The organism is Paenibacillus sp. P5_B5, assembly GCF_056400365.1.
This window is the reverse complement of sequence record NZ_JBFULK010000010.1, coordinates 1-207,832: the sequence shown is the minus strand read 5'-3', so window position 1 is coordinate 207,832 and position 207,832 is coordinate 1. Positions and strand designations below refer to the sequence as shown.

The following is a 207,832-nucleotide window of genomic DNA, read 5'->3' as shown; positions in this document are numbered from 1 at the left end:
CTTCAGCAATAATATTACCAACTGTCATTCTCGGATTAAGCGAAGCGTAAGGATCTTGGAACACCATCGCTGCATTACGACGAAACTCCTTCAGTTTCTTACCCTCTAGTTTGTGGATATCTTGTCCGTTGAACAAGACTTCCCCTGCAGTTGCTTCATACAAACGAATAATCGTACGACCTGCTGTCGATTTTCCGCAACCAGATTCGCCAACTAGACCGAACGTTTCACCACGATTAATCTCAATGGAGAACCGATCTACTGCTTTGAGTATTTTCCCACTGCCTAAGTTGAAATGCTTTTTCATACTACGAATTTCAAGAATCTTATCAGACATGATGATGTCCTCCCGCTTCAACAGGTCGTTTAACTTGAGGTGCATCAGGATGTAATAGCCAGCATGCTGCACTATGTTCCCCACTTACCACTGAGTGACCTGGATCTTCCTCTGTGCAAATTCCCATTGCATATGGACATCTAGCTGCAAATGCACAGCCTTTAGGCGGTGCGAATAAATCTGGTGGAGATCCAGGGATCGGCACCAAATCTTCCTTCGCATCAATATCGAGTCTCGGTACAGAGCGCAAGAGTCCCCATGTGTACGGGTGTCTAGAGTTGTAGAAAATTTCATCAACTGTTCCTTGCTCGACTACTTTACCTGCATACATAACAATTACGCGCTGGGCCATATCTGCTACGATACCAAGATCATGTGTAATCAGGATAATGGACGCTTGTGTCTTATCTGACAACGTCTTCATTAATTGAATAATCTGTGCTTGGATCGTAACATCAAGTGCTGTTGTTGGTTCATCTGCAATCAGTAGCTTCGGCGAACAAGCAAGCGCTAGTGCAATCATTACACGTTGACGCATACCTCCTGAGAACTCATGCGGATATTGTTTTGCACGACTTTCGGGATTAGCCATACCAACAAGTGACAGCATTTCAATTGCACGCTTATTCGCATCTGCTTTATTAAGCCCTTGATGCTTAATAAGTCCTTCGGTAATTTGACTACCTACTTGCATCGTTGGATTCAGAGAAGTCATGGGATCTTGGAATATCATTCCCATCTCTTTCCCACGAATCTTCTCCATTTGCTTATCGGAAAGCTTCGTAATATCTACACTACCATTAAATAAAATTGATCCACTTTTAATTTTACCTGGAGGACTAGGAATGAGGCGCATAATCGTTTGCGCGGTTACTGATTTACCACAACCGGATTCCCCTACAATCGCTAATATTTCTCCTTTATTTAAGTGAAACGATACACCGCGTACGGCTTGCACTTCACCTGCATACGTATGAAAAGACACCTTAAGGTCCTTAACCTCTAGCAATGCCTGATTGCTCATGAATCTTCCCTCCCTTTACTTACGCATTTTCGGATCAAGCGCATCACGAAGCCCGTCACCCAGCAAATTAAAACTTAGAAGAATAAAGCTGAAAATTAAGGCAGGAAAAATAAGTCGATGTGGAAACAAGCGAATGTTAGTAGCCCCATCTGTTAAGAGTGTTCCTAAAGAAGCAAGCGGTACTTTAATACCCACACCGATGAATGATAGGAAGGATTCGAAGAAAATCGCTCCCGGTACTGCAAAAGTAATCTGAATAACGATAATACCAAGTGCATTCGGAACAAGATGACGCGAAATAATTCTCCAAGTAGAGGCACCAAGTGTTTGAGATGCTAGAACAAACTCATTCTCTTTAAGAGATAGCACTTGTCCCCGAACTAGCCTAGCCATCTGTGTCCAGCCGACGAGCGCATAGGCTAGAATAATTGTAGACATCCCCGCACCAAGTGTCACAATGAGCAAGATTGCAATAATAAGCATTGGAATAGCGATGATAATTTCTATAAAGCGCTGCATAATATTATCTATTCTGCCGCCATAAAAGCCGGATATTCCGCCGTAAATAACACCAATCACTAAATCAATTAATGCTGCAGATAATCCAACAAATAAAGAGATTCGTGTTCCCCACCAAACGCGAGTCCATAAATCACGTCCAAAATCATCTGTTCCAAACCAATATTGACTATTAGGAGCATTATTTGTCGCTTTAAGATTCTGTTGGTCATAAGCGTAATGCGAGAACATCGGAGCGAAAATAGCCAGAAGCAAAAGGACGATTAATATAATCAAACCAGCCATTGCTAGTCTATTTTTCTTAAGTCGGCGCCAAGCATCCTGCCAATAAGTCTGAGATGGACGAACGATAGCTTCGCTTGTCAAAGTTTCACTAGGTAATCGTGTGAATTTGGATTTATCAATCTTATTATTCTGTAAATTAATTTGCATGTTCTAATTCCCGCCTTTCCCAAGACGAATTCGCGGATCTATAAATCCATAAAGAACATCGGTTAAGAAAATGACCGCAACAAGTAAAGTAGAGTAGAAAATAGTTAACCCAGCTATCATCGTATAATCATTCATAGAAACCGAATTTACAAAGTGTGTACCGAGGCCTGGTACAGCGAAAATCCTTTCGACAACTAATGTACCTGTGATAACGTTTACAAATGCTGGTCCAAATACTGTAAGGATGGGAAGCATTGCATTCCGCAGCATATGTCTGATGACAACATTCGATCTACCTAATCCTTTGGACCTGGCAGTTTTAATATAATCCTGATTGATCACATCCAGCATGGATGTACGCATCATTCTTGCTAAAATTGCGATCGTACCGAATGAAAGAGCAATTGAAGGCAATATTCGATTAAGTGGTCCCTCCCAAAGTCCAGCAGGTAGCCAGCCTAGCTTCACACCAATATAATAGGAAAACAAGGGACCGAGTACAAATGATGGAACCGATATACCCAGTACAGCTATAAAACTAGCAGAATAATCTTGCCATTTATTATGTCTTAGAGCAGCAATAATACCTAACAATAAACCTACCACAAGCGCAAGAGTCATTGAAATTGTACCGAGCTCTGCTGATACGGAAAATCCTTGCTTAATAATTTCCGTTACTTGTCTCGCCGGGAATTGGAACGAGTATCCTAAATCTCCTTGAACTACATTCCCCACATATTTCACATATTGCTCCCATATCGGAAGGTCTAATCCATACTGTTTCAATAGCATGTTCCGTGTCGCTTCGGGAAGTTTCTCCGATCCTGGGCCAAACGGATCACCTGGAAGTAATTTCATTAAAACAAAGGTAAGTGTAACAATAAGCCACAACGTTATTAACGTATATCCAAGACGGCGTAGCGTATACTTGAGCACGCATATTTCCTCCCTTACTCATGTGTTGGTGATTAATAAAAAAGGGGACGCTCTATCAAAAATAGCGACGCCCCCTTCTTAAATTAATCGAGTCGTATACTAGCCAATATTACTTGACTTGTGCCCACTTCAAATCAAATTCAAATCCAGACGGAGCCATAATTAGCCCTTCAATATTAGGTCTGATCAAGAACTTCGAACTTCTGAAATATAAAGGTCCAACAGGCATATCTTCAATTAATTGTTTCTCTGCATCAACAAGTAACTGTGAACGCTTAGCTGGATCAATCTCAGTTTGAGCTGCTTTAACATTGTTAGTATAAAGTTCATTCGTATAATTTACATCATTGAATTGACTACCGTTAAACCACAAGTCCATGAATGTCATTGGATCGTTATAATCAGCACCCCAAAGAGCAACAATTGCATCAAACTTCTTGGATCTCATTTTCTCAACACGAGCTGCGAACGGAATTGGCTCAGCTTCTACTTCAAGACCAAGGTTTGTTTTCCATTGGGAAAGTACGTACTCTAAACTTTTCTTAGCACCAGTCGTGTCATCAGCTGTTAATTTCATTTTAGGCATAGCTGTAAGTTTCGCTTCTTTCATTCCTTCTTCAAGCAATGCTTTTGCTTTAGCAGCATCGAATGGAGGAAGAATATCGCCAACCACTTTTCTAAATTCTTTTCCGTTACCATCTTTGGTTCCGTTAGGTACAAGACCTGTTGCTGCTACTGAACCATTCTTGAGGATAACATCAACAAATGCTTGCTTATCAATTGCCATATTTAAAGCTTGACGAATTTTCTTATTAGATAATGCAGGGTGATCTTTCGTTTGGAACTGAATATATGCATTCGTTAACTCTGGCTTTGTAACCAAATCAGGCTTACCTGTAAAGAGTGCAATATTATCACCTGAAATGGAAGTATAATCAAGTTCTTTAGTTTCATACAAATTGAGTGATGTTCCTGCGTCTTTAACAATGTTCAACGTTACTTTTTCTAGCTTAACGTTAGCAGCATCCCAATAAGTTTCACTTTTTTCAAGTGTTAGATTCTGTTCATGATTCCAAGCAGTCAACTTGAACGGTCCGTTACCAATGACTTTGTCTGCATCAGCACCGAATTTCGCGCCATGTTGCTTCACGATATCTTCACGTTGTGGGAAGAAAGTCGGGAATGCAAGCATTTCGCTAAAGAAGCCTTTTGGTGATGACAATGTGATCTCAAGCTGAGTATCACTTAATGCTTTTACCCCTAATTTATCAGGAGTTGCTTTACCAGTTGTAACATCAGCACCGTTAGCTAACCACTCCATCAAGAACGAATATTGAGCTTTTGTTTCTGGTAGTGCTGTACGTTGGAAAGAATAAACGAAATCGTGAGCTGTTACAGCTTTGCCATCAGACCATTTAGCAGCCGGATTCAGATCAACTGTATAAACTAGGCCATCAGCAGAAATTTTAGGCATATCCTTTGCAACTCCGAGTTGCATTTTGCCTTCTTTATCAACACGGTACAAACCATCAGTAATTGCGTTACTAATCGTAGCTGCAACAACTGTTGTAGATTTCGAGATGTCAAGCGCTTCTGGCTCTGCATTCAAGTTCATTTTTAATTCTTGTTTTACAGCTGCTGCTGGTGCTGGTGTTGCTGGTGCTGCTGAAGTTTTCGGTGCTTCTGATGGTGCCGGGGAACCTGTACTAGCGGTATTGCCACTAGCACAACCAACTGCCAATGAACCTAGTAACGTCATAGCAACTGCTGTGTTAATCATTTTTTTAGACTTCATGTAAGACTCCTCCTCTAAATTGTCGTACTTTTTTATGGTTAGGCGATTAAGTAGTTGTAATTTTCTGTCATGTATGCCGCCGAATACCCTGATTCGATATGATCGTTCTGAACAATCTATCTAGTTTGATTTATCTGTTAATTGAGTTTGTAAAAAAAGTTAGAATGATTATTAACCATTGTAACGTTTTTTATTATAGCATATGGATGGGCGATGTCTACCATTAATTCTTAAATTAAGTAGAAAACAAATGCCTTATTAATTCAATGAAGAGCAGGATGACGTACAAAACTGCAAGAACAACAAATGATAGCCTCCAAATGAGTCTAAATACCTTCGCAACATCAGATTCACCTTTAAGTCTATATTGATAGCCACCTACTACACCAAATGCAATTAACAAGACCAGAATAATGAACCACCAGCTAAATTTAAAATTCATAGTTGAATTAGCTAGCCCGGCAACAGAGGTGATGAGAAAGAACGTTGTAACATCCATTGCAAGTTGGGTGGACCGCTTCTTATTCTTCCACAACAAATAACAGACCGCCCATACTGCTGCGAACACAACATAAGGAATTACCGATAATGTGATGTAAAACGTTTTCAGAAACTCAAGAATCGTTGTCATAATCACATCTCCTGTGAAATTTCCATCGTTTTGACAATATGGTAGACCGTACGATTGACGGGTAAGTCTATATGATGCTGGTCTCCGATTTTAAGCAAAGCACCATTGATCCAATCGATCTCTGTAACTCTTCCTGCTATCCTATCTTGAAGCATTGACGATTGATTTCCCGCTGTCCGTTCACATACTTCAAGTAATTGATTCCATAAATCTTCTGAAAGAGCTATAGATTCAGCTTCTGCAACCTTGAGAGCTTCGTTATATAAATCACGCATTAATCGAATTGTATATTCTGACTCCAGTAATTGACCATTATAAATCCGCAGAATCGCTGTAAGTGGATTTATCACACAATTAATTACTAGCTTGTTCCATACTTTGATTAAGACTTGATTCGACGCTTCAGCACAAAATCCTGCTTTTTTTAACAATTCGCATAAATCTTTTATATCTGTGCCACTCGACTGTTTAACCTGATCACTTGAACAATCCTCTGTTAAGAGCTCAGTAGGAGAGCCAATATAGGTAATTCCTTGTCCTGTGTGAACGACCGAATGAGCAGAATTCCTCTTAGCACCTTCCGTTGTTATTGCGACAAAAATTCGGTTTAAACCAATCTTTGCTTCCAATTGCTCGATATGCCCAATGCCATTCTGGAAGCAAACTAGCTTACCTGACTCTCCTAATCGAGTTGATACATAATGGATAAACTGCTCATTTAAAGCTGATTGTTTAACCGCAAGAATCACATAATCTACTGATTCATTACTCTTGTACTCATTATTACTCTCATAAGAGCTAATCGATAAAGATGAACTTGGACGAAGTGTATGGTTAAGAAGACCAATCCCTTCTGTCCGAAGTGTTTCAGCCTGCTTCTGTGTATTCGTTACTAATTCCAAATGATTGCATAATGGGGCAAGCTTAGCCGACAATAATAGACCTAGGGAACCAGCTCCAATCACAACCATATTCATTAGCGATCCCCCCCGTATGTAACTACTCACTATCTTCATATATATTCTGATATAGTTAACTATACAAAAAATCTGCCACCTGTAGAAGTACAGGGGCAGATTTATTTGTTTTATATAAGGTTTAATATTAATCGATTCGTTCTAGATTGCCATTAGCATCCATTTTAAATCTTGGTTTGGACTCTTCTTCCTCTTCTACGAGAAAGGCCATTTTTCTAGCACGATCCATAATTTGAATTAACGCCTTATAATCATCATTAACAACTCGATAATCCGTTTCGACCTCGTTCACTTGCTTATTTAAACGATCGTTTTCTTTACGAACTCGTATCATCTCATCATGTTTTTCTTGGAGTTCACGGTCTAGCTGACGAATTTGCCTATTCATTTCCTGATAGGTTGTTTTCCATTGTCTCAAAAACCGAATAACAGAATCAATAGAAAGTGATTCTTCGGTGAATGATTCAGCTTTACTGCTAATTCCGTCTGTCATATCTAGTGTAGCGATTGATGACGTTCCAACAACCGAATGAACACCTGCTGCATGCTTTTTCATTTGACTACGCTTTTGTCGTTGCGCTTTCGCAATATGGATTGCTGCATCATATTTTTTACGAACAAAAGAGTTCCAACGAAATCCACAAGCTGCCGCGGTACGTCCTATTCTTTCACCAACCTCTTCAAAAGCAGTTAACTGCGTACTACCCTCTCGAATATGTCGCAGCGTAACCTCCGCTAAAATCAAATCATCTTCATCGCTCCATGCATCTTGCCTGATTGCTGTCATATACACAATCCTCCTAACATTAAGGTTCAAAATGTAAATTCCATTACCCGAAAATCAAAGAAGAATCGAAATTCACTAAGTATACAGTGCATACAGTTATCCCATTATTAAATCTCTATGCCCATACTAGAGTTCATAGAATCTATTTGATACTATTCGGTATTGCCATTTTTTTGGAGGCTCATACATAACCCTTTCATATACCTACACAAAATGTTTTAAATTTTGCCACTATTGATCGTTTACAGTGATAAATGTTATAGGTATAATAAAATTTAGAAAATTCTAACGTTGTATGAGAGGGGGGATGCCTAATGGGTCGCATGTACCGTGTGCTTGGTTTTTGGACGTTGATGATTGGGTTGATGAGTCTTGCAGGTGACATGATTCCGATGGCGTTAATTTTCTTTGCGCAAACGGTAATGTTTGTAATTCTTGGATATTTGAAATTGTCTGAACGTACATACATCCTGTTGTTTTGGGGTTACATGTTTATAGCTTTTTCCGGCTTTACTTACTGGTCTGTATTCAAACTCGATATCATCTAAACACACACAAAGAAACACGCTTTTCCATAATTGGAGGGGCGTGTTTTCTTTTGGTAAGATAATCTCCCATATTCAAATCTACAATTGCTCATTTACATGCTATAAAAACTTTAAAGAGCTCGCTCATCGAATCGCTGATTAGTAGTTGCCGAATGGCTCTGTTGCGCTTCGCTTCTTTGGAGAATGGATCGGCACCTAACGTATTTTGAAGCTTATGTAAAATACCTTGATCAACAAGAAATTGACGTTGTGTCTGTAACCGTATATCTGTGAAGCCTACCTGCTCAGCTGCGCGTATACAAGCAGTGAAATTAACATGTGCTGTTATATCCTGCTCCCCTACATAACAATACGGGTTATCGGCAGCCTGGTGTTTACGATAGCACATTAACGTCCCAAGCATCCGATGTTCTGCATACAATTCTTCAGCGACATCTCCATAGTCGATTACAATTAACCTTCCCGTCTCTATGCTTGTTGCGATTCGTTTGATCCACCGCGTACTATCTAGATTAACTTCGATTACTTGCCCTTCCCGAAGATGAATTTTCTCGTCTTCTATGTATGTTCGTACATCCTCATTCTGAAGAGGCCGCCAATGTTCTATAAAACCGAGATTCTCTTCATCCAAGCTAACAAAGTTCTCTTCTACCTGTCCTTCCCATTTGCGAATCCGGTGTATAGCAAAGGCATCCAATAACTCATTTGCAAGAACGATCGTATTAGGCTGACTGCCTCTAGCAAACCAGCTCTCATCAGACATCCAGCTAACATGTTCAATATGCTCTTGGAGTGTTTGTGCTTGCAATTCTCTATGATAGCTACTGGATTCAATCATGATATATCCTAAGTTTTCATACAATAGAGGAGAGGTACTCTTAATTTGATCTAGAATTTGCAAAGCAAGTCTGCCATTCCCACCTCCCCACTCTACTAACGTTAAAGGGGTATTCCGTCCAAATTCTAAATTCCATGTTTTTACGATATAATCAGCGAGTATTTCACCCATTATCGACCCGATCGACGAACTCGTATAAAAATCTCCCTCAGGTCCTATTTTGGGAGTACGATTACGGTAATACCCATCAGACTCATGATATAAACATAAATCCATATAATTCCGAAATGATATCGCGCTGTGTTCAGTTTGATTAATTGTTTGCATTAATTCAGCTACTAAATGATGATTTCCTAGATTTGATTTCATGTTCAGGCCCCAATTCACTAATTAATATTTCATGACAAGAATATGAATAACCTATATAATGATTGAATCCACAACGAAGGGAGAAACGTCATTTATGCTCAAAAGATCGTTCGCAACTGCAATACTGTTTATTCTACTCAGCAGCCTCTTACTCGCTTGCACTAACAATAAAGAAATTCAATCTATAGCGACACAAGCGATTGCCAAACAAAGTGAAATCAAATCCTATTCCTTTGTAGGCAATGCTAAACTTGGGTTAAGTGATGGTCTTATAAAGTCCACCAATCCACTCACACTAGGTTTTATTAATATGTTAAAAGAAGCAACACTCGAATGGCAAGGTGTCGTTCAGAATGACCCAACTAGTTTAGAAATCAACTTAAAGGTAACACCTAAAGGGGCTAATACACCGATTGAGGTTCCTGTACTTATTAAAGATAACAAAATGTATTTTTATATACCAGTATTCAGTAAGACTGATGAGTATTTCATGCTAGATATGGCTACCCTTGGCAAATCAACAAATGGGACAAACAGCCCTTTAGGTTTACAGCAGGCAACTTCTTCACTATCAACAATCATGAGCACCTTTGTAAATAACGCTGATTCTAAGTGGTTTAGCAAAGATAAAGAGCCTGTACAATTTCCAGACGGTACAAGTGGCCAAAGGATCTCGGTTGAGATCACATCTAGCAATGAGAAAGCCGCTACTATCCTATTACAAAACAAGCTAGGAGAAATGATAGACAGCTTAACTACAAGCGGTATAATATCCTCTGAAACTTCAGATAAATGGAAACAAAATGATCCCAAACAATACACAATTATTGCTCCAAGCAAGCTTCAGCTCGTTATTGACGGTGAAGGTTATATTCGGGATCAATCATTTGATTTAAAATTTGCAATCACAGATAGCACTGGCACTACAAACACACATGCGATCTCGATTCACCAAAGCATAAGTAACATCAATCAAACACCAGCATTTCAAATGAAAGTTCCACAAAAAGTAAAATCTCTTGATGAAATTATGAAGTTTATTACCTCTATTAAAACTACTAAATAGGCATAATAAGATTACCATTTACCTCCTAAATTAGGAGGTAAATTTTTGCAGAATCTGATTTTATGTTAATCTGTTGGAGGGGGGGACGTGTATGAAACGAAATTTTCTAATTTGCTTATGTTTGAGCTTAGTATTCATCTGTATCATGCCACAGATGATCGCTGTTAATGCAGAAGAAACTACCATTAATGGCAAGGAAGCCGAGCTAAGAGCACTACTCCAAAAGGGTCTGAACATACAAGAAATTGATCGTGAATTAGAGAAGCTAGCAGAAAAAGACGATAAACTTGTTCAAGAACTTCAGAAGAACGCAGAACGAATTGAAACCCAAAAGCAAGATATGAAAAGTGTTAAGGAAAAAGCAGGCAAAGTATTAAGATCCTATTATACAGGTGATCGGCCTTCACTATTACAAGTCATCCTTACAACGGAATCACTCAATGATTTATTTAAAACGTTAGATTACATGAATATGATCATTACACACGATAGTCGTGTATTAAGCAGTTATAAATCATCTCAACAAAAGCTTCAAGCTCTGCATCAACAATTATCCGACCAACGTAAAGAGCTTGAACAAACCAAAGCTGACTACATTGCTCAAAAAACTCGGGTCATTGCACTTCAAGCAGAGCTTGATGCTATTCTTGCTGTGAGTGATAACAAAGAGCAGTTAATAGAGCAAATCGATGCTCTTAATGACCAGTGGCGTAGTAAGGGTTTACCTTTATTTAAACGCTATTTATCTGAGTTATCTAAATCAATGCAGAATATCGCCGAGTTATTGTCGACAGATAACTTCAAATTATCAAGCTTAAACACCGCTGTTTTTGAAATCACGGACACCCAGTTAAATACATTCTTACGTTCCAAAAACGCTTTGTTTGAGCATCTAAACTTCCGGTTCGAGGATGGATTCTTCATGGCCGACGGAAAACAAGATGATATTGAAGTATCTATCAAAGGTACTTACACAATGGACGAAGACAAAATCAGATTTGAATTAACAGGACTTTCGTTTAACAAATTAGATTTACCAGATACCACGATTAAAGATCTGAACGACCAATACAATCTTGGTATTGATCCATCTCAAGTCTCATCCATCTTCTCTGCAGAAGCTGTTACTGTCGAGAAAGGCAAACTCGTCATCAAGTTGAAAATGACACTTTAATCTATTACAGTAAATCAGCTGCGAGCTGAGCGAGGTGAGAGCGTTCACCTCGCTCAAGCATAATATGACCACTAACACTTTCGGCTTTAAATCTTTCTACTGCGTAAGTTAATCCGTTACTCAAGGCATCGAGATACGGATGGTCAATCTGTCCCGGATCCCCCAAGAGCACGATTTTACTACCTTCTCCAACACGTGAGACAATCGTCTTCACTTCATGCTTGGATAAATTCTGGGCTTCATCAATAATAATGAACTGGCCTGGTATCGACCGCCCCCGAATATAAGTTAATGCCTCAACTTGAATAGAACCTAAACCTGCTAATATTTTATCGATATCGCCGGTTTTTTTTGTGTCAAACAGAAACTCTAGATTATCATATATCGGTTGCATCCACGGACGAAGCTTCTCATCCTTCTCACCAGGCAAGAATCCGATATCCTTTCCCATTGGAACGACAGGTCTAGCTATTAGTAATTTCTTATATTTACGCTCATCCTCCACCTTCAGAAGACCCGCTGCAAGCGTAAGTAACGTTTTCCCTGTTCCTGCCTTACCAGTCAAGGTTACAAACGGTATATCGTCGTTTAAAAGGAGCTCCAGCGCCATACGTTGTTGTGCATTGCGTGCAGCAATCCCCCAGATTGGATCGTTGCTTAAATAAAGAGGCTCCAGCTTCTTAGCATCAGAATTCACTTTAAGTAGTGCTGACTTGGAAGTACCAAGCTCATCTCTCAAAATGACAAACTCATGTGGATGAAGTGTGTAACCAAGATTTAGAGTTGCTATATTTAAATATCGGAACGTATAAAATTCATCAATAATAGCTGGATGAACATGTAAATTTAAATAGCCTTGATACATTTCCGATGTTAATACAATCCGATCACTTAAATAATCCTGAGCGGTAAGCCCAAGTACATCCGCTTTAATTCGCACTAATGTGTCCTTACTTACAACAATGACAGGCTTTGGATTCGGTTTCGTCTGTTCTTCCAAGTGGTAGTTCATTGCTAGCGCAAGAATGCGATTATCATTGGACAATTCAACAAACAACTCTTCTACCTTACCAAGTAATTTATGATTCAATTCCACCTTGATAGTGCCACCATTATCTACAACAATACCATCGCTTAGCCTGCCTTTAGTTCTTAACCCATCCAGTAGACGAGCAACGGTTCTTGCATTACGTCCGATTTCATCAGCAAGTCGTTTCTTTGCATCAATTTCCTCTAACACAACTGCTGGGATAACCACTTCATTATCCTCAAAAGCATAAATGGAGTTAGGGTCTTGTAGCAGTACATTCGTATCAAGCACAAAAATCTTCATCGTCATGGTCATCCTCCCTTTTCGATTATGATCAAGAAAGAGCATTTTCCCTTCACATGCTTTGCTACAACAAAAAAGCCAGACGGATAACCATCTAGGCTTTGTTCATTGCATCAAACACTTGTCCGTCAAGTTTATCGGCGGCGCGTTTATCATATGTTTTCTCGAATTCGGGTTGTACGGATATTCTACCACCATAGAACATCGCATTACGGACTTCATCAATCGATAAGTTAAAGCAACTAAGTTTAATCGGTACGCCATCTAGCTTGTCAGTAATCAATTGAACTTTGCCGTAAATCGCATGAACAGAACCAGCACCAATTAATGTAATTGTAACGAGTGGATTGCTCTGCAGATTAGTGATCAGCCTTGAACGCTGATCGACAGCAAATCGAAGCGTATGGCGATCAGGCGCAGTAATCCAAGTAATTATGTTCACTGTAGGTGATCCAGTTTCATGATCAATGGTATGAAGAGAAACGAAGGCTTCATGCTGCATTAGTGCAAACAATTGATCCGGAAGATACGTGATAGCTTCAGCCATTGTATTATATGCCCCCTAATGCTGAATTTCGAATTCCTCATTGGAATTATTATAGCATATGGTAACTGTTGATTCCACGATAATATCCATTTACGAATTCAATTATACTTCGGATTTGAGTTGATATCTGAGAGTAATTTCTCTACCAATTCCTTATCATACTTAAGCTCACAGCTCTTACCTTCTTGCTCATATTGAATAAAATACGCGAAATCATCGGTGCGAGCAACAGCAAAATGATCAAGCTTATGATCCTCAGTTAGAATTGTTTCAAAAAATTGAAGCGTCTCGTTAGCAGCTCCATCATCAGATCGGGCTTCCGCTACAATTTTAATTTGCAACCAATTAAAAATCGCATCCTCGAGTTTCATTTACTACACCTTGCTTTCTTTCTTTTCGTTCCTTGCTTCGATAAAATAGCGAATTCGAACAAGCAGCATGAGGAAAATAGCTACGCCTAAACATAGAATAATTGGCAATCTTCCGATTGTTTGGAAGAACAAAAGCATAACAGAACCAATAGCAATTAATAAATAGACCACTATGGTTTTACCAATTGATAACCTTTGTTGCATGCGAAATACCTTATTATATACAAAAGATACAAAGATGAAAATGATAAGGAATGTAATATAGGGATGGTTGAGATACCATTCATTTAACGTAGCCATTCACTCAACTCCTTGTCATAATTTATTAGCTAAATTTAAAAGATTCATATAATTCAAGAAGAAACGGAAACTCCGTCCTGAAAACACAGGACGGATTCGTTTCTTCTTCATGTACTAATTATACGTTAGCTTCTGCGTTTTTGCGATTTTTCTCGCTACGTTCGCGCTCGCTCTTATTTAGGATTTTCTTACGGATACGAATTGATTTCGGAGTGATTTCACAATACTCGTCGTCATTCAAATATTCAAGAGCTTGCTCTAGGGAGAAGAGGCGTGGTGTTTTAAGAGTAACTGTGCCTTCCTTCGTCGCAGAGCGAACGTTCGTTAATTGTTTTTCTTTACAAATATTCACGATGATATCATTCTCACGTGTATGTTCACCAACGATCATACCTTCATACACTTCAGCTCCTGGTGATAAGAACAAGACGCCGCGATCTTCAACACCTAGCATACCATAGAATGTAGTTGAACCAGTTTCCGAGGAAACAAGTACACCTTGGTGTCTGCCACCAAGACCGTGACCTTGATAAGGACCGTATGAATCGAAAGCATGATTTAAAATACCGTAACCCTTAGTTAGTGTTAAGAAATACGTACGGTAACCAATTAAACCACGAGCTGGAATCTTGAATTCCAAACGAACATTACCACTACCGTTGTTAATCATATTGACCATTTCGGCTTTGCGAGTTCCAAGACTCTCCATTACAGCACCCATGCTCTCTTCAGGTACGTCAATGATTAAATGCTCGATTGGTTCCATCTTTTGGCCGTCGATTTCACGAATAATAACTTCAGGCTTAGATACTTGCAATTCATAGCCTTCACGACGCATATTCTCAATCAGAATTCCTAAGTGCAACTCTCCACGTCCGGAAACAACGAATGCATCAGGGGAATCTGTTTCATCAACACGAAGAGAAACATCTGTTTCTAATTCCTTGAACAAACGCTCACGAATCTTACGTGATGTAATCCATTTACCATCTCTACCAACGAATGGCGAGTTATTAACAAGGAACGTCATTTGTAGAGTTGGCTCATCAATCTTGAGTACAGGAAGTGCCTCAGGATTCGCAGGATCTGCAATTGTTTCACCGATATTAATTTCTCTAATACCAGAAATCGCAATGATGTCGCCGGCAGCTGCTTCTTCGATCTCAATACGCTTAAGACCTTGGAAACCGAACAATTTCTCTACACGTCCTTGCTTGATAGCACCTTCACGTGTACATACAGCTACTGTTTGACCTTGGCGAATTTTACCACGGTTAACACGGCCGATTGCAACACGACCCAAATATTCATTGTAGTCCATTAAAGTTACAAGGAATTGTAAAGACTGCTCTGTATCTTCAGTTGGTGATGGAATGTGGCTAATGATCGTTTCATAAAGCGCCTGCATATTCTCATCTTGTTTCTCAGCAACAACGGAAGAAGTACCTTGCAATGCAGAAGCATAAACAACAGGGAATTCCAATTGCTCTTCAGTTGCATCAAGCTCGATAAACAAATCAAGCACTTCATCAATAACTTCATGCGGTCTAGCAGCAGGACGGTCAATCTTATTGACAACAACAATTGGTGTCAAATTCTGCTCAAGTGCTTTCCGCAAAACGAATTTCGTCTGTGGCATCGTGCCTTCAAAAGCATCTACAACAAGCAGAACACCGTCAACCATTTTCATGATACGCTCAACTTCGCCACCGAAATCGGCGTGTCCCGGTGTATCCACGATGTTAATCAAATAATCTTTATACTGGATCGCAGTATTCTTAGCTAAGATCGTAATTCCGCGTTCCCGTTCTATATCATTTGAATCCATCGCGCGTTCTTGTAAATGCTCATTACTGCGAAATGTACCAGATTGTTGAAGAAGTTTATCAACGAGTGTAGTTTTGCCGTGATCGACGTGGGCAATAATAGCAATATTCTTTATCTTATCTCTTGCATGCATGTTTTCTCAAATCCCTCTCTATACCAAAAATAAGCGCCGGACTTATTTTCCGACGCTTTTGGACCTTTATAAGTATATCCTCTAATTGACAAAAACGCAAGAAAATACTCACCAGATTTTCGGTTTACGAACCATCATAAAGATTCCCGTAAGAATAAGCAGTACGATAATTAAGTATATCCCAATCGTGAATAGCAATGTCATCCCGAACATGACAAGTGATACAATGCCGAGAACTAGAGGTGCAATTATGAACCCGCGTTCCGTTCGCTTATCGAATATATACATCTCATATAAACCGATCGCCACACCTAATATAAATCCTGGCCATAAGTATTTCATTAATTCCCAGCTGAATACGTTGCAGATCAAGAATATCGTACCATATGTAACGAGAATACCACCCGGAATTAAGAGTCCCGAAGGAAGTAAACCACTAAAGTACAGAAAATGAAAGGCAGCTCCGAGTAATATAATCAATACTGGCCAAAGCATGACTCCAATAAAGCTAAATACACCTAATTTACCGAGCAACAAAATAAAAGCAACAACGATCAGTAAAATACCAATGGAATAATTTTTGCGGTTCAACTAACTTCCCCCCTCTAAAGTTTACAAAAGGTAATCATTGTCTGACAAGCTAGTTCGACACTGTTCTACAGTTAGTTTAACTGAATTTGGATATAATTACTAGAGCGTTGTTATGTGTGACTCATCGTTACGTGAGAACCACTTTCTAATAATGCCTATAATAATGACCAGTATGCCCGATATAAAAGGAATGATCCAGTGGTATACATAATTTGCAATATAGGGCTCTACTTTAACGTCATTCACAAACATTTCACCCGCTGTATAGCCCAGTATTCCCGCTCCAAGAAAGACAAGTATTGGAAAGCGGTGAAGAAGCTTCATCACAACACTGCTTCCCCAGATGATCAGTGGAATACTGAGCGATATCCCCAAAATAATAATAGCCAGATCATTCTGAGCTATAGCGGCAATTGCCAGTACATTATCCAGACTCATGATGAGATCTGCAACAATGATTGTTCGTACCGCTTTGCTCAGTGAATTCGCAACTGCTATATCCTTACCGCCATCATCCTCAATCAATAGCTTGATCGCAATCCACAATAGAAATATAGAACCTATCGCTTGAATATAAGGGATACCAAGAACAGATACAGCTATTAATGTAAGTAAGAGACGTAATCCAATGGCTCCAAATGCTCCCCACCAAATTGCTTGCACCCTTTGAACTGGCGGCAAATTCTTGCTAGCCATGGCAATGACAACCGCATTATCACCGCTGAGAACAATGTTAACAATAATAATTTGGAAAAACAGAAATAAGCTTTCCCACACAATATTAGCCTCCCGTCAGCGTACTGACGATTGCATCAATTAGAACAAATGCATGGCTTTTTCTGCAGCTTCGGATTGTGGTTTTAATAAGAGCGTCTCTGTATTGCGTATGGCTTCTTCTATTAGCTCGGGCATGAAATCAAAGGTCTGTTCGATATGTTGCAATACATTAAGGTTCGGATTTGTTGATGGTGATTTAGGCAAAAAAAGCGTGCAGCAATCGTCGTACGGTAAAATAGATATCTCATACGTTTCAATTTTCTCTGCAGTCTGAATGATTTCAGTTTTATCCATTGTAATAAGTGGTTGTATGATTGGCAGATCAACCACCTGGCCAATTGCATTCATACTGCCTAAAGTTTGTGAAGCTACCTGACCGAGGCTCTCACCAGTCACAAGTGCACGCGCTCCATTCTGCTCCGCTAAACGCTCTGTTATGCGATACATCGCGCGGCGCATGAAGGTAATCATGAAGTTCCCCTTATGAGCAGCATTTAAGCGTGTTTGAATCTCCGTAAATGGAACGAGATGCAGCTTAATCTCCCCGGAATACTCTGACAGCTTACGAGCAAGATCGATTACCTTCTGTTTAGCTCTTTCACTTGTATAAGGATAGCTGTGGAAATGGACAGCTTCAAGTGCTAGTCCCTTGCGTAGGGCGTACCAACCAGCAACAGGCGAATCGATTCCACCTGATAATAGCAGCATACCTTTCCCATTCGTACCCAGAGGAAAACCACCAGTGCCAGGCACAACTTGTGAATAAAGCAATGACTTCGTATCACGAATTTCTACTCTAATATTAAGCTCTGGATGATGCACATCCACTTTCAGCTCAGGCGTTGCTTCAAGAATATAGCTTCCAACTAAGTGATTCATCTCATGTGAATCATGTGGAAAGCTCTTATTAGCTCTTCGAACTGACATCTTGAATGTCTGAGGAACCATACTTTGTGCTCTAAATATCGCAAGTGCCATATCGCGTATAGCTTGTAAATCAATTTCTGTCGTATAAGCAGGTGAATAGGATCGAATTCCGAACACCTTTGTTAGAACTGTGCATACTTGGTTATAACATTTGCCTACGTTCTCAATGTATAGACGACCAAATTCACTGGAATACGTAATTTCCGTATATTCTTCTAAGAGCTTCTTAATCTGGTCAATTACGCTGTTTTCAAACCGTTTGCGATTACGACCTTTGAGCGTCAATTCGCCAAAGCGAACTAGAATGATATCAGGATACATAAGCTATCTCTCCCCTCTTAATCTTGCTGTCTGCTTCAGTACCTGAACAACCTGTTCTAGTGCTTTCAAGCATGTATGCATATCTTCTTCTGTCTGACCTTCACTAAAGGATATACGTAAACCACTGTTAGCTCGATCTCGGTCATATCCCATCGCCAGTAGAGTATCACTTGGTTTCTGTTCATCAGATGAACAAGCAGATTTCGTCGAGATACAGATACCATGCTGTTCCATGGCATGTACAACAACTTCAGCTTTCATTCCTGGGAAGCAGAAATGCACAATGTGAGGCGCCATATGCTCTGATTGCTCCGAACCACTTAGAATGAGTTCTGGTATAGCTTTAATACCATCTGTTAGAATTTGACGTAACCGATATTTATGCTCGATAGCATTATTTAAATGTTCGGTAGCCATTCGAAGTGCTTTGGCCATACTAACGATGGATGGTAAATTCTCTGTCCCAGAACGGAAACCTGCTTCTTGCCCACCACCCACGATAAGTGGAGCTAGCTTAATATTCTCCCTACGGTACAAGAAACCAATACCTCTTGGACCACGAAATTTATGTGCAGATGCTGATAGCAGATCAATACCACTTTCATGCAGTCTAGTTGGTAGCTTAGCCACACCCTGTACAGCGTCAACATGAAATACCACCTTCGGGTGCTTCGCAAGCTCTTTGCCTATTTCAGCGATTGGCTGAATACGCCCTACTTCGTTATTTACATGCATTACACTCACTAGAATGGTATCCTCACAGAGTGCATCTCTCAGCATGTCAACACTTACACAGCCTGTCTCATCTACCGGCAGATAAGTGACAAGGTAACCCTCTGCCTCCAGTTGTTTAAATGACTCCAATACGGATGGATGTTCGATCTGTGTAGTAATTAGATGGTTGCCGCGTCCACGGTACTGATAGGCAATCCCCTTAATCGCTAAATTGTTACTTTCACTTCCTCCTGACGTCATAATCAATTCATTTGGCTTTACTTTCAGGATTCCCGCCATTACTCCTTTAGCTTGTAACAGCAAACGCTCCGCTTCTATCCCGAGATGATGTAAGGAAGAAGGATTCCCGTAATACGTTCTCATTACCTCCGCTACTGTATCAATAACTTCATTGTACGGCGGTGTTGTTGCAGCATAATCTAAATACAACATGATGTGTCCTTGTCCCCTTCCCTTTATAATATGATGCTAAAACAAAAAATAGCCGCGCCCTGATACACAGGGCTCAGCTTTTCTTTACGATACGTTCTATTCTCATCAACCGATATAGGCTTGCTTATGTTGCAATACCTTACGTACATAATTTTGAGTTTCAGTCGGAAGTGTATGTAGCTTATTGTTAAGATCACTTTCCGTGCGAATACCTAGACGATCAACACGACCTGGACCTGCATTGTATGCAGCAAGTGCAACGCCGACATGTCCATCATATTTGCTCATCAGACCAGACAAATACTTCGTTCCACCCTCAATATTCTGTGCAGGATCATACGGATTAACTACCCCTAAACCTTGACCAGTTGCATCCATTAGCTGCATTAGCCCTTTAGCCCCAGCATGTGAGGTAGCATTCGGATTAAATGCAGATTCCTGTTTAATAACAGCCCTTATGAGCGACGAATCTATCCCATATTTGCTGCTTGCTTCATTAATTAAATCATCATATGAAGATGCCTCAGCTGTTAATTGATGCGGTGAGTATGAACTCCCAAGTGGTCTTAAAGATCTTAGAGTATTATTGTCTGAACTAACTTCTTCCGATTGCTCAGATACACTAGAGCCTGGTTGTATAAGCATTGCGAGCACATCATTAAAACTCTCATTCGTAGAATCATAACTCACTCGTTGTCCGGATGACAAGAGCGATGATTGGTCAAGAAGTTGAAGCTGTAATAGCTGTTTCATTACTCTCGGATCAATTGCGTTCATAAGCGTCACCTTTACCCCAAAGATACTAAACATTACTAAACATTATACTACATAAATATGAATTTGAGCGAAAAATGTTTAATAAAGTCGATGAATAGTTAAGATCTGAGGAAAACTTAAACTAACAAAGCAGGCTGCAAGCGAATATCGCTGCAGCCTGACAATGCGTATTAGTGATATAAAACTACTCAACTAGCTTTCTTTCGGCTTAAACGTGTGACAACATGTGCTTGAGGAAGTTTTCGCAACATCTTGATGTCCTTCAAATTCATCTGCAAATTCAGAATCATAATGTTTGCTCGCATGCTGATCAATATCAATTATGATCGAATCAGCGTTACATAGATTGTTCTGTCCCCAGAAGGAACAGTTCGACACGGAGCATTTCACAAATGGTTTCATCAATTGATCACCCCTCTGTAAACTTTCCCGCTTTGATAATTATGTATACCGACTTTATGATGAACACCATTTATTACTAACACATTCTGATTTGCATAATTAAGGTTCTGACTTCTAAAACTAAGAATACGAAGAACGTAAATCAATTACGATTTGTGTGCAAAAATTAGATAAGGGGTATGACGATGGGAAAAATAATATATGGCATTGTTCTGGTAGTGTTAATGGGACTCGTTCTTTATCCCACACATAATACAAAGAATCCAAATACTCCTCAACAGTTTGCGGAAAAAGAGCCACAACCTATTTCAGATACACATCCTGAAATCACAGCCAAACAAGCTCTAATCGATGAAGATGTCCGAATTACAGAGGAATTAAGTCGTTCACATAACTTAAATGCTGCTGCAGAGCAGCTAAAGCTTATGCAAACAGATCAGACACCGTCTGAAGCTTCTCTTCTTGCCAAAGTATCTGCTTGGCTCGCTAAGCAGCATAATTTTATTTATCTACAATATGGGGGGATACCTCAGCAAGGTAATCCTACTCCAAAACATCATTATGGTGAAGTTTCACCACAAGTTCTAACAATGGCTGGTGAATATTTAGAGGAAGCAAATAAAGCTATTAAATCGAGCAAATCTTATACTTCTCCTCGCTTCCAGGTTGATAATAGATCATACTTTGTCTTTGGACAGCGATCAGCCGATGGAAAGCATTATATGGCAGGCATCGTCAATCAGGATGTTCTTCAAAATGTCAAAGATCATCAAATCACAAATATGCGATTAAAGCCATTTCATAGTGAGAATAAACCAAATATCAAGACAGTTGAGCCTGGTACCCTAAAAGCCAAATCAACTCAAAACAATCAAAATAATCAAGCCAATCAAGCCAATCAAGACAATCAAGAATCAAATCATTATGAACGAAATCAAGTGGTTGTAAAATTCCGCAAGCCCCCTAGCACTACTGACTTGGGTCAAATTTTATCTCAAATAAATGGAGCCGTCTTACAGAAATTTGACAAAACCATTGTATTTAGATCGAATACAATGGATGCCCAAGCATTAATTCATTATTTTCGCAAATGGAATGTAGAATATGCAGAACCCCATTATCTCTACATGACCAATAGTCGTGAAGCTTTTATTAAACCCATATTAAGAAAAAATAACACTTCACAAACACAACAAACTTTTACACCCAATGACAATTTATATTCACGTTACCAATGGAATCTTCGACAGATCGGAACTGAACAAAGCTGGGCTCTTAGCCCAAATGCCAAAGATGTATTAGTCGCTGTAGTCGACACTGGAGTCGACTTAACTCATCCGGATATGAAAGAACATTTAGTGAAGGGTTATAATGTAATTAAACCGGAGGCAGATCCTGAGGATGATGTAGGACATGGAACACATGTTGCAGGGGTAATATCGGCAATTGTTAACAATCACTTAGGAATTGCAGGAATGACCCCGACAAGCCGTGTACTACCTGTCAAGGTTCTTGATGAAACTGGCGCTGGCAGTACTTATGCAGTTGCACTAGGTATTATTTGGGCGACAGATCATGGCGCTAAGGTAATTAATATGAGCCTTGGGAATTACGCTACCTCTAATTTTCTGCATGACGCCATTCGTTATGCTTATGACCACGATGTTGTACTCATTGCGGCAAGTGGCAATGATAATACGAATCGTCCTTCATATCCAGCTTATTATCCAGAAGTATTTGCCGTTTCCGCTTCAGATTCATCGAACCAACGAGCATCCTTTTCTAATTATGGCGAATATATTGATGTTGCTGCTCCAGGTGTAAATATTCCGTCAACCTATCTCAAGCATCAATATGTATCCCTTTCAGGTACATCTATGGCATCGCCTCATGTCTCAGCTCTTGCTGCATTAATTCGCGCAACGAATCCCAATCTACGTAATACAGAGGTGATGGATATTATGCGTAAAACAGCTCAAGATATAGGTGAACCGGGTACTGATCTTGATTTTGGTTACGGACTGATTAATGTACCTAAGGCAGTAGAGGCAGCAATTCAATATTCGAAATGAAATTCGAAATAAATCTAGAGAAAATCGCAAAAAAACCGTCCATAGTGGACGGTTTTTAACGTTCTGACGGAAAGATTGCCGTAAGCCGGGTTCTGTACTTCCAGTGGTAAACGGGCGAACAACCCTCCCACCATTGAAGTGACAATCATCTATCTAGGCCATACATTGCTGCACAGCTCAAGCGACCAACCCGGATGCACCTCGGGCTAAGGCTGTTTATTTCCTATGAAACATAGTCATAAACTGCATCCCTCTTAGGTCTTGCTCCAAGTGGGGTTTACCAGGAACATAGTCACCTATATTCCTCGTGGTCTCTTACACCACGGTTCCACCCTTGCCTGTGTGCTTTACAGCACCATCGGCGGTCCATTTCTGTGGCACTATCCTTCAACTCGCGTTGACTGGACGTTATCCAGCACCCTGCCCTGTGGAGCCCGGACTTTCCTCTCGCAGTAGCTTCCTACTGCCAGCGATTGTCTGTCAATCTTTCCGTGTTGCATTGCTAAGTATACTCGGTATTCCTAAATGATTCAACTATGAATCTTTGGAAATTAGATAAACGTAAATGGCTCTGTATTAACTTGGGAATATATGACACTTGTATCATATTTCTTCTCAGCAAACCGTTTACGCATATAGTCAGCAACTGCTACTTTCATGACCTTCTCAACATTATGACCCACGTCGATTATCGTCATTCCAGCGGCGAGCGCATCATGCGCTGCATGATAGTCAACGTCGCCGGTGACAAGTACATCGGCTCCAGTGAATTGTGCGCGTTTCCAGTAGCTCCCGCCCGAACCACCTAGCACCGCAACCTTGCGGATAGTACGATCTAAGTTGCCGACAACACGGACTGTCGGCACATCAAATGCACGCTTCGCTTCATCTACAAGCTCTGCGAGTGTCATTTGGGCGGGAAGCTTGCCAACCCGTCCAAGCCCGAACGTTCTCCCCTTCAGATCAAGGGGATAGAGATCGTAGGCTACCTCTTCGTAAGGATGCGCCTTAAGCATAGCTTGCACGACCCGGCGCGCTGCATTCTCAGCTACAATCGTTTCCAAGCGCACTTCATCTGCATGCTCGAACTTCCCTACCTCACCTAGAAAGGGCTCGGCACCTTCCCTTGGCATAAATGTCCCTGTGCCTTCTATATTGAAAGAGCAATGACTATACTGTCCAATCCACCCTGCACCAGCTTTAAAAACTGCCTGCTGCACCGCTTCATGATGTGTTTTAGGTACGAATACAACAAGCTTATTCAGCTTCTCTGTATGAACTTCCTCTAAATGAGTAAGATCAGTCAAACCAAGCTTCTCAGCTAAAATATCATTAATGCCTCCAGTTGCTACATCTAAATTCGTATGAGCAATGTAAACCGCGATATCATGCTTAATCAATTTCTCATACAGTTTACCTGCAGGAGTATCTGTTTGCAAATGGGTCAGCGGTCTAAAAATAATGGCATGATGGGCGATGATTAATTCAGCACCTTCAGCTATTGCCTCTTCAACGACTTCATTCGTCACATCGAGAGCAACCATTACTTTGCGAACTTCTTTGCTTAATGACCCAAGCTGCAGACCAATCTTATCATCCGGCATTGCATAAGCTTTGGGAGCAAGCTCCTCGAATAACGCGGTTATGGTTGCACCTTTTGCATACATATGAGCACCTCCTGAATGCGTTTCATTTCGTGCGTCAGCTCTTGTTCCTTCTGCCTCGATGCTGGCAAATCAGAATTCGCAAGATTTTGTCTGATACGCTCCATTTGGACTAATTCCGCTTCCCATTTAGCAAACCATATCGGTGAAGCAGCAAAATTAATCAAATAAGGTCCCATGCGTAATAGCATTTCTTTATCGATTAGTACGAGAGGTTCGCTGTCATAGTTACGAGGAGCGTACAACTCTATCCGTTGTTGTTTATGTACAGTTTCTGCAGGAACAGCAGTAAGAATTTCATAAATCTTGTCATCCTCTTCAAGGATCGTTTCACTCGACAAGAACCAATCATTGTCCATAAGCCAGCGACGTACCATTTCCTCGCCAACATTCGGTTGTAATATAAGCTTCTTAATTCCAAGTAACTTATGCTTTCCTTGCTCAAGAATAGAGGCAATCAGGCTACCACCCATTCCTGCTATCGTAATTGCATCTACTTCACCAGCTTCAATTACTTCAAGTCCATCACCAAGACGAACTGATATCGAGGAATCCATCTGTGCGTCACTCACTTGCTTCTGTGCTGCTTCAAGCGGCCCTTGATTAACTTCTCCTGCAACAGCAAAAGAAATCAAACCTCGCTGCATCAGAAAGGTTGGCAGCAATGCATGATCTGATCCGATATCTGCTATTCGAGCACCTTGCGGTACTTGATCAGCAATCATTTCTAAACGCTTCGATATTTTTATCATATGTTATACGACCCATTTCATCCATTTTTTTCGTAACACGAACATTAGTAAACCACAAATGAATAACTTACCAATCAGAGATGCCTGCATAACTAATAATTCAGGCTCCACCTGTATGAACATTCCATATAATTCGGGAACGATCCATGCCATTACTCCTACAAGGAGTAATGTGCTCGCAATTTCTTTGCTCCTATGATGAATAAACCATCCAATCCAAATTAACAGTAAGGCAATTGGTACATAACTTAACTGTAGATCACTCCAGTCCATCTCAACTAGCTGATTATTCAGTAGCCAACCGTAAGTAAATAACAGTGCTATTAAACCACATACCTGCAATACTCTCATCCGGCCAAAAATACCGATAATAAGCCATGTGACAGCACTTACTGCAATGTAACTTATGTAATAGAATGGTTCCGTATTCTCAATTCCTTGTATGACCAATATGCCAAATACAAGCAAAGCAAGTGACCCAATTCCACAAAACGCATATGTTAGGAGTGGCATTCGATCTCTGAGCATAAAACCAACTACATAACAGAATACAATAAACATAAGAGAAACAGCAACCTGAGCCATAAGATTAAAGTTTAAAAGTGTAAAGCTTAGGATAACAAGCGCTAATAGACCAATACCTAATATAATGAATATCCAATTTTTCCAATTACTTGGTTTAGTGGGTAGAATCGATTTGAGTTTTTTGTCTTCTACTCGATTCTCCTCCTGTTCACTACGGTATAGATTCATCAAAAAATCACAGTACTGCTCAGGCAGCAGCTTGGATTGTCGCCATTGCTTTATTTCTGCAACGATTATCCTTCTTTTTCCTTCATCCATAAATTCACCTTCCCATAACCATTATCGGTTGTTGAAAGCGGTTATATTAGGCTAAATCATGAAGAACTCGTTCGTTTCTCCACTCACAAAAATGGACTGCCCTGCAAGCAGATGATCTACTTGAGTGACAGCCCACTTTAATTAGCTTATCTATTTGTTGTTATTCAAGGAAATCCTTCAATCGCTTCGAACGACTTGGATGACGTAGTTTACGCAATGCTTTGGCTTCAATTTGGCGAATCCGTTCGCGCGTAACTCCGAATACTTTACCGACTTCTTCGAGCGTCCGTGTACGTCCATCATCAAGACCAAATCTCAAACGAAGTACATTTTCTTCCCGTTCAGTAAGCGTATCTAGGACATCTTCCAGTTGTTCTTTAAGTAATTCATAAGCAGCAGCATCTGCAGGTGCAAGAGCTTCTTGATCTTCAATAAAGTCACCAAGATGGGAATCATCCTCTTCACCAATTGGCGTCTCTAAGGAGACTGGTTCTTGAGCTATTTTCATAATCTCGCGAACTTTGTCTGTGCTTAGATCCATTTCCTTAGCAATTTCCTCAGGAGTTGGTTCACGACCTAATTCTTGCAATAACTGTCTAGACACACGAATCAACTTATTGATCGTCTCAACCATATGCACTGGAATACGAATAGTTCTTGCTTGGTCAGCAATCGCACGTGTAATCGCTTGTCTAATCCACCATGTCGCATAGGTAGAAAACTTAAAGCCTTTGTCATAATCAAACTTCTCAACTGCTTTAATTAAGCCCATATTACCTTCTTGAATTAAATCAAGGAATAACATGCCACGTCCAACATAACGTTTAGCAATGGATACAACAAGTCGAAGGTTAGCCTCCGCTAAGCGACGCTTTGCTTCTTCATCACCTTGCTCAATCCGTTTAGCTAAGCCTATCTCATCTTCCGCAGACAATAGAGGAACACGTCCGATTTCTTTAAGATACATACGGACTGGATCGTTAATTTTAATACCGGGTGGTAGAGACAAGTCATCCGTAAAACTAAACTCATCTTGCTCCTGCTCTACTCCGCGTCTATTAGGCATATCTTCCTCATCATCGGATTCACCGCTTACATCGATGCCAAGCTCAGATAATTGCTCATAAAACTCATCAATTTGATCCTGATCTTGTTCAAATGGAGCTAATTTTTCCATTATATCTTTATATGTCAGTGAATGGCGTTTTTTACCAAGTTCAATGAGCTGTTCTTTAGCTTGCTCTAATGTGAGCTCTGTCTCTAGTTCAGTACGCTGATCGTTGGCCATAATGCATCTCCCTCCTACCTAGAATTAGCAATTCTATTTACGCTCTGCCAGCTTGTTTTCTAGGGATATCTTTTCTAAAGCTATTTGTACTGCACGAAGCGAATCGCCTTCTCGCTCTGCACGAATAATTTCTTCCTTCTTACTGTTGATTTCTTGCTGCAAGGCATAATTAATAATCTCTCGAATGTAATGATCAATAATTTCGAAACTAACAACATGACCATCTTCGATGATAGCGATTGAAGAAGCGAGTTTCTCTAATGCTTCATCTCTGAGGGTCGCTAGGAATGCGCTATGACTGAGTTCATCATGTTCTGTGTAGTAACTGTATAAATAAGCAGCTAAGACTGCGTGAGCTTCTACGTTAAAACCGTCACCTAAATGCTCTTGCACGTAGCGGCATACTTCACGGTCATTCATCATAACCGAAAGAAGCAATCGTTCGGCACGGTGATAGGCTTGGTATTGAACTATACCAACATCCGTTCTCCCATTATTCATAACATTATTCCACCGTTTTTGTTTCTTATCCCCGACCTTCATCTTTTTTTGCTGCAAAAGCCTAGTTTCATGAAGACTATGCTTGAGAACTTCATAAGATTCATCAAATTCCATTGCTAAATCTTTAAGATAATGGTCACGTTCAAGTGGTGAAGACAACTCAGCGATTATTTCAACTGCAGCTTGCAGATATCGAAGTCGGTCCCCTTCTTCATTCAGATTAAAATTTTTGCGGCTGTACAGAAGTCTAAAGCGCATTGATGGAACAGCACCACGGATAATTTCACGAATAAACCGTTCTTCTCCATATAAATCGATATATTCATCTGGATCTTTGCCATCTGGAAGTATTGCAATTGATACGTTGCAATTCACTTTCTCCAGTAGCGAAATACTCTTATTAGCAGCAGCTTGTCCCGCAGAATCGCCATCATAACAAATAACAACTCTCTCTGCTAATTTACGGACAATCTCTGCATGCTCGGGAGTAAACGCCGTACCCATTGTAGCTACACCGTTATGAACACCAGCACTCCATGCTTTGATCACATCCATAAATCCTTCAAAGAGTATAAGTGTTTGATCTTTGCGAATTTGAGGTCGTGCAGCATGTAAATGAAAAAGAGAACGGCTTTTATTAAATAGCATCGTCTCCGGAGAGTTCAAGTATTTTGGTTGTACATCGCCAAGCGCTCTACCTGCAAAAGCGATAATACCACCTGAAGTATCGCAAATCGGAAACATAATCCGATTACGGAACCGATCTACGAAGCCCCCTTCCGATTTAGCCGATATTAATCCGCCTCTTTCCATCAACGGTAAAGAAAATCCACGCTTTTCAAGAAGTTGTGTTAGCGTATCCCAATTAGCAGGTGCATAACCTATACCGAAGGTATCAATCATTTTGTCAGATAGGCCGCGGGACCTCACATATTGTAAAGCTTCTTTACCTTGATCTGTATTCCTTAAAATATATTGATAGAGCTTTGCGGTTAATTCGTGTGCTTTCATTAAAGCTGTGCGATCAAGCCCAGTTTGTGTCTGAGCTGGTGTGGTACTATCCCATGTGATTTCAATGTTAGCATCGACCGCAAGTCGCCTTACTGCTTCGGCAAAAGAATATCCTTCCATTTCCATAACGAATTGTATGGCATTCCCACCTGCTCCGCAACCGAAGCAATGGTAAATTTGTTTTTCTGGTGTGACTGTAAAGGAAGGTGTCTTCTCAGAGTGAAAAGGACAGAGTCCCTTAAAATAATGCCCTTGTTTGGATAAACTTACGTATTTACCGACAATGTCTGCAATGTCATTACGACTTAAAATTTCCTCAATGACCTTGTCAGGAATTCGTCCGTTTCCCATACTGAAATCACCTTCATTTCTGGTGGCACGTAAATATAATTCGCTACAAGATTCTATTCTCCTGCAAATGATTCAAAAGTTTTGTCATACTTTGTAGAAAATCTTGCTTTTCTTGACTCGTAATTGGCTTCGGTCCTTTGGTGTATTTCCCATTTCGCCTCATTTTGGCGTGTGAGTGCCTTCGTTCCAATAATTCATCCATATTATCATTCGTAAAAATTAATCCTCTTGGTGACATGACATGTGCACCCTTAGCAAGTCCAAGTGCAGCTAAGCCATAATCACCTGTAATTAACACATCGCCAGTACGAATCCGATTGGCAATATGCAAATCAGCTGATTGATCAGAAGGATCAACTTGAACAACTGTAATAAGATCTCCGCTCTCAGTTAGACGATGGTCGTATGAAGCAACTAATATCACAGGTACATGAGAAGCTTGTCCAGCATCGATAATTTCTTTTTTGACAGGACAGGAGTCCGCATCAACAATGATATGAAATGATTCCATGATCTATTAGACTCCAGTACTCTACAATTTACCGTATCTATTATATACGATAGTTGTCCAAAAAATCCTGCTGCTCTTAATACGCAGTTTATAGTAAATAAGTTGCATCCAAATTTCGGCTATTACAACTGGATACAATCGCACATAGTACAACAGTTTTAAATAATCATAAACAAGAATATTAAATAAACAAAATGATTATAGGCACTAAGAAACGGCCTCGCCGTAGAGATTACCAGAAAGTATAAGATCGCTTAAGATCTTATACTTACTCGGCATTCTTAACGGCTCCGCCGTATATTAGTAAACACTAACTGGAGTTTTGGAGTTTACCTATTACCAGACAAGCTTGTGAAAATCTGCGAATCGTTTGCAATCCGTAGATATACCATTTAATAAAGCCAAACGATTACGACGAACTGCTTCATCATCAACCATAACCATTACGCCATCGAAGAAAGCTGTGATTGCTTCTCTAAATCCAGTTAATGTAGTTAAAGCTTGCTCCATAGCACCTTCATCCAGCTGAGAATTGTAGAGTGTACGATTCAATTGCCAGTGATCAAATAAGGTTTGTTCAACGGATTCTGTGAATAAAGCAGGATTTACTTGTTCGTTACTATCCGCTTTAGAAGCCAAATTGTTCACTCGGTTAAAGGACTCAACTGTAGTTTTGAAATCAGGCTGAGCAATTGCATTCATCAGAGCATCTGATTTGCTAACAACTGCACAAATATCATCATAGCCAGCACCCATGATAGCATCGATCACATCATAGCGAATTCCTTTTTCTGTAAGCACATTTTTGACCCGTAAGCCAAAGAACTCGATCATGTCGGATTTAATTTCTTCAGAAGCTCGTTTCAATAAACCAGCAGATTGCAGCACTTGGTGAGCTAAATCGAACAACTGAGGTAAAGCTATGTTTAACTTATGATCAAGAATCATTTGGACAATACCCGCTGCTTGACGACGCAAAGCATATGGGTCTTGAGAACCAGTCGGTATAATGCCAATAGCAAAACAGCCTGCGATTGTATCTAACTTATCCGCGATGGATACGATTGTACCTACCAGTGATGCAGGTGATGAGTCACCTGAGAAGCGTGGCATGTAGTGCTCGTTAATAGCCTTAGCAACAGCTTCCTTCTCCCCAGCAATACGGGCATAATCCTCGCCCATAATTCCTTGAAGCTCTGGGAATTCATAAACCATCTGACTCACAAGATCAAATTTACAAATATTTGCTGCGCGATCAACATCTGACTGCACTTCGCTATTAGCTTGCAATGCAATTGTCAAGCTTCCTGCAATGTTCACGATGCGGCGAACTTTATCTCCGATGGTTCCAAGCTCCTCATGGAAGACAATTGTCTCAAGACGCTCTAAGTAATGAGTGATCTCACGCTTCTGGTCTTCTTGATAAAAGAACTTCGCATCCGAAAGGCGTGCACGAAGAACTTTCTCATTACCACGCGCTACAACATCCAGTGATTTATTATTACCGTTACGCACAGTAACGAAGAATGGTTGTAAGTTACCTGCACTATCAAGTACAGGGAAATATCTCTGATGCTCACGCATAGAAGTAATGAGCACTTCTTGCGGAATGTTCAAGAACTCAGGATTGAAAGTTCCGTACAACACAGTTGGGAATTCAACCAAGAAGATAACTTCCTCAAGTAAATCTGCTTGCATCGGAACACTCCAGCCTTGTGACTGTTCAAGTGTATTAATTCCGCTAACGATCAGTTGTTTACGCTCATCGATATCTACAAGCACAAATTGCTCACGAAGTGTTTCTCTATATAGCGATGCTTCGCTAATACTCGTATCATTACCCAAGAAACGATGTCCACGCGATATACGTCCCGATTGTACCCCTGTAATCTCGAATGGCACCACTTCACTACCTAATAAAGCAACAAGCCAGCGAATGGGTCTAATGTATTTCAGATCCTTCGCTCCCCAACGCATATTCTTAGGGAAGGATAGCGAAGTTACAAGCCCTGCTAAGCCTTCGCTTAATACAGTTTGGGTGTCAGCCCCTTGTAAATTCTTCTCTGCATATATATATTCAACTCCTTGAAGCTCTTGGAAAAAGAACTGCTCAGGTGTAACTCCTTGAGAACGAGCAAATCCAAGTGCAGCTTTACTCCATTCACCCTTATCATCTAGGGCAATTTTGCGTGATGGTCCTTTTACTTGCTCACTAATATCTAAGCCCTTCTCCGATAGACCTGATACTAATACGGCTAAACGACGCGGCGTAGCATATGTCTTAATCTCATCAAACTCAATTCTTGCATCTTGTAGAAATTTAGTCATCTTATCTGCTAGCTGATTAACAGCATCACGTATGAATCTGGCAGGAATTTCTTCCATACCAATCTCAAGCAATAAATCCTTAGCCATGTTACACCTCTCCTTTCTTCAGAAGCGGGAAGCCAAGACGTTCTCGTGCTTCCAAGTACACAGTTGCACAGCCTCGCGCTAAATTACGAACACGCATAATGTATCCTGTACGCTCAGTAACCGAGATCGCACCACGAGCATCAAGTAGGTTAAACGTGTGTGAACATTTAAGTACATAATCATAGGCAGGGAATACAAGTTCAGCTTCTAGAGCTCTTTTGGCTTCAGCTTCATAAGTTGTAAATAGGCCGAACAGCATTTTAGCATCCGAAACCTCAAACGTATATTTGGAATGTTCATATTCAGGCTGTAAGAATACATCACCGTATTTAACACCATCCACCCACTCAAGATCATATACATTCTCTTTATCCTGAATATAAGAAGCTAGACGCTCAAGTCCATATGTGATTTCCACTGAAACTGGGCTCGCATCAATCCCGCCGACTTGTTGGAAGTAAGTAAACTGTGTTACTTCCATTCCATCTAACCAGACTTCCCAGCCAAGTCCCCAAGCACCGAGTGTTGGTGATTCCCAGTTATCCTCTACGAAACGAATATCATGTTCAAGCGGGTCAATTCCAAGACGCTTCAAGCTTTCTAGGTATAATTCTTGAATATTGTCTGGTGACGGCTTCATGATGACTTGGAATTGGTGATGCTGATACAAGCGATTTGGGTTCTCCCCATAGCGGCCATCTGTTGGTCGACGTGAAGGCTCAACATAAGCCACATTCCATGGTTCCGGTCCAATCGAACGCAGGAAAGTCATCGGGTTAAATGTCCCCGCTCCTTTCTCTACATCGTAAGGCTGCACAATAATACATTGTTGCTCTGACCAGAATTTTTGTAACGTCAAAATAATACTTTGAAAATTCATGTTTCATGCCCCTTTCCACTGTTCGAATCACTAACGAATACACGCAAGGCAAGCTGAGGAGATGTCGGTCTGTATGAGTAAAAACAAACACAAAAAATCCCGTCTCTACGCCTGACCTGCAGACATAGGGACGGGATTCATAAGCTCCCGCGGTTCCACCCTATTTGACCAACATCCGTTCGGAGTTGATCCACCTTTATGTTTAGAAGCGCTCCAGAATGCCTTTTCATCGACTGCGTAAGACCGGACTTTCACTAGCACCGGCTCGCTTGACTCCGCCTATCGATTACTTCTTTCCTTCTACACGCTATTCAAGTTAAATCTGTTTAAGCTTTACTTTCATGAATAATAGCAAACTGCTGTATTCTTGTCAATAAATCACTATTTAAAATAGACTCACGTTTAAATCCGTTTAAATATCATACTTCTCCATTTGTTCTAGAAAAGAACGAGATTTAAAGCGGATACCAACATGTGTATCCATATAAGCTCGCATACATTCTTTAAGTTCATTCTTAGTGTTTGGTTTCACATCAATTGAACCCAATCTACGTAAATCAAGTCGTTTAAATAATCGTAACAACTTCCATGTTGACTCACTAATGACAATAGCAGTGGAATCTTTATACGCACATTGCGAGCAAATCATACCACCCATTCGTGAACTGAAGAGCATACGAGCTGTAACTGCATCACAAGAAACACATTTCTCAAGTTCGGGTGCATAACCAGCCGAAATCAACAGCTTATGTTCAAGTAGATGCGCGACGATCGCCATATCTTTGCCTTCTTCGATTGCTTCTAGTCCTGCTTGTAATTGCTCAAATAAGTATGCGCTTGCATCTTCATCCGAAGACATACGATCTATTAATTCAACAAGATACGCTGAATAAGCAGACTTATATAGGTCTTCTCTTAACTTATGAAAAGGCTTTATCATTTCACCATTATTAAGCGTACCCATCTGACCTGGACCAGATCTAAAAAAAATAAAATCGCCTAAAGTAAAAAGCTGTGTGACAGCACCGAGGCGACTTTTCACTTTCTTCGCCCCGCGAGCCATCACACTAACTTTGCCCATCTCACGTGTATACAAGGTAATGATTTTATTGCCTTCCCCGTAATCCATGCTGCGCAGTACGATTCCTTCTACTCTGTGTAGCATGTGACTAGTTCCCCCATGCACTATAATTAAAACTCAATTATCTACTTCGTCGAACTCTGGATCGAAACCATCATCGTCTTGATTATTAAAATTATTCCGATCATCTTTAGAAACTTCTTTATAAAGCATATATGCACCAAGATCGCCTGTCGTCCAGAAGTAATTCCACGAAAAGTTTCGCATGTATATCGTCCTCTCCATCGACATGACTAAATGTTCATGTAACTTAGGATGATACTTTTAGGTCAACGATATGCGATACAAAACTTGCCAGACATAGATCTAGTGATTAATCATTCCTAAAACCAAGATCACGTAGAACACGCTCTTGATTACGCCAGTCCTTCTTAACCTTAACCCAAATTTCTAGGAATGTTTTGGAACCTAGAAGTGCCTCAATGTCAGAACGTGCTTGAGCACCAACTTGCTTCAATAAAGCACCATTCTTACCAATAATAATTCCCTTTTGGGAATCACGTTCAACATAGATAACCGCTGAAATATTTACAAGACCATTGGGCTGAACATGCATATCCTCAATTGCAACTGCTATAGAATGCGGAATTTCTTCTCTTGTTAAATGTAAAATTTTCTCACGAATTAGCTCTGCGCAGACGAATTGCTCAGGATGATCCGTCACTTGGTCTGCTGGATAATATTGCGGACCAGGAGATAAGTATTTAATAATTTGTTCCAGCATTGTATTCACATTATTCCCATTCAACGCTGAGACTGGAATGATTTCGGCAAATGGGTATAGATCTTTGTATTTCGTAATGATTGGAAGTAAAGCTTCTGGATGAATTTGATCAATTTTATTGAGCACCAATATCACGGGTGTTTTAACTTGCTTAAGCTGCTCAATTATGAAACGATCACCGCCGCCAAAACCATCAACTACATCAACAAGGAATAAAATCGCATCCACTTCACCAAAGGTATTCTTAGATACCTTCATCATGTAATCGCCTAACTTCGATGTCGGCTTGTGAATACCAGGGGTATCAAGAAACACGATCTGAGCCTCATTCGTTGTATATACACCATGAATCTTATTTCGAGTCGTTTGTGGCTTGTCTGACATAATTGCTATTTTCTGTCCAATTACTTGGTTCATCAACGTTGATTTACCAACATTCGGTCTACCTATAATTGCTACAAAGCCTGATTTATAGGATTGTTTATTTGAATTCATGAATTTCCTCCTGATGATGTTAAATCTATATTTGTAAAAGCTCCAGGGAGTAAGTCAGCGACAGTAGTCACAGCCACATCGCCTTTTAAATTACTTAAATATACTGGCATATCCGGTGCACATAACTCGATTAGCACTTGTCTACATACCCCGCAAGGAGATATTGGAACATCCGTGTCTCCAATCACTGCAATTGCGAGGAAAGATTTCGGCTCATAGCCATCAGCTATTGCCCGAAACAACGCTGTGCGTTCAGCACAATTAGTTGGACCATAAGCAGCATTCTCTACATTACATCCTAGATGTACATGACCATCAGCTGCTAATAATGCAGCACCTACATTAAAATTTGAGTAAGGTGTATATGCTTTCTCCATTACTTGTTTAGCTAATGTAATTAGTTTTTTTGATTCCATTTCAGCCAGCTCCCTTCAGAGTTAAACCTGTTCTCATTATATCCACCCTAACCCCAAAACAACGAGAACAGCCAAGAATCCACCAAGTATAGCACCTGATATAAGCGACGTAGGTCGAACATTCTTCAAGCTAGCTATACAAATCAAGATAATGATAGCAATGAAAAATGCCATTATGATAATCCTATAGTCATTTAAGGATAATGTTAATACCATTGCTGCCGCAATTACGAGTGAAGCAGCTGGATTAAAACGCAGATTGGAATGGTTAGACATGCAGAGTGCATTCAGACTAATTCCAATTAAGAAAGTGAGCACGATAGTCAAAGCAATTATTGTATAATTGCTCAGGATAGCTGAACTAGAAATACTTAATGCAGATGGCCTGATCCCATAAAATAACCAATTCATAACAGGCTCATAAAATACAGCACCGCCAATAATAACCGCAAATCCAGCACATACAAGCACTGCTCCAGCAGCAGCTTCCTTAGCAATCTTTGCAAGCGGGTGAATTTCCTCTGTGACAAGATCAACTGTTTTCTCCACCGCAGTGTTCATTAATTCAGCAGCAAGTACAAGTGACATCGGAAACAGCAACAAGAGAAATTCATAAAGAGAGATCCTGAATACTAATGCGAATAACGTCACTAGAGCAGCAATGCAAACATGTATTCGCATGTTTCGTTCAGTTGCTACGGTATGAACAATTCCCTCATACGCGCAGTCAAAGCTCTCTGGCCACGTATTTCGCTTTTTCACCGCACAAGACCTGCCTTACTCAGAATTTCTTCTTGCTTCGAGAACATAACTTTCTCAGCAGCTTCATTCTCGTGATCATAACCAATCAAATGCAGAAATCCATGGACGAATAAAAATCCAAGCTCACGCTCAATGGAATGACCATACTCTTCAGCTTGAGCAATTGCTGTCTCTACTGAAATAATAATGTCTCCAAGTGGTTCAACTTCGTTATCATCCAGTTCGTCATTCTCAAGCTCATCATCTTCACTTACTTCATAGATGATTTCAAGCTCGTCTTCACCTGTTTCCTGTAATGCAAAGGAAAGAACATCCGTCGGTTTATCGAAGCCACGGTATTCCTTGTTTAATTCATGGATTCTTTGATCATCAACAAAGGTTAGTGACACTTCACCTTCCTCGAATTCTTCCTGCTCACCAGCTAGCTTCAATAGCAATTGTAATTTCTCGATAAAATCCGGTGTGATTTCATGTAAATTCTGTTCGTCAATCCATTCCAATGTTAATCTAGACATTGCCCTTTACCTCCGATTTCGTATCACTTGGATACTCGATTCGCGAATGAAAAATACCGAGTAGAGTTTCATTTAACGTCTTAGCGATCGTATCTAATTCTTTAAGTGTAAGATCACACTCATTAAATTGTCCATCATCAAGTCGTGATTTAATAATTTTGTGAACCATCGAATCAATTTGTTCCATAGTCGGGTTACGTAATGAACGTACCGCTGCTTCTACACTATCAGCAATACCAACAATCGCCGCTTCCTTTGATTGCGCCTTGGGACCCGGGTAACGAAATTCTTCCTCTGTTATTTCACTAGGGTCTCGTCCATCACTTTCGGCCAGCTTCTTCGCTTTGTGGTAGAAGAAACCTAATAATGTAGTTCCATGATGTTGTTCTGCGATATCTCGAATTAGCTTGGGTATCTTATGTTCCTTTAGCATTTCTACACCATCGCGCGGATGTGCAATAATGATAGATTTGCTAAGTTCAGGTTCAATTCGATCATGCGGATTCTCGATATTTGTCTGATTCTCGATAAAATAGCTTGGACGCTTAGTTTTGCCTATATCATGGTAATAGGAACCAACTCGGCATAGAAGACCATCTGCACCAATTGCCTCAGCTGCTGCTTCTGATAAATTACCAACCATAATGGAATGGTGATAAGTTCCCGGCGTTTCAGTTAACAATTTACGAAGTAAGCTATGATTCGGATTCGATAGTTCAACCATTTTAAGTGGTGATAAAATACCAAAGGCAACTTCAAAAAATGGCAGTAGTCCGATTACAAGCATGGAGGTCAGTATACCACCAGCCGCACCAAATGTAATAGACAATAAGGCATCTTTACTCGTAACATCACTAGCAAGCAGCTGAAGCGATCCAACTGCGAGAATACCAAAAAAAGATATGAGCACGCCTGCTTTAAGAATTGTTGAACGCTGGCTTGCTTTCTGTATCGTGAAAATCGAAGCAAAACATACAACAAGTGCCACAAAGCCATACCGGAAATCAAATGGTTGTATATGCTCCATATCAAAAATAATGGATGCAAACAGAGCAAATAACACCGATGTAATATAACCTAATTGGACATCAAGTAAGATGACGATCAACATCACTCCTACTCCTATCGGTGCTAGAAAGGCAATACTCGGACCTTGCACATTCTGAGCGATTGCAAATATTTTCATTATGAGTAAAGTAAGCGAGAAAATAACTAGTAGCATGATTAACTGAGAATTGTTGTAATGTATAGAGAGCTTATTACGCCTTGCTAGCATATATAACATCGTACAACAAAGCAGAACAATGACCATTAAACCAACATGTGAAGAATAGTTTGCTTTATCCTTCAGAAGGCGATTCTTCTCGAGCATATCATATTTATCCTGCGTGATGATCGTACCTGATTTAATGAGCTCTTCGCCTTTATTAATATAAATCGGCTTCACATTTTCTCTTGCCTTAGCCCTTGCTTCATTCGTCCCCTTCTCATCAAGAAACCTATTCGGTGTAATTACCGCTCGGCAAATCTCCTGTACAATCTCACGAGAAGTTGCTTTTGAGAGGACTGACATATTAACTTGCTCCGAGACTTTAGCTCGTACAGATTGAACATCAACTATTTGATCCATCATAAGTTTAGATACAATTTCACGTGTTACTGGCAGCATTTCGGCTACATCTTCGACAGTTAAGCGTGGAAATTTATATAGAACTTCTTCAGGAATCTTATAAGCCTGATCGCTTACCTTTTGTCTAATCTCAGCAATTAATTCCTCGCTGTATAAGTGCTTATCTGAGAAACCCTTAATCGTCTGATTCTGAACCTCGCTGATAACAGAAGTAATGACAGTCCGATACAAGTTGACTTTATCCTCATACTTCGTTTCTGCATCACTATTAATCGTATTTATTTTGGTATATACCGCATAAATCGCATCATCGGTTCGAAAGTTCACATTCTTATAATCATCCGGGACCTTCTTGGCTGCTTCTTCTTTAGCCAGTTCAGTCGCTTCATCATTCTCAATTTGTTTAGGTGCATAAATAGTCTTCTCAACAGGTAGTCCTAATTGAATATCATATTTCTGTGGAACCAGAGGACCAAGAAGAGAAATATAGAAAATAAGGCCCATAAGAACATAAAGTAATAATCGCATCCACAAGCTGCTTCTCCACCCGAAGAGACGTGTTTCCTGCTTGTCCACCTTATTCCATTCTCGCTGCATCGTGATCATTCCTTTACTCGATTTTGAAGCCTTATAAGTGAATGGCCCGAATTAAGACTGGTGATGTTTCTCTGCTTCGTGATTATAGGCAACTATAATTTTTTGTACGAGAGAGTGACGAACAACGTCCTCTTCAGTAAAATGGATAAATCCGATTTCTTCAATCCCTCGTAATATTCGATTGGCTTCCACTAAACCAGAAGATTTACCACGCGGCAAGTCAATTTGGGTAATATCGCCCGTAATGACCATTTTGGATCCAAAGCCAAGCCGGGTTAAGAACATTTTCATTTGTTCCGGTGTCGTGTTCTGCGCTTCATCCAAAATAATAAAGGAATCGTCAAGCGTACGACCACGCATATAGGCAAGAGGCGCAATTTCAATGATTCCCCGCTCTAGCATCTTAGCTACCTGATCGACGCCTAGAACATCATATAGTGCGTCGTAGAGAGGTCTTAAATAGGGATCTACCTTCTCCTGTAAATCTCCCGGAAGAAACCCTAAGCTCTCACCCGCTTCCACAGCTGGTCTAGTCAGCACAATTCGTTTCACTTTATTTGCCTTCAGGCTTGCCACAGCAAGTACGACTGCGAGATAGGTCTTACCTGTTCCGGCAGGACCAATTCCGAACACAACGTCATTTTTATTAATCAGTGTAACATATTGACGTTGACCAATTGTTTTAACCCGAATTGGTTTACCTTTATTCGTCGTCGTGATTTCACCTTTAAACAAGGAAAGCAGCTCATCGGTTCTCATCTGCTTGGATAACTCTAATGCATAGCTAATATCGCGTTCCGTGAGGGTGTAATTACCACGTATCAATTCAAGCAACACATCAAACAATTGCTTAAGTGAATCTGTTTCTTTAAGCGATCCTTTTATCGTAATTTCAGCATCTCTCGTAAAAATTTGTGCATCTGTTTGTTTCTCGATCATATGCAGAAATTTATCTTGAGCACCTAACAGTCCAAGCGCTTCTGCTGAGTTGTTTAATTTCACTTTTGCTACATGCCCATTATTGGTATCTGTCAACAATACTCATTCTCCTTGCATCACAATAGGTTGTTCTTGCATAATTAATTCTTCGACTCCAAAATGCACTTCAATATAAACTTTACCACTGTCTGTTTTCTCATGCAAAATTTTTTCCGAAACAATCCGTCCTTCTGGTCCTACTTGTGCCAAAAGCTTCACCCTTGCTTGCTCAATACCTATCTTACGAGCCTCTTCAGAGTCAATAGATTGCTCCACAACTTTACTATCCATTAGTTTCTCGCTAATCCATCCAAATGGCAGAACAAAGTCACGCCACTTCAGTGTGTTACGAGTCTGACTTGTCTCATATTCTGCAAACGGAATTTTACCATATCCCGACAATTGAACAGCTCTTGTACCTAAGACGAGATAACCCCTTGATTTTGTTTCACCTGTTAGCACTTTATAATATTTTTTTAGTGGAGTTTCAATAGTGGAAGTATACCATACCAGTCCTTTGACCTTACCCTCAGCGACGACAATCTGGCTATGACTTTCATCTCCAATTATTCCAGAGATCAGCACATCCCCTTTACGCACATAGGTATTTACTGTTACAAGGGGCTTACCTCTTTGTGCCATAATTTCTGTCACAAGCGCATTCTTGGAAGCTATGAAATTGCGAGGACTTACAGGAGGCTTGACATCTGGTTTACGCGCTTCTACAACTTGAATGTTAACATAGGTTCCTTTAATCTCCACACCAATCCATGCTGTATCAGGTAATGCTGCTTGTAATTTACGAGCCAGTTCATTTGGATCATCCAACTTCATTTTCCATTGCAAACGATAAATACCTTGTTTGTTAGCCGCTTCAAGTATTTGAGCTGTTGTTATTTTATCATTACCCGTTATATTGATTTGCCAAATTAGCGACGAAAGCAAATATAAAGAAACCGCAAATGCTGCGACTCCCCCAAGAAACACTTTACGTCTACTCAATTTATCCAGTACAAAAGGAAAACCCTTACGATCGATAACCCGCATCACACAGCCTGTCCTACGTAAAAGCTGACGCATACGAAAAAAGTCGCGAAGGGTAACTTTGAACTCTCCGCTCTCCTCATCCTTAAATCGTATATCCCAAATTGTCATAGAATTTGCCAGAGCACTATTGAGAAAGGAATGAATCGACAGTTGACCAGGTTGTCCAATCTTCGCCACGCGCCCTCTAGTAATCGTCACACAAACATATCCACGCACCCACATAAACAGTGGAGATTGCATAATATTACCCTCCCTATGACTATATAAATGAATCAATTTCATAACTCATTGAAACCATTAAATTGATTTCAATGTCACAAGAATAAATGTTTCAATTCCCTATTAGGAACAACAGTAAATTCGCAATACATTTGGAACTTATTGAACGAAACTACTTCGGAAGTGAATACATGTACCGTATTAGCCTGGTATATATTCCACTCCCGTAATAATCCCCTCTATAAACACTTCTTCCGCCAAAATTGCACGAATCACTAAATTCTGACCGGTGACTTCAACCTGTCCTTTGGATAACTGCAGCTTGAGCTGCTCACTTGAGAAGTGAAGTACACCACGATGATTCTCAATATACAATTGGACGTTGCCGATCATCGTAATACGAGGCAAATCGTGAACGACGTCTTGCGGCAAATCAAGCATATTTGCTGCGATTTGATTTAATAGGCGAGGTAAGCGCATCGTTCTCCGGACCTCCTGCAGAGCATAGGCTTTTTACACCTTATGCGTGAGGACGGTCGTTTATGAAACGCTAACGAAATTAGTGCTTGCTTAATGGGTCTTGACGGAGGATTGACGGCTCGTTAACGGATGATTACCGGTCGATTGACGGCATTTCCTTTATTTCCGGTATCTCGAGGGCAGGGGAATTGAACTGGAAATAAAAAAGACGATCCTATTAGGCGTAAAACTCACTAATAGGACCGTCTTGATTGATCGCTTGCCATCGTAATGGCTAGCGTATTTGCTTCTTCTTGGCGCGAGGCGGGCCAAGAATCTCTGCCCACAGCACGCCTTGAACCAAGGCGTGCTTGCTCGGCCTCGGCCCGTTCCTCTGCAAGGAACGGGTAAGGTCTCCGGCGGAGATATCACTCTCCGCCGTCCTAACCTCCATCACACGACGCTCTGTGTGATGAGAGGTGTCCGCCAGCGGCCTTGTGGGCCGCGCTGGCGCTTCATCTATCCTACCGCCCATATGTGGGGCGGTAGGATGCTCGCTGCGAGCCACAGTCCGTGGCTCGCTGTCAAACAGCGGCGTTCCTGCTTCGCCGCTCCCGCCAAATGACGGCATCTTCGTGCCGCCGCCACTTGCTTTCTTAGTGCTCTTCGAGAACACAGAATATATAGCGCTAATCACAATTGCGACAATAAACCAATATTGCGATATAAAATCAAATAGCGCATCCATCGCAATTATTCTCCATCCGGTTTATCTGAATCCGATACCTTACTTAATGAATTACGCATCTGTGTATCCGCATCAATATTCTTGTAGTTCATATAATCCATAACGCCAAGCTTACCCTGACGAAGCGCTTCTGACATCGCCTGTGGCACTTGCGATTCAGCTTCAACAACCTTAGCGCGCATCTCAACTACCTTCGCTTTCATCTCTTGCTCCTGCGCTACTGCCATTGCACGACGCTCTTCTGCTTTTGCTTGAGCAATTCGCTTATCAGCCTCGGCTTGCTCAGTTTGCAAGTGAGCACCGATATTCTTACCCACATCGACGTCCGCAATATCAATCGATAAGATTTCAAATGCTGTACCAGCATCTAGACCTTTATCCAGCACAGTACGGGAAATTAAATCTGGATTTTCAAGAACATCCTTATGTGAGGCACTCGAACCGACTGTCGTAACAATACCTTCACCTACACGGGCAATAATGGTCTCTTCACCAGCACCACCAACGAGGCGATCAATATTCGTCCGAACAGTTACACGAGCAATTACCTTAACTTCAATTCCATCCTTAGCAACTGCGGATACAGTTGGTGTCTCGATAACACGCGGATTAACACTCATCTGAACCGCAAGTAGAACATCACGACCAGCAAGATCAATTGCCGCAGCCCGTTCAAACTCAAGCATAATATTGGCACGATGTGCGGCAATTAGTGCATTAACAACACGGTCTACGTTACCACCTGAAAGAAAGTGACTTTCAAGCTGATTAATAGTTAGACCTAGTCCCGCTTTAGTTGCTTTAATGAGCGGATTAACAATCCGGCTCGGAATAACTCGACGGATACGCATAGCGACAAGTGTTAGAATAGATACACGCACACCAGAAGCTACTGCTGAAATCCACAACATCACAGGTACAAAACTAAAGAAAATAATAACAGCTACTAGAACTAAACCAATAATAATAAGTTGAAAAATTTGGGGATCCACTGAAACGCCTCCTATAATCTAATTGATAACCCGGGTTACAACAACACGTACACCTTCAACTTGAATAACCTCAACTTCACTACCACTCGGAATAAACTCTCCCAAGGTTACGACATCCACACGTTCCTTATTGATCATAGCCGTGCCCGCTGGTCTTAGCGGAGTTAATGCAGCTCCTCTTTGACCAATTCGAAACTGTTGATCAGGAGAGCTAATGTAGCCTTCTTCAGTTGTCAGACGGTCTCGCAGGATAAATCGTCCCCAGGTTATATGGTGCCTGAAGAACTTTAGAACAATAACTAGTGTTACAATCGATAGCAGTATAGCAGCAACAATCGCAAAACGAATGTTTCCTGTTAGACCTGCAGCTTGTACAACACCTGCATAAATACAGACGCCGCCAGCGATTCCTAGCAGACCAAAGCTAATAATCACAAGCTCAAGCAGAACGAGCACTATTCCAATTACGAATAGGATGATATGACTATAATCTGCATATCCTGCCGCAAATTGACCGAAGAAGTACAATCCAAAACCGGCGATTCCAATAATGGCAAAGAGACCTTTTTTCAAGAAAAGTATTTCAAGTATAATGCCAATAGTCCCGATATACAGCAGTAATATACAGACAAGCGGCGAAGTTAAAACATCTATCCAAAAATCCATATGCCAGCTAATCCTCCCTCTGTCTCAACATAATAAGCTTTGCCTATTACTACGATTGTTACAACTATAGGTTTCACAATTTTACCACAAGACAAGAAGATACGATTCGACCACAAGTGAGATTAATTCTATGGGACACATAGAAAAGACCGAGAGGAGATAACCCCTCTCGGTCTCTTTTAAAATTGTTATGAAAGTAACTGTTGAACGAACTGATTAACAACCTTACCATCAGCAAGTCCTTTAACCTTAGGCATAAGAGCCCCCATCAATTTTCCCATATCCGCTTTCGAGGAAGCGCCCACTTCTTGGATCGTCTGCTGTACGATAGCTTTAACTTCTTCCTCAGTTAACTGCTGCGGCAAGTACTCCATGAGAATGGCAATCTCAGCTTGCAGATTTTCAGTTAGGTCATCACGACCGGCTTTACCGAATTCTTGGAGGGAATCTTTGCGTTGTTTGATCTCACGACTCAGAATTTCAAGCACTTCATTGTCATCTAAAGTTTTGCGCTGATCAATTTCGATGTTCTTGATCGCACTACGAACCATACGAATTACGGAGAGTTTAAACTTGTCCTGACTCTTCATCGCTTGTTTCATGTCCTCGTTCAATCTTTCGCTTAAGCTCATTTCCGCAGGAACCTCCTAGAACTTTCTTTTACGAGCAGCCTCAGATTTCTTTTTGCGCTTAACGCTAGGCTTCTCATAGTGTTTGCGTTTCTTAACCTCTGCTAATACGCCATCTTTAGCGATGGTACGCTTAAAACGACGAAGTGCAGCATCTATAGTTTCATTCTTACGAACGCGAGTTTCCGACACCAGTTTTCCCTCCCTCCGAACAGACCGTCCAAGACAAAGCGGTTCATCAAACTACATTATATGTGAAAATCAAAGGTTGTGTCAACCTCAGACACAATCCTTTTTTGAACTTCAAAAGATTTTTTTTTGGAAGCCCATCTATGTAAGTGATTTTGCTACTCCAAGTGGCGCAAGCTTTGCCCCACCGAGCAAATGATAATGGATATGGAATACCTCTTGGCCACCGTTTTTACCACAATTGTTAACAATTCGGTAACCTGTATCCGCAATATCAAGTTCTACTGCTACCTTGTAAGCGGCACGTTGAATTTCTCCCATCAAGTTCCAGTCATCATCTTCTACATCATTGAGTGAAGCAATGTGCTTTTTCGGAATAACTACTACGTGTACTGGAGCAGCCGGATTAATGTCATGAAAAGCGACTACATCATCGTTTTCAAATACTTTATTAGCTGGAATCGATCCTTTTGCTATTTTACAAAAAATACAATCCATATTCATCTCTTCCTTTCAACAGATTCATTTATTTCCATAGTAACGGATTTACGATTAAATCGCAAAATAGACTATAAGTCTAATTTAGGGTAGACGATTTCGTTTAGTTAGAATACACTGATAACAAGAGGAAACGGCTACGCGTCCTTAAAGACGGAGCGTTTCTTAAGGTGATACCTAGAATTTATTAACCGAGTGTTCTAAATTCTTTATCACTAGAGAAATATCTGAGAGGTGACTCAAATGAAAAGCTATATGCGTGCTGATACCCAAAAAAAACGGAAAATTGTTATTGAAACTGCTTTGCGAATGTTTATTGATAAAGGCTTTGAACAGGTATCAGTCGATGAAATCATTGCAGAGGCAGCTATTTCAAAAGGAACCTTCTATCACTATTTCAAATCAAAAGACGAAATATTATGGGAATTGACACGTAATCATCTGGATACGATTGAACAGTGGCAACAAGTGACACCTACAAAGGTCATGTCGCTTGAAGGTCATATTAATCGACTCTTTTTAGACTTAGCGTCTAATATAAGCAAACATCCTCGTTTGATGCAATCCATGATTGCCCTTTACTTACAAAATAAGACCGCTCAAAACATCCAAAACGAATTTATTCAGAAGCTACGAACTGCAATCAACTACTGGTTACCTGAGCCGCACAAAGCTGAACTGCTCACCATTACTTTCTTAGGCACAACACTCAAGTGGTGTGCAATGAAAGAGCAAGAGCAAGACCTAGCTGAATTGCTGCGAAGTAATCTAGCGTGGGTGTGGGCAGGTATACGAGTAGATGGTGTTGACCTAATGACAGATCTGGAAGTTACTTCTAAGGAGGAATACAAAATGAAAGTCGCCATTATTGGTGGAGGATTAGCTGGACTAACGGTTGGTGCTTATTTATCAGAAAATCCAAACGTGGAAGGTATTCTATTTGAACGAAGTCCACAGCTTGGAGGAAGAGCTTTTACTTATGAGAAATCAGGTTTCACCTTAAATTACGGTGCACATGCCCTATATGGTATGGATCGTCATATTCTCACTAGCATGGAGAAAGAACTTGGACTTTCTTTTTCGTCCAAATCTGTCGATAAACGCAAAGTAATGTATGCCAAGAAAGGTCAATTGACGCCTGCCCCACTTGATTTCGTTAATCTAGTTAAAACAAATCTATTAATCACCAAGGATAAAATGAGATTTGTTGGGGAAATCGCTGCGATTATGGCGAATATTCATAACTTACGTAATTATGCAACGCTCGGAGATTTCCTTGCTGAATCAGGTGCAAGTGAAGATGTGAAGGAATTATGGGAGCATCTTGTCTGCTCGAATTTCTTCATTACACCAGAAGAAGCCCGCAAGGTACCAGGAACTTCTATTGCTAAGTATTATCACAACTTATTCTTATCTAATAAGCCAGTCGGATATGTTCTCGGCAGCTGGGCTGTTATTACCAATCAACTGAAGAATAAAATGGAATCTTCCGGTCGTTTTGAAATAACACTGAGAGAAGCAGCGGAGTCAATTCGCTACGCAGATCGTAAATATATCATTACAACCAAAAACAGAGAAATGGCTTTTGATAAGGTGATCTTTGCCATGCCAGTTCAACAAGTCATCAAGCTGCTAAAAGGAACTGCATGGGAACCTTTCTTCACACCATATGAGAACAATACGCCTACTGAGGTTATGGTATATGATATTGGCCTTGATAAGGTTGTAGCCAGACCTTTCAGCTATATTTCCGATATGGGAAACAAAATGTTTATCACTGATGTATCAGCAACCGATCATACACTAGTTCCAAGCGGCGGTCAGTTATTGCAGGGTGTAGCTTATCTCAATGATGACTTTGATAATGAGGAAGATCGCAAAGCTTATCTTGATAATAAACAAACCCAAATGGAATTGTTATTCGATACCTATTATCCTGGCTGGCAAGAAGCAGTAGCTGTAAAACGTGTATCCAAGCGCGCTATGGTAGCTTCTGTGAAAAATATCAACTCTAACAATCTATTGCCGACCAAGGTAGAGAATGTGCCTTTCTTGTTCTGCGGTGATGGCTGTGAAGGTAAAGGGGAGCTTGCAGAGCGTTCCTTCTCCTCTGCTCGTTTAGCTGCCCAATTGATTATCAACGAAGTTCAGGGAACAAGCTTATAAAGTTTATTACGGTACTGTTACTTTCTTGTAAATCTTCTATATAGTTTATGCTATAAACTATTTATAGATTAGAGATTTATTATAGAAAGGACATTAGCAATGCAATACCAACATAAGAATCAGGCACAAAGACGACGACGTAAGCTATTTATGCGATCTGTACTTGGAGTTATAGGAATTGGAATCCTTACAGGACTCATATGGATAACCTTCCCTCTCTCTACTTCAATTAAAGCTGAAAGTCAAACAGATTATTCAGCACAATCGTTTGCAAGTTTTGATACCGTCAATCTGACAAAGCAGATTCCCGAGGAATTTAACGGCAAGGTACGTAAAATTGCTTATTTGACCTTTGATGATGGTCCAAGTAAATACACAGACGAGTTACTGGATTTGCTGCAAAAACACAACATTCAAGCAACCTTCTTCATGCTGGGACCAAATATGCTTAAATATAAGGATGAAGTTACAAGAATGGATCAAGAAGGACATTATACAGGCTTGCACAGTATGTCACATGATCACAAAACCTTATATCGCAGTGGCGGACCAACTAATTTTATCCGTGAATTTACTGAAGCGCAGGAAATTGTACACAGTATCACTGGACAAAAACCGACTCTTATACGTGCGCCGTATGGAAGTGCTCCACAAATTGGCGATTCATTCCGAGAGGCGATTGCAAATGCAGGTTTTAAAATGTGGGATTGGACGATCGATTCGAACGATTGGAAATATCCTAAGCAGCCGGACGCAATTGTAAAGGGAATTAAATCATCGGTTCATAGAAACATCGAGGTTATCTTATTTCATGAGAAACAGCAAACAATCGATGCACTGCCTGAAATTATCTCCTACTTAAAGGAGCAAGGCTATGAATTTGAAGCGTACCAGCCACAAGCCCATATTGTCATGAATTTTCATCATGATAATCGATTATAGGAGAAGCATGATATGAAATTAACTAAAATAAGCCTCGTACTGTTATTATCACTATTCTTGCTTACAGGCTGCGGTGACAAATCGAAGGACAAAGCAATCGCAATCCTGAATGATTATATGACGATTGAGCAGCAATTCGATGCCATTCTGAAAAATATCGTTGAACTGGAAAACAAGGATCAACAAATGTATCAAGAAATCCTGAATCAAGGAAAGAAAAATAGCAAGCAAGCAGAATCATCCATCGCAATCGCCCTGGATACAGTTGAAGAACGAAAAGCTGCAATCGAGCAAAGTAAAATAGTCCTGCAATCTGCCGATCAGGAATTTAATAGTTTGGAGCAAGTAATCAAGAAAATCAAAAATGTTTCTGATAAGAAGCATGGACAAAAACTACTAGATCTTTTTAACGCTCGAAATAAGATTTTTGATGATTTATACAGTCAATATATGACAGGTTTAAATTTAGACAAAGAGTTATTTCAGATGCTAGGTGACGATAAGTCACATCTCAAGGAAATCAATCAACAAATTGCAAAGCGCAATCTTGCTTTTGATGAAGTTAGCAAGTCAATGACAGAGTTCAATCGCGTATCCGAGCTATTTCAACAAGAAATTATGTCTTTCCTTAATACAATTGGAATACCAGATCCAGCAAGTAGTCAGTAAGGATCGAGACAAGTAGAAACGGTTTCACCGTCCTCATAGACGGATGCGTTTCTTAGGGTGATACATAGAAATTATGACACGAAGGTTATAATTTCTATATCACTAAAAAAAGTATTAAAACATAAAAAATGGCGGTACAGGGTGGTTAATCCTGTACCGCCATTCTTCAACTATCTATTTTTCTTAGGTAAGTAAACGATCACTTCTGTGCCTTGACCAAGTTCACTTCGGATTTCGATATGACCACCATGGAGCTCAACAAATTCATTGCAGATTGACAAGCCTAATCCACTGCCTGAGTAACGACTTGAGCCTTTATAGAACTTATCCTTCACATATTTCAAGTCATGAAGCGGAATGCCTTCACCAGAATCATTCACATGGATTTCATACATTGGCTCTGCATTAACTGTCGATAATTCGATTGATCCATGCGCTGGAGTAAATTTAATCGCATTATCTACGAGATTGATCATAATTTGTTTTAATCGATTATATTCTCCATCAATGATTAGGGATTCCTTGCAAAGCTTTACAATTAGAGATAAATTTTTGTGCGCACATGCCGCCATATACTGACTGCTAATATCTTTTACGATTACATTCAAATCGACTTCCTCAGGCACAATCTTGATTGCCCCAGACTGAAGCTTGGAGAAGTCAAGTAAATCCTCTACAAGTCCGATTAACCGATCCGTCTCCTTGGAGATGATCCGAAGCCCCATTCGCAATTCTTCCTCATTCTGGTATCCATCTAAATCTAGTGTCTCATTCCAGCCTTTAATTGAGGTTAATGGTGTTCGTAATTCATGCGAAATAGATGAAATAAAATCATTTTTTAACTGTTCGTTCCGTTGTATTTCACTGCTCATATAGTTAAGCGAATCGGCAAGATCACCTATCTCATCCGGATGCCGCTTAATAGCTTTCATATTATAATTYCCTCGAGCAAATGCCTTTGCAACAACGGTAAGTTCTCGAATAGGCTTTACTATGGTACCCGCCATCAGGAGAGATGCAGCAATGGATAAAATGATCACTCCTAGTCCGATAGCAAGCATTAAATAGAAGAACTTCAGGAGAGTTTGATCAATCAGCTCGAGTGAGGTCGTATAGCGCAGAACGCCAACTACTTTCCCATCTTCTGTGAGTGGATTCGATAAAGCAAGAATTTTCTCGCCTGTTTCGTTGTTTGTCCCGATCCAAGTTCCTTGTTCTCCCTTATAAGCAGCTTTAACATCAGGAGTATCTACTTTAGCATCTGAATGAATGCCGTAAGACTCCATTACAACTGTGCCATCAAGATCTATAATTTCAGTTCGCGTATTTTTATCAACTGGACTATTTTCAATAATAAACCTCGATTTATTGGCTAAAGAATCTGTTTGCAGATTTTTATTATAGAACGTAATCGAATAATTTGACTGTAATGTTAACGCTCTATTTGCGCTATCATAATAATACTGCCATACAGTGCCCATGGATAAAACACCCAGCACGACTACAACTGATAAAATGATGATGATAAAATACCAAATCAATCTGCTCTTAATACTTCTCAATGTGGATCCTTCTTCCAGATATAGCCGCAGCCCCACACCGTACCAATATATTGAGGATTAGAAGGATCGTCCTCAATCTTTTGACGAATCCGTCTTATGTTCACATCCACTATTTTAAAATCGCCTACAAAATGACGTCCCCATACTTGGTCTAAAATATCATCTCGAGATATCGTTTTATTAGGCGACTCCATAAATAGCTTCATAATATGAAACTCCGTAGGGGTCAGTAAAATATCTTGTGAATTCTTTAATAATTTATGCTCATCAAGAGAAAGCATAAAGGGTCCAGAATGAATTTCTTCAGTTGTTATCAGTTGTTCTCGTGAAGCTAAGCTTAAGCGTCGGCTTAAGGAATTTATTCTAGCGACTAATTCCGTTGGCGAGAATGGCTTGGTTACATAGTCATCTGCACCAAGCTCCAAGCCTTTGACTTTATCCATGTCCTGCCCCTTAGCAGTAAGCATAATAATGCCAATATGAACATGATTTTGTCTCAACCATTTACAAATATCAAAACCAGTAAGCGAAGTTGGGAGCATAACATCAAGTAAAGCGATCTGAACATCCTGATGCTCCTGTACAAGCTGAATCGCTTCTTCACCTGTGCTCGCTTCGATTACCTGATAGCCGATTCGCTTTAAATTTATTTTGACAAATCCGCGAATGGATTCTTCATCTTCTAATAAAAGCACTTTAGGTTCCAAACTGGTACCGCCTTTCTTTCCTTACCTTTCAATTAACTTGATATTATTTTGTAAATATTCAAGGTCAATCTTCATTTGTTCATACTGCTTGCGCTCTTTCTCTGACATCTTATTATCCAAATAATCTGGAATAATTCCAACATAATAACGATCATATTTTGTTCCAAGATCGATATACTTTAGCTTGGACTCATTCAACTTCTTCTTGACTTCATCTTTATTGGATTTATTATAATAGCGAATAGAGGCCAATTCAGCAAGCTTCTTTCCTTTCTGGTTCACATAATAGAAGCTCGTTTCACCAGTTTCACTATTTTTGTCTATCTGAAGAGATGATTTCCAGGAATCAGGAATGTGAAGTCCATAGCCCGCATCATAATCATCGTAGGTGTAATATACAGGCAGCAGTCCAACATCTCCGTTCCATCTATTCCAAACGGTACGATAAGCCATATCTGCATAACTTGCATCAGGCGTTACTTCTTCTAATAGTGGAATTTCAATAATGCCATCCGCATTAATATCCATCGAAAAAGCAGCGTAAGGTGTAAAGGTGATTAGATCTTCCTCAGGGTTTGAGGTATTAAATACATCCTTTAACTTGCCATCTTTCATAATGAGCAGGATCGAATAGGCTGAATGTGCTCCTACTCCTACCTCAATAAAAACACCATTTTGCGTGCTTGATGCTTTGCCCACTTTTACATCACTAAAATCATTTATTGAGCCATCAAGCGGCAATTTATCTACTAAAAGAAGTGATTTTCCGTCATAATGATATACACTAGCATCAGCAGTCATTTCATATCGATTATTACGCAAAATAATAATTTCATCCTGCAGATCCTCATTCAGATTGCCAACTTCAATCTTTTCGTAAGGCAGCGTCTCGATTTGACTATAGATTTGATTTTCTAGTTTATATAAATGCATGGTTTTGTTCATATCATTTGTCTCGACGATTCCCAGCATCATTTCCAACTGTCCATCTTTATCCAGATCATCAAAACGTATGAAATCAATATCATTACCTTGAATTTCAATCTGATTTAGCTTGGTCCAACCATTATCCGTCTGCCCCAGTATTATTACACCGAAATTTTTCTCATATTTCTTCTCGACCTTATAGGTTGCATAAGCTTCCATAATCCCATCGCTATCCAAGTCAATTTCTTTTATCGCAACAGATGATTCGGAATTTAAGGGGATATAAACCTGACCTCCTTCCAGTAGCTGAGAGGTAACAGCATTATGTAGCTGATTTAAATCATTTGAAAGTACGGGTGCTCGCATTAATTCTGTAGGATTTTTTTGCATATCACAACCTGTCATCAACAAAATTAACACTACCACGCTCAGAAATCGTTTAAGCTGCATTGCTTACTCCTTCTTATAAAGTTCAGGGATGGTGACGAGCGTATAATTATGCTCGATTAAGTAATCTATTAATTCCGGTAAAAATTCGACCGTATTGTCTAGTTTACCACCTTTGCCGCCAAAACTGTGCATGAGAATTATTCCATTTGGTTTTAAATTTTTCTTAACATTAGCCATCATTTCTTTTTTGGAAGTCCCTGCCCAGTCACGTGTATCAATTGTCCATCCGATCTCTGTATTTCCTGTTTTGCTTATAATCGATTTCACTTGTTTATTCTTGGCCCCGTAAGGCGCTCTGAACCAAGCTGTATTCGTACCAACTGCTTCTTTAATGGCACGATCCGTCTTGGCGATTTGCTGCTTCATTTGATCATTGCTAAGTTTGGTGAAATTCTTGTGATCCCAGGAATGATTGGCAATCGCATGTCCCTCTTTATAAATTCTTTTCATCGTATCTGGATATAATTTCACTTGCTTGCCAACAACAAAAAAGGTTGCAGGTACCCCTTTTTCCTTGAGGATATCTAAAATCTTATTTGTATATTTCTTGTCCGGTCCATCATCAAATGTCAGCGCTACTTTCTTAATTGGAGCCTTAGAAGGCTCGACTTGCTTTGCTTCTACATTTGAACTAAATCCAACGAGCAATAGCAATCCTAATAATAATGAACAACTGAGTAGTACCGATTTCCTTTTCATCTGATCTCCCCCATATTTCCCCATATTTCCCCATCTACAATCCTAACGTTATCTGCTATCAAAAGATTTACGAAATGATTACATAGATGAATACACTATTACTGATTATACGTAAAAACCGTGCAGAATGTTGTCTGCACGGCTAATTTTTTATAAATAGTTTAGAATTTTCCGTAGTATGCGTTTTGATAAATTTCTACAAGCTCTTTTACTAACGGCATACGTGGATTTGCTGTTGTACATTGATCTTCAAAAGCACGGTCCGCCAAATATTCAACTTTCGCTTCAAATTCTTTGGCATCAATTCCTTCTTTTTGGAAGGTTTCAGAGATATTCAGCTTTTGACTCAATTCACGAATCGCTTTGATCAAGGAGTTAACCCCTTCTTCAGTTGTACGTGCAGGCAAACCAAGTACACGAGCGATTTCTGCATAACGCTCATCAGCTACGAAGTGATCGTACTTAGGGAAGGTAGCAAACTTCGTTGGTTTTTGAGCATTGTACTTAATTACATGTGGTAACAAAATAGCATTCGTGCGTCCATGTGGTGTATGGAACTCTCCACCCCATTTGTGAGCTAATGAGTGGTTAATACCTAGGAATGCGTTGGCAAATGCCATACCAGCGATTGTGGATGCATTATGCATTTTCTCACGAGCAACAGGATCTGCATCTTTATAAGATTTTTCTAAATGTTGGAACACAAGCTGGATAGCTTTGATTGCCAATCCATCTGTATAATCATTTGCCATAACCGAAACATAAGCTTCAATTGCATGTGTTAGAACGTCCATCCCCGTATCAGCAACCGCACCTTTTGGTAAGGAGTATACGAATTCCGGATCAATGATCGCTACGTCTGGTGTTAATTCGTAGTCAGCCAAAGGATATTTGGTATTACCTAATTTTTTATCTGTAATAACTGCAAAGGACGTAACCTCTGAACCTGTACCAGAAGTCGTTGGAACGGCAACGAACTTCGCCTTTTGACCCAAACGAGGGTATTTGTATACACGTTTACGGATATCCATGAATTTTTGCTTCAAGTCATTGAAATCTGTATCTGGGTATTCATAGAAGAGCCACATTGCTTTGGCAGCATCCATTGCAGAACCACCACCAAGTGCGATAATACAGTCTGGCTTAAACGAATTCATCATTACTGTTCCACGAGTTACTGTTTCAGTTGACGGATCCGGTTCAACATCAGAGAAAATTTCAATCGATACTGGTGTCTGACGTTTACGTAACCAATATTCCAATTTACCTACATAACCTAACTTCACCATCATAGGGTCAGTAACGATCATAACACGAGAGATATCAGGCATTTTGGCAAGATATTGCGATGAGCCCTTCTCAAAGTACAACTTAGATGGAACTTTAAACCACTGCATATTAACCGTACGATGTGCTACACGTTTAACGTTAATGAGATTCACCGCCGTAACATTAGATGCTGTTGAATTACCACCATAAGAACCGCAACCAAGTGTCAAGGAAGGCATGTTCGTATTATAGATATCACCAATTGCACCATGTGTTGATGGAGAGTTAACAATAATACGACCTGTTTGCAGTCGTGAACCGAATTCTGAGATCACTCCATCATTATTACTATGAATTACAGAAGAGTGACCCATTCCACCAAACCTGACAATTTCTACTGCTCGAGTAATACCTTCATCTGCGTTATTTACTTTGTAGCAAGCAAGAATTGGAGATAATTTTTCTGCAGACAATGGGAACTTAGGCCCTACTCCATCTATTTCTGCAACAAGAATTTTGGTGTCTTGCGGAACTTTAATTCCTGCCATTTCAGCGATCTTCGCTGCTGGTTGACCGACGATATCTGCATTTACGGCACAGGATTCTGGCTTGATAGCTAGTTTAGATAATTTAACCGTTTCTTCCTTGTTCGTAAAATAGCAGCCTTTGGCGATCATTAGTTTTTTAACTTCTTCATATATAGGTTTTTCAATAATAACAGATTGTTCAGATGCACAGATCATACCGTTATCGAATGTTTTGGAAAGAATTAAATCAGTTACGGCTTGCTCAATATTAGCCGATTTCTCGATGAAGCAAGGAACGTTACCAGGGCCTACACCAAGTGCAGGTTTACCAGTTGAATAAGCTGCCTTCACCATACCAGATCCACCAGTTGCAAGTACGAGCGCAACGTTCGGATGATTCATCAAGGCATTTGTAGCTTCAATGGAAGGAGCTTCAACCCACTGAATGCAGTTTTCAGGAGCTCCAGCTGCAATTGCAGCATCACGAACAACACGAGCTGCTTCTGATGAACTCTTCTGTGCAGATGGATGGAAAGCGAAAATGATTGGATTACGAGTTTTGATTGAGATTAAAGACTTGAACATTGTAGTTGATGTTGGATTGGTAACAGGCGTTACCCCTGCAACAATACCGACAGGTTCAGCGATTTTCTGACAGTTATCATAAGGATTGTCATCAATTACACCTACTGTTTTATCATACTTGATACTATGATATACATATTCAGTAGCAAAGATGTTCTTGATAATTTTATCTTCATAAACACCACGTTTAGTTTCTTCATGCGCTAGTTTAGCAAGTACCATATGCTGATCTAATCCCGCTATTGCCATCGCATGAACAATTTCATCGATCTGCTCCTGATTTAGAGCCATGAACTCACCAAGCGCTTTCTTTGCTTTCTGCACGAGTCCATTAATTTGCTCTTCTGCGGATACCACTTTAGTAGTCTCTTTCCCTGTAACTGTAGTCATTTTCTCTCTCCTCCAATTATAATTATTCGTCTAAAAAAAATAATACGTGAAATTTTTCACAAGTTTCTTTAAACGTAGGTTTCACTTTAGTTTCTAGTTAGATCATTGTAGTGTAACTCCTCTACACGACTAATTATATAGATGGGAGAATTGTTAGTATGTGAAAATAATCACAACTTAGAAACTGTTACCGCTTACATTTTAAAATATTATTAATTACCTGATTATGAAATTGATGAATTTACATAAAGAAACGTCAGAAAGCGACTATGTGCTTCTGACGTTTATACCTTGTTAATCATTTATTTAAGATTGAAAGACCCGTGTAATTATCCGTAATCAATATGTTCGCATATTCACCCATAAGCGCCCCATAAATCGCATCTACTCGCTTCGGTCCGCCGCATACCAGGATCGATTGTTCCTTTTTGTGTAGTTCTTTAGGATCGATTCCGATTGTGCGTTGATTCATTTCCTCACTGCAAATTTGGCCCTGCATATCGATATACCTTGAACAAATATCACCAACCGCTTTGGAATGAATCATTCGCAGATCGTCATCGGAAAAATATTTGGTATTAATCAGTACCGAATCTGCTGTAGGTACTCCTACTGTAAACAAGGCGATATTCGCGCTTTTACCTAAATCAAGCACTTTGCGTATATGTCGATCTGACTCAATGGTCTCTTTGACGAGCTGGTTATCAACAATCGCAGGTAAAGGCAAATAGTGAGGATTCGAATTAAATGCAGAACCGAATAGCTGCATAATTTCGTGTGCATAAGTATTGATTTCTGAATAACTAACACCACCGTTAAGCTGTACGACAGTTACATTCTTAACGAATTTGTTCTTCAGATGAATTGCCACTTGATATAACGTTGTTCCCCAAGAAGTCGCCAGGATATCTTCATCTTTGATATTCTGATATAAATATTCTGCTGTCGCTTCTCCTAGATATTGCTTGACTGTTCGTTCCTCATATTGCGGAACTGGTACGACGATAACCTTCTGAAGTGAAAATTTATCCTTAAGTTTAGCAGCGATTTGTTCACTGTCATCCGTTGGATCCATGATTTTGATCTGCACAATACCTTCAGTTTTCGCTTGTTGCAATAAGCGAGATATAGTCGGCCTAGATACATTGAGTTTACGTGCAATATCTTGCTGACTATAGTCCAACTGATAATACAACTGTGCAACAGAGATCATCTTGCGAAGCTTGTCTTCGTCACTCAAATTTATCACCGCATTTCAATAAATCAAATGTGTAGCGTCACCTATTTCCCTTCTGATAAGGAATACCGTTAGCAGCAGGGCCGACTGTCTTGCCAACAAAACCTGCTAAAACTAGAAGGGTTAGTGCATAAGGGAAGATGTAAATAAAATCTACTGGGATATAATCGGTTAACCCATAGATTTGGAAAATTGGTTTAAGTGCAGACGCAATTCCAAAGAATAACGCTGCGAACATACCTGCAATCGGTCTCCATTTACCAAAAATTAAAGCAGCCAAGGCAATATAGCCTTGTCCTGAGATCGTGTTATGAGAAAAGTTACTTGTTGTTGTCAGAACGACTGTCGCTCCACCAATCGCTGCTAAAGCTCCACTTATCATAACGCCAATATACCGCATCTTGAACACGTTGATTGCAACGGAATCCGCTGCTTTCGGATGCTCACCAACTGCACGAAGACGTAAACCAAATCTAGTTTTATAGAGGACAAACCAAGCAACCAAAACTATTATAAACATTAAATAGCTTGATGGATACATATTAAATAGTGCATTTCCTAAATAAGGAATATCAGCAAGGAAAGGAATTTCCCATTTACTAAACACATTCTGTAGTGTTGGTGTCTGAGCTGAACCATTAAGTATGATTTTGGAAATATAAAGCGTAAGTCCAATAGCTAAAAAGTTTAATGCTACCCCACTCACAACCTGATCTGCTCGAAATGTAACCGAAGCTACCGCATGAGGCAAGGAGAAAATAATTCCTGCTATTATAGCTGAAATTAACCCAATCCATGGGGACCATGCACCGAGTTGTAAGCTCGTTTCACAATAGTAGGTGATAATGGCAGATGTAAAAGCACCAACAATCATCAACCCTTCTAGGGCAATATTGGTCACTCCGGATCGCTCAGAAAATAAACCGCCAAGCATCGCAAATACGAGTGCCGTTGCGAATACAATCGTATTATGGACTAAATCACTAGATAGTTGTAGCCATTCCATAACGATCACCTACTCCTTTCTTTTCTTGAATCTTAATAATAATTTGACCATTTCACTAGCAGCAACGAAGAAAATAACAATTGCAACCACAATATTGATTAGTTCCTCTGGAACGTTAGCACCAAATTTGATGCCTGCAGCTCCATATGTAAATACAGCTAGTAGAAGAGCACCGAGAATCGTGCCTATTGCACTATTGCGACCGATAAGCGCAACTGCAATCCCGAGCATCCCATACCCTGGAAATGCAGAGTTGACAGCTTGATAATGAAATACTCCGAGTACCTCACAGACACCACCAACACCAGCAAATATACCACTATAAAACATCGCTTTAATAATATTCCCTTTGACATTCACTCCTGCATATTCGGATGCATGAGGATTAAATCCTACAGCCCGCAGCTCATAGCCTTGCTTCGTTTTCCACAAAATAATATAGAAAACAATTGCAAAAGCAATTGCAATGAGTATACCGTAGTGAATTCGCGAATCATCAAACAGCGCTGTTAACCCAGATGAGTTTAACCAAGCACTTTCTTCGATATATTTGGATCGCATTTGTTTTGGCTCAAGCAGGAACGTCTTGATTAAATAATTACCTAAGTATAGCGCGATCCAGTTCAACATAATCGTCGAAATAACTTCATGAACGCCACGCTTAGCTTTCAGGTATCCTGCGATTACGCCCCAGAATCCACCCATTAAGCCACCAACAATAATGGCAAGCGGAACATGCAAGAACCACGGCATTTGAAAGGTGATACCAATAAAAGTCGCGCCAAGCGACCCCATAATAAATTGACCTTCAGCACCAATGTTAAATAGTCCTGTGCGGAATGCGAAGGCAACCGCTAATCCAGTGAAAATAAGCGGTGTCATTTGTCTAATCATTTCACCAACACTGTTCATGCTGCCGAACACATACTCGAATAAGGAAGAGTATGCTAGAATCGGGTTATAAGAACCGATTAACATAACAATTGCGCCTAATAACAATCCAAGAAGGACGGAAACGATTGGAACCAAGGTGCTATCTTTGACGATCAATCGTACTAATTTATTCATGCCGTCCCTCCCTTTCCTCTAGAGTCACTACCTGCCATCATTAAACCTATTTCCTGTTCTGTCGTTTCGTTAGGATACACAATTCCAACAATCCTGCCCTCGTATACAACTGCGATTCGATCTGATAAATTCATGATTTCGTCTAGTTCTAGAGAATATAACAAGACTGCCTTACCATTATCCCGTTGTTCAATTAACTTCTTATGAATAAATTCGATAGCCCCAACATCAAGTCCCCGAGTAGGCTGCGTCGCAATCAATAAATCAGGATCGCTGTCCACCTCACGAGCGATAATGATTTTCTGTTGGTTACCACCTGATAAAGATCTAGCATCCGTAGTTTCACTTGGAGTACGAACGTCATACTCAGCGATTAACTTTTTTGCATGCTGATTAATTTTATCGTAGCTTAAAAATCCTTTATTATTAAATTCTGGTTTATAGTAGTCTTTCAATACCATATTCTCAGCTACCGTAAATTCAAGAACGAGTCCACGTTTTTGGCGATCCTCTGGAATGTAGGCCACTTTATCCTCTGAAATCTTGCGTGGCTTAGCACTCTTAATCGACTCACCCCGTAGAATTACTTCACCAGAATCCATTTTTCGAAGACCGGTTAATACTTCAATTAATTCCTTCTGACCATTGCCATCAACACCGGCAAGACCCAGAATTTCACCACGTCTAACCTCGAATGAAATACCTTTGAGGGCAGGAATTCCTCTATTATCTTTAGCCGTTACGTTCGAAACCTGCAAAATTGCTTCGCCTATTTCTGCATCCTTCTTATCAACACTAAAGCTAACTTTACGCCCTACCATCTTAGATGCAAGATCATCCACCGTTGTATCACTTGTTGAAACACTATCAATTACTTTGCCACGTCTAATAATCGTGACATTATCACTCACAGCCATAATTTCTTTCAGTTTATGGGTAATCAGAATAATAGATTTACCCTCATTAACAAGATTGTGCATAATAGCGATTAAGTCTTCAATTTCCTGCGGCGTGAGTACAGCCGTAGGCTCGTCAAAAATTAATATTTCTGCACCTCTATAAAGCGTTTTCAAAATTTCAACTCGCTGCTGCATACCAACGGAAATTTCACTAATTAAGCGATCAGGATCTACTTGTAACCCATATTGTTCGGATAACTCGATTACCTTTTTTCTTGCTTTGGCATAGTTAATGGTTAATCCTTTAGTTGGTTCAGCACCTAGAATGATATTCTCTACAACCGTATAAGGCTCCACTAACATAAAATGCTGATGAATCATACCAATTCCTAAATCAATCGCTATGCTCGGATCTGTAATATTAATTTTCTTGTCATTAATATAAATCTCACCCTCATCAGGCTGATATAATCCGAACAGAATATTCATAAGAGTCGATTTGCCTGCACCATTCTCTCCTAGCAGTGCATGAATCTCTCCCTTATTCACTTTAAAACTAATTGAATCATTGGCAACGATACCAGGAAATCTTTTGGTTATGCCTCGCATTTCAACAACTGTTTGCTCATTCAACATCAACCATCACCTACCCTACTAGCCTTAGTATGGAATACAAGGCTAGTTCATCTCCAGAAGAAATTGCTTCATCATCCTTAACAGGACAGAAGCATTTCTTAAGGTGAATCCAAGAACGTACAACTCATCAAGCTATACGTTCTTATTCACTAAATAAACTAGCCTTGTATATGTAAAAAGTATCTAATTATGACAATGAATTATTCATTTGGTACTTTAATCTCGCCACTAACAATCTTCGCTTCATATTCTTTGACTTTAGCAAGAACATCAGCTGGTACGTTAGGGTTCTTTTCAGGTAGGCCTACGCCTTTTTCTTTCAAACCAAGCTCAATTATTTTACCTTCAAATTTACCATCAGCCATATCTTTTGAAACAGTCTTAACCGCTTCGTCTACACGCTTCATCATCGAAGTTAGTGTAATCTCGTCACCGAAAGTTTTGGATTGGTCTTTATCAACACCGATTACCCAAACGTTAGGATCTTTCTTCTTACGCTCTTTAGCTTCGTTGAACACACCGTCACCAGTGGATCCAGCTGCGTGGAAAATAATATCATAACCACCATCAAACAAACTAGCAGCAGTTGATTTCCCATCACTCGGAGAATCGAATTTACCTGTGTATATAACCTTAACTGTAGCATCAGGCTTTACTGCTTTAACACCTGCTGCAAAACCTACTTCAAAACGTTTGATTACAGGAATGTCTGCTCCACCAACAAAACCAACTTTGTTTGATTTGGTCATTAAGCCTGCAACAACACCAACTAAGTAGGATCCTTCATGTTCCTTGAACAATACGTTTGCAACGTTCTTGGAATCAGCTACACCATCAATAAGCCCGAATTTCAGGTTTGGATTCAGATCGGCAACCTGCTTAATAGCGTCTGCCATCATGAAACCAATTCCCCATGTTAAATCAGTACCTTGTTTAGCAAATTGTGTTAAATTAGGTACATAGTCTGCGTCACTTGTACTTTGTAGGTATTTTGTATTTTCTTTGTCAAATGCTTGAAGACCTTCCCACGCGCTTTGGTTAAACGAGTTATCGTTTACACCGCCGACGTCAGTAACCATTGCAACTTTAATTTTCTTATCCACTGGCTTCTCAGACGCCTTAGGAGTCTCTGCAGCTGTTGTTGCAGCTGGTGTTGCTACCGGTTTCTCCGAAGGAGATGGTGTTGCTGCCTCCTTAGCTCCACCACATGCTGACAAGAACATTGTCATCATTAAAGATAAAACTAGCGTAATGACCCAACTCTTTTTTTGAATGTGCATTTCGTTTCCCCTCTCAAACTTAAAATTGTCCATGTGCTTTGAAAAAAAGAAAATAATCCCATGAACATATGTCACACTCATTATATGTCATGGGAAAATTCTTGTAAATCAGTTTTCTACTTTTTCTAACTTATATGATAATAAGAATAATTTAATAGACAAATAAATTTCAAAGATTATGGAAGGCTAGCAAAATAAGCTAGTATGATATTTTACCCATAATCACAGCGCGCTCTGCACCTGTGACGTTCGGAAGATTATTTGGAAGTCTCGCCATCGTATAATCAGCAAGCAAAGCGAAAGCAATCGCTTCTTTGGCATCGCTGTTATGACCAACCTGTTCCTGAGTCAGAACCTGTACACCCATCGATTCCATCTCTTTGCTGAGATAATTCATCAAGGTTTGGTTATAGCTTCCTCCACCACCCACGAGCATGATCTCTGCAGGAGTATGCTCTTTTACATAACGGTAATAAGCATCTCCTATCGACCATGCAGTCAGCATGGTGACGGTTGCTACAATATCTTCAGGTTTAAGACTAAGCTCTTCTGCATAACCAAGTATTCTATCGATATAAGATGAACCAAAAAGCTCTCTGCCAGTTGACTTAGGCAGTGGCAACGAATAGTACGTTTCCTGCTGCAACAGCAGAAGGAGATCAGCGTTCACATTGCCCTTCGCAGCAATTGCTCCTCCAATATCCATCGTCATATCTCCAGCATATAGCCTTGCCACTACACCATCAATCAGCATGTTACCAGGACCCGTATCGAGTGCAAATACTTGCTCTGGAGCACAATTTGCAGGAATAACCGTAAGGTTGCCAATCCCCCCGATATTCTGTAAAAGAATGGTCCGATTAGGTTCTCGATAAAGTAAATACTCTGTGAATGGAACGAGTGGTGCCCCTTGTCCTCCGACTGCCATGTCAGCTACACGAAAATCAGAAACACACGGAATTCCGGTTCTTGCAGCAATGACGGCTCCTTCTCCGATCTGCACTGTATAATGAAGATCATAGCCATCACGATGCTGCAAGGCCGGCGCATGATAAATCGTTTGTCCATGAGAACCGATAACTTCAATATCTTTAGGCGTAAGCCCTGCTTTGGCAATGACAGACAAAGCAGCTTCCGCATATAACTCACCTAGCAATACATTCATACTCCCGACCTTGTCTACCGTAGCTAGCTTAGGATCAAAGAGAACAAATATATCTTCCCTAATTGTTTTCGGATAGGGTGTATTGTCAAAAGCTATCAATTTGACGTTCGGCTGTGCTCCTGAATCATCGTTAATTTCAATTACAGCAGCATCAATTCCATCAACAGACGTGCCTGACATCAATCCCACAACATAGCGCCGATTGAGAATAGATGAAGGAGTAGTTTGCATTTAGCCCTTCACCGCTCCCACTGTAACGCCTTGCAGGAAGTATTTTTGTAGAGAGAAGAAAAGGATAAACATTGGCAAAGCAGAGATAGTAGCACCAGCCATCATCGGTGAGATATAGGTTGTATTCGCAAAACGGAAGTTTTTAAGTCCAACCTGAATCGTTTGCATGTCCATCGTATTCGTTACGAGGAGCGGCCAGAAGAAGGTGTTCCAGCTATCCATAAACGTAAGAATTGCCATAACGGCCAAAACAGTTTTTGATAACGGCAAGATGATTTTCCAGTAAATCTGGAACTGATTGCATCCCTCAATTTTGGCACATTCGATAACTTCAGTAGGAATACTACCCATAAACTGCTTAGCGAGAAATATATTATATACCGTAACAATACCCGGTATTATTAGCGCACTGTAGGTGTTCTGTAGTTCAAAAACATTGACGATCAGAATGTACAAAGGCACCTGTGTCACTTGATATGGAATCATCATGGAAACTAGCAGTATTGCAAACAATACGCCTCTTCCTTTAAATCGAAGTTTCGAAAATGCATAACCTGCCAAGCTGGCAAAAAACACGTTAGAGATCGTTACCGTGCCTGCCACGAACATCGAGTTCAATATCCACTTATAGGAGTGTTCACTGAAAGCGAAGAAAAACTTATAGGAATCGAGTGAAATTTTACTTGGAAAGATAGAGTAACTTATCGCTCCAGCCTCGATCGGATCGCCAAAGGAAGTGATGATCATAAAATAAATCGGAAATATCGTCGCCAAAGCAAAAAGGGCAAGGACAATAAAAATGATTGTATTTCTGATGTATTTGACTTTTGCATTTCCCGTATGATTGCTGTACAATGCCATCTTTTATCCCTCTCTCTTAATATTCGACGTCTTTACCTGCATACTTAAACTGGATAAATGAGATTACTGCAATAATGGCAGCCAGAATCAAAGATTGCGCTGCTGCTTTACCAAATTCAAAATAAGTAAACGCATTATTGAAAATCAGCAAGCCCATCATCGTCGTCGCGTTATTCGGGCCCCCACCTGTCATCAAGTAGGCGTTTTGGAATACCTGGAACGAACCGATAACACCAGTAACGAGTAGGAATAACGTCGCTGGTTTTAGAGAAGGAACAACAATGTGCCACAGCTTTTGAAGGAAATTAGCTCCGTCTAGTTCCGCTGCTTCGTAATAGGTTTCATCTATGCCAAGTAAACCAGCTAAGTAGATGATAATACTTGTACCATGACTTGATAACCAGGACATGAGTACAAGTGAGAACATGGCAGTTGAGCTTGAGCCAAGCCAGTTCTGACTGTCAATGCCTAAGTAGCCAACGAGCTGGTTTAGAATACCGCCCGGTAGTGCATCAAAAATCCAAAGCCAAACAACTGATAAAGCAACACCAGATGCTACGACAGGCAAATAAAAAGTAGCTTTAAAGAATGATTGCGTTTTCTTCCTGAATGGTAGAATCAATATCGCAATAGACAAAGATAGGAACAAGTTAACAGGAACAGTTAACAATGTATATACAACGGTATTACGAACGGATTGCCAAAATAAAGGATCTACTATAGTAGTTGAATAATTTTCGAATCCAATAAAGCTAGAACCAAGCGGTTTATACTCTTGAAAACTGATGATAAATGCGTTTACGACTGGGTATGCAGTAAACATTGCGAAGACGACCAAAGCGACCGCAATGAATGTATATCCCCAAACTCCCTCCCCTTTGATCTTTCTTTTCTTCATAGGTTTAGCGATATTAATCATCATGTCACCCCCGTTTCAGAGTTTCGAATTTATATAATAGTTCGGATAGTCGCACAACGACGTGCACGACTATCCGAAAGTTAACCACTTACATTAATTTTTTACAATTCCATCTGCACCGAATGCTGCAATTGCTGCTTTTTGAATTTCTTCAAACATAGCTTCAGGAGTCATTTCTCCTGCGATTAAAGCTTGGAACTTAGGAACGATTACTTCAGTTTCTATTTTGATTGCCTTTGCACCAAGCTCAGTCGGGATATCAGGACGAGCAGGCGTTGCATGTTTCAACATGTTTTCAATAGCTACTAGGTTTTCCGCATTGCGAGTAACAGGGAAGTCTTTTGATGCATCTCTACCACTCTTAGTGATAAGGTTCAAGAAACCATCTGCGCTTGTACGCGCTGCAACTTTGCCACTAGCTAAGAAATAAGCTGCTTTCGTCACATTTGCTTTGTGTTCAGCCGTAGGTTCTTTTTTACCACGGAATGTTACATAACCATCAACTACTGTAGTTGCAAATGGTTCTGCACCTTGGAAAGCTGGAACTGGCAGTGCGATATAATTGACTGGAATACTATCTTTTACAGCACTACCGTCATTCTTCTTGATCTTTTCATTATTTTGATTGGCATTATTTTCAAAAGTAGCAAGACCTTTACCCGTAATCATTGTTTGACCTGTCAAGAACATATTCCAACGTTTACCAGCATCTACTGAACTTAGCTCTTTTGGCATGGAACCGTCATCGATCAACTGACGAAGATCCTTCAACAAACCAAGATAGTTTTTGCTTGTATACGTATATTTCAAATCTTTGTCAAACTCGGAAGGCATACCTGCACTTTTTGCCATGATGGACAAGTAATCTTTCGCTGCAACACCCTTAACTGCGAATATGAATCCGTAGCGAGTCGGTTTGCCAGCTTCAGTTACAACACCTTTTTTGACTGCCTCACGGAATTCATCATAAGTCCAGCCGTTTTGCTGTACTTTCTTCCAGTCGATTCCTGCTTTTTCTAAGAACTCTTTGTTACCACCAATGGAGTGAACTTCCATGTAAGCCGGGAAGCCATAAAGTCCTTTACCACTCTTCATGTATTCAAATGGTGTAGCATCATAATCAGCAATCATTTCAGGAGTTACTGAGTCAGTAATGTCCATAAGCATGCCTTGATTCACATATTTAGGAATACCGCTAGAACCGATGAAAGCGATGTCTGGAGGGCTACCTGCGTTAACTTGTGTATCCAGCTTCTGAGTCATATCTTCCCAGCTAGCAGGCTCAATTTTTAACGTCAAGTTAGGATAAAGTGCATTAAAATCCTTCTGCATCTCATCAAAAGTCTTTTGGAAGTTACCAGAAACCGGTGGAAGTAGTGCAGTGATCGTATCCTTGGCATCTGAAGCGCCCGCTGTTGCAACTGGTGCTGGTGTCGCACCAGGATCTTTGGTAGTCTCTTTGGGAGCTGCTCCACTACTACAACCTGCCAAAACCATGGATAAAGTCAAGACGGACGCTAAAATAGGCATTTTTCTTTTCATTTAAACCCCTCCATCAAATATAATATTAGTTAAATTCGAGCTATAATTACTAAACAACTTTACTGAATGTGCGGATCGCTGTTTTCAAGTTCCCTTTACACTGTTCAAGTACTTGTTCTGCTTTATCAGCTTCCAAACCGGTTTCAATCATCATGATCGCTAGCTTACAGCTCATAGAAGCCTTTTTTAGATAAAGAGTCGCTGTATCAGCGTCTACTCCGGTAGCTGACTGAATAATGCGTACAGAACGATCATACAATTTCAGGTTACTAGCCTTCAAATCGACCATCAGATTGTTATACACCTTACCAAGTTTCACCATTGTACAAGTAGTTAGCATGTTCAGAACGAGCTTCTGAGCAGTTCCCGCTTTCATACGGGTAGAGCCCATAACCACCTCTGGCCCAACTACAGGCGCTATACAAATATCACAATACTTTTCAAGCTTGGAATTTTTGTTATTCACAACTCCAATTGTTGCAGCGCCTATTTCTTTTGCCTTCTGCAATCCGGCAATGACGAAGTTCGCACTTCCACTGGCAGTTATGCCAATGACTGCATCCTTATCAGTCACACCACACTCTTCAATTAACGCGACCCCTGCTTCTGCACTATCCTCAAAGCCTTCAATTGCTACTCTTAGTGCCGTATCGCCCCCAGCAATGTGACCTTGCACGATTGAAGAGTCAATACCAAAGGTCGGTGGACATTCGGATGCATCAAGTACACCCAGTCTACCTGAAGAACCAGCTCCAATGTAGAACATTCTACCTCCATTACTTAGCACCTGATGCAAAATATTAACCGCTTTCACAATTTGCGGAATTTCCGCTGCCACCGCTTCAGGAACCATAGAATCTTGCTGATTCACTAATCGCAGCATTTCTTCCGTTGAACACTCATCCAATATCAACGTGTTCTGATTAATTTCCTCTGTAGTTAATCCAGCAAGATACTCATCCATGTGCGAATCCTCCTATCTGGTTTTTTATTGGTGTTGCTTTCGTGTAACTCGAAATTATTATTTCAATTTCTACCCTTATAATAATTAATAATTTTAATTTATTCAACAAGTTTTTGAAAAAAAATTTTAAAATAAAATAAATTACTGTTTTTTTATTTTATAAAACGATAAAAAAAGACATTGGCTCCTACTCGATAACCAATGTCAATTCCCATCTACTTACGGTGCTTGCTAGCAAGAATACTATGCGTTTTGGTTAAATACTTCTTCACATTCTGATAGTCACTACTAGCTACCCCAGCAAAGAGTATATCAATAACCGTGAGCATAGCGATCCGTGATCCCATCGCACCGCTTCGAATGGTGATTTCTGGTGTTGAGATGCTAAGCACGATATCAGCTTTATCTGCTAACTGGCTTTTATTATATTTGGTAATGGCAATCAGAGATGCGCCATTCCTTTTGGCAATCTCCAGTGATTCAAGAATCTCTACCGTATTCCCGGAATTTGAGATAAAAATAGCCACGTCCCCCTTTTCAAGCAGGACAGCAGCAGCAAGCTGACTATGGCCATCCGTACAGGTACGACAATTTTTATTAATCCTCGAGAACTTCTGTTCCGCATCCATAGCGATTAGTCCTGATGCACCGATCCCAAAGAACACAATTCGATTACTGTGACGGAGAACATCAACCGCACGGGCAATATCAGCTCGATTAATGACACTTAGGGTATCTTCAATCGATTTGCAATTATTGAGTGAAATATTGTTGATGATAACTGATAAATCATCTCCAGGTTGTATATCTGTGTACTGGTCTGGTTTCTCTTCATCCATAGATCCAAGAGAAGCTGAAATGCTAACGATGAAGCTTCTATATCCACTGTAACCTAGCGTTTTGCAGAATCGAAGAACAGAGGCATCACTCGTCTTACTCAATTGAGCAAGATTTTTGATAGAAAGATGAGGAATTTCTGACTTATTCTCCAAAATATACTCAGCAACCATGCGCTCTACTGGTGTTAAGCTATCCTTCATATCTCTAAGCTTAATCAGAATGTTATCATTAATGGCCATCTAGTTACCTACTCATAATCAGATTCTTCTTGCTAAACCGTAAGAATAAAAATACTAGTCTCAAAATCATAGTTCTAAACGGTGAAAATCAATTTTTATCATAAGCTTAATTAACTTAAAAAACAAGATAATAATGGAAAAACGCATTATTTTTTAAAATTTTATTACAAAATTATTATACCATATTGAAATTTTATTTCCAAATTATATTGCGAGTCTATCAGGTCCACGATATAATAGCTGTAAAATGATCGCTAGTTTTATTAAATCATAGCAATTACTGCACCTATGCTTTCGCTACATGAAGTTTTATCATCCTAAAATCCTATAAGTAAATAAAGGAGCAATTATGAATAAAAACTATATCATTGGCGTCGATGGTGGAAACAGCAAAACTGACTATTTATTGTTTGATATTCAGGGTAATTTCGTCGATCACATTAACGCTGGTACATGCAGTCATGAGCAATTCTCTGATTCTTATGTAAGCGCGCACAGAGTCATGAATCAGAATGTTCAGCAACTATTAGAGCGCAATCAGTTATCCATGGACCAGGTTGTCGCTGGTGCCTTCGGTTTAGCTGGAGCCGATATTCCATCTCAGAAGGAACAACTTGCTGAGGTTATTAGACGAATTGGCTTTACACATTTTGCAGTCGATAACGATTCTTTCCTTGGTGTGAAGGCTGGTAGTGACAAGGGCTATGGCATTTGCTCGATTAACGGATCAGGCACCTCAACGGGAGGTATATCACCTACTGGTAATCGCTTACAAGTCGGCGGCGTAGGCAGTGAGCTATCCGGCGATGAAGGCGGAGGTTTCTTTTTAGCTAGAAAAGTACTTCGCGCCGTGTATGATGCTTTCTACCGTATGGGTCCGCAAACTGTGATGATTCAGCCAGTTATGGAATTATTGCAAATCCAAAGTAAAGAATACTACATTGAATACGTACTAGAGGGTGTACTTAAGCGGACTCTACCCAATACCCAGATCATGCAAATCCTGTTCGCGGCTGCAGATAACGGTGATACTGTTGCCCTCCAAATTCTGGACAACACAGCCAATCAACTAGCACGCTCGTCTGTTGGCTGTATGCATAATTTGGATTTCGGCGATGAAGTCGATATCATACTAGCTGGATCTGTCTGGGTCAAAGCTGAAAGTCCTCTACTATTCGAAATGTATGCAAAATACGTTGCACAATTGACGCATCATCACTGTAACTACATCATCCTTCAGGCTCCACCTGCATCTGGTGCAGTTCTATGGGCACTTGAGCTGGCATACGGTCATCCTGTGGATTCAACGATACGTAATAAAGTTATAGATTCCATCCTTAAATTATGATGGTACCGATAGATGACCGCTGCGTGGACGGATTATCCTTACGATCGCTGCCCACCCCCAGATTTCTTGATCGTATACCGCTTATAGCGGTAGAAATTCGGTGGCAAAGCATATGCTTACGAAGTAGTTTTCCTTCGGAAAACTTGTAGGCGAACGCTTCGCTTCTCCAGGACAATTCCGTCCCCTCCGCTACGATCTGCATATGGATCTGCATATGGATTTGCACATGGTCCAACCTTTAGCAAGCACTGTTTGTGATTTAGAGCCGGAATTCAACAGAAAAAGATAGAATCGAATGTCCTCAAAAGGGTAGACCCAAGTTAGTCAGTCCCATAGGATGAAAAAGAAACCTTCAAAACCACCTATAAAAGTGGAATTGAAGGTTTTTTTATGGCTCAACACCAAAATCAGTGCTTGAAAAATTGTAATGGTACATAGATGACCGTGCGTGGACGAATTGTCCTTACGACCGCTGGTTGCCCCAGATTTCTTGATCGTATACTGCTTATAGCGGTTGAAATCCGGTGGCAAAGCATACGATTACGAAGTAGTTTTCCTTCGGAAAACTTGTAGGCGAACGCTTCGCTTCTCCAGATCAATTCCTATCTATTTCAACTAGCCTTCTTCAAGCTCAATTCGCGAGCCTCGTCCTGAGGCTTCAGCTGGATATACAATTAATTTACGCGGCAATCTTGCTTTTAGCTCAGGTACATGTGAGATCACGCCGACTGCTACGCGATCCGTATGCAAACGCTCAAGTGCTGTAATCACGGTGTCTAATAAATCACCATCAAGTGTACCAAATCCTTCATCTAGGAAGAAGAATTCCAATGGATATTCACCCTTCAGCTGAATTTGTGCGGATAAAGCTAATGCAAGCGCAAGTGAGGTAAGGAACGTCTCTCCTCCTGATAAGGTGGAGACAGGACGTTTCACCCCTCCATTCGCGTCGTCACGAATGACGAATCCGCCACCGGAGTCAACTTCTAGCGCATAGCGGCGGCGGGTTAGCTTGCCGAGTCGTTCCGAGGCAGCTCTCGATACGCCGAGCAGCTGCTCCTCGGCGAGGAACTCGACAAAAGCGTTCGCTTTCAGCACGCTTTGCAGCTTCTGCAAGCGGCCACGCTGTACTTCTTGTTCAGCGCGGCGCTGTTCAAGCATGCTCCATCTAGCGTGCTTTAGGGTTAGCTCGTTAAGCGCGTGATCCGCGCGTGCCGCAGCTTGCAGTGCTAACTCGCGCTGCTCCTGCGCTGTGCGCAGCTCCGCCTGCGCTTCGGCCCACTGCTCGGGCGTTACCACACGCCCGAAGAGCTTCGCCTCCAGCGCCTCGCGCCTTGCGCGCAGCGCTGCTTCCCGCTCGCGGTGCGCACGCACGCGGGCAGTAGCCTCGCTCGCAGCTTCGCTCGCGAGCAGCGCAGCCATTGCCGCTTCGCCCGTGGCGAAGGCGGCTGCTTCGAGCGCCTCGCGTAAGCGGCGCTCGGCACTTGCGAGCGAGCGCGTCGCCGCGGCTGCACCTTCGGCAGCGGCACTCCGCTGCTCGGCGGCGGCGGCATGCGCCGCGCGGGCTTGCTCGTGCGCCGCGGCAGCAGCGCGTGCACGTTCCCGCAGCGAGCTTAGCGCTGCGGTGCTTGCTGCGATGAGCTCTGGCACAGGCTCATCACCAACCCTTGCACGCAGCGTCAGGGTTTTAGCTTGCGCGCGTTCAGCTGTACTCTCAGCTTGCGAGATAAGCAGGATATGATCACGACGCTGCGTCTCGATCTGAGTACGCATCCGCTCAAGTTCTGCTTGCATGCCTTCTATTACAGGCCCACTCTTCTCAATTCGCTCGCGAACCTCATCAGCTTTACGATCCTTATCATCTAGCGCCAGGGCTTGAGCTTCTATAACTGAGAAATCATCATGATTATAATTCGTTCTCCAAATCTGTTGACGCTCCTCGTACATATAAGTGAACTCAGTTAATTTATGAGTATGACCTGTATAGAGCTCCGTTAACATCCGATCTTGAGATACACAATCACGAATCACATTATCAAGTTCACGTATAGTCTTCTCGCCTTTTGCAACTAATTGTTCCGTTTCGAGCATTTGTTGATCTAATTGGTTCAGCATTGCACGTAATTGATCGAGATTAGCTTGTACAGCAGCGTGTTCTAACGTTAGTTTTTTAAGTTGTAAGTCTTCATCCCTATTATCTGAAGTATTCACAATTGTATTAAATGCGGCATTAACACCTGAACCCACTTGTTTCTTATCTGTAGCTCCAATGAGTTCCTTATACACAAGCCCATCTGCTTGTCCAATCAAGTTAGCAACTAATTCATCTGACTTTTCTTTAGCAGCAACCGAAGCAGCTACTTCTGCGTATTTGTCTCCAGACTGCCCACTTAAGCTAGAAATTACTAACACTGAGCGAATAGACTTCTCTAAGTTAGACAAACGAATCGACGAACCCTTCAGCTCAATTCGTAGCTCACGTAAAGAGTGAATCGATTGCTCGCATTCGTTCATACAATTTATTAACTCTTTATTCTCTTGTGTTTCTTGATCAATCGTTCCAATCGTCTGTGATCGATGTGTGTGTTCATGAGCTGGAGCAGGATGATCATTAGATCCGCATACAGGACAAGCTTCTCCAGCTAGCAGCTGTTTGGATATGAGGGCGGCAATACCTTCACGCTCACGTTGTTCACGAAGTAGCTTCACATCTGATAATATACGATCCAACATTTTTTCTATCGTCTCGCATTGTTCTGTAATGATTTGATGTTCATGTTGAAGAGTTACTAAGGTATGAACAAGCTTATACTGTTCTTCATATTGAACATTCAGTTCACGATCTGCGGTTAGCCGTTTACTCTTCCAGCTTGCTAATGATTCAGTGCATTTAGTGACTTCCTGCTGGGAATCCTTCATTTGTTTCTGGATATGTTGGAGTTCTCCAGCAACAGCAGTAGCCTCTTTCAATTTCTGACGATCTTCAGCAGATACCGATAATGCCTTAAGTTGGCTTTGCAGCTCTGTTTGTAAGAGCAAAGCCTTATCTCTTCGAGCTTCTGCTTGTGTATATGCAAGCTGCGATTGCTCAAATGCTGCAAAAATTTCTGCAGCACGCAGCTTCAATCCATTCGCTTCACTTTGCTCCTGAGCGATTTCGGTTTCGAGCTCCAGTGCTCCTTTTAGCATCTCAACTCGGGTGATCAGTCGCTCTTCATCCTGTGCCAACGCTTGCTGTGCGGTTTCAAATTCCATTTGGGTACGACTTAGCAAAGCCTCTGCTTCAAGAACAACTTGCTCTAAACCAACTAATCGAGTTCGTTTCTCTTGATCCAGCTTTGTTGAAGCATCCCATTCCTCTAAATAAGGACGTACCTTCTCCGCACGTTCTGCAAGCTGTAACTGTGTTTCGAGCTCTACTATTTCCTGCTCATGCTGCAATACCTCATCAAACTGCTTATTCAGCTTTTCAGATTCATCCTGTAAATCCACGACTTCTTTATAGGCATCCACAGTTTGCTGATTAGCTGCTACCTTACTACGTTCTTCCTCAGCTTGTACCTGTAACCTCGTATAGTCTGTTTTCGCAGTCTCAAGTACAGCTTCAGATGCATCTCCTAATCCAGCTTGCTCAGCAACGATTGCCGTCAATGTGGCATCTGTTTCTTTAAGCTTTGAGCTTACCTTAGCGCTTAATTGATCACCATAACGCTCTAGGTGAAATAGCCTTTGCAGCATTGCACGCCGATCCTTACCTGTAAGAAGCAGGAATTCAGCAAACTTCCCCTGCGGTAATACGACTGCTCGTGTAAAGTCCGCCATGTTCAAGCCCAATATCTGCTGAACCTCTGCGGTCACTTCACCAGCTTTATCTGCAAGTACAACACTTTCATCATTTTCTTGAATATGAGTAAGTCTCGCTACCGTGTTATTAATCGATACATCCGAATTACGCTTGAACTGTCGCTCTACTTGATAACGAACTGACCCACTAGAACCCGTCAATTCAAAAGTGAAGGCAACATAGAGTTTATTTTCAACTTGATTCATAATGCCCTGTGTACCGCCATTAGCACGTTCTACTCTGCCAAACAAAGCAAGTGTAATCGCATCTAGTATCGTCGATTTACCACTTCCCGTCGGACCAAAAATACCGAATACACCTGCACCACATAGCTTGGTGAAATCTATTTCTTGCTCTTCTCGATAGCTTTGTAAGCCTGCCATTTTGAGTAATAGAGGTTTCATGATTGACCTCCTAGGGAATTCGAAGCGAGACTATTCTGAGTCGCATTATCTTTCACATCCCGCTCCTCTTCATCTCCATCATGAAGCAGCTCAAGGAACAATTGTGTCAATTCAGGTTCAGGCTCTGCCCCTCCTGTCTGTCTCCCATAAAAGCGACGAAACAGCTCGTCCATCGACAATGAGCCTATTCGTATTTCAGCTTGCTCTGCTTCCATTTCTGGATAGATAGGTCTAATATGCACGAAGCCATCATGCGCTTTACGTAAACGCTGTATTTGCTCCATTGATAGAGATTCAGTCAAATGAATTTCAGCATCAATCCACGCATTAGCATCTCGTCCTTCTTCTAACCATGACCAGATCTGTGCTATGCCCTCTTTAGCTTGCCATTTCACGAGTGGTCTGCCACTCCCAAGATAAATTTCTTCCATACGCAGTTTACCATCCATCACGCACTCACCTGGCTTGAGGTCAATAATCGATAGCGATTTAGCTTGACCCGCTTCCGAGAACGAATAAGCTAGTGGAGAGCCGCAATAACGAACAGGAATAGGTGCTTTGATCATCTGTGGACGATGCAAATGTCCGAGTGCAGCATATTGAGCAGGAACATCAAATGCCGACACATCAACTGTATAAGCACCACCAACCTGAATTGGACGCTCAGATTCCGATTCTGCACCGCCAAGAGCATATAGATGACTCATGACTAAATTGACTGTATCGTTACCAAAATCACTTGTTCCCTGTTTCATCAGCTTTGCAACCCGCTGAGAATAAGCAAAACGCAGTTTATCCTCATCCCCATCTTCGGTCAACAATTCACGCAGCCGAGCTTCTGATGGATAGGGTAGTGCAAATAATTTAGCCTGCTCACCAGTCCTCGCAATATTGAATGCATAACGATGTGCTACAGGTAAGCCAATTAACGTAATCCCCTGTTTCTCGGCTAGTCGACCCGAAGCTGCGAGACGATCAGGATGATCATGGTTACCTGATATCACAGCAACTTGTCTACGACCACCCTCTGCGAGTTCAGCAAGACTATCATAGAATAGCTCTTCCGCAGCAGCAGGTGGGTTAACCGAATCATATATATCTCCAGCTACTAGCACTAGATCAATCCCCTGGTCACGAACGACTAACTGAAGCTCCTGTAGAAAATCAGATTGTTCCCGCAGTCTAGACCGTCCTTCGAGGGTTCGCCCTAAATGCCAATCAGCTGTATGCAATATCCGCATTCTTGTTCCCCCTTCCTTAATTCTTCTTATTTATCCATCCGAATGAGCAGCGAGTTATCAAAATAATAAACATATTGTTCATCAATCGGTCTACGATAAATATGGCTGACAGCATTGGCATAAAGGCTAATTTGCGTTTTATATCGTTCCTTCAGCTGCTCTTCACTAAAACCACGCACATGATCTGTCTTATAATCCACAAGAACAAGTCCTTGCTCGTCCTCAAATAAGCAGTCAATAACCCCTTGAATAAGAACGATATCATTTGCCGTTTCAGCATCCAGTCCCTCATGGATATCTCCAGCCCTATGACCATATGAGAAGGGCACTTCTCGCTGAACTTTCGTTGCTTGTGCCATCCTCCGTCCAATCTCCGTATCAAAAAAGGAGTGAATCACATGAACATCGAGTACCTCCGCCTGCGAGCGTATCATTAGCTCTTTGGAAATCATATGATCAATGGTAGCCGAGATCGTGCTTTCATCTGGAATAATTCCAAGTGGCAAATTCTGCATCACTGAATGATAGAGAGTCCCGCGTTCAGCAGGCGTTAGCTTCTTCTCTTCCATAAATCGCGGTCTACGAAGTAGTGCCGAGCCTCTTGTTACAGGCTGTGCCGGTTCTACGGTTTGACCAAGTTGCGCAGGTTGGGCTTGTTGGGCATTAGCATTAGCATTAGAACTTGCACTTACACTTCCACTGACATTAGCACTTACATTAGCATTGCCGTCGATGTTGATGTTGTCACTCAGCTCATTCTGTTCTAATACAATCTTCTGTCTATCTGCTAATCGCTTCATTTCGGATACGGTAGTTTTACCAGAGAGCTTATTAGCCCCAGAGTAAGGGTACTGCCATTCTAATGCTTGTACAAGCGGTTCGTATCTCCTATCATCGTCTAGCACAATTCGCTCTGCATGACGAATCGCAGATAAATAATCCTCTTCCAGTACAGTCCCCTGATCTTCTCCTGCCTGCTCTTGTAACTCAGCGATCGATAAAATCGTAAATCCCCACTTCGATGAATCGAAAGTTACTGCTGCAGGTTCAGCATCAAGTGATACACCAGCGATGTCACGCCAGTCTTCAGCAAGCTGATGACGAATAAGTGCAGGACCTAGCCAATCCAGATAATTGTTCGCCCGAATTAACTCATAGTCTGGTAAGCTCCACTGACGGTGCTGAGCCATTCGCCCCCAATTTGCAATCATTTTACTAGCATCCTTAACTGCTCCAACCAAATATAACTTCTCTCGAGCACGTGTAAGTGCAACATATAGAATTCTTAATTCTTCAGCAAGTGCTTCCTGCTTCATTTGCCTGCGAATCGCGAGCTGCGGCAATGTCGGATAGGTCACACTTAATTCTGTATCCACAAATCGCGGACCGAATCCCATATCCTTGTGTACAAGAAAAGCACCTTTAATATCTGTTTGATTGAAGCCTTTGCCCATTCCCGCTACGAATACTACCGGAAATTCAAGTCCTTTACTTTTGTGAATCGACATCAAGCGTACCGTATCTTCACTTTCACCAAGTGACCTTGCAGTACCAAGATCTCCTCCGCTTTGTTGCATCCGCTCAATGAACCGTAAGAATCTGAACAATCCGCGCAGCGAAGTGCTCTCGTATTGTCTTGCACGATCATACAAAGCTCTTAAGTTGGCTTGACGCTGTTCACCTTGTGGTAATCCACCGACATAATCATAGATCCCCGTCGATCGATAAATACTCCAGATCAAATCAGCAAGTGAGCCTTGTCTTGCTTCTGTCCGCCACTGATGCAAATCAGCTAGAAACTTATTTAATTTAGCTACTAATTCAGCTTTACTTAAGTCATCATTTGGCACATCATTTGATATTCCATTTACTTCGTCGTTTACTTCGTCATTTACGTCAACATTTACACTTACTTCTTTATCTGCTTCATCATCTAGCGATCCAGCTGAAGCAGCCGCTTGTTGATAACTTTCGACTGTCTGTCTAAGTGAGTCAAAATAGCTTCGCTGCATCCCACCTGCGATTCGTATATCGGCAAGTTCACCTGCGGTTAACCCCACGATCGGTGAGCGAAGAACTGACGCAAGTGGAACATCCTGATAGGGATTATCGATGATTTTGAGTAGTGACATGATGACACTCACTTCTGTTGCAGAGAAGTAACCTGTACTTAAATCGGCATATGCAGGAATCCCTTGTCGCTGAAGCTCCTCCACAAATGTGGGTGACCAGCTCGAAGTTGCACGAAGCAGAATAACGATATCCCGATATTCAATCGGTCTACTTCCACCTGCACGCTTATCGTATACAGAGAACGGTTCTTTACCCGTTCTTCCCATTAATTCAGCAATTTGACGGCCGATCGCTCTTGCTTCTGCCTGTGCAGCTTTAAGCTCTTCAACCTCAGCAAGTAGGCCATCTCCAATCAAATCTGCGGATGCTTCACTATCTTCCTCATCACGATTAGCGGGCTGATCTATTGCTTCTGTATCTATTCCTTGGGAATCTTCTCCCATTAATTGATCAGAGCGATCGATTAAGATAACTTCCGCTGCATAATCTTGATTGGTGTCTGGATAGTAAGTAGAGCCAAATATAAGTTCAGCGTCCGAATTATAGTCAATTTCTCCAACCCGTTCATTCATGATTTGACGAAAAATATAGTTAACCGCATGCACAACCTCTAAGCGTGATCGGAAGTTACGAGCTAGATCAATTTTCAAGCCATTGTTAGCTTGCGGTGACGAATAGCCCTTATATTTATCCATGAATAATCCTGGATCAGCAAGTCTGAATTTATAAATACTCTGTTTAACATCTCCAACCATAAAACGATTTCCAGATCCACTAGATGAAATTAACTCCAAGATCGCTTCTTGTACCTTATTCGTATCCTGATACTCATCTACTAATACCTCAGCATAATGTTCTTGATAATCAAGCGCTGCTTGCGAAGGAATCACATGTTCAGGAGTTGAGTCAGGCTGCCGCAGAATCTCTAAGGCATAATGCTCCAAATCACTAAAATCAAGTAAACCCTTGGAAGCTTTGGCATTCACAAACCGCTCTCCAAAATCAATAACTAGCATAACCAGCATGTGCAGCATCGGTTCAAGGTGGTGAATCTCCTCGATAAACTCAGCTTCTGTTCGGCTAAATAATTCTGTACGTAGCTTATCTATTATTTCCTTCGATTTCTTGCGAGCAAGCGATGCTTGATCCTTAAGACTGCCGTCAAAGTCATCTCCACGGCAAGGCTTTAATCTCCGGCTAGGTACCAATAGGATAGCCTCTTGCAGAGCAGACCAAGATTCATGAGACAGTTCAATTAATTGCTTAGTTTCATTGAGCTCCTCCCGAAGAGTCTCCAAGTACGGATCTGGACCAAACGGTAACTCTGCGATTTGGATGGCTTGGTTTAATAAATCTGCAGCACCTTGTAATTCCAACTGAATAGATGCCACTAGTGTCTCCTGCCAGAACCGTAGTGGCCGTGAGTCATTCTGGTCTTCACTCCAATCAATGCTGAACTTAGCAGCTGTTTCGAGTAACCAATGATTCGGCCAAGGCTGACTTCGGGAGAGCTCGTACAATTGCAGTATAATCGAAATCAGCGGACCATCACCGCGATTGTTGCCAAAGCTCTCAACTAACTGCCAGAATGTAGAATCCTCGTCACTATTCTCATAATACTCCTCAAGCATATTCTCAAGCGTCTCTTGCTTAAGCAATTCATTTTCTGTCTCATTAGCAATTCGAAAACCAGGATCAAGCCTAATTAACGAATAATAGCGCTGGATAATTTCCATACAGAATGAATGCAATGTCGTCACTGATGCTCGTCCCATTAAGGCAAGTTGTTTACGCAGATGTATAGAATCTGGTGAACCTTCAAGCTTAAGCTGCAATGCCTCACGAATGCGCTCTTTCATCTCTGCAGCAGCTGCTTTAGTGAATGTAGCTACAAGTAACCGATCCACATCGATAGGTGCTGTTTCATCCGATATTCGACGTATAATACGTTCAACGAGCACAGCTGTTTTCCCTGATCCGGCAGCAGCGGCGACCAGCATATTGTTACCGTGTAAACTAATTGCGTCCCATTGCTGATCCGTCCACGTACTATCAGCTGGTTTGGCAACCTTCAAGAGTGTATTATTCAGTATCTCTTCCGTCATCACCCTAGTCCCCTTTCCGCTACTGCTCAGTATTGTCCGCTAGTGTAAATGCGGACTGCAGCGTAGCACCATCTAATTTCCTCCATGTCTGATATCCGTTCCCCGCTAGATTAGGCTCAAATTGACAAACGGATTTATAAGAACACTGATTGCATGCAGTATGATTACCCATACGATAAGGGTTAATCTGAACTTGCCCATCTGTAATCCCTGTTCCTATACGTTTGATCTGACTGCGAACGAACGAACGCATATGAGTCCACTCTTCATCAGTTGCTACGGAAGCATCTTTGCGGAATCCGCCATCCTTCGTATAGCCAACAGGCAGCCATTCAGATTTACCAGTTCCTTCACTTAACGTATGATCCATCTTACTAATAATATTGGAATCAGCATTCAGCATTCCCTTCATCCGGAAGCTCTTACGTAAATCCTGTGTTGCCTTCTCTGGCGTTGGTTTATTCTTGTTCAGAAGTAACGGGTCGTGCACATGGAAGTATAGTACACCTGCTGGTCTAGCTTCCGAGCCAAGCCATGTTTCAGAATGCGTAATCACAACATCAAGATAAGTCAGCATTTGTAAGGATATTCCGTAATAAACCTCAGATAGATCAAGTGCAGTAGACGATGATTTATAATCAATAATCCGAAGCAAGGGACCCTTCTCGGTATCTGCTCGATCCACGCGATCAATACGTCCGATAATTTCCATCAATGTTCCGTTATCAAGTCTAAATGTTAATGGTGGCAGTGTCTTGCCAGGGCCAAAATCAAGCTCTGTCGCATATGGTTTGAAATCCCCTTGACGTGATTGCTCAGACAGCATGACAGAAGCACGGCCAATCACATCACGCAGCTTATGAGCAACATGACGATATCGCTGTGTACTCAGGAGAATTTCACCAGGAAGCTTCGGTGTCATTAACTCAACCACTTGATCTGAGCGAATACGGCATTCCTCACCTGACAGCTCTCCCCAGTCCAATCCATCACGCATCAACCCTTGAGCAAATTCACTTAATGCAGCATGAAACAGTTGTCCAATATCAGGTGCTTCAAGCGCAAATATACGGCGTTCCTTAAGCCTTAATCCATGTGACACGAAATGAGAGAATGGACATGCAGCAAATCGTTCCATTCTGGATACGCTCGCTAATAAATGGTTTCCATATAATTCTCTACTTGTTTGATTTGGCATATCGGCTTCATCATTATCATATTGAAGTGCTTTGACTAATCCACTTAGCTTTAAGTTCCAGTCTTCTTTCGAGTGAAGCCAGTTATATACATGCCACCATAATGGGTGAATTGGTTCATTCGAAACAGCTCTTTTGAGTTGAACATTCAAATAGGCAAAAGCTTGCTTAGGATGAACTACATAAGCCAGCTGTTCCATCTCGGACATGACTGAAGAAGGCTCCGCAGCAATTTGTCTCACTTTCGTCTCCGGAAACATACGGTGTACTCGCCTGATGATTTCAGATGGCAATAAGCCCTTCCCTTCCTCATCCGCTAACGGAAAACTAAGCCACAGACACTTACTTGGCGTTGCTAGAGCATTATAGATAATAAATTGCTCATCCAGCAGCTTCCTTCTTGCACTCTCTGCCATGCTAACACCAGAAAGAACTAATGATTCACGTTCTCTCTCTGATAGTAGACCATCCTCTGTTAATCTTTTCGGCATCACGCCTTCATTCACACCAAGAATAAATGCATGTGTAACAGCTCCTGATCTCGTGCGATCTGGTGTACCAATCAAGACTTCATCAAGTGAGGGCGGTACAAGTCCCATCGAAATACTGTCAAAACCTGTATCAAGCAGGGAAGCGAATAAATCAGTAGACACAGTCTGGTCTCCTAGCATTTCGACTAACTGATCCAGTACATCCATGACTCTATTCCACATTTGCATATGTTCTTTGGACTTTTCGGGGTTACCTTCTTCAGCGCTTAATATACTCCAATACTCAAGTCGCTCTGGTGCATGGACATGAACAAGCAGCTCGTATAAAGCCTCAACCTGTCCTTGAACATGACTTGCTTGCTTAAGCTTATTGGCAAACAATTTGAGTGGTTCTGCAACCCAATTGCGTGCAACATGTATTCGGTGTAAGTGCTCAATCTCTGTACTATTTGCAGTGTCAGTGCCTTCTAGTGACATTCGCTCACGAAACGTCCACTCTTTATCACTCGTCCATCTGCTTCCCTTAATTCCAAAAGCAAGAACGTAATTTTCTAGCACATCCATTTCACGCCTTAAAACACGATCTTCTTGATCCTTCCCCCAAGGCAGAAGGAAATCCGTTTTCGCACAGCGAAATACGGCATCATAATGCCAATTATGCAGAATAGTCTCAAGTGCTGAGCGGATGAATTCAATGAGAGGATGATGGAGTACGGATCTTTTGTGATCAAGGAAAAAAGGAATGTCATAATCCGTTAATGCAGTAGATAGGAGATCACCATAGTCCTCCATATTTCGCACCATCACCGCTAAATCGCGCCATCTAACCCCTTCTTCACGAGCAAGACGCAGCATTTCCCTGCATACACCATCCACTTCTGCTCTGCGGTTTGCACTAGATGCTAGGATAATCTGTGATTGCTGAGGAACTGAATCATCTCCTGAAGGTTGATCCGCCTGATGATAAACATATCGCTTACCACTGCTAGCTTGTCCAAACTGCTGCTCAAGTGCCGCAAGCATAGGACTTCCCATAAACCGGTTATTTGCCTTGTCGTCCAAAAGAATAACGGTTCCTTCTGGTAATCCAATTTCAGCTAATCTTCTCTGTAACTCCTGCATCGTCCTTGCGGTCGGGTGGAACAAGTCAAGCTCATTCAAAGAGTCGTGAGTATCATAAGATCGATCGAGTGTAAGGGCCACTGTAACTTCCTTACAACGAATCATCAACCTTTCTACTACTGCTAGCTCTTGCGGGGTAAAGCCATGAAAGCCATCAATCCATATACGTGCTGAAGCGAGCCACTCTGAACCAGCAATCTGGTCGATCATCAGGGTTAGCACATCTTCTCCATCTAAATATTGCTGCGCTAGATGCTTCTCAAAGTCATCATAGATCATCGTTAGATCTTGCAGCTTCATGCCAAGTGATTGCGAGAATGCATGTGTAGTTTCGCCTTGCTGTACACGGTCACGAAGCATGTCCGGCAGCATGGCATAGCGCTTCCACTCTGTAAACAGCTGGCCCATGCGATCCATAATCCCTTGCTGCTGGTAAGTTCCTTTAAAGAAACTAAGCGCATCCTGTCGTTCATATAGAACACGATGAAGCAATAGCTGCTTCCCAATTTCATCAATCGGTACGCGAGCCGTTCCGCCTTCCTCCTGCATCACACGAAGCGCCAGACGATGAAAGCTAAGCGCTTGCGCCCTTATCATTCCACCTAAACCTGGAGTTGAAACGATTTCCTTCTCCATCTGATGCGTTGCTTGTTGTGGAACAAGCAGAATAAGTGGACTGCCATCTGGCTCCTCTACGAGCAATTCACGGATTTCTTCCAAGCAGTAGCGACTTTTGCCACTCCCTGCTCGTCCAATGACAAATTTGACAGACATCTGGCAGACTCCCCCTTTTCAATAAGCTAATAAGATATAAACAAATCCTACACATTCTTTGTGTAAGCCGATTAAACGAAAGTAGTTTTATTTTAACATACGAGCTCATCTACTGATTATTTTGGATATAATTCACTCTTTATGATAGCACATACGTTCGATTTACTAAACAAAAAAACTGTTCCAGGCGGAAGAATATCCTTCTGCCTGGAACAGCCCTGATGTCTCTTTGCTTATTTATCCTCTACTACGCACCTCAAAGATAGCAAACTTCAAATAATTACCTTCATCAACACCTAAGATACGTGGATGATCTTTACCCGCAGCTCGGAATTCAATCAATCGGAGCACTTTGCGTGCATCAGTTGCAGCCGCATGGATTGTTTCTAGGAATAGCTCTGGCTTCATATGATAAGAACAGCTCGCTGTAACTAAATAACCGCCTTCGTTAACGAGCTTCATTCCTTGTAGATTAATATCTTTATATCCACGGCAGGCACCTTCAACCGCGCCCCTTGTCTTAGCAAAAGCTGGCGGATCTAGAATGACTACATCCCATGTACGACTACTGCTAATTGGTTTAGAGGTATCGATTTTGCCAGTTGCTGCATCAGCTCGGCGCTTCCGATCTTCAACGCCTTTAACCTGCTCACGTAAATAATCAAAAGCATCAGCTACAACAAATTCCACACGCTCCTGAAATCCATTCAGCTCTACATTACGACGAGCGCTCTCAATAGCATGCTCTGAAATGTCGAGACAGGTGACTTTCTTAGCACCATGCTTGCATGCGTTCAATGTGAAAGATCCCGTATGTGAGAAGCACTCAAGTACCGTTGCTCCGTCCCAGTATGGGAACGAGACAACTTTATCGTTCGAATTAACCGGGAGAAGCTTACGTACTCCATCCTCTGATTCTACCTCTCTCAGCTCAATCCCACTGCGTTTCCCCCAGCCCTTCATGAGTGGTGCAATTGCAGCACGGTTCTCCCTCTGATCAAAGAAATATCCTGTTTTTTGACCTTCGATGACGTCCACTTCAAGCTTTAAGCCATTCTCTGTCACTTGTACATGCTGAGGACAATCTCCATATAGCACACCTTTAACTTCTTCAAGACCTTCTAGCTTACGGATACTTACATCACTGCGTTCATAGATCCCCTTTGGTTGAAATACTTCGACAAGTGCCTCTGTTATTTGGTCACGTCTTACATCCATGCCAAGCGTCAATATTTGAACGACGAGAACATCATCAAATTTATCGACAATCAATCCAGGAAGAAAATCAGCTTCGCCAAATACAGCCCGATAAGAGCTCTCTCCAGCAACAAACCGCTCACGATGCTCTAAGCAACGACGAAATCGTTCTACAAAGAACGCCGTGTCTGTATCTGTTAAAGGCTCGTACGCCATAATACGTACGGTAATTTGGGACTGCGCATTATAGTATCCCGATGCCAAATACATGCCGACATGATTATGAATAGACACGATCGTTCCCGGCTCTGGATTACCTTCTACTCGTTCGATTTCTGAAGCATAAACCCATGGATGACTACCTTCTAATCGACGTTTGCGATTCTTATGTAAGTAAACTGCTGACATACAACATCTCCTTAAGTGTTTGATGAATATCGTCATTATGATCTGGCTTGAAATATAAAGAAGTCAAACTGTCTCTTTTTGCCCCGATTCATTGGTCATGCTTGTCTCATGTCATTCATATAGTAATGAATAATGTCTTATAAGCCTTAATAAAGGAGATCATTCATGTTTAACGCTATTATTGTGCCAATATTAATTGGACTTGCCTTATTCTTAATGGGTATGAAAATGATGGAATGGGCGATGCACGCATGGGCGGGGCCATCGCTGAACAAATGGATGGATCGACTAACAAAGACACCGCTTCATGGTATGGCCGCTGGCACAGCACTGACTGCGCTGCTCCAAAGCTCCTCTGCGATTACCGTGATCACTATCGGCTTCGTCAATGCGGGCTTGCTGAGATTCTCGCAAACGCTCGGCATTATCTTAGGCACGAACATCGGCACAACCCTAACGACAGAGCTAATCGGTGCGAGCCTAGGCAACGTCGGTATGCCGCTGCTGCTTACAGCGACAAGTGTATGGCTGGCTTCGCTGCTGATCCCGGGTGAAGCAGCGGCAGAACAAACAGGCAGCTGGCTTCGCCATGCACGCTGCGGATCTGCTGCGGCAGCTGGCTTCGCGCTGGTCCTGCTCGGCATCCAAACCATGCAGACCATTGGCCCCGCCTTAGAGGCACGCGGGCTGTTCGCATGGTTTGCCGAGCAATCCGGCAGCGGCTTGCTGTGGGCTGTACTCGCGGGCGTTGTCGTCACAGCGCTCATCCACTCCTCCGCCGCTGTCATTGCGCTCGCAATGGGTCTTGCAGCTTCCGGCAGCCTATCGCCCGAGCTTGGCGTCGCTGTTACCTTAGGTGCCAATATCGGCACCTGCATTACAGCTTGGCTAGCCTCCATTGGCGGAACACGCGCAGCTACGTTGGTAGCCTGGGCGCATATTGCACTTAATATTGGAGGCGTCCTGCTATTCTACCCGTTCATAACAGAGCTCACAACGATTGCTTCTTGGTTCAGCGACCTTCCCGCCGTACAAATCGCACATGCGCAGACCATCTTCAATGTAAGCAGTTCCCTACTTGCATTGCCGCTCTGCTACCTGCCCTACTGGAATCGAACCAAGATTCCCCCATTGCAGGTATAGGTGCAAAACTTATCCTTTCTTATTCACTAAAGAAAGGATTTCACTACGCCTGGTGCGTCATGAAATCCTCCTCTTTCCTATTATTTATTGATTTACAGCAATTGCTGGCTGCACGACTTCGATAAGCTTACCTTTACACACATTCACACCAGCTTCTAGAAGTTTAACGCGACATAGCTTACCAGCTAATTCCGGGCTGCCCTCAAAAGCAATATGCAAATAATTATCGGAATATCCAAGAAGTTGCCCCTTGGCTACTAACTCTTTACTTGTATGCTCTGGAATTACCTCGAACGTACCTCCAACGAATTGCTCTGCATAAGCTAGCTGCATCCGCTCGGATAGATCAATTACTTGATGAACACGATCATTCTTCACTTCTTCATCAATCTGATCTTCCATACGTGCAGCTGGTGTACCCGTACGTCGAGAATAAGGGAATACATGCATTTCGGAGAACTGCATCTCTTCCATAAACTTCAATCCTTCTTGGAACATTTCATCTGTTTCACCTGGGAAACCAACAATCACATCTGTTGTGATGCCCACGTCAGGCAGTGCTTGACGAATGAGCTCAATCTTACGAGCAAATTCAGCTGTTGTATACTTACGACGCATACGTGCTAATACAGCATCATTACCTGCTTGCAATGGAATGTGCAAATGACGGCACATTTTGTCCGATGCATTCAGCACTTCGAGCACTTCATCCGTAATTTGACTCGCCTCGATAGATGAGATACGAATACGCTTTAGACCTTCAACTTTATCAAGATCCCACAGCAATTTAGCAAGTGAATAGTTCTCTATATCTTCGCCATAGCCACCTGTGTGAATACCAGTGAGCACAAGCTCTTGAAACCCTGCATCAACTAGCATACGTGCTTGCTTAATGACACTTTCAGGCTCACGAGAACGCATTAACCCTCTTGACCATGGAATGATACAGAAGGTGCAGAAGTTATTGCAGCCCTCTTGAATTTTGAGAAAAGCACGCGTACGATCGGCAAAATCCGGAACATCCAGTTCTTCAAACTGACGTGTCTTCATAATGTTACGTACCGCATTGATTGGCTGTCTTTGCGCCTCAATCTCATGTACATATTGAACAATCTTATCGCGATCCTGTGTCCCAATAACGAGGTCAACCCCAGGAATATCCATGATTTCTGCTGATGATGTTTGTGCATAACAGCCGGTAACAGCAACAATTGCATCCGGATTCCGGCGAATAGCTCGGCGGATCATCTGTCTACTTTTCTTATCACCCGTATTCGTCACTGTACAAGTGTTAATCACATACACTTCAGCTGTTTCTTCAAAATCAACTTGCTCATAACCTTCGTTCTTGAACTGTTGCCAAATAGCTTCTGTATCGTAAAAATTCACTTTACAACCCAGTGTATGAAAGGCAATTCTACTCAAAGCTATCCCCCATTTCTCCAGATTCATATAATATACACGTAAGCCCAACCATAGCTGCGGTCTCCGTGCGTAATATTCTTCTTCCTAATGAAACAGACTTAACTCCTGCAGCAGTTGCTGCTTCTACCTCTCCTGTTGTAAAACCACCTTCAGGACCGACGATAATTAACAATTTGGCAGCTTTATTCTTCAAGGATTCGCGCACAAGCGAACGAAACGTTGTACCCTCTTCTTGCTCATAACAAATCCAAGCCGCATCAAACTCGCTGACAAGTGAAAGCAGTTGTTTAAAGCTCCGTACAGAATCAATCGCAGGAATCCGGTTGCGATGTGCCTGCTCAGCTGCTTCTTTCGCAATCTTACCCCAGCGTTCTACACGCTTAGCTTCTTTCTTCGCATCGTATTGCACAACCGTACGTTCGGAGACGAAAGGAATGAATCCGACGGCTCCAATCTCTGTCCCTTTTTGAATAACAAGCTCAAGCTTATCACCTTTAGGTAAAGACTGTGCAATCCATACGTTAACCGCTGGCTCCGCTGTCATTGGCAATCGTTCAATGATTTCCGCTTCTACGATACCCTTTTCTATTGCAACAATCTTCACTAGAGCTTCACGATCAAGTCCATCCGTGCATATACATTTGTCCCCAATTTCAGCCCGCATAACGCGGGTCAGATGATGGGCATCGTCGTCAGTAATCGTAACTCTATTGTCGCCAAATTGTTTTGATGCTATAAAATAACGTTGCATTTATTCACCAATTTCTATATTAAATATCCTATTACTTAGCGTATATCTCATTCTAAACATAAACATGCACCTAACATCTTACAACTTTTGTTTACGAAAAGCTACCCATACCTCACATTAACTAGAATGGAAAAATCGCCTGAGCCACCTGATTAAAGAACAAAATAATCGGCTTTGTTAGTCCAAAGATTGGTCCTAAAGTTATATTGTACAAAGGACGAATGAAAACTAATAACAAAAGAATATATACGGTCCATTGTTCATATGGTCTTATTTTCGCCATTATACGGTAAGGCAAGACACTTTCCAAAATTCGATACCCGTCAAGCGGTGGAATTGGAATTAAATTAAGAATGAACAGCAATACATTTAATTGCACGAATAAAGAAAGGAACAGCATCATGGCTTCTATTGCACCTGATGACCACCCAGCGATGAGTCCTGTATGGGTAACAATATAATAAATTAGCGTTCCAATGAATCCAAGTACGAGATTGGAGAATGGTCCAAGAAAAGAAACAATTACATTCATCAATCGTGGATTGCGAAATTTAGAAGGGCTGACAAGTACAGGCTTAGCCCATCCGAACCCAACAAGAACAAATAATAACGTACCAAAAACATCTAAATGCCGCATAGGGTTCAGTGTAACCCGCCCCATACTTCGTGGTGTAGGATCACCGAATTTATCAGCTGAATAAGCATGTGCAAATTCATGAACGGATAATGAAATCATCAAGACAAGTAAAACAAATGGTATCCAATCAAGCGGGTAATGCAAAAAACTATCCAAAATCGATCACCTATCTCTTCCTTGCCACGATTGCAACCCAATCTCCATCGTAGCTCTTCTCAATAATCTCGAAATTCACTTCTAATAATCCTTGCTCCACTAAATGTTCCTTAGACTGAATGATACCTGAAGTGACATAAATACCGCCTGGTTGTAATACATCATAGACGTCTTGTATGAATAACAAGATGATTTCTGCTAGAATGTTCGCAACCACAATCTGAACTGGCAACTGAACATTCAGCTCCGCTCCAGCTTCATTTTCCTTCAATACGCCTAATAGATCACTTAATTTCACATTAATTTGATTTTCAAGATGGTTCTGTACCGTATTCTCGTTCGCACTATGAATAGCAACTGGATCAAGATCAACAGCGAGTACTTGACGCGCACCAAGCTTGGCAGCAGCTATTGCTAACACGCCAGAGCCTGTCCCCACATCAATAACATCCTCGCCACCGTTCATGTATTTCTCAAGCATCTGAAGGCATAGAGAAGTCGTAGCGTGAGTACCTGTACCGAAAGCCATTCCAGGATCGAGCTCTATAATGATCTCGCCTTCTGCTGCTGTATAATCTTCCCAAGTCGGCTTAATGGTCAAGTGTTCGGATACTTTAATTGGCTTAAAGTACTGTTTCCATGCTGTAGCCCAGTCCTCATCATCTACAAGCTTCAACCCATAAATTGGACTACCTGTATCTATATCATATTGCGTCAGCTCTGCAACACGTTCTTGCAGCTCAGCCATCACCACAGCCATATCCATTGTTTCATCAAAATAGCCCTGAATAACCGCTCTTCCCTCAGGGATATCATTTAACGGCTGATCATACAATTGACCGAAGGAAGTATCGCGCACTTTATTCAAAGTACCGGATTCCTCGATTGCTACTCCCCCAGCTCCAAGCTCATGTATAAAATTCGAGATCATTTCAATTGCTTCTTCTGTTGTGTGAATCGTTATTTCATGCCATTTCATGTGTATTGCCCCCATTATCATCACTAGTTGTCATCTAAGCATATTGGTATATTGTACTATACGATTGCCCCTCTGGTAAAATTCAAGCATGCAGTGTTCAAAAGCTAGACAAGGTTGAGCTTACAAGCTTACAAACAAGAGGCGAAATTATCATCATTATCGGTATACCAATCCAGCCATACATTAATAATCCAAGCCAAATACTAAGTAATCCAACAGCGGGTAAAGCCATCCAAAAGGAGGCAATCGTCACTGCTTGAATCTGAGCTGAACCTTCTATACGAAATAACATCATAATATCCTCAGTTAATGTATGTCTGTTCTTCATTTTCGCCCATGTCACAAGTACAAATGCCACGAATGCCCATAGTATCCACTTTGACACAGCAGGAGCAAGCCATAAACCTACAATGGCAGTTGAAATAAGCTGTACATAAGAAAGCATTTGTGAACCACTACGAAAAAAGCCTTTTATCATGAATTCTGCAACTCCATTAGAAGGAGTTAATTTGCGGAATAATCTCTGTGAACGAGGGAACAGAAGCGGTCGCTTCCGTCTAGATGGAACTTTAAATGCGGCTTCATCCTTCATGATCAGAGATAAAAGCTTTGTTCTAGCTTTGTATTCACGTTCAATATCGAATAAATAAGTTCCCTTCCAACCCAATCTCAAGTAGCTTAGAAGCAGCAATAGTAGAATAACCAGTAAGGTTAGTACATAACCGACTAGTACATATTCAACTATTAATTGAGCTCCATTCAAATAAATATAATATCCTACGCCATATAATATGATCTGCATCATATACTGCTTAATTCCATCAAATTTAAAGGCGATCCTCTCATTGGCAAATGCAACAACAAGACCATACACCGCCGAAAATAAGAGTAAGCTAATCATACTAGAAACACTGATCTGAAACTGCTTTACGAGAAGCGGAGCTGTTAACGCAAGTATAATCGTTGTTTGAATGACCTTCATAAACAGGGAATACATAAAACCATAACGTATTTGAGCCTGTATCCATGCCTGATTACAAATGATAAATAACTGATCCCCTGCTTGTATAAAGTACCGATAAGCTCCTGTACAAGCAGCAAAATAAATGATCCCCATCACCAATTGAACAGGAATCAAAGCAATCCAAGAGGGCATCTCTGACCACATTTGAGTGTAGATTACCCCACCAATGAAAAGCGCAGGAACTACTATGTATATCGCTACAATCCAGTCTACTACAATAGAAATCGCACGCAATTGAAATTTAACATTGGCGAACATTCTATGAATAAAGAGCTTTAATGGTGTCATCGTATTATACCAATTGGTGGAAACAATCGAACAACGCAGCACCCGTGAGGCCTGCTTGTTCTTGAATTTCCCCAAGTGTTCCATTTGCAACGATCGTACCACCTGACAGAAGGACAAAACCATCACATATTCTCTCAGCCGTATCCAGCACATGGGTAGACATGAGAATACCTGCACCCCGTTCTTTCTCTTCATCTAGCATGGCTAATAAATCTTTAGTAGCATGTGGGTCTAGTCCAATAAAAGGCTCGTCCACGATATATACATCAGGTCGATTCATAAACCCAATGATTAGCATTACTTTCTGCTGCATACCTTTGGAGAAGCTGCCTGGCAAATGATGCTTTACATCAGTTAAATGAAACTGCTTAAGCAACTCCTCTGCTCTAGCAATAAATTTATCTTCGCTCATTTCATAGACTGAAGCAGCTAGACGTAGATGCTCCCATAATGTTAACTCTTCATATAGAATTGGATGCTCTGGTATGTAGGCATATCTAGATTTCTCTCCTACAAACTCTATTTGACCTTCACAATAGGGGAGTAAACCTAAAATGCTTTTGATAGTCGTACTTTTACCAGCCCCGTTAGGACCAATTAACCCTATTAGTTGACCTTGCTGAAGCATGAACGAGATATTATGAATTGTTGCTTCTGCTTGACTATACCCCGCTTGCTCGATACTTACTTTCAATACAGTATTCATCTTAGGCCTCAACCTACCATTCTTTACACCATTCTAATAACCTAGTTGGATCATAACATAAAGAAAACTCAAGCAACAGTCGTCAGACTATTACTTGAGCTTACATGCTTTATAAGTTCTCTCGTATTATAGAGAACTGTCTTCTTCCTGTTGTCTTTGATCAGCCGCATTCGCTCTCATCACAGCTTCCAAATCTTCAGCATCGGCTTGCTCAGAAGCAAACTCTACATCCTCATTCTCCCCAACGGGTAACTTCTGTGATTGAGGTGAGGTAATTAATTGACTTTGTTCACTTTGATTGTTACTTGAATTATTTTGTGTCATATCGTTCCTCCTGTTGTTGCTTTGCTAAATAACAGAAGTATTATGTACAAGTTAACTATTAAATATGCTAGAACCCAGCATGATTTATAAATCGCTGGGTTCTAGACGATAAGCTATTCTATTCGCCGAACAAAGCTTTTTTGAATCGAGTGAACATCGACCCTTGCTGTTCATGCGTATTCTCGCCATTTAACGATGCAAACTGACGAAGCAAAGTCTTCTGCTCATCGGTCATATTATTTGGTGTAACGACGGTTACTTTAACATGCTGATCGCCTTGACCATATCCGCGTAAATGTGGAACACCTTTACCCTTAAGACGGAAATAAGTCCCTGTTTGCGTACCTGATGGTATCTTCAACTTCACCTTCTCGGTCAAGGTTGGAATCTCAATTTCATCGCCCAGAGCTACCTGTGCAAACGTAAGTGGAACTTCACAATAAATATCGTCACCTTCACGTTCGAAGAAGTCATGCGTTTTCACACGAATAACAACGTATAAATCTCCTGAAGGACCTCCACGTGTTCCCGCTTCACCTTCACCACTTACACGCAGCTGAGCACCGTCATCAACCCCTGCAGGGATTTTAATATGGATCGTGCGTTGCTTCTTAACTTTACCAGCGCCATGACAAGTTCCGCATTTTTGCTTGATAATTTTTCCGGATCCACTACAGCTTGAACAAGCACGACGATTCACAACACGACCAAACGGTGTATTCTGAACAACCTCCTGCTGACCTGAACCGTGACATACTGTACAAGCCTCTGGCTTAGTTCCAGGTTTAGCACCCGAACCACTACATGTATCACAATTCTCAGTACGTGGAATTGTAATGTCTAATTCCTTACCGAATACTGCTTCTTTGAACTCGATTGTCATTGTATATTGCAAATCATTTCCACGTTGTGGTGCATTCGGATTACGTCTTCCACCACCACCGCCGCCGAAGAACATATCGAATATATCGCCAAATCCACCAAAATCGCCGCCATTAAAGCCGCCGCCCATACCTTGATTCGGATCCACATGTCCATATTGATCATATGTTGCACGCTTCTGATCGTCACCTAAGACATCGTAGGCTTCCTTTGCTTCTTTAAACTTTTCCTCAGCATCGGGAGCTTTGTTAACGTCAGGATGAAACTCGCGTGCGAGCTTGCGGTATGCTTTTTTTAAATCATCTGGCGAGGCATCCTTGTTAACCCCTAACACCTCGTAATAATCGCGTTTACTCATTGTTCCACTCCCACTTATTGCTAACTTATACATACATATTCACAAACGAAAGTCAAAGCTGCCTCTCGGCAAGCTTTGACTATCATGTTTGAACTTACTAATTCTTACTTCTTGTCTTCGTCCACAACTTCATAATCAGCATCAACAACATTATCGCGTTTTGCTTCACCTTCAGTTGCATTTGCACCCTCGGCACCAGCGCCAGCTGCAGCAGCTTGCTCATAAAGTTTGACAGACAATTGTTGTACAACTTCAGTCAATTCTTCTGTTGCTGATTTAATAGCTTCCACGTCATCGCCTTCAAGAGCTTTCGTTACCTTCTCTTTAGCAGCAGTCGCTTTATCAATTTCACCTTGATCTACTTTATCGCCAAGATCTTTAATAGTCTTGTCAACAGTATACACAAGTTGATCCGCATTGTTACGAGCTTCTACTAGCTCTTTACGTTTGCGATCTTCTTCCGCATGCAATTCTGCATCCTTCATCATTTGTTCGATTTCAGCATCTGACAAACCGGATGATGAAGTAATTGTGATCTTCTGGCTCTTACCAGTACCTTTATCCAAAGCAGATACGTTCACGATTCCGTTCGCATCGATGTCAAAAGTAACTTCGACTTGTGGAATGCCGCGCGGTGCTGGAGGAATATCTCCAAGCATAAAGCGTCCAAGTGTTTTGTTACCTGCAGCCATTTGACGCTCACCTTGCAACACGTGAATTTCTACGCTTGTTTGGTTGTCGGCATATGTGGAGTAAACTTGTGACTTACTTGTTGGAATCGTTGTATTACGATCAATCATTTTGGTAAATACGCCACCAGCTGTTTCAATACCAAGTGACAATGGTGTTACGTCGAGAAGAACTACGTCTTTAACGTCACCAGTCAATACGCCAGCTTGAACTGCTGCACCAAGTGCAACCACTTCATCCGGATTAACACCTTTATGTGGATCTTTACCTGTTAGTTTCTTAATAGCTTCTACAACTGCAGGAATACGAGTTGATCCACCAACTAATACGACACGGTTAATATCATTAGCTGTAAGACCAGCATCACTTAATGCTTGACGTGTAGGTCCTAATGTACGCTCAACAAGTGAAGCGGACAATTCTTCAAATTTAGCACGAGTAAGGTTCATTTCCAAGTGCTGTGGTACGCCATCTACTACTGTAATAAATGGAAGTGAAACCGTTGATGTAACAACACCGGATAGTTCTTTCTTAGCTTTCTCTGCTGCATCTTTCAAACGCTGTACTGCAGCTTTATCTTTACTTAGATCAATACCTTGTTCTTTCTTGAACTCGCTTACTAGGTAATCGATGATCACTTGGTCAAAGTCGTCGCCACCTAAGTGATTGTCACCAGAAGTTGCTTTTACTTCGAAGAAACCGTCGCCTAGTTCTAGGATAGATACGTCGAACGTACCACCACCAAGGTCAAATACAAGAATTGTATGATCTTCCGTTTTTTCCATACCATACGCAAGTGCAGCCGCTGTCGGCTCATTTACGATACGCAATACTTCAAGACCAGCAATTTTACCTGCATCCTTTGTTGCTTGACGCTGTGAGTCGTTAAAATACGCTGGAACCGTAATAACCGCTTGTGTTACAGATGTTCCAAGATAAGCTTCAGCATCTGCTTTTAGTTTTTGCAAAATAATAGCTGAAATTTCTTGTGGTGTGTAGTCTGTGCCATCAATTGTTTCTTTATGGTTTGTACCCATATATCTCTTGATCGACATAACTGTACGATCTGGATTTGTAATGGATTGACGTTTAGCAGTTTCACCTACGATACGCTCTCCATCTTTCTTAAAACCTACAACTGAAGGCGTTGTTCTGTTGCCTTCCGGGTTAGGGATAATAACGGCTTCGCCGCCTTCCATTACTGCTACACATGAATTTGTTGTTCCTAAGTCAATACCAATTACTTTACTCATTTCTTTGTTCCTCCTTGATATTCTTTATATAGAACTACATGCTAACTTTAACCATCGCTGGGCGAATGACTCTGTCATTAAGTACATAACCTTTTTGGACTTCTTCTACTACAAAGCCCTCTTCATACTCATCGGATTCCACCTGCATAATTGCCTGATGGAACTCAGGATTAAACGGTTGCCCTACACTTTCAATAGGGGATACACCTTCATTCTTTAGTATGCCTTCGAATTGACGGAATACCATATCGATTCCTTTAATAAGGCCGTCGAAATCTTGTGTTTCCTTAGAAGTCTGCAAAGCACGGTCGAAATTATCGATAATAGGAATTAAATTTTCAACTAGCTTTTGGGAAGCGTATTTAGCAAGCTCTTCCTTCTCCTGACGCGCACGGCGACGGAAATTATCAAAATCAGCCTGATTCCGAAGGAGACGCTGGTAATTCTCGTCTGCTTGTTTACGCAATTGTTCAAGCTCTTCGCCTTCAACTGTATATGTAGAGGCTTCGCTCATCGTTTCCTCTTGATTATCATCTACCTCTGTGTTGTCTGCTGTCTCTGGGTTGTCTGTCAGCTCTGAATTATCATGTTGCTGAGTCTTCTTACTCACTCAAAGATCACCTCCTGTTTAGAATGAACAATCATGAACTGTATTTAAGTTTTATACCACTTTGCTAGGGACATCTCCAAATTTTTGGACATGTAATCAATCAATCGAATCACTTTGCCATATTCCATCCGTGTCGGACCTAGAATTCCAACTGTACCAATCAATTGATCATCAATTGAATAAGATGCTGTGATGAAGGAGCAATCTGTCATTGCCTGCATGGAATTCTCCGCACCAATTCGCACTTGTAGACCTTCCGGAGAGGAAGAAATAAGTCGAATAAGCGTAGGCGTTTCTGCTAACAGATCTAATATGTTTTTGACCTTATCGACATCTTTAAATTCAGGCTGTGTTAGCATGTTGGTTGATCCACCAATAAATACGCGATCTTTATCATCGCTTAGCAGAACACCCTCAATCATGCCCAGCAGTTCTTCATAGTTTGAAGTGTATCTACTTAACTCAACTGCAACCTCATTAAACAATTTGGACTTAAATTGCTTTAAATTCACATTCTTCAATCGGTCGTTAAGTAAGTTTACGACTTTCTCAATGTCGGACATCGACATTCCTTCTGGTAATGTGAAAGTCTTATTCTCAACATGCCCCGTATTCGTCACAATGAGCGCAACTGCAGTTGTATCCGTAATCGGAATAATCTGTAGGGACTTAAGAGTCGTACCAAAAACATCGGGACCTAGCACAATCGATGTATAATTCGTCAAAGACGAAAGAACAGTTGCAACATGGCCAATAACATCTTCCATCTCTTGAATTTTATTTGAAAAATAAAGCTTCATTACATCGAGCTCATGTGGATTTAACCCACCCTGCTCAATTAGATGATCGACATAGTATCGGTAGCCTCTATGTGACGGAATTCGTCCCGCGGAAGTATGTGGTTGCTCTAAAAAACCCATCTCCTCCAAATCGGACATTTCGTTCCGAATGGTAGCTGGGCTAAACCCTACATTACCGCGCTTAGAAATACTACGCGAACCAATCGGCTCTGCAGAGCGGATATAATCATCTATAATCGCACTTAGAATCGTTCGTTGGCGTTCCGACAGCATAGCGATACCTCCATAATAGTGATTCGTTAGCACTCATCTTAAGTGAGTGCTAACTCATAATTAAAAAATAACAGACCCTGAGGTCTGTTGTCAAGTTAATCTAGCGTCAATTATCGCCTATTTCCTTCTTATGTATCCAATCGTTTTAATACTGCAATCTCATCACAACAAAACTGTTTCTTGCAGTTCACACAATCTTTCCATACTTTCTCTGGAAACACATCCTTTGGAACTATACTAAAGCCATTCTTAAGGAAGAATCCAACTTCATATGTGAGTGCCATCACTTTAGGGATTTGTTGAATTCTTGCATCTTCGATAAGTGCTTCAACAAGCAATCTGCCGATCCCTTTACCTTTATATTCATCCGTTATGCCAAGTGAACGAATCTCTACCAGATCAGATCCAAGCTGAGTAAGAGAACCACAACCTATTAATTCTTCATCAGAAGTTTCCGCCACCACAAAACTAGTAATCTGATTAAGAAGAGTTTCTTTAGATCGATAAAGCATAATTCCTTGTTTGGCATAATGTTCAATTAGTTCGAATAAAGACTCTACATCTTCTGCAACTGCTTTACGACAATTTAGCCCCATGACATAACCCACCTTATATTGCTCCATAATAACCTTGTTTGAAGGATTTAGGTATAAATATACAATATTTTCGCATGATTATACAAGAGGGAATAGTCCGATTTTTTCAGTTTTTCATAATTTATATGTTTATTGTATCGGTATAAGAAGAAGCCAAGGACAATCTCAAAGAGTTGAGTTTGATAAGACAATTCCAGAATATATGTAAAGAAGCTTCCCAAACCATGTTAAGAATGGAGTGGAAAGCTTCTTTGTTTATGAAAGATAGGTTGAAATATTTAGTGTGAAATATTAATGATACTTATTAAGTGATACATTTTAAGTGATACGTATTAAGTAATAAATGAAGCGAACACATCGTTACCAAATAACAATCCTTTATCAGATAATCGATAATTTTGCTGATCACTTAGCAGTAATTCCTGAGCTATTAAACGATCGATTGTTTGTCCAAACACATCACGAATGGAACATCCAAACTGCACTTCGAAATCAGCATCCTGCACGCCGCACATCATTCGAAGACCAACCATCATGAAATCCTCCATCGCTTCTTGTCGACTCACTTCATGTTGTTCCAGAATTGGTAGACCAGACTCTGTAGCATTGATGTAAGGCTGTACACCTTTGACATTCACATGACGCATACCATTTGAATATCCGTGAGCTCCTGCTCCCAATCCATAGTAGGGCTCATTCTTCCAGTAGGTGATATTATGCTTGGAAGCATAGCCTGGTTTAGCAAAATTAGATATCTCATACTGCTCATAACCCGCTTCTTGCAGCGTACGCATGATTAATAGAAACATATGAAGCTCTTCCTCTTCATCAGGTAACGGCAGTTGGTTCTTATTAAATAATTGATGAAAGAGCGTATTCTCTTCTACTTTCAATGAATAGATCGAATAGTGCTTCAAATCTAATTTGAGCGCTTCTTTCAGTGTAGATTCCATAATTTCTAGTGTCTGCTTGGGAAGACCAAACATAAGATCAATTGAAATATTGTCAAACCCGATTTTACGCGCATTCTCTAAACTACGATAAACATCATCTGTGTTATGAATACGTCCAATTCGCTCTAGCAAACCATTATCAAAAGACTGTACGCCAAAAGAAAGCCGATTAACTCCTCCTTCTTTCATCACAGCTAGCTTGGCTTCATCCGTCGTGCCTGGATTAGCTTCCATGCTGAACTCAAGCTCAGGAGTGCTAAGTGGAAAATAAGTACGTACAAGCCGTAAGAATTTATCCATTTGCTCAGGCAATAACACAGTCGGCGTACCACCACCAACGAATATCGTCTGAATCGAGCTTGGCGGCAGCTGTTTAACTGTATGCTCCATCTCACGTTCTAGTGCTTCTAAATACGCATCGACTGGTTGTCCCTTGAGAACGAATGAGTTGAAATCACAGTAAAAGCATTTATTTGTACAAAATGGGATATGAATATATACGGCTTTAGGTGCCGTGTTTAATTGAGTCATTTGATAATTTCCTTTACTCTTCCAACCTGGCCATCCGTGAGTCGTACTTTAATACCATGCGGGTGTTTCGGTGAGTTCGTTAGAATATCTTTCACAATTCCTTTGGTGAGTTTACCTGTACGTTGATCATTCTTCAAAACAATATGGACTTCGATTCCCGGAGTCACGTCTTTACGCAGTTGCCCGTTCATATTTCGCCTCCGTGTATGTGTGCTATAAATTTTATTGGCATGCTGCATGATGACATGTTGGAGCATGTTGGCATGCTGCATGATAACATGTTGGAGCATGTTGGCATGATGGCATATTACTCCGTTGCATAATGGATATTGTATGCTACATGCTGATAAGCCGGTCTATTGCCAAGTTGCATATTACATATTGCACGTTGACAAGCCGACATGTTCACATAATAGCACGCACCCATGCTCAATAGTTTCATTTTACTATAAGTACAGCCAAAATCGAAATTTTAATTAGAATTCGATCGTATAATGTCTCTTCATCAGAGTTTGAATGCATATTGTACAATCAAATTAACGCAACAAACCCTCTACGAATATTAGAGTGTATTCCGTACATTCAAAATCATACTTTGATCGCTATTTTAAAAAACGCCCTTAAGCCAAATGGCTAAAGGACGTTCTTCGTCTTTACTTATCGTTTTTGTTTATCGTTGTTATTTATCGTCGATTTTAAGAACTGCCATGAACGCTTCTTGAGGTACTTCAACGGATCCGACTTGCTTCATCCGCTTCTTACCTTCCTTCTGCTTCTCAAGCAATTTCCGTTTACGTGAAATGTCACCACCGTAGCACTTGGCAAGAACGTTCTTACGCATTGCTTTAACGGTTTCACGGGATACTATTTTTTGACCAATCGCTGCTTGAATGGGTACTTCAAACATTTGACGCGGGATTAGTTCACGCAACTTTTCACAAATAATTCGACCACGGTTGTATGCACGATCACGGTGAACAATGAAGGATAAAGCATCCACTTGTTCATTGTTAAGGAGAATATCCATCTTAACCAAGTTCGATTTCTTGTATCCTGAGATCTCATAGTCAAAGGATGCATAGCCTTTTGTGCTTGACTTCAACTGATCGAAGAAGTCATATACAATTTCCGCTAACGGTATATTGTAAGACAACGTAACGCGATTCGTATCTAGATATTCCATATTAATGAATTCGCCACGCTTGCTCTGACACAATTCCATAATTGCACCAACATAATCGTTTGGAACAATAATCGACGCTTTAACATATGGCTCTTCTACGAATTCAATACGCTGTTGATCTGGATAATTTGATGGGTTATCGATGTCCATCGTTTCACCATTCGTCAGCGTGATGCGATAAATAACACTCGGTGCAGTCGTAATAAGTGGAATATTGAACTCACGTTCAATCCGCTCTTGAATGATTTCCATATGGAGTAAACCAAGGAAACCACAACGATAGCCAAATCCAAGCGCTGTTGACGTCTCAGGCTCATAACGAAGCGAAGCATCGTTCAGTTCTAATTTTTCTAGTGCCTCACGAAGATCGTTATAATCTGTCGTCTCAATTGGATACAATCCACAGAATACCATTGGGTTGATCTTGCGATAGCCTGGAAGTGCCTCTTGAGCAGGATTCGCTACATTCGTAATCGTATCCCCTACTCGTGTATCACCAACATTCTTAATACCTGCGACAACGAATCCTACGTCACCTACATTAAGCTCGTCAACGATTGTCATCCGCGGCTTGAAAGCTCCAACCTCGATAACCTCAAATGTTTTATTAGTTGCCATAAATTTGATCTTAGAGCCCGTACGAATTGCTCCATCCACAACCCGCACATAGACAATTACACCTTTGTATGGATCATAATGCGAATCAAAAATAAGCGCTTTAAGCGGCTTTGAATGATCGCCAGTTGGTGCTGGTACCTTCGCACATACTTGTTCCAAAATCTCTTTGATTCCAATTCCAGCTTTAGCTGACGCAAGCACCGCTTCTGAAGCATCGAGGCCGATAACATCTTCGATCTCCTGCTTCACACGTTCAGGGTCTGCGCTCGGCAGGTCAATCTTATTGATAACTGGCAAAATTTCTAAGTTGTTATCAAGTGCAAGATACACATTCGCCATTGTCTGAGCTTCGATACCTTGCGCCGCATCTACAACAAGCAAAGCACCTTCGCAGGCAGCCAAGCTTCGAGACACTTCATACGTAAAGTCGACATGTCCCGGTGTATCGATCAAGTTCAGGATATATTCCTGTCCATCATCTGCCCGATAATCAAGGCGAACCGCTTGCAGTTTAATCGTAATCCCACGTTCCCGCTCCAAATCCATTTGGTCGAGCACTTGCTCCTGCATTTCACGTGTGGACAACGTTCCTGTATATTCTAATATCCGATCGGCTAACGTGGACTTCCCATGATCAATATGAGCAATGATTGAGAAGTTACGAATTTGTTTCTGTCTAGCTTGAATATCCGTCATGCCTTACCCCCACTATCAATTACAATAAACATCATTATAACAGTTGGTGGAATAGGCTTCAATGTTTACTGTAAACATGTATCAAACAAATAAGTCGAATATGGCAGAAAAAAACGAAACTATCAAACTAGCCAACTGTTTTACAAGACTGCCAAGGCCTTTTCCAAGACTACCAAACAGTGAGCTATGCTCCGTTTGATTACGTGCAAGTCTGATCTCCTCGTAGGTTAGTTTAGCTTTCTGAGCTTCTGCTTCCGCTAGTTTCTTTTTTTCCTTCTCAAGATCTTGCGCTTGCTGTTTTTCCTTCGCAATTGCAGCCTTATCCACTTGTTCACTATCCATTGGTCCATATACGCGTTCCATTCCACTAGAAGCTAAGCTTACTCCGAATAGGATACAGAAAACTGTGAATATGATAACGAGCCCACTTTTCAAATAAAATCTTCCCGTCCGATTCACTAGACCCACACTCCCTAAATTAATGCAAAACTATTCGAAAGCAGCAACCATCATCCATTTACCTTCTGTGCTTTTAGGATCACTTCTGAAATCGCTGAGCTAAGGGCATCTACTGTGCGATAGCATTCTTCGAGTGTATTGTATGGGCCCCCGACTTCAATCAAAATTGAGTTTGGTGAAATCGTTTGGTTATAGATCCCATTACCTTCTTTTTCCGTTTTGGCATAGATTCCTTTGGATAGCCCCGGCTTTTTATTTTCCAAAATTTCATGTATTTGATTTGCGAACGATTCATTTTTTTTCCAATTCGGATTAACTGTCCCAATAATAAAGTGAACTTGTGCATAATCCGTACCATCAATACTTACCGTCGTCTTCTTACGAGCCAAAGAATCACGGTGAATATCAAAATAATATTGCAAGTCAGAATTAACAGCAGATACTTCTTGAAGTGTTCTCATGGAATATTTATAGGAATACACACTCTTAAAATCCTTGATAATATTAGGGTAGTTAGCCTTAGAATGTAGTGCACCAATACCTGCTTGCTGTAATTTTTCCGTTAATCTTTTTCCGACAAGCATAATATTTTTACTTGAATTATAGGCTAAATTTGGATCTGTTATCCCCTTGTCCTTTAGTTCAGGCAAGAATGATTCCGTACTATGCGACTGATAAATAAACGCTATTTTATTACCACCCATTACTTGGTTACGCTTGTCTGGTGGATTTTCTATAGGTGCTGGAATCGGTGTTATTTCTTCTTGTGCATTTGGTTCTATGGCTTCTCCAGTAAAAACACTAGCAGGAGGAGACAAGTGAAGCGGTTCACTAGGGTTGTCCACCTTGCCTGGACGTAGTACCGTCGTTTTCCCAGCATTCAAGCCCGGTATTTCGTGCGCAAGAATGGACTTTGGGTCCTCTGGATTCAGGTCCGTTAAGAAACGAACCATGAAATACAGAATATTCTTACCTGAGAATGTAAAATCCATCGAGCCTTTCTGCAAGCCTGGCACTTCCATTCCTAGCATATCAACAAAAAATTGATTGGAAACAGCCGCGGCTAGTCCCTTAATAGAACCCGTAGGTGCCGAATCCGTCTTGGATTGGAATATACTCCCTAGGCTCACGATAACGATTACTAGCAAAGTACTCATACTTCCGATGAGCATTAATTTGCCGAAAGATCCAGCACTTTCTAGTGTTTTTCGTAAACTGTTCAAATTGAGTGTTACTGAGGTTCTTTTCATCTGATTAATCCTCCCGAATCTACTTACTATAATCTATGAGAACTATTCATTTAATAGAACCAATTTAATAGAACCAATATAATAGAAAAAGCACTTTTCTCTTCGCTACCAGTCGTAACGTTGAGTTAGTGCCTTGAACTGACATACATACAGATATTGTTTGAATACTGTTATTGCATAAATACTTAGATGACAAACTTAATTCATAGCTTAATGTGTATATGCAGTAACATTATTTACATCAATAGCGTCATGAAGGGCGGCATTCAATCCGCTTGCGATAATATTCGCTATATCTTCAATGAACTCATCGACCTCTTTTGGAGTGACTAGCAAATCATGTCCAAGCGGCTCAAGTACCTCTTTAACAAGTGACAATCTTTGATTCTCTTCCATGGTATCCAGCATTCCAAGAATCTGGCCAGTTTGAGCTGTATTCTGATTAAAATGAGTTTTCATCAAATCAATACAATTATTCACAATTGTTGATGCATATACGACAGTGGGCACACCAATTGCGATAACAGGTATTCCAAGGATTTCTTTAGTTAATCCTTTGCGCTTGTTGCCGATCCCTGAACCGGGGTGAATGCCAGTATCTGCAATTTGAATCGTCGTATTAACCCGCTCTAGTGCCCTCGAAGCTAATGCATCAATGGCAATTAATAAGTCAGGCTTCGATTTTTCTACAATTCCTTGCACAATTTCACTGCTCTCAATACCCGTTATTCCTAGCACACCTGGAGCGACCGCACTGACAGGTCGATAACCGGGACTCACCTGATCTGGCATCAACTCAAAATAATGCCTTGTCACAAGCAAATTCTCCACAACAAGCGGCCCTAATGCATCCGGTGTTACATTCCAGTTGCCGAGTCCAATCACAAGAACTTTGGCCATTTTGCTTATACCAATATCTGCTAGAAAGCGTTCAAATTCCTGAGCAAATCGTGTAGCCACCCGATCCTGTAGTTCAGTATCTTGATTACGAAGCTCTGGAACCTCCAGCGTAATATATCGGCCTGGAACCTTACCTAGGGCAGCAGCACCTTGCTGTGTTTGAATGTGAATTTGCGTCACTTTAATCCCTTGATCCTCAGACATTTCTGAATGAACGCCAGGAATTGCACTCCCATTAACCCCACTTGCTGTATCTCTCGCTTCTAAAGCGAGATCCGTTCTTACTGCATATAAACTTAAATCCATCTGTCATTCCCTCTCTTACCGTGACATTCAAGTATAGTGTTAGATAAAATATAATTCTTTATGCATGGAGATACGGTTTAACCAAAATCACGATCTAATCATATTGATTATTTTTCTAATAGGCTTATGCTTGATTTTTATAGAATACCGTGATAAAATGTTCAAAGTTGTCAACATACGTAAAGTTGAACGATGTGTATCGAAGTAGGAGGTGAACGTCTTGCCAAACATTAAATCCGCTATTAAACGCGTAAAGGTTAGCGATAAGCGCCGTCTGCGCAATGCATCCCAGAAGTCTGCACTGCGTACAGCAGTTAAAGCTTTCGAAACAACTGTAGCTACGAATAACGTAGATTCCGCCAAAGAAGCTCTAATTCTTGCTTCTAAGAAATTGGATAAAGCAGCTTCCAAAGGTTTAATCCATAAAAATGCCGCTAATCGCAAGAAATCGCGTCTAGCTAAAAAGCTGAACGCTCTTCAAGCATAAGCTTGATTAAGCTAACAAACACATAAGCAAAGTCCGAACCAATGGTTCGGACTTTTTGTTATGTGAAATCATGTGAAGTCTTTGGTGAATGCCACTGCTCTTAGCGAATTTCCTCGAACCCATACATATATTTACGAAGTGCCTCAGGAATGTAAATCGATCCATCCTCACGTTGATGATTCTCAAGTAATGGAATCAGGATACGCGGTGTCGCTACCATTGTATTATTAAGTGTGTAGCAATATTGCAGCTTACCCTCGTTATCCCGGTAACGAATATTGGAACGTCTAGCTTGAAAATCAAGAACATTCGAAGCCGAATGTGTCTCCCCATAAGCTCCCCTGCTTGGCATCCATGTTTCAATATCGAATTGCTTGTGGTTTTTCTGACTCATATCTCCCGAACAAACCGCGACAACACGATAAGGTAGTTCAAGTAGCTGAAGTAACTGCTCGGCGTTACCTGTCATCTCCTGCAGCAGACGATCTGCTTCCTCCATATCACTGCGGCAAATGACAACCTGCTCCACCTTAGCGAATTGATGTACACGATACAACCCTCTGACATCACGTCCTGCCGAACCAACTTCACTTCGGAAGCAGCTCGATACGCCTGCAAGCTTTAATGGCTCATTAGCATCGACAACTTCATCTGCGTAATAAGCAATTAGAGGCACCTCTGACGTTCCTACAAGCCATTTATCACCATTATCAATAGCAAAGGTCTGATCCTTACCAACAGGGAAGAATCCTGTATTCACAAGTGCATCTTCTCTAACCATTATAGGCACATCCATAATGTTATAACCCTTTGCAACAAGCAAGTCGATTGCTAGCTGCTGTACAGCACGATGCAAGTGTAAACCGGCACCTTTAAGGAAATAATTTCTCATTCCTGCTACCTTAACACCCCGCGCTAAATCAAACATTTGATGCTTTTCACCAAGTTCAATATGATCAAGAGCTTCAAACTCGAATGTCTGTATAGTACCGTGCGTTCTTACCGTTACATTATCTGCATCTGATTGACCAATCGGTGTGTCTGCTGACACAGGATTAGGAATTAGCATCATAATTTGCTGGTACTCTTCTTCAATGGTATGCAGTGATAACTCTAATCCATCTAGTTTAACATTAATTTCTTTAACCAATGCTTTCGTATCATTTATCGATTTCTCGTCTGCTTGCTTAACAAATCTGGCAATTTGCGATGAATGGTCATTCCTTGCTTTACGAAGATTCTCCACCTGTGTCCGAAGTATACGACGCTCATGATCTAATTCCATCCACCGATCCAGATCCACATCAATCCTCTTTTGACTGGCAACTTCTTTCAACAACTCAACATGATTACGTATAAAATTCATTTCTAGCATCCCGCTCTACCCCTCTCTTAATAGAAAAAAACACAAAAAGCGCCCTTCGTCTGTTGGGACGAGGAGCGCTTAATTGTCTCGCGGTGCCACCCAATTTGACTGAACACTCATTCGTTCAGCCCACTTTGGTTCCACGATAACGGGTAGATCCCGGTCTACTTAGGGAGCATATGGATACGCTCTGGTCATAGACACTTCCGAGTTGGATGCTCTTCATTAGCATAATTCCGATGTGTAATTATTGAAACTCATTATAGAACATTTTTTTCGATAATACAAATCTAAATTTTAATCTAATTCATCCATACGTAAATTAGGATTTGGATGTTTGTGACCCATGTGCAAGCTTCATTAAGAATAACTCAAGTCCAAGTACCTTATCCAATTGACCGCTTTTCATCTGATAATCTAGATCGGATAACATACCAATAATTGAAGTTAAATATTCGGCCTCAAACATGCGTGCTTGACCTTCAGCGATTTTGACAGCATAGGGATGAAGACCAATTTGAGAGGCAATCTGACCTTGTGAATAACCTTGCTTCGTCAGCTCCTTCACCTGCAGCATAATCCGAAATTGCCTAGCGATTAACATCGTAATTTTGATCGGCTCTTCTTTGTGCTTTAACAGCTCTTCTAGCAATAGAAATGCACGTTCCATTCGAAGCTTGGCCACTTCTTCCACAAGCATAAATACACTTTGCTCAGCGCTTCGTGATACTAATTTATCAATTAGTTCGATTGTCGCTACACCACCATCTTGTAAATACAGTGAGAGCTTCTCAATTTCGGATGATAGCTGTTGCAGATTACCACCTATGTTCATTATAAGCTGTTCTACCGCACCTGTCGCAAATGAAAAGCCTGCTTTAGAGGCCGACTTAACAACCCAGCTAAGTAGCTCGTCTGGAGCGAGCTGAGGGAACGGAACCAATGCATCCAGCGCCTTTAATTTTTTTACAATCGTTTTACGTTCATCTAGCTTATCTGCATCAACCGTAAAAATAATGACAGAGAAATCAACTGGTGCTTTTAAATACTCTAGAAGCTTATCCAAATTATGATCGAACTTACCTGTATCCTTAGCTCCAGTGAAGAATAAAGCATTCTGTGCAAAAATAATTTTCCTAGGAACCATAAATGGAGACGTCTCCGCATCTTCAATGACAGTTTCCACAGCTGTTTCTCTGAGATCAAATTTACTAAAAGCAAAATCTCGATGCTCAGGTTCAATTAATTTATCTGAGACATAATCAATGAATTGTTGCATTAAATATTTCTCTGGTCCATAGCAGATGTATAACGGAAGTATATTTCCTGCTCCTACTTCCTTGGCTGCTTTGCGATAATCCATACGGTTCACTCCTTATAAGCTTTCACTCAGCAAAAGACTGACCATGTGCGCTTATATCTATCTTACCAACGTCAAGGGGATTACGTCAAAACCAAATGGTTTAAACGTAATCCCCTTATTCGTGCTGAGCTCCGCATGTAGGATGCGGTGAATTATTGAAGAAGCATCTATTTAAACACTCGTGCAAGGCTCTAGAAACCTCACACTAAGTGATTATTATGCTTCACCATTCCTCTTCGGTTATGCAGAAACAAATCTGTCATCCGATAAACCGATTCTCTAATTCAGGTTAACCGAGAGAAATTCGATGTCGTAATCATGCCGTCCCTACAACATATGCAGAATGCTCCAATCCGTGCATATAGATATATAATGTTTTTACTTGAATCAATTTCATAACTTCATTTAACAAGTAGTTCTGTCTTTTGGGCAACATCAATTAAATAACCGTGTACAGTTTGATTATCTGTCACTTCATAATATAAACGATTATTCTCAATCCAAACGATTGAGCTTATATTCTCAGTATCTGACCATTGACGCAAGGAACTAAATACCGTTTCGTTCGTAGTTGCTGTAGAAATAGTCAATTTACGATCATTCACTTCGGCAACATACTCATCATTAGCTATCTTTAAATCGCGATCAAGCAATTCATTCGAACCGCTTAACGAATACAGCATACCTTGATCTACTAAGCCGGTCTCCTCCACAACATCATCAGGAACAGCTGGATCATCAGCAGCGGACTCATTTGGATCTACTAACTTCTGTATAGGCCCTACTCTAGAATTCGGCTTGTCTTTCGCTGATGGAATCTCCGTTTGATCCACTTTGCCGATGATTTGCTTAGATTGGTCATGATTAAGAGCAGAAACCTCTGGCTGTTTCATCGTTGGGTTCGTGTTTACATTCTCTTTCTCATTCTCATTATGTATAGCAGCTGGAGCTGGTGAATCTGGTGCCTGAGTTTGCCCTCCAGATATCATTGTACTCGAATTTCCAGCTACTCCTTGAGTGGATTCTTCATCAGCAGCCTTTGTTTTAAATTCACTGTCAGAGAGAAGCTGACTGGCTTCCTCTGGACTCGGAGCAGACGATTGCCCATTCCACAGGAATAGCACAGCAGCACAAGCAGCAAAAGCTACTGCACTTGTTATCTTCCAAGAAATATTGGTAAAGAATCCGCGTGTCCGGGAATTACTTGTGAATTGAATAGCTGAGTCTTCTCCTACAACAAGCGCAGCACTCTCTTCACGCTCATTCTGCTGCTGAAGATCAAGCTCAGCAAGCTTAGGCAAGATGGTATCGACGATACTATATCTAGGCTTTACTTTAGGCAACTGCTCTAACTCTGCAGACAACTTCTTAAGCTTCTCAAAGGTAGAGGCACATTTATCACAGCTATGTACATGGGCTTCGAGCTCCAACTGTTCACCTAGAACCAAATCATCATCAATAAATCTTTGCATTAGCTCTATCATATTCTCACAATTCATTACCGAACACCTCCCTTCTGATATTCCCCTAGAAGACCTTGAAGCTGCTGTCTTGCCCTAAATAAATAAGATTTGACCGTGTTAAGAGGTAAACTTAAGCTTTCAGCAATTTCATTATATGAAAAATCCTGCAAATATCGAAGAACGATAACCGTTCGATGATGCTCTGGGAGCTTATCGATGGCTTCTCTAACGTCTTGTGCCAAATACATTGTCATAACCTCTTCTTCCACATCTTGGTTGTATGTTAAATACGGGTCACTTTCTTCGATGGAAATAGTCGGCTTATTTTTGCGAAACTTGTCGATACAAATGTTCGTTACAATCCGCTGTACCCAGGTTTTAAAAAGTGCTTTTTCTTCATAAGAACCAATTTTAGTATATATACGAATTAGTGCTTCCTGTGTCGCATCAAGTGCATCCTGCTCATTATTTAATACGTAATAAGCAGTACGGTAGACATGAGTTTCGATATCTCGCAACAGGGTTATAAGAGCCTCTCTATCTCCGGATTGAGCCGCTCTTACTAGTTCCGCCGCAACCACTAGGGACTCTCCCCCTCTCCCGCTATCTTATAGACGGTCTTATCCTCTATAAGGTTGCTTAGCTTTTATTATTTTTGAATAATTGTACGCTAAAAACATAAGTTCTTCTTGTAGAATAGCAAAAAAAACCCTAAATCACAAAAAACACCTCATAATGGCCCCAATATTATCTATTATTGCCAATTAATTTAGCTCTCCATTCGATCCCACCATTATAAACAACACTTTGAATCTCTCCAAGTAAATCAGTTCGCATAACTTGTGTATGCTGAGCAGTCAAAATCTCGATCGTTTCACTCGATGGATGTCTATAAATGTTGTTAACTCCAACCGAGATCACCCCAATCTTAGGCTTCCACCATCTTAACCATGCTTCAGTGGTTGATGTTTTGGATCCGTGATGCGCTACTTTAAGCACATCTAAAGACGAGAAAGAAGGTAAGTCTGTATCAGCTAGTATGAAAGCTTCAGTTGACTTGCCAATATCGCCAGTGAAAAGAAATTTAGCCCCATTCATTTCGAGCAAGAAAACGATCGAGCTTTCATTTTGATCCTTCTCAAACTTAATCTCAGCAGATTTCTTCTTCGGATATAGGATCGTTATTGTAGTATTATCATCAATCTGAAGGATCTGACCACTCTCAGCTGCGTACAATGGAATTCCTTTATCAAGTGCATTTTGAAACAACTGCGTATTACTCGCAGTTTGTTTGAAGGTACCATTGAATAAGAAGCTGCGAACAGGTATTTCATCAATAATTGCCTTGAGTCCACCACTATGATCCTCATCCTGATGGGTCAGAATAAGTGTGTCAATTAGATGCACTCCTCGTTTCTTAAGCAGTGGGACAACTAACTTACGCCCAACATCATATGGATCTTGTCTGATACGCCATTCATCGCCAGGCTTACTGAAGCGGACCGTTCCACCCCCATCGACAAGTATATGCTTACCAGTCGGCGTTCGAATTAAAATCGCATCCCCCTGACCTACATCCAGAAACTGAACGGAGCCATAAGAACTCCATCTATCCGGAGTATAACCGACATAGAGTAGTAACGTAAAGGATAATAATGTAAGAAATAGACCGGATATACCTAATAATTGAAATCGTTTGGCTGTCCCCATTGTAATAATGACTATACCCGGGTCTTGATTACGACTATAAGACCGAATCGCTACAGCAAATACGTACATTAGGATCAATAGTCCAAAATAAATCCCTATCCATAATAGTGACGGTGAAGGCCAAATAAGCAATCCTTTCCATTGCTCCATCCATTCCATAAGATAGAACGAACCTGCATTGAACCAGCCAACAACTTCACCAATCCATCGTCCAAGTGGCAACCAAATAAACCCTAACGTTAAAGCAAGTAACCCTAAGGGATATACCAGCATTGAAAAAACAGGAATCAGCAGCATATTGGCTATTGGAGAGAGCATGGAATATTGATTAAAATAATAAATAGATAATGGAAAAGATACGAGCTGCGATACGATAGTTACGGATATTGTACTGCTTAACCACGGTTTAAGCATTGGTAAGAAGGCTGTCAAGCGGGGCACAGCCCATATGAGACCAGCTGTGACGATAAATGAAAGCTGAAACGATATGCTATGGATGTAATATGGCTTCCATATTAGAAGAGCAACTGCCACGATACAAAGGATGTAGAGCACATCCTTCCCCCATCTTTGACGAGTAGCCCACAAAGCCAGCATTGCCATCACACCAGCTCGAACTATTGAAGGAGATGCTCCGGTAAGTAAGATGTAGATAGGCAAACAACAGATGGAAACAAGTAAATAAGTTTCCCTTGTTAGGCGAAACCGCTTCATAATCCAGACCAAAGCGCCGATAAACACGGTCACATTGAGCCCGCTAATCGCGATAATGTGCGTCAGTCCGAGCGCGGAGAATTGGGCGAAGCGTTCGGGATCGAGCTCATCGCTCATACCGATGAGCATGCCTTTCATGAACGGGGCATACTCCGCAGGAAAGACCCGATCTATTCGCGCAGCCAGCGAAGCGCGAAGCTCATCCGTCCAGCGAAGCAGCTGGACGGGGCTAAGCTGAAAGGGAATGGATTCATGCCTTGCGGAGTCCATTCCCTTCGCTGTGAGCAGCCAGTGGATACGCTGCTCATACAAGTAATTTCGATAATCGAAGCCACCGAAATTACGAGCAGGCGACGGCCGCTCTAAGGTGGATCTGAGCGTTAGACGGTCTCCGCGTATCCAATCATTAGAAACACGCTGCTCTGCCTGCTTCAGTAGTCGAATAGACACTTGCATCCGCTCATTAAGCTTCTGGATTTCGCCCTCAGCAGGTAGCAAGTGCTCTACAGTGAGTTCAAATGAGGCACGGTCACCATCAACCTCAACAGGTGATGTAATCACACCTTGAACGACTATCTCACTGCCTTCCCAGCCTTGATTAGCTGCTATCTGTTCGATCTCAGATATATTGGTAGCATTATTACCACCGTAATAGCCCATTGCTATACCGATAAGCAGCACCAGACTAATCATCCCTCGTCTTGGTACCCGAAGGGCATATGCGGCTATCATACACAAAGTCATTATTCCAGAAGTTATGTAATTCATTAGGCTCCATTGAAAATAAATCTGCATGCCAAAGCCGAGCACCCATGCTGCAGCAACCCATATCGCTTTACCGCTCATTCTACTCCTCCCAAATATCCCAAAAGATTCACTATGAAGAAACGATTTTAACCTCAATTTACTTATAGGACGGATACGTTTCCGTTCTAAATTTTTCTAGGTTCTTTCTAAATAAAATCAAAAAAACACCTCGTTTACATAACAGCGATAAATTGCTGCTACTGCAAACGAGGTGCTTCCTCTTTAAAAAGTAATTAATTGTTTGTTAATTCGTAACTTCCATTACCGTACCAATCGGCGGATCATACGATGTAATATGCGTGAAACGAATCCCGCGTCTGTCCATTAAATCAATTACTTTATCGCTATCCTTCGGGTAAGCCCTATGATAAACGATTTCAATAACACCTGAATTAGCAAGCATATTAGCACAGGTCCAGCATGGCTGATCCGTCACGTAAACTACAGAACCTTCCCTGTCGTCACGATCTGTAAACAAGAGTAAATTCTGCTCAGCATGAATCGTGCGAATGCATCTTTGTTTACGTTCCATCTGCTCACTGCCGTCCTCAAGAATATGAACTTCATATTCTTCAACAAGCATACATCCTGCTTCCGTACAATCAGGAACGCCCATCGGTGCTCCGTTATAAGCTGTGCCTAACAACTTTTTGCCCTTAACAAGTACCGCTCCTACATGTCTTCTATTACACTGGGAACGTGTCGCTGCCATATAGGCAATATCCATGAAGTATGTATCCCAATCCTTGCGAGCTGACATAACAGTATCACCTATCCTATCTCATTTGGTTCATAATCATATTCTCTCATATTTTATAACGGCTAGAAAGTAGTTCACCCGATCTACTTAACTACTAGCATCTTAACTACTAGCTACATAAACAAGTGAACGAAGCTTCTCCAAGATCTTAGGTCCGATACCTTTTACATTCGTTAATTCATCAATTGAATTAAATCGTTTATTCGCATCACGATACTTCACAATTTCCTTCGCTTTACTTGGCCCAATTCCAGGCAACTCATCAAACTGCTCAGCAGTGGCAGTATTGATATCAAGCTTGTCCGCACTCGATGGCACTTGTCCTTTCGATGCTTGAATAGGAGCTTCACTCGATGTTCCGCTCTGGATTCCACTCGAAGCTGGACTCGGGGCAGTGCTTGATACTGAGCTCTGATCTGAGGTCGACATATTACTTGATGTATTACTCGATGTAGCATTTGGGTTGATCGGAGTATTGACTGGGGCATCACTAGGTTTAATTGTTGCCTCAGACTGAGTTGTTGTCTTTTTCCCTTGACTCGCCTTATCTTGTGACTGCTGATTCAGTAGTTGTTCCATGGAAGCATTGAGTTCAGTTATGCTTTGACCTACTGGATTTGTCCGACTAAATACAATCATTAATACAAGAACTACAACAAGTATGACTCCTGCCAAACCTATGTAAAGTATTAACCTATTACGTACTTGAAACAATGACATACCTCCCAATTATGATCAATATGGACAGCATTAATTAGTTTATACATGACAGCAGATGAATTTAAAGCATGTTGACATACTCCTATTCATATACATTACAAAGCGCAAAGTGCTAAGAAGAATCAGCGTGGCGTCGAGAGCAAAGTTAGGCTCTTAAACTGTTTAACAAAAACAGATTATTATGAAAGTTCCAAAAGCAGGAGGGGATCTTGATGAAAGTAGGATTCATCGGAACTGGTAGTATGGGTAGCATCTTGATTGATGCATTCATTCATTCTGGTGCACTTCAACCTGCACAAATTGTCGCTAGTAATCGTTCAATTTATAAAGTAGAACAGCTTGCTGACAAATACCCTGGTCTCGAAGTTGCTAAATCCAATATTGAAGTAATATTAAAATGTGATTATATTTTCCTATGCGTTAAGCCAGGTGAATTCAAAAAAGTAATAGACGAAATTGGCAAAATTACGCTTGAATCGCAGATCATCATATCGATAACATCAGCTGTATTAATAGAACATTTGGATGAGTGGTTACCATGTAAAGTTGCCAAGGTAATTCCAAGCATTACAAATTATGTACTTAGTGGAGCAACTTTGTGCATGTATAATGATCGAATGCTAGAAGCGGATATACAAGAATTGGAATCATTGCTTGCTTATATTTCAAAGCCAATGCGTGTGGAAGAGGCGTATACCCGAATTTGTTCGGATATTTCAAGCTGCGGACCTGCATTTATGGCTTTTTTCCTGCAAAAATTCATTGATGCTGCAGTTGAAAAAACCGGTATAGCGAGAGAAACGGCTACAGAATTAGCTACGGAGATGTTGTATGGGACCGGTAAATTACTTACAAACGGCGGAATGGATCCGACTACGCTACAAAAGCGTGTATCCGTTCCTGGAGGAATTACAGCTGAAGGATTACGCATGATGGAGAACGAACTAGATGGAATGTTCATCCAGCTCGTTCATACCACACATGCGAAATATGAGGAAGATTTAGCCAAGGTAGATTCCTTATTTACTACTTAAAGGATTACTTAGTTAGCCACAATATTAACAAGCTTACCTTTAACGACGATTTCTTTACGGATCGTTTTGCCAGTGATTGCTTCTTTAACTTTATCCAAGTTATGAGCAAGCTCTTGCATTGCCGCTTCACTCATATCAATAGCAATCTTCACGCGTTCTACAATCTTACCATTGACTTGAACTATGATCTCAACTTCATTATCAACCGTGAATGCTTCGTCGTACGTCGGCCAAGCTTCGTAAGTGATGGATTCTGCACCACCAAGCTTCTCCCATAGCTCTTCTGCAAGATGAGGAGCGATTGGGGAAAGCATTTGGACAAACTGCTTCATAGCTGTAAGTGGCAATTGCTCTGTCTTGTATGCTTCATTAACGAAAATCATTAATTGTGAAATCGTTGTGTTAAACCGGAGAGCTTCATAGTCTTCGGTTACTTTCTTGATTGTACGGTGTAACACACGCTTGAATTGATCGCCGCCTGCATTCTCATCATCCACGATCTTCGAATTCAATTTGCCAGTAGATTCATCCACCAATAGACGCCAAATACGTGCAAGGAAACGATAAGCACCTTCTACACCGTTGGTGTTCCAAGGTTTAGTTGCTTCTAAAGGACCCATGAACATTTCGTATAGACGAAGTGTATCTGCACCGTACTCATTCACAATCTCATCCGGATTAATAACATTACCGCGTGACTTACTCATTTTCTCCATATTCTCACCAAGAATCATTCCTTGATTGACCAATTTATGGAATGGTTCCTTAGTAGAGACGTAGCCAAGATCATATAGAACCTTGTGCCAGAAGCGAGCATAAAGTAAATGCAATACAGCATGTTCAGCGCCACCGATGTATAAGTCAACTGGCAACCATTTCTTCTGCAGCTCAAGTGAGCATAGAGCATCAGAATTATGCGGATCGATAAATCTTAAGAAATACCAACAGCTTCCTGCCCACTGTGGCATTGTGTTCGTCTCACGGCGAGCTTTCATGCCTGTTTCTGGATCAATCGTATTGACCCACTCATCTACATTCGCAAGTGGAGATTCACCAGTACCTGATGGTGTAATCGATTCAACCTCTGGCAATAGAAGAGGAAGCTGATCCACTGGTACAGGCTTCATCGTTCCATCTTCTAAATGAAGAATTGGAATCGGCTCACCCCAATAACGTTGACGTGAGAATAACCAATCACGCAAGCGATAAGTGATCTTACCCTGTCCTTTGCCTTCTTTTTCTAGCCATTCAATCATAGCTGCAATAGCTGCTTCATTGCCAAGACCATTAAGCATACCAGAATTCACATGCTCGCCATCGCCAGCGTATGGTTCTTCTTCAATGTTCCCGCCTTTAACAACCTCAATAATTTTAATGCCGAATTGCTTAGCGAACTCAAAGTCACGTTCATCATGGCCTGGAACCGCCATAATAGCACCTGTTCCATAACCAGCAAGCACATAGTCAGCAATCCAGATTGGCGTCTTCTCGCCGTTAACCGGGTTGATTGCATAAGCGCCAGTGAATACACCCGTCTTATCTTTGGCAAGATCTGTACGTTCAAGGTCGCTTTTGTGACTTGCTTTCTCTTGATATTGTTTAACCGCTTCAGACTGCTCAGCAGTTGTAATCTTCGCAACAAGCGGATGCTCTGGTGCAAGTACACAATAGGTTGCACCAAACAAGGTATCTGGTCTAGTCGTAAACACTACGAGTTCATCACCTGGATAACCATCGATTGCAAATCGAACTTCTGCACCTTTGGATTTACCAATCCAGTTGCGCTGCATGTCTTTAATACTCTCGGACCAATCCAGCTCTTCCAAATCTTCAAGCAAGCGTTCCGCATACTCAGTAATTCTAAGTACCCATTGACGCATTGGCTTGCGCACAACAGGGTGGTTACCACGTTCACTTAGGCCATCAATAACTTCTTCATTTGATAACACTGTACCAAGAGCAGGGCACCAGTTAACATTAACTTCATCTACGTATGCAAGGCCTTTGTTATATAGTTGGATGAAAATCCACTGTGTCCATTTGTAATATTCAGGATCTGTCGTAGAAATTTCGCGATCCCAATCGTATGAGAAGCCGAGTGATTTAATTTGACGACGGAAATTATCAATATTAGATATTGTAAATTCACGAGGATGTTTACCTGTTTGAATGGCATACTGTTCCGCAGGCAATCCGAATGCATCCCATCCCATAGGATGAAGCACATTATATCCACGCATACGCTTGTAACGAGATACGATATCCGTAGCGGTGTATCCTTCTGGATGACCTACGTGTAGTCCTGCACCTGATGGATATGGGAACATATCTAGTGCATAAAACTTAGGTTTACTTTCGTCATCTTGAACTTTAAATGTCTTATGTTGATCCCAATATTTCTGCCATTTTGGCTCAGACCCAATTGGATTATAGCCATGCTGTTCTCTTTCTTGCATATGTTCATTCCTCCTACAAGCTTTCATATTCGCCAAAAAACCTCCCGTCTCTAGCTTTACGCTAGGGACGAGAGGTTAAATTCCCGTGGTACCACCCTAGTTAACACACGGCATTCTTTGCCAGTGTTCACTCATTTCCCTTAACGCGGGATATACGATCAGGCTATGCTTAACTTCTGCAATCACCGTCTTGACTCCAAGGGCGAGTTCACATGTATCGTCTATTGGCTTGCACCAAACCGCCAACTCTCTGTTAAAGACGAAATCTTGCTACTATTCCTCATCTTAGTCTAATTGAATATAATTTTATATTTGATTATATGTAAAATATGCGTAAAATGTCAAGTCATTTACGCTTTACGAGCAACAAAGAAGATCCGATTGGAATCCTTATTCGGCGATTCCTGTTCGAAATCTGCGGATATCTGGATATCGATAAATCCAGTACGCTTTAACTGAGCCTCTAACCAGTCTATCACGTAAGCCCGCTGTATATGCTGCTCCTCGATTTTCTGATAATCACCATTAGCTTGCTTCAGAAAAATAGACAGGTTATGCTCGATTATCATTCGATCCTCGTCAAGTTCAGAGGTCCAGATGTAAGAAACGTCTTCTTCATCTAACATGAATGGTTGCTCAGCCGCGTAAGTACTTAGGACATGTGGAGCATGAACATCGAACATAAATAATCCTCCACTAACAAGCCCTTGATACACCTGCTGAAAAGCTGCTTCAATCTCCTGCTCCTCTAATAAATAATTCATGCAATCACAGAAGGATACAGCTAAATCAACAGGTGCGGGTAATAGCCAGTCCCTTAGATCTCCTTGAATCCACATCATGCTACCGCCTGCTGGGAATCTAAGTGCTTCAGCTTTATCGCGTGCGATGGCAAGCATATCATCAGAAAGATCAATCCCATACACTCTAAGCCCTTCTTGTGCGAGAGGTATTGCAATCGCACCTGTTCCACAGCCTAAATCAGCAACCGTCTTAGGAATTACTGAATAGTCGCGGCAGCGATCCTGCATCCACTTGATCCACTCCGAATAAGGCATATCAGACATAAGACGATCATAAGCGTAAGCAAACTGTTCGTAAGACATGTATTCCCCACTTCTTTCACCAAAGCTAGTCTTTCTTAACCTCTTGTTGTTCGCCTTCACTAGTTCCCTTACCAGCTAAGTAAGTCCAATTGCCACGTTGCTCGATTAGGCCATCCTTCATTAGCTTGCCAAGTGCACGCTTAAAAGCAGACTTGCTTAGTCCAAAGCGGTTTTGGATAATATCAGCTGGTGTTGAATCTGAGTATGGCATTCCGCCATCAGGGCGATCTTTAAGCAGCTCCATAATCACATCTGCATCCTCAAGCCGGCCAACTTGCTTCAATTGTCGCATCGACAAATTCACGCGGCCATCTTCTTCTCGAACAAATGCAATACGTGCTTTAACCGTTTCACCTTGACGTAGAGGTCTAACACGCTCTGCAGCAGGGATAAGACCAATAAAACCAAAGCCTAATACACCTGCATCACAAACTACGAATGCACCCATCTGTAACGGCTTGTACACCGTAACGTCAATCCACTGATTTTTCCATGATTCGGGTGCTCTTACGCATCGTGCAGCAAGCTCTTCTTCTCTTGCAGCTCTTGCGATCAACCTACCCGATTTATCGGTATTCATCGTTACGAATACACGGTCACCTATTACCGGACGAAGTTCCTTGTTCTCGGACAATTCACGTGTAGGTAGTAGCAGATTGCGGCCTAGTCCCATCTCGAGGAAAACCCCTAATCTTGGATGCGTATCTACAACCTCTAATTGAGCTAGTTCACCAAGCTGTAGTAACGGGCGTTTCATTGTTGCCATCATTCGATCATACGTATCATGATAAATAAATGCGTCCACATGATCGCCAGGCTTAATTTTGCCAACCACTTCACTATAATGAAGCAGTACATCGTCCACACCATTACTCAAAAAATATCCATTTGGCGGCACTTCACGAGCCACTTCGAGTGTAACGATCGTACCTGCCTGATAGCTATTAGATTCTATCCAATCACTTGGCTCCTCACGATACTGCGGGCGTCCATTATCACGCTTCTCGTAGGAATTGGAATTCGAATTAGAGTAATTACGATTACCCCTATCATTCGTATTCTCTTTGCGATAATTATTATTACGATAAGCACCCTGCTGCTCGCTACGATCACTTACCTCAATTTCTCTGCTAAAACCACTCGACTTCCGACGTTCTCCAGTTCCTTGCGAATTACCATTATCTTCTCTCATATATGCTCCACTTGTTTGGCATCTGACCAAATCCGTTCAATATTGTAATACTCGCGATCATCGCGATGAAACACATGAAGAACAACATCGCCAAGATCAAGAAGTACCCATCTTGACGTATCGAACCCTTCCAAGCCGCGAACATTCACCTGATGTTCATGCGCTTTCTTACGAGCTTCTGTAACAATCGCTTGGACCTGCGTTTCTGAATTACCGTGACAGATGATAAAATAATCTGCTACACCTGAAACCTCTGATACATCCAAAGTTACAACCTCATAAGCCTTCTTATCTTCAACTGCATTAACAATTAAATTCATAATTGCTTTTGGAGTAAGACTCATTTAATTACCTCCCACTTGATTGGACTTCATTTCTGTGATTAAACCATTCCGAGTTAACACAGTTAACGGATAAATGATTTGCCCTTTTTCCATCAAGAATTTAATGGTTCCATCGAAACCAGCTATTAAAGCTTCTTCTAAGCTGTGTTCCGCTAATTCACGCATTTGAGTAACCCCTGGAAAATCACGACCAGGTTCAATATAATCAGCAAGGCACACCACTTTATCAAGAAGCGTCATATGTTCACGACCTGAAGTATGATAACGAATCGCATCCAGAATCTCTTCATCCTCGATTCCACAGTCCCGGTTAGCTATATAGGCACCAGCATGAGCATGCCATAGAGGTTTATCATAAGACAATACTTCAAGCCCGAGACCACTTTCACGGATTGCTTCTGCCTGGCGATCAACAGGCCAGTGCTTACACATATCATGTAAGGTTGCTGCAATGATCGCTTTCTCCACATCGGCACTATATTGCAAGGCTAATTTCTCTGCGGTTCCCATAACGCCAGCAGTGTGAGCCCAGCGTTTATCAGACATCTGCTCCTTGACTAAAGCTATCATATCTTCATGCTTCATATAGTTTTCTCTCCCGAATATAAGCTTCCACTAAATTAGGTACACAATAACGAATAGACAATCCCTTATGGCATCTATCCCGAATATAAGTGGATGAAATATCAAATGAAGGCATTTCGGTCATTGTAACAACATGTGCAATATAGTCTGGCAGACTAGCTAGATCGACCGTATAGCCTGGCCTGTGTAAGCCAATAAATCGAACCAAATGAACTAATTCCTCAATCCGAACCCAGTTAGGTAAATATTGCACCATATCCCCACCGATAATGTAAGAGAACGTATGCTGCGGATATTGATCATATAAATCTGTCATCGTTTCGATGCTATAGGATACGCCACCTTTACGCAGCTCGTAATCAAAGGGGTGGAAAAATGGGTTGTCTTCAACGGCCAATCGGACCATGTTCATGCGATCGTCAGGAGTAGCTTCTGGGGCATTCGACTTATGCGGTGGGACAAACGTTGGCATGAACCATACCTCATCAAGCTGCTGGCTTGTTCTTACACTTTCTGCTGCTATTAAATGTCCACTATGAATGGGGTCAAAGGTTCCTCCCATAATACCAATCCGCATAAGTCACCTCCTCCACACAGGTCTTGCTTACTCATAAACTCTAATTGATCATGCTTAAATTATTTATTCCCTTTAGGCAATTCAATACGCTTATGATCCTTTGATTCTTTGTATAACACGATTGTTTTACCAATAATCTGTACAAGCTCCGCACCTGCACCTTGAGCAATTGCATTAGCAACCTCATCACGGTCATCTGAATTATTATTCAGAATAGATACTTTGATTAATTCACGTGTTTCGATCGCTTCTACGACGTGCTGGATCAGGTGATCATTGACGCCACCCTTGCCTACTTGAAAAATTGGTGTTAAATGATGCGCCTCTGCGCGTAAAAATCTTTTTTGCTTGCCTGTTAACATTATTAATCCAACCTCAATTCTAATTTCTAATATAAAACGAATCAATTTCATAATACCTTTAGCTGCTTCAATCAGGGCTATATATAGATCAAAACGCTTTAATTTGTCTATATATAGTTTTAATTTAATTATTTTAATGAGTTATGAAATTGATTCAAATAGCTATTGATTTAATGATTCAAGAACAACTTCTCGCATCGCTTCAATCGGAGCAGGCTGGCCCGTCCAGAGCTCGAACGCATAAGCTCCTTGATAGATAAACATGCCAAGACCGCTATGTGCAATTGCTCCTATACTCTCCGCATCATGGAGCAGCTTGGTCACCCGCGGATTATAGATCAGATCGCTCACTACGAGGCGATCATGAAGCAGCTCCGCGGGGAACGGGGTTTCGTCGATATTAGGCGACATGCCAACAGAAGTCGTGTTAACGACGATTGTTACCTCTTGCATAATATCCCCTATATCCGCGGTTCTAAGCCCAACCGCGGATGTATACTCGCCAATCAGATCGGCGAGTTCCACCGCACGCTCCAGCGTGCGGTTAGCGATGTAAATGCGCTCTGCGCCCTCACGGGCAAGCGCATAAGCAACACCTCGGGCAGCTCCGCCAGCCCCGAGCATGAGTACACGGGCGCCTGCAAGGCTGACGCCCGTCTCACTCTTCAGGGATCGTACGTAGCCGATCCCGTCGGTGTTGTAGCCGATGAGTCTGCCGCCCTCGTTAACAATCGTGTTAACAGCACCGGCTATGCGAGCTCCCTCATCGACCAGGTCCAAGTACTGCATGACTTCGATCTTATGAGGTATCGTCACATTGACGCCTCCGAGTCCTAGCGCTCGTATGCCTTGTACCGCCGCACCAAGATCCTGCGGTGCCACATGAAAAGCTGCATATGCAGCATTTATCCCCGCTTCGCGGAATGCTCTCCCAAGCATGATGGGCGAGCGGGAGTGACGAATGGGATCACCCAGTACACCATACATGATGGTATGACTGTTGATCCCTAAGCTACTTGTTTGATGGACCATCTCGATTCCCCCGATATCGTTCCTTAAGCATACCACATTTTGATTAAATTAAGCTTTCCCTCACAACAACCTTAATTCCTTTGGGCGCATACGCTGTGATTTCAGCACCCATATCACTGTTAACTTTGATCCAGCCAAGTCCGGATATCACAATATCCTGATGCTTGCCTCGTGGAATCGTGAAGGAGTGTTTAACAAGTGGTGGCAGCTTATCAACATCTTCTACAACTGGAGGTGCAAGCAATTCACCCTTATGTGATGCATAAAGCTCATCCGCTTTTTCCAGTTTAGTGCGATGGATTTTGATCGTATTCGACGTATAACAAGTGAAAGATTGACGTTCACCATGAACGAAATCTAGACGTGCCAATGCCCCAAAGAACAATGTCTGCTGCTCATTCAACTGAAATACCATCGGCTTGATCGGTACACCAGGCATAACCTTAGTCAAATCCTTACGTGTTACAATCTCGGTTAGACGATGATTATATACAATCCCTGGTGTATCAATGATGAACCTACCATCATCCAGTGGGATTTTGACAATATCAAGTGTTGTACCTGGATAATGAGAAGTCGTAAGTTCAGACTCCAAATCACTAAAGTCTGCGATCAATCGATTAATCAGCGTTGATTTACCAACATTCGTTGCTCCAACGACGTAAACATCATTTTTGCCGCGATGGTCTGCAATACTACTAATCACACGATCAAAGCCCATGTTCTTTTTGGCTGAGCATAGCACTACGTCAACCACTTTAAGTCCCCATTGCTTGGCTTGTCTTTGCACCCAGTTAATAATCTTATTATAGTTCGTTACTTTGGGCAGTAAATCGATTTTATTGACGACGAGCAGAATTGGATTATTCCCCACAAACCGCTGTAATCCCGAAATCATACTACCTTCAAAATCGAACAAATCAACAATATTTACAACAAGTGCCTTCGTATCCCCAACATGACCTAGCAGCTTGAGAAAGTCATCCTGATTTAGTGTAATTGAGCTCGCTTCATTGTAATGTTTAATTCGAAAACATCGTTGACAAATAACCGGTTCTTTGAGCAAGCTTTGCTGAGGTACATAACCTAACTTACCTGTATCCTCCATCTGTAGCTTGACTCCGCAACCAGCACAATTCAATATTTCTTCTGTATGCATATACCCTCCTGTGTCGACTTTCTTGATTGATTTAATTACGTTTGTTTTTGGAGAAGAATTGTACAACCTTTTCGAGAGGGCGATTGATGAGTCTCGTACCGATTCCTTCGTTATGTATGGCAATCGGACTAACGAGAATGGTATGTAGTCCCATACGATTACCGCCAAAAACATCTGTCATCAGTTGGTCGCCAATGACCACTGTATGCTCTGGTTTTGTCTTCAAAACACTCAATGCCTTATGAAAAGGTGTGCTCATTGGCTTACGCGCAGCGTGGATGAATGGTATGTTTAATGGATCTGCAAATTTGGAAACCCTGTTATGATTATTATTTGAGACAATTACTACACTAAAGCCCTTATCCCGCACCTGATCAACCCATTCAATAAGCTCAGGTGTTGCAAGAGGTTCTTTGGCCCCAACTAACGTATTGTCAAGATCCGTTATAATACCACGAAACCCTCTCGTCCATAGATCTTCCATATCGATATCATACACAGTCCGAACCGACTGATTCGGTTCAAATTTCTTTAACATTGATTCAACTCCAATTGTTATTGTTCCGATGCAAAACTCTCTTCACCAGCACAGTCTTGTTTGGTGGACCTATTCTATAGGGAACTATACCATACTTGGACTTTTTCTTGCAAAGCAAGAAAAACACCTTCACTATTGTAGCAAACATATGTAGAGGCTCAAGCAGAAAGAAGCGTGATGTGATATTAATTCCTTCACACAAACAAAAGACCTCTTAGCACCACTTTGATAAGAGCGGTGCTGAGAGGTACTCTTGCCATACAGACTTAATTCTTAGTTACTTCATCGCAATCTTAAGCATACGAATGGTTTGGTTAGCTTCAGACCATTCCTCTTGCGTCAACTTGATTCCACTGTAATGCGCTCGTTCATAAATTCGCAGTAATGTTTCAAGCTCTCGTTCTAGCCATACGCTAGTTATCATCCAGCGCGTTAAGGTTTCACGCATCGTTGTTTCCTGTTCAAGTCGCATAAATCCTTTGCGATTCGCATATTGAAGCCATCTGTAGACATCATTTAATACCAATTGATTGTAATTACCTGCATAACGTGTACGTTGTAATAGGATAGGAATATGTCTCCAAGGTATATACTTATATAAAATAAATAAGACTAATGCTGCCAATATCGCAATCGCAAGGATGAAACCCCAAGTTCTCAAATTCCAGTTAAACTCAGATGATTCATCTATGGTTTCTATTTCAGCCAATTCAGGTGTATTCGTCGGTTCGTATCCCTCCATATCATAGATGGCCGGCATCGCGAAGCCAGCCGTAGGTTCAAATGGAAGCCAGCCCCACCCAGGAAAGTATACTTCTACCCAAGAATGAGCATCGGAATTACGAACGATATATTCGTCATCTTCCGTTGATCTCTGCATCGCACTGCGATAACCACCGCGCTCCATCATTTCTTCTAATAAGGAAGATCCAGCAGAGAAGCCTTTGACCCATCTTGCCGGCATACCGATTGAACGAGTAAGCATAACCATTGCAGTTGAGAAATAGTCACAATAACCTTCTTTGGTCTCAAATAAGAATTGATCAACAAAATCCTTACTGCTACCTGTAGCGGGTTCATTCGTGTATTGAAAATTCCCAGCAAGGTATTGCTCGATATTTTTCACCTTATCATATGGAGTAGCAGAATTACTTGTCACTACTTGAGCAAGTTCAGATACTCGTGCTGGCATCGTTTCAGGAATTTGTAAATAAGAACTCCACTCTTCCACATTAATATCTTCTAGCTTTATCGTTCTTAATGCCTCTATATCAATGACAGGAACCTCTGAAATCATTGTATAAACTTCAGGATAATTAGTACTTCCTCTGAAATTGATTACAGCATCAGGAGGTGACCAGCTTAATTTACTGGTTACACTTGAAGAATTATTAACATTATTGAGTTGTTTAATTTCTTTGGCTCCAAATAAGACTGGATACGCCTCTTCTCTCTCCATCGTGACTGTGTACTCCATATTTTTCATGATCGCTTTAGATGTATCTACCTTAGGATCACGCTCTAGGGGCTTATTTAAACCAACTACAGTCCTTTGAGTCAGCTCTTCAGGCCCTTTCTCCCAACCACTACCCGTATAGACACTTCGTGACTCTCCTCTCCAGTAACTCCGATCACTTGTACTAACCCTCATAACCGTTCGATAATTATACTTAAAACCTCCACCAAGCAGGCTATCATCACGACTATAACCCGATTCCACTGACTCTTCCGGTTGATTAATAGAGATAATACCCGCTTCGTCTGTGGTGAATCTCATGACTTGCTCACCGTTATAGTTCTTCCAAGCCGTGTACGGGTCCGTTAGTAGTGGGCGAATGGGTGGTGTGTACTGCACAATGGAATAAAATATAAAGGCAAACAATACGATTGGAATCAGAATTGGAAACGGCTTGCGTGATAGCTTATGCCATGCATCTGGAGAAGCCTTACGGATCTGGAGCATATTATTAATGACGACAATCATGCTACTACAGAACAAAATGACCGCTATTTCTTTCCATAGGGCAAGATTCGAGAAAGAGTCCCGAATACAAAATGCAATAATACTGCCAATTAAGCCTAGATACATGAGTGTTCGCTTAGACATGAACCAAACGGTGCACGAAAACACAACCCAAGTGCCTAATGAAAACCATAGATAGGGTAGTAATTGCCTCAGGTTATTATCTACAAAAGGTAATAGCTGTGACCATTTCCAGGCTAGAAGCGGTACAAATTGATAATTCAAAAACCAGCCAGTTAAAATGAAAACAACAATTAATTGGATAATACTTCGTGCGATAACGGGTAGCTTAGGTATAAAATAAATGAATCCCACTACGAGTAACGTAAGTTTAATTAAACTTGCCGTCTCTGTTTTCCATACCACTTCTTCCTGAATCATCCAGCTTACATACTGCATGAGAAAAACTCCAACTAACACTGCCATAGCTCTAAGTAAAAAATCCTGACCAATTAACCAAGATAGTATACCCTTACGCGCTTTAGTCATTTGTTTTCGCTCCTTCCAGAACGGCAGGAAGTTTAGACAATTCGGAAACAACATAACCCATCATGCCTTCAGCGTGTAAAAATCTAAGCCAGTCCTCATGCTTATTCTTAAGTGTTGCTACAGGTGAATCAATCAGCATGTGGGAGCCTTTCATGCCATTACGTTTTAGCCAGCTAATACATTGTGCTATATCCGTGCCCTGCTTAGGTGATACGAAGATAAAGAAGCTTCCACCTATAAACTGATTAGTCGTAGTAGTTAAGGATTGCTCTAGTGTGTAGAATCCATCTGCCTCCGTATCCACTAAATGCGTCATCATTTCCTCAAAATTATCATTATAAATTCCACCATTAAATAGCTTTGACTCCTGCCCTACAGACAATAATCCCATTGGTAAGCGTTGATCAAATCCAAACCTCAATAAGGAGGAGACAACAGATACTGCAAGTTCAAAATGTTCCTGATTGAAATAAACTTGACGATTGCGATCCAATACGATAATGGTTTTGGGTAAGGCTTCGCGTTCAAATTCCTTCGATTTCCAAACCCCTGTTCTTGCTGTGGCATTCCAGTGAATTCGAGATAAACGATCCCCATAAATATATTCTCTTACCCCATTTATTTGTGTTGTTTCTTGATGTGCTAGCGTTGACAAGGTATGATGCTGCATGCCTTTGAACAATTGACGCAGTTGAATAGACTGCCTTAGATCGACCATCTGGGGTAACACGGTTAGAAATTGAGGTACACTCGTCTGCCCCCTATGTTCAATCAAACCGAAAATGTCTGATGTTACAAGCTCTGTCTGCTCAAAATGATAAGTCCCACGCTTTAAGGGAGGTGTGGAGTAAATAAGATCTCCTCTACGTGCCCAATCTAACACGATGGTCCCTTCATTAATCGTGATTTGACCACCATGACGAGTTAACCGTTCCTTTATCTTCACATAAGGAATTGGCCAGAAGCCTGGGACATAGAATACCACCTTAAGCTGTAAGCTTTGACCAGCTGTAAGCCTGTTCCCACCAGCAGCGTTCAGTAATACCCTAGTTCCTTCCACATTCTTAATCCCACTCCATCGTCCAAGAATCAAATAGATACAAATCACACAGACGAATAAAAACATAATTCCTGAAATTCTTCCACCCTGCAGAAGCAAGTAAAATACAGTAGTCATAAAGAGAATACTTAAATACCAAACTGGGCGTGGAATTCGTCTACCGGAAATGGAAGCTTGCTTCTTCATCTTCTTCACATCTCCTATCTTACAGGCGTTCTCACCTGATCCATGATCAATTGCAGTACAGAAGAAAGAGAAGTTCCCTCCAATCTTGCACCATTATGAATAATCATCCGGTGATGCAAAATGTAAGGTGCTAAGTATTTAATATCATCTGGAATGACATACGCTCTTCCAGAGAGGTAGGCATATGCTTGTGAGGCATGGACTAGGGCAAGTGTTGCTCTCGGGCTAGCGCCTAAGTAAATGGCTGGGTGTGAACGTGTAGCTCTTGTTATTGCAGTTAAATAGGAAATAACTGAATTTTCCACGTGTACATTTCTGACCGCTTCCTGCATTTCCATAACCTCTTCAATATTTGCAACTGGAGTTATAGTGTCTAATGGAGAAGTAACCATTTGGGAGGTGACCATTCGGTGCTCCATCTTCTCATCTGGATATCCAAGTGATAGTTTAATCATAAATCGATCTAATTGCGCTTCTGGTAATGTATAGGTTCCTTCAAAATCAATCGGATTCTGAGTAGCTAAGAGTAGAAATGGTTTAGGCAGTTCATAGCCTTCCCCATCAACCGTTATATGCTTCTCCTCCATTGCTTCTAGTAATGCAGACTGTGTTTTCGTTGTTGCCCTATTAATTTCGTCTACTAATAGAATATTAGAAAAGACAGGTCCGGGCCGAAATATAAAAGCCTCGTTCTTAGGATGGTAGATTGATACACCCGTTACATCAGTAGGTAGCAAATCTGGATTACATTGAATACGACGAAACTGTCCTTGAATTGACTTTGCTAGTGCTTTAATGAGAACTGTTTTTCCAGTACCTGGAACATCTTCAATTAGTACATGTCCACCTGCAAGTAAGGCAGTTAACAATAAGTCGATCTCCATTCTTTTGCCGTGAATGCAAGCCTCTAAGTTATTCCTTAGCTTCTCAAGCAGGCTCACATGCGTTTCTACCAATGTTGCCATATTCGGACCTCCGCATCATAAGATTAATTCATTAGCATAACCCTAATCTTATAATACTAGATTTTAGAATATTCATACAATTAAAACTTATTATGAACGATATAAAAAGCCTCTCTGTCTGTTCATATGAACAAAGAAGCTTCTTAATAATGTAAAATTGTGTCTAAGAAGGTAGAATTACCTCTAACCTTTGGGCTTGGCTAACAGTGATGCCAGGAACGAGAAGATGATGGCAGATGAAATCCCTGCACTTGTTATGGTGAAAATCCCCATCAATATCCCGATCCATCCGTGATTCTCAATCTCTGTCAAAGCACCATGAACAAGTGCATTACCAAAGCTCGTGATTGGCACACTAGCTCCAGCACCAGCAAATCGAACTAATGGGTCATATAAACCGACACCATCAAGTATGGCCCCGATCACTACTAATGAACTCATCGTATGAGCCGGGGTAAGTTTACCGATATCCATCATCAATTGCCCCACTACACAAATCGCTCCGCCAACTAGAAAAGCCCATATAAATGGTGAAATTTGCGTCCACATAACTTATTTACCTCCGTTCTCAATAGCAACTGCGTGCGCGATGCATGGAATGCTTTCTCCTTGTTGAAAGGAAAGTGGGGAAAGGAGTGCTCCCGTTGCCACCACCAGAATTCGGTTAAGCTCACCATTCCTAAGCTTCTTCATGAGTGTTCCATAGGTTACAACTGCAGAACATCCGCACCCGGAAGCACCTGCTTGCATGCCCTGCTTCTCACGATCGTAAAGCAATAAGCCACAATCCATGTATTGCGTCTGATTAATAGGAAATTTATGTTTGTGAAATAAATCAGTTGCAATATCATATCCAACAGCGGCTAAATCTCCCGTAACAATTAAATCGTAATAACCCGGTTCACGCTTTAAATCTCTGCAATGGGCTTGTATCGTATCTACAGCAGCTGGTGCCATCGCAGCTCCCATATTGTATGGATCCGTGATGCCCATGTCGATTACTCTACCTATAGTTGCCGATGTAACAACAGGTCCTTCTCCATGCTTTCCGAGTATACAAACACCTGCACCGGTAGCTGTCGATTGTGCTGTAGGAGGTTTCTGCGCTCCATATTCAGTTGGATACCGGAACTGCTTTTCAACTGTACAATTATGTGAACAGGTCCCACATAGGACATGCTTAGCCCCTCCACTATTCACAATCATTGCTCCAAGTGCTAATCCTTCCATAGAAGTCGAACAAGCACCAAAGATACCAATGTAAGGGATAGCCAAAGTGCGAGCTGCAAATGAGGACGAAATAATCTGATTAAGCAGATCTCCACCTAAATAAAATTGAACGTCTCCACTTTGTAGTTCTGCTTTCTTGATGGCAAGCTGCGCAGCTTCTTCCATCATCTTTTTTTCTGCTTTCTCCCAGCTCTCTTGCTCTAATCGCAAATCACTGTGCACCACATCAAAATCATTCTGCAAAGGACCTGCCCCTTCATCTGGCCCTACAACTGTGGCTGTAGATTTAATAACAGGTCTATTCTCAAATACCCAGCTTTGATGACCTTTTAGCATATTAGTGACCTCCAGGTGTTCCGAACAGTAACTGACAAATACCTACAAAAAATGCAGCTACCGCACCAAATACAATAACTGAACCTGCTAACTTAAACATGTTTCCACCAACACCCAACACCAAACCTTCACTTCGATGTTCTAATGCAGCAGAACACATGGAATTTGCAAATCCTGTTACAGGCACCGCAGTCCCTGCACCCGCCCATTGTGCTATTTTGTCGTACAAGCCTAAGCTTGTTAGTATGACTGAAATCAACACAAGTGCAGCGACCGTTGGATTACTTGCCGTTTCTTTGGTAAAACCAAATACTTTTTCGAACATCACCATTAATGCTTGGCCAATATCACAAATAAATCCCCCCACTAGAAATGCAAATAAACAGTTTCTTAGCACAGGTCTTGGTGGCTCATTCTGCTTGGCTAGTTCTTGATATTGTTGCTGCGTCTTCGTTAATTTGCTTTTTTTACTTGTCATTGCCGAACCTCCATAACATATTCTAATTGCTAAGTATCATCTTCAGAGATTGCACAACTGCTTCCATTTCTTCAGCGCATTTGATATACCTATTCCGGGCATTCATATTTTTAGTGGTTGCAGCGAATAGTTCTAAGTCAACGTGGGCTTTTTGGAGAGTTGCATAGAGTAATGCTTTTGTCTTAGGTACTGGTACAGACAGCCTATCGTCATAAAAATCCACATACATTTGACCGTAAGCATCAAGCTGTGCTAAGTAAACATCTTCATTAGTCAACCCTAGCGTTTCCAATTCGGTTTGTAACCATTCTCTGGTGTATCCCGAACCTTCTAACCCTTCATCGATAATTTCGCTATCCATAATAATTGCAAGTGGTGCTCGTTCGGAGGCTACTTTCATTTTCAAGTCTTTAGGTGTAAGCGGACGATTCTCAGACTTCAGCAGTACGCTTAAGGCACCACTAGATTCAAACACCGCATACTCAACTTCCGTTAGATTAAACACATTTTTAGTCCGCAATTGTTCAAGTAACTCATCGCTCGAAACCCGTTCTTTTTTCAAATTGCCTTCCATAATTTTACCTTCCTTGATTAAAGCTCGCTCTTTCCCTTCAAACGAAAATCGCAATCTCCGATTCTTGAGCACTAGCCATTCTACTGAAAAAGGAATGATAAACCAGACCACCATCGCTCCGAGTCCATGTATATAGTTAGCTTCAATATCAGTTGAAATAAATCCGGCTAAGTCGCCAATCGTAATACCTGTTATGTACTCAAAGAAGGTTAATTGCGAAATTTGTCGTTTACCTAGGATTCGAGTGAAAATAAACATAACCACAATTGCACCGAGAGCTCGTACCATTATGATGTGTAAATGTTCCACATGATCTCCCCTCATTAGCAGTAGTTGCTAAGATTTCTCATCGATTATTATGTGCCAAACTTGGACATGTTATGTGTTGTCAAATTAATTGGAGGTGATTATCCGAATGACCGTTTCATCACAAGTAAAAACAACATTAGCATCCCTTAAGAGCGCCCAAGCATCCTTAGAAACGTTTGCACTTGGCACACAAAACCAACAGGCTAAGCAGTTGTTTGAAACAGCAGCCCAAACAACACAAGGTGTAGTAGACCAGCTTAACTCTCGTGTACAAGAATTAGAACAGGAAGAGCCACAGTATAAAGGTTTTTAAGTTAAAAATAGCTCGGCTAACGATGTTGCCATTAGGCAGTATCGTTAGCCGAGCTTCTTATTGCTCTAGAACATGGAACACTATTCCAATATATGCATAGTAGCAATATGTTGTTTAGTTTCTTCTGTTCCGAGTTCATATAGGAGTTTATATATATCCTTTAGCGTGTGATCATAGCCATCATTCTCTTCGTCCAAATGATATGGAACACCCGGTACATGCGTTCTAAAATAAGAAGCATCATCAAAGCTAGTCTTCGTTCCAAATAACCTCTCTAAGTCAGCCTTTTCCGCTTCACTCGCTTCAATCTCAAGCTCATAAGCAGCATCACCCTGACCTGACATAATGGTGCCTGCTTGCACGGAAACATAATATTTACGTTTACTCATAATTACTCTCCCCCCCATCACAGCAAATAAAACAGGATTAATACACCGATCACGATCGCAAGTGGAAATAGCACGTAAGCAATCAAGATCGGATTAGCTAGAATTCGGTGCTTCGCCGTTGTCTGATTAAGTCCACGGTCTGTTTCATGATATCTTTGCCTTCGTACCACCACGAATGACAAGATAGTTCCTCCAAGCAGAATAATGGCAGCAAACACCAGAAGCCACAGAAGTACATTCATCAACTCTTACTATCTCCTTCACATTTGCAATTTATTGTACCTCTAGTTCTTCTCCAATTTAAGACTTTTCATGCCAAAGAACCAATTCTACTCAGCCTCTAGATGGAGATAAGTTTCATTCTATTGACTGTAGGAAATACTCACTATTTGCAACATAATTACACTATCATGCAATTAAGTGAAGGAGCATTGAACATGAAACCAATTTACGAAATCATCCATATCAGCAAAATTTATAAAAAAGGAAAGGTCAAGGCAAACGACGATATTCATTTTGAGGTGAACGAAGGGGAAATACTCGGGCTGCTTGGTCCCAATGGGGCGGGTAAATCTACACTTATTCATCAAATGGTCGGTCATCAGAACCCTTCATTAGGGGAAATCCGCTTCCAAGGGATTAATGTACTTAAACAAACACAATCTGTTGCTCAGAAGGTTGCGTTCTACTCCCAAGAGCCACATGTCCTTACATCACTTAAAGCTTGGGAAGTATTATTCTACACAGGAAGACTAAGAGGAATGACAAAACGTAATGCGATGCTCGAAACAGAAGAACTACTAGCACGGTTCGAGATGGAAGATGTGAGAAATAAGACACTTTCGCGCATATCAGGTGGACAGAAGCGGCTAATTGGCATCGGTACGGCATTAATTGGCAACTCTCCTGTTATGATTTTTGATGAACCTACGAACGAGCTAGATCCCAAAAAAAGAAGATTAGTATGGAATATGATTCAAGAGCGAAATCAGCAAGGAGCCACTATTATTCTCGTGACTCATAATGTGCTTGAAGCCGAGCAGGTCGTAGACCGAGTAGCGGTGATTAATCATGGTAAGCTGCTCGCTATAGATCATGTATCCAAATTAAAGCAGAAAGTAGATCAACGACTTAAATTTGAACTAACAGTTACTTCAGGTAAACTCGAAGCCTTAATGCAGTATATGGAAACATATGGCGTCGTTCAACGAAATGGTGAGAATCGACTTCGTTTACTAGTTGAGAAGAATGATGCTAGTAAAGTGCTAGACTGGATTATAGCTGATAAAGGTGGTTTTCAAATCGAAGAGTACTCCATCGTACCGCCAAGCTTAGAGGATGTTTACTTTCATATTGATCAGGAAGCGCATCATGTAACAGAAGTGTTGAAGGAGGTTGTTAGCGTATGAGTGCTAGATTGAATCGTTCGCTAGTGGAACTTCTGATTTTATTCAAAATTCAATTCTCAATTATTCGAGAACAATGGGTCTGGGTCGTGTTAATGGCATCCATGTTCCCACTTACTACTTTATTATTCATGAAATTCTTTACTGTAGATCCAACACCTGATGTGATGGTCCGATTAATCGTAGGTAATATGGTTTTTGGGATTATAGTGATGGGCATGAACACCATGGGTCAGGAAATATCCTGGCAGAAGCATCAAGGACATTTTACCTTCTACGCATCACTTCCCATTTCTAAATTGAACTTTGTTTTTGCCAATTTATTAAGAGGATTTATGTCCACAATACCATCAGTAGTTGTACTTGCTGCTATTGGCCAACTCGTCTTCGGCATCCAGTTTCACTACAGCTGGGGGATCATACCTGTCTTATTCCTCTCCCTCTTTAGTGTTGTTGGAATTGGAGTAGGACTTGGCTTCTGGTCACCCAATCACCAATTAACGAATATGCTGACACAAATCCTTATGATGCTTGTTACCTTCTTAACACCTGTCATGGTTGACATGAGTCAGCTACCTGTTATTTTTCAGTGGATTTCCTATATCTTCCCTACTACCTATGCAACAGAAGCTTTAAGAGATATTTTCACAGTTGGCTGGAGCCCAGATTTAACGAAGAATATGATTGTTCTACTGGGATTCTCAGTACTAACGTATATCGTAATTACGAAAAGTGTGAAATGGCGAGTGAATAAGTAAGTTTAAGCAACAGCGGATCATTACTATTTACTATTTACTATTTATCTTTTATCCATATATTTCTTTATACCATGTATCTAATCTATCTTCTAATTCATTAAATAAAACAAATCGCGAGGCACGATAAACCTCTTTGCCTTCAACAAACAAAATAATGGTAGGGGCTGTAAAGACAAGAAAAGCTGATGAAGCATCTGGTGTTTCGTGCATATTGACGAGCAAAGCCGTTAGCTTTGGAAATTTAGTCAACAAAGTAAAGGTCTTGTCCAATACGACATCACAAACACCGCAATTCTCTGTTTTAATATACACAAGGCACAATGACTCATTTGAAATACGGGACTGAAGTTCTGGTAGATTGGATATTTTGTTCATAGCTTGAAGCCTCCCCTTATGCTTTATCCGAGATGTGTAAAATTTATTATACTGCGAATAACAATAAACCGATATCACTTGTTAAAAACAAGATTTATCGGTTTAAAGTTTCACTTTATGGTAGAGTCAAGGCTGTTTCGAGTGCTAATTCTATCCTATCATTTAATGTGGTTTCACGTTCTTTAGAGGTGATTGCTGGCTGTAATGATTTTATATTGGTTGGGTACATCGCACGACTACTCTAAAGTTTGCAAGTAGAAGAATGCTCGTGGAAATAAGGTTTAAGCTCCTGTAATACTTCTTCTGGAAGTGCTGCTTCAATCATCGGAAATACAACTCTTTCCTCTTTGCGAACATGCTGTTCAAGCATAATACCCAGTTTACGAATATCTTCGATTACATTCCCTTGTTTTTGATCAATCGCGCTCATCAGTGAACGAATTTCAACATGCTCAAGCAGCATTTCGATAATGACTTGCTGATTAATTGGAGCATATCTGGCATATGCAGGAAGCAAGATTTCCTCTTCTTCCCGAAAATGCGCTTGTCCCCCTGTTTCCCATAAGGATTTAATCTCTTCTTGAAGTGCTTTAACTTCATCCAGACTGGGAGTTAAACCAAGCTTGCTAATTTTGAGCGACATAACCAGTACATGATGATGATGTCGTGATAAAGGTGCAATTGCTTCATGTCTTTTGATTGGCGATGGCATGAAAGCCCCCTCCTTCAAATTATACAGATATTTATATTATAGCTCATAAATGCAAAAAAAGAGCTAATTACAATTGAATTAGCTCTTCTTCTATTTACTAACCTTTTTAACTGCAAATCAATCTTTATTTCTCTTGTACTTCATTGTCCGTTCATCATGGATAACACCATTCCAGTTCATGCCATATCCAAAGTCATAGGTATGTTCTTCAGTATCTACATGGCACTGCATATCATGTGCAACATCCTCGAACTGTTGTTCAACAGTTTGCATATTCGCAGGCATTTGCATCGGGAGCAGACCGGAAGGTTCGTGTGCTCCGCTGAGAATATCCATCACCGCCTGATCCTGTACCCCGAAATTGATCAGAATTGCATCTACTTCGGATTCAAACTCTTCGACGATTGATGGATTATTTAAGAGCAAGGAAACAATTACCGGCTTGCCTTGCACCATTTCCTTCGTTTCAAGTACAGTCTGCAAATCAGATTCGTTATGTGTGTTAACAGACTTGCCCTTGTAGGAACGATTAAGTACATCCGAATCACGTGGATCTCCAGCAAGACTTACTTCACGAGCATGTTCTGCGGAATATTTACGATATTGCAAACTAATCGGGACATATCCATTTCCTCCACGCTCCGCATCCTCCGTGCTATAGCCGATACCAGACTTCGGACTGCTAATAAATACGAGCCCTACATCTGCCTCATCTGGATTATCCGTTACCTCAAAATATTTAGAGACAACTTCTAAGTTGACTGGATACTTGAGGCTTTCCGGAATTGGCATACCGAACCAATCTTTGTCTGCTGGGGTATACCGCTTTGGAATATAAACCTTCGTTTTTGGCTTTAGAGGAAGTACATCATTCGTATTTTTTAACAAAACAACAGACTTCAATTGGGCATCATAACCAGCTTGCATAAAGTCTGGATTTCCGACGATCTGCGCACTCTTCTCAGGCTGTAGATACGGATTCTCAAAAAGACCAACCTGAAAAATATTCCGCAGAAGCCTTCTAGCAGATTGTTCAAACCGCTTTCGCATGAAGCTCTCCCCATGTTCTGCCACTCCCATCCGGTATGCTTCCAGCACAGGTTCAATCTCATTATTTCCACCGAACTGATCAACGCCAGCCATGAGCAGCTTATAATGCCGCTTTGCTACCGTTAATTCCTCGACACCCCAAGGCTTCCCAGAAAGAAAAACATCCTTTTCACTCGTTTCATCGGCAGTAATAAGCCAATCCGTACATACAACTCCATCATAGCCATACTTCGTACGAAGCAAATCTTGAATTAAATAGGTATTATAAGAATTGCCTACATTCTCTCCGTTAACGGTATCTTGATCCGTCGAAATGGTATAATACGGCATCACCGCCGCAGCTTTTCCCGTCTTGCCGGATAATTGAAAAGCACCATCAACGAAGGGCAGCAAATGTTCATCAAAGTTATTTCCAGGATAGACTGCATATTTTCCACAGCCAAAATGAGCATCTCGCCCACCTTCACCTGAGCCGCCTCCCGGCCAATGTTTCACCATCGCATTGACACTGTCATAGCCCCAGCCAGCATGAAGTTCTTGATCTGTCTCCGAGGTTTGAAAGCCGTCAACATAAGCTTTGGCCATATCAGTGGTAAGCTGTGTATCCTCTCCGAATGTCCCGTTATAACGGAACCAACGCGGGTCTGTTGCAATATCAATCTGCGGTGATAATGCGGTTGTAATTCCAAGTGCACGATATTCTTGTGCAGCAATCTCACCAAAGCGTCGTGTAACATCAGGATCAAAGGTAGCCGCTAATCCTAGTGTTTCGGGCCACATCGATACATTCTTCCCTGATCCTGCATTAAACTCTGAGCTCGCATCCGATCCATGCCTAGGATCAGTGCTATTATTAGCCGGTATCCCCAGCCCCGTGCCTTCAGCGAATGCTTGCACCTGATTGCTCCACTTGGCCGCGATTTCCGAACTCTCAACCGTCGTAATGAGAATATGGCGCAAATGATCCTTGGCAAGAAAAGCGATTTGTTCATCCGTTAGCTCCCATGGCTTTGCTCCGCTCTCTTCATAGCTTAAGCCTTGGTACGTGCTGGCGAACCATCCGCCACTTGCTGCAGGGATAGACTGATGCCTGCTGTACAGCATCAGCCCTGCGATTTGCTCGATCGACATTCTCGATGCCAGATCCTTAACCCGCTCCTCAATCGGCAATCGCCAGTCTTCATAAGGATCAAGTATCCCATTCTGATTAAGATCCTTAAAAAACAACCCATCCTGCTCAATAATCTTGATAGCAGAAGTCGTCGAATAGCCAAGCGTAGGTCCATTGCTATTGAAGATATAACGAATTGTTTGTTCAACATCTACTGCATGGAATTTATTGTTTGTCATATTTGTTTCCCTCCGTTATATGTTAATGCAATCCAAAGTTGCGGAAACGCTTGCATTAATTATAAAACAGCCGCCTGTCTTATGACAGGCAGCTATTTATATTGTTTGATATCAATTTTTAACCTCTTTTCATATAACGAAGCTCATCTGACACATAACCAGTATAAATTTTTGCCTAATTCTTTTACTTTGTGATTTTTTTAAATGATTCCGTCTGCTCTTTAATGCCCTTCTCAGCTGCAAATCGTTCAATACTGGACGCACCAAAGAATCCATCTATTCCCTCTGTTCTTTCAATCACGTACTTAGCATCTTCTGGTTCTGCAATAGGACCGCCATGACAGATGACCATAATATCTGGGTTAACTTCTTTCCCTGCTTTAATAATAGCTTCAATCTTCTCTACACAATCATCTAATGTAAGAGCTGTCGTGGCTCCAATTGTTCCTTTGGTAGTCAAGCCCATATGCGCTACCAGAATATCTGCTCCTGCTGCCGCCATTGCTTTTGCTTGCTCGGGATCAAATACATAAGGCGTTGTAAGCATGTCCAGTTCATGTGCAATTCTAATCATTTCTACTTCCAAATCATATCCCATACCCGTCTCTTCCAGGTTTTGTCTAAAAACGCCATCAATCAAACCTACGGTTGGGAAGTTTTGAACTCCGCTAAATCCTTGATCCTTAAGTTGTTTTAAATAAACCTCCATAACTCTAAAAGGATCCGTTCCGCATACGCCTGCTAATACCGGTGTATTTTTCACAACTGGCAATACTTCAGAACCCATTTCGACTACAATTTGATTGGCATCTCCATAAGATAATAGCCCTGCCAATGATCCTCGGCCTGCCATTCTATATCTTCCAGAATTATAAACGATCAGCATATCAGCTCCGCCAGCTTCACTGCTTTTAGCAGTAATACCTGTACCGGCGCCTACTCCCAAAAGAATTTTTCCATTTTTAACTTGTTCTCTAAACTTTGCCATAATTTCTACTCTTGTATTTTTATTCATGTATAACTCCTCCACCATAATTTTATAGTTCTATTTATTCATTAATTCAATTAGTTTCTGTGCCGCTGCCTCTGCAAACTCTATATCATTAATTGCACAATTCATTTCGATTATCTCTACAACATTTCTGTTTATACCATTTCTTAAGGTATCGAATAACATCTTATCTTCCTCTGGACCATAGAAGGCTTCACCCGGGACATCAATGCCTGATATGCCTTTGAGAGGTACCATTAATACCGTTTTCTCTTTTGACATATTTAGTTTTTCAACAAGCTTTTTGCCGATTGCTTCATTTTCTTCTACAGTTGTTCTCATGAGTGTTACGGTAGGGTTATGCTTATAGAATTTATGTCCAGCAAATTTCTCTGGTATCGTATCGTAAGGTCCAAAGTTACACATATCAAGTGCACCAACGGATACAATCTGTGGAATATGATTTCTGCCTGCTGCCTCTAGACGATAAGGTCCTGCATTCAGAACGCCGCCAATAATTTCATCTGCCCACTCTGTTGTGGTAAGATCTAATACCCCTTCAATAAATCCAGCCTCAATAAGCGCTTCCATAGTTTGTCCACCTACACCTGTTGCATGGAACACAAGCACTTCATATCCCCTTGCCTCAAGATAATTCCTGGCTGCCGTTACACATGGAGTTGTTACCCCAAACATCGTGGCCGCAATCAATGGCTTTTTCTCGATCACTTGGGTATTTTCAAATTTAACCATCCCTGCGATTGCAAATGCTGCATTTGTAAAAATCTTTGTTGAAATGGAGTTAAGCCCCGCAACATCGACAATGGACGGCATCATAACAATATCACTAGTGCCTACATATGGAGCCGTATTCCCCGATGCTACTGTCGACACCATCACTTTGGGTACACCAATCGGCAATGCCCGCATACCAGGTGTCACTAGCGAAGTTCCACCAGTACCCCCAAAGGAGATAATTCCATCAAATTTACCTTGTTTATATAATTCAGGTACTAGTTTTTCCATACCTCTGGATAATACTTCCGTTGCAAGAGCTCTGTCTTTCTTAGCGACGATCGTTTTCATATCTGCACCAGCAGCTTCTGCTACTTGACTGTTTGATACATCGGGTCTAAATGCAGGCTCAAATACACCTGTGTGGATGGTAAAAGTACCTAGACCCAAACTTTCAATCAAATTTCTGATAAATAGATATTCATCACCCTTGGTGTCAAATGTTCCTGCAATTGCGATTGTCTTCACTTGTTTAACCTCCTCTTTTCTACCTCAATAAAAAAGTATGATTAACTACAAATTAATCATACTGCTTTGGTTTATTTATGAAAACGCTTTTATGTCTTATGTTTTTGTGTTTATGTTAGATTTATATTGTTTTGGAGAACAACCTTTGTACTTCTTAAACATTTTGCTGAATTGTGCATAGTCTTGATATCCGACTAACGGTGCTAACTCTGATAACTGGATATTTTCCCTGTCTAATATCTCGGCCGCTTTATCGATGCGAAATTGCACAATATACGTTTGGAAACTGCAACCTACTTTCTTTTTGAACAAACTGCTTAAGTAACTTCTGGATACATGAGCAACCTTGGCTAAATCTAAAAAAGAAATCTCATTCATATAATTTTGGGCAACGTATTCTTTCACAAATTCAACATAATCATAATGCTTGGTAATTCCGTCTAACATCTTAACCAATAAATCATCTTCATCAAGCTTACCCGTTACTTTAAAGGCTTTCGTTATATTGGTAATGGACTTTTCTGATGGGATTCTCTCAAAAGCAGATCCCCCTATATAACCCATTAATTTTTCATTATTACTATACATATATTGAACATCAATTGGCGTTTTCACAGGACCTCCATAAACCAACTTGATTACATCTGGCTTTAACTTATTACATGTATTAAATATCTTGTCCGCTTTGACCTTGGCAGCTTCCAGGGAAAATACTTTTTTGGCCCCTAATAATCCTCCTTCTGTCAAGCCTAAATGTGCACAAATAATATCAGCTCCAGCTTCGATCATTTGAGCTGCTTGTAATTCGTCAAATACAAAGGCAACTGTAAACAAATCTTTCTCATGGGCTATTCGAATTGCTTCTACTTCAAGTAGATAATGATTCCCATCTTCTTTAAGAGCTTCGCTAAATCGACCATCTATTAATCCAACTGTGGGGTAGTTATTAATACCAGAAAACCCCATATCTTTTATTTCACTTATGTAAGTTTCCATATCCTTTGTAGGATCGGTTGCATTAAGGCCAAAAATAATCGGTATGTCCTTTACTAAGGGTATGATCTCTCTAGATGCAAAATCCATTACCATATCATTGCTATTGCAAAATGGCAAAAAACCAGCGAGTGAACTTCTCCCCATTTGGCGAAATCTACCCGAATTTAACATCAGAATGAAATCAGCCCCACCCTGTTTCGCATACTTTGCCGTTATTCCTGCACCTGTAGCAACTCCAATAATGTGATTACCCATTTTTATTTGTGATTTGAGATTTTCCAGGATTTTCACTCTATACATACTTACAAATCCCCTTATCCAGTTCATAACTTATTCTTATTATTTCATAGTTCATAGTTCTCATGATATCCGAAATACAGAATAAATTTCTTCCAGTCTTTTGGATAAGTTAGGAAAAGGTTTTTTCTGAATTTAAGGGGCAATCCCATAAGTCATAATAATGACTGAAGGATTACCCCTTGAAATTGATTCATTCGTGAAAACATTATGTTCATAACGAAATATGCCTATTTATATTTATATTGATATTCACACATAGCAATTTACAAGCCAATTCCATTCGAAGCCACTTGCAAACGAGCTGTTGATTGCCGAATCACAATTTCAGGAGTTAAGACCACACGCTGTTTCGTCTGCTTCTGATCATTAATCTCTGAAATGATTAAATCAATCACTTGCTTGCCAAGCTCCTGAATAGGCTGAGCTACTGTCGTTAAAGGGGGATCAATAATCGTAGCTAGAATTGTATTATCAAAACCTACTACGGACAAGTCTAGTGGAACTCTTATCCCTCTTTGACGTGCGGCTTGAATGGTTCCTATTGCAAGGACATCGTTACACGCAAAAATAGCAGTCGGTGGAAAATCGGAATCAAGAAGCAGACCTGCTGTTTTCTTACTATCATCAATTTGAGATGGACTTACAACCATTAGTTCCTCTTGAAAACAAATTTCTGCTTCTTCCAGTGCCTGCATGTAACCACGAATTCGCTCACGACTGCTAACTACCGTTAATTCCTCGGAAAGCACAGCAATATGTCGATGTCCCAGTTGTATCAAATGTGATGTAGCCAAATAACCACCAAGAAAATCATCTACCATAACAGCATCGACTGGAAGAGAGGGTAAGTCACGCGCAATTAGTGCAATCGGTAGTTTTTGCTGAATCAGCATTTTCAAAGTGACGTCATTACGGACACCTGTCCCTAAAATAATACCGTCTACACTTTTTTGTTTTAGCAACCCAATATATCGTTCTTCTTTTTTAATGTCATTATCTGTGTTGCATATGATGAGACTAAATCCGAATTCCTGTGCATGCTTTTCAACACTTTTCGCAATTTCAGCAAAAAATGGATTCGCTAGATCTGGTATCAGCAAACCGATCGAATATGTACGTTTTTTGGTCAAAGCAGAAGCAACTAAACTAGGCTGATAGTTAAGTTCATTCATAATTTTTCGAATTTTAAACTGTGTCGCTTCACTTATTCTCCCTGTCTGATTGATCACTTTGGAGACGGTTGCAGCTGAGACACCTGCTGCTTTCGCAATATCGTATATCGTAGCCATTTGTATCCCTCAATTATTTACCATCTATTATACCATCAAATGCCACATATCCTCTTTTATATATTCATGTGAAAAGTCACCTAGGTTGTTGAGCTACTTGGTTTGTACACAGTTTGAGCCGAAAATGGAATCTGGCATCCCCTTCAAACCACATTCGAAAATTCGTTCCCCAAATATTATTGTGCAGATTAAAATGCATTCCTTCATCAAGTGGAGCAAATGTATTGTCGAATTCCAGCAAACGTCTTCTTCCAGGAGATACAAGTGGCGTATCCAACGTATGAATGTCTACCGAGCCGTCCGTCCCAACATAGCTTACACCAGAATCCACTGCATGCAAGTTGCGATTACCATTCTTGACAACTTGAAGAGGCGATACCTTACTGCCGAGCTTCTCCAGCATCCACAAATTCGGATTATCCACGAGCAGCGAAAAGGATAACCAGCTAGCTTCTGGCAGTCTGCAAGCATCCTTGCTCCACCAGTTCAATTCAACATCAATCAAGTCGCTGTCATGATTAAATACATATAACAACTCTATTTCCCTTGGAGCTCCATACAGATCTATCGCCTCATCCGGCAGGCGCAACTTTGCAAGTACCAAATCTTCTGTTTCTAAGCTAGCATGCTCTAGTCTAATAAGCGAAGGTGTATACAAGCGATGTGCAGGTCTTGGCCTAACATATTCAAATCCGGGCTTCCCGAAGTCAGCATCCGCCCAAGTGTGAGTCGTCGGTAAATCTTCCATGTAAGTTTCAAACCAATGAGCATAATTTTCCGTGCCAAAAACTTCATAACGATAAGCACCCAGCACATGCTGCTCATCTGACCATTCTTTCCCGTATCTATCTTTCAACTGTATGAGTGATCCATCAGATCCAAACTTAACTTGAAAACGTTTCAGTTGATAAATCTGATATGCTTGCCATTGTTCAGCATCAACAAGCTTACTTTTGATCGGTACTAACTTCTCTAACGCTTGATGTGCCTCCAGCTTCTTATCATCACTTAATGCCTCAAGACCTTGCTTCAAATAATCACGCTGCTCCTGCCACGATGCTTCTACCAGCGAATACCGACGTTCGCTACTTTCGGCTGCAAATAATCCTTTGGACAATTGATCGAATTCATTCATGGCAAAAGAACTGATATAGCTGTATTTATCCGGTGTGTCATCCAGATCGATGATATCCTTCGCACGTGCTGCGTAGAAATCTTGTTTGGCGTAGTTCTTAAAATCAGGTAAAAATTTCTTGATATCAAGTCCCCAAGTATGCTCGGCTACGAGCAGAAGTGATTCACTCAGCTCCTCAAACTCATGATCTCCTATCTTCATCCTACCTTCTGATAGCCACTTACTGCGCAAACGTACCAATTCACGATACATCCCCATCTTCTGAGGGTCCGTGCCGGTACCATGAATCCATGTATCCCCAAGCTCTTCTCGAACGATTGGAAGTTGTCCACGAACTGCAAGCAGCTTAGAAGCAAAAGCATCCATTGTTGAAGCTTTAATGTGTGCCCCAGGGTATTGTTTCGACAACTCCGCAAACTGATGCTGAATATCTTCCATACTTGGAGGTCCGCAGTTATCCCCTGTATGCGCAAAGACAAGCACATCCTGCATACCGTCAATATATAGATGCTCACCATAGTTTTCTGCGTAATTCACAATCACTTCAGAGCCGTCTGCTGATTGCCAGCGAAAAACTTTAGGGACAGAAGGACGCTTCGATGCTGGGTTCATTCCTAAATGAAGATATTGAATGCCAGCCTGTTCAAGAAACGGCACCATACCGATTGTATGACCAGGTACATCTGTCATTTTGGCAGATATCGTCTTTTTGCTAAATGTATGGTCTAACTGGTCACGCAATGAAATTCCATATTGGAACAAAGAAGAATCGAGCAGTTCAGTATGTGTTGTGAAAGGAAGAGCGTGCCATGCAATATAGCCTTTCTCAATCGCCTCAGACATCATTCTACGTTGACTTTCCGTCCCATGTTTCAAATAATAGTGAATGAGCCAAGAGCCTGTCGTCCACACGAATTGAGCCTCTCCACCTTGTGAATCTAACTTTTGTGCCAATTCGATCGCTTTGGGGATAAAATCTTCACAGTACCGACGAACTACTCTGCCTGCCAAGTCAGTAAAGCCGATATCCAGGTGAGTCTTAAATATGACATGAACAGTCTCAATCCGAGGCATTTTCATACTCCTTAACCAGTAGATTCTCATTCAGTCGCTCGACTAAATCCACTAATTCCATTGGCTCTGAAATCACATAATCAGGCTTTTCACTTGCATCAGATGGTACTTTAGGGTACCTAGAAGTCCAGCTTAGAAACACGCTTTTAATCCCCAGAGCATTGGCCCCCTTCACATCGCGACTCAAATTATTGCCAACCATCACAATTCGTGAATAGTCTTTCTCTTCTAACTCCAGTGCCCCCATTGCCGCCTTGAACATTCGTGGATGTGGCTTCTCCACCTTAATATTCTCAGAGTAAATCATCGCCGTAAAGTAATCGTAAACACCATTTTGAGTTAAAATATTTTTAAACGACTGTGCATAGCCGTCTGCGACAAGCGCAAGCGTATATCCTTTTTCTACCAGTGTCTTAACCATTAAATCCGCACCTGGTATCACAGTGGCCGAAATGACAATATCATGTTCATCTCGAATTTCACTACTTTCATCTATAATCGTATCTCCGCAATCCAAAAAGACAATCAGTTCTTTTGGCTTCATTTGTCGACACCACCTATGGGTTAGTTATTCTTTTACAGCCCCTAGCATTGAACCTTTAACAAAATATTTCTGAACAAAAGGATATATCACAAGGAGTGGAAGGAGGGCTATGATAATACCCGCCGCCTGAATATTCGGTGTAATAATGTTAAAGCTGCTTGATCCTTTTGAATCAATCATTGAGCGAAGCGCAATCTGCAGCGTATATAATTTCGTATTGTTAATATATAACAGCGGTTCTTTGAACTGGTTCCAACGATGCACAAACTCAAACAAGACAACCGTTGCAAGTCCAGAAAGGGAGGAAGGAATATAGATAGTAGAAAATATTCTAAAATCTCCTGCACCATCTATACGAGCCGACTCGCTTAGCGCTGTAGGCACCATTGAGAAATAGTTTCTGAACAGCATAATACTAAAACCTGATGCCATTCCTGCGACAATCAGCGAGCTTAAGGTATTAATTAAACCGAATTCCTTATTAACTATATATAATGGAATCATTATAGTTTCACTCGGAATCATCATCGTAAAAAGAATCAATGAAACCATAATTCGCTTACCTGGCAGATTTTGCAGCAATACATAAGCAGCGAGTGCACAAAGAATCACATGAATAAGGGTACCAGCTACCGTTACGATCACATTGTTAAAAAAGGGTCTCCATAATTCTAAATTATTCCAGACAGTAGCATAAGAATTAAAATCAAACTCAGTCGGCCAAAGTTTAAGACTTACCTCCATTGAACCAACATTGCCTGAAACTGATACAATGAACGTATTCCATATCGGGATAATCATAGTAGCTACAAGTAAGAGTAGAAATAACCCGTTCAACATTTGAAACGACCTTTGGAAAACTTGTTGTCTTTTCACACTGCCACCTCCTAGTCGTATCGAATAATTTTGCTTATAACGTAACTAATAAGCAGTGTTGCAAAGATCACAATAAAGCCTGCTGCTGTTGCGATTCCTATATCAAATTCAAGAATACCTTTTTGATAAGTGTATGTCATCAGCACTTCTACTTTCTTTGCAATTACTGAATTCGACATCATAATAATTTGATCAAAAATACGAAGAATAGACATCACATTCAGCATAATAACGACCTTCATTGTTGAAACCAGAGAAGGAAGTGTAATAGAGCGCATTTGTTGCCAGCGATTTGCTCCATCAATACGTGCTGCTTCATACAAAGTAGGATCGATGGATACTATTGTCGCCAAATAGAGGATGCAATAGAAACCCATATCCTTCCAAATAGTACTCAAAACAATAACGGACCTTGCATATTTCTCTTCCAATAAAAAGTTGATAGGAGTCTGACCGAATAGTTTCAATATTTCATTGATCAACCCGCCATCCGGGGAGAGAATTTGAATAAAGATACCACCCACAACAACCCAGGAAAACAAATGTGGAACATAGATGATCATTTGCGTGAGTTTTTTGAATGTTTGTCTGAAAACTTCATTTAATGATAATGCGACAACAATTGGTGCAATAAAACCAAGGATAAGAATACTTAAACCTATGATCAAAGTATTGGTTAGAACTTGCCAGAAATTCGGATCATTGAGTACAGTTAAATAATTTTCCAAACCAATAAATGGACGTTCGCCAATCAGGTTAACCTTCTGTGTACTGGAAATCAGTCCCTTTACCAGAGGATAGAAGGAAAACAAAGAAAAATAAACTAAAACTGGCAGGACCATGAGATAGAGCGTTTTATACTTCGTTAGTGTTTTCAAGCTATCACCGCCGTTTATAAGATCTGTTTTATCACACCAAACAAGTAGAAACGGTTTCACCGTCTTTATAAGACGGGTGCGTTTCTGCGAGAAATACTTAAGAATTTATGAGCCCTGCGATATAAATTCTTATATTTTGAAAATTAATCGAGACTGAAGCTCTTCGAGAATCAGCCTCGATTATTCAAAAAAATTTTTTAACAGCTTTTATTGATCAATAAGTTTAGCTGCTAGCAACTCATCATGCATTTTCTGCACAGCTTCCTTGGAAGGCAATTTCCCCATAATCGCTTGGAAAGCATAGTTTTCGACAATCTTCTTAGCATCATTCCATTTATTGGTGGAAAGTTCAGTACTGGAATTCGCATTAAGAACAATCTCCTTTGCTGCTTTCGTCACATCACTTTCTTCAACAGGATCTTTATAGTTTTTATTGTAACTCGTCCCTCCACCATGCGTTTGATGCTTCTTACCTTCTTCAGTAAGCACATATTTACCGTCTACAACATTATAATCGTGCCCTTCAATACCCATTGTTGCAAGCCTAATCCCTGCATCAGTATACAAAAATTCTAAATATTTCATAGCACCTTCAGGATCAGGAGAATTAGCTGGAATTACCCAAGTACTCGGGTCTCCTCGGCGAAGCATAACTTTCCCGTCTGGACCCGGTACACCATTTATACCCACCACTAACTTGGTTGTATTCGGATCTTCCTGTTTAAACATATTGTTAAACATGCCTGTCCAGGCATCCCAGTAAGTAATCATGCCTACACGGTCAGTCTGGAACATGCTGCGCATCTTTCCAGAATCGTTTGTTGCGAAATTCGGATCAAGAATTCCTTCTTTAAACAACTTATTGAACCATTCGAATACCGGTACAGCTTGCTCTGTTGCATATGGAATCGTACGTTTGCCATCCGCTGTAATCACGTATCTTGCCTTGACACCAGTCGCGCTCATAAAAGGTTGGATGTCATACAAGCCGGCAGTCGACAACCCGTATGTATCATCTTTTTTATTCCCATCTGGATCTTGTTCTTTGAACGCTTTTAGTACGTTATAATACTCATCAAGCGTTTTTGGTTCCTGCAATTTCAGCTTATCAAGCCAATCTTTACGTACTAAAGGCATTGTCCCGCCTTCTTTTTTATTGAATATTCCATATATTTTTCCGTCATAACGAACCATATCCCACTCAGATTCAGAAATCACATTGGGGTCGGAGAACACTTTGGACTTCTTAATCAAATCGTCTAAAGGCATCAATGCCTTCTGCTCCACTAAAACATCCATCGATTCTTTTACTGCATAGAAGAGATCAAACTTCTCGCCGGCCGCAACTGCAGCAAGTAATTTCTTCTTATAATCCGCCTTGGAGCGATTAATGGAAATCTCAATACCAGAAAGCCTCTTCACTTCGTCTTCAAACAACTTATTCTCTTCCGGTGTTTGCCCGCCTTGGTCCTCTGTGATCGTACGCAAACTTATCTTTCTCTGAGAGTCATCTTTAGTCCCATTTTTTGTACCCTCACCTGTCGTTCCACTCGTTTGATTGGAATCGCTGCAGCCAGACACTAATACACTAGAAGCAAGTAAACAAACTAAACTAATACCTAATAATCTCTTCATTCTTACATCCCCTTCTAATAAATAAAATGTAATAATTAGAAAGCGCTTACAACACAGCTCTACCTTGCTGTTCTCAACGTAATTGAAACAACATATTAATTTATCTGTTGTTTCAATTACGTTGGGTAACCGCTTACCCTAAAAACGATTATAACATATTTCAGATTAATTGGAAATATCACAAAATTAAATTTTTATATAATTCTATATCAATATTATTTGCAAATTATACAACAAAATAGGGAAATCGGTTTCTCATACTTGCTTTACAGAAGACATTCTGACAATAAGCTCAGGCCGCATAACAATGCGTTGCCGCATGATTGACGGTTCCCATAACTCCTCAACAATCAATTCTACTACTTTTCTACCCATATGCTCCATTGGTTGCGCAACTGAAGTCAAGGGCGGATCAGTCACTCTTGCTAAGATCGTATTGTCAAAACTGACCAATGCCAACTGCTCAGGAATGCGGATACCCACATCCTTTGCTGCTTGAAGAGCGCCCACCGCCAATATATCATTACAGCAAAATAAGGCACTGGGAATCGATTCATATTTCAGAAGCAATGCCGCTTGCTTCTTTGCGTCTTCTAGCGTATATTCACAAATTTTGATGGCAGCGTCATCTAATTGGATACCTGCTTGAGAGAGTCCATGCTTGAATCCACGAACACGCTCACGGCTGCTGCTGACGTGATAGTTTTCGGCTAGAATGGCGAATTGAGTATGTCCCTGTGCAAGCAAATGAGCAGCGGCCATTTCGCCTCCAACAAAATCATCGACTATCACCGTATTAACATCGATAGACCTAAGTTCCCTGGCAATCAAAGCAACTGGCACTTTTTTTTCCAAGAGCCGATCAATCGTGCCCGAGTCTTCAATACCTGTAGCAATAATAATACCGTCAACTCTTTTTTGCTCCAACAGCGATACATAACGCTCGATTCGTTCATTCTGATTGTCTGTACTGCAAATGATGACAGTATAACCCATTTTTTGACTATGATCTTCTACCGCTCTAGCTACCTCAGCAAAAAAAGGATTCGAAATATCAGGAATAAGCAATCCGATCGTGTAGGTTCGCTTTCCGGTCAAAGCAGATGCGATTACGCTGGGATGATAGTCTAGACGTTTCATAATACTTAAAATTTCTTCACGCCTTTTTTGGCTTATTTTTCCTTTTCCATTAATCGCATTCGACACGGTCGCGATGGATACGCCAGCTTCACGTGCAACGTCGTATATCGTCACTTTCGCTTTCATACAATCTCCTATTCTTTCTGCTGAGGCTTTGGCATAAGCCATTCATGCTGCGTTTCTACATGAAATTTCCATGTCCGAGACGGACCCGCCATAACATTCAAATAATAAGCATTATAACCTGGCGGTACAGACACGGGATGGTATCCTCTTGGAACAAGAACAGCTTGATCATGTTTGACAACTAGGGTTTCGTTTAACGACTCATCCTCCGTGTACACACGCTGAATGGCAAATCCGTGGCGAGGCTTCATTTGATAATAATACGTTTCTTCCAGCAGTGATTCATCCGGCAGGGCATCGCGGTCGTGTTTGTGCGGCGGATAACTGGACCAATGGCCGCCAGGAGTGAAGACCTCGACAACTAGCAGAGAATCCGCATCCGCATCTTCAGGCAATATATTATGAATGTATCGTTCCATATTTCCTGTGCCACGCACTTCAACACCGACATCCTCCGGGGCAATGAGACGTGCAGGATAACTACCTTTACCAGGAGCTGAACAAACAGCCAATTGGAGCTCTGTCAAGGCCGTTATACTATATGAGACTTGATTCGGCAAATAGACTGAATATGGCGGAATTTGCTCGAAAACATCCATACGGTTACCTATTTGGGTCCAAGCCCCTTGATCGGTAACGATATCCGCTTTACCTGACAGCAATACAATACACACCTCATTATCATCTGTCGACTGAATCAATTTTTCAGCAGATTTTAAACTAATTCGTTCAAAGCCGACATATTTCCAACCAGCAGATTCAGGCGTAATAATTAAACTGCTTTTATCCGAATCTAGTATTGACTGCGGCTCTACAATCAGTTTTGTCATTGGTGCAACCTCCTTATTTGTTATCACTTTTACGCTGGCCATTCTCCTGCTCCAGCCAAGCTATCACCTCTGACAATTTGACCGGTCTTCCTAGTTTAATAGAATATTTACACGCCAGCGCTGTCAATTCTGCCTGGAAGCCGTCATAACCACTAACAGGCACGGGTCTCTCTTGTTGAATGCATGCGATAAACTGATTCACTTCATCGAAATATGATGTACTATAGCGCTCGAGGAAAAAATGCAGTGGATTATCCCGGAATATGCCATCAGAGGTGCTGATTTCTGCTGTATTCGGATGATCGTTAGCAACAGCAACGCAGCCCTTTGAACCGAAAACCTCCACGCGCTGATCGTAACCGTAGACAGCTTGGCGGCTGCAATCTATGACGCCAATAGCGCCGTTAACAAAGCGCAGCGTAGCGATTGCCGTATCTAAATCACCGTGTTCAGCAAATACCGGATCAATTAAAACGCCGCCAAGGGCATTGACCTCCTCAATATCACTTCCAGCTACATATCTAGCCATATCAAAGTCATGAATCATCATATCTTGAAAAATTCCGCCAGAAACTTTAATGTAATCTTCATGCGGCGGGTTTGGGTCACGAGAGGTAATCTTAATCATCTGTGGTGTTCCGATTCTTCCCTCCTGCACAACTTCGCGAACCCGCTTGAAATTATGGTCAAAACGGCGGTTAAAGCCGATCTGCAGCTGAACACCTGCTGCTCTTACAGTCTCGAGAATGTGTTTGGTTTGACTGACATCCATGCTTATCGGTTTTTCGCAAAAAATAGATTTTCCCGCTGCCGCTGCTTGTTCGATAAAAGAAATATGACTATCTGTCGAAGAGCAAATCAAGACAGCATCAATATCTGGATTCTGAAATATAACACTGGCATCTTTAGTAACCATTCGGATTCCGCGCTCAGCAGCCCATTGGAACAATTCCTCTTCTGCATACAGGTCACATATGGCTACCACATCGACTTGCAACATGGTTAGTAAATTCTCCGCATGAATTTTACCAATCCGACCAGCACCAATAATCCCTACTCTTACTTTCTTCATCTTACTTCAGCTCCTTTTACTTTACCCGCACTACCAAATTGACGCATTTTCATTTGCACAGCTTCCTGGACAGCGTTTCTACCCGCACCAAGATATTTTCTAGGATCATATTCAGCAGTGTCTGACATCAAGATTTTGCGTACCGCCATTGAGAACACGATTTGATTGTCCGTATTGACGTTAATTTTGGCTGTCCCCAAGGAAATTGCCGTTTGTATTGCATCATTCGGCAACCCGCTCCCGCCATGAAGCACAAGCGGAATACCTGTACGCTTATGAATTTCTTCCATCCGGGCGAATCCTAGCTTAGGCTCTCTTCGATAAGGTCCGTGCACTGATCCGAGTGCAGGAGCCAAGCAGTCAACCTCTGTATCACGAACTAAACGTACACATTCTTCGATGTCTGCATACATCGCTTCTGAATCGTTCACGACCAAATCATCTTCCTTACCGATGATTCTGCCAAGCTCTGCTTCCACTGACACACCCATCGTATGTGCGATGTCAGTCACGCGCCGAGTCACGGCCACATTATCCGCATGCGAAAGATGAGAGGCATCTATCATGACTGAGGTAAATCCTGCATGAATCGCTTTAACGCATATCTCAAATGAGGATCCATGATCCAAGTGAAGCGCAACTGGAACATCGATGCCTTGATGATCCATGTAGTTTTTAACCATACTTACAATTAGTGGTAGACCACCCATGTAAGGAATATAAGCTTCGCTAACACCCAAAATAACTGGTGAGTGTTCGGCTTGCGCAGCCTGTAAAATCGCTTGTGTAAACTCTAGATTGTTTAAGTTAAACTGACCGACAGCATAACCGCCTTGATCAGCTGAGTTCAGCATATCTTTCATTGAAACAAGGGACATCTTTGGTTCTCCTTTCCTTTACCAGCGAGCGGTTACCATCTTCTTTCGAGTGTAAAATTCAACTCCGTCGCTGCCGTTAGCATGCAGATCACCGTAGAACGATTTTTTCCAGCCAGAAAAAGGGAAGAATGCCATTGGTGCTGGTACCCCCAGGTTGATTCCTAACATGCCTGAATCGATGTTCTCACGGAAATATCGAACGTTGCTTCCATCTTTTGTGAATAGGCAGGCTCCATTGGCAAATTCCGATCGGTTCGCCACTTCAACTGCTTCGGCGAGCGTATCGACTCGAACGATGGATAAGACAGGAGCGAAAATCTCATCTTTCCAAATTTTCATCTCACATGTCACATTATCGAATAATGTAGGTCCGACAAAATATCCTTTTTGCTCAAAACCAGCATCTTTCCGTCCGTCACGAACCAGAACAGCTCCTTCTTCCTCACCGCTTTCGATATAGCCAATCGTTCTAGCTTTATGTTGATCCCGAATGACTGGGCCGAGGAAAATACCATTTTCCATACCGTTACCCATGGTAATCTGGTCGGCGGCTGACTTCAGCTTATCAACGAGTATTTCACCAACTTCACCGACTGCGACTACAACAGAGCAAGCCATACAACGCTCTCCAGCAGACCCGAATGCAGCAACAATAATCTGTTGCACAGCAGCATCTAAATCTGCGTCAGGCATAACGATGGAATGATTTTTGGCACCTGCAAGTGCCTGTACGCGCTTTCCGTGTGCGGATGCGGTCTTATACACATATTCGGCCACAGGCTGGGAACCAACAAACGATACCGCTTTAATGTCTGTATGCGTCAATATACCGTTTACAACATCATGAGCACCATGCACAATATTCAAAACTCCATCAGGCAAACCAGCTTCCTTGAACAGCTCGGCAAGGCGATTAGAGAGCAATGGCGTACGCTCGGACGGCTTCAGCACAAACGTGTTGCCGCATGCAATAGCGAGCGGGAACATCCAGCAAGGTACCATCATGGGAAAATTAAATGGCGTAATGCCTCCCACAATTCCGACCGGGTAACGATACATTCCGGACTCAAGATTCGTGGCGATATCTGGCAACTGCTTACCCATCATTAATGAAGGCGCTCCAGCAGCAAACTCGACACATTCAATGCCGCGCAATACTTCTCCGTGCGCCTCAGTGAAACTTTTGCCATTCTCAAGCGTAATCAGCTTCGCCAACTCATCCCAATGGTCAATGAGCAGTTGTTGATATTTAAACAAGACTCTTGCTCGTCTCGTCACAGGAGTTTGACTCCAACCCGGAAACGCTTTCTTCGCTGCAGCTACAGCAGAATTCAAGTCTTCGTCATTAGATATCGGAACATGAGCCAAAACTTCCTCAGTCGCTGGATTCAAGACCGGCTCATAAACCTGAGAATCCGAATCTACCCAATGTCCATCAATAAAATTTTTCAAAATATTTTGTGATTGTTGTGCAGTTATCATATATGTCATTCCCTTCTATCTAAACATTTGTTTAATCATTTTATGTGGCTGTGATTTCACCTTTATTGCAGCGTTCTATATAGTCTTTCACCTGTGTTAAAGTTGGCATCGCTTCTGAACAGCTATGACTAGAAATTACGATGCTTGCAGCTGCGCTTCCAAACTCCATACTCATCTCAATCGGCCAGCCATTCATTAGAGCATATAGGAACCCTGCTGCATATGAATCACCAGCTCCAAAGGTCTTAATAACTTTTGCAGGGAAGCTTCTGGCCTTATGGATACCACCGTCTTTCGTATAAGCGATCGAACCGGCTTTACCGTGTTTAATAATGACAATTTTTGCTGTATAATCAAACCATTTTGAAGCAGTTATTCGATCATCCTTCTCTATATTGGATTCAAAACGCTCCATCATATCAAACTCCTCGCGTGTACCGATAATGATGTCGCATTTTTCAGCTGCCAAATTGTAATAAACCAATGTTTCGTCCGTAGAATTCCATGTATAAGGTCGATAATCCAAGTCAAAGGCAACAGCAACTCCATGTTTTTTGGCGTAATCTAGTGCCTGTAGTACAGCTTCGCGCGAAGGGCTCTTGGCAAGCGCTGTTCCCGAAATCAACAGAAGCTTGGTACTTGCTATTACTGATTCGTTGACTTCTTCTGGCTCAAGCTTCAGATCGGCTACATTATCGCGGTACATCAAGATGCTGCAATCCGAAGGACTCTTGATCTCAGTAAAAGCTAATCCTGTCACAGCTCCTGACTTATCAACGATAACATTGCTGGTATCAATGCCATTATGCTGTAAATAGCTTGTAATATAACGACCCATTTGATCATCGGAAACTTTGCCGATAAATCCGCATTTTAGTCCAAACCGTGACATGCCGATGCAAATATTAGCAGGAGAACCACCGACGTATTTTGTAAAACTTACAACTTCCTCCATAGGCTTATTGATTTCATTGGCATTCAAATCAATGCACAGTCGGCCAATCGCCACAAAGTCCAATGGTTTTTCAGTCGGAAATGTTAGGTATGCCATCAATTAGCTAGCTCCTTTCTTCTACTGATTGCAAAATACCATATAAATATTTCAAAGATTTCTTCGCATATGCATATGCCGGACAGGTTTCAGGGTCTTGTTCCCCTTCAAGCATTGCCCAGCCTGTATAGCCTCTATCTATCAATTCATTCACAATCGGTACAAAATCCAGATCGCCATCGCCTGGCACAGTAAATACCCCTTTACGAATACAGGTAACAAAGTCCGCTTTCTCGTGACGTGCTTCATTAAGTACTTGGCTGCGAACGTCCTTCAAATGGATATAGCCAATACGGTCGTAATGTTTACGCAGCACTTCCAATGGATCAGCTCCTCCGTAATAAGCGTGTCCGGTGTCAAAGAGCAAATACACGAGAGAAGGGTCAGTCAAAGACATCAGATAGTCAATTTCGGCCAAAGACTCTACGACCGTCCCACCATGATGGTGATACGTTAATTTGAGACCGTATTCCTGTGCAATTTCACCAGCTGCATTCAAGCCTTCAGCCAAACTCTCCCAGCCTTTGTCATCCAGCGAAATCACTTCTTTCTCAAAAGGCGATCTTCTTGGATCAAAATGCAGCGATCCACCGACTTCAGCCGTGCTGATTACCTTACTCCCCATTTGTGCCAAGAACTGCGCATGCTTCCGATAAGCCTTCAGCTCTTCTTCGCGATAAGCTGGATCTGAGAAAAGCACCGATTTCCATTGGGATACGAGCCCAATGCCACGCTTTGAAAGCTCTTGCTTTAAAACGACCGGGTCTTCAGGATACTTACGGCCCATTTCCGTACCTCTCAAGCCTAGTGCCTGTATGTCGTTCACAATCGTTTCAAACGTCGTGCTTGCACCATGCTCCTTAACGTCCTCACCCACCCAGTTAATGGGATGACAGCCTAAATTAAAAGGGAATTCCTTCATACAATCGTCTCCTTTAATCAAAATTCTGGGTTTTATGCAAATTACTGTTCATCGTTTCATACGCCTCTGTTACTTTACTGCTGACAGAAACCTCCGGTACCCCAACATGCCACCATGACTCGTAATTTCCTGTATTTGATCCTGGAACTACAGCAATCTCAATTAGCGTCGTGACAGATTCACCTCTAGCCGACTCTATAGCTGCTCTGAGTTCAGCAGCATTTGTGGCCTTATACGCCTGCGCTCCTAAGCTGCGCGCATGAGCAGCAAAATCAATCGGCATATAAGCACCAGACAATTGCCGAGTTTGAGTATCACGATAACGGAATTCATTGCCGAATCCATCACTTCCATGACCACGCTGCAAATTGTGAATGCATTGGAAGCCGTGGTTATTGAACAGCAAAATAGTAAACTTGCGATTCTCTTGAATGCTCGTGATCAGTTCGGAGTGAAGCATTAAATAACTACCATCTCCTACTAGCGCATAGACATCTCGATGAGGTTCCGCCAGCGCTGTGCCGAAAGCACCGCTGACTTCATAACCCATACATGAGAATCCATATTCCATGTGATAGGTTTTGGGCTCTAGAGCACGCCAGAGTCGGTGTAAATCGCCAGGTAAGCTACCCGCAGCGCAAACGATAACATCGGTTGAATGTAGACACTCCTGCACTACACCAAGCGCTCTAGTTTGAGAAAATCCTTCCTTCAATTCCATATGATAAAGCCGATTGACTTCCTCATCCCAAATTCTTTTTTGCTCTTGAATAAACATAGGCTCATATTGACTGACGTAATTTACTTTTTCTAGAGCATCTAGCAGGGCTTGCAGTCCAGTTTTGGCATCAGCCACAATCGAAACACCTGACATTTTGCCTGCATCAAGCTTGTTGATGTTGATATTCACAAACTGCACATTTTCATGCTGAAAGCCCCATTTAGACGATGTCGTAAAATCCGAATACCTTGTGCCTACGCCTATGATCAAATCTGCCTGCTTAGCTATACGATTCGCTGCTAGCGAACCTGTGACACCGATAGCACCGACATTCAGCGGATGATTCCAGGCAAGGGAGCTTTTGCCTGCCTGTGTTTCTGCCACAGGAATTTGAAACCGTTCTGCAAACTCTCGCAGTTCGTCCATAGCGTTCGCGTATAAAACACCTCCTCCTACGATAAGCAGCGGGTGCTTTTTGGAAGAAACTAACTTTGCCGCACGGTCAATCGCTGAAAGTGATGGCAGTTGGCGATCTATGACATGAACACGTTTCTTAAAAAAGGAAGTTGGATAGTCATATGCTTCCGCCTGCACATCTTGAGGCAAAGCCAGGGTAACTGCTCCAGTCTCAGCAGGATCTACCAGCACCCGCATCGCTTGGTTTAACGCAGTCATTAACTGTTCAGGCCGAACGATGCGGTCCCAATATTTGCTGACTGGCTTAAAGGCGTCTGTCGTCGAAATTCCATAATCACCAGCAACTTCTAGCTGCTGCAGTACAGGATCCGGCTTGCGGCTGGCAAAATTGTCACCTGGCAACAGCAAGACAGGAATACGGTTAACGGTCGCTGTCGCAGCAGCGGTTATCATATTCAGTGCTCCTGGACCGATCGAAGTTGTACAAGCAAACGCTTTATATCGATTTTGCTGCTTCGCATAAGCGACGGCAGCGTGTACCATACCCTGTTCATTCTTCCCTTGGATAAAGTTCAAACTTCCTGGATCACGTTCTAGTGCTTCTCCGATTCCCGTCACGTTGCCATGCCCGAAAATCCCCATAACACCAGCGAAAAATGGTGACTCTACTCCATCCACACTGATAAATTGCTGATTTAAATACTTAATAAGAGCTTGAGCCATTGTCAGACGTATAGACGACATGAAATCACTCCTTGATAAGATTAAGCGCTTAACTTAACTAGTAAAAAATAATTCGTACACCATGCTCGAATATCAGGCACACCTACGAAAAATAGTGTTTATATCTCCATCCTGATTAACAACCTTCTCATTCCAATACACTTAGCAAGAGTTCGAGCCTTAGTCAGACATGCGACGTTACGAAATCACTCCTTTGTCAAACTAATAAATCGAGTATTGCAAAAAATATATTTATTATGATAATTCAATCAATAAGAACAGGTTTAGCGCTTAACCTAATATTAACGCATGAATATTCTAAATTCAATAATAATTTTATCTTCTGATGCAAAAAAGCCGATACCAAGTATCGACTTTTGAGTATTGTATATGTTATTTTGGCTTCTTTTTCTAACCCTTGATTCGTCCCTGAATTCGCTGTTTGTCATCTTCCGGCCAAGGCATAGCGTAGGTTGGCGCGTTCACGAACCGTTTCATGGCAAGACGGAGTGTAATTCTCGTTCCTTCTGGCATTTCGACCTGAAGCCACTTTCCGTTGACAGTTACGCTTCCGGTTATTTCACCATCGTGACTGACAATTTCACCGTCCGTAAACTGATGCTCACCAAACACACCAGCCTGGACAATAAGGGACTGCGCATTGAACAGACTTGTATTCACAAGCTGTACCGTCACGGAGTCTGGTGTGAGCTTCTCGACCAAAGCTGATATCCCTTCTGGCAATCCCGTACGCTTCTTGAGGCAGTCGAAGTAGCGGACTCTGCCGTGCTGAAGCCCACCGTGCGAAATATGCATCGGACCGCCAAGCGTTAGCTGCACCAGACCCTCGAAGTAAACCGGGCACATTTCCTGCCAGATATGAATAGCGGAATAAATACCCTCATTGAAATGCTCCGTCCAGTTGTACGGATTCCCATCCTGCGACCTCATTTTCACCAGCTGATTGCTGATTAACTCGTAATTCGCGCTTAAGATCCGTTCCGGATAGCCAGGATTAAGTCCTCGAATATACTGGTACCACGGCTGGGTATTGCCAATGTAATGCTTTGTTTCCCTGCCGGTTTTGGGATCTCGTCCAGAAAAGGCAGGAACTATCACTTCATTCCAATCATGATCTTTTGGAATACGCTCGACTCTTTCCAAATCCTCGTCGGCCATCGACATCGACCAAAGATAGATTGGATACTTCGGCTGCGCCTCCCGATAATCGGTCCAGCCACTATCGAAATGCTTATAGGGTACGAGCCATTTGCCATCCTGTTCCTTACGCAAATCCCAATTGCGGTCGAGCTGCTCTCTCGCTAACTGCAGACCACTTAAATCCCCGCTCAGCATGGCCAAGTTCATACAGGCGTTCGTCAGCGGTTCGATGATGGTCATAAAACCGTGCGGCCAGCGCCATCCATAGTAGCCACCCCACCATTTGCCGTCGTTGTATTCGCCGATTTGCCCTGTCAGTCCTATGTTATCTGGAATAATGCCTCCGTTGCGTTCCGCCCGCTCCTGCCAAGCCTTAACATATTCGATAACCCACTGACGCAGCTTCTCATCTCCGCACTCCATAAATGCATGGGTAACAAGCCCGGTTGCGTTCAAATTCAGCGGTACGTCACCGCGATTCATCCTCTCATTCATCATCGCGATCAGATGTTTATACACTTCATCGTTGGACCAGGCACATTTGCCACTCTCAAAATTAACACCGGGAATATCTTCGTAAGGAGCGAGATAATCATCCAGAATCCCCCGGTGCGTACTCCAATCTTCTTCCGTTACTTCAAACCGGGGCCCTCTGCTTCCGGTCAATGGCGAAACAATCAGCCTTAGCTCTTTATCGTAGTTTGGCGCATCCCGATCATCGCCTGTATACATAGCAGCGAACCCCTGCGCTCTCTGACGATCCTTCAATGTAGCTGGTCCTGCCAATCCAAGAAAATAAAAGAACAAATAACCTTCGCCGTGGTGCATCCAATCGTAATACGCGTCGAAGTCCCGATGAATCTGACCATACTCCGTCCATTGCCAGGTGATGCCATCGAAAATACGCCTGGAAATTTCGTACAGCTCATCGCTTCCACCAAGAACGTAAAGAAGTGCCAAGTTCATGAACCCTTCGTACGGATCATCTGATCCGTCCATGCCGGGCCAATGATCGAACCAAATGAGCGTTCCGTCCGGACGGGTATAACGCGCGACGAATTCTTTCGCTGCCTTATTCAGCGTATCGAACAGCAACTGCTCCTGCAGCGCCCACCCAGGCGGTGCAATCCGATGAGTGGCGGTGATGCTGGCTATATTTTCTTTTTGCTGCGAAACTGGCATTTCGTACAACTCCCCTTATCGTATGATGTGAACAAGTAGAAACGGTTTGACCGTCTTAATAAGACGGGTTCGTTTCTGCGAGGTATATTAGCTAATTTATCTCGTGAAACTTATAAATTCTAATATACTTAAAGGTATCGAATCCGATTTCGGTATCGGTCGATTAACTCGCGGTTGTGGCCATCGCCACCATCCCGATTAGCGCTGATCAGAACCGGAGGATTAACCCCTCTACTGCTCAGTTCATCGACGATAGCCACAGTCAGCGCCTGAATGATCGCAATTCCGCCAATCGTCGATGTTGCTCCCATTTTTTGTCCACTGTCACCATACGACAAAGCCGCATCGCCAAATGTGCCGCAATTGTCCAGCACGATGTCTGCAACCTCGTACAATTTTTTTCCGCTCACATGACGAGAGACTGTGTTCAAAGAGTGATCCATATTCGTCAATGCAACGACGAACAGTCCACGCTTTTTACATGCCATCGCCACTTCGATCGGGACAGCATTTATACCGGAATTGGATACAACTACAATTACTTCATCAGGACGCAAATCATACCCGGCAAGCAGCACATCCGCATAGCCCGATAATCTCTCGAGCACAGTCGATCGGCCTACATTAAGCTCCATCAGAGAAGGCTCCAACATTGCATTCACGCAAGCGAGGCCGCCCGCACGATGAAATACATCTTCTGCAATCATGTGTGAGTGTCCGCTGCCGAAGACATGCATAATCCCGTCAGCCTCTATCGAGTCCGCGATTTTGCCAGCGATTATAGCAATCTTATCTTTCTGGGTATTGTGAATTCTATCCAGCTGTTCTTGTACGGTTTGAATATATTGATCCAGCAACATTACATTTCACCTCTCATTTCACTCAAGTAGAAACGGTTTCACCGTCTTTATAAGACGGGTACGTTTCTGCGAGATATATTAGCCAATTTATAGAAGAAAACTTATAAATTCTAATATGTTAAAAATGCAAAGCCGCCGCTCCTAAAATTCCAGCAGTCGTTGGAAAAGCAGCAGAAGTGATATGAACACTGAGCGAGCTCAATGCCGACAACCTTTCCTCCACCATTGCTCGTGCAGGGGCAAGCAGCAGATCACCAGCTTTGCTCAACCCGCCGCCAATGATCACATGACCGACACCAAAAAGTTGAATGCAATTAACCAAGCTTACCCCCAATAACTCACCTGCTTCCTGAAACAATCTTATCGCATTTAAGTCGCCTTTTAATGCCGCTTCATAGACCTGAAAGGCATTTGCCCCGGTATGCTCTGTAATCGCCGAAGCCGAAACATAGGTTTCCAAGCAACCCCGATTCCCACATTTGCACGGCTTGCCATCGGGAATGATGCTCGTATGCCCGATATTGATGATCGGACCCCATTCCCCTTCATATAATCTTCGGTTCATAACTAGACTTGCACCGACTCCTGTTCCTAAACAAACATACAAAAAGCTTGGCAACAAAGCTCCAGCGCCATAATTTTTCTCCCCAACTGCGCCTGCAGCCGCATCGTATGCCAGTCGTACAGGCAGCTTCAACATCTTCTGCATACAGTCTACCAAAGGAACTTCGTGCCAGCCCAAGTTCACAGCGTCATGGACAATCCCTTGCTTCGTGTCCAAAATTCCTGGACAAGCAATACCAACACCTACTATCCCATCTATTGCTTCCTGCTTCTCGATAAAAGCGGCAATATGCTGGCCGATTAAAGAAACATCAGCTGAGCGGTTAGTACGAGGCAAAGGGATGGATTTCTCATCGAAAATCTGCCCTCCGCGATTAACGAGTCCCATTTTCAAATTCGTTCCGCCGATATCCACTCCAATCGCCATGTCCATCATTTAATGCCTCCATCCTTAAAGGTTATCTGTCACATGGCGCTTTTCTCAACTTCAGTCTTGGATTTATCCGATAAAATAACCACCGTCAATTGGTACTTCCGCTCCGTTGATCCATGCTGATCGCTTGCTCGCAAAAAAGACAATCGCATCAGCGATTTGCTCGGGACTCGCTACATTTTTAGCTTCTTTATAAATTTGGTCAACTTCCTCGGGTGTATGTTTGGTCATTCTAAACCATTCGTTCAATAACGGCGTAGCTGTGCCTCCAGGCATAAGTGCATTCACCCTGATGTTGAACTCGCGCAGATCTAACGACAGCCCACGGCTCATATGGTTTAAAGCAGCTTTCATCGCGTCATAGACGAGATTATTCGAACTATTAACTACTCGGTTAATCGAGCTTATGTTGATCACGACACCGTCTCCGCTACGTTTCAACCAAGGCAGCGCTGACTGTGTTAAGAAAAAAGGCGCTTTGACATTCACCGCAAACAGGGAATCCCAATCTTCATGTCTTATATCTTCAATCGGCTTATTACAGACAAGAGCCGCATTATTGACAAGGATATCCAATCCACCCCAATGTCCCGCAGTTTGTTCTGTAAGCAGCTTGGGAGCTTCCGGATCAGATAAATTCTGACTCACGAATACGGCCTCTCCACCATGCTCACAGATTTCATCCACCACCTGGCGTCCACGCTCTACATTCATGCCATGAACAGTCACTTTCACACCATGACGGGCTAGCTTAATCGCTGCTGCTCTGCCGATACCACTCGTTGAACCTGTTACAAGAGCTATTTTGCCGCGTAAATCTTCCATTATCTCACCTCTTCAAATTCCAGTTTGTTTTCAATTCATGGATGTAATCACTAATCGAAATTACACGACCTTCCAATCGCGATTTCTCCGCTGCAAAAGCCATTAAATGACTTTGTAACGAAACACTTGCTTCAGTCAGACCCTTTTCCTTTCCATCGCTTCGAACAAGACGAACGAAATCACGCATAATGCCTGTATCTCCCCCGCTGTGACCAGCCAAATCAGTATCCAGATGAATTGTTTCTTTCATTCTGGTCATAAAACTTGTAACTTCAATTTCATTCTTCTCCATATCTGCTCGAATTTGACCTTGTGTCCCCATAATCTTCATCGAACGGCCCCCTTCAAACGTAAACGCGCTCATCGTAAAAGCGACGGTTACTTCATTGGCAAATTCCAGATTGACCACCTGATGATCAACCACATTGTTATCGCAATGATAGACACATCTTCCATACGGCCCATCCTTCAACGCATTTAGCAGCCCCTCATCGCTAGTGTCACTACTGACGATCGAACGGAAGACCGGATCAACTTCAAGGTACATTTTAGGCGCAAAATAAGGACAAGCATCCTTCACTTGGCAGCCGTCCAGACAACGTTTAGTCGCTCCAAATGGCGCATTTTCTTGACGAAAATGAGTTAATGAACCGAAGGACGACACTCTGGTACACTTCGCATCAACCAACCAAGAAAGGATGTCCATATCATGGCAGCTTTTGGCTAGGATCATGGGACTTGAGGTTTCGAAATTGCTCCAGTTGCCTCTGACAAAGCTATGCGCATGATGACGATGCTCGACATTCTCCGTGTGCTGAATGGAAATTAGCCTTCCGATTCTGCCATCTGTAATGATTTTCTTAATTTTCGAGAAAAAATCCGTATACCGAAGCACATGACAAATCGAAAATACCCGATTGTACTTCTCTGCATATTCGCTCATAATGATACATTCCAATGGATTAGGTGACATCGGCTTTTCCAATAGTACGTGATACCCTTTTTCCAACGCCTGAATTGCAGGTTCATAATGCATATTATCTTGCGTACAAATCAGAATGGCATCGGCAATCTTAGGCTGTTCGAGCAGTTCCTCCCAATTCGCAAAACAGTTCGCGTCATGAATGATATGAGTTTGCTGAAAAGCTCTTCTCCGCTCAGAATCCATGTCTGCAACAGAGATGAACTGAATTTCTTCTGGGTGCTCTAATGCGTAGGAAGCATATGCACCAGCCCCTCTTTGACCGGCGCCGATTAATGCTGCAGTAATTTTCTTCATAACTAATATCTCTCCTTATCCCTTGACCGAACCTTCCGTAAGTCCGGCAATAAACTGCCTTTGCATAAACAGATACATAAGAAAGATTGGAAAAGACGCCAAGATAACGAGTGTAAATATATCTTCCCAGTTCGTACTGTACTGACCAATTGCACGATAGATTCCTGTGGTTACTGTGTACGCTTTAGTGGAACCCAGAATAATAGACGGACTCACAAAATCGTTCCAGATCCACAAACAAAGAAAAATGATAGCTGTTGCCGTAGCCGGACGGATCAGAGGAAAAATGATTCGCCAAAAGATCGTTAATTTCCCAGCACCGTCCATTTTGGCTGACTCGTCAAGCTCCTCAGAAATAGTGCGTATATACCCTACATAGGTAAACACTGTAAACGGCACATAAAACGCGATATTGTAAATAATGAGTCCCTGTGGGGTAAACATGAGTCCAAACCCGCTTAACACTTTAACCGTTGGGATTAAAATCACTTGAGGCGGAATCATTAAACCAGACAAAAGCACTAAATATACAAGTGAAAAAAAACGATGTTTATTTCTCGCAATCACAAAAGACATCATGGAGCACAATAGAATGATTATAGTGACCGAAGCTGAAGTAATTAATATTGATGTCCCGTAAGCTTTAAATATATTAAATGAAGGCGTAATCGCCGAACGGACGAAGTTATCGAACGTTAGTCTTGCAAATGGCAATGAAAGCGGATTGGCCAGAATATCCGATCTGATCTTAAAGGCATTTACGAGTGCAATATAAAAAGGAACCAACAGAAAGAGTGATAAAAACAGCAATAATGCATGACGTCCTACTTCTAACTTTCTGCTTGTCACATAATCCGCTCCTCTCTTTTTCGGAGAAGCACCGTCAGTAAAACTGCGAACACTCCTACTATAAACAGCATATAAACAGCCAAACTTGAAGCATAGCCTAGTCTATTTGCATTAAAACCAACTTTGACTACTTGATAAGCAATCGTTTCCGTTGCTCCTCCTGGCCCACCATATGTTAATACTGCAACGCGATCATATTCGCGCATCATCCCAGTAAACATAAATACAATGCTTGTCGTAAATGCAGGAGCGAGAAATGGAAAGGTCACATTGCGGAACTGCTGCCATCTGGAGGCTCCATCAATATTGGCAGCATCATAAAGCTCCTTCGGAATTGTCTGTAATCCTCCTAAATAAATCACGATGACAAAGCCTGTTGATTGCCAAATTGCCAAAAATGTGATGGTTAGGATAGCCAGGTTGGGATCTCCAAAAAACTCGATTTTTTCCCATCCTAAGTGCTCAAATAAATTATTTAAGAGGCCGTTATAGCTCAAAATGCTCTTCCAAATGAAACCGATCGCGATTGCACTAATCAAGAGTGGAAAGAAAAATACGGAACGGTAGAAATTCGTCATTCTTCCCTTCCTATTCAGCAAGACGGCAAAGAATAGCCCAAATATAATGACCATTACCGTTGTTACGATTGTCATAAACAGAGTTACCTTTATTGCACGAAGAAATTGTTCATCTACAATCCCCTCAAAAAAATTGCTCAGACCCACAAATTGATAGGTCGGATCTATCCCATTCCAATTGGTAAATGCATAGTAAAAGCATAAAACGATAGGTATCATCAAAAAACAAACATAGATGATGAAACCTGGCGAGAACATCAGCATAGTTGACCAAAAGTCCCGTTTTTTCAATTGTCTCACCGCCTATAGATAGTATAGTAAAGTTAACAAAGGCACATATTGTTCTATGCGCCTTTGTTAAGCATTGTCTGTTATAGACGCAAATCGATTATTTCTTGTTTTTATCCCAATAATCATCGAGTGTTTGCATTTCTTTGGTCACGTCAGCTTTCCCTTGTTGTGCCAATATGTTTTGACTTACCTTGTTGTACTGATCCTGGATTCCAGCTACAGGTACACTTCCGACCTTATTGTTATAAAATCCGACCATCGGTGGATTATTCGCCAGTAAATTAGATACTTCTGTTTGCAATGGACTCATGTCCCATTTAACCGGATCTTTCATCGTAGAGAACAGACCGTCTGTTTCTAAAAACTTTTTGTTATTTTCACGATCCAGCATCATGAACTTGGCGAATTTAATAGCTGCCTCTGGATTTTTGGTTTTCTTTGAAATCGCAAGACCGCCGCCATTTTCTCCTCCAAGAATAAATTGTGATCCATCCTTAGTTGGTGCAGGGAACACACCGACCTCAAAGTCTTTGTTCGCTTTGGCTTCCGAAGCTGTGAACCATACACCCATCGGGTACATCGCTCCATTGCCCTTCAAAAATTCTTGTTCCACGGCAGCATAATCGATACTTAATACGCCTTTGTTGAAATACCCTTTTTGTACAAGCTCATTATAATAGCTAGCTGCTTCGATCCAGTCCGCATCCGTAAATTTCACTTTGCCATCGTAACGGTCGGAATACCAAGCCTTCTTATTCAAGTAAACCGTCGGGGAAGTTAGAGCCGAGAACGTGAACCCTGATGTCCAATCTCCTGCAGTTAAAAGTGGTGTAATGTTCTTCTCCTTTAACTTGGCACATACATCCATAAACTCTGCCCATGTTTTAGGCAACGTTGTTATGCCTGCCTCGGCAAACAGCTTTTTATTGTAGAATATAATCGTTTGTGGTTGGCTGCCCGCCGAAGTGATTTGATATAATTTTCCATTAATTAGATCTGTTTCATAATTCTTGATGCTTTTAATTTCGTCATCAGCAGGAATTTCCAACAATGCATCCGCATCGACAAAAAGTTTAGTCGTCACATTCTGAACAACATCTGGAAAATCACCGGAAGCAAGCAGGGTCTTTAAATAGTTGTCTGCACTGCCTTCGTTACCTGGAGGCTGAATGCGCTTCACTTTAATATCAGGGTTAGCTGTTTCGAATTTTTTAATTAAGCCGTCATAAAATTCTGCTGTCAAATTCGGTGTAACCCAAGATTGGAAAACAATTTCTACTGATTTAGTTCCCGGTGTCGCCGTACTTTCTGGGCTGCTTGTTTCTGCAGGTTTATCCGCAGTTTTGTTGCTTCCACAAGCAGAGATGCTTACTGCGAGCATACAAGCTAAGATGAATGTAAAAATTTTTTTCAAATTGACTTCCCCCTTCATTCCTCAAAGTATTTATTGTATATTCTTATTATTCAATAAATTATGAAGCGCTTCCACAGGAATATCGATACTTTTACTAGATTAATTAAACTACTTTGTTAATTTGGAGGTGCTGCATGCTCACCCGGATGTATAAACAGCATATTGGCCCCTATATTTTTCGTAAATTGAATTTGGGCATCGGCATTTCTCTTCTGATCGTGTTTATCACGCTGGGCTTTTTGACCTACAACAGTTTCTATCGATTGCTTGAACAAAGAGAACAGGATCTTCTGAATATAAGAACGGAAAACTTGAAGCTGCACCTGATCGATACAATTGAACGGTTCAAAAGGGAAACTGTGTCGATTTATAACTTTAACGACCAAACAATTGGAACTAACCAATTCTTTTTGAAGAACAAGATTCCCACTACTGATGATGAACAAGGGAAACTTAATGAGAAAAATTATTTTAACGGAGTTCTCTCCCTGCTTCTCAATCGAAATTCTGGTGCCAGCGCTTTCCTGTTTTATCGTATCAGTGATCAAAAAGTATATGCGCATACCTCTCATTTTCAGCAGTTACAAATAAATAACTCATTCGATTTTCATGCATTTTTTGAAAATTTACCCAAAGACTATAATTATCCTTATATCGGAATTGTCAATGGATTACTGAATACATCTACACCTATGATTTATATCGTAAGTCCTGTTTTCGATCTTGTAAGCATTAATCCGAATCAAGTATATGGCTACTTTTCAATGATTATCGACACTAAGATTTTATCGGAGCTGTTTCAACCCCAAGGGAACTTGGAAAGCCGATTAATGATTAAGAAAAATGAGAGGGTTCTGCTGGATACCGATTCTAAGAATACAGACGCAATTACCGATTCCGGTGACTACTTATTAAGCAAGATTACATTAGAGCAATACGATATAGAAATTATCGGAGCTAAGAACAAAACTGCAATCCAATCAAGTCTGAACAATATTACCATGTCTATTATTCTGATTCTGGGTATAACCTGGCCTGTCTGCCTTCTATTGATTTCCAGCATCCAAACTATTGTTATGAAGCGGTTAAAGCTGCTGATGAATCATTTTAAAAAAGTTCAGACGAATCCCTTTACCGAACCTATACCCGTTCAAAATAATGATGAAATTAGTGAATTAATCTTGAGATTCAATCGAATGACAGAGTATCTTAAAGAATATATCAACCGTGTGTATATAACTGATATTCAAAGACGGAATGCCGAATATGTCGCTCTGAAGATGCAGATTAATCCTCATTTTTTATTTAACACCATGGAATCGATCCGTATGCAGGCAGTCTCAAACGGTCAGCATATTCTTGCAGAGAAACTGCATTCCTTAGGAAAACTGTTTCGTTGGATGTTGAAGCAGGACCACGATGTCATTCCCATTCAAGAAGAACTGACGTATATGGAGTACTATCTGGAACTTTTCAATATGGGAAAATCTAATGTGATCCATCTAGAGATCGATTCGGAGCTTGATCTTTATCATCATCAAATACTCAAATTCAGCCTCCAACCGATCATTGAAAACGCAATTCAGCACGGCGAATTAGAAAAACGAGAAAATCCGAAGATTTCGATTCAGATCACAAGAGAAAAAGATTGTTTATCGCTTTACATTCGAAACAATGGGACTGGAATTTCACGGAGCCGAATGACGGACCTTATCCAACTGTTAGAGTCATCGCATTATTTGCCAGAAAAGCATCTTGGCTTGAAAAATATACACGAAAGAATTAAAAACTATTTCGGTGAAGAATATGGATTGTTTGTTATTCAGGATTCATATGCTCAAACAGGTGGATTTGGCGTGCAAATGAAAATTCCGTATAACGACAATAAAGGTAGGGTGAATGATGACCAAGCTGCTAATCGTAGATGATGATCGATTCATCCGTGAAGGCTTAATCCATTTGATCGATTGGGATGATCTCGGTATCGAAATTATTGGCACATCTGAAGGTGGATTTGAAGCTCTAAAACTTATGGAGGAGCGAAAGCCCGATATTGTTCTAACCGATATTCGCATGCCTCAAGGCAATGGACTCGAGTTAATTGAACAGATTCGTCATTATGGATGGCACACGCAAATCATTGTGCTGAGCGGTTATGACGATTACACCTATGTACGCAAAGCAATGAAATTTCAGATTGAAGATTATTTACTGAAGCCTGTTGATGCACACGAACTCATCTCTATCATTAAAACATGCTGTGAAAAGCAACATGCGAAGTGGAGAAGCGAACAATGGAACCGTGAATCATTTCAGCTTTTACGCGATAATGTTATCTTACGATGGATGGAAAATCGTATCGATCCAGATCAACTGGTGGAGAAATTGTTTTTTCTTGGAATTGACATGCGAAAATACGATCTCTTTCAAGTAGGTATCATCACATGGCAGGATTGGAGAGAAATGGAGTTATCCCATGGGGAGCAGCAGTTCCGTTCGTTCGCCATCGTCAATAGTGTAGATGAAGCGCTTCGAGAACAATGTAAAGGAATCGCTTTTCTAAATCAAAACAGGGAGATCGTTTGCCTCCTAACAGGTAAAAGCAATGGATACGTTGATGCCCCGACATTTGCCAATGAGAATTTGTTGTGGATGCAGGAGATTGCGAAGGGCTACGCGCCTATACTGAAAACACCATGGTTCTGTACGTTAGGTAGTGTGATTTCCCAGATGCAAACGGTACATATGTCATATCATGATGCACGCCACCTTCAAGATTATATCCATTTAACGGAAGGACCGAAATGCGTTGATAACACTTATTTCGTGCACAAGCAAAAAGAGACCCCATTCGGATTGGCAGAACGTGAGCACCTGGTCACTGCCCTGCTTTCTGGTGATCGCAAATTATGGACTGAAGCTATTGGCAATGACTTTCAATGGGCCTCCTCCCAAGTTGACCCGCTTTCGGCTGCCAAATATGCTGCGATAGAATGGGTCATGCTTAGCAAACTAACACTCAAACAAAAGAACCTGCCCATAAGTGAATTTCTTGTTGAGAGTAAAGTATTCCAAAAACTTTTTGCAAGAAATGAGATCGGCGAAATTCGAAACGATCTGCTGCAGTTGTTAAATGGACTGGAAAATGCACTGCAAAGTGTCCCGGCCAAGAAAAAAAATCCAATTATTGAGCAGGTTGAACAGTATATACAAGAACGATATGCTGAAGAATTGTCTCTTCAAATTCTCGCTTCCCGCTTTAACGTGAATAACACTTACCTAGGACGCTTATTCAAGGAAGAAATAGGTGAATACTTTAGTGACTATTTAAATCGCATCAGACTCGATCAGGCCAAAAAACTACTCGAGTCGACACTTATCAAAGTCTCTGAAATCGCTAGGCACATCGGTTATCTCGATTCCAACTACTTCTTCCGTAAATTCAAACTAACTACTGGCCTTTCCCCGACGGAGTACCGTAATTTACATACCAAGTAAAAATTAAGTAGGCCTATGCATATGCGCATAGGCTTTTCAGTGGCTTCGCACAGTGCGGCCTTTCTCATTGATCGTTAAGCAACTTATGCTTCATAGCAAACTCAACCAGCTCGCTCTTCTTGGTGACATTTAGCTTATTCATAAGTCTAGTCTTATGTGTATCCACTGTCTTAATACTCAGATTCAAATGCTGGGCTATCTCTACAAGTGAATATCCTCGGCCTATGAAGCCTAATACTTCTCGTTCACGAGGGCTTAATACTTCATATGAAACTTGTGACTCTGCTTGCTGTACGTTCTTCTTGAGCATAGAAGTTAATAGCGCTTGTGTTTCTTTCGGCCTAAGAAATAGATTACCCTCCATAACTTGATCAATGGCAGTATATAAGTCCTCATCGACAGCTACTTTCGGAATATAGCCGGATGCGCCTGATTGCATAACGGAGTTTACATAATCCTCATCCTCGTGCATCGTTAATACAATTACCGTGGCTTCTTTATACTTAGCTCTAATTTGCTGCAGTACTTGGATTCCATCCAATCGCGGCAAGCTAATATCCAGGATCAGTACATGTGGTTTAAGCTCATCATACAGCCGAAGGGCTTCAAATCCATCAGCGGCCTCTCCCACTACTTTGTAATTTGAACGTTTTTGAAGGAGCAGCTTGAGACCGGCTCTTAGTAAAGCGTGGTCATCAACAAGCATAATTTCAACCGTTTGTTCCACAGTTGCACCACCTTCCTTCTCTAATATTGTGGTAAGGAAACGCTTAGCTCTGTCCCGCCTTCACTTATCGATTCCAGATGAAATGATCCCCCTAGCAATACTGCCCGCTCCCTCATCCCATAAATACCGATTCGATCTTGTTGACGCGCCTTTTCAAAGTCCTGCAATTGGATGCCATGCCCATTATCTCGAACCATTAATTGAATATGCTGATTCTGCAGTGTAAGCGTAATCTGAATCTTGGACGCTGAGGTGTGCTTTACAACATTGGTCATGCTCTCTTGAACGATGCGATACAAGGCTACTGCCTTATGACTATCCATTGTACATTCATTACTAGGCAGCGTAAGGACAACCTCAAGACCATACTTATCTTCGAAGTTATGTACGTACTTCCGAATTGCAGGTATTAAGCCCATATCATCTAGGATTGGCGGTCTTAACTCTACTGCTAAATCTCTAATTTCCCGTAAAATACTCGCTGTTACCTCTCGGCATGATGTAAGCAGTGTATGCTGTTCATCGTCTTTCGCTTCATTAGCCATAACGCGCATCGTAACCATCAATGAAGTAAGCGCTTGACTGGTTTCATCATGCAGCTCACGTGAGATTCGTCTGCGTTCATCCTCTTGGGCAGATAGCAACTTGGAGATGAGCATATCACGGATTCCATCCTTCTCTAGCAGTTCATTAAGCAGCTTCTCAACCTCTGTGTTAGAGCTAATTAAACTATCCGTCATTTCATTAAACGCTCGTGCTAGCTTTCCGACCTCATCGTTGCTCGTCTCATTCACTCTTAAAGACAGATTTCCTTCTGATATCCCAGTAGCTACCTTTACCAGATTGTTAATGGATCTAGTGATAAAGTGCGTTACATAATAGACAATACCAGCAGCAGCAATACATACAAGTATAGTTGCAATGATTAACTCGCCAATCTCACCTAATATCATCGCCTGAGCCCGGCTTTCTGCCATGCCCACACGTACGTAACCTACATCCCCGTCTTCAATGGGACTAAGGATATCTTGTATATTACCCTCATTGGAGGTTAATGCAGCTACTTGATCCTTGTTGGTACCATTCGGGAGATGCGTATTAATGATTCCACTAGGCAAATCCCCTGAGAATGAATGCCCTACAAGTGTTTGATTGCTATTAAACACCAATATGTATCGAATATCCTCATTTACTTGTTGTGCTTGTTCTATCAATATATAGGTTGCATAGTAATCATCGGTCAGAATGTAGTCGGAAGACGAGGTCGCAATATGATTCGCAATGCTCAAACCTCGCTTTTTCAACTCTTCCCCCGTCATTTTCGTTAATGAATCCCAGATTATAAATCCTAATACTAAAGCTAGAAAGAGCAAGGCGACGAGGACAGCCCCGAATATCTTCTTGTTGATGTTTAATCGACTCATCCCGGCCATTAGTAACTTCCTCTATTCGAATTCGTTTTGTCAACCCTGTCGAATAATTTGAAATCTACTGGAACATAGCGGTCAATAGACAAACCTTTTAGTGCCTCTTGCATATCTTGTTGTTCGTGCATCGATAAGAAGATCTCTTTCACTCGCTCCTTATCCGCATCTGGCATATCGCTGTTCACGACTACGGGGCCGGTTCCGAGTCTTGGGGACTCCGCGATGACCTGAAGTGTTTTTGCTAATTCTGGATTAGACTGCTCCATGTTTTTAATAACTAAGCTATTAACGGATGCAGCATCCACGACCTTGTCCAATAACGCTTGAAGAGCACTATCATGATTGTAGGTATACACATATCTGTTAAAGAACGTTTCTGGCGTTTCGTTAAACTCAGCAAGTAGATGGTCTATAAATATAAACCCCGAATAGCTAATAGGATCGGTAAAAGCGATACTCCGCCCTTTTAGTTCACTAATATCCTTAATGTTGCTCTTACGATTGACAACGAGATACCCCTGGTAATAAGGAAGTCCCTTTCGCTCTTGCATTGCAATCGCTTCTAAACCCGCTACATTGCGGTATGTAATATATGCCCCAGAAGAGAGCAGTGCGATATCTGCCCCTCCGTTAATCATCAACATACTGATCTCACTGTAGCTTTTACGCTGAATCATAATAACAGGCCGGTTCAGTTGTTCGCCTATATAATTCGTAAGCGTTTTATAATGCTTAATTGTATCAGCGGGGTTAAGCACACTTGAGAAGGCTACCCGAATAGGTGCTTGCTGTGCATCCGGCAATTCAATCGGTGACATTGGTTCCGTCTTGGTGAAGTTAATATCGTACTCTATATGACTACTCTGACACCCAGATACAAGCAGTACGACCAAAAAGATGAGTACTAGCTTGTACATCTTTTTCATAAGAGTTTGAACCTCCATTCTCTTATTCTCCGTTTCAATTACCCGAGTATATCATAAAAACTATGCTATTTCCCTATTAAACAGCACATCAAAGGTGTAGGATTTATTCCTACATCAACTACTAAAAACTCCTAATAAAAAATCAGAATTACGCTGATAGTGAGCAAAACTATTATACGTGATAATAGACGAGGTGAGCAGATTCATTATGAAAGCGTTTAAAATTATGGAAATACTGACGCCATATTCGAAACCGTTTCCTCATTGTCTGAATCACACATTACAAGATCGAGGTGAAGAGTATGTTAGCATTTTTAAGACCCAAGGTCGCAAAGACTCAGGTGCCGCAAGAAGACATCATGAAAGTGTACAAGCAGTTCAGTATGCGGTCACTGTTGGGCGTATTCTTTGGTTACATGGCTTACTATATCGTGCGTAGTAACTTTAGCTTATCTACGCCATACCTGAGAGAAGAGCTAGGACTTAGTGTGGGCCAAGTTGGTTTGTTAACAACCTGTATGCTCGTTGCATACGGAATAAGCAAAGGATTTATGAGTAGTCTTTCCGATAAGGCGAGTCCGAAGCGATTTATGGCTTTTGGCTTGATCCTTTGTAGCTTAGTCAATGTGATGATGGGCTTTAGTTCTTCTTTCTGGATATTCGCTGGTCTCGTCATCATTCTCGGATTGTGTCAAGGTATGGGTGTAGGACCAGCCTTCATCACCATTGCTAACTGGTTCCCAAAGAAGCGCAAAGGTACGATAACTGCGATATGGAATACCTCACATAACCTTGGCGGCGGCATTGTTGCACCGATCGTTGGTGCGTCTATCGCTGTCGTTGGACGCGACAATTGGCAGGTGGCTACCTATCAGATTCCTGCGGCAATCGCACTCGTGTTTGCTATCGTGATCTTAGTATTAACGAAAGGCTCTCCTAAAAACGAAGGGCTGCCTCCCGTTACTGAAATCTTCAAAGATGCTAATGATCCTACATATAAACTAAGTGCTAATGAAAAAGCGCCAGAAGAATTAAACTCTCTTCAAATATTCGTGAAGTACGTGCTCAAGAACAAGAATGCCTGGTATGTATCCCTACTAGACACATTCGTATATATGGTTAGATTCGGAGTTATCAGCTTCATGCCGATCTACCTGTTAGAAGTGAAAGGCTTCTCCGAAGATCAAATGCACACTGCTTACTTATTCTTCGAATGGGCGGCCATTCCGTCCACACTATTGGTAGGTTACTTATCTGACAAAGTATTCAAAGGTTTACGTATGCCGCCGGCAGTAATCGCGCTGGTTACTATCTTCGGTTGTCTCTTTGGCTACTGGATAAGCGATTCCTTGCTATGGACAACATTATTCGCTGCAACGATTGGCTGCTTTATCTACGTTCCGCAATTCCTTGCTTCTGTACAAACGATGGAAGTTGTTCCGCCATTCGCAGTTGGTTCGGCGGTTGGTTTGAGAGGCTTCATGAGTTACGTATTGGGGGCTACAACAGGAACAACCGTATTCGGTTACATGGTTGACAGTTTCGGTTGGCATGCTGGATTCTATTTGCTCTTTGGAGCGACAGTGTTCGCTATCGTATTCTGCTTCTTAACACACTTTGGTGTTAAAGATATGGAGCGTATGAAGTTAGCACGAATACAAGAAGCATCATAATGTAAGTACACGAATGTAAGAAAGCAACTCCCTCTGCCTAGTCAATTGTTTCCCGCAAGATGCACACTTTGTAAGAAGTGACTGTCTTGCGGGTCTTTTTATTAGGCATGTTACCGTAGTTGATAAGTCTTCAAATAATAAAAGTCTTACCTGCGATCAACCCTACTTGCTGTATTTCATTACTTTTGAGAGTTCTGTGAAAATAACTCCTAATGCATAGGCTCCTGCATCTGGATAACCAATACTTCGCTCACCCACCGTACCGGCTCTTCCCATGCGAGCTACAATTGCCTTGGTTTGTTCTGCGCCATGTACAGCAGCCTCTGCCGCCTGGATAGATGCCGTCTTGATATCCTCGCCATGTCGCGCACTCTGTTCCCAAGCTACAGCATAAGGAGCAAGAGCATCAATCAATGTTTTATCTCCTACAACCGCCCCTCTACCAAACGATCTTTCTCCGGTATCTTGAATCCCTTTGACAACAGCTGTCATCATACCAGCGACCTCATCAATGGATAGCGCATGCTTATTCCCAACGTATTTACTAGCTGCACGGAACGCAGATCCCCAAATTGGACCCGATGCTCCGCCGCAATGCTCCATAATAATTAAAGAGCAAGCATCCAGAAAACTTCCAATATCCGTTGTACTATGCGATAAAATGTCCTTCCACTCCGCCTTTAATTGCTTGAATCCCTTGGCAACACTCATTCCAAAGTCACCGTCTCCTGCATGGGCATCCAACTCGCAGAATGGCACCTCATTCTCAATGATGATTTCACTTATTTGATCGATCAGATATACGATATTTTGAAAGGATAGCTGGTTATGTTCAATGATTGCACCCGTTGGATCTGTCTCATTCTTGTAGGATACGAGCTTATCCACCTCTTGAGTGTGCACGACTTCCGTAAAGTTCACTGGTTCAAAAGGCTCCTGTATGAATAGAGCCGGCGTATTGCATGGTTCCGACAACAACTTCTTAAGCTTAGGGTCCAGCCTCATGATGGTAACCGATGCTCCAGCCATATCGATACTAGTCATGTAATTTCCCACAAACCCTACGTATACTTTTTTATTCTTCGCCACTAATTCACGAGTAACGGAGTTATTCAGTAAGTACAACTCTTGTAGTGGCGTGCCGCCAAACCCATTGATCAACATAGCCACTTCTTGCTCTATGTCATTATCCATCTGCAAGTTATTCAATAAGGCCGTCACCATCCGATGGGCTAATTCATCCGCTGATATTGCAGTCTCTCTCCGGATGCCAGGTTCGCCATGAATGCCAACACCATACTCCATTTCATGATCTCCAATGTGAAACGTAGGTGAACCCTTTGCAGGAACGGTGCAAGAAGTAAAAGCAAATCCAATACTTCGAATGTTATCGATGGCATGTTGAGCCGCTTCTTTTACTTCACGCAAGGACAATCCTGCTTCTGCAGCGGCTCCCGCAATTTTATGAACGAGAACCGTACCCGCTACTCCCCTTCTTCCCACGGTGTAGAGACTATCCTCCACTGCAATATCGTCATCGACTTTTACAAAGTCCACTTGAATGCCATCTTCACTCGCAAGATGAGCCGCATTTTTGAAATTCATGATATCGCCGCTGTAATTTTTTATAATTAACAACGTTCCTTTGTTACTTTCGGAGTTACGGATCGCTTGATAGACCTGAATTTGGGACGGGGAAGCAAAAACATCGCCACATACTGCTACGTCCAGCATCCCCTTCCCAACAAATCCAGCATGCGCGGGCTCGTGTCCGCTTCCACCACCGCTGATTAGCGTTACTTTTTCCTTATTGATTTCTTTTTTGGTTATGATTTTATATTTGCTGTTAAATGCTAAGCTCGGATGTGCCAGGACTAAACCGTTACACATTTCTCGAACAAGTGTTTCAGGTTTATTGATTATTTTTTTCATCTTATGCCTCCTTGCTCATTTTAAATTCGCGCCCGATTTGATCTGCGACCATAATCGCTGCTGCTACCGCTTCCTCCGTTATCGGGAATGGCATCGAATGAATGGATTCTTCCGCAATGCAAGCCTTTTGAGCAACACTCATCATTTCTTCATGTGAAATGTGTTCCACGCCTATGTCAGCCAAACAAATGGGAAGACCGACCGATGCGCAGAACGTCAACACTTCCTGGATTTCGTCTTTGTCCGCATTTTCAAGTACCAATTGAGCGATGGTACTAAAGGCTACTTTTTCCCCATGATAATAATGATGCGTTCCTTCAAGTGAAGTTAATCCATTATGAATGGCATGGGCTGCCGCTAAGCCCCCGCTTTCAAACCCTAGGCCCGACAGCAAAATATTAGTTTCAATAATATTCTCAAGTGCAGGCGTGACGACATTCCGATCACAAGATAATTTAGCTTTCACACCATCTTCCAATAACGTTTCATAGCATAATTTCGCTAGTGCCAATGCCGTCTTGGTTCCTTTTGCCTCACCACATACACCTTCATGAACACCGCATGGCAAGCCAGCATTAACGTTGGAATATGATTTCGAGGTTGCTCTCGCTTCAAAATATGTGGAAAGCGCATCGCCCATACCGGATACAAGAAATCTTGTAGGGGCGTTCGCAATCACTGTTGTATCAATCATCACCACGCTAGGACTTTGTTTGAAATAAGCATAGTCGTCAAATGCCCCTTCAGGTGTATATAGCACGGCTGAATGACTTGTCGGCGCATCAGTAGCGGCAATCGTTGGAACTATAATTAAGGCTTCTCCTTCAGCTACACATTTCGCGGTATCAATCGCTTTGCCGCCGCCTAATCCAATTGTGCAGGAGCAGTTATATTCTTTGGCTAATGCTTGTAATCGAGCCACTTCTTGTCTAGAACACTCTCCTTGGAAACCGCTTTCAATGAGTTTAATATTAAATTTATTTTTTGTAGCCTCCAGCTTCTCTTTCACTCGCGACACATCATCAGGATGAGCAATTAATAAAGCTGAATCTCCAAATGTTTTTACAAAATAACCTAAGTTAAGTAGTTCATCCTCACCTTGGACATATTTCGTTGGACAAATAAATGCTTTTCTCATAACATATTCCTCCCTTTTGAATATAACTCTATTATAAGCAGACGCTGGACGATAATCATGAAAGGATAATCTCTATTTAAAGCGTTTTCATATCGTATTTTTTTGTCATCATGCTAAGAAATTGTATTATCTTGTCCTTTTGGGTGACGAATCTAGTATAATAAAGGCAAGATATGAATCAAATACAATAACATTCAAACGGAGAATATACAATAATGGTAAAATCACGGTTTGATTTAGAGCATATTATTGATTTGGAAAAATGGCATAGGCTACAAGACTCTCTCTCGCTCGTGACCAAAATGGCAATTATTACAGTGGACTACAAAGGGGTTCCTGTGACCAAGCATAGTTATTGCCAATCCTTTTGTCAGGGAGTAAGGCAAGATTCCTACCTCTCTCAATATTGTCAAAAATGTGATTCACGCGGCGGATTAGAAGCCGTCCGGTTAAATAAACCTTATATCTATTTATGCCATTTCAATATTCTTGATATCGCGATCCCAATCATTATCGATAATCAATATATCGGAGCGATCATGGCTGGACAAATTAAGCTGCGCGATACAGATGTGCCGCTACTTGAACAAATCGTGTCTCGGCCATCCAATGCGGAAACGAACAGCAAATTCAAAGCCCTTAAAGATGACTATCAATCGTTGCCCGTCTTATCCTATGAAGAAGTGACAACTATTGCTGATATGTTATTTCACTTATGTACCTACATCGTAGAAGAAGCAATTCACAAAAACGCAACGATGGATATGTACAAAAAGGCTCTATCTCTTAATATGGATCATCTATCGCACGATACCATGAGTGCATCGGATCGTACGTATCGGAATATCCAAGCAATTCAACACGAACTATCAAGTGCGCTAATTGAGACAAAAGTGAAAAAGTCTGTATCTCATGCATTTTTTTCTTCAAATCCAGTGCTGCAACCCGCATTCGATTATATCTATGCCCATAAGAATGAAAACTTCACATTACAAGAGATGGCACAACGATGTTATATTAGTTCCAGCTATTTTAGCCGCATATTTACGAAGGAAACGGGAGAGAATTTCTCCGTCTTTATTGCCCGGCTCAAAGTTGAATGGGCCAAGCAGCTCTTGGAGACAACGGACCTAGCCATGAATCAGATAAGTGATGATCTGGGATTCTGTGATGCAGGTTATTTTATTAAAACGTTCAAAAAATTCGAAAATCTAACACCAAACGTATACCGAAATGTTTATAAGAGCAATTCCATCGGATAGCTTTTCTTCTCGACACGCAAGCCCCTCTTTAGGGGCTATTTTCCATGGGCGGATGCATCGGCGGATGAGATCAATTCATAATAAGTATTCTTCAAGTTTAACATAGTCGAAACTCCCACTTCCAACCAAAATATCCCTTATATATCAAGGGATATCAGAGTTATTATTTCCTCATAGCTGCTAGAAATGAGGTTATTTAATCTCTATATATTGTTACCGCTACGCCTTATAAAACTCATGATACAGCTTGATGTGACAGTATTCGATTGCTTAACATGGTTCTTTATTTTTTCTGTGAAAATTTAAAAGCTTGCTTGATCATATTTCGTCTTTGAAGTAAGCGGCAACCAGCCTACACCAGTATTTAGACCCTTAGCGAGCCACGGAACCCTCTAGCGGCATAATAGGATTCTGCTCCATTGTGGTACATAAATACAGTGTCGTAGCGACGATCGCAAAAGATGGCCCCGCCGAGTTTTCTAATACTAGCGGGTGTTTTCACCCAGTTCGAAGTTTTCAAATCGAAGTTTCCGAGTTTCTGCAGCTCCCGGTATTGTTCTTCTGTTAAAAGCTCAATACCCATGGCAGCTGCCATTTCTATCGCATTATTTTGTGGCTTATGTTCTTTCCGTGACTCCAGTGCTTCACGGTCGTAACAAACACTTCTGCGACCCTTAGGACTTTCCACTGAGCAATCGCAAAAAATGTAATCGTCCGTCTTATTGTCATGATCAACGACATCCGGTTCGCCGCCAGTTCTCTCCATTTCATGGAGCGACCATAATTTTTCTGTTTGAGCTTCGAGCCTTGCTTGTACATTAGCCCATTCAAGACCTTGATGGCGGTTCATGTTTTTCTCAAAACGTGCTTTCAATATTTTGAGTAGTCCTTCATGTTGTTCCGGAGATAACTCCTTTTTACTGCTGATGGGACTCGTTGTCATATTAATTTCTCCCTTCAAATATGCTACTCCATAGTGAGCGACACACATCACCCCACATGTGTCGTATGCTAAAACATAGGCTATTTGTTTCCCATCTTCATCCTAACACAAGTAGTTTTGCAGTGCTCCGCCTACTATATAACAAAGGATGGATTTAGATTATTTAACAATTAACAACTTGGGATTTTGTACAATATGCTTGAACGCCTTCTGAAACTTCCCGGCCACATTACCGTCAATTAAACGATGGTCAACGGTCAAGCTGTAGCCCATCACGTTGCCGATAGCAATTTCACCGTTACGCACTACAGGCTTTTGCTGGATTGCGCCTACGCCAAGTATCCCTACTTCCGGCGGGTTAATGATAGGAGTGCCCCAAACGCTACCAAAACTACCGAAATTCGTTATGGTAAAAGTTCCTCCAGACATTTCATCAGGCAATAGTGACTTATTTTTGGCTTTACTGATCAGGTTATCTAAACGAAGATGGATTTCTCCCAATGAAAGTTTATCAGCATTATAAATCACCGGTACAACCAGTCCGTCATCGAGTGCAACCGCCACGCCAATGTTGACGTTATCCCAATAGACGATTTGTTCATCTTCAATACTAGCGTTCAGGATCGGTAATTCTTTGAGTATTATTGCTACGATTTTAATCATTAGCGATGTATAGGAAATCGTATAGCCAATTTCTTCACTAAGTTCCTTTAGCTCATTTCTAAATTCAACCAGCGCCGTTACCTCAATTTCACTAATATCCGTCATTTGTGCCGTTCGTTGCAAGCTCTCATACATTTTCCTTGCAATCACTTTTCTCATTCCGCTTAGTGGCTTTGTTTCTTTCACTACCTTCGATACTGACAAGTTTCTGATTTCTACCTCTTTATTTTCAGATTCTTTAAGATCCGTTTGCTTTACTTCTTCCAACAATAACATAACATCCTTCTTTATTATCGCCCCATCAGGCCCGCTACCCTTCAGTAGAGAGACGTCCACCCCTGTGTCTTTAGCTATTCTGCGAGCTAGTGGAGAGACCTTTTGGGAGACATGACTGACTGTAGAGGACATATTTTGAGTCTCCACATTTTCACTGGGAACATCATTTTGGGAGACCATCCCCCGATACTCTTCTTTATCCTCCGTGATCATCGCCAGCAACTCTCCAATTTTATACTCTTTCCCAGCTTCGCCAATAATGTGCAAATAACCAGTGGTAGCAGCCTCTACCTCGAAAGTAACTTTTTCCGTTTCAATCACGAGCAGGACTTCTCCCTCCTCTACCCACTCTCCCTCCTTCCTTACCCAATGATCGATTCTTGCGCTTTCCATTTCCACTCCTAATTTGGGAATGGTGACTGTAACTGCCATACTAACACCGCCCTAAAAAATCTCTTGTCTAGCATCGAGACACAAGCATCTCTTTTACACCCGCTATAATTTTTTCTGCTGTCGGATACAAAAAGTCTTCAACAGTCCCCACAGGAATAGGGGTAAAAGCTCCGGCGATTCTCTTAATCGGTGCATCCAGATCGTAAATGGCCTCTTCACTGATGACAGCCGCTATTTCTGAACCAAATCCACTGTTTTTAGGGGCTTCATAGACAACAACCACTCTATTTGTTTTTTCTACCGATTTCAGGATTGTATCTTTATCTAAGGGCAGAAGCGTCCTCGGATCGATCACCTCGGCGTCAATTCCTTCTTCCGCAAGAGCTTCCGCTGCTGTAAGTGCAGTATGAACCATTCTTCCAATCGCCACGATGGTGACGTCTTTGCCTTCGCGTTTAATGTCTGCCTTGCCAAGTGGAACGATGTACTCCTCTTCGGGTACATCACCTTTTAAACTTAACAGCGACTTGTGTTCCAGGAACACGACTGGATTATCATCTCTGATCGATGCTTTGAGCATACCTTTTGCATCATAGGGTGTAGACGGGTATACCACTTTCAAGCCGGGGACGTGAGCAAACCAGCTTTCCAATGTCTGCGAATGGTGTCCCCCAGCTCGAAATCCTCCGCCTGCCAGCGCTCTTATGACAAGTGGGACTTTAATGTTTCCGCCGGATAAATAGTGCGTTTTGGCTGCCTGGTTAACCAATTGCTCCATAGCAATCATGATGAAATCCATAAACATGATATCGATAATCGGCCTGTATCCAACAAGGGCGGCACCTACCGCTGCCCCCATAATTCCTTCTTCACTAATCGGGCAATCCTTCACCCGCCAATCACCATATTTCTCATATAACCCTTTCGTCAAGCCAAATGTACCGCCAGACTCAGCAATATCCTCTCCAAGCAAAAATACCTTATTATCGCGTGCCATTTCTTCGTCCATAGCCTGATTGATTGCCCATCTAAAATTGGTCTTTGGCATTCAAATTCCCCCGTTACGCATATACAAATTTTTGAACATCCTCGGCTGTCGGACTCTCTGAATGGATAGCAAATTCAACCGCTTCGTTCAACTCCTGGGAAACGTCAGCTTCTAGCGCGGTTATCTCCTGCTCCGTTAACACCTGCTGATCCAATACTGTTTGGCGGTAAGTACTCACAGGATCCCGCTTAAGCCACTGCTCCACTTCCTGCTTTGGACGATAAAGCATCGGATCTCCCTCATAATGTCCAGAATAACGGTAGGTTTTTGACTCGATAAGGGTTGGTCCCTCCCCTTTTCGCGCCCGGTCAACGGCTTCACGAAATACTTCATAACACTCAGCAGGATTGTATCCATCGACAATTACGCCTGGAATACCATAGGATGACGCCCGCATAGCAATATCTGTAATTTTCATATGGTTAGCAGCAGCGGTAAACTCTGCATACTGGTTATTCTCACAAAGAAATACAATTGGCAAATTCCAAAGTGCAGCCATGTTCAACGCTTCATGAAATGCTCCGCGATTGCTAGCGCCGTCACCGAAAGCACAAGCAACAATTCGCCCACTGCCTTCCAGTTTACTCGCATAGGCCAATCCGACACCAATCGGAATATTGCTTGCAATGATGCCGCCTGTCCCATAAATACCTGTAGCCACATCCATAATGTGTGCTTCTCCGCCAACACCTTTACAGCAACCTGTTTTTTTGCCCATAATTTCAGCTAAAAGTGATTTTACCGAGAGTCCTTTGCCGAACAGGGAAACCCGTGAACGATGATAAGGAACGAGATAATCGTCTTTTTCCAAACAAAGGGAAAGAGCGGCCCCTGTCCCCTCTTGTCCCTTCCCCAAATGAACCCAACCGGCTAGCTTACCTGCAGCAAATAATTCTCCCAGTTTGTCCTCAAACTGCCTGCCGAGATAGAGAAGGCGGTATAGTGTAATTTTTTGCTCATTGGTTAGCCCCATGATCATGACCTCCGAACATTTTATGATAGAAGTGCTTTTGCAATAATATGCCGTTGAATTTCCGATGTTCCGCCACCGATTTGCATCAATTTAGCATCCCGCATGTATCGTTCGACTGGGAACTCTTTGATGTACCCATACCCGCCAAATATTTGTACAGCTTCGGTCGTTGCTCGCATCGCGATCTCAGATCCAAACAATTTTGCTGCCGCTGCCAACAGGTTAATTTCATTCACCCTTCCTTCATCAGCGAGCGATGCTCCCTTATAAGCTAATAAACGTCCTGCTTCTATCTCCATGAACATATTGGCGATTTTCTCTTGAATCATTTGGAAATCAGCGATTCGTTTTCCAAATTGCTCTCGGACTTTTGCATACGCTAGTGCAGCATCGAGTGCACCTCTTGCAATTCCTACTCCCTGAATCCCCATGATGACCCGTTCACTGTTAAGACCGCTCATCAGGATTTTTAATCCCTGATTTTCTGTCCCCATCAAATTTTCTTTGGGAACATAACAGTCTTCAAAAATTAATTCTCCCGTTGGAGAACCCCGCCATCCCATTTTTTCAAACTTTTTGCCTTTTTTAAATCCGGGTGTGCCATCCTCTATTAAAAATGCACTAATCCCATTTGCGCCTTTTTCTGGTTCAGTTTTTACATAGACTAGCGCTAAGTTTGCCACCGGACCATTGGTAATGAATGTTTTGGCACCATTTAATACATATCCGTCACCTTTTTTCTCTGCCCGCAATTGCATGCTCAGCACATCGGAACCTGCTGCGGGTTCTGTCATTGCCAAGCATCCAATGATGTCCCCGGAGCAAAGTCCAGGAAGGTATTTTTCTTTTTGGGCTTCACTTGCATTTCTAACAATATTATCGATTACTAATAAAGCTTGGTGAACAATCGTGACGGCGGTAGACACACAGACGGCTGAGAGCTCTTCCGTGATGATGCATGTTTCCATAATGCCTAAATCTGTTCCTCCATACTTTTCTGGGGCCGTAATCCCCAAAAGACCTAATTCGGCAGCCTTTTTCCAATTTTCATACGGAAATCTTTCATCTCTGTCAATCTCATAAGCGAGCGGCGCTATCTCTTTCTTAGCAAATTGTTTTACGGTTCTTTGCAGCAACAGTTGCTCTTCTGTCAAATGAAAGTTCATTTTTAGACCTCTCCTAACTTCCCGTAAAATTTGGTTTTCGTTTTTCCAAAAAAGCCTGAATTCCTTCTTTGCTATCGCTCGAACGGCTTAACACATCCAGATGACGTTCTGTATATTCAATTCCCTGCTCTACAGAGAGTTCTATACCAACAGTGACTGAATCTTTTATCGCTTTTACAGCTAAGGGAGCATTCTGAGCAATCCGCTTTGCGAGTGACATACACGTTTCATGTAATTCAGACAGTGGAACCACTTGATCAACAATTCCAGTTTCAAGTGCTTCTTGGGCCGTAAGAGAATCTCCAGTCAGCAAGATCTGAAGCGCCTTGCTTCTGCCAATTAACCTAGGCAAGCGCTGCGTACCGCCTGCACCTGGAAGAATCCCCAATTTCACTTCAGGCAACCCGAGCCTTGCTTCAGAGGATATCATCCGGATGGAGCATGATAACGCCATTTCCATCCCCCCGCCGAACATGTGACCGTTAATAGCTGCAATAAATGGAATGGGTGACTTTTCGATTAAAGTGAAAGTTTTCATAATTTTCTGATTATATTGCAGTTTCTCCTCTTGTGTTAGCGCAAGTAACTCTTTTAAATCCGCTCCAGCTGAAAATGTTTTTTCGGTCCCTGTTAAGATGGCTACTATCACGCTGGGATCCGCGTTGATCCTTTTGATTAGCCAGCTCAATTCTTCGAGCAGGTGCTGACTAAGAACATTTAACTTCTCAGGTCGATCGAGTGTAATCAGGCATATATTCCCGTCTATCTGGTACTTCAACGATTGTAGCTTCATGAACTAGCCTCCATTGTGCCTTGCTAGTAATAATCCTATGTGCATGATATAACCCCCTTGTAACAAATGGTTACGGTTTGATCATCACTTTCACGGCTGCAGGATCACCCGCCATTGTATGGAAAGCTTCTGTGACGTTATCAAGTGAAAAGCGGTGCGTTATTAAAGATTCTGTTTTCACCAGACCTTTGTCCAAGTACTCCAATCCTTTCGGAATAATGGAACCCATGATTCCCACCAAACGAATGTCTTTTTGAATAATTTTACTCGTGTCGATAGTAGATTGTTTTTCAGGAAAACCAACCAAACCTACTGTTCCTTTACTGCGTACAAACTGGAGCGATTGCATTAAGGTAACAGGAGCTCCAGCGGCATCTATCACAATATCGGCCATGCCGCCTTCGCCAAAGTGATGTTTTCCGATGCCTGTATGTTCCTGGATCACCGCCAAAATATTTTCCGTTGTAGCGTCAATGACCACATCAGCTCCCATTACTTTAGCCATCTTCAAGCGAGCCTTTGAGACTTCAGTTACAATCACTTTCGCAACAGGGATCGTTTTCATCACTTGTGCAATCAGGTTACCGATCATCCCTGCCCCAATCACGACAACTTGATCCTCTGGAGTTGGTTTCGTTCGATACATTGCGTAGATCGCAGTGCCTAACGGTTCGGCAGTTGCCGCAACTTCATCAGACAAATGATCCGGTATCTTGAAGATATTCTCGTTCACTTTGGCATTTTCAATTAGAAGGTATTCTGCCATAGCCCCTGGTTTACCATAACCTGAATAAGATTCAAACAATTGCGGGCACAGACGATTTTCGCCACGTTTACACCAATAACAACTGCCGCAAAACGAAACCGTAAATCCCGTAAGACGTTCTCCAACTTGAATTCCGCTTACATCCTTTCCTTTTTCAACGACCTCCCCGCAAAATTCGTGACCCATAATTTGATTGGAGAAAGAAAATAAGCCGGTCTGGTAGGTATGCATGTCTGAGCCGCATATTCCCACAGCACGAATCTTTAAAAGGACATCACCTTGTCCGACCTCTGGAATATCAACCATTTCCAATTGGATTTTTTGGGGACCTTTAAATACGGCAGCTTTCATTTTCACGCTCATCAGACTCCCCTCACTGCTAATACATAGTTAAACCGCCACTGACGGAAAGTGTCTGTCCGGTAACGTAACCCGCCTCATCAGATATGAAATAAGCGACAGCTCCTGCAATGTCTACAGGCTCAGCCAAGCGACGTAACGGAATCGCCTTTTTCAAAGCATCGGCTGTTCTCTGGTTATCCTCACCGATTTCATCGAATAGTGGAGTATTAGTGGGACCCGGGGACACACAATTAATATTGATGTTATGGCGTGCCATTTCACGGGCTAACGCCTTCGTTAGAGCGATGACGCCACCTTTGGTTGCAGAATAGATAGCTTGCCCCCCGGAACCGACCCTCCCTGAGTCTGATGCAATGTTGACCACTTTACCATAACTATTTTCAATCATTATCGGCAGTATTACTTTACAAGTATGGATTGGACCGAGCAGGTTGATCCTGATCTCTCTATCCCATGCCTCAGGTTCAGTTTGCAAAAAAGGATTGATCTTACCCCCTCCAGCATTATTGACCAATACATCAATACGACCGTAATGGGATATGACTGTTTCCACAGCTTGCGCTACTTCTGAAAAATTGGTTACATCGCAGTCTACGGCGATTGCTTCCCCTCCGCTTTCCTTTATCTGTTTCACGGTTTCTATTGCATTATCGATATTCAAGTCAGCAACAACCACATTCATTCCTTTTGTTGACAGTTTTTGGGCAATAGCTCTTCCGATACCTCGTCCTGAACCTGTTACAAAAGCGATTCGATTCTCCGCCATGGTTCAATCCCTCATCCCCAAAAATCTATGCTACATTTATGATTTCGCTTAATTTTGCTTTGCTCTGTCTCTTAACACTCTTCTTAAGATTTTACCCATCATATTTCTAGGTAGCTCATTGATAAACTCAACGATTGTGGGTACTTTGAAAGACGCAATTTTCGTTTTACAAAAATCTATAATCTCTTGTTCCGACACTTTGTCTTTATGCTCATCCTTAATGACCACATACGCTTTGACGGTCTCTCCTCGGTATTCATCCGGCACGCCAATCACCGCAACTTCTCTGACAGAGGGATGCTGGAGAATCGTAGCTTCCACTTCAACTGGTGCAATGTTATAGCCTGAAGCAATGATCAGATCTTTGATGCGATCGACGTAATGCAGAAAATCTTCCTCATCGATAAAGCCCGCATCCCCTGTTCGAAACCAACCGTCTTGTTGGAAGGAGAGCTGAGTTTCTTCCGGTTTATTAAAATAACCTTTAGCTACTTGAAGGCCACGGAATTGAATTTCCCCAACTTCCCCTCTCGGTACAACCTCTCCTTTTTCATTGACAATCTTCATTTCTCCTATGAAAGGCACCCCATCAGATAATGGTTTTTGCTTGTTTTTCAACATACTCCATGTACCCATTGAATTTGTTTCTGTCCCACCCCAGCCGGAAGATAACTTTTGGCCGATCTTTTCTTGCCAAGCTGCCATCAATGTTTCTGTTACCGGCGCTGCCCCCGCACATGATAACGTTAAACTACTTAAGTCATACTGACTAAATTTGGGATGGTCTAACAACGCTTTATAAAATGTTGGTGGTCCAAAAACCGTATTGACCTGGTGCTTCTGAATGGCTTCATACGTATCCTCTATATCAAAAACGGGGCGCAGGACCACCGTACCTCCCCTATAAAGCGTCGGCAGCTGGAATACCATGTAGCCCCCGGTGTGATTCATGGGCAAGAAAGCCAGATTAATTGGTTTTTGGGAACTCGGAAGGATTTGGGAATGGGTGATCGTATTGTGAACGATGTTATAATGGGTTTCCATTGCGCCTTTCGAATTACCGGTAGTCCCTGATGTATAAATAATTTTCACCACATCCTGCTTGGGACTGATTGTCGTATTGGGCTGAGCATGGCTGCGATTTTGTATACCATCCAGAAAATCGATTGTTCCTTCAATTTTTGTCTTTGGATGATCCCAGTATGTTCGTAATGATTTATACACCTTGAAATCCGGTGAGGCAAAATCTTGGATATGAGTCATAATGATATTTTTAATGCCCAGCTGATCTTTTAGTTTCTCAAAATAAGGATAGAAAACATCCAGGATGATGACCGTATTGGCCCCACTGTCATTGATTTGATAGGAAATTTCCTGCTCCTTATACATGACATTAAGTGGGGCAGAAATCGCGCCAATCTTTACTGCAGCAAAAAAGACAATCCAGTGTTGAGGACAGGGCGGGAGCATGGGTGAAATAATGTCCCCTTTCTTAATCCCCATCTCAATCAACAGAGAAGCGAATTGATCAATAAGACGACTAAATTCTCCATATGTTAGTTCATTATCCAGGAACTCGAGAGCCACTTGATCAGGGTGCTGATCCACACTCCCTTTAAATAATTCATACAAAGATATTTCTGGGATATCCGGTATGGGGTCATGCCAGGAAGGATCATAGATAACATAGGAGTCGTTGTTATTGTACTTTTCTCCCTCCTCGAGCCATACTTTCGGGTAATTCAACCGTTTGTAAAAGCTGCTCATCGTTTCCATAACGATCACCTTTTCTTCATATAGATTTCTGCCGACTTCAGCGGACCAATCTGATGATGAAATTTACTTTTATATCCCATGATTCTTCCAACTAGGTTTGCGTTTCTCAACAAAAGCTTCGGCTCCTTCATAATGTTTATCTTCCCGGAGGAACATCGACATCACACCTTCGGTTTCAATAAATGTTTGTTCCTCCAGTGTTCGTCCTATACCTCTTACAACCGTTTCCTTATCGGTACGGATTCCACCTTGGGGTAATTGGCAAATGGAGTGTGCTAATTCCCTTGCTCTTGTCATAACCTGATCTTTCGGTACGACTTCATTAATCAGTCCAATTCGCAACGCTTCTTCAGCATTGATTTTACGACCCGTGATAATAAGCTCCATCGCGCGCGCATAACCTAAAATTAGAGGGAGACGTACACATAAGCCGTCACCTGCAACAATATTCCAGCGTCTTTCGAGTGCACCAAATTCAGCATCCTCTGACGCAATCCGTATATCCCCAAGCAGCATATTTTCCAATCCCGCTGCAACAGCATATCCATTAATGGCAACAATGATCGGTTTAAAGATGTCAAACTTTTTAGTATACCCACAATACCCCTCTAAGTTCCTCACATCTTTTCGAAATTGATCGATTTGAAAAGGGGTTCTTAATGCTGCCGCATCCTTCAAATCCCAACCTGCGGAAAATGCCTTGTCACCAGCACCGGTATAAATCGCAACAAATGCATCATCATCATCTCTAAATCTTTTAAAAGCATGCTGAAGTTCCAAATTGGTTTCATGATCTATGCAGTTGTGTACTTCGGGACGGTTGATGGTAATCGTTACAACATGTTCGTCTTTTTCGTAGATAATTTTATCGTATTCCATAAAAAATTCTCCTTTCGTGACTGAGTACATCGTTTGATCCGACCTCTGGTATATCCACCATTCCTATTGAACTAGCAATTTGCCGCTCCTCCATCGATGAAAATCGTTTGACCAGTAATGTAGCTAGATGCCTCAGAAGCCAGAAACAGAACGGCTCCCGCCAGTTCTTGTGCAGTTCCCGTCCTTCCTAGCGGTGTTCGCATCATCACTTCCCGTAGAAAGTTATCCTTATCCGGAAGTAATTCAGCAACTCCTACATCCATGAAACCGGGGGCAATCGCATTTACATGGATGTTATAGGGCCCCCACTCCATCGCCATTGTTTTGGTCAATCGAATCAAAGCCTCCTTGCTTACCGAATAGGCACCTAAGCCTGCAACGGAAACAGCAGCGGATGAGGAAGAGACATTGATAATTTTTCCGCTCTTTTTCTCCTTCATATGTTTGCTCACCGCTTTGGAACATAGAAAAGGGCCTCGTAGATTGACATTCATCACTTTGTCAAAACCGCTGCTTTTCGTATGCTCAATGGGAGCCAAAAATGGACTGATTCCCGCATTGTTGATTAAAATATCGATCGAACCAAAATGGTTCAAAGTAGTCTCAACCATATCCCGGACACTCTCTTCATTTTCCACATCCAATTGGATGGCCAGACCGGTTCCACCCTGTTGCTCTACCTCGTCCAATACTTTTTTACACGCATCAAGATTACGACTAGCGATGACTACATTCGCACCCGCTTCGGAAAGAGCTTTCACAATTGTGCTGCCAAGCCCTTTACTTCCGCCCGTCACGATCGCCGTTTTCCCTTTTAAACGAAATAGATCAGCTATCATCTGAAACACTCTCCATTTCTATTTTCACTAGAGCCCTTTCATATGAAGAGGTTTTCCCATAGCGAGTAACGCTACTTCCTTCACAATCTCAGATAAAGATGGATGCGGATGTATCACTTCTGCCAGTTCCGTAACAGTTGATTCCAAACGCATCGCTAGGGTCCCCTCAGCTATCAATTCATTAACTCCTTCTCCCACAAACGAAAGGCCGACAATTTCTTGGTACTTGCTTTCGATGATGATTTTGACCATTCCCTCTCCTTTTTCAGACATCATCGCCTTACTATTCGCACTGAAAGGAAAGGTGAAGGTTTGGATCGTATCATATTGTGCTCTAGCCTGTTCTTCGTTAAGACCTACAGAACTTAATTCAGGTTCGGTAAAAATGCAGCGTGGAATTGCGGAATAGCTCATTTTTTTGGGATGACCAGCCGCATTTTCGGCAGCAACAGCACCTTCTTCAAAAGCAACGTGAGCGAGCTGCCAACCGGGTACGATATCTCCTACCGCAAACACACCCGGAACATTCGTCTCCATTTGTTCATTCACAGTGATAAACCCACCTTGAGCGACGACACCCGACTTTTCGAGATGTAAGGACGCCAGATTTGCCGTTCTGCCTGCCGCCACCAGTACTTTGTCCACGATCAGTCGTTTCTTATCGCCAAGTTGATCTAACGCAAGCTCTACCTTGCCATCCGTATGCACAAGGGAAGTAACAGCAGTTTGCGTAAAAAAATGTACGCCCCTTTTTTCCAAAGCTTTTAATAATTGGGCGGCCATCTCCGCATCCTCTAAGGGCAAAATTCTCGGAAGGATTTCGATGACAGAAACTTTCACCCCGAGTTTAGAGAAAATGCTGGCAAACTCCATCCCGACCACACCAGCGCCAACGATCGCTAAGGTCGAAGGGACAGATGTCCAGGACAAGACATGATCACTGGAAACGACGGTTTCACCATCAAAAGGCAAATGCTTTAATTCCCTTGGACGAGTTCCTACAGCTAAAATGATGTTGTCACCTTGTACCTTCATTTCGCCTTCTTGCGTTTTGATTCGAATGAAATGATCAGAATCAAAAGAGCCAATCCCATTGATGAAATGAACCTGATTACTTTTCAACAAGCTGCTGACGCCGCTTTTTAACTTTCCGATCAGCGCTTTCTTTTTCTGCTGGAATACATGCAAATCAATATTTTCAAGGGTCACATTGATACCTAACTGCGGAGCCTGCTTGATCTTGGCTAACAAATCGGTAAAATGCACAAAAAACTTAGTGGGAATACAACCAACATTTAAGCAGGTCCCGCCCAATTCGCCCTTTTCCACTAGCAGAGTTCGAAGTCCTAATTGGCCAGCTCTGATCGCTGCTGCATAACCACCCGGGCCTCCGCCGATTACAATCACATCGTATTTGGCATCAGTCATGGTCTTTCCCTCTGATGACTTTCTCTTTATCTATGCCGTATCTTTCATAAAATCGTTTGTCTGTTTGTTCGGGATCCTTATAAAAGTACCAAGTACAGCACTTATCAGGCGTTGTGGGGGGATCTAGGGGATATACCGGATAACCGCTCCAGCTCATGGGCATTAATTCATTCATGTACGTACAATGCGCGCAATAATAAGGGAGGTCCTTTCTGTTAAAAGACCAAGCGTAAGTTTCTTTTGTTTTACCGTAATTTTCATTTTCCATACGCCATAAGCGTTGTCCACTTCCACATGGGTGAAGCTTAAACGTTAACTTTTCCTCGTCTTCTTCAACCGTGAAAGAACCAAAGTCTGGTCCTGCACCATAGGTACTATGCGCCCGCCAAGTTGCAGCTAAAGCAAGAGCAATTGATTTTCGATCACGCCCTTGAATTTGTAAAAATGGCTCCTTCCATACCTGCGATGTCATTCCTGCTAATGCAATACCTACGTCCTGCTCCCCGCATTCTTCGGAGATCGAGGTCAATAGCAAAGCAATGGACTCAACAAGGAGATCATGATAAATTCCCCATTCATGCTTAGCCATAATGATGGATTCAATGGCTTTTTGTTTATCTCTTGCACGCACATATTCAATAAGCTTTTGCTCTTCTTTTGGGGTTGTCATTTGACTCAGGGTTTCCTTAGACAGCCAAGAAACTGCAAATTCTGCTTCTACGTTCACGCCGATCTTAGCCCAGTTTTCAACAATCACGCGTTCTACTCGCTGCCGATCAGCGTCCATCGTTCCTTTTGCAGGTGTTTTCCACAGTTTATCAAAAGCAGCTTTCCCCGCCTTATCTCTAGATCCAGCCCCTTTTTTTTCCTCGATATACGCGAGAAGCGCCACTGTGGAATCAATCATCAACACTCTTAAAAATCCCCATTCCGCCTTTAACTGTTTACAAAGTTTAGCTGCTGACTCGTAATCATCTTGCTCTAGCATGACTGCTACTTTGTCCAGCGTTGGAACGGTCATTTCATGTCTTTCCTGATTCGTAAACCACACTTCATTCTCCATGATTCCCCCTCCTTACCTCATTCGGGCGAGTGTTAAAGGGTTTAAGCTTGCCCCACCATCGACGGGTATACATGCACCGTTTATAAATGAAGCTTCGTCAGATGCCAAAAAGGAAACAAGGCTGGCAATTTCCTCCGGTAAGCCTAATCTTTTAGCTGGCGTTAACCTGAGTACACCTTCCTTGATCATTTCCGGCATCTTGTTTACATTTTCAGTATGGATCAAGCCGGGTAAAATGGCGTTACTCGTAATGCCAAATTCTCCATATTCAAGTGCCACATTTTTCGTCAGACCGATAATACCTGCTTTACTTGCTGCATAACCCGGCTGCCGATCCAAACCTCCTAACGCAGCGATTGAAGACATATTAATGACCCGTCCGAAGCCTTGTTCCTTCATTTTCACTAATGCAAACTTCGTGCAATAAAAGGTACCATTTAAATTAACGTTTATTTCCTGCTGCCATTTTTCCACGTCCATCTTCGCCGTAGCGGAAATGTTATTGACAATACTGGCATTATTCACAAGAATATCGATACTGTTGTATTTTGAGACAATACGATTAAAACTAGATTCCACTGCACCAGGATTGGAGATGTCAACCATTTCATAATCGCCACCGCAATCCTCCATCATTTGAATGATCGTATCTGACAGATCTAGCCCAAGCACGAAATGACCATCCGCGAAAAGTCTATGCACGATTGCTTTGCCGATCCCGCCTGAAGCGCCAGTCACAACTGCGACTCTCTTATTAGTTAACAATTGACTCACCTCTGTTATTGAGAACTATTCTTTACTGCTCAGTTGATCTTTGATCGCTTTTTTAAGAATTTTCCCACTGGGTGATGTTGGAAGTTTATCCCAAAAAATAATATCCTTTGGCACTTTAAAGCCTGCTAGACGTTCCTTGCAATAGGAAATGATTTCTTCTTTTGTAGCCGCCTGATCTTTAACTAATACAATATTGGCAGTAACCGCTTCAATCCAAAGAGGATGCGGCATACCCAAAACAGCAGCAATGGCAATCTTCGGATGACTTTGCAAAACGGATTCAACTTCTAAGGAGGAGACATTTTCTCCACCTGTTTTAATCATATCCTTTGCTCGATCTACGAAGAAAAACTGTCCTTTTTCATTCCGATATCCGAGATCACCAGTATGCAGCCAGCCTCCTCGCAGGGTTTGTGCCGTTAATTCCTCATTCTCCCAATATCCTTTCATCACAATAGCCCCGCGGATGACTAGCTCCCCAACTTCTCCATCTTCTGCTTCCTCACCATGTTCGTTTAAAATTTTTACAGTTACGCCTGTATCGGGAATCCCGATTGAACTCGTATTCTCCTCAAAATCTTCCGGAATGGAAGTTGTACCAACGGGCGTGCTCTCTGTTTGTCCCCAATAATTTCTCCATTTGAGGTCAGGTTTAATGGTTTTCCACTTATCAAGTACAGGTTTCGGCAGAGTAGAACCAAAAGACACACACTTTTGCAAGGAAGAGAGGGAATACGAATTGAAGTTAGGTACCGTTGGCAATACATAATAGAGCGTTGGAGGATACGTCCACATCGTCACTTTATGATCCTGTGTTTTTGTCAAAATGTTGATGGGGTCTGGTGCATATTCAAGAAAAGTCTTCGCACCAATCGCAAGGGAGGCCATTAGAATGGTGGTACCTGCGACATGGAATAAAGGGAGATCAATTAGTATGACATCGTCTCGATTCAAAGTAACATCGCTGACAAAATGAAAAATACTCATGTAGTAATTTAAATGTGAGGTCATAACACCCTTGGGGCTTCCTTCAGTTCCAGTCGTATAGATCAGCGTGGCTGTGTCATCTGATTCAATGTAAACCTCTACCTCTGTATCTGGATAGCTGTCGGAAAAAAAACTGCGAACATCGATCCAGCCTTCTGGAATATGGAAAGGATCATGGAGTGAAAAAACACCGTAATTTTCAATGGCGTGTAGTGTATCTTTGACGAGCATGACTTCGGGGACTAAGGAGTCTTCTAAGAAAAAAAGCTTGGGCTTTGCGTTATTGATTATGTAGTTGATCTCATGCGATTTTAAACTGAAGTTGATGGGGACGGGAATGGCGCCGATTTTAGCTAAACCTAAGCGGCAATATAAATAGTCGAGGCAGTTATGAGTCATTAATGCCACACGATCACCACGTTCGACTCCTAGTTGTAAAAAGGCGTGGGCAGCTTGACAGCTTTTTGAGTTCAACTCTTGATAGGAAACAAGGATGTCTTGATAAACGACAGCAGTTCGTGTACCAAAGCGTAAGGCAGAACGAGTCAATAAATCTCCAATTGTAGTACGGCGTAATAGATTTTCCTGCAAGCTATGCATCAGAATCCCTCCATACTTTAACTCATATTTGGTTTTAATTCCTTGTTCCCCTGACTGTAATCTTGAAATGGCTCATCTCTCATTTTAACGGCTGCTTGCACCCCTAAAGTGTTTGCTACATTTACAAATTCCTTTCCTTCAGGCGTGTTTCGCATGATCCCATCGAGGATCGGACCGAGATATTGCGTGTTTTGGAGCCCCATTTGTTCAAATACTTGATTCACGATTAGCTTCATAGCGGCTAACTGAGAAGTAGGAATGTTGGCCATTCGATCTGCCCAGTACATCACCTTTTCATCCAGTTGCTCGGCCGGGTAGGAATAATTAATTAATCCAATATCCGCAGCTTCTTTTCCACTAACCGAATCGCCTGTAAGCGCAAACATTTTTGCTTTTGTTAAACCGAGTCGATAGATCCACATCCCCGTTAAATGACATCCCCAAACACGCGCATAAGGGGTACCAAATCGGGCATCATCTGACGCGATCACAACATCAGCTAGAAGGGCCATCTCGGAGCCACCGCCCACACACCAGCCATGAATTTTAGCAATAACGGGCTTACTGCTTCTCCAAATCGACATAAATTTAGGAATGATGCCATAGAACGGATTCGTGGCAACCATAAAATCCTTTCCTGCATCCCACTCCTCTTCGGCGCTTTTCAACCCCCATTCATTGAAATGGTCTAGATTTTCCGAGAAGTCAAACCCGGCGCAAAAAGACTTGCCCGCTCCCTGAAGAATGATGACACGGACGTCTTCATCGTGATTGGCTAAACTAATCGCTCTCTCAATCTCCTCCGGCATCGGCGGACGAATCGTGTTAAACTTCTCTGGACGATTAAGCGTAATTGTTGCAATCTTACCAGCCGTTTCATACGTAATCATTTTAAACATTCCACAGCCCTCCAATGTCATTGTGAATCATATCGACTGAACGTTCAGTAGATAAATCGTACACCTACATAAAAAGGTTGTCAATCCATTTTATTGAAAAATAAAAAAATAATCACCTGCTAGTCAGGGATTATTTTATGGACTTGCGAACGACTTCCATAATCGTCTGTTTATTCTTCTCTTTCATAGATTCATAGTCTTGCTTACCCATCAATTGTCTAATGGTTGGTAGAGCAATCAGCATATAAGAGACAGAGCCAAAAATCTGGAAAAAAAATAAAGTCGGGTCGATGGATGGCATGCTGCCTTTTTCCTTTAATCGTGCTAACGGCTTCTTCATCATTTCGATGACTTCGGATAAATACATATGCCGCTCTCCACTCATTCTCTCCGAATTCTCCATGATCTCTCTCATGAGGATTTGATTATATTCTGCGTTACTATGAATCCAGTCGATCAATCGTTCCACCATGATCTCGACTTGTTTTTCATCGTCACCTAATTCTTCAGTTAGGTCTTCTGTCATGGTCTGAATGCTGGTAGCAATACGCTTTAGCACTTCTTTGTACAACGCTTCTTTGGAAGGGAAGTGATATAGAAGCGTTGAGTTTGCAACTCCTACGGCACTTCCAATTTCTCTAACAGAGACCCCTGATAGTCCTTTTTGGGAAAATAATTGCTCAGCTGTTAGCAATAAACGTTCTTTCGTTGAATCTATGGAATCTAAGGATTTATGGGGCTTGGTATCGGATTTTGTCATCGTTCTCTCCAGTCTATTTATATTCGAGGTTACAAACACTTAATAGGACTGCGTTTTATGTATTCGTATTATAATCTATTTTAGTAAATTTAGACAATTGTTAAAGTGACACCCTTAAATTAATAGAATATATGAGACTATCACATTCTACTAATTGGAAGAAGGAGACTCAACTCAATCCATCTTTGATATGTTCTTGGCTTCGGACATTCTTCTAGTGGTATTCCTTTTCTATTGTCAATAGAATAACCAAATCGATCGACATTGGGCACGTTGCATACCAAAAAGTCGATACCGAAGTATCGACTTTTGAGGAAAAATGGTCTAAAACCCTTTACCCTGTATAACCATACTTGCTATCTACCGCTTCGCCTTATAAAACTCATGATACAGCTTCATTAAAGCACGTTTCTCAATCCGGGAGACATAGCTCCGGCTGATGCCAAGCTCCTTGGCGATCTCCCTCTGCGTTCGTTCGTCTCCTCCAAATTCCAAGCCAAAGCGGCCTTTGATCACTTCTTGCTCACGCTCATCCAATATATCGAGATTGCGATAAATTTTGCTTTTTTCAATTTTAAGCTGAACCTTATCGACGACATCATCTGCTTCCGTGCCGAGGATATCTATTAATGTAATTTCGTTCCCCTCTTTGTCCGTTCCAATGGGGTCATGAAGTGAAACGTCTTTGCGGGTTTTCTTCAGGGAGCGAAGGTGCATAAGTATTTCGTTCTCAATACAACGTGCCGCTAACGTCGCCAACTTAGTCCCTTTGTTGGGTTGAAAGCTTTCAATCGCTTTGATCAGCCCAATGGTTCCGATGGAGATGAGGTCTTCTAAGACCTCACCCGTATTGTCGAATTTTTTGAGGTTGTGGACACAACCTGATGTCACTTTACAAATTTGAGTGGCTAAAAAATTTATTCTGACCACATCGCTGGAAGCAAAGAGGTCAGGGGTTCGATCCCCCTTGGCTCCATCATAAAGAAAAGCCAAAACCTTTGATAAATCAAGAGTTTTAGCTTTTTTTGTTTAAGTATATAACTTACACCCGCGTACCAAATTTTTAACTTTGAGGACGAATTGGGGACAAGCAAATCCTCATCCTTTTAAAAACTATTAGCGCCACACAACAATATTCCCATATCCATCACTTGCAGCAATTACTCTTGCATCTAATGACACAGCGACTTTAGTAAACGGAATATCTTCATCTTCAACTGACAGTGTTTTTATCTTATTTCCAGCTTGAATACTGTAGAAAAATAAATCTCCATTTGCATAGACAAGAGTATCATTTCCTGCCAACCAAGTTGAGTAATGATCATTGTGATCACTCCAGTTTACACTGAATCCTTTTTGTTCTTTGCAAATCGTCTTTTCTTTCTTTTTATCATCAATATTCCAGACTGTAAAAGAAGTATCATCTTCTGTTATCAAAAATTCCTCATTCGGAGTAAAAGACATCGGTTTCTCCCCATCTCCTAACTGAGAAATTTTATGATTTTTGTTATTTTTTCTATCAAAAACAAACAAATGATTCTCACTTCTTCTTTCATTAAAAGCGATGAATTTTGCTCCTTTACTCAATATCAAATGATTTGGATAATAAACTTCAATTTGCTTAATTTTATTTAAAGAAGAAATTTGATAAATATTACACAAACTACTTTCTGCTTCTACAACAAATGTACCATCTGTACAAATTGCTTTATTCGAAAAATAACCTAACTCGAACCTACGTGATGACGAATATGAATCAGAAAGTGGTTCTATTCTCCATAAAACTAATTCTTCACCATATAGTATAGCCAACCTTTTTCCATCTGGTAAAAAACACAGATCATTAATAGTACCTATTCCTTTATCGATTGTAGCGATTTGTTTGCCGCTTTCCAGATCATATAAAGTAATATCTCGAGAGGGTTTTGAATCATAGGTCGATGCAACAGCTAATAATTTTCCATTTGGCGAAACAGCTAGCGAGGTAATCTCATAAACACTTTTCTTTATATGCAGCCATTTTCTATGTGAAATACCCCCACTAATTGGATACTTGTGTTCCCCATCACTAAACGTTGGATCAAATAATGCTACTTCTTGATCTATTACCTTAAATTGCCCTTTTACCGAAAATTTTTCTGCTATTGAACCAAGAGCCTTAGCTTTACCAGGAGGAATACAAATCCATGCTCCATTTGGTTCAAAGCAAACTTTTTTCATTTGTTCATCCCATTCAATATGAATAGGCAAGCGTTCTGTCTCAATATCATATTTTTCTCTAATCACTGTAGCCATTCCGACAATTGTTTCACCAATATTGCCAATTCTCATTTGAAATTCCTCTTGTGTTTCAAAAGCATCTCTTTCAAAGCTATATTCTGCAACTTTACTTTCAACTTCAATCAGAGAAATTTCTGTAGTTGTTTGAAGCGGTATACTGCTTGAAATAGTATTTAAATCAACTAATAATCCCACCACAAAATCAAAAATGTTAACTTCTTTTTCCACATTCATAAAAGCAGTATGTAATAAATATTGATGAATCATGGAAAATTGAATAGCACGCTTTTCGTAAGGTACATTTAACGAATCAAGTTGTGAAACCACTGTCTCATAAATATATTTTTCTTGCCCATTAAGTTTGGTTAACTTGTCAATCCCTTTTACCAAAGGAGCTTCATATGACTCTGTATCATACAATCCTTCTAGCGGAATATTTTCAAATAATCGTTCAATTAATGCGGGCTTTTCAATTAGTTCGTGATAGAACGCTTTTGCTGAGAAGCTAGTTTTAACTGGCAAACCAAGCTCTGTTAAAGTAGACTTTAACAGCAATAAATCTGATGTAGACCATTCACCTTTTGAACGATGATAAAAGTCATTGGTAAGGCAAATAATTTTCTCTATATCTGGCAGTTCAGCATACTCAATTCCGTTGTAAGCCTGATATTCTATCGTTTTACTCCAATGCAAAAAATCCACATTTCGTTCCAGTTTATCAATCCTGTTTTCCAATTGGATAATATCGGATCGAGTTTGTTTAAAAAAAGTAATTAAGGTTTTATAAATTTCATTTATTTCTTGATCCAATTCCATGACAAGCATATTTAATTTATTGTTTACTGAAGTCACTATATCAAAAGTTAGTAGATTTTGTTCAGCAAGCTTTTGGATCATCTGCTGTGAGGCATATTGAACCTTAGTAATATTTCGATCAATATCTGCACTTATTTGTTGATTTTTTCCTGTAATGCCTCCCCATATTCTTTTGAAAAAGCCCTGATTGGATAACTCATTTGCTCTTGCTTCGCTAACAGTTAGTGCCGTAACACTATCCATAGTAAGTTTATTAATTGCATTTCTATTATTCTGATGCTGTGCTATCGCTTGTTCGATAAATTGATCTATTTCCTGCTTTTCTGCAGGAGTTAAAGACTCATTTTGCTGTAAATCTATTGTTAGTTGCATTTTGATGAAATCCTCTCGTTTAAAATAGTAGCTAATTCATCCTTATAATTGTCTCTTTCGGCAAGAATTTCAGCTCTTTTGGTTTTAAATTCCTGCTCTTTCGTATGCAATTCATTTAAACGAATTTCAATTTTCTTTTGTACTATACCCATTTCATATATAGGCTTTAATATTCTAACTGTATCTTGATAACCTTGTTCTATTCTGCGTCTTGCACCTTCTGGCGTAAAATCCAATGTTCCATCAATTAGCCCTCCTTGATCCTCTTGCGGCACTATTTCAATAATATTTGCTCCAGGGAATTGGTTATAATTAATGGTTTCATCTCTACCTAAATGAACAACAATAAAATTTCTACAGCCTTCATCAAATAAAGGTTGTATTGGGATGTTGTCTCTAACACCTCCATCAATATAATTTTTTCCATCAAGTTCTACAGGATCAAAAATAACTGGAAGGGCAGTTGTAGCAAGTAATAGAGATTTCATCTTTTCTTTACTGCAGGAATTTAGTTTAAAGTAATGTGTTTTAAGTAATGGAATTTCACAGCACGTAACATAACAAGAAATATTAGAATTCGATACTTGATCCAACTGAACATATTCCTCTAATAGCTCCAAAAAGCCACTTCTTGAAAATACCCCAAATTTTGATATTCTATTGCTCCATTTAAGAAATGAAGTTCTAATCCGATCAGTTATACCAAATGTGCTGATAATCGGAGAAAGCTTTCTTAAGTCTAAAGACAGAATCTTATCTGGACTTATAGATAGCCAAGCTTCTTCAGCTAACTCTATATTTCCCTGTATAAATAACACAGAATTTAAAGCACCTATAGATGTTCCAGAGATTGATGTAATGTTGTTGTCAATTCCGTATTCTCTTAATGCTTTCCATACTCCAATATGGTAAGCTCCTTTGCCGCCGCCACCAGCAAAAACAAGACCAACTCTCTCCATTATAAGCACTCACTTTCTAATTAATCATTCAGCTTATCTTCATAATTTTGCATGATCTGTTTAACTGTAAGTTTCATTTCTTCCCGAAAATCATCAGGCTTTAGCACCTCTACATACTGTGCTTGACTAAGCAGCCACATTTTAATTCCTCGGCCATAAACCTTAGCTTCCACGACTGCAATATCATTCTCCATGGTGACGACAGCATTTGGCAAGCGATCCATAACAGCTTCTAAGGAAGCACCCCAGAAACGGAATTTTACATCTATTAACTTGCCTGTCTGCATAAATTGAACCTGTTTACGAAACTCTCCTTCTTGAAATCTTTGCTGATCAGTTATGTAAAAATGCTCCTTCAGGATTTCATAGCTTTGGATCCGATCCAGCCTGTAAATCACAGGATAATCTTTGTTCGCCCCTTGAATATAGGCAATCAAATAAAAATAATACTCCGAAAATGTAATTCCTAGCGGTTCCAAGCCTCTCTCAACTAATACACCATCTGCTCTCAAGTAACTCGCTTTAACTAGCTTGCGTTCTCTTACAGCAAAGCTTAAATCCCATAAGATTTCCAACAAGGGACGATTATGTGAAACAGGATGGTATAGAAATCTTTCATTGCTAATTGCTTCTCGAATATGCTTATGTTGATCAGGAAATCCCTGCATGATTAATTTATCCAGAAGCTGGTTCATTTCTTTTGTGGGAAAAGCCCTGCTTTCTAATAGTACTTTAGCCAGTGTAAGAACTTCTTCGTTGGTCAGTTTCTTCTGATCATTCCTTTTCAGGACATAGCCCTTTCGTGCTTCCTCATACAAGATAATCATTTGTTCCTCTTCAACAAAGCTCGAATTCGTTGCATATATACGCAATACCTCGATATCACGTTGAATTGCTTTTTCACTTACATTAAACTCTCTAGCAGCTTCTTTCTTGTAAATACATTTACCTTCTAACAGATCTTCATATAGCTTTAAAACTCTTAGCGTCTTCGGTTCTCCTAGTTGTTCACTCAATCCAATCCACCTCAACAGCCTGTTATTCCGATATGAAAAAGTACTTAATATTAGTTCGTGATTATCACCTACTTAATCTACATGATTCGACATTAAATTCCGATTTCCTATGCCCAGTATAATTTTTATCTTGGACAATTTTTGTCCAATGCCATTTGCTAATGTTTATTCTATCAACTATAAACTAACCAATTAGAGGTGTTAAATGGAAACCATTAATCAGAATGCAAAATTAAAAGAGTTCACATTCGCTTGGATCGGAGGCTTAAGTTACCTGAATTACATTAAGAAAACTACAAAAGCAACATTATCAGACATTCATCTATCCACTGAACAACAAAATTTCATCTTAGGCGTATTACCAATTAAGCCAACAACATCAAGCATGAGTCTCCAACAAATCGTTGAAGTTTCGATGAAAACAAGAATTAATTGGTTTGATTTGATTTTCGCTATTGCATTCACAGCCTTAACTATTGTAACTTTGAAAATTCCCTTTGCTATTTTAGCTCTATTTTTTATTTGGACCACTTTTCACTTAGACATTAGCCTTAAGGATCGTCTAGGCAAAACACTACTCATCCCAACTTCATCCAAAAATGCTGCTAATCAATTCATCGAAGCCATTATAAATAAAATCGATCAAGCGTCTGCTGAAAAAATTATTGTAAACAGAAAAGATAGCCGAAAAAAGTTTATCAGCCTATCTGTCATCATCGTCGCAGTTATTGTCTCTGTCTTCTTTACAATGAACTACTCAAGTGAAAATATGTATGTAAAATGGGCTAAGGAAGCCCCAGCAATTCCAAATAAAAGCTTTGCGTTGCAGGAGGTACTAGAGAATAAAGCTTACTTTAGTCACGTCGAATGGACACAGGTGACGCAAAATGGAAATAAAGATGATGTTGATAAGTTTGTCATGTACCAAGCTATCTACACTGAACATGGTGTGAAGGTTCCGATTCGCACTATTTTTCAAGTCTTTGCACCCAGTATGTATGCCCCTGTTGAGGCTTCAGCCGATGGAGAACTTGTAGATCTGCCAGACTGGAATCTTTTCCTGATTGAAGCAGCAGAAAAATTTGAAGCTAAAGAAGTAAGTAAAGCTCAACAATCAACCAAGCCGATTGAAACTCAGGAGCCTCAAAGTCCGAATCCGACTGTTTCTGCACAATCGACAAATATTCCGCCTGCTAGTTCATCGATGCTAAGCGATCTTGGCCCGTCCACAATCACATGGCGTCTAGGCAGCTCCAACCAAGAGTTGCCGGTAACGTTAGATGGAGAACCTGCTTCTATTATTTTGGGACAAGATACACCTAATGGTGTGAAGCTGCAAGTTTATATACATCTGCTAAACAGTGCGTGGAATCTATCACTTAAAACAGATTTACAAACTGAGAGTCCATTTGAAGACTGGGGAGATTTGAGGGAAGGATATGGAATTAGTGTAACGACTCATGCTTTTGACAAAATGAATACTGAGGCTCCCGAAGTCATTGTTATGGCAAGCAATCAATCCACTGAAACATATGTCTGGGTCTTTGCTTACAATTTCATTGCGTTAGAGAACGGTGAGAGCCCACTTGATCTCATTTTCTATACCACAGGTCAGGGAGAAGTTCATATTGAAGATGACAAACTTATACTGCCTTACGGCTCTCAAGGACTCTTTGATGAATATCGATATATTGAAGGGGCTTTTATTAAGCAATGACTTGCGTGATTTGGTTAAGCAGAAAGATTTATTTCTGAATATCCAATCAATTATTGCCTGGAGATATAGTGTAACGCTAGTGAAAAAACATAAATCAAAAAATCTCCCCGGTAATCTCAAACCGGCGAGATTTTTTATCAAATAGTCGACATTCCATCTTCCTTCCAAAATAATCCTCCCTTATATATCAGGAGATACCCATATTGTTACCGCTTCGCTTTATAAAACTCATGATACAGCTTCATTAAAGCACGTTTCTCAATTCTAGACACGTAACTGCGTGAGATTCCAAGTTCCTTAGCTATCTCCCTCTGCGTTCGTTCATCTCCACCAAACTCTAGTCCAAATCTACCTTTAATTACTTCTTGCTCCCTAGCATCTAAAATATCTAAGTTACGGTAAATTTTACTCTTCTCAATCTTGAGCTGAACCTTATCTACTACCTCATCGGCTTCAGTTCCAAGAATATCGATTAATGTAATTTCGTTMCCCTCTTTRTCCGTTCCAATKGGRTCATGMARKGAAACRTCTTTRCGKGTYTTCTTCARGSWGCGRAGGTGCATAAGTATTTCATTCTCAATACATCTGGCAGCAAATGTAGCCAGCTTCGTTCCTTTGTTCGGCTGAAAACTTTCAATTGCTTTGATCAACCCAATGGTTCCGATGGAGATCAGATCTTCTAAATCTTCACCTGTGTTATCGAA

The 207,832-nt window shown here is 41.5% G+C and carries 184 protein-coding genes, 1 other RNA gene, 1 pseudogene and 1 other annotated feature; of the genes and pseudogenes, 21 read left to right on the top strand and 165 right to left on the bottom strand.

The features are described from left to right. The 8 genes from AC1DOK_RS15095 to AC1DOK_RS15060 all read right to left on the bottom strand — a co-directional run. Positions 1-337: ATP-binding cassette domain-containing protein (locus tag AC1DOK_RS15095; RefSeq protein ID WP_477555115.1), on the bottom strand; the 337-nt coding region annotated here is incomplete at its 3' end. Then, complete coding sequence (locus AC1DOK_RS15090; RefSeq protein WP_477555114.1) at positions 330-1,361, bottom strand: ABC transporter ATP-binding protein; 1,032 nt, start codon at positions 1,359-1,361, stop codon at positions 330-332. The genes AC1DOK_RS15090 and AC1DOK_RS15095, both read right to left, overlap by 8 nt. 15 nt (positions 1,362-1,376) lie before the next feature. Further along, a complete protein-coding gene (locus AC1DOK_RS15085; protein ID WP_477555113.1) occupies positions 1,377-2,312 on the bottom strand; it encodes an ABC transporter permease in 936 nt (311 codons plus the stop codon). A gap of 3 nt (positions 2,313-2,315) precedes the next feature. Further along, a complete protein-coding gene (locus AC1DOK_RS15080) occupies positions 2,316-3,248 on the bottom strand; it encodes an ABC transporter permease (protein ID WP_477555112.1) in 933 nt (310 codons plus the stop codon). A 109-nt stretch (positions 3,249-3,357) separates the two neighbouring features. Further along, complete coding sequence (locus tag AC1DOK_RS15075) at positions 3,358-5,043, bottom strand: peptide ABC transporter substrate-binding protein (protein ID WP_477555111.1); 1,686 nt, start codon at positions 5,041-5,043, stop codon at positions 3,358-3,360. Positions 5,044-5,278: 235 nt separating this feature from the next. After that, positions 5,279-5,674 (bottom strand): DUF3397 domain-containing protein, encoded by a 396-nt coding sequence (locus AC1DOK_RS15070; protein WP_477555110.1) that lies wholly within the window; start codon positions 5,672-5,674, stop codon positions 5,279-5,281. Between the two features lie 2 nt (positions 5,675-5,676). Further along, the gene (locus AC1DOK_RS15065; RefSeq protein ID WP_477555109.1) at positions 5,677-6,651 is read right to left on the bottom strand and encodes a ketopantoate reductase family protein; all 975 of its coding nucleotides are present in this window, start codon (positions 6,649-6,651) and stop codon (positions 5,677-5,679) included. 127 nt (positions 6,652-6,778) lie between these two features. Next, complete coding sequence (locus AC1DOK_RS15060) at positions 6,779-7,438, bottom strand: RsfA family transcriptional regulator (RefSeq protein WP_477555108.1); 660 nt, start codon at positions 7,436-7,438, stop codon at positions 6,779-6,781. Between the two features lie 314 nt (positions 7,439-7,752). Here AC1DOK_RS15060 and AC1DOK_RS15055 point away from each other — a divergent pair, with 314 nt between their 5' ends. After that, positions 7,753-7,986, top strand: a complete 234-nt coding sequence (locus AC1DOK_RS15055) for a DUF2626 domain-containing protein (RefSeq protein WP_477555107.1) — start codon at positions 7,753-7,755, stop codon at positions 7,984-7,986. Positions 7,987-8,074: 88 nt separating this feature from the next. Here AC1DOK_RS15055 and AC1DOK_RS15050 read toward each other — a convergent pair whose 3' ends face one another. After that, positions 8,075-9,193 (bottom strand): class I SAM-dependent methyltransferase, encoded by a 1,119-nt coding sequence (locus tag AC1DOK_RS15050; RefSeq protein WP_477555106.1) that lies wholly within the window; start codon positions 9,191-9,193, stop codon positions 8,075-8,077. Positions 9,194-9,287: 94 nt separating this feature from the next. On the opposite strand from AC1DOK_RS15050, the gene AC1DOK_RS15045 reads away from it, so the two are divergent. Together AC1DOK_RS15045 and AC1DOK_RS15040 are read left to right on the top strand one after the other, a co-directional pair. Next, positions 9,288-10,259: a hypothetical protein gene (locus tag AC1DOK_RS15045; protein ID WP_477555105.1), complete on the top strand. Its 972-nt coding sequence runs from the start codon at positions 9,288-9,290 to the stop codon at positions 10,257-10,259. Positions 10,260-10,350: 91 nt separating this feature from the next. Beyond that, a complete protein-coding gene (locus AC1DOK_RS15040; protein ID WP_477555104.1) occupies positions 10,351-11,433 on the top strand; it encodes a coiled-coil domain-containing protein in 1,083 nt (360 codons plus the stop codon). A 4-nt stretch (positions 11,434-11,437) separates the two neighbouring features. On the opposite strand, the gene AC1DOK_RS15035 is transcribed toward AC1DOK_RS15040, so the two are convergent. The 11 genes from AC1DOK_RS15035 to AC1DOK_RS14985 all read right to left on the bottom strand — a co-directional run bounded on the left by AC1DOK_RS15035 (position 11,438) and on the right by AC1DOK_RS14985 (position 20,906). Beyond that, positions 11,438-12,766 (bottom strand): PhoH family protein, encoded by a 1,329-nt coding sequence (locus tag AC1DOK_RS15035; protein WP_477555125.1) that lies wholly within the window; start codon positions 12,764-12,766, stop codon positions 11,438-11,440. A 94-nt stretch (positions 12,767-12,860) separates the two neighbouring features. Continuing rightward, the gene (locus tag AC1DOK_RS15030; protein WP_477555103.1) at positions 12,861-13,313 is read right to left on the bottom strand and encodes a pyridoxamine 5'-phosphate oxidase family protein; all 453 of its coding nucleotides are present in this window, start codon (positions 13,311-13,313) and stop codon (positions 12,861-12,863) included. Positions 13,314-13,411: 98 nt separating this feature from the next. Then, entirely contained in the window at positions 13,412-13,684 is a 273-nt protein-coding gene (locus tag AC1DOK_RS15025; RefSeq protein WP_477555102.1) for a hypothetical protein, read from the bottom strand. Between the two features lie 3 nt (positions 13,685-13,687). Continuing rightward, entirely contained in the window at positions 13,688-13,984 is a 297-nt protein-coding gene (locus AC1DOK_RS15020) for a YlaH-like family protein (RefSeq protein WP_477555101.1), read from the bottom strand. Between the two features lie 118 nt (positions 13,985-14,102). Next, positions 14,103-15,944: a translational GTPase TypA gene (gene typA, locus AC1DOK_RS15015; RefSeq protein WP_477555100.1), complete on the bottom strand. Its 1,842-nt coding sequence runs from the start codon at positions 15,942-15,944 to the stop codon at positions 14,103-14,105. Between the two features lie 108 nt (positions 15,945-16,052). Continuing rightward, positions 16,053-16,535, bottom strand: a complete 483-nt coding sequence (locus tag AC1DOK_RS15010; protein WP_477555099.1) for a hypothetical protein — start codon at positions 16,533-16,535, stop codon at positions 16,053-16,055. A 99-nt stretch (positions 16,536-16,634) separates the two neighbouring features. Continuing rightward, entirely contained in the window at positions 16,635-17,312 is a 678-nt protein-coding gene (locus AC1DOK_RS15005; protein WP_477555098.1) for a TerC family protein, read from the bottom strand. Between the two features lie 39 nt (positions 17,313-17,351). Next, positions 17,352-18,560, bottom strand: a complete 1,209-nt coding sequence (thiI, locus tag AC1DOK_RS15000) for a tRNA uracil 4-sulfurtransferase ThiI (protein WP_477555097.1) — start codon at positions 18,558-18,560, stop codon at positions 17,352-17,354. Between the two features lie 3 nt (positions 18,561-18,563). Then, positions 18,564-19,727, bottom strand: coding sequence for a cysteine desulfurase family protein (locus AC1DOK_RS14995; RefSeq protein ID WP_477555096.1), 1,164 nt, complete (start codon positions 19,725-19,727; stop codon positions 18,564-18,566). A gap of 105 nt (positions 19,728-19,832) precedes the next feature. Further along, entirely contained in the window at positions 19,833-20,504 is a 672-nt protein-coding gene (locus AC1DOK_RS14990; protein ID WP_477555095.1) for a lytic transglycosylase domain-containing protein, read from the bottom strand. 192 nt (positions 20,505-20,696) lie between these two features. Continuing rightward, positions 20,697-20,906 (bottom strand): DUF1540 domain-containing protein, encoded by a 210-nt coding sequence (locus tag AC1DOK_RS14985; RefSeq protein ID WP_477555094.1) that lies wholly within the window; start codon positions 20,904-20,906, stop codon positions 20,697-20,699. 185 nt (positions 20,907-21,091) lie between these two features. Here AC1DOK_RS14985 and AC1DOK_RS14980 point away from each other — a divergent pair, with 185 nt between their 5' ends. Next, positions 21,092-22,978: a S8 family peptidase gene (locus AC1DOK_RS14980; protein ID WP_477555093.1), complete on the top strand. Its 1,887-nt coding sequence runs from the start codon at positions 21,092-21,094 to the stop codon at positions 22,976-22,978. A gap of 66 nt (positions 22,979-23,044) precedes the next feature. On the opposite strand, the gene rnpB is transcribed toward AC1DOK_RS14980, so the two are convergent. From rnpB to AC1DOK_RS14860, 24 genes are all read right to left on the bottom strand, one after another. After that, an RNA gene (rnpB, locus tag AC1DOK_RS14975) (RNase P RNA component class A) lies at positions 23,045-23,467 on the bottom strand. A gap of 62 nt (positions 23,468-23,529) precedes the next feature. Continuing rightward, positions 23,530-24,645, bottom strand: a complete 1,116-nt coding sequence (locus tag AC1DOK_RS14970; RefSeq protein WP_477555092.1) for a Nif3-like dinuclear metal center hexameric protein — start codon at positions 24,643-24,645, stop codon at positions 23,530-23,532. After that, entirely contained in the window at positions 24,621-25,394 is a 774-nt protein-coding gene (locus AC1DOK_RS14965) for a tRNA (adenine(22)-N(1))-methyltransferase (protein WP_477555091.1), read from the bottom strand. Before AC1DOK_RS14965 ends, AC1DOK_RS14970 begins: the two co-directional genes overlap by 25 nt. A 3-nt stretch (positions 25,395-25,397) precedes the next feature. Continuing rightward, positions 25,398-26,237 (bottom strand): hypothetical protein, encoded by an 840-nt coding sequence (locus tag AC1DOK_RS14960; protein WP_477555090.1) that lies wholly within the window; start codon positions 26,235-26,237, stop codon positions 25,398-25,400. Positions 26,238-26,397: 160 nt separating this feature from the next. Next, positions 26,398-27,525 carry an RNA polymerase sigma factor RpoD gene (gene rpoD, locus AC1DOK_RS14955; RefSeq protein ID WP_477555089.1) on the bottom strand — a complete coding sequence of 376 codons (1,128 nt, stop codon included), beginning with the start codon at positions 27,523-27,525 and terminating at the stop codon, positions 26,398-26,400. 33 nt (positions 27,526-27,558) lie between these two features. After that, entirely contained in the window at positions 27,559-29,388 is a 1,830-nt protein-coding gene (gene dnaG, locus AC1DOK_RS14950; protein WP_477555088.1) for a DNA primase, read from the bottom strand. A gap of 43 nt (positions 29,389-29,431) precedes the next feature. After that, positions 29,432-29,899 carry a YaiI/YqxD family protein gene (locus tag AC1DOK_RS14945; protein ID WP_477555087.1) on the bottom strand — a complete coding sequence of 156 codons (468 nt, stop codon included), beginning with the start codon at positions 29,897-29,899 and terminating at the stop codon, positions 29,432-29,434. A 336-nt stretch (positions 29,900-30,235) separates the two neighbouring features. Continuing rightward, positions 30,236-32,314, bottom strand: a complete 2,079-nt coding sequence (glyS, locus tag AC1DOK_RS14940; RefSeq protein ID WP_477555086.1) for a glycine--tRNA ligase subunit beta — start codon at positions 32,312-32,314, stop codon at positions 30,236-30,238. Between the two features lies 1 nt (position 32,315). Beyond that, the gene (gene glyQ / locus AC1DOK_RS14935; RefSeq protein WP_477555085.1) at positions 32,316-33,194 is read right to left on the bottom strand and encodes a glycine--tRNA ligase subunit alpha; all 879 of its coding nucleotides are present in this window, start codon (positions 33,192-33,194) and stop codon (positions 32,316-32,318) included. A 412-nt stretch (positions 33,195-33,606) separates the two neighbouring features. Beyond that, a complete protein-coding gene (gene recO / locus AC1DOK_RS14930) occupies positions 33,607-34,359 on the bottom strand; it encodes a DNA repair protein RecO (RefSeq protein WP_477555084.1) in 753 nt (250 codons plus the stop codon). A 33-nt stretch (positions 34,360-34,392) separates the two neighbouring features. Next, positions 34,393-34,542, bottom strand: coding sequence for a YqzL family protein (locus AC1DOK_RS14925; RefSeq protein WP_477555083.1), 150 nt, complete (start codon positions 34,540-34,542; stop codon positions 34,393-34,395). Between the two features lie 106 nt (positions 34,543-34,648). Continuing rightward, positions 34,649-35,554, bottom strand: coding sequence for a GTPase Era (era, locus tag AC1DOK_RS14920; RefSeq protein ID WP_477555082.1), 906 nt, complete (start codon positions 35,552-35,554; stop codon positions 34,649-34,651). Then, positions 35,551-35,970, bottom strand: a complete 420-nt coding sequence (locus AC1DOK_RS14915; protein ID WP_477555081.1) for a cytidine deaminase — start codon at positions 35,968-35,970, stop codon at positions 35,551-35,553. The genes era and AC1DOK_RS14915 overlap by 4 nt, the downstream gene beginning before the upstream one ends. Before the next feature lie 36 nt (positions 35,971-36,006). Continuing rightward, a complete protein-coding gene (locus AC1DOK_RS14910) occupies positions 36,007-36,732 on the bottom strand; it encodes a diacylglycerol kinase family protein (protein WP_477555080.1) in 726 nt (241 codons plus the stop codon). Next, complete coding sequence (gene ybeY / locus AC1DOK_RS14905; protein WP_477555079.1) at positions 36,729-37,247, bottom strand: rRNA maturation RNase YbeY; 519 nt, start codon at positions 37,245-37,247, stop codon at positions 36,729-36,731. The genes AC1DOK_RS14910 and ybeY overlap by 4 nt, the downstream gene beginning before the upstream one ends. Beyond that, on the bottom strand, positions 37,240-39,474 hold the full coding sequence (locus tag AC1DOK_RS14900; protein ID WP_477555078.1) for an HD family phosphohydrolase: 2,235 nt from the start codon (positions 39,472-39,474) through the stop codon (positions 37,240-37,242). The genes ybeY and AC1DOK_RS14900 overlap by 8 nt, the downstream gene beginning before the upstream one ends. 51 nt (positions 39,475-39,525) lie before the next feature. Then, complete coding sequence (locus AC1DOK_RS14895) at positions 39,526-40,509, bottom strand: PhoH family protein (protein ID WP_477555124.1); 984 nt, start codon at positions 40,507-40,509, stop codon at positions 39,526-39,528. Positions 40,510-40,515: 6 nt separating this feature from the next. Further along, positions 40,516-41,739 (bottom strand): sporulation protein YqfD, encoded by a 1,224-nt coding sequence (yqfD, locus tag AC1DOK_RS14890; protein ID WP_477555077.1) that lies wholly within the window; start codon positions 41,737-41,739, stop codon positions 40,516-40,518. 180 nt (positions 41,740-41,919) lie between these two features. Next, on the bottom strand, positions 41,920-42,198 hold the full coding sequence (yqfC, locus tag AC1DOK_RS14885) for a sporulation protein YqfC (RefSeq protein ID WP_477555076.1): 279 nt from the start codon (positions 42,196-42,198) through the stop codon (positions 41,920-41,922). Between the two features lie 732 nt (positions 42,199-42,930). Continuing rightward, complete coding sequence (gene floA / locus AC1DOK_RS14880) at positions 42,931-43,917, bottom strand: flotillin-like protein FloA (RefSeq protein ID WP_477555075.1); 987 nt, start codon at positions 43,915-43,917, stop codon at positions 42,931-42,933. A gap of 18 nt (positions 43,918-43,935) precedes the next feature. Continuing rightward, a complete protein-coding gene (locus tag AC1DOK_RS14875) occupies positions 43,936-44,583 on the bottom strand; it encodes an NfeD family protein (RefSeq protein WP_477555074.1) in 648 nt (215 codons plus the stop codon). Positions 44,584-44,771: 188 nt separating this feature from the next. Further along, positions 44,772-45,215, bottom strand: a complete 444-nt coding sequence (locus AC1DOK_RS14870) for a GatB/YqeY domain-containing protein (protein WP_477555073.1) — start codon at positions 45,213-45,215, stop codon at positions 44,772-44,774. Between the two features lie 15 nt (positions 45,216-45,230). After that, positions 45,231-45,404 (bottom strand): 30S ribosomal protein S21, encoded by a 174-nt coding sequence (gene rpsU / locus AC1DOK_RS14865; RefSeq protein WP_132419269.1) that lies wholly within the window; start codon positions 45,402-45,404, stop codon positions 45,231-45,233. Positions 45,405-45,542: 138 nt separating this feature from the next. Further along, positions 45,543-45,899, bottom strand: a complete 357-nt coding sequence (locus tag AC1DOK_RS14860; protein WP_477555072.1) for a histidine triad nucleotide-binding protein — start codon at positions 45,897-45,899, stop codon at positions 45,543-45,545. Between the two features lie 243 nt (positions 45,900-46,142). On the opposite strand from AC1DOK_RS14860, the gene AC1DOK_RS14855 reads away from it, so the two are divergent. The 3 genes from AC1DOK_RS14855 to AC1DOK_RS14845 all read left to right on the top strand — a co-directional run bounded on the left by AC1DOK_RS14855 (position 46,143) and on the right by AC1DOK_RS14845 (position 49,676). Continuing rightward, positions 46,143-48,065 (top strand): FAD-dependent oxidoreductase, encoded by a 1,923-nt coding sequence (locus AC1DOK_RS14855; RefSeq protein ID WP_477555071.1) that lies wholly within the window; start codon positions 46,143-46,145, stop codon positions 48,063-48,065. 99 nt (positions 48,066-48,164) lie between these two features. Further along, positions 48,165-49,007: a polysaccharide deacetylase family protein gene (locus tag AC1DOK_RS14850; protein ID WP_477555070.1), complete on the top strand. Its 843-nt coding sequence runs from the start codon at positions 48,165-48,167 to the stop codon at positions 49,005-49,007. A 12-nt stretch (positions 49,008-49,019) separates the two neighbouring features. Next, positions 49,020-49,676 (top strand): YkyA family protein, encoded by a 657-nt coding sequence (locus AC1DOK_RS14845; protein WP_477555069.1) that lies wholly within the window; start codon positions 49,020-49,022, stop codon positions 49,674-49,676. Between the two features lie 170 nt (positions 49,677-49,846). On the opposite strand, the gene AC1DOK_RS14840 is transcribed toward AC1DOK_RS14845, so the two are convergent. The 16 genes from AC1DOK_RS14840 to AC1DOK_RS14765 form a co-directional block, all read right to left on the bottom strand. After that, positions 49,847-51,238 (bottom strand): sensor histidine kinase, encoded by a 1,392-nt coding sequence (locus tag AC1DOK_RS14840; RefSeq protein WP_477555068.1) that lies wholly within the window; start codon positions 51,236-51,238, stop codon positions 49,847-49,849. Further along, the gene (locus tag AC1DOK_RS14835; RefSeq protein WP_477555067.1) at positions 51,235-51,945 is read right to left on the bottom strand and encodes a response regulator transcription factor; all 711 of its coding nucleotides are present in this window, start codon (positions 51,943-51,945) and stop codon (positions 51,235-51,237) included. The genes AC1DOK_RS14840 and AC1DOK_RS14835 overlap by 4 nt, the downstream gene beginning before the upstream one ends. A gap of 21 nt (positions 51,946-51,966) precedes the next feature. Further along, positions 51,967-53,322: a hypothetical protein gene (locus AC1DOK_RS14830; protein WP_477555066.1), complete on the bottom strand. Its 1,356-nt coding sequence runs from the start codon at positions 53,320-53,322 to the stop codon at positions 51,967-51,969. Between the two features lie 3 nt (positions 53,323-53,325). After that, positions 53,326-54,021 carry a polysaccharide deacetylase family protein gene (locus tag AC1DOK_RS14825; RefSeq protein WP_477555065.1) on the bottom strand — a complete coding sequence of 232 codons (696 nt, stop codon included), beginning with the start codon at positions 54,019-54,021 and terminating at the stop codon, positions 53,326-53,328. A 161-nt stretch (positions 54,022-54,182) separates the two neighbouring features. Continuing rightward, on the bottom strand, positions 54,183-56,792 hold the full coding sequence (adhE, locus tag AC1DOK_RS14820) for a bifunctional acetaldehyde-CoA/alcohol dehydrogenase (RefSeq protein WP_477555064.1): 2,610 nt from the start codon (positions 56,790-56,792) through the stop codon (positions 54,183-54,185). A gap of 298 nt (positions 56,793-57,090) precedes the next feature. Next, on the bottom strand, positions 57,091-58,005 hold the full coding sequence (locus tag AC1DOK_RS14815) for a sugar-binding transcriptional regulator (RefSeq protein WP_477555123.1): 915 nt from the start codon (positions 58,003-58,005) through the stop codon (positions 57,091-57,093). A gap of 64 nt (positions 58,006-58,069) precedes the next feature. Next, a complete protein-coding gene (locus AC1DOK_RS14810; protein WP_477555063.1) occupies positions 58,070-59,035 on the bottom strand; it encodes an ABC transporter permease in 966 nt (321 codons plus the stop codon). Between the two features lie 9 nt (positions 59,036-59,044). Further along, a complete protein-coding gene (locus AC1DOK_RS14805) occupies positions 59,045-60,103 on the bottom strand; it encodes an ABC transporter permease (protein ID WP_477555062.1) in 1,059 nt (352 codons plus the stop codon). Beyond that, on the bottom strand, positions 60,100-61,638 hold the full coding sequence (locus AC1DOK_RS14800; protein WP_477555061.1) for an ABC transporter ATP-binding protein: 1,539 nt from the start codon (positions 61,636-61,638) through the stop codon (positions 60,100-60,102). The genes AC1DOK_RS14805 and AC1DOK_RS14800 overlap by 4 nt, the downstream gene beginning before the upstream one ends. 200 nt (positions 61,639-61,838) lie before the next feature. Beyond that, complete coding sequence (locus tag AC1DOK_RS14795) at positions 61,839-62,918, bottom strand: BMP family lipoprotein (RefSeq protein WP_477555060.1); 1,080 nt, start codon at positions 62,916-62,918, stop codon at positions 61,839-61,841. A gap of 199 nt (positions 62,919-63,117) precedes the next feature. Beyond that, positions 63,118-64,314 carry an anhydro-N-acetylmuramic acid kinase gene (locus AC1DOK_RS14790; RefSeq protein WP_477555059.1) on the bottom strand — a complete coding sequence of 399 codons (1,197 nt, stop codon included), beginning with the start codon at positions 64,312-64,314 and terminating at the stop codon, positions 63,118-63,120. Further along, positions 64,315-65,175 (bottom strand): carbohydrate ABC transporter permease, encoded by an 861-nt coding sequence (locus AC1DOK_RS14785; protein WP_477555058.1) that lies wholly within the window; start codon positions 65,173-65,175, stop codon positions 64,315-64,317. Between the two features lie 16 nt (positions 65,176-65,191). Then, a complete protein-coding gene (locus tag AC1DOK_RS14780; RefSeq protein ID WP_477555057.1) occupies positions 65,192-66,094 on the bottom strand; it encodes a carbohydrate ABC transporter permease in 903 nt (300 codons plus the stop codon). Between the two features lie 93 nt (positions 66,095-66,187). Beyond that, positions 66,188-67,636 carry an ABC transporter substrate-binding protein gene (locus AC1DOK_RS14775; RefSeq protein WP_477555056.1) on the bottom strand — a complete coding sequence of 483 codons (1,449 nt, stop codon included), beginning with the start codon at positions 67,634-67,636 and terminating at the stop codon, positions 66,188-66,190. A gap of 49 nt (positions 67,637-67,685) precedes the next feature. Continuing rightward, positions 67,686-68,600, bottom strand: a complete 915-nt coding sequence (gene murQ / locus AC1DOK_RS14770; protein ID WP_477555055.1) for an N-acetylmuramic acid 6-phosphate etherase — start codon at positions 68,598-68,600, stop codon at positions 67,686-67,688. Positions 68,601-68,815: 215 nt separating this feature from the next. Then, positions 68,816-69,679: a MurR/RpiR family transcriptional regulator gene (locus tag AC1DOK_RS14765; protein ID WP_477555054.1), complete on the bottom strand. Its 864-nt coding sequence runs from the start codon at positions 69,677-69,679 to the stop codon at positions 68,816-68,818. A gap of 349 nt (positions 69,680-70,028) precedes the next feature. On the opposite strand from AC1DOK_RS14765, the gene AC1DOK_RS14760 reads away from it, so the two are divergent. Beyond that, positions 70,029-71,027 (top strand): N-acetylglucosamine kinase, encoded by a 999-nt coding sequence (locus AC1DOK_RS14760; RefSeq protein WP_477555053.1) that lies wholly within the window; start codon positions 70,029-70,031, stop codon positions 71,025-71,027. Here AC1DOK_RS14760 and AC1DOK_RS14755 read toward each other — a convergent pair. From AC1DOK_RS14755 to AC1DOK_RS14730, 6 genes are all read right to left on the bottom strand, one after another. Then, positions 71,017-71,229, bottom strand: a complete 213-nt coding sequence (locus AC1DOK_RS14755) for a hypothetical protein (protein ID WP_477555052.1) — start codon at positions 71,227-71,229, stop codon at positions 71,017-71,019. The two genes, AC1DOK_RS14760 and AC1DOK_RS14755, sit on opposite strands and share 11 nt — an antisense overlap. A 413-nt stretch (positions 71,230-71,642) precedes the next feature. Continuing rightward, positions 71,643-75,275 carry an AAA family ATPase gene (locus tag AC1DOK_RS14750; RefSeq protein WP_477555051.1) on the bottom strand — a complete coding sequence of 1,211 codons (3,633 nt, stop codon included), beginning with the start codon at positions 75,273-75,275 and terminating at the stop codon, positions 71,643-71,645. After that, positions 75,272-76,516, bottom strand: coding sequence for an exonuclease SbcCD subunit D (locus tag AC1DOK_RS14745; RefSeq protein WP_477555050.1), 1,245 nt, complete (start codon positions 76,514-76,516; stop codon positions 75,272-75,274). The genes AC1DOK_RS14750 and AC1DOK_RS14745 overlap by 4 nt, the downstream gene beginning before the upstream one ends. A gap of 26 nt (positions 76,517-76,542) precedes the next feature. After that, positions 76,543-80,694, bottom strand: a complete 4,152-nt coding sequence (addA, locus tag AC1DOK_RS14740) for a helicase-exonuclease AddAB subunit AddA (RefSeq protein WP_477555049.1) — start codon at positions 80,692-80,694, stop codon at positions 76,543-76,545. Between the two features lie 19 nt (positions 80,695-80,713). Then, on the bottom strand, positions 80,714-84,277 hold the full coding sequence (gene addB, locus AC1DOK_RS14735) for a helicase-exonuclease AddAB subunit AddB (RefSeq protein ID WP_477555048.1): 3,564 nt from the start codon (positions 84,275-84,277) through the stop codon (positions 80,714-80,716). A 237-nt stretch (positions 84,278-84,514) separates the two neighbouring features. Next, on the bottom strand, positions 84,515-85,882 hold the full coding sequence (locus tag AC1DOK_RS14730; protein ID WP_477555047.1) for a class I SAM-dependent rRNA methyltransferase: 1,368 nt from the start codon (positions 85,880-85,882) through the stop codon (positions 84,515-84,517). Between the two features lie 165 nt (positions 85,883-86,047). On the opposite strand from AC1DOK_RS14730, the gene AC1DOK_RS14725 reads away from it, so the two are divergent. Further along, a complete protein-coding gene (locus AC1DOK_RS14725; protein WP_477555046.1) occupies positions 86,048-87,025 on the top strand; it encodes a Na/Pi cotransporter family protein in 978 nt (325 codons plus the stop codon). 84 nt (positions 87,026-87,109) lie between these two features. Here AC1DOK_RS14725 and mtaB read toward each other — a convergent pair whose 3' ends face one another. The 18 genes from mtaB to gpr form a co-directional block, all read right to left on the bottom strand. Beyond that, a complete protein-coding gene (mtaB, locus tag AC1DOK_RS14720; protein ID WP_477555045.1) occupies positions 87,110-88,450 on the bottom strand; it encodes a tRNA (N(6)-L-threonylcarbamoyladenosine(37)-C(2))-methylthiotransferase MtaB in 1,341 nt (446 codons plus the stop codon). Beyond that, positions 88,443-89,201, bottom strand: a complete 759-nt coding sequence (locus tag AC1DOK_RS14715; RefSeq protein ID WP_477555044.1) for a 16S rRNA (uracil(1498)-N(3))-methyltransferase — start codon at positions 89,199-89,201, stop codon at positions 88,443-88,445. The genes mtaB and AC1DOK_RS14715 overlap by 8 nt, the downstream gene beginning before the upstream one ends. Positions 89,202-89,322: 121 nt before the next feature. Then, positions 89,323-89,994: a site-2 protease family protein gene (locus AC1DOK_RS14710; RefSeq protein ID WP_477555043.1), complete on the bottom strand. Its 672-nt coding sequence runs from the start codon at positions 89,992-89,994 to the stop codon at positions 89,323-89,325. Positions 89,995-90,004: 10 nt separating this feature from the next. Next, positions 90,005-90,973, bottom strand: a complete 969-nt coding sequence (gene prmA / locus AC1DOK_RS14705; protein WP_477555042.1) for a 50S ribosomal protein L11 methyltransferase — start codon at positions 90,971-90,973, stop codon at positions 90,005-90,007. A 97-nt stretch (positions 90,974-91,070) separates the two neighbouring features. Then, positions 91,071-92,369, bottom strand: a complete 1,299-nt coding sequence (locus tag AC1DOK_RS14700) for an ABC transporter permease (protein ID WP_477555122.1) — start codon at positions 92,367-92,369, stop codon at positions 91,071-91,073. Next, entirely contained in the window at positions 92,290-92,991 is a 702-nt protein-coding gene (locus AC1DOK_RS14695) for an ABC transporter ATP-binding protein (RefSeq protein WP_477555041.1), read from the bottom strand. The genes AC1DOK_RS14700 and AC1DOK_RS14695 overlap by 80 nt, the downstream gene beginning before the upstream one ends. A gap of 126 nt (positions 92,992-93,117) precedes the next feature. Beyond that, complete coding sequence (locus AC1DOK_RS14690; protein ID WP_477555040.1) at positions 93,118-93,315, bottom strand: YfhD family protein; 198 nt, start codon at positions 93,313-93,315, stop codon at positions 93,118-93,120. A gap of 118 nt (positions 93,316-93,433) precedes the next feature. Then, positions 93,434-94,555: a molecular chaperone DnaJ gene (dnaJ, locus tag AC1DOK_RS14685; RefSeq protein WP_477555039.1), complete on the bottom strand. Its 1,122-nt coding sequence runs from the start codon at positions 94,553-94,555 to the stop codon at positions 93,434-93,436. A gap of 104 nt (positions 94,556-94,659) precedes the next feature. Next, positions 94,660-96,498, bottom strand: a complete 1,839-nt coding sequence (dnaK, locus tag AC1DOK_RS14680) for a molecular chaperone DnaK (RefSeq protein WP_477555038.1) — start codon at positions 96,496-96,498, stop codon at positions 94,660-94,662. A 34-nt stretch (positions 96,499-96,532) separates the two neighbouring features. Further along, complete coding sequence (gene grpE, locus AC1DOK_RS14675) at positions 96,533-97,108, bottom strand: nucleotide exchange factor GrpE (protein WP_477555037.1); 576 nt, start codon at positions 97,106-97,108, stop codon at positions 96,533-96,535. 44 nt (positions 97,109-97,152) lie between these two features. Continuing rightward, entirely contained in the window at positions 97,153-98,181 is a 1,029-nt protein-coding gene (gene hrcA / locus AC1DOK_RS14670) for a heat-inducible transcriptional repressor HrcA (RefSeq protein WP_477555036.1), read from the bottom strand. A 128-nt stretch (positions 98,182-98,309) separates the two neighbouring features. Further along, entirely contained in the window at positions 98,310-98,777 is a 468-nt protein-coding gene (locus AC1DOK_RS14665; RefSeq protein ID WP_477555035.1) for an N-acetyltransferase, read from the bottom strand. Between the two features lie 332 nt (positions 98,778-99,109). Next, positions 99,110-100,261: a radical SAM family heme chaperone HemW gene (gene hemW, locus AC1DOK_RS14660; protein WP_477555034.1), complete on the bottom strand. Its 1,152-nt coding sequence runs from the start codon at positions 100,259-100,261 to the stop codon at positions 99,110-99,112. Then, a complete protein-coding gene (locus AC1DOK_RS14655) occupies positions 100,258-100,452 on the bottom strand; it encodes a YwbE family protein (protein ID WP_477555121.1) in 195 nt (64 codons plus the stop codon). Before AC1DOK_RS14655 ends, hemW begins: the two co-directional genes overlap by 4 nt. Before the next feature lie 488 nt (positions 100,453-100,940). Continuing rightward, on the bottom strand, positions 100,941-102,758 hold the full coding sequence (gene lepA / locus AC1DOK_RS14650; RefSeq protein WP_477555033.1) for a translation elongation factor 4: 1,818 nt from the start codon (positions 102,756-102,758) through the stop codon (positions 100,941-100,943). Positions 102,759-102,839: 81 nt separating this feature from the next. Further along, a complete protein-coding gene (locus AC1DOK_RS14645) occupies positions 102,840-103,217 on the bottom strand; it encodes a DUF3679 domain-containing protein (RefSeq protein WP_477555032.1) in 378 nt (125 codons plus the stop codon). Positions 103,218-103,267: 50 nt separating this feature from the next. Beyond that, complete coding sequence (gene spoIIP / locus AC1DOK_RS14640) at positions 103,268-104,467, bottom strand: stage II sporulation protein P (RefSeq protein ID WP_477555031.1); 1,200 nt, start codon at positions 104,465-104,467, stop codon at positions 103,268-103,270. A 210-nt stretch (positions 104,468-104,677) separates the two neighbouring features. Continuing rightward, positions 104,678-105,673: a GPR endopeptidase gene (gpr, locus tag AC1DOK_RS14635; RefSeq protein ID WP_477555030.1), complete on the bottom strand. Its 996-nt coding sequence runs from the start codon at positions 105,671-105,673 to the stop codon at positions 104,678-104,680. A 220-nt stretch (positions 105,674-105,893) separates the two neighbouring features. On the opposite strand from gpr, the gene rpsT reads away from it, so the two are divergent. Next, positions 105,894-106,160, top strand: coding sequence for a 30S ribosomal protein S20 (gene rpsT, locus AC1DOK_RS14630; RefSeq protein ID WP_132418136.1), 267 nt, complete (start codon positions 105,894-105,896; stop codon positions 106,158-106,160). A 100-nt stretch (positions 106,161-106,260) separates the two neighbouring features. On the opposite strand, the gene serS is transcribed toward rpsT, so the two are convergent. The 7 genes from serS to AC1DOK_RS14595 form a co-directional block, all read right to left on the bottom strand. Further along, positions 106,261-107,535 (bottom strand): serine--tRNA ligase, encoded by a 1,275-nt coding sequence (serS, locus tag AC1DOK_RS14625; RefSeq protein WP_477555029.1) that lies wholly within the window; start codon positions 107,533-107,535, stop codon positions 106,261-106,263. 313 nt (positions 107,536-107,848) lie between these two features. Then, positions 107,849-108,889 (bottom strand): DNA polymerase III subunit delta, encoded by a 1,041-nt coding sequence (gene holA / locus AC1DOK_RS14620; protein WP_477555028.1) that lies wholly within the window; start codon positions 108,887-108,889, stop codon positions 107,849-107,851. 401 nt (positions 108,890-109,290) lie between these two features. Next, on the bottom strand, positions 109,291-110,388 hold the full coding sequence (locus AC1DOK_RS14615) for an anti-sigma factor family protein (protein WP_477555027.1): 1,098 nt from the start codon (positions 110,386-110,388) through the stop codon (positions 109,291-109,293). Further along, entirely contained in the window at positions 110,388-110,933 is a 546-nt protein-coding gene (locus tag AC1DOK_RS14610; RefSeq protein ID WP_477555026.1) for an RNA polymerase sigma factor, read from the bottom strand. The genes AC1DOK_RS14615 and AC1DOK_RS14610 overlap by 1 nt, the downstream gene beginning before the upstream one ends. Before the next feature lie 166 nt (positions 110,934-111,099). Further along, positions 111,100-113,622 (bottom strand): DNA internalization-related competence protein ComEC/Rec2, encoded by a 2,523-nt coding sequence (locus AC1DOK_RS14605; RefSeq protein WP_477555025.1) that lies wholly within the window; start codon positions 113,620-113,622, stop codon positions 111,100-111,102. Positions 113,623-113,827: 205 nt separating this feature from the next. Beyond that, a complete protein-coding gene (locus tag AC1DOK_RS14600) occupies positions 113,828-114,343 on the bottom strand; it encodes a deoxycytidylate deaminase (protein WP_477555024.1) in 516 nt (171 codons plus the stop codon). 102 nt (positions 114,344-114,445) lie between these two features. Further along, entirely contained in the window at positions 114,446-115,057 is a 612-nt protein-coding gene (locus tag AC1DOK_RS14595) for a ComEA family DNA-binding protein (RefSeq protein WP_477555023.1), read from the bottom strand. Between the two features lie 218 nt (positions 115,058-115,275). Here AC1DOK_RS14595 and comER point away from each other — a divergent pair, with 218 nt between their 5' ends. Further along, on the top strand, positions 115,276-116,097 hold the full coding sequence (gene comER, locus AC1DOK_RS14590; RefSeq protein WP_477555022.1) for a late competence protein ComER: 822 nt from the start codon (positions 115,276-115,278) through the stop codon (positions 116,095-116,097). 8 nt (positions 116,098-116,105) lie between these two features. Here the strand turns inward: comER and leuS are convergent, their stop codons facing one another. The 17 genes from leuS to AC1DOK_RS14505 all read right to left on the bottom strand — a co-directional run bounded on the left by leuS (position 116,106) and on the right by AC1DOK_RS14505 (position 133,098). After that, positions 116,106-118,553: a leucine--tRNA ligase gene (gene leuS / locus AC1DOK_RS14585; RefSeq protein ID WP_477555021.1), complete on the bottom strand. Its 2,448-nt coding sequence runs from the start codon at positions 118,551-118,553 to the stop codon at positions 116,106-116,108. 60 nt (positions 118,554-118,613) lie between these two features. Beyond that, positions 118,614-118,849, bottom strand: a binding site (T-box leader). A 54-nt stretch (positions 118,850-118,903) separates the two neighbouring features. Next, positions 118,904-119,659 carry a class I SAM-dependent DNA methyltransferase gene (locus tag AC1DOK_RS14580; RefSeq protein ID WP_477555020.1) on the bottom strand — a complete coding sequence of 252 codons (756 nt, stop codon included), beginning with the start codon at positions 119,657-119,659 and terminating at the stop codon, positions 118,904-118,906. A gap of 25 nt (positions 119,660-119,684) precedes the next feature. Further along, entirely contained in the window at positions 119,685-120,614 is a 930-nt protein-coding gene (locus tag AC1DOK_RS14575; RefSeq protein WP_477555120.1) for a CvfB family protein, read from the bottom strand. Positions 120,615-120,847: 233 nt separating this feature from the next. Continuing rightward, positions 120,848-121,195: a ribosome silencing factor gene (gene rsfS, locus AC1DOK_RS14570; RefSeq protein ID WP_477555019.1), complete on the bottom strand. Its 348-nt coding sequence runs from the start codon at positions 121,193-121,195 to the stop codon at positions 120,848-120,850. After that, positions 121,196-121,780 (bottom strand): bis(5'-nucleosyl)-tetraphosphatase (symmetrical) YqeK, encoded by a 585-nt coding sequence (gene yqeK / locus AC1DOK_RS14565; protein WP_477555018.1) that lies wholly within the window; start codon positions 121,778-121,780, stop codon positions 121,196-121,198. After that, complete coding sequence (locus tag AC1DOK_RS14560) at positions 121,770-122,357, bottom strand: nicotinate-nucleotide adenylyltransferase (protein WP_477555017.1); 588 nt, start codon at positions 122,355-122,357, stop codon at positions 121,770-121,772. Before AC1DOK_RS14560 ends, yqeK begins: the two co-directional genes overlap by 11 nt. A gap of 59 nt (positions 122,358-122,416) precedes the next feature. Further along, positions 122,417-122,719, bottom strand: a complete 303-nt coding sequence (yhbY, locus tag AC1DOK_RS14555) for a ribosome assembly RNA-binding protein YhbY (RefSeq protein ID WP_477555119.1) — start codon at positions 122,717-122,719, stop codon at positions 122,417-122,419. A gap of 162 nt (positions 122,720-122,881) precedes the next feature. Next, entirely contained in the window at positions 122,882-123,751 is an 870-nt protein-coding gene (locus AC1DOK_RS14550) for a shikimate dehydrogenase (protein WP_477555016.1), read from the bottom strand. Positions 123,752-123,794: 43 nt separating this feature from the next. After that, the gene (yqeH, locus tag AC1DOK_RS14545; protein ID WP_477555015.1) at positions 123,795-124,910 is read right to left on the bottom strand and encodes a ribosome biogenesis GTPase YqeH; all 1,116 of its coding nucleotides are present in this window, start codon (positions 124,908-124,910) and stop codon (positions 123,795-123,797) included. Positions 124,911-124,941: 31 nt separating this feature from the next. After that, positions 124,942-125,448, bottom strand: coding sequence for a YqeG family HAD IIIA-type phosphatase (locus AC1DOK_RS14540; RefSeq protein WP_477555014.1), 507 nt, complete (start codon positions 125,446-125,448; stop codon positions 124,942-124,944). A 277-nt stretch (positions 125,449-125,725) separates the two neighbouring features. Continuing rightward, positions 125,726-127,960, bottom strand: coding sequence for a DUF4129 domain-containing transglutaminase family protein (locus tag AC1DOK_RS14535; RefSeq protein WP_477555013.1), 2,235 nt, complete (start codon positions 127,958-127,960; stop codon positions 125,726-125,728). Continuing rightward, positions 127,953-129,206 (bottom strand): DUF58 domain-containing protein, encoded by a 1,254-nt coding sequence (locus AC1DOK_RS14530; protein ID WP_477555012.1) that lies wholly within the window; start codon positions 129,204-129,206, stop codon positions 127,953-127,955. Before AC1DOK_RS14530 ends, AC1DOK_RS14535 begins: the two co-directional genes overlap by 8 nt. Before the next feature lie 14 nt (positions 129,207-129,220). Further along, positions 129,221-130,171 (bottom strand): AAA family ATPase, encoded by a 951-nt coding sequence (locus tag AC1DOK_RS14525; RefSeq protein WP_477555011.1) that lies wholly within the window; start codon positions 130,169-130,171, stop codon positions 129,221-129,223. Positions 130,172-130,354: 183 nt separating this feature from the next. Next, on the bottom strand, positions 130,355-130,720 hold the full coding sequence (gene spoVAE / locus AC1DOK_RS14520) for a stage V sporulation protein AE (RefSeq protein ID WP_477555010.1): 366 nt from the start codon (positions 130,718-130,720) through the stop codon (positions 130,355-130,357). 3 nt (positions 130,721-130,723) lie between these two features. Continuing rightward, positions 130,724-131,737: a stage V sporulation protein AD gene (gene spoVAD, locus AC1DOK_RS14515; protein WP_477555009.1), complete on the bottom strand. Its 1,014-nt coding sequence runs from the start codon at positions 131,735-131,737 to the stop codon at positions 130,724-130,726. 1 nt (position 131,738) lies between these two features. After that, a complete protein-coding gene (gene spoVAC, locus AC1DOK_RS14510) occupies positions 131,739-132,215 on the bottom strand; it encodes a stage V sporulation protein AC (RefSeq protein WP_477555008.1) in 477 nt (158 codons plus the stop codon). Positions 132,216-132,237: 22 nt separating this feature from the next. After that, a complete protein-coding gene (locus tag AC1DOK_RS14505; RefSeq protein WP_477555007.1) occupies positions 132,238-133,098 on the bottom strand; it encodes a DUF421 domain-containing protein in 861 nt (286 codons plus the stop codon). A 106-nt stretch (positions 133,099-133,204) separates the two neighbouring features. Between AC1DOK_RS14505 and AC1DOK_RS14500 the strand changes: the two genes are divergently transcribed. After that, positions 133,205-133,411 carry a DUF1657 domain-containing protein gene (locus AC1DOK_RS14500; protein ID WP_477555006.1) on the top strand — a complete coding sequence of 69 codons (207 nt, stop codon included), beginning with the start codon at positions 133,205-133,207 and terminating at the stop codon, positions 133,409-133,411. Positions 133,412-133,491: 80 nt separating this feature from the next. On the opposite strand, the gene AC1DOK_RS14495 is transcribed toward AC1DOK_RS14500, so the two are convergent. Continuing rightward, complete coding sequence (locus tag AC1DOK_RS14495) at positions 133,492-133,800, bottom strand: hypothetical protein (RefSeq protein ID WP_477555005.1); 309 nt, start codon at positions 133,798-133,800, stop codon at positions 133,492-133,494. 17 nt (positions 133,801-133,817) lie between these two features. Next, complete coding sequence (locus AC1DOK_RS14490) at positions 133,818-134,045, bottom strand: hypothetical protein (protein WP_477555004.1); 228 nt, start codon at positions 134,043-134,045, stop codon at positions 133,818-133,820. Positions 134,046-134,237: 192 nt separating this feature from the next. Here AC1DOK_RS14490 and AC1DOK_RS14485 point away from each other — a divergent pair, with 192 nt between their 5' ends. Both AC1DOK_RS14485 and AC1DOK_RS14480 read left to right on the top strand, forming a co-directional pair. Beyond that, positions 134,238-135,209, top strand: a complete 972-nt coding sequence (locus AC1DOK_RS14485) for an ABC transporter ATP-binding protein (RefSeq protein ID WP_477555003.1) — start codon at positions 134,238-134,240, stop codon at positions 135,207-135,209. Continuing rightward, positions 135,206-135,964: an ABC transporter permease gene (locus AC1DOK_RS14480; protein ID WP_477555002.1), complete on the top strand. Its 759-nt coding sequence runs from the start codon at positions 135,206-135,208 to the stop codon at positions 135,962-135,964. Before AC1DOK_RS14485 ends, AC1DOK_RS14480 begins: the two co-directional genes overlap by 4 nt. Positions 135,965-136,012: 48 nt before the next feature. On the opposite strand, the gene AC1DOK_RS14475 is transcribed toward AC1DOK_RS14480, so the two are convergent. From AC1DOK_RS14475 to AC1DOK_RS14340, 28 genes are all read right to left on the bottom strand, one after another. Then, entirely contained in the window at positions 136,013-136,339 is a 327-nt protein-coding gene (locus AC1DOK_RS14475; RefSeq protein WP_477555001.1) for a thioredoxin family protein, read from the bottom strand. A 241-nt stretch (positions 136,340-136,580) separates the two neighbouring features. After that, entirely contained in the window at positions 136,581-137,051 is a 471-nt protein-coding gene (locus AC1DOK_RS14470) for a hemerythrin domain-containing protein (RefSeq protein ID WP_477555000.1), read from the bottom strand. Between the two features lie 117 nt (positions 137,052-137,168). Continuing rightward, a complete protein-coding gene (locus tag AC1DOK_RS14465; protein ID WP_477554999.1) occupies positions 137,169-139,451 on the bottom strand; it encodes a glycoside hydrolase family 3 protein in 2,283 nt (760 codons plus the stop codon). Positions 139,452-139,635: 184 nt separating this feature from the next. Then, a complete protein-coding gene (locus tag AC1DOK_RS14460) occupies positions 139,636-140,466 on the bottom strand; it encodes a phosphoenolpyruvate hydrolase family protein (protein ID WP_477554998.1) in 831 nt (276 codons plus the stop codon). Between the two features lie 30 nt (positions 140,467-140,496). After that, positions 140,497-141,705, bottom strand: coding sequence for a Tm-1-like ATP-binding domain-containing protein (locus AC1DOK_RS14455; protein ID WP_477554997.1), 1,209 nt, complete (start codon positions 141,703-141,705; stop codon positions 140,497-140,499). 96 nt (positions 141,706-141,801) lie between these two features. After that, a complete protein-coding gene (locus tag AC1DOK_RS14450; RefSeq protein WP_477554996.1) occupies positions 141,802-143,001 on the bottom strand; it encodes a phosphoenolpyruvate hydrolase family protein in 1,200 nt (399 codons plus the stop codon). Between the two features lie 263 nt (positions 143,002-143,264). Then, positions 143,265-144,290, bottom strand: coding sequence for a LacI family DNA-binding transcriptional regulator (locus AC1DOK_RS14445; RefSeq protein ID WP_477554995.1), 1,026 nt, complete (start codon positions 144,288-144,290; stop codon positions 143,265-143,267). A gap of 76 nt (positions 144,291-144,366) precedes the next feature. Continuing rightward, entirely contained in the window at positions 144,367-146,499 is a 2,133-nt protein-coding gene (locus tag AC1DOK_RS14440) for a DUF5054 domain-containing protein (RefSeq protein WP_477554994.1), read from the bottom strand. Continuing rightward, positions 146,486-147,043 (bottom strand): HAD family hydrolase, encoded by a 558-nt coding sequence (locus AC1DOK_RS14435; protein ID WP_477554993.1) that lies wholly within the window; start codon positions 147,041-147,043, stop codon positions 146,486-146,488. Before AC1DOK_RS14435 ends, AC1DOK_RS14440 begins: the two co-directional genes overlap by 14 nt. Positions 147,044-147,067: 24 nt before the next feature. Beyond that, positions 147,068-147,919 carry a carbohydrate ABC transporter permease gene (locus AC1DOK_RS14430; RefSeq protein ID WP_477554992.1) on the bottom strand — a complete coding sequence of 284 codons (852 nt, stop codon included), beginning with the start codon at positions 147,917-147,919 and terminating at the stop codon, positions 147,068-147,070. An 11-nt stretch (positions 147,920-147,930) separates the two neighbouring features. Continuing rightward, on the bottom strand, positions 147,931-148,857 hold the full coding sequence (locus AC1DOK_RS14425) for an ABC transporter permease subunit (protein ID WP_477554991.1): 927 nt from the start codon (positions 148,855-148,857) through the stop codon (positions 147,931-147,933). 147 nt (positions 148,858-149,004) lie between these two features. Next, on the bottom strand, positions 149,005-150,432 hold the full coding sequence (locus AC1DOK_RS14420; protein ID WP_477554990.1) for an extracellular solute-binding protein: 1,428 nt from the start codon (positions 150,430-150,432) through the stop codon (positions 149,005-149,007). A 255-nt stretch (positions 150,433-150,687) separates the two neighbouring features. After that, a complete protein-coding gene (locus tag AC1DOK_RS14415) occupies positions 150,688-151,698 on the bottom strand; it encodes a LacI family DNA-binding transcriptional regulator (protein ID WP_477554989.1) in 1,011 nt (336 codons plus the stop codon). Positions 151,699-151,706: 8 nt separating this feature from the next. Next, complete coding sequence (gene iolB, locus AC1DOK_RS14410; protein WP_477554988.1) at positions 151,707-152,528, bottom strand: 5-deoxy-glucuronate isomerase; 822 nt, start codon at positions 152,526-152,528, stop codon at positions 151,707-151,709. A 13-nt stretch (positions 152,529-152,541) separates the two neighbouring features. Beyond that, positions 152,542-153,600 carry an inositol 2-dehydrogenase gene (iolG, locus tag AC1DOK_RS14405; RefSeq protein ID WP_477554987.1) on the bottom strand — a complete coding sequence of 353 codons (1,059 nt, stop codon included), beginning with the start codon at positions 153,598-153,600 and terminating at the stop codon, positions 152,542-152,544. Further along, positions 153,597-154,478 carry a class II fructose-1,6-bisphosphate aldolase gene (fba, locus tag AC1DOK_RS14400; protein WP_477554986.1) on the bottom strand — a complete coding sequence of 294 codons (882 nt, stop codon included), beginning with the start codon at positions 154,476-154,478 and terminating at the stop codon, positions 153,597-153,599. The genes iolG and fba overlap by 4 nt, the downstream gene beginning before the upstream one ends. An 18-nt stretch (positions 154,479-154,496) precedes the next feature. Next, on the bottom strand, positions 154,497-155,969 hold the full coding sequence (locus AC1DOK_RS14395; RefSeq protein ID WP_477554985.1) for a CoA-acylating methylmalonate-semialdehyde dehydrogenase: 1,473 nt from the start codon (positions 155,967-155,969) through the stop codon (positions 154,497-154,499). A gap of 31 nt (positions 155,970-156,000) precedes the next feature. Beyond that, positions 156,001-157,011: a 5-dehydro-2-deoxygluconokinase gene (gene iolC, locus AC1DOK_RS14390; RefSeq protein ID WP_477555118.1), complete on the bottom strand. Its 1,011-nt coding sequence runs from the start codon at positions 157,009-157,011 to the stop codon at positions 156,001-156,003. A 7-nt stretch (positions 157,012-157,018) separates the two neighbouring features. After that, positions 157,019-157,933 carry a myo-inosose-2 dehydratase gene (gene iolE / locus AC1DOK_RS14385; protein WP_477554984.1) on the bottom strand — a complete coding sequence of 305 codons (915 nt, stop codon included), beginning with the start codon at positions 157,931-157,933 and terminating at the stop codon, positions 157,019-157,021. A 13-nt stretch (positions 157,934-157,946) separates the two neighbouring features. Then, the gene (gene iolD, locus AC1DOK_RS14380; protein WP_477554983.1) at positions 157,947-159,815 is read right to left on the bottom strand and encodes a 3D-(3,5/4)-trihydroxycyclohexane-1,2-dione acylhydrolase (decyclizing); all 1,869 of its coding nucleotides are present in this window, start codon (positions 159,813-159,815) and stop codon (positions 157,947-157,949) included. 390 nt (positions 159,816-160,205) lie between these two features. After that, on the bottom strand, positions 160,206-162,137 hold the full coding sequence (locus tag AC1DOK_RS14375) for a DUF8034 domain-containing protein (RefSeq protein ID WP_477554982.1): 1,932 nt from the start codon (positions 162,135-162,137) through the stop codon (positions 160,206-160,208). 128 nt (positions 162,138-162,265) lie between these two features. Then, entirely contained in the window at positions 162,266-162,997 is a 732-nt protein-coding gene (locus tag AC1DOK_RS14370) for a sugar isomerase domain-containing protein (RefSeq protein WP_477554981.1), read from the bottom strand. A 118-nt stretch (positions 162,998-163,115) separates the two neighbouring features. After that, positions 163,116-163,994 (bottom strand): ROK family protein, encoded by an 879-nt coding sequence (locus AC1DOK_RS14365; RefSeq protein ID WP_477554980.1) that lies wholly within the window; start codon positions 163,992-163,994, stop codon positions 163,116-163,118. Between the two features lie 66 nt (positions 163,995-164,060). Beyond that, positions 164,061-164,819 carry an SDR family NAD(P)-dependent oxidoreductase gene (locus AC1DOK_RS14360; RefSeq protein ID WP_477554979.1) on the bottom strand — a complete coding sequence of 253 codons (759 nt, stop codon included), beginning with the start codon at positions 164,817-164,819 and terminating at the stop codon, positions 164,061-164,063. A 4-nt stretch (positions 164,820-164,823) separates the two neighbouring features. Then, complete coding sequence (locus AC1DOK_RS14355) at positions 164,824-166,098, bottom strand: Gfo/Idh/MocA family protein (protein WP_477554978.1); 1,275 nt, start codon at positions 166,096-166,098, stop codon at positions 164,824-164,826. Positions 166,099-166,113: 15 nt separating this feature from the next. Beyond that, positions 166,114-166,947, bottom strand: a complete 834-nt coding sequence (locus AC1DOK_RS14350) for a carbohydrate ABC transporter permease (RefSeq protein WP_477554977.1) — start codon at positions 166,945-166,947, stop codon at positions 166,114-166,116. Next, entirely contained in the window at positions 166,944-167,816 is an 873-nt protein-coding gene (locus AC1DOK_RS14345; RefSeq protein ID WP_477554976.1) for a carbohydrate ABC transporter permease, read from the bottom strand. The genes AC1DOK_RS14350 and AC1DOK_RS14345 overlap by 4 nt, the downstream gene beginning before the upstream one ends. 97 nt (positions 167,817-167,913) lie before the next feature. Next, on the bottom strand, positions 167,914-169,230 hold the full coding sequence (locus AC1DOK_RS14340) for an ABC transporter substrate-binding protein (protein WP_477554975.1): 1,317 nt from the start codon (positions 169,228-169,230) through the stop codon (positions 167,914-167,916). A 134-nt stretch (positions 169,231-169,364) separates the two neighbouring features. Here AC1DOK_RS14340 and AC1DOK_RS14335 point away from each other — a divergent pair, with 134 nt between their 5' ends. Further along, complete coding sequence (locus tag AC1DOK_RS14335) at positions 169,365-171,158, top strand: sensor histidine kinase (RefSeq protein WP_477554974.1); 1,794 nt, start codon at positions 169,365-169,367, stop codon at positions 171,156-171,158. Continuing rightward, a complete protein-coding gene (locus AC1DOK_RS14330) occupies positions 171,133-172,728 on the top strand; it encodes a response regulator transcription factor (protein WP_477554973.1) in 1,596 nt (531 codons plus the stop codon). The genes AC1DOK_RS14335 and AC1DOK_RS14330 overlap by 26 nt, the downstream gene beginning before the upstream one ends. A 64-nt stretch (positions 172,729-172,792) precedes the next feature. On the opposite strand, the gene AC1DOK_RS14325 is transcribed toward AC1DOK_RS14330, so the two are convergent. From AC1DOK_RS14325 to AC1DOK_RS14315, 3 genes are read right to left on the bottom strand one after another with little or no spacing between them, the layout of a single operon-like run. Next, the gene (locus AC1DOK_RS14325; RefSeq protein WP_477554972.1) at positions 172,793-173,455 is read right to left on the bottom strand and encodes a response regulator; all 663 of its coding nucleotides are present in this window, start codon (positions 173,453-173,455) and stop codon (positions 172,793-172,795) included. Between the two features lie 20 nt (positions 173,456-173,475). Next, positions 173,476-174,888 (bottom strand): sensor histidine kinase, encoded by a 1,413-nt coding sequence (locus AC1DOK_RS14320; protein ID WP_477554971.1) that lies wholly within the window; start codon positions 174,886-174,888, stop codon positions 173,476-173,478. Next, positions 174,888-175,808 carry a substrate-binding domain-containing protein gene (locus AC1DOK_RS14315; RefSeq protein ID WP_477554970.1) on the bottom strand — a complete coding sequence of 307 codons (921 nt, stop codon included), beginning with the start codon at positions 175,806-175,808 and terminating at the stop codon, positions 174,888-174,890. Before AC1DOK_RS14315 ends, AC1DOK_RS14320 begins: the two co-directional genes overlap by 1 nt. A gap of 208 nt (positions 175,809-176,016) precedes the next feature. On the opposite strand from AC1DOK_RS14315, the gene AC1DOK_RS14310 reads away from it, so the two are divergent. Both AC1DOK_RS14310 and pgtP read left to right on the top strand, forming a co-directional pair. Continuing rightward, entirely contained in the window at positions 176,017-176,247 is a 231-nt protein-coding gene (locus AC1DOK_RS14310; protein ID WP_477555126.1) for a hypothetical protein, read from the top strand. Next, a complete protein-coding gene (gene pgtP / locus AC1DOK_RS14305) occupies positions 176,168-177,481 on the top strand; it encodes a phosphoglycerate transporter protein PgtP (protein ID WP_477555117.1) in 1,314 nt (437 codons plus the stop codon). The genes AC1DOK_RS14310 and pgtP overlap by 80 nt, the downstream gene beginning before the upstream one ends. Positions 177,482-177,643: 162 nt before the next feature. Here the strand turns inward: pgtP and dhaK are convergent, their stop codons facing one another. Both dhaK and AC1DOK_RS14295 read right to left on the bottom strand, forming a co-directional pair. Further along, positions 177,644-179,413 (bottom strand): dihydroxyacetone kinase subunit DhaK, encoded by a 1,770-nt coding sequence (dhaK, locus tag AC1DOK_RS14300; RefSeq protein WP_477554969.1) that lies wholly within the window; start codon positions 179,411-179,413, stop codon positions 177,644-177,646. A gap of 1 nt (position 179,414) precedes the next feature. Continuing rightward, positions 179,415-180,551, bottom strand: a complete 1,137-nt coding sequence (locus AC1DOK_RS14295) for a glycerol dehydrogenase (protein WP_477554968.1) — start codon at positions 180,549-180,551, stop codon at positions 179,415-179,417. Between the two features lie 215 nt (positions 180,552-180,766). On the opposite strand from AC1DOK_RS14295, the gene AC1DOK_RS14290 reads away from it, so the two are divergent. Next, complete coding sequence (locus AC1DOK_RS14290; protein WP_477554967.1) at positions 180,767-181,813, top strand: PocR ligand-binding domain-containing protein; 1,047 nt, start codon at positions 180,767-180,769, stop codon at positions 181,811-181,813. A gap of 364 nt (positions 181,814-182,177) precedes the next feature. On the opposite strand, the gene AC1DOK_RS14285 is transcribed toward AC1DOK_RS14290, so the two are convergent. From AC1DOK_RS14285 to sigK (AC1DOK_RS14200), 18 genes are all read right to left on the bottom strand, one after another. After that, the gene (locus tag AC1DOK_RS14285; protein WP_477554966.1) at positions 182,178-182,756 is read right to left on the bottom strand and encodes a DUF4256 domain-containing protein; all 579 of its coding nucleotides are present in this window, start codon (positions 182,754-182,756) and stop codon (positions 182,178-182,180) included. A gap of 159 nt (positions 182,757-182,915) precedes the next feature. After that, positions 182,916-184,127 carry a dihydrolipoamide acetyltransferase family protein gene (locus AC1DOK_RS14280; RefSeq protein WP_477554965.1) on the bottom strand — a complete coding sequence of 404 codons (1,212 nt, stop codon included), beginning with the start codon at positions 184,125-184,127 and terminating at the stop codon, positions 182,916-182,918. A 28-nt stretch (positions 184,128-184,155) separates the two neighbouring features. After that, positions 184,156-185,136 (bottom strand): alpha-ketoacid dehydrogenase subunit beta, encoded by a 981-nt coding sequence (locus AC1DOK_RS14275; RefSeq protein ID WP_477554964.1) that lies wholly within the window; start codon positions 185,134-185,136, stop codon positions 184,156-184,158. 13 nt (positions 185,137-185,149) lie between these two features. After that, complete coding sequence (locus tag AC1DOK_RS14270) at positions 185,150-186,109, bottom strand: thiamine pyrophosphate-dependent dehydrogenase E1 component subunit alpha (protein WP_477554963.1); 960 nt, start codon at positions 186,107-186,109, stop codon at positions 185,150-185,152. A gap of 20 nt (positions 186,110-186,129) precedes the next feature. Then, a complete protein-coding gene (locus AC1DOK_RS14265) occupies positions 186,130-187,275 on the bottom strand; it encodes an acyl-CoA dehydrogenase family protein (RefSeq protein ID WP_477554962.1) in 1,146 nt (381 codons plus the stop codon). A 13-nt stretch (positions 187,276-187,288) separates the two neighbouring features. Further along, positions 187,289-188,068, bottom strand: coding sequence for an enoyl-CoA hydratase/isomerase family protein (locus tag AC1DOK_RS14260; protein ID WP_477554961.1), 780 nt, complete (start codon positions 188,066-188,068; stop codon positions 187,289-187,291). A gap of 70 nt (positions 188,069-188,138) precedes the next feature. Next, positions 188,139-189,197 (bottom strand): zinc-dependent alcohol dehydrogenase, encoded by a 1,059-nt coding sequence (locus tag AC1DOK_RS14255; RefSeq protein ID WP_477554960.1) that lies wholly within the window; start codon positions 189,195-189,197, stop codon positions 188,139-188,141. A 16-nt stretch (positions 189,198-189,213) separates the two neighbouring features. Further along, complete coding sequence (locus AC1DOK_RS14250) at positions 189,214-189,963, bottom strand: SDR family NAD(P)-dependent oxidoreductase (RefSeq protein WP_477554959.1); 750 nt, start codon at positions 189,961-189,963, stop codon at positions 189,214-189,216. A gap of 48 nt (positions 189,964-190,011) precedes the next feature. Continuing rightward, the gene (locus AC1DOK_RS14245) at positions 190,012-191,739 is read right to left on the bottom strand and encodes a class I adenylate-forming enzyme family protein (protein ID WP_477554958.1); all 1,728 of its coding nucleotides are present in this window, start codon (positions 191,737-191,739) and stop codon (positions 190,012-190,014) included. Between the two features lie 69 nt (positions 191,740-191,808). After that, complete coding sequence (locus AC1DOK_RS14240) at positions 191,809-192,618, bottom strand: enoyl-CoA hydratase/isomerase family protein (RefSeq protein ID WP_477554957.1); 810 nt, start codon at positions 192,616-192,618, stop codon at positions 191,809-191,811. Between the two features lie 71 nt (positions 192,619-192,689). Beyond that, positions 192,690-193,457, bottom strand: a complete 768-nt coding sequence (locus tag AC1DOK_RS14235) for an SDR family NAD(P)-dependent oxidoreductase (RefSeq protein WP_477554956.1) — start codon at positions 193,455-193,457, stop codon at positions 192,690-192,692. Positions 193,458-193,484: 27 nt separating this feature from the next. Further along, positions 193,485-194,885 (bottom strand): dihydrolipoyl dehydrogenase, encoded by a 1,401-nt coding sequence (gene lpdA, locus AC1DOK_RS14230; protein WP_477554955.1) that lies wholly within the window; start codon positions 194,883-194,885, stop codon positions 193,485-193,487. Beyond that, positions 194,878-195,948, bottom strand: coding sequence for a hypothetical protein (locus AC1DOK_RS14225; protein ID WP_477554954.1), 1,071 nt, complete (start codon positions 195,946-195,948; stop codon positions 194,878-194,880). The genes lpdA and AC1DOK_RS14225 overlap by 8 nt, the downstream gene beginning before the upstream one ends. Before the next feature lie 12 nt (positions 195,949-195,960). Then, positions 195,961-196,713, bottom strand: a complete 753-nt coding sequence (locus AC1DOK_RS14220) for an SDR family NAD(P)-dependent oxidoreductase (protein ID WP_477554953.1) — start codon at positions 196,711-196,713, stop codon at positions 195,961-195,963. Between the two features lie 24 nt (positions 196,714-196,737). Beyond that, complete coding sequence (locus tag AC1DOK_RS14215) at positions 196,738-198,309, bottom strand: AMP-binding protein (RefSeq protein ID WP_477554952.1); 1,572 nt, start codon at positions 198,307-198,309, stop codon at positions 196,738-196,740. Positions 198,310-198,326: 17 nt separating this feature from the next. Continuing rightward, a complete protein-coding gene (locus tag AC1DOK_RS14210; protein ID WP_477554951.1) occupies positions 198,327-199,208 on the bottom strand; it encodes a crotonase/enoyl-CoA hydratase family protein in 882 nt (293 codons plus the stop codon). 130 nt (positions 199,209-199,338) lie between these two features. After that, a complete protein-coding gene (locus AC1DOK_RS14205) occupies positions 199,339-199,968 on the bottom strand; it encodes a TetR/AcrR family transcriptional regulator (RefSeq protein WP_477554950.1) in 630 nt (209 codons plus the stop codon). A gap of 360 nt (positions 199,969-200,328) precedes the next feature. After that, positions 200,329-200,868 (bottom strand): RNA polymerase sporulation sigma factor SigK, encoded by a 540-nt coding sequence (sigK, locus tag AC1DOK_RS14200; RefSeq protein ID WP_477555116.1) that lies wholly within the window; start codon positions 200,866-200,868, stop codon positions 200,329-200,331. Between sigK (AC1DOK_RS14200) and AC1DOK_RS14195 the strand changes: the two are divergent. Continuing rightward, positions 200,865-200,944 (top strand): annotated as a pseudogene (locus tag AC1DOK_RS14195). The gene sigK (AC1DOK_RS14200) and the pseudogene AC1DOK_RS14195 overlap by 4 nt on opposite strands. 140 nt (positions 200,945-201,084) lie before the next feature. On the opposite strand, the gene AC1DOK_RS14190 reads toward AC1DOK_RS14195, so the two are convergent. From AC1DOK_RS14190 to AC1DOK_RS14180, 3 genes are read right to left on the bottom strand one after another with little or no spacing between them, the layout of a single operon-like run. Further along, positions 201,085-203,436 (bottom strand): WD40 repeat domain-containing protein, encoded by a 2,352-nt coding sequence (locus AC1DOK_RS14190; protein ID WP_477554949.1) that lies wholly within the window; start codon positions 203,434-203,436, stop codon positions 201,085-201,087. Continuing rightward, positions 203,427-204,395 carry a patatin-like phospholipase family protein gene (locus tag AC1DOK_RS14185; protein WP_477554948.1) on the bottom strand — a complete coding sequence of 323 codons (969 nt, stop codon included), beginning with the start codon at positions 204,393-204,395 and terminating at the stop codon, positions 203,427-203,429. Before AC1DOK_RS14185 ends, AC1DOK_RS14190 begins: the two co-directional genes overlap by 10 nt. Positions 204,396-204,415: 20 nt before the next feature. Continuing rightward, on the bottom strand, positions 204,416-205,411 hold the full coding sequence (locus AC1DOK_RS14180; protein ID WP_477554947.1) for a helix-turn-helix transcriptional regulator: 996 nt from the start codon (positions 205,409-205,411) through the stop codon (positions 204,416-204,418). Between the two features lie 205 nt (positions 205,412-205,616). Between AC1DOK_RS14180 and AC1DOK_RS14175 the strand changes: the two genes are divergently transcribed. Further along, the gene (locus tag AC1DOK_RS14175) at positions 205,617-207,128 is read left to right on the top strand and encodes a hypothetical protein (protein WP_477554946.1); all 1,512 of its coding nucleotides are present in this window, start codon (positions 205,617-205,619) and stop codon (positions 207,126-207,128) included. Between the two features lie 206 nt (positions 207,129-207,334). Here the strand turns inward: AC1DOK_RS14175 and sigK (AC1DOK_RS14170) are convergent. Next, a partial coding sequence (gene sigK, locus AC1DOK_RS14170) for an RNA polymerase sporulation sigma factor SigK (protein WP_477554945.1) occupies positions 207,335-207,832 on the bottom strand: 498 nt, incomplete at its 5' end.

What these genes read in the sequence shown, in the direction of transcription:
- AC1DOK_RS14825 (WP_477555065.1), bottom strand. Translation starts at nt 54,021, where the DNA reads ATGAAAAGGAAATCGGTACTACTCAGTTGTTCATTATTATTAGGATTG.
- yqfD (WP_477555077.1), bottom strand. Translation starts at nt 41,739, where the DNA reads ATGCAATCTCCACTGTTTATGTGGGTGCGTGGATATGTTTGTGTGACG.
- gpr (WP_477555030.1), bottom strand. Translation starts at nt 105,673, where the DNA reads ATGGATTTAAGTTTATATGCAGTAAGAACGGATCTCGCTTTAGAAGCG.
- AC1DOK_RS14655 (WP_477555121.1), bottom strand. Translation starts at nt 100,452, where the DNA reads ATGAACGGGCAACTGCGTAAAGACGTGACTCCGGGAATCGAAGTCCAT.
- AC1DOK_RS14415 (WP_477554989.1), bottom strand. Translation starts at nt 151,698, where the DNA reads ATGAAAGCGAAAGTGACGATATACGACGTTGCACGTGAAGCTGGCGTA.
- typA (WP_477555100.1), bottom strand. Translation starts at nt 15,944, where the DNA reads ATGCATGCAAGAGATAAGATAAAGAATATTGCTATTATTGCCCACGTC.
- AC1DOK_RS14290 (WP_477554967.1), top strand. Translation starts at nt 180,767, where the DNA reads ATGGTAAAATCACGGTTTGATTTAGAGCATATTATTGATTTGGAAAAA.
- AC1DOK_RS14915 (WP_477555081.1), bottom strand. Translation starts at nt 35,970, where the DNA reads ATGGAATCAAAAAAACTAATTACATTAGCTAAACAAGTAATGGAGAAA.
- AC1DOK_RS14185 (WP_477554948.1), bottom strand. Translation starts at nt 204,395, where the DNA reads ATGGAGAGAGTTGGTCTTGTTTTTGCTGGTGGCGGCGGCAAAGGAGCT.
- AC1DOK_RS14530 (WP_477555012.1), bottom strand. Translation starts at nt 129,206, where the DNA reads ATGAAGAAGCAAGCTTCCATTTCCGGTAGACGAATTCCACGCCCAGTT.
- lpdA (WP_477554955.1), bottom strand. Translation starts at nt 194,885, where the DNA reads ATGACTGATGCCAAATACGATGTGATTGTAATCGGCGGAGGCCCGGGT.
- AC1DOK_RS14225 (WP_477554954.1), bottom strand. Translation starts at nt 195,948, where the DNA reads ATGGAGAATGAAGTGTGGTTTACGAATCAGGAAAGACATGAAATGACC.
- yqfC (WP_477555076.1), bottom strand. Translation starts at nt 42,198, where the DNA reads ATGCGCTTACCTCGCCTATTAAATCAAATCGCAGCAAATATGCTTGAT.
- AC1DOK_RS14690 (WP_477555040.1), bottom strand. Translation starts at nt 93,315, where the DNA reads ATGACACAAAATAATTCAAGTAACAATCAAAGTGAACAAAGTCAATTA.
- AC1DOK_RS14550 (WP_477555016.1), bottom strand. Translation starts at nt 123,751, where the DNA reads ATGGTCCATCAAACAAGTAGCTTAGGGATCAACAGTCATACCATCATG.
- AC1DOK_RS14190 (WP_477554949.1), bottom strand. Translation starts at nt 203,436, where the DNA reads ATGCAACTAACAATAGATTTACAGCAAAATGAGTCTTTAACTCCTGCA.
- addA (WP_477555049.1), bottom strand. Translation starts at nt 80,694, where the DNA reads ATGACGGAAGAGATACTGAATAATACACTCTTGAAGGTTGCCAAACCA.
- spoVAC (WP_477555008.1), bottom strand. Translation starts at nt 132,215, where the DNA reads ATGACAAGTAAAAAAAGCAAATTAACGAAGACGCAGCAACAATATCAA.
- AC1DOK_RS14725 (WP_477555046.1), top strand. Translation starts at nt 86,048, where the DNA reads ATGTTTAACGCTATTATTGTGCCAATATTAATTGGACTTGCCTTATTC.
- AC1DOK_RS14270 (WP_477554963.1), bottom strand. Translation starts at nt 186,109, where the DNA reads ATGGGGCTAACCAATGAGCAAAAAATTACACTATACCGCCTTCTCTAT.
- glyS (WP_477555086.1), bottom strand. Translation starts at nt 32,314, where the DNA reads ATGGCTAAGGATTTATTGCTTGAGATTGGTATGGAAGAAATTCCTGCC.
- yqeH (WP_477555015.1), bottom strand. Translation starts at nt 124,910, where the DNA reads ATGCATACAGAAGAAATATTGAATTGTGCTGGTTGCGGAGTCAAGCTA.
- AC1DOK_RS14855 (WP_477555071.1), top strand. Translation starts at nt 46,143, where the DNA reads ATGAAAAGCTATATGCGTGCTGATACCCAAAAAAAACGGAAAATTGTT.
- AC1DOK_RS14800 (WP_477555061.1), bottom strand. Translation starts at nt 61,638, where the DNA reads ATGTTGAATGAGCAAACAGTTGTTGAAATGCGAGGCATAACCAAAAGA.
- dhaK (WP_477554969.1), bottom strand. Translation starts at nt 179,413, where the DNA reads ATGAAAAAAATAATCAATAAACCTGAAACACTTGTTCGAGAAATGTGT.
- AC1DOK_RS15090 (WP_477555114.1), bottom strand. Translation starts at nt 1,361, where the DNA reads ATGAGCAATCAGGCATTGCTAGAGGTTAAGGACCTTAAGGTGTCTTTT.
- AC1DOK_RS14485 (WP_477555003.1), top strand. Translation starts at nt 134,238, where the DNA reads ATGAAACCAATTTACGAAATCATCCATATCAGCAAAATTTATAAAAAA.
- AC1DOK_RS14260 (WP_477554961.1), bottom strand. Translation starts at nt 188,068, where the DNA reads ATGAAGCTACAATCGTTGAAGTACCAGATAGACGGGAATATATGCCTG.
- iolC (WP_477555118.1), bottom strand. Translation starts at nt 157,011, where the DNA reads ATGGCATACCTAACATTTCCGACTGAAAAACCATTGGACTTTGTGGCG.
- AC1DOK_RS14245 (WP_477554958.1), bottom strand. Translation starts at nt 191,739, where the DNA reads ATGGAAACGATGAGCAGCTTTTACAAACGGTTGAATTACCCGAAAGTA.
- AC1DOK_RS14990 (WP_477555095.1), bottom strand. Translation starts at nt 20,504, where the DNA reads ATGAACGCAATTGATCCGAGAGTAATGAAACAGCTATTACAGCTTCAA.
- AC1DOK_RS15070 (WP_477555110.1), bottom strand. Translation starts at nt 5,674, where the DNA reads ATGACAACGATTCTTGAGTTTCTGAAAACGTTTTACATCACATTATCG.
- AC1DOK_RS14780 (WP_477555057.1), bottom strand. Translation starts at nt 66,094, where the DNA reads ATGATTAATATCGCTAAACCTATGAAGAAAAGAAAGATCAAAGGGGAG.
- AC1DOK_RS14480 (WP_477555002.1), top strand. Translation starts at nt 135,206, where the DNA reads ATGAGTGCTAGATTGAATCGTTCGCTAGTGGAACTTCTGATTTTATTC.
- AC1DOK_RS14960 (WP_477555090.1), bottom strand. Translation starts at nt 26,237, where the DNA reads ATGGATGAAGGAAAAAGAAGGATAATCGTTGCAGAAATAAAGCAATGG.
- yhbY (WP_477555119.1), bottom strand. Translation starts at nt 122,719, where the DNA reads ATGTTAACAGGCAAGCAAAAAAGATTTTTACGCGCAGAGGCGCATCAT.
- AC1DOK_RS14265 (WP_477554962.1), bottom strand. Translation starts at nt 187,275, where the DNA reads ATGAACTTTCATTTGACAGAAGAGCAACTGTTGCTGCAAAGAACCGTA.
- AC1DOK_RS14535 (WP_477555013.1), bottom strand. Translation starts at nt 127,960, where the DNA reads ATGACTAAAGCGCGTAAGGGTATACTATCTTGGTTAATTGGTCAGGAT.
- AC1DOK_RS14445 (WP_477554995.1), bottom strand. Translation starts at nt 144,290, where the DNA reads ATGGCTACGATATACGATATTGCGAAAGCAGCAGGTGTCTCAGCTGCA.
- era (WP_477555082.1), bottom strand. Translation starts at nt 35,554, where the DNA reads ATGAATTCAAATAAACAATCCTATAAATCAGGCTTTGTAGCAATTATA.
- AC1DOK_RS15065 (WP_477555109.1), bottom strand. Translation starts at nt 6,651, where the DNA reads ATGAATATGGTTGTGATTGGAGCTGGTTCCCTAGGTCTATTATTGTCG.
- AC1DOK_RS14715 (WP_477555044.1), bottom strand. Translation starts at nt 89,201, where the DNA reads ATGCAACGTTATTTTATAGCATCAAAACAATTTGGCGACAATAGAGTT.
- pgtP (WP_477555117.1), top strand. Translation starts at nt 176,168, where the DNA reads ATGAAAGTGTACAAGCAGTTCAGTATGCGGTCACTGTTGGGCGTATTC.
- AC1DOK_RS14845 (WP_477555069.1), top strand. Translation starts at nt 49,020, where the DNA reads ATGAAATTAACTAAAATAAGCCTCGTACTGTTATTATCACTATTCTTG.
- AC1DOK_RS14240 (WP_477554957.1), bottom strand. Translation starts at nt 192,618, where the DNA reads ATGGAATACGATAAAATTATCTACGAAAAAGACGAACATGTTGTAACG.
- AC1DOK_RS14370 (WP_477554981.1), bottom strand. Translation starts at nt 162,997, where the DNA reads ATGTTGCTGGATCAATATATTCAAACCGTACAAGAACAGCTGGATAGA.
- AC1DOK_RS14900 (WP_477555078.1), bottom strand. Translation starts at nt 39,474, where the DNA reads ATGCAGCGAGAATGGAATAAGGTGGACAAGCAGGAAACACGTCTCTTC.
- iolB (WP_477554988.1), bottom strand. Translation starts at nt 152,528, where the DNA reads ATGACAAAACTGATTGTAGAGCCGCAGTCAATACTAGATTCGGATAAA.
- adhE (WP_477555064.1), bottom strand. Translation starts at nt 56,792, where the DNA reads ATGACTACAGTTACAGGGAAAGAGACTACTAAAGTGGTATCCGCAGAA.
- iolG (WP_477554987.1), bottom strand. Translation starts at nt 153,600, where the DNA reads ATGAAGAAAGTAAGAGTAGGGATTATTGGTGCTGGTCGGATTGGTAAA.
- iolE (WP_477554984.1), bottom strand. Translation starts at nt 157,933, where the DNA reads ATGAAGGAATTCCCTTTTAATTTAGGCTGTCATCCCATTAACTGGGTG.
- AC1DOK_RS14465 (WP_477554999.1), bottom strand. Translation starts at nt 139,451, where the DNA reads ATGACAAACAATAAATTCCATGCAGTAGATGTTGAACAAACAATTCGT.
- spoIIP (WP_477555031.1), bottom strand. Translation starts at nt 104,467, where the DNA reads ATGAAAAGAACCTCAGTAACACTCAATTTGAACAGTTTACGAAAAACA.
- AC1DOK_RS14360 (WP_477554979.1), bottom strand. Translation starts at nt 164,819, where the DNA reads ATGGAAGATTTACGCGGCAAAATAGCTCTTGTAACAGGTTCAACGAGT.
- dnaJ (WP_477555039.1), bottom strand. Translation starts at nt 94,555, where the DNA reads ATGAGTAAACGCGATTATTACGAGGTGTTAGGGGTTAACAAGGATGCC.
- rsfS (WP_477555019.1), bottom strand. Translation starts at nt 121,195, where the DNA reads ATGAGTCTTACTCCAAAAGCAATTATGAATTTAATTGTTAATGCAGTT.
- AC1DOK_RS14280 (WP_477554965.1), bottom strand. Translation starts at nt 184,127, where the DNA reads ATGGCAGTTACAGTCACCATTCCCAAATTAGGAGTGGAAATGGAAAGC.
- AC1DOK_RS14830 (WP_477555066.1), bottom strand. Translation starts at nt 53,322, where the DNA reads ATGCAGCTTAAACGATTTCTGAGCGTGGTAGTGTTAATTTTGTTGATG.
- AC1DOK_RS14580 (WP_477555020.1), bottom strand. Translation starts at nt 119,659, where the DNA reads ATGTCTTACGAACAGTTTGCTTACGCTTATGATCGTCTTATGTCTGAT.
- AC1DOK_RS14210 (WP_477554951.1), bottom strand. Translation starts at nt 199,208, where the DNA reads ATGTTTAAAATGATTACGTATGAAACGGCTGGTAAGATTGCAACAATT.
- hemW (WP_477555034.1), bottom strand. Translation starts at nt 100,261, where the DNA reads ATGACTCAATTAAACACGGCACCTAAAGCCGTATATATTCATATCCCA.
- AC1DOK_RS14985 (WP_477555094.1), bottom strand. Translation starts at nt 20,906, where the DNA reads ATGAAACCATTTGTGAAATGCTCCGTGTCGAACTGTTCCTTCTGGGGA.
- ybeY (WP_477555079.1), bottom strand. Translation starts at nt 37,247, where the DNA reads ATGTCTAGATTAACATTGGAATGGATTGACGAACAGAATTTACATGAA.
- AC1DOK_RS14235 (WP_477554956.1), bottom strand. Translation starts at nt 193,457, where the DNA reads ATGATAGCTGATCTATTTCGTTTAAAAGGGAAAACGGCGATCGTGACG.
- lepA (WP_477555033.1), bottom strand. Translation starts at nt 102,758, where the DNA reads ATGACGGATATTCAAGCTAGACAGAAACAAATTCGTAACTTCTCAATC.
- AC1DOK_RS14255 (WP_477554960.1), bottom strand. Translation starts at nt 189,197, where the DNA reads ATGAGCGTGAAAATGAAAGCTGCCGTATTTAAAGGTCCCCAAAAAATC.
- prmA (WP_477555042.1), bottom strand. Translation starts at nt 90,973, where the DNA reads ATGAAATGGCATGAAATAACGATTCACACAACAGAAGAAGCAATTGAA.
- fba (WP_477554986.1), bottom strand. Translation starts at nt 154,478, where the DNA reads ATGTCCCTTGTTTCAATGAAAGATATGCTGAACTCAGCTGATCAAGGC.
- thiI (WP_477555097.1), bottom strand. Translation starts at nt 18,560, where the DNA reads ATGTATCCTGATATCATTCTAGTTCGCTTTGGCGAATTGACGCTCAAA.
- AC1DOK_RS14815 (WP_477555123.1), bottom strand. Translation starts at nt 58,005, where the DNA reads ATGATCTCTGTTGCACAGTTGTATTATCAGTTGGACTATAGTCAGCAA.
- AC1DOK_RS14295 (WP_477554968.1), bottom strand. Translation starts at nt 180,551, where the DNA reads ATGAGAAAAGCATTTATTTGTCCAACGAAATATGTCCAAGGTGAGGAT.
- AC1DOK_RS15040 (WP_477555104.1), top strand. Translation starts at nt 10,351, where the DNA reads ATGAAACGAAATTTTCTAATTTGCTTATGTTTGAGCTTAGTATTCATC.
- AC1DOK_RS14875 (WP_477555074.1), bottom strand. Translation starts at nt 44,583, where the DNA reads ATGGATTTTTGGATAGATGTTTTAACTTCGCCGCTTGTCTGTATATTA.
- AC1DOK_RS15075 (WP_477555111.1), bottom strand. Translation starts at nt 5,043, where the DNA reads ATGAAGTCTAAAAAAATGATTAACACAGCAGTTGCTATGACGTTACTA.
- AC1DOK_RS14945 (WP_477555087.1), bottom strand. Translation starts at nt 29,899, where the DNA reads ATGGAATCATTTCATATCATTGTTGATGCGGACTCCTGTCCTGTCAAA.
- recO (WP_477555084.1), bottom strand. Translation starts at nt 34,359, where the DNA reads ATGCTACACAGAGTAGAAGGAATCGTACTGCGCAGCATGGATTACGGG.
- AC1DOK_RS14760 (WP_477555053.1), top strand. Translation starts at nt 70,029, where the DNA reads ATGAATAAAAACTATATCATTGGCGTCGATGGTGGAAACAGCAAAACT.
- AC1DOK_RS14605 (WP_477555025.1), bottom strand. Translation starts at nt 113,622, where the DNA reads ATGAGCGGTAAAGCGATATGGGTTGCTGCAGCATGGGTGCTCGGCTTT.
- AC1DOK_RS14745 (WP_477555050.1), bottom strand. Translation starts at nt 76,516, where the DNA reads ATGCGGATATTGCATACAGCTGATTGGCATTTAGGGCGAACCCTCGAA.
- AC1DOK_RS15085 (WP_477555113.1), bottom strand. Translation starts at nt 2,312, where the DNA reads ATGCAAATTAATTTACAGAATAATAAGATTGATAAATCCAAATTCACA.
- rpoD (WP_477555089.1), bottom strand. Translation starts at nt 27,525, where the DNA reads ATGGCCAACGATCAGCGTACTGAACTAGAGACAGAGCTCACATTAGAG.
- AC1DOK_RS14470 (WP_477555000.1), bottom strand. Translation starts at nt 137,051, where the DNA reads ATGCCATCGCCAATCAAAAGACATGAAGCAATTGCACCTTTATCACGA.
- AC1DOK_RS14310 (WP_477555126.1), top strand. Translation starts at nt 176,017, where the DNA reads ATGAAAGCGTTTAAAATTATGGAAATACTGACGCCATATTCGAAACCG.
- AC1DOK_RS14500 (WP_477555006.1), top strand. Translation starts at nt 133,205, where the DNA reads ATGACCGTTTCATCACAAGTAAAAACAACATTAGCATCCCTTAAGAGC.
- hrcA (WP_477555036.1), bottom strand. Translation starts at nt 98,181, where the DNA reads ATGCTGTCGGAACGCCAACGAACGATTCTAAGTGCGATTATAGATGAT.
- AC1DOK_RS14860 (WP_477555072.1), bottom strand. Translation starts at nt 45,899, where the DNA reads ATGGATTGTATTTTTTGTAAAATAGCAAAAGGATCGATTCCAGCTAAT.
- AC1DOK_RS15025 (WP_477555102.1), bottom strand. Translation starts at nt 13,684, where the DNA reads ATGAAACTCGAGGATGCGATTTTTAATTGGTTGCAAATTAAAATTGTA.
- serS (WP_477555029.1), bottom strand. Translation starts at nt 107,535, where the DNA reads ATGCTAGAAATGAATTTTATACGTAATCATGTTGAGTTGTTGAAAGAA.
- AC1DOK_RS15050 (WP_477555106.1), bottom strand. Translation starts at nt 9,193, where the DNA reads ATGAAATCAAATCTAGGAAATCATCATTTAGTAGCTGAATTAATGCAA.
- AC1DOK_RS14440 (WP_477554994.1), bottom strand. Translation starts at nt 146,499, where the DNA reads ATGCCTCGGATTGAGACTGTTCATGTCATATTTAAGACTCACCTGGAT.
- dnaK (WP_477555038.1), bottom strand. Translation starts at nt 96,498, where the DNA reads ATGAGTAAAGTAATTGGTATTGACTTAGGAACAACAAATTCATGTGTA.
- AC1DOK_RS14995 (WP_477555096.1), bottom strand. Translation starts at nt 19,727, where the DNA reads ATGTTGTATTTAGATTATGCTGCAACAACACCGCCGTACAATGAAGTT.
- AC1DOK_RS14395 (WP_477554985.1), bottom strand. Translation starts at nt 155,969, where the DNA reads ATGACATATATGATAACTGCACAACAATCACAAAATATTTTGAAAAAT.
- AC1DOK_RS14495 (WP_477555005.1), bottom strand. Translation starts at nt 133,800, where the DNA reads ATGAGTAAACGTAAATATTATGTTTCCGTGCAAGCAGGCACCATTATG.
- yqeK (WP_477555018.1), bottom strand. Translation starts at nt 121,780, where the DNA reads ATGAAGCATGAAGATATGATAGCTTTAGTCAAGGAGCAGATGTCTGAT.
- AC1DOK_RS14785 (WP_477555058.1), bottom strand. Translation starts at nt 65,175, where the DNA reads ATGGCATTGTACAGCAATCATACGGGAAATGCAAAAGTCAAATACATC.
- AC1DOK_RS14805 (WP_477555062.1), bottom strand. Translation starts at nt 60,103, where the DNA reads ATGAATAAATTAGTACGATTGATCGTCAAAGATAGCACCTTGGTTCCA.
- AC1DOK_RS14365 (WP_477554980.1), bottom strand. Translation starts at nt 163,994, where the DNA reads ATGGACATGGCGATTGGAGTGGATATCGGCGGAACGAATTTGAAAATG.
- AC1DOK_RS14765 (WP_477555054.1), bottom strand. Translation starts at nt 69,679, where the DNA reads ATGGCCATTAATGATAACATTCTGATTAAGCTTAGAGATATGAAGGAT.
- AC1DOK_RS14600 (WP_477555024.1), bottom strand. Translation starts at nt 114,343, where the DNA reads ATGTCAGCTCGCAAGGATTGGGATACATACTTCATGGATATTGCCTAT.
- AC1DOK_RS14795 (WP_477555060.1), bottom strand. Translation starts at nt 62,918, where the DNA reads ATGCACATTCAAAAAAAGAGTTGGGTCATTACGCTAGTTTTATCTTTA.
- spoVAD (WP_477555009.1), bottom strand. Translation starts at nt 131,737, where the DNA reads ATGCTAAAAGGTCATCAAAGCTGGGTATTTGAGAATAGACCTGTTATT.
- iolD (WP_477554983.1), bottom strand. Translation starts at nt 159,815, where the DNA reads ATGTCGTCTATACGTCTGACAATGGCTCAAGCTCTTATTAAGTATTTA.
- holA (WP_477555028.1), bottom strand. Translation starts at nt 108,889, where the DNA reads ATGGATTATCGCAAAGCAGCCAAGGAAGTAGGAGCAGGAAATATACTT.
- AC1DOK_RS14980 (WP_477555093.1), top strand. Translation starts at nt 21,092, where the DNA reads ATGGGAAAAATAATATATGGCATTGTTCTGGTAGTGTTAATGGGACTC.
- AC1DOK_RS14665 (WP_477555035.1), bottom strand. Translation starts at nt 98,777, where the DNA reads ATGGGGCTAAATTGTCGTAAAGCAGTTGCAGAAGATGTAGAGTCTTTA.
- AC1DOK_RS14925 (WP_477555083.1), bottom strand. Translation starts at nt 34,542, where the DNA reads ATGCGAAACTTTTCGTGGAATTACTTCTGGACGACAGGCGATCTTGGT.
- AC1DOK_RS14700 (WP_477555122.1), bottom strand. Translation starts at nt 92,369, where the DNA reads ATGGAACACTTGGGGAAATTCAAGAACAAGCAGGCCTCACGGGTGCTG.
- AC1DOK_RS14970 (WP_477555092.1), bottom strand. Translation starts at nt 24,645, where the DNA reads ATGTATGCAAAAGGTGCAACCATAACCGCGTTATTCGAGGAGCTTGCT.
- AC1DOK_RS14205 (WP_477554950.1), bottom strand. Translation starts at nt 199,968, where the DNA reads ATGACAAAATCCGATACCAAGCCCCATAAATCCTTAGATTCCATAGAT.
- AC1DOK_RS14460 (WP_477554998.1), bottom strand. Translation starts at nt 140,466, where the DNA reads ATGAATAAAAATACAAGAGTAGAAATTATGGCAAAGTTTAGAGAACAA.
- AC1DOK_RS14755 (WP_477555052.1), bottom strand. Translation starts at nt 71,229, where the DNA reads ATGCAGATCGTAGCGGAGGGGACGGAATTGTCCTGGAGAAGCGAAGCG.
- dnaG (WP_477555088.1), bottom strand. Translation starts at nt 29,388, where the DNA reads ATGGGAAACGGACGAATTCCTGACAAGGTCATTGAGGAAATTTTAAGT.
- AC1DOK_RS15030 (WP_477555103.1), bottom strand. Translation starts at nt 13,313, where the DNA reads ATGGCTGAAGCTATCACGTATCTTCCGGATCAATTGTTTGCACTAATG.
- AC1DOK_RS14775 (WP_477555056.1), bottom strand. Translation starts at nt 67,636, where the DNA reads ATGAAAAGAAAAATGCCTATTTTAGCGTCCGTCTTGACTTTATCCATG.
- AC1DOK_RS14750 (WP_477555051.1), bottom strand. Translation starts at nt 75,275, where the DNA reads ATGAAACCTCTATTACTCAAAATGGCAGGCTTACAAAGCTATCGAGAA.
- AC1DOK_RS14175 (WP_477554946.1), top strand. Translation starts at nt 205,617, where the DNA reads ATGGAAACCATTAATCAGAATGCAAAATTAAAAGAGTTCACATTCGCT.
- AC1DOK_RS14695 (WP_477555041.1), bottom strand. Translation starts at nt 92,991, where the DNA reads ATGAATACTGTATTGAAAGTAAGTATCGAGCAAGCGGGGTATAGTCAA.
- glyQ (WP_477555085.1), bottom strand. Translation starts at nt 33,194, where the DNA reads ATGAATTTTCAAAGTATTATTTTGACGTTACAAAAATTCTGGTCAGAG.
- AC1DOK_RS14870 (WP_477555073.1), bottom strand. Translation starts at nt 45,215, where the DNA reads ATGAGCTTAAGCGAAAGATTGAACGAGGACATGAAACAAGCGATGAAG.
- AC1DOK_RS14250 (WP_477554959.1), bottom strand. Translation starts at nt 189,963, where the DNA reads ATGGCGGAGAATCGAATCGCTTTTGTAACAGGTTCAGGACGAGGTATC.
- AC1DOK_RS14560 (WP_477555017.1), bottom strand. Translation starts at nt 122,357, where the DNA reads ATGCGGATTGGTATTATGGGAGGAACCTTTGACCCCATTCATAGTGGA.
- AC1DOK_RS14275 (WP_477554964.1), bottom strand. Translation starts at nt 185,136, where the DNA reads ATGCCAAAGACCAATTTTAGATGGGCAATCAATCAGGCTATGGACGAA.
- AC1DOK_RS14615 (WP_477555027.1), bottom strand. Translation starts at nt 110,388, where the DNA reads ATGAATTGTGAGAATATGATAGAGCTAATGCAAAGATTTATTGATGAT.
- spoVAE (WP_477555010.1), bottom strand. Translation starts at nt 130,720, where the DNA reads ATGTGGACGCAAATTTCACCATTTATATGGGCTTTTCTAGTTGGCGGA.
- comER (WP_477555022.1), top strand. Translation starts at nt 115,276, where the DNA reads ATGAAAGTAGGATTCATCGGAACTGGTAGTATGGGTAGCATCTTGATT.
- AC1DOK_RS15060 (WP_477555108.1), bottom strand. Translation starts at nt 7,438, where the DNA reads ATGACAGCAATCAGGCAAGATGCATGGAGCGATGAAGATGATTTGATT.
- AC1DOK_RS14475 (WP_477555001.1), bottom strand. Translation starts at nt 136,339, where the DNA reads ATGAACAAAATATCCAATCTACCAGAACTTCAGTCCCGTATTTCAAAT.
- AC1DOK_RS14375 (WP_477554982.1), bottom strand. Translation starts at nt 162,137, where the DNA reads ATGCCAGTTTCGCAGCAAAAAGAAAATATAGCCAGCATCACCGCCACT.
- AC1DOK_RS14435 (WP_477554993.1), bottom strand. Translation starts at nt 147,043, where the DNA reads ATGAAGCCAAAAGAACTGATTGTCTTTTTGGATTGCGGAGATACGATT.
- AC1DOK_RS14330 (WP_477554973.1), top strand. Translation starts at nt 171,133, where the DNA reads ATGACCAAGCTGCTAATCGTAGATGATGATCGATTCATCCGTGAAGGC.
- leuS (WP_477555021.1), bottom strand. Translation starts at nt 118,553, where the DNA reads ATGCAAGAAAGAGAACAGCATGGCTATAATCCAATTGGGTCTGAGCCA.
- AC1DOK_RS15020 (WP_477555101.1), bottom strand. Translation starts at nt 13,984, where the DNA reads ATGGCTACGTTAAATGAATGGTATCTCAACCATCCCTATATTACATTC.
- AC1DOK_RS14420 (WP_477554990.1), bottom strand. Translation starts at nt 150,432, where the DNA reads ATGAAGAGATTATTAGGTATTAGTTTAGTTTGTTTACTTGCTTCTAGT.
- AC1DOK_RS14285 (WP_477554966.1), bottom strand. Translation starts at nt 182,756, where the DNA reads ATGACAACGAGTCCCATCAGCAGTAAAAAGGAGTTATCTCCGGAACAA.
- AC1DOK_RS14315 (WP_477554970.1), bottom strand. Translation starts at nt 175,808, where the DNA reads ATGAAAAAGATGTACAAGCTAGTACTCATCTTTTTGGTCGTACTGCTT.
- AC1DOK_RS14790 (WP_477555059.1), bottom strand. Translation starts at nt 64,314, where the DNA reads ATGCAAACTACTCCTTCATCTATTCTCAATCGGCGCTATGTTGTGGGA.
- AC1DOK_RS14540 (WP_477555014.1), bottom strand. Translation starts at nt 125,448, where the DNA reads ATGTTAAAGAAATTTGAACCGAATCAGTCGGTTCGGACTGTGTATGAT.
- AC1DOK_RS14335 (WP_477554974.1), top strand. Translation starts at nt 169,365, where the DNA reads ATGCTCACCCGGATGTATAAACAGCATATTGGCCCCTATATTTTTCGT.
- murQ (WP_477555055.1), bottom strand. Translation starts at nt 68,600, where the DNA reads ATGGATGAGTATCTTGCTGGATTAACTACAGAGGAAATTAATCAGAAC.
- AC1DOK_RS15055 (WP_477555107.1), top strand. Translation starts at nt 7,753, where the DNA reads ATGGGTCGCATGTACCGTGTGCTTGGTTTTTGGACGTTGATGATTGGG.
- AC1DOK_RS14810 (WP_477555063.1), bottom strand. Translation starts at nt 59,035, where the DNA reads ATGGAATGGCTACAACTATCTAGTGATTTAGTCCATAATACGATTGTA.
- AC1DOK_RS15045 (WP_477555105.1), top strand. Translation starts at nt 9,288, where the DNA reads ATGCTCAAAAGATCGTTCGCAACTGCAATACTGTTTATTCTACTCAGC.
- AC1DOK_RS14730 (WP_477555047.1), bottom strand. Translation starts at nt 85,882, where the DNA reads ATGTCAGCAGTTTACTTACATAAGAATCGCAAACGTCGATTAGAAGGT.
- AC1DOK_RS14525 (WP_477555011.1), bottom strand. Translation starts at nt 130,171, where the DNA reads ATGGCAACATTGGTAGAAACGCATGTGAGCCTGCTTGAGAAGCTAAGG.
- AC1DOK_RS14355 (WP_477554978.1), bottom strand. Translation starts at nt 166,098, where the DNA reads ATGAAGAAAATTACTGCAGCATTAATCGGCGCCGGTCAAAGAGGGGCT.
- AC1DOK_RS14215 (WP_477554952.1), bottom strand. Translation starts at nt 198,309, where the DNA reads ATGCATAGCTTGCAGGAAAATCTATTACGCCGTACTACAATTGGAGAT.
- AC1DOK_RS14965 (WP_477555091.1), bottom strand. Translation starts at nt 25,394, where the DNA reads ATGATAAAAATATCGAAGCGTTTAGAAATGATTGCTGATCAAGTACCG.
- AC1DOK_RS14450 (WP_477554996.1), bottom strand. Translation starts at nt 143,001, where the DNA reads ATGTATAGAGTGAAAATCCTGGAAAATCTCAAATCACAAATAAAAATG.
- AC1DOK_RS14320 (WP_477554971.1), bottom strand. Translation starts at nt 174,888, where the DNA reads ATGGCCGGGATGAGTCGATTAAACATCAACAAGAAGATATTCGGGGCT.
- AC1DOK_RS15035 (WP_477555125.1), bottom strand. Translation starts at nt 12,766, where the DNA reads ATGAAGATTTTTGTGCTTGATACGAATGTACTGCTACAAGACCCTAAC.
- AC1DOK_RS14850 (WP_477555070.1), top strand. Translation starts at nt 48,165, where the DNA reads ATGCAATACCAACATAAGAATCAGGCACAAAGACGACGACGTAAGCTA.
- addB (WP_477555048.1), bottom strand. Translation starts at nt 84,277, where the DNA reads ATGTCTGTCAAATTTGTCATTGGACGAGCAGGGAGTGGCAAAAGTCGC.